Origin of the sequence: Kitasatospora sp. NPDC058063, from assembly GCF_042885395.1 — a bacterium.
Taxonomy (GTDB): domain Bacteria; phylum Actinomycetota; class Actinomycetes; order Streptomycetales; family Streptomycetaceae; genus Kitasatospora; species Kitasatospora lactacystinica.
Genome location: NZ_JBHVSD010000008.1, coordinates 229,441 through 400,410 on the forward strand (window position 1 = coordinate 229,441; position 170,970 = coordinate 400,410).

At 73.1% G+C, this 170,970-nt stretch carries 155 protein-coding genes, 1 tRNA gene and 2 pseudogenes; 67 read left to right on the plus strand and 91 right to left on the minus strand.

Going from position 1 to position 170,970, the window contains the following annotated elements:
• Positions 1–166 precede the first annotated feature (166 nt).
• Complete coding sequence (locus ACFVUY_RS16385; protein WP_387730497.1) at positions 167–1,909, minus strand: hypothetical protein; 1,743 nt, start codon at positions 1,907–1,909, stop codon at positions 167–169.
• A gap of 400 nt (positions 1,910–2,309) precedes the next feature.
• On the opposite strand from ACFVUY_RS16385, the gene ACFVUY_RS16390 reads away from it, so the two are divergent.
• The 4 genes from ACFVUY_RS16390 (at position 2,310) to pth (ending at position 5,128) form a co-directional block, all read left to right on the plus strand.
• A complete protein-coding gene (locus tag ACFVUY_RS16390) occupies positions 2,310–2,777 on the plus strand; it encodes a hypothetical protein (protein ID WP_387694749.1) in 468 nt (155 codons plus the stop codon).
• Between the two features lie 101 nt (positions 2,778–2,878).
• Positions 2,879–3,544, plus strand: a complete 666-nt coding sequence (locus ACFVUY_RS16395) for a DUF3105 domain-containing protein (RefSeq protein WP_359908032.1) — start codon at positions 2,879–2,881, stop codon at positions 3,542–3,544.
• Between the two features lie 125 nt (positions 3,545–3,669).
• On the plus strand, positions 3,670–4,302 hold the full coding sequence (locus ACFVUY_RS16400) for a DUF305 domain-containing protein (RefSeq protein WP_387694796.1): 633 nt from the start codon (positions 3,670–3,672) through the stop codon (positions 4,300–4,302).
• Between the two features lie 214 nt (positions 4,303–4,516).
• Positions 4,517–5,128, plus strand: coding sequence for an aminoacyl-tRNA hydrolase (gene pth / locus ACFVUY_RS16405; RefSeq protein ID WP_387695859.1), 612 nt, complete (start codon positions 4,517–4,519; stop codon positions 5,126–5,128).
• 16 nt (positions 5,129–5,144) lie between these two features.
• Here the strand turns inward: pth and ACFVUY_RS16410 are convergent, their stop codons facing one another.
• Positions 5,145–6,698: an MFS transporter gene (locus ACFVUY_RS16410; protein WP_387730499.1), complete on the minus strand. Its 1,554-nt coding sequence runs from the start codon at positions 6,696–6,698 to the stop codon at positions 5,145–5,147.
• Positions 6,699–6,890: 192 nt separating this feature from the next.
• Here ACFVUY_RS16410 and ACFVUY_RS16415 point away from each other — a divergent pair, with 192 nt between their 5' ends.
• Both ACFVUY_RS16415 and ACFVUY_RS16420 read left to right on the plus strand, forming a co-directional pair.
• A complete protein-coding gene (locus ACFVUY_RS16415; RefSeq protein ID WP_387730501.1) occupies positions 6,891–7,421 on the plus strand; it encodes a MarR family winged helix-turn-helix transcriptional regulator in 531 nt (176 codons plus the stop codon).
• 43 nt (positions 7,422–7,464) lie between these two features.
• Positions 7,465–7,974 carry a GNAT family N-acetyltransferase gene (locus ACFVUY_RS16420; RefSeq protein WP_387730503.1) on the plus strand — a complete coding sequence of 170 codons (510 nt, stop codon included), beginning with the start codon at positions 7,465–7,467 and terminating at the stop codon, positions 7,972–7,974.
• A 136-nt stretch (positions 7,975–8,110) separates the two neighbouring features.
• On the opposite strand, the gene ACFVUY_RS16425 is transcribed toward ACFVUY_RS16420, so the two are convergent.
• Both ACFVUY_RS16425 and ACFVUY_RS16430 read right to left on the minus strand, forming a co-directional pair.
• On the minus strand, positions 8,111–8,620 hold the full coding sequence (locus tag ACFVUY_RS16425) for a methylated-DNA--[protein]-cysteine S-methyltransferase (RefSeq protein WP_387730505.1): 510 nt from the start codon (positions 8,618–8,620) through the stop codon (positions 8,111–8,113).
• Positions 8,617–10,203 (minus strand): DNA-3-methyladenine glycosylase 2 family protein, encoded by a 1,587-nt coding sequence (locus tag ACFVUY_RS16430; protein WP_387730507.1) that lies wholly within the window; start codon positions 10,201–10,203, stop codon positions 8,617–8,619. The genes ACFVUY_RS16425 and ACFVUY_RS16430 overlap by 4 nt, the downstream gene beginning before the upstream one ends.
• 285 nt (positions 10,204–10,488) lie before the next feature.
• On the opposite strand from ACFVUY_RS16430, the gene ACFVUY_RS16435 reads away from it, so the two are divergent.
• A complete protein-coding gene (locus ACFVUY_RS16435; protein WP_387730509.1) occupies positions 10,489–10,947 on the plus strand; it encodes an ASCH domain-containing protein in 459 nt (152 codons plus the stop codon).
• A gap of 63 nt (positions 10,948–11,010) precedes the next feature.
• Here ACFVUY_RS16435 and rsgA read toward each other — a convergent pair whose 3' ends face one another.
• Positions 11,011–12,156: a ribosome small subunit-dependent GTPase A gene (gene rsgA, locus ACFVUY_RS16440; protein ID WP_387730511.1), complete on the minus strand. Its 1,146-nt coding sequence runs from the start codon at positions 12,154–12,156 to the stop codon at positions 11,011–11,013.
• Positions 12,157–12,531: 375 nt separating this feature from the next.
• Positions 12,532–13,698 carry a cytochrome c oxidase assembly protein gene (locus tag ACFVUY_RS16445; RefSeq protein ID WP_387730513.1) on the minus strand — a complete coding sequence of 389 codons (1,167 nt, stop codon included), beginning with the start codon at positions 13,696–13,698 and terminating at the stop codon, positions 12,532–12,534.
• A gap of 288 nt (positions 13,699–13,986) precedes the next feature.
• Between ACFVUY_RS16445 and ACFVUY_RS16450 the strand changes: the two genes are divergently transcribed.
• Entirely contained in the window at positions 13,987–15,531 is a 1,545-nt protein-coding gene (locus ACFVUY_RS16450; RefSeq protein WP_387730516.1) for an FtsW/RodA/SpoVE family cell cycle protein, read from the plus strand.
• A 114-nt stretch (positions 15,532–15,645) separates the two neighbouring features.
• Here the strand turns inward: ACFVUY_RS16450 and ACFVUY_RS16455 are convergent, their stop codons facing one another.
• A complete protein-coding gene (locus tag ACFVUY_RS16455; protein WP_387730518.1) occupies positions 15,646–17,070 on the minus strand; it encodes a YihY/virulence factor BrkB family protein in 1,425 nt (474 codons plus the stop codon).
• Between the two features lie 178 nt (positions 17,071–17,248).
• Here ACFVUY_RS16455 and ACFVUY_RS16460 point away from each other — a divergent pair, with 178 nt between their 5' ends.
• The 11 genes from ACFVUY_RS16460 to ACFVUY_RS16510 all read left to right on the plus strand — a co-directional run bounded on the left by ACFVUY_RS16460 (position 17,249) and on the right by ACFVUY_RS16510 (position 26,972).
• Positions 17,249–17,332, plus strand: a complete 84-nt coding sequence (locus ACFVUY_RS16460) for a putative leader peptide (protein WP_318264789.1) — start codon at positions 17,249–17,251, stop codon at positions 17,330–17,332.
• Between the two features lie 198 nt (positions 17,333–17,530).
• Positions 17,531–19,255 (plus strand): nitrite/sulfite reductase, encoded by a 1,725-nt coding sequence (locus tag ACFVUY_RS16465; RefSeq protein WP_387695846.1) that lies wholly within the window; start codon positions 17,531–17,533, stop codon positions 19,253–19,255.
• Positions 19,252–19,434, plus strand: a complete 183-nt coding sequence (locus tag ACFVUY_RS16470; RefSeq protein ID WP_380547841.1) for a hypothetical protein — start codon at positions 19,252–19,254, stop codon at positions 19,432–19,434. The genes ACFVUY_RS16465 and ACFVUY_RS16470 overlap by 4 nt, the downstream gene beginning before the upstream one ends.
• On the plus strand, positions 19,415–20,116 hold the full coding sequence (locus ACFVUY_RS16475; protein ID WP_387730520.1) for a phosphoadenylyl-sulfate reductase: 702 nt from the start codon (positions 19,415–19,417) through the stop codon (positions 20,114–20,116). The genes ACFVUY_RS16470 and ACFVUY_RS16475 overlap by 20 nt, the downstream gene beginning before the upstream one ends.
• A gap of 47 nt (positions 20,117–20,163) precedes the next feature.
• Complete coding sequence (gene cysC / locus ACFVUY_RS16480) at positions 20,164–20,745, plus strand: adenylyl-sulfate kinase (RefSeq protein ID WP_387695430.1); 582 nt, start codon at positions 20,164–20,166, stop codon at positions 20,743–20,745.
• The gene (gene cysD / locus ACFVUY_RS16485; RefSeq protein WP_387730522.1) at positions 20,742–21,680 is read left to right on the plus strand and encodes a sulfate adenylyltransferase subunit CysD; all 939 of its coding nucleotides are present in this window, start codon (positions 20,742–20,744) and stop codon (positions 21,678–21,680) included. The genes cysC and cysD overlap by 4 nt, the downstream gene beginning before the upstream one ends.
• A gap of 2 nt (positions 21,681–21,682) precedes the next feature.
• Entirely contained in the window at positions 21,683–22,990 is a 1,308-nt protein-coding gene (locus ACFVUY_RS16490) for a sulfate adenylyltransferase subunit 1 (protein WP_387730524.1), read from the plus strand.
• Between the two features lie 244 nt (positions 22,991–23,234).
• Complete coding sequence (locus ACFVUY_RS16495; RefSeq protein WP_387730526.1) at positions 23,235–24,389, plus strand: aliphatic sulfonate ABC transporter substrate-binding protein; 1,155 nt, start codon at positions 23,235–23,237, stop codon at positions 24,387–24,389.
• A gap of 121 nt (positions 24,390–24,510) precedes the next feature.
• On the plus strand, positions 24,511–25,323 hold the full coding sequence (locus ACFVUY_RS16500; protein ID WP_387730529.1) for an ABC transporter ATP-binding protein: 813 nt from the start codon (positions 24,511–24,513) through the stop codon (positions 25,321–25,323).
• Entirely contained in the window at positions 25,310–26,227 is a 918-nt protein-coding gene (locus tag ACFVUY_RS16505) for an ABC transporter permease (RefSeq protein WP_387730532.1), read from the plus strand. Before ACFVUY_RS16500 ends, ACFVUY_RS16505 begins: the two co-directional genes overlap by 14 nt.
• 10 nt (positions 26,228–26,237) lie before the next feature.
• Positions 26,238–26,972: a sirohydrochlorin chelatase gene (locus tag ACFVUY_RS16510; RefSeq protein ID WP_387730535.1), complete on the plus strand. Its 735-nt coding sequence runs from the start codon at positions 26,238–26,240 to the stop codon at positions 26,970–26,972.
• A gap of 3 nt (positions 26,973–26,975) precedes the next feature.
• Here the strand turns inward: ACFVUY_RS16510 and ACFVUY_RS16515 are convergent, their stop codons facing one another.
• Positions 26,976–27,287 carry a hypothetical protein gene (locus ACFVUY_RS16515; RefSeq protein WP_387693326.1) on the minus strand — a complete coding sequence of 104 codons (312 nt, stop codon included), beginning with the start codon at positions 27,285–27,287 and terminating at the stop codon, positions 26,976–26,978.
• 22 nt (positions 27,288–27,309) lie between these two features.
• Between ACFVUY_RS16515 and ACFVUY_RS16520 the strand changes: the two genes are divergently transcribed.
• Positions 27,310–27,453 (plus strand): hypothetical protein, encoded by a 144-nt coding sequence (locus tag ACFVUY_RS16520; RefSeq protein ID WP_387730538.1) that lies wholly within the window; start codon positions 27,310–27,312, stop codon positions 27,451–27,453.
• A gap of 249 nt (positions 27,454–27,702) precedes the next feature.
• On the opposite strand, the gene ACFVUY_RS16525 is transcribed toward ACFVUY_RS16520, so the two are convergent.
• The gene (locus ACFVUY_RS16525) at positions 27,703–28,719 is read right to left on the minus strand and encodes a hypothetical protein (protein WP_387730541.1); all 1,017 of its coding nucleotides are present in this window, start codon (positions 28,717–28,719) and stop codon (positions 27,703–27,705) included.
• Positions 28,720–28,835: 116 nt separating this feature from the next.
• Between ACFVUY_RS16525 and ACFVUY_RS16530 the strand changes: the two genes are divergently transcribed.
• A complete protein-coding gene (locus ACFVUY_RS16530; protein WP_387730544.1) occupies positions 28,836–29,729 on the plus strand; it encodes a helix-turn-helix transcriptional regulator in 894 nt (297 codons plus the stop codon).
• A gap of 72 nt (positions 29,730–29,801) precedes the next feature.
• Here ACFVUY_RS16530 and ACFVUY_RS16535 read toward each other — a convergent pair whose 3' ends face one another.
• The 4 genes from ACFVUY_RS16535 to ACFVUY_RS16550 all read right to left on the minus strand — a co-directional run bounded on the left by ACFVUY_RS16535 (position 29,802) and on the right by ACFVUY_RS16550 (position 35,420).
• Positions 29,802–30,515 carry a ricin-type beta-trefoil lectin domain protein gene (locus tag ACFVUY_RS16535; RefSeq protein ID WP_387693330.1) on the minus strand — a complete coding sequence of 238 codons (714 nt, stop codon included), beginning with the start codon at positions 30,513–30,515 and terminating at the stop codon, positions 29,802–29,804.
• Between the two features lie 365 nt (positions 30,516–30,880).
• A complete protein-coding gene (locus ACFVUY_RS16540; RefSeq protein ID WP_387693332.1) occupies positions 30,881–32,551 on the minus strand; it encodes a DEAD/DEAH box helicase in 1,671 nt (556 codons plus the stop codon).
• Positions 32,552–32,710: 159 nt separating this feature from the next.
• Positions 32,711–32,917 carry a cold-shock protein gene (locus ACFVUY_RS16545; RefSeq protein WP_030060364.1) on the minus strand — a complete coding sequence of 69 codons (207 nt, stop codon included), beginning with the start codon at positions 32,915–32,917 and terminating at the stop codon, positions 32,711–32,713.
• 313 nt (positions 32,918–33,230) lie between these two features.
• Complete coding sequence (locus ACFVUY_RS16550; RefSeq protein ID WP_387693335.1) at positions 33,231–35,420, minus strand: MMPL family transporter; 2,190 nt, start codon at positions 35,418–35,420, stop codon at positions 33,231–33,233.
• Between the two features lie 572 nt (positions 35,421–35,992).
• Here ACFVUY_RS16550 and ACFVUY_RS16555 point away from each other — a divergent pair.
• The 3 genes from ACFVUY_RS16555 (at position 35,993) to ACFVUY_RS16565 (ending at position 40,548) form a co-directional block, all read left to right on the plus strand.
• Complete coding sequence (locus ACFVUY_RS16555) at positions 35,993–38,227, plus strand: MMPL family transporter (RefSeq protein ID WP_387693450.1); 2,235 nt, start codon at positions 35,993–35,995, stop codon at positions 38,225–38,227.
• A gap of 186 nt (positions 38,228–38,413) precedes the next feature.
• Positions 38,414–39,307 carry an aminoglycoside phosphotransferase family protein gene (locus ACFVUY_RS16560; protein ID WP_359909662.1) on the plus strand — a complete coding sequence of 298 codons (894 nt, stop codon included), beginning with the start codon at positions 38,414–38,416 and terminating at the stop codon, positions 39,305–39,307.
• Positions 39,308–39,480: 173 nt separating this feature from the next.
• Entirely contained in the window at positions 39,481–40,548 is a 1,068-nt protein-coding gene (locus tag ACFVUY_RS16565) for a polysaccharide deacetylase family protein (protein WP_387730547.1), read from the plus strand.
• A gap of 128 nt (positions 40,549–40,676) precedes the next feature.
• Here the strand turns inward: ACFVUY_RS16565 and ACFVUY_RS16570 are convergent, their stop codons facing one another.
• From ACFVUY_RS16570 to ACFVUY_RS16595, 6 genes are all read right to left on the minus strand, one after another.
• Positions 40,677–41,144: a GNAT family N-acetyltransferase gene (locus tag ACFVUY_RS16570; protein WP_387693339.1), complete on the minus strand. Its 468-nt coding sequence runs from the start codon at positions 41,142–41,144 to the stop codon at positions 40,677–40,679.
• The gene (locus ACFVUY_RS16575) at positions 41,141–41,842 is read right to left on the minus strand and encodes an exonuclease domain-containing protein (protein WP_387693341.1); all 702 of its coding nucleotides are present in this window, start codon (positions 41,840–41,842) and stop codon (positions 41,141–41,143) included. The genes ACFVUY_RS16570 and ACFVUY_RS16575 overlap by 4 nt, the downstream gene beginning before the upstream one ends.
• 361 nt (positions 41,843–42,203) lie before the next feature.
• Complete coding sequence (locus ACFVUY_RS16580) at positions 42,204–44,144, minus strand: FtsX-like permease family protein (protein ID WP_387730549.1); 1,941 nt, start codon at positions 44,142–44,144, stop codon at positions 42,204–42,206.
• Entirely contained in the window at positions 44,141–44,890 is a 750-nt protein-coding gene (locus ACFVUY_RS16585; protein WP_387730689.1) for an ABC transporter ATP-binding protein, read from the minus strand. The genes ACFVUY_RS16580 and ACFVUY_RS16585 overlap by 4 nt, the downstream gene beginning before the upstream one ends.
• A 64-nt stretch (positions 44,891–44,954) precedes the next feature.
• The gene (locus tag ACFVUY_RS16590; protein ID WP_387730551.1) at positions 44,955–45,140 is read right to left on the minus strand and encodes a hypothetical protein; all 186 of its coding nucleotides are present in this window, start codon (positions 45,138–45,140) and stop codon (positions 44,955–44,957) included.
• A 47-nt stretch (positions 45,141–45,187) separates the two neighbouring features.
• Positions 45,188–46,378, minus strand: a complete 1,191-nt coding sequence (locus ACFVUY_RS16595; protein WP_359909683.1) for an SAV2148 family HEPN domain-containing protein — start codon at positions 46,376–46,378, stop codon at positions 45,188–45,190.
• A 490-nt stretch (positions 46,379–46,868) separates the two neighbouring features.
• On the opposite strand from ACFVUY_RS16595, the gene glgX reads away from it, so the two are divergent.
• The 3 genes from glgX (at position 46,869) to treZ (ending at position 53,443) form a co-directional block, all read left to right on the plus strand.
• Positions 46,869–48,992, plus strand: coding sequence for a glycogen debranching protein GlgX (gene glgX, locus ACFVUY_RS16600; protein WP_387693349.1), 2,124 nt, complete (start codon positions 46,869–46,871; stop codon positions 48,990–48,992).
• 171 nt (positions 48,993–49,163) lie between these two features.
• Positions 49,164–51,671, plus strand: coding sequence for a malto-oligosyltrehalose synthase (gene treY / locus ACFVUY_RS16605; RefSeq protein ID WP_387730553.1), 2,508 nt, complete (start codon positions 49,164–49,166; stop codon positions 51,669–51,671).
• Positions 51,671–53,443 (plus strand): malto-oligosyltrehalose trehalohydrolase, encoded by a 1,773-nt coding sequence (gene treZ / locus ACFVUY_RS16610; protein ID WP_387730555.1) that lies wholly within the window; start codon positions 51,671–51,673, stop codon positions 53,441–53,443. Before treY ends, treZ begins: the two co-directional genes overlap by 1 nt.
• Positions 53,444–53,470: 27 nt before the next feature.
• Here the strand turns inward: treZ and ACFVUY_RS16615 are convergent, their stop codons facing one another.
• Positions 53,471–54,364, minus strand: a complete 894-nt coding sequence (locus ACFVUY_RS16615) for a transketolase family protein (RefSeq protein WP_387730558.1) — start codon at positions 54,362–54,364, stop codon at positions 53,471–53,473.
• A 122-nt stretch (positions 54,365–54,486) separates the two neighbouring features.
• On the minus strand, positions 54,487–55,203 hold the full coding sequence (locus tag ACFVUY_RS16620) for a thiamine pyrophosphate-dependent enzyme (protein WP_387730560.1): 717 nt from the start codon (positions 55,201–55,203) through the stop codon (positions 54,487–54,489).
• 57 nt (positions 55,204–55,260) lie between these two features.
• Here ACFVUY_RS16620 and soxR point away from each other — a divergent pair, with 57 nt between their 5' ends.
• Together soxR and ACFVUY_RS16630 are read left to right on the plus strand one after the other, a co-directional pair.
• Complete coding sequence (gene soxR / locus ACFVUY_RS16625; RefSeq protein ID WP_387693360.1) at positions 55,261–55,809, plus strand: redox-sensitive transcriptional activator SoxR; 549 nt, start codon at positions 55,261–55,263, stop codon at positions 55,807–55,809.
• Positions 55,810–55,852: 43 nt separating this feature from the next.
• Positions 55,853–56,776 (plus strand): phosphotransferase family protein, encoded by a 924-nt coding sequence (locus ACFVUY_RS16630; protein ID WP_387730563.1) that lies wholly within the window; start codon positions 55,853–55,855, stop codon positions 56,774–56,776.
• Positions 56,777–56,783: 7 nt separating this feature from the next.
• Here the strand turns inward: ACFVUY_RS16630 and ACFVUY_RS16635 are convergent, their stop codons facing one another.
• Genes ACFVUY_RS16635 through ACFVUY_RS16645 form a run of 3 tightly spaced genes read right to left on the minus strand, consistent with a single transcriptional unit; the run spans position 56,784 to position 58,492 of the window.
• Positions 56,784–57,305: a GNAT family N-acetyltransferase gene (locus ACFVUY_RS16635; RefSeq protein ID WP_387693364.1), complete on the minus strand. Its 522-nt coding sequence runs from the start codon at positions 57,303–57,305 to the stop codon at positions 56,784–56,786.
• Positions 57,306–57,340: 35 nt separating this feature from the next.
• The gene (locus ACFVUY_RS16640) at positions 57,341–57,994 is read right to left on the minus strand and encodes a formylglycine-generating enzyme family protein (RefSeq protein ID WP_387693366.1); all 654 of its coding nucleotides are present in this window, start codon (positions 57,992–57,994) and stop codon (positions 57,341–57,343) included.
• Between the two features lie 45 nt (positions 57,995–58,039).
• A complete protein-coding gene (locus ACFVUY_RS16645) occupies positions 58,040–58,492 on the minus strand; it encodes a hypothetical protein (protein WP_387730566.1) in 453 nt (150 codons plus the stop codon).
• A 148-nt stretch (positions 58,493–58,640) separates the two neighbouring features.
• Between ACFVUY_RS16645 and ACFVUY_RS16650 the strand changes: the two genes are divergently transcribed.
• Positions 58,641–59,216, plus strand: coding sequence for an XRE family transcriptional regulator (locus tag ACFVUY_RS16650; protein WP_359909615.1), 576 nt, complete (start codon positions 58,641–58,643; stop codon positions 59,214–59,216).
• Between the two features lie 70 nt (positions 59,217–59,286).
• Here ACFVUY_RS16650 and ACFVUY_RS16655 read toward each other — a convergent pair whose 3' ends face one another.
• The 3 genes from ACFVUY_RS16655 to ACFVUY_RS16665 form a co-directional block, all read right to left on the minus strand.
• The gene (locus tag ACFVUY_RS16655) at positions 59,287–60,207 is read right to left on the minus strand and encodes a dihydrodipicolinate synthase family protein (RefSeq protein ID WP_387730568.1); all 921 of its coding nucleotides are present in this window, start codon (positions 60,205–60,207) and stop codon (positions 59,287–59,289) included.
• 1 nt (position 60,208) lies between these two features.
• Complete coding sequence (locus tag ACFVUY_RS16660; RefSeq protein ID WP_387693372.1) at positions 60,209–61,009, minus strand: aldolase; 801 nt, start codon at positions 61,007–61,009, stop codon at positions 60,209–60,211.
• A 254-nt stretch (positions 61,010–61,263) separates the two neighbouring features.
• Positions 61,264–63,354, minus strand: a complete 2,091-nt coding sequence (locus tag ACFVUY_RS16665) for a HelD family protein (RefSeq protein ID WP_387730571.1) — start codon at positions 63,352–63,354, stop codon at positions 61,264–61,266.
• A 314-nt stretch (positions 63,355–63,668) separates the two neighbouring features.
• Here ACFVUY_RS16665 and ACFVUY_RS16670 point away from each other — a divergent pair, with 314 nt between their 5' ends.
• A complete protein-coding gene (locus ACFVUY_RS16670; protein ID WP_387730573.1) occupies positions 63,669–64,382 on the plus strand; it encodes a class I SAM-dependent methyltransferase in 714 nt (237 codons plus the stop codon).
• 42 nt (positions 64,383–64,424) lie between these two features.
• Here the strand turns inward: ACFVUY_RS16670 and ACFVUY_RS16675 are convergent, their stop codons facing one another.
• Positions 64,425–64,916 carry a MarR family transcriptional regulator gene (locus ACFVUY_RS16675; RefSeq protein WP_387730575.1) on the minus strand — a complete coding sequence of 164 codons (492 nt, stop codon included), beginning with the start codon at positions 64,914–64,916 and terminating at the stop codon, positions 64,425–64,427.
• A 99-nt stretch (positions 64,917–65,015) separates the two neighbouring features.
• Between ACFVUY_RS16675 and ACFVUY_RS16680 the strand changes: the two genes are divergently transcribed.
• Entirely contained in the window at positions 65,016–65,399 is a 384-nt protein-coding gene (locus ACFVUY_RS16680; protein ID WP_387693380.1) for a hypothetical protein, read from the plus strand.
• A gap of 468 nt (positions 65,400–65,867) precedes the next feature.
• The gene (locus ACFVUY_RS16685; RefSeq protein WP_387693382.1) at positions 65,868–66,635 is read left to right on the plus strand and encodes a hypothetical protein; all 768 of its coding nucleotides are present in this window, start codon (positions 65,868–65,870) and stop codon (positions 66,633–66,635) included.
• Positions 66,636–66,813: 178 nt separating this feature from the next.
• On the opposite strand, the gene ACFVUY_RS16690 is transcribed toward ACFVUY_RS16685, so the two are convergent.
• Positions 66,814–67,377: a GNAT family N-acetyltransferase gene (locus tag ACFVUY_RS16690; RefSeq protein ID WP_387730577.1), complete on the minus strand. Its 564-nt coding sequence runs from the start codon at positions 67,375–67,377 to the stop codon at positions 66,814–66,816.
• A gap of 64 nt (positions 67,378–67,441) precedes the next feature.
• A complete protein-coding gene (locus tag ACFVUY_RS16695) occupies positions 67,442–68,332 on the minus strand; it encodes a LysR family transcriptional regulator (protein WP_387693452.1) in 891 nt (296 codons plus the stop codon).
• A gap of 79 nt (positions 68,333–68,411) precedes the next feature.
• Between ACFVUY_RS16695 and ACFVUY_RS16700 the strand changes: the two genes are divergently transcribed.
• Complete coding sequence (locus ACFVUY_RS16700) at positions 68,412–69,143, plus strand: hypothetical protein (protein ID WP_387730579.1); 732 nt, start codon at positions 68,412–68,414, stop codon at positions 69,141–69,143.
• 118 nt (positions 69,144–69,261) lie between these two features.
• Here ACFVUY_RS16700 and ACFVUY_RS16705 read toward each other — a convergent pair whose 3' ends face one another.
• Positions 69,262–69,816 carry a GNAT family N-acetyltransferase gene (locus tag ACFVUY_RS16705; RefSeq protein ID WP_387730581.1) on the minus strand — a complete coding sequence of 185 codons (555 nt, stop codon included), beginning with the start codon at positions 69,814–69,816 and terminating at the stop codon, positions 69,262–69,264.
• 102 nt (positions 69,817–69,918) lie between these two features.
• On the opposite strand from ACFVUY_RS16705, the gene ACFVUY_RS16710 reads away from it, so the two are divergent.
• Positions 69,919–71,151 (plus strand): sensor histidine kinase, encoded by a 1,233-nt coding sequence (locus ACFVUY_RS16710; protein WP_387730583.1) that lies wholly within the window; start codon positions 69,919–69,921, stop codon positions 71,149–71,151.
• Between the two features lie 36 nt (positions 71,152–71,187).
• Here ACFVUY_RS16710 and coaE read toward each other — a convergent pair whose 3' ends face one another.
• Together coaE and ACFVUY_RS16720 are read right to left on the minus strand one after the other, a co-directional pair.
• The gene (coaE, locus tag ACFVUY_RS16715) at positions 71,188–71,787 is read right to left on the minus strand and encodes a dephospho-CoA kinase (protein WP_387730585.1); all 600 of its coding nucleotides are present in this window, start codon (positions 71,785–71,787) and stop codon (positions 71,188–71,190) included.
• Between the two features lie 90 nt (positions 71,788–71,877).
• Positions 71,878–72,519, minus strand: coding sequence for an MBL fold metallo-hydrolase (locus ACFVUY_RS16720; protein WP_387730588.1), 642 nt, complete (start codon positions 72,517–72,519; stop codon positions 71,878–71,880).
• A gap of 62 nt (positions 72,520–72,581) precedes the next feature.
• On the opposite strand from ACFVUY_RS16720, the gene ACFVUY_RS16725 reads away from it, so the two are divergent.
• Positions 72,582–73,013 (plus strand): MarR family winged helix-turn-helix transcriptional regulator, encoded by a 432-nt coding sequence (locus ACFVUY_RS16725; RefSeq protein WP_387730590.1) that lies wholly within the window; start codon positions 72,582–72,584, stop codon positions 73,011–73,013.
• Here ACFVUY_RS16725 and ACFVUY_RS16730 read toward each other — a convergent pair.
• Entirely contained in the window at positions 72,996–75,350 is a 2,355-nt protein-coding gene (locus ACFVUY_RS16730; protein ID WP_387730593.1) for an MMPL family transporter, read from the minus strand. The two genes, ACFVUY_RS16725 and ACFVUY_RS16730, sit on opposite strands and share 18 nt — an antisense overlap.
• 209 nt (positions 75,351–75,559) lie before the next feature.
• Positions 75,560–77,050: a 30S ribosomal protein S1 gene (gene rpsA / locus ACFVUY_RS16735; RefSeq protein WP_316520647.1), complete on the minus strand. Its 1,491-nt coding sequence runs from the start codon at positions 77,048–77,050 to the stop codon at positions 75,560–75,562.
• A gap of 413 nt (positions 77,051–77,463) precedes the next feature.
• Here rpsA and ACFVUY_RS16740 point away from each other — a divergent pair, with 413 nt between their 5' ends.
• Both ACFVUY_RS16740 and hrpB read left to right on the plus strand, forming a co-directional pair.
• On the plus strand, positions 77,464–78,342 hold the full coding sequence (locus ACFVUY_RS16740; protein WP_387693401.1) for a class I SAM-dependent methyltransferase: 879 nt from the start codon (positions 77,464–77,466) through the stop codon (positions 78,340–78,342).
• An 8-nt stretch (positions 78,343–78,350) separates the two neighbouring features.
• A complete protein-coding gene (hrpB, locus tag ACFVUY_RS16745) occupies positions 78,351–80,879 on the plus strand; it encodes an ATP-dependent helicase HrpB (RefSeq protein ID WP_387730596.1) in 2,529 nt (842 codons plus the stop codon).
• A 130-nt stretch (positions 80,880–81,009) separates the two neighbouring features.
• Here hrpB and ACFVUY_RS16750 read toward each other — a convergent pair whose 3' ends face one another.
• A complete protein-coding gene (locus tag ACFVUY_RS16750) occupies positions 81,010–81,534 on the minus strand; it encodes a hypothetical protein (protein ID WP_387730598.1) in 525 nt (174 codons plus the stop codon).
• 70 nt (positions 81,535–81,604) lie between these two features.
• Between ACFVUY_RS16750 and ACFVUY_RS16755 the strand changes: the two are divergent.
• Positions 81,605–81,682: pseudogene (locus ACFVUY_RS16755) on the plus strand (integrase); the annotation flags it as partial.
• An 83-nt stretch (positions 81,683–81,765) separates the two neighbouring features.
• On the opposite strand, the gene ACFVUY_RS16760 reads toward ACFVUY_RS16755, so the two are convergent.
• Both ACFVUY_RS16760 and ACFVUY_RS16765 read right to left on the minus strand, forming a co-directional pair.
• A complete protein-coding gene (locus ACFVUY_RS16760) occupies positions 81,766–82,143 on the minus strand; it encodes a nuclear transport factor 2 family protein (protein ID WP_387693407.1) in 378 nt (125 codons plus the stop codon).
• Between the two features lie 54 nt (positions 82,144–82,197).
• The gene (locus tag ACFVUY_RS16765) at positions 82,198–82,641 is read right to left on the minus strand and encodes an NUDIX hydrolase (RefSeq protein ID WP_387730600.1); all 444 of its coding nucleotides are present in this window, start codon (positions 82,639–82,641) and stop codon (positions 82,198–82,200) included.
• 328 nt (positions 82,642–82,969) lie between these two features.
• Here ACFVUY_RS16765 and ACFVUY_RS16770 point away from each other — a divergent pair, with 328 nt between their 5' ends.
• Positions 82,970–84,037: a HEAT repeat domain-containing protein gene (locus tag ACFVUY_RS16770; RefSeq protein WP_387730603.1), complete on the plus strand. Its 1,068-nt coding sequence runs from the start codon at positions 82,970–82,972 to the stop codon at positions 84,035–84,037.
• A gap of 161 nt (positions 84,038–84,198) precedes the next feature.
• The gene (locus ACFVUY_RS16775) at positions 84,199–84,771 is read left to right on the plus strand and encodes a hypothetical protein (protein WP_387730606.1); all 573 of its coding nucleotides are present in this window, start codon (positions 84,199–84,201) and stop codon (positions 84,769–84,771) included.
• Here the strand turns inward: ACFVUY_RS16775 and ACFVUY_RS16780 are convergent.
• The 3 genes from ACFVUY_RS16780 to polA form a co-directional block, all read right to left on the minus strand.
• Positions 84,717–85,382 (minus strand): hypothetical protein, encoded by a 666-nt coding sequence (locus ACFVUY_RS16780; protein WP_387693411.1) that lies wholly within the window; start codon positions 85,380–85,382, stop codon positions 84,717–84,719. The genes ACFVUY_RS16775 and ACFVUY_RS16780 overlap by 55 nt on opposite strands.
• A gap of 115 nt (positions 85,383–85,497) precedes the next feature.
• Complete coding sequence (locus ACFVUY_RS16785; protein ID WP_387730608.1) at positions 85,498–86,283, minus strand: GNAT family N-acetyltransferase; 786 nt, start codon at positions 86,281–86,283, stop codon at positions 85,498–85,500.
• A gap of 535 nt (positions 86,284–86,818) precedes the next feature.
• Positions 86,819–89,506 (minus strand): DNA polymerase I, encoded by a 2,688-nt coding sequence (gene polA, locus ACFVUY_RS16790; RefSeq protein ID WP_387730691.1) that lies wholly within the window; start codon positions 89,504–89,506, stop codon positions 86,819–86,821.
• A 235-nt stretch (positions 89,507–89,741) separates the two neighbouring features.
• On the opposite strand from polA, the gene ACFVUY_RS16795 reads away from it, so the two are divergent.
• The 6 genes from ACFVUY_RS16795 to ACFVUY_RS16820 all read left to right on the plus strand — a co-directional run bounded on the left by ACFVUY_RS16795 (position 89,742) and on the right by ACFVUY_RS16820 (position 96,622).
• The gene (locus tag ACFVUY_RS16795; protein ID WP_387730611.1) at positions 89,742–90,242 is read left to right on the plus strand and encodes a PaaI family thioesterase; all 501 of its coding nucleotides are present in this window, start codon (positions 89,742–89,744) and stop codon (positions 90,240–90,242) included.
• Positions 90,243–90,854: 612 nt separating this feature from the next.
• Positions 90,855–92,081, plus strand: coding sequence for a branched-chain amino acid ABC transporter substrate-binding protein (locus ACFVUY_RS16800; protein ID WP_359914208.1), 1,227 nt, complete (start codon positions 90,855–90,857; stop codon positions 92,079–92,081).
• 131 nt (positions 92,082–92,212) lie between these two features.
• On the plus strand, positions 92,213–93,142 hold the full coding sequence (locus tag ACFVUY_RS16805) for a branched-chain amino acid ABC transporter permease (RefSeq protein WP_359819021.1): 930 nt from the start codon (positions 92,213–92,215) through the stop codon (positions 93,140–93,142).
• A 5-nt stretch (positions 93,143–93,147) separates the two neighbouring features.
• Positions 93,148–95,079 carry a branched-chain amino acid ABC transporter permease gene (locus tag ACFVUY_RS16810; protein ID WP_387730694.1) on the plus strand — a complete coding sequence of 644 codons (1,932 nt, stop codon included), beginning with the start codon at positions 93,148–93,150 and terminating at the stop codon, positions 95,077–95,079.
• 8 nt (positions 95,080–95,087) lie between these two features.
• Entirely contained in the window at positions 95,088–95,909 is an 822-nt protein-coding gene (locus tag ACFVUY_RS16815; protein ID WP_387693455.1) for an ABC transporter ATP-binding protein, read from the plus strand.
• Complete coding sequence (locus ACFVUY_RS16820; RefSeq protein ID WP_359914214.1) at positions 95,906–96,622, plus strand: ABC transporter ATP-binding protein; 717 nt, start codon at positions 95,906–95,908, stop codon at positions 96,620–96,622. The genes ACFVUY_RS16815 and ACFVUY_RS16820 overlap by 4 nt, the downstream gene beginning before the upstream one ends.
• A 59-nt stretch (positions 96,623–96,681) precedes the next feature.
• Here ACFVUY_RS16820 and ACFVUY_RS16825 read toward each other — a convergent pair whose 3' ends face one another.
• Positions 96,682–97,296: a response regulator gene (locus tag ACFVUY_RS16825; protein WP_359914233.1), complete on the minus strand. Its 615-nt coding sequence runs from the start codon at positions 97,294–97,296 to the stop codon at positions 96,682–96,684.
• Between the two features lie 138 nt (positions 97,297–97,434).
• On the opposite strand from ACFVUY_RS16825, the gene ACFVUY_RS16830 reads away from it, so the two are divergent.
• The 3 genes from ACFVUY_RS16830 (at position 97,435) to ACFVUY_RS16840 (ending at position 99,195) form a co-directional block, all read left to right on the plus strand.
• Positions 97,435–97,509 (plus strand) — tRNA-Leu (locus ACFVUY_RS16830).
• A 119-nt stretch (positions 97,510–97,628) separates the two neighbouring features.
• The gene (locus tag ACFVUY_RS16835; protein WP_387693414.1) at positions 97,629–98,414 is read left to right on the plus strand and encodes a helix-turn-helix domain-containing protein; all 786 of its coding nucleotides are present in this window, start codon (positions 97,629–97,631) and stop codon (positions 98,412–98,414) included.
• A 7-nt stretch (positions 98,415–98,421) separates the two neighbouring features.
• Positions 98,422–99,195 carry a transcriptional regulator gene (locus ACFVUY_RS16840; protein WP_387730614.1) on the plus strand — a complete coding sequence of 258 codons (774 nt, stop codon included), beginning with the start codon at positions 98,422–98,424 and terminating at the stop codon, positions 99,193–99,195.
• 40 nt (positions 99,196–99,235) lie between these two features.
• Here the strand turns inward: ACFVUY_RS16840 and pyk are convergent, their stop codons facing one another.
• Positions 99,236–100,666 carry a pyruvate kinase gene (gene pyk, locus ACFVUY_RS16845; RefSeq protein ID WP_380632655.1) on the minus strand — a complete coding sequence of 477 codons (1,431 nt, stop codon included), beginning with the start codon at positions 100,664–100,666 and terminating at the stop codon, positions 99,236–99,238.
• A 333-nt stretch (positions 100,667–100,999) separates the two neighbouring features.
• On the opposite strand from pyk, the gene ACFVUY_RS16850 reads away from it, so the two are divergent.
• From ACFVUY_RS16850 to ACFVUY_RS16870, 5 genes are all read left to right on the plus strand, one after another.
• On the plus strand, positions 101,000–102,094 hold the full coding sequence (locus tag ACFVUY_RS16850) for a hypothetical protein (RefSeq protein ID WP_387730616.1): 1,095 nt from the start codon (positions 101,000–101,002) through the stop codon (positions 102,092–102,094).
• Between the two features lie 8 nt (positions 102,095–102,102).
• On the plus strand, positions 102,103–103,749 hold the full coding sequence (locus tag ACFVUY_RS16855) for an extracellular solute-binding protein (RefSeq protein WP_387693456.1): 1,647 nt from the start codon (positions 102,103–102,105) through the stop codon (positions 103,747–103,749).
• Positions 103,736–104,407 carry a hypothetical protein gene (locus ACFVUY_RS16860; RefSeq protein ID WP_387730618.1) on the plus strand — a complete coding sequence of 224 codons (672 nt, stop codon included), beginning with the start codon at positions 103,736–103,738 and terminating at the stop codon, positions 104,405–104,407. The genes ACFVUY_RS16855 and ACFVUY_RS16860 overlap by 14 nt, the downstream gene beginning before the upstream one ends.
• 263 nt (positions 104,408–104,670) lie before the next feature.
• Positions 104,671–106,506, plus strand: a complete 1,836-nt coding sequence (locus tag ACFVUY_RS16865; RefSeq protein WP_387730621.1) for a bifunctional metallophosphatase/5'-nucleotidase — start codon at positions 104,671–104,673, stop codon at positions 106,504–106,506.
• Positions 106,507–106,579: 73 nt separating this feature from the next.
• Positions 106,580–107,149, plus strand: a complete 570-nt coding sequence (locus tag ACFVUY_RS16870; RefSeq protein ID WP_387730623.1) for a Uma2 family endonuclease — start codon at positions 106,580–106,582, stop codon at positions 107,147–107,149.
• A 60-nt stretch (positions 107,150–107,209) separates the two neighbouring features.
• Here the strand turns inward: ACFVUY_RS16870 and ACFVUY_RS16875 are convergent, their stop codons facing one another.
• From ACFVUY_RS16875 to ACFVUY_RS16980, 22 genes and pseudogenes are all read right to left on the minus strand, one after another.
• A complete protein-coding gene (locus tag ACFVUY_RS16875; RefSeq protein ID WP_387730697.1) occupies positions 107,210–108,667 on the minus strand; it encodes an aldehyde dehydrogenase family protein in 1,458 nt (485 codons plus the stop codon).
• 49 nt (positions 108,668–108,716) lie between these two features.
• Positions 108,717–109,583 carry a helix-turn-helix transcriptional regulator gene (locus ACFVUY_RS16880; protein ID WP_359910170.1) on the minus strand — a complete coding sequence of 289 codons (867 nt, stop codon included), beginning with the start codon at positions 109,581–109,583 and terminating at the stop codon, positions 108,717–108,719.
• A 370-nt stretch (positions 109,584–109,953) separates the two neighbouring features.
• Complete coding sequence (locus ACFVUY_RS16885; protein ID WP_380546870.1) at positions 109,954–111,414, minus strand: glutamate synthase subunit beta; 1,461 nt, start codon at positions 111,412–111,414, stop codon at positions 109,954–109,956.
• Positions 111,407–116,008, minus strand: a complete 4,602-nt coding sequence (gene gltB / locus ACFVUY_RS16890) for a glutamate synthase large subunit (RefSeq protein ID WP_387693458.1) — start codon at positions 116,006–116,008, stop codon at positions 111,407–111,409. Before gltB ends, ACFVUY_RS16885 begins: the two co-directional genes overlap by 8 nt.
• A 417-nt stretch (positions 116,009–116,425) precedes the next feature.
• Complete coding sequence (locus ACFVUY_RS16895) at positions 116,426–117,148, minus strand: VIT1/CCC1 transporter family protein (RefSeq protein WP_387693459.1); 723 nt, start codon at positions 117,146–117,148, stop codon at positions 116,426–116,428.
• A gap of 162 nt (positions 117,149–117,310) precedes the next feature.
• A complete protein-coding gene (gene lgt / locus ACFVUY_RS16900) occupies positions 117,311–118,351 on the minus strand; it encodes a prolipoprotein diacylglyceryl transferase (RefSeq protein ID WP_387730625.1) in 1,041 nt (346 codons plus the stop codon).
• A 119-nt stretch (positions 118,352–118,470) separates the two neighbouring features.
• The gene (locus ACFVUY_RS16905) at positions 118,471–119,334 is read right to left on the minus strand and encodes a DsbA family protein (protein WP_387693422.1); all 864 of its coding nucleotides are present in this window, start codon (positions 119,332–119,334) and stop codon (positions 118,471–118,473) included.
• 106 nt (positions 119,335–119,440) lie between these two features.
• A complete protein-coding gene (locus ACFVUY_RS16910; RefSeq protein ID WP_387693423.1) occupies positions 119,441–119,950 on the minus strand; it encodes a MauE/DoxX family redox-associated membrane protein in 510 nt (169 codons plus the stop codon).
• Between the two features lie 128 nt (positions 119,951–120,078).
• The gene (locus ACFVUY_RS16915; protein WP_387693424.1) at positions 120,079–120,282 is read right to left on the minus strand and encodes a hypothetical protein; all 204 of its coding nucleotides are present in this window, start codon (positions 120,280–120,282) and stop codon (positions 120,079–120,081) included.
• A 229-nt stretch (positions 120,283–120,511) separates the two neighbouring features.
• Positions 120,512–121,336 (minus strand): tryptophan synthase subunit alpha, encoded by an 825-nt coding sequence (trpA, locus tag ACFVUY_RS16920; protein WP_387693425.1) that lies wholly within the window; start codon positions 121,334–121,336, stop codon positions 120,512–120,514.
• A 2-nt stretch (positions 121,337–121,338) separates the two neighbouring features.
• Positions 121,339–122,601 (minus strand): tryptophan synthase subunit beta, encoded by a 1,263-nt coding sequence (gene trpB, locus ACFVUY_RS16925; protein ID WP_380546877.1) that lies wholly within the window; start codon positions 122,599–122,601, stop codon positions 121,339–121,341.
• 68 nt (positions 122,602–122,669) lie between these two features.
• Positions 122,670–122,819 (minus strand): tryptophan biosynthesis modulator TrpM, encoded by a 150-nt coding sequence (gene trpM, locus ACFVUY_RS16930; protein WP_188296911.1) that lies wholly within the window; start codon positions 122,817–122,819, stop codon positions 122,670–122,672.
• Positions 122,820–122,829: 10 nt separating this feature from the next.
• Complete coding sequence (trpC, locus tag ACFVUY_RS16935) at positions 122,830–123,636, minus strand: indole-3-glycerol phosphate synthase TrpC (RefSeq protein ID WP_359910194.1); 807 nt, start codon at positions 123,634–123,636, stop codon at positions 122,830–122,832.
• A 326-nt stretch (positions 123,637–123,962) separates the two neighbouring features.
• Positions 123,963–124,403: a DUF2752 domain-containing protein gene (locus ACFVUY_RS16940; RefSeq protein WP_359910197.1), complete on the minus strand. Its 441-nt coding sequence runs from the start codon at positions 124,401–124,403 to the stop codon at positions 123,963–123,965.
• Positions 124,404–124,505: 102 nt separating this feature from the next.
• A complete protein-coding gene (locus ACFVUY_RS16945; RefSeq protein ID WP_359910200.1) occupies positions 124,506–124,769 on the minus strand; it encodes an HGxxPAAW family protein in 264 nt (87 codons plus the stop codon).
• Between the two features lie 136 nt (positions 124,770–124,905).
• On the minus strand, positions 124,906–125,490 hold the full coding sequence (locus tag ACFVUY_RS16950) for a TIGR02234 family membrane protein (RefSeq protein WP_387693426.1): 585 nt from the start codon (positions 125,488–125,490) through the stop codon (positions 124,906–124,908).
• Positions 125,491–125,608: 118 nt separating this feature from the next.
• A complete protein-coding gene (locus tag ACFVUY_RS16955; protein ID WP_387730627.1) occupies positions 125,609–126,136 on the minus strand; it encodes a Uma2 family endonuclease in 528 nt (175 codons plus the stop codon).
• 20 nt (positions 126,137–126,156) lie between these two features.
• On the minus strand, positions 126,157–127,680 hold the full coding sequence (locus tag ACFVUY_RS16960; RefSeq protein ID WP_387693428.1) for an anthranilate synthase component I: 1,524 nt from the start codon (positions 127,678–127,680) through the stop codon (positions 126,157–126,159).
• 37 nt (positions 127,681–127,717) lie between these two features.
• Entirely contained in the window at positions 127,718–128,089 is a 372-nt protein-coding gene (gene hisI, locus ACFVUY_RS16965; protein ID WP_387730629.1) for a phosphoribosyl-AMP cyclohydrolase, read from the minus strand.
• Between the two features lie 80 nt (positions 128,090–128,169).
• Positions 128,170–128,739, minus strand: a complete 570-nt coding sequence (locus ACFVUY_RS16970) for a hypothetical protein (RefSeq protein WP_359910215.1) — start codon at positions 128,737–128,739, stop codon at positions 128,170–128,172.
• Between the two features lie 179 nt (positions 128,740–128,918).
• The gene (locus ACFVUY_RS16975) at positions 128,919–129,365 is read right to left on the minus strand and encodes an NUDIX domain-containing protein (protein ID WP_359910217.1); all 447 of its coding nucleotides are present in this window, start codon (positions 129,363–129,365) and stop codon (positions 128,919–128,921) included.
• An 81-nt stretch (positions 129,366–129,446) separates the two neighbouring features.
• Positions 129,447–130,046: pseudogene (locus tag ACFVUY_RS16980) on the minus strand (tetratricopeptide repeat protein); the annotation flags it as partial.
• A 41-nt stretch (positions 130,047–130,087) separates the two neighbouring features.
• Here ACFVUY_RS16980 and ACFVUY_RS16985 point away from each other — a divergent pair.
• The gene (locus ACFVUY_RS16985; RefSeq protein WP_387730632.1) at positions 130,088–130,588 is read left to right on the plus strand and encodes a hypothetical protein; all 501 of its coding nucleotides are present in this window, start codon (positions 130,088–130,090) and stop codon (positions 130,586–130,588) included.
• A gap of 306 nt (positions 130,589–130,894) precedes the next feature.
• Here ACFVUY_RS16985 and ACFVUY_RS16990 read toward each other — a convergent pair whose 3' ends face one another.
• Complete coding sequence (locus tag ACFVUY_RS16990; protein WP_387730634.1) at positions 130,895–131,563, minus strand: hypothetical protein; 669 nt, start codon at positions 131,561–131,563, stop codon at positions 130,895–130,897.
• Between the two features lie 110 nt (positions 131,564–131,673).
• On the opposite strand from ACFVUY_RS16990, the gene ACFVUY_RS16995 reads away from it, so the two are divergent.
• The 3 genes from ACFVUY_RS16995 (at position 131,674) to ACFVUY_RS17005 (ending at position 133,912) form a co-directional block, all read left to right on the plus strand.
• Positions 131,674–132,300: a TetR/AcrR family transcriptional regulator gene (locus tag ACFVUY_RS16995; protein ID WP_387730637.1), complete on the plus strand. Its 627-nt coding sequence runs from the start codon at positions 131,674–131,676 to the stop codon at positions 132,298–132,300.
• A 9-nt stretch (positions 132,301–132,309) separates the two neighbouring features.
• Complete coding sequence (locus tag ACFVUY_RS17000) at positions 132,310–132,954, plus strand: TIGR03085 family metal-binding protein (RefSeq protein WP_387730639.1); 645 nt, start codon at positions 132,310–132,312, stop codon at positions 132,952–132,954.
• A gap of 178 nt (positions 132,955–133,132) precedes the next feature.
• Positions 133,133–133,912, plus strand: coding sequence for a VOC family protein (locus ACFVUY_RS17005; protein WP_387693440.1), 780 nt, complete (start codon positions 133,133–133,135; stop codon positions 133,910–133,912).
• Positions 133,913–133,993: 81 nt separating this feature from the next.
• Here ACFVUY_RS17005 and hisF read toward each other — a convergent pair whose 3' ends face one another.
• From hisF to hisD, 8 genes are read right to left on the minus strand one after another with little or no spacing between them, the layout of a single operon-like run.
• Positions 133,994–134,764 (minus strand): imidazole glycerol phosphate synthase subunit HisF, encoded by a 771-nt coding sequence (gene hisF, locus ACFVUY_RS17010; protein ID WP_387693442.1) that lies wholly within the window; start codon positions 134,762–134,764, stop codon positions 133,994–133,996.
• Positions 134,761–135,279, minus strand: coding sequence for a RidA family protein (locus ACFVUY_RS17015; RefSeq protein WP_387730642.1), 519 nt, complete (start codon positions 135,277–135,279; stop codon positions 134,761–134,763). Before ACFVUY_RS17015 ends, hisF begins: the two co-directional genes overlap by 4 nt.
• Positions 135,276–135,998 (minus strand): bifunctional 1-(5-phosphoribosyl)-5-((5-phosphoribosylamino)methylideneamino)imidazole-4-carboxamide isomerase/phosphoribosylanthranilate isomerase PriA, encoded by a 723-nt coding sequence (gene priA / locus ACFVUY_RS17020; protein WP_380548722.1) that lies wholly within the window; start codon positions 135,996–135,998, stop codon positions 135,276–135,278. Before priA ends, ACFVUY_RS17015 begins: the two co-directional genes overlap by 4 nt.
• A gap of 20 nt (positions 135,999–136,018) precedes the next feature.
• On the minus strand, positions 136,019–136,654 hold the full coding sequence (gene hisH / locus ACFVUY_RS17025; RefSeq protein WP_359908295.1) for an imidazole glycerol phosphate synthase subunit HisH: 636 nt from the start codon (positions 136,652–136,654) through the stop codon (positions 136,019–136,021).
• 50 nt (positions 136,655–136,704) lie between these two features.
• A complete protein-coding gene (locus tag ACFVUY_RS17030; protein WP_359908297.1) occupies positions 136,705–136,857 on the minus strand; it encodes a hypothetical protein in 153 nt (50 codons plus the stop codon).
• Positions 136,854–137,447 (minus strand): imidazoleglycerol-phosphate dehydratase HisB, encoded by a 594-nt coding sequence (gene hisB / locus ACFVUY_RS17035; protein WP_049650368.1) that lies wholly within the window; start codon positions 137,445–137,447, stop codon positions 136,854–136,856. The genes ACFVUY_RS17030 and hisB overlap by 4 nt, the downstream gene beginning before the upstream one ends.
• A gap of 5 nt (positions 137,448–137,452) precedes the next feature.
• The gene (locus ACFVUY_RS17040; protein WP_387730644.1) at positions 137,453–138,637 is read right to left on the minus strand and encodes a histidinol-phosphate transaminase; all 1,185 of its coding nucleotides are present in this window, start codon (positions 138,635–138,637) and stop codon (positions 137,453–137,455) included.
• Positions 138,634–139,941 (minus strand): histidinol dehydrogenase, encoded by a 1,308-nt coding sequence (gene hisD, locus ACFVUY_RS17045; RefSeq protein ID WP_387693445.1) that lies wholly within the window; start codon positions 139,939–139,941, stop codon positions 138,634–138,636. The genes ACFVUY_RS17040 and hisD overlap by 4 nt, the downstream gene beginning before the upstream one ends.
• Before the next feature lie 91 nt (positions 139,942–140,032).
• Here hisD and ACFVUY_RS17050 point away from each other — a divergent pair, with 91 nt between their 5' ends.
• The 3 genes from ACFVUY_RS17050 (at position 140,033) to ybaK (ending at position 143,015) form a co-directional block, all read left to right on the plus strand.
• On the plus strand, positions 140,033–141,613 hold the full coding sequence (locus ACFVUY_RS17050; RefSeq protein ID WP_387693446.1) for an oxidoreductase: 1,581 nt from the start codon (positions 140,033–140,035) through the stop codon (positions 141,611–141,613).
• A gap of 156 nt (positions 141,614–141,769) precedes the next feature.
• The gene (locus ACFVUY_RS17055; protein ID WP_387730646.1) at positions 141,770–142,498 is read left to right on the plus strand and encodes an LON peptidase substrate-binding domain-containing protein; all 729 of its coding nucleotides are present in this window, start codon (positions 141,770–141,772) and stop codon (positions 142,496–142,498) included.
• Positions 142,499–142,520: 22 nt separating this feature from the next.
• Positions 142,521–143,015 (plus strand): Cys-tRNA(Pro) deacylase, encoded by a 495-nt coding sequence (gene ybaK / locus ACFVUY_RS17060; protein ID WP_387693447.1) that lies wholly within the window; start codon positions 142,521–142,523, stop codon positions 143,013–143,015.
• A gap of 94 nt (positions 143,016–143,109) precedes the next feature.
• Here ybaK and ACFVUY_RS17065 read toward each other — a convergent pair whose 3' ends face one another.
• The 6 genes from ACFVUY_RS17065 to ACFVUY_RS17090 all read right to left on the minus strand — a co-directional run bounded on the left by ACFVUY_RS17065 (position 143,110) and on the right by ACFVUY_RS17090 (position 149,645).
• Positions 143,110–143,913 (minus strand): hypothetical protein, encoded by an 804-nt coding sequence (locus ACFVUY_RS17065; RefSeq protein WP_387693448.1) that lies wholly within the window; start codon positions 143,911–143,913, stop codon positions 143,110–143,112.
• A gap of 137 nt (positions 143,914–144,050) precedes the next feature.
• Positions 144,051–144,860 carry an ABC transporter permease gene (locus ACFVUY_RS17070; RefSeq protein ID WP_387730649.1) on the minus strand — a complete coding sequence of 270 codons (810 nt, stop codon included), beginning with the start codon at positions 144,858–144,860 and terminating at the stop codon, positions 144,051–144,053.
• On the minus strand, positions 144,857–145,855 hold the full coding sequence (locus ACFVUY_RS17075) for an ABC transporter ATP-binding protein (protein WP_387694843.1): 999 nt from the start codon (positions 145,853–145,855) through the stop codon (positions 144,857–144,859). The genes ACFVUY_RS17070 and ACFVUY_RS17075 overlap by 4 nt, the downstream gene beginning before the upstream one ends.
• 79 nt (positions 145,856–145,934) lie before the next feature.
• The gene (locus ACFVUY_RS17080) at positions 145,935–147,272 is read right to left on the minus strand and encodes an NYN domain-containing protein (RefSeq protein ID WP_387730651.1); all 1,338 of its coding nucleotides are present in this window, start codon (positions 147,270–147,272) and stop codon (positions 145,935–145,937) included.
• Positions 147,273–147,593: 321 nt separating this feature from the next.
• Complete coding sequence (locus tag ACFVUY_RS17085; RefSeq protein ID WP_359908324.1) at positions 147,594–148,643, minus strand: aspartate-semialdehyde dehydrogenase; 1,050 nt, start codon at positions 148,641–148,643, stop codon at positions 147,594–147,596.
• A 114-nt stretch (positions 148,644–148,757) separates the two neighbouring features.
• Positions 148,758–149,645 carry a dihydrodipicolinate synthase family protein gene (locus ACFVUY_RS17090; protein ID WP_387730653.1) on the minus strand — a complete coding sequence of 296 codons (888 nt, stop codon included), beginning with the start codon at positions 149,643–149,645 and terminating at the stop codon, positions 148,758–148,760.
• A 93-nt stretch (positions 149,646–149,738) separates the two neighbouring features.
• Between ACFVUY_RS17090 and ACFVUY_RS17095 the strand changes: the two genes are divergently transcribed.
• Positions 149,739–150,626, plus strand: a complete 888-nt coding sequence (locus ACFVUY_RS17095) for a LysR family transcriptional regulator (RefSeq protein WP_380548688.1) — start codon at positions 149,739–149,741, stop codon at positions 150,624–150,626.
• Between the two features lie 91 nt (positions 150,627–150,717).
• Here ACFVUY_RS17095 and dnaE read toward each other — a convergent pair whose 3' ends face one another.
• Together dnaE and ACFVUY_RS17105 are read right to left on the minus strand one after the other, a co-directional pair.
• On the minus strand, positions 150,718–154,251 hold the full coding sequence (gene dnaE / locus ACFVUY_RS17100; protein ID WP_387730656.1) for a DNA polymerase III subunit alpha: 3,534 nt from the start codon (positions 154,249–154,251) through the stop codon (positions 150,718–150,720).
• A 177-nt stretch (positions 154,252–154,428) separates the two neighbouring features.
• Positions 154,429–155,499: a hypothetical protein gene (locus tag ACFVUY_RS17105; protein WP_387730659.1), complete on the minus strand. Its 1,071-nt coding sequence runs from the start codon at positions 155,497–155,499 to the stop codon at positions 154,429–154,431.
• 136 nt (positions 155,500–155,635) lie between these two features.
• Between ACFVUY_RS17105 and ACFVUY_RS17110 the strand changes: the two genes are divergently transcribed.
• Positions 155,636–156,055, plus strand: a complete 420-nt coding sequence (locus tag ACFVUY_RS17110; protein ID WP_387694837.1) for an I66 family serine proteinase inhibitor — start codon at positions 155,636–155,638, stop codon at positions 156,053–156,055.
• 43 nt (positions 156,056–156,098) lie between these two features.
• On the opposite strand, the gene ACFVUY_RS17115 is transcribed toward ACFVUY_RS17110, so the two are convergent.
• The gene (locus ACFVUY_RS17115; protein WP_387730662.1) at positions 156,099–156,602 is read right to left on the minus strand and encodes a DUF3592 domain-containing protein; all 504 of its coding nucleotides are present in this window, start codon (positions 156,600–156,602) and stop codon (positions 156,099–156,101) included.
• 99 nt (positions 156,603–156,701) lie between these two features.
• Entirely contained in the window at positions 156,702–157,367 is a 666-nt protein-coding gene (locus ACFVUY_RS17120) for an MOSC domain-containing protein (protein ID WP_387730664.1), read from the minus strand.
• Between the two features lie 159 nt (positions 157,368–157,526).
• Here ACFVUY_RS17120 and ACFVUY_RS17125 point away from each other — a divergent pair, with 159 nt between their 5' ends.
• Positions 157,527–158,306, plus strand: a complete 780-nt coding sequence (locus ACFVUY_RS17125) for a VOC family protein (RefSeq protein ID WP_387694834.1) — start codon at positions 157,527–157,529, stop codon at positions 158,304–158,306.
• A gap of 92 nt (positions 158,307–158,398) precedes the next feature.
• Here the strand turns inward: ACFVUY_RS17125 and ACFVUY_RS17130 are convergent, their stop codons facing one another.
• Genes ACFVUY_RS17130 through ACFVUY_RS17140 form a run of 3 tightly spaced genes read right to left on the minus strand, consistent with a single transcriptional unit; the run spans position 158,399 to position 162,808 of the window.
• Positions 158,399–159,028, minus strand: coding sequence for a dienelactone hydrolase family protein (locus tag ACFVUY_RS17130; RefSeq protein ID WP_387730667.1), 630 nt, complete (start codon positions 159,026–159,028; stop codon positions 158,399–158,401).
• 25 nt (positions 159,029–159,053) lie between these two features.
• Entirely contained in the window at positions 159,054–160,040 is a 987-nt protein-coding gene (locus tag ACFVUY_RS17135) for an ABC transporter permease (protein ID WP_387730669.1), read from the minus strand.
• Positions 160,037–162,808: an alpha/beta fold hydrolase gene (locus tag ACFVUY_RS17140; protein ID WP_387730671.1), complete on the minus strand. Its 2,772-nt coding sequence runs from the start codon at positions 162,806–162,808 to the stop codon at positions 160,037–160,039. The genes ACFVUY_RS17135 and ACFVUY_RS17140 overlap by 4 nt, the downstream gene beginning before the upstream one ends.
• 383 nt (positions 162,809–163,191) lie before the next feature.
• On the opposite strand from ACFVUY_RS17140, the gene ACFVUY_RS17145 reads away from it, so the two are divergent.
• Positions 163,192–163,926, plus strand: coding sequence for a mechanosensitive ion channel family protein (locus ACFVUY_RS17145; protein WP_387730673.1), 735 nt, complete (start codon positions 163,192–163,194; stop codon positions 163,924–163,926).
• A 199-nt stretch (positions 163,927–164,125) separates the two neighbouring features.
• On the opposite strand, the gene ACFVUY_RS17150 is transcribed toward ACFVUY_RS17145, so the two are convergent.
• The 4 genes from ACFVUY_RS17150 to ACFVUY_RS17165 form a co-directional block, all read right to left on the minus strand.
• A complete protein-coding gene (locus ACFVUY_RS17150) occupies positions 164,126–164,590 on the minus strand; it encodes a GNAT family N-acetyltransferase (RefSeq protein ID WP_387730676.1) in 465 nt (154 codons plus the stop codon).
• 1 nt (position 164,591) lies between these two features.
• Positions 164,592–165,530 (minus strand): RluA family pseudouridine synthase, encoded by a 939-nt coding sequence (locus ACFVUY_RS17155; RefSeq protein WP_387694829.1) that lies wholly within the window; start codon positions 165,528–165,530, stop codon positions 164,592–164,594.
• 53 nt (positions 165,531–165,583) lie between these two features.
• Positions 165,584–166,234 carry a signal peptidase II gene (gene lspA, locus ACFVUY_RS17160; protein ID WP_387694847.1) on the minus strand — a complete coding sequence of 217 codons (651 nt, stop codon included), beginning with the start codon at positions 166,232–166,234 and terminating at the stop codon, positions 165,584–165,586.
• A 165-nt stretch (positions 166,235–166,399) separates the two neighbouring features.
• Positions 166,400–166,864, minus strand: coding sequence for a TraR/DksA family transcriptional regulator (locus tag ACFVUY_RS17165; RefSeq protein WP_359908365.1), 465 nt, complete (start codon positions 166,862–166,864; stop codon positions 166,400–166,402).
• A gap of 660 nt (positions 166,865–167,524) precedes the next feature.
• On the opposite strand from ACFVUY_RS17165, the gene ileS reads away from it, so the two are divergent.
• Entirely contained in the window at positions 167,525–170,656 is a 3,132-nt protein-coding gene (gene ileS, locus ACFVUY_RS17170) for an isoleucine--tRNA ligase (RefSeq protein WP_359908368.1), read from the plus strand.
• Positions 170,657–170,970: the final 314 nt, after the last annotated feature.

Below are 170,970 nucleotides of genomic sequence, written 5' to 3' on the forward strand. Positions count from 1 at the left end.
TTTGTCCGCCGGGTAAACCGCCGGGCCCCGGGGGGGCCGGGGGCGGGGTGCCGGCCCCCCGCCCTGCGGGGGCGCGTGACGGCGGCCGGCCCTACTTCTCGCGCGCGGGGCGGGGGTGGGGCCGGATTGGGTCTTCGGGCGAGTTGGGGTCGGGGGGTGGTGCGGGTCACTCGGTCCAGATGGCGGCGGCCGTGCGGTCGTCGGCGTAGCCCTTGGCGCGGACCTGGACCTGGCGGAGGAAGTCGACGGTGCCCGGCGGGTGGGGGTGGGCCCAGTGGGTGGAGAGGAAGTGCGCGACGGCCGGCTCGTCGGCGATGGGCCGGGCGAGGCCCGGGGTGCACAGGAGGAGGATGTCGCCCGGCGTCGCGGGGACGAGCCGGAAGCGGAACGGGCGCGGGCCGGGCACCGGGCCCTCGGGGAGCGGCGGCTGACCGTCCGGGTGGTGCAGCAGCCGGGCCGCGTAGGCGTCGATCCAGTGGCCCGAGCGCAGCAGGTAGAGCCCGCCCGGACCGACACCGAAGGCCGCGCGGTAGCCGGCCTCCGGGTCCAGCGACACCATCAGGCAGTGCAGCGACGCCGGGGACGGGGTGTCGTCCCCCTCCGGCTGCGGCGCCAGGGCGCGCAGCGGGGCGGCCGCACCGGTGGCCAGGCGCTGGAGGCCGTAGCGGAGCCGGTCGCGGGCACCGTCGCGCAGGTCCGCGGCAAGGCCGGCCCGGCTGCGCCCGATCGCGGCGGCGAGCTGGTGGCACGCCTCCCCGCTCGCGGCCGCGATCGCGGACGGGGTGACCGTCTCCTCCTCCGCGGCTCCGCCCGTACGGTCGAAGCCGCCGAGGACCGCGAGCAGCAGCCCGTCCTGGCCCTCGCCGAACCGGGTGACCAGCAGGGAGTCGCGGCGCGGCTCACCCCGGTAGCGCGCGGAGTCGCCCCGGACGGAGGCGGCGCGCAGGACGGACGGACCGTACTGGGCGCCGTCCAGCACCGTGTCCGGGACGAGCGCGCGCAGTGCGTTCGGGTCCGCCTCGGGTACGGCCGTCGGCTCGGGTCCGTAGGTCGGCGGGCGCTCGCCGACGTGCGGGACCGCGGCGCCGCCGTCGGCGAGCGGTGCGCGGACGGCCAGGCGGGGGTCGGGGACGGCGGCGGTCTGGGCCACGGGCTCCGGGTCGGGTTCCGAGGCGTGGACGGGTTCGGGCTCGGGGGCGGGAGCGGGAGCGGAGGCGGGGGCGGGCGGCTCGGACTTCTCCGCCTCCACCAGCGGCACCAGTTCCTCGGGGTGCTCGGGCTGCTCGGCAACGGCGGGTACGGGGTTCGGCTGCGCCGGTTCGGGGGCCGGCGGCGGGGTGGGCTTCTCCAGCGAGACCGGGTCCGGGTCCGGGACCTGCTCGGGTTCCGGCTCGGGGTCGAGCTCGGGTGCCGGTTCCGGTTCCGGTTCGGGTTCCGGATCGGGTGCGGGTTCCGGGTCCTGCACGCGCGCCGCCCTCGGTGCGTCGTCGGCGAAGTCGGGGGCCGGGAACCGGTGGGTCTCCGGAGAGGTCCGCTGACGCCCGATCCCCTCTGCTCCGCCGATCACGCCGACCGCGGTGTCGAACCAGTCGTCGATGCTGTCCCGGCCCGCCGAGCGCTCCGAGCCCTCAGAACCCGCCGCGCCGTCGGGCTCCCCGCAAGCCGCTACGGCCGCGTCCGCCTCCGGCTCGAACTCCGGCTCGGGCTCCGGTTCCGGTTCCGGTTCCGGTTCCGCCGAGCGCTGCTGCCCGATGAGCCCGGCCGCCGTGTCGAACCAGTCGTCCACGCTGCCGTCCCCCGGGTCGGCGTGCGGGGTGTCCGGGAGGGTGCCCGTCGGGCCGTCGTAGACGGCGTCCCACCAACCGTCGTCCGGCCGGTGCGGCTGTGCGGGTGCACCCTGCTTGCTCATCTGGCGGCTCCTGGTCGTTCCGTGGTCGCGCCGCCCCCGGCGGGCCGGGCTGACGACATTGTTCTCCACCTCCGACGACCCTGTCCGGGTTTCGGCGACAACCGGTCACCCACCGGAACATCCCGGCCACCGCGCTCACCAGGCGGTTCACCAGGCGGTTCACCGGGCCGTCCGCGGTGGCGTCGCCCGGTCGTCCGCTCCCGTTCCGTCCGTGCTTGCCGGATGTGTCCGGAGCAGGGTGTTTCCTGGCCATCCGGGTGTGCGGGCCCCCGAAAATGAGGGCCGATGGGGGGCATCGCATCACTCGTTCGGCTGATTAAATGTGCGCATGACCGCGTCGGCCCCCAGTTCACCCCGACCGGGGAGGGCCGCATCCGCGGGCCGCCCGGCAGGTGGGCTGTTGGTCCTGCTGCTCGTCACGCTGTTGACGCTGCTGCCCTGCGCGGGCCAGTCGAAGGCGGTGGACGGCTCCGGCCAACCGGCGCCGCACGCGGCCCCGGTCAGCGCCGTCACCGTCGTCAGCGTGGTCAGTGTCCAGGTCGCCACCGGGCACTCCTCCTACACCGGTCACGCCGCGAAGGTCACCGAGTCCGCGAAGTCCTCGGACCACCACCGGACGGCCGAGGAGCAGGGGCACTGGATCCTCTGCACCGCCGACGGCCAGCCGCCGCGCAACAACGGCTGCTCCAGCCATCCGTACTGCTCGCAGGACGCCCAGCTGCCGAACCCGCCGCCGCAGCCGCAACCCGCCGTGTCACCGCTGACCCCGGCCGCGCCCGAGGCGCTGCCCCGGGTGGTGCCCACCGGTCTGCTCGACGGCGCGCACCCGGTGCCCGATCTGCACGAACTCCAGGTCCACCGGTCCTGAGTGGAACCCACCGCCGGCGCAGCCGCCGACGGATCCGTTTCTCCTCTCACACCAGCTGACCGCCGCCACCGACCGGTGCGGCGGGGACAAGGACGACCACCATGGGTTCCGCCTCCAAGCAGTCCAACAAGCCCGGCGGCAAGCAGGACGGCCTCGACCGCCGCGCCCGGATCGCCGAGCTGCGCGCCGCCGAGCAGCGCCGCGACCGCCGCAACAAGATCGTCGCCTCGGTGGCGGCCGGCGTGCTGGTGATCGGTGCGATCGCCACCGGTACCTGGATCGTCATGGACCAGAACCAGAAGAAGAAGGACAAGGAGACCGCCGCCAACGCGGACATCCCGGGCGTGAAGACCTTCGGCGAGCTGAGCCGCACCCACGTCAAGGACAAGGTCACCTACCCGATGACCCCGCCGGTCGGCGGCGACCACAACGCGATCTGGCTGGACTGCATGGGCCACGTCTACGACCAGCCGGTCGAGAACGAGCGCGCCGTCCACTCGCTGGAGCACGGCGCCGTCTGGGTGACGTACAACGGCAAGGCCACGCCGGACGACGTCAAGACCCTCTCCGACCGGGTCAAGAAGACCCCGTACTCGCTGATGAGCCCGTACCCGGACGAGCAGGGCACCATCACCCTGAACGCCTGGAGCACCCAGCTGACCGTGGACAGCGCCAGCGACCCGCGGGTGGAGCAGTTCTTCACCAAGTACGTCCAGGGCAAGCAGACCCAGGAGCCGGGCGCCTCCTGCACCATGGGGCAGATGTGACCGCCGACGCGGGCCGCCCCGGCGAGGCCGTGACGGCGGACAGCCCGGACAGCGCGGGCGCCATGGACGCCGTGGACGCCGCGGCGGACGGCGTCCAGGAAGTGGGGGCCCCGCGCCGCCGCCGCATGTGGTGGCCGGCCGCGCTGGCCGCCACGGTGGCGCTGGCGCTCGGGGTGCCGGCCCTGGTGGCGAGCGGGACCTCGGCGTCCGGCTCGTCCACGCTGTCCGTCCCCGCGAACGACTCCCCCGAGGCCGGTTTCGCCCGCGACATGGCGACCCACCACCAGCAGGCCGTGGACCTGTCGTTCGTCGTCCGGGACCGCACCGCCGACGAGCCGACCCGCACCCTGGCCTTCGACATCATCAACACCCAGGCCAACCAGCGCGGGATGATGATGGGCTGGCTCGACCAGTGGGGGCTGCCCCAGCACTCGACCGCCACGCCGATGGCGTGGATGAAGATGGGCCACGAGTACCAGGCCCACGACGGTTCGCTGATGCCGGGCATGGCCACCAACACCCAGATCGCGAAGCTGCGCACGCTCAGCGGGCGGGACGCCGAGGTGTACTACCTCCAGCTGATGATCGAGCACCACAAGGGCGGCGTCGAGATGGCCCAGGGCTACGTCGACAAGGCCCGGAACGATGCCGAGAAGCGGCTCGCGCAGTCGATGGTGGTCGCCCAGACCTCCGAGCTCCAGCTGATGACCGACATGCTCAAGGAGCGCGGCGCCGAGCCCGGCGTGCCCGCCTCCTGAGTGCTCGTTCCGCGGGCTCGCCCTGCGGCTCGTACGTGTCCCTCGGGTCCGGGTGTCCCCGGGTCCCACAGGTCCCGTACGTCCTGTACGCCCCGCAGGTTCCGCGTGTCCCCGGACGGCCGGGGCGCCGGCGGGGACGGTCCCGTACCGTCCCCGCCGCGCCCCGGCCGTCCGCCGTCTTCCCTCCACCCCCACCCCTCCGGAGAACCCCCGCATGACCCCCGACGCCCCCTGGCTGATCGCCGGCCTGGGCAACCCCGGCCCGTGGTTCCGGCTCACCCGGCACAACGCGGGCTTCCTCGCCGTGGACCGGCTGGCCGAACGGCACGGCGCCCGGTTCCGCCGGCGCGGGATCGCCGCCCTGGTGGCCGAGATCGCCGTCGACGGCCACCGGGTGCTGCTGGCCAAGCCGCTGTGGTGGTCCATCAACCTGTCCGGCCGCCCGGTGGCCGCGCTGCTGCGCCGCCACGGCGTCCCGGTCGAGCGGCTGGTGGTGGTGCAGGACGACCTGGACTTCGCCTTCGGCTCCGCCCGGCTCAAGCGCGGCGGCGGCCCCGGCGGCCACAACGGAGTGCGCTCGGTGGGCGAGGTGCTCGGCACCCGGGACTTCGTCAGGCTGCGGTTCGGCATCGGACGTCCGCCGAAGGGCCAGAGCGTCGGGGACTTCGTGCTGAAGAAGTTCTCGGAGGACGAACTGGCCGCCATGCCAGGAGAGTTGGACCGCTGCGCGGACGCCCTGGAGACGCTGGTGCGGCGCGGCCTGAACCGCGCCCAGGACGCCCTGAACGCACCGGGGCCCCCGCACGCCCGCACCGACGCGCGGTAGCGGGGCCCCACGCCCCTCAGGCCCGGACGGGCCGGGTGAGCAGCGCCGCCACCGCGGCGACGGCGGCGAGGACGAGCAGTACCGTCCGCCCACCGGACTCGGCGCCCGCCAGGTGGACACCGAGGACGGACAGCGCCATGCCGAGCGCCGTGCCGAGACTGCGGGCCATGTTCACCATGCCGCCGCCGACCGCCGAGCACTGCGCCGGGATCGCCCGCATCACCAGCGCATTGTTGGCGGGCAGCAGCAGACCCAGCCCGTAACCGGCGATCAGCAGCGGGGCCGCCGCCGCGTCCGAGGCCGGCAGCAGGGCGAACAGCAGCAGCCCGCCGGCCGCGAGCAGCGCACCCCAGCGGCACCTGGTCACATCCGACCAGCCCCGGGGCAGCAGCCCGCCGCCGACCGTCGCGGCGAACGCGAACCCGGCGGGCAGCAGGGTGATCACCAGGCCCGCGTGGGCCGTCGACACCCCGGCGCCGGTGAGCAGCACCGGGCCCAGCACCAGCGGGCAGAACAGCAGCAGATAGCCGATCAGCCCCACCGCCAGGCCGGAGCGCACGCCCGGGGTGTTGACCAGCCCGGGCGCCAGGATCGGCCGGGCGGCCCGCCGTTCCTGGCGCACCAGCGCCAGGGTCAGCGCGGCGGAGGTGAGCAGCAGGGCGGCCACCGCCCAGCCGGGCAGGGGCAGGCCGGAGGCGGTGGACAGGGCGAGCAGCAGCGAGGTGGTCGCCCCGGTGAGCAGCAGCAGGCCGGGCAGGTCGAAGCGGGCGGCGTCGCCGGTCGCGGTCCGCCGGGTCGCGGTCCGCCGGGCTTCGTTGCGGTGGGCATCGTTGCGGTGGGCGTCGTTGCAGTGGGCATCGTTTCGACGGCCCTCGGCGCGGTGGGCTTCCCCGCCGGGGGAGTTCGCGGAGCGGGGGCCCGGCACGGCGGCGGGGGCGCCCGCCGCCCGGGTGCGGGGCAGCAGGAACCAGCCGGCCAGGATGCCGAACGCCGCGATCGGCACATTGACCCAGAACACCCAGCGCCACGAGGCGTGTTCGACCAGCAGCCCGCCGAGGCTGGGCCCGAGCGCCAGGCCGAGGCCCTGGGCGGAGGCCTGGATGCCGAGCGCGCGCCGCATCGCGTGCTCGGGGACGCCCCGCGCGACCAGGGCGACGCTGTTGGCCTGCATCATCGCGGCGCCCACCGCCTGGACGGCGCGGCAGCCGACCAGGGCCCAGAGGCCGCCGGCGAATCCGGCACCGAGCGAGGAGAGGCCGAAGACCGCGAAGCCGCCGATGTACATCGTCTTGCGCCCGACCAGGTCCGACAGCCAGCCGATCGGGGCCAGCAGGGCGACCAGGACCAGCAGGTAGGCGAGGGCGACCCACTCGACGGCGGCGAAGCCCGCGTCGAAGTCGCGGCCAATGGCGGGGAAGACCAGGGCAATGACACTGGCGTCCAACTGGCCGAGGAAGGCGCCGAGACAGACCGTGCCGACGGCGAGCCAGTGGGCGTGGCGCCAGCCGGCTATGCCGCGCGGCCGGGGCCGCTCGGTGAGCAGCCGCGAGACAAGGGCGGTGGCGTTCATGGGTACGAATATATCGGATACAGATATGTTCTCCCTACGAGCAGCTCGCTCTACGACAGGATGCGTCCCACGGTACGGACGGTGCCGGACGGACGCCCGCGGCGGGGCCTGCGACAGAGCCGCAACACGGCACGGCCCCGGGGCCCCGACCGGCCGCCGAACCGCCCCGTACCAGGCGATACGCTGTCCGCCATGCCGTCGTCACCACACGTTCCCGACCCCGCCACCGCAGGCCCCGACCCGGCGGTCGAGCACGCCCGGCAGCTGACCGACACCGTCACCCGGCTGCGCCGCGCGCTGCGCAGCAGCATCCGCACCGACTACCCGTGGGAGTCCCTGCCGATGGCGCAGGTCGAACTCCTCCAGACACTGGCCGCCGCGCCGCTGCGGGTCGGCGAGCTGGCCGCACGGCAGCGGCTCGCGCCCAACACCGTCAGCGGACTGGTCGGGAAGCTGCTCGACGCCGGCTTCGTGGACCGCCAGGCCGACCCCGGCGACCGACGCACCGCCCGGATCGCCCTCACCCCGGCGGGCCGCCGACAGCTGGACGACTGGCAGCACGCCCACGAGCGCCGCATCGCCGCCGCGCTCGGCGCCCTCGACCCCGCCGACCGCGCGGCGGTCGTCAACGCCCTGCCGGGCCTGGAACAGCTCGCCCGCGCCCTCGCACAGCCGGGCACCGGGCCCGAGCCGGCACCCGCCCAGGAGCCCGCGGCCGGGTGAAAACCACTGGCCGCCGTGTTCGCCCGCCGCTACCGTCCCCGGCATGACCAGCACAGCGGTACGGATCGAGCCCTGGACGGACGACGACCTCGCGCTGCTGCGCCGGGTCAACACGCCGGAGATGAAGAAGCACGTCGGCGGGCCGGAGAGCGCCGAGCAGCTGCTCGTACGGCACCGGCGCTACCTGGACTTCGTCCCGTCCGGGCTCGGCTGCATGTACCGGATCGTGCTGCTGCCCGAGGGCGAGGCCGTCGGGACGGTCGGCTACGGCACCCGGACGTGGGAGGGCCGGACCGTCCACGAGATGGGGTGGAACGTGCTGCCCTGCTTCCAGGGGCGGGGCATCGCGGTCGCCGCGACCCGCGCGGCGGTCGACGCCGCCCGCCGCGAGGCCGCCCACCCTCACCTGCACGCCTTCCCCTCGGTGGACAACCCCGCCTCCAATGCTGTCTGCGCGAAGGCCGGCTTCACACTGCTCGGCGAGACGGACTTCGAGTTCCCGCCCGGACGGCTCATGCGCAGCAACAACTGGCGGGTGGAACTGCGGAGTTGAGCGTTCTGCGGTAGGGGCCCGATGGTGGCGGGCTCGGCGGGGCTGTCGTGCTTGAAGGTCCGGTGCTCGAAGGTCCGGTGCTCGAAGGTCCGGTGCTCGGACGCCGGGTGCTCGGAGGTTCGCGGCGCCCCGGCGGTCAGAACAGGGTGCCGCTCTCCAGGTCCAGCAGCCAGCGCTTGCGGTCCACGCCGGCGGCGAAGCCGGTGAGCGCGCCACCGGCTCCGAGCACCCGGTGGCAGGGGCGGACGATCAGCAGCGGGTTGGCGCCCACCGCGCCGCCGACCGCCCGGACCATGCGCGGCTCCTGCCCGGCCAGCTCGGCGAGTTCGCCGTACGTGACGGTCTCGCCGTACGGGATCTCGTCCAGTGCCGCCCAGATCCTGCGGCGGAACTCGGTGCCCTCGGGCGCGAGCGGGAGGTCGAAGCCGGTGCGCTTGCCGGCGAAGTAGTCGGTCAGCTGGGCCACCGGCTCGGCGAGCGCCTCCGGGTCGAGGACCCAGTCGTCGGCGGGCTCGGCCAGCGCGTACTTCTGGCCGGGCACAGTGACCGTGGCCAGCGCGGCCGGTCCGCCCTCCTCGGGCAGCACGCCGCTGAGCAGCAGCCGGCCGAACGGGCTCTCCATGGTGGTGTAGACGGTGGTGCTCATGCTCGTCCGTTCTCCGTTCCGGTACTGGTGTCACTGGTGTCGCTGGTGTTGCCGGTGCTGATGCCGGTGTTCGTGGGACTGGAACTCGCGGAGCCGGTGCTCACGGGGCCGGCCCACAGCCGGTGGACGGCGTAGGAGCGCCACGGCGCCCAGGCCTCGGCGGCGCGGTCGGCGGACTTCGGGTCCCCGGCGGCGCCGAGACGGAGCAGGCCGTGCTTGACGCCCACGTCGCTCGGGAGGAAGACATCGGGGTCGGCCATCGCCCGCATCCGCAGGTAGCCCACCGTCCAGGGGCCGATGCCGGGCAGGTCCAGCAGGCCGGCCGCGGCCTCCTCCCGGTCGACCCCGCTGTCGAGCCGGACCACGCCCTCGGCCAGCGCGGCACACAGGCCGGTGAGCGCGCGGCGGCGGGCGACCGGCATCGCGAAGTCCTCCGGATCGGCGGTGGCCAGGGCGGCCGCGGTCGGGAAGAGCAGCCGCAGGCCGCCGCTGGGCTCGGGCAGCGCGGTGCCGTACTTCTCGGCGAGCCGTCCCGCCAGCGTGCGGGCGGCGACGACGCTGATCTGCTGGCCGAGGACGGCGCGGACGGCGAGCTCGTGCGGGTCCACGTGGCCGGGCGAGCGCAGGCCGGGGCGCTCGCGGACCAGCGGGCCGAGCAGCGGGTCGGCGCCGAGCTGCTCGTCGACCGCGAGCGGGTCGGCGTCCAGGTCGAAGAGGTTGCGCAGGCGCTGGACGGCGGTCGGCAGGTCGCGCAGGTCGGCGAGCAGCAGGCGGCAGTCGAGCCAGCCGCGGGTGGGCGGCTCGCCCGGCGCCAGGCCGTCGACCTCGGCAATGCCGTGGCCGTACGGGAGCGCGAGGGTACGACGGTACACGCGCACACCGGGCCGCGCGCCGGGGACGACCTCCTCCACGCCGGGGACGGCGCGCAGGGCGAGGAAGTCGATCAGGTGCTCGCTGTCGAGCGCGCCGCGGTAGGCGAGGCGCAGGGTGAGGCCGCCGGCCGGGGTCGCGCTGCGGCGGCCGGCGGCGACCTCGGCGCGCAGCCCGCTGGGAGTGCGGTCGTAGACCTCGCGCACGGTGTCGTTGAACTGGCGGACGGAGGCGAAGCCCGCCGCGAACGCGACGTCGGTGACGGGCAGTTCGGTGGTCTGGAGGAGTAGTCGGGCGGTCTGCGCGCGGCGGGCGCGGGCCAGCGCGATCGGGCCGGCGCCGAGCTCGGCGATCAGCTGGCGCTGCAGCTGGCGGGCGCTGTAGCCGAGGCGGCCGGCCAGGCCGGCGACGCCCTCGCGGTCCACCACGCCGTCACCGATCAGGCGCATCGCGCGGCCGACCAGGTCGGCGCGGTGGTTCCACTCGGGCGAGCCCGGCACGGAGTCGGGGCGGCAGCGGCGGCAGGCGCGGAAGCCGGCCCCCTGGGCCGCTGCGGCACTGGGGTAGAAGACGCAGTTGACGCGCTTGGGGGTCACGGCGGGGCAGCTCGGACGGCAGTAGATGCCGGTGGAGGTGACCGCCGTGAAGAAGACCCCGTCGAAGCGGGAGTCGCGGCTGTCCACGGCTCGGTACCGGATGTCGTCGTCGATCACGTTGTCCAGTTTGCGGCACTGGGCGGGGGGGTGACTGGCGGGAATCGGACATCGCCGTTGATCGCTGCTTCGGGGGCCTCCCCCTCCCCCCTCCCCCCTCCCCACCCACCCACCACCCACCACCCACCACCCACCACCCACCACCCACCACCCACCACACCGTGAGCCCACGGCCCACGGCCCACAACCCGCAGGCCCGCAACCCGCAACCCGCAGGCCCACCGCACCGGCCCGAGGCCCCGAAATTCGCGAGCCCGCCGAGCGCCCCGCCGTTACTCTCGCGGCATGAGCGAGCAGCAGCCCTACACCGGCCCGGACGATCCGCGCGTCGTCGCCCTGCCTCCGGCAGAGTTCGCGTTCCCCGGCCCTCTGCGGGACCAGCTGGTCGCCGCGATCCTCGACGGTGCCAAGACCAGCACCACCGGCCTGATCGCCGACTACGAGCACGAGGGCGAGCCCCTGCCGCTGCCCGGTGAGCGCTCCGCGGTCCTCGATTCGGACGGCCGCAGCGTCGCCGTGATCGAGACCACTGACGTCCGGGTGGTCCCGCTCGCGGAGGTCGACCTCCAGCACGCCCTGGACGAGGGCGAGGGGTGCACCAGCGTGGCCGAGTGGCGTGCGGTGCACGAGCGGTTCTGGCGCAGCCCGGAGATGCTCGACGCCCTCGATGACCCGGGTTTCACCGTGGACGACACCACTCCGGTGGTCCTGCAGCGCTTCCGTGTGGTGGCGGACCTCCGCTGAGCCGGGCGGGCCCGGCGGGGGCCGGCCGGCAGCCGTTGCGCGGCGGCCGGCCGGTGCCCGGGCTCAGCGCTTCACCGGACCTCCCACGGCTCGCATCGACTTGGTGATCGTCTTCCACTTCTTCAGCCGCGCCTTGGCCACCCGGGCGTCCGTGCGCGAGGCGATCCAGTCGTTCTCGCGCTGGAGCTTGAGGTAGCTGTCCATTCGGCGCTGCGGCAGGGTGCCGTCGGCCAGCGCCGCCTGCACCGCGCAGCCGGGCTCGGTGTGGTGGCCGCAGTCCTGGAAGCGGCAGTCCTCGGCCAGCTCGGCTATGTCGGCGAAGGCCAGGTCCACGCCCTCGCCTCCGTAGAGGCCGACCTCGCGCAGCCCGGGGGTGTCGATGAGCACGCCCCCGCCGGACAGCGGGATCAGTTCTCGGGTGGTCGTGGTGTGGCGGCCCTTCTGGTCGACCTCGCGGGCCTCCTGGACGGTCATCACCGCGGACCCGGCCAGCGCGTTGGTGAGCGTGGACTTGCCGACGCCGGACTGGCCGATCACCGCGGTGGTGCCGGGGGTGCAGGCGCGGAGCACGTCCATGCCCTCGCCGGTCTCGGCGCTCACCACGAGCACCGTGACTCCGGGGGCGACCGCCTCGACGTCGGACCGGATGAAGTCGGCGTCGTCGACGAGGTCGGCCTTGGTGAGGACGACCAGCGGGTCGGCGCCGGACTCCCAGGCCAGGGCGAGGAAGCGCTCGATCCGTCCGAGGTCGGGGTCGGTCGCGAGCGAGGAGGCGATCAGCACGGTGTCGACGTTGGCGGCCAGCACCTGGCCGTCGGAGCGCTTGCCGGCCACCTTGCGGATGATCGCGGTGGAGCGCGGCAGCAGCGCGGCGACGGAGGCCATCGGCCGGGCGTACAGGTCGACCGCCGCCCAGTCGCCCGTGCACGGGCAGTTGATCATGTCGGCATCGCCCACCGGCCGGGTGTCGAACCGGACGGTGCGCGGCTCGCCCGTCTCCGGGTCGGCGATGACGGCGTCGCACTGGCCGCGGTCGACCCGGACGATCCGGGCCGGGAGCAGCCCGGCCTCGCCGAACGGGGTGAACAGCTCCGCGAGCTCGGCCGTCCAGCCGTAGCCGGTCAGGGCGGAGGCGTCGGCGGAAGTCGAAGAGGAGGAAGAGGCAGAGGAGGGAGAAGAGAACGACGGAACGGAGGCAGCGTTGAACAACGCAGTGGCCCTTCGGGAGGAGATGATCCCGGCGGGCTACGGCTGGCGCGAAGGGCTCAGCCGGCGGCCGGGAAAAGGAGGTGAACGCGAGTGCTGCCCTGGGCAGCTATCGGGGCGACAACGACCACGGGGTTCACCTCCTGCTCTCTACTCCTCGGGCGGCCCAATGGCCCCCGAACCGGATGTGTCACACGCTAGCGGGACGGGGGATTGTGGCCAACCTATTTTTGACCTGCGGAAACGCGAGGCAGCGGTCGCCAGAGCGGCCCCTGAGGACCAAAATTGGCCCGCCCTGCAAGGCCAGACGGCGCCCCGCACCGCCGTCCACCGCCCCGCGCATCCGCCGCGGTTCGACCACCCCCGCCGGGACCCGCGCTACGCCCCGTACCGGTGCTTGAGGTTCGGGTCGTCCAGCCACCACGGCCGCATCCCGGTCTCCTCCTCCTCCGGCCCTCCCGCCGCCCGCGCCCGCGCGGCGGCCGCCGCGAAGCGGGCATCCAGCTCGGCGTCCACCGCCTCGGTCTCCTCCCGCCCCTGCACCACCATCCGCCGCACCAGCGCGGCCAGGAACGGCAGCCCGACCAGGTCCCCCAGCACCCAGAACGCGTTGCCGCCCCAGGTCTGGTCCTGCGCCGGGCTCGGGCCCCACGGCCGCCCGAGCGCCAGGTAGTAGTGCTCGGCGACCAGGTGCCCGCCGTAGATCAGCACGATCCCGAGCCCCGCGTCGAAGATCACCTCGGCGAAGGTGATGAACAGCCCGACCAGGTGGGGGTACTCGTGCCCGACCGGGTCGAGCTGCAGACGCGGCCAGAAGTAGGCGAGGCCCAGCAGCACCAGTGCCAGGTGCAGCACCACGTTCCCGATCCCGCTGGACACCGACCACTCGTACCAGGGCGTGAAGTAGAGCAGCCACGGCGGCGCCATCAGCAGCGCGGTGGAGACCGCCGGGAACATCAGCACCTTGGACGGGCGGCTGCGCAGCGCCCGCAGGACGCGTTCCCGCCGGGCCGCCGGTGCCGCCTCGACCAGCAGGGAGACCGGTGCGCCGAGCGCGAGCAGCAGCGGCACGACCATCAGCAGCAGCACGACCTGCACGGCCCGGTCGGTGAAGAGGATCCGGTCGTACACACCGAGTCCGGAACAGGTGCACCAGACCCACAGCAGCAGCCCGCCGAGGAACGCGGCGGTACGGGTGGGCTGCCAGCGCCCGCCGCCGGACCCGGCCGCGCGCCGCCCGTCACCGGCCCCCACGGCCGCCCGGTCACCCACCGCATGTTCACCCCCCGCCCGGTCACCCCCCGCGCGTTCACCCCCCGCCCGGTTGACCCTGCGCACCGCCGCCAGGTACCAGACACCGAGCAGCACCGACAGCACGAGCACCAGCGGCTCGGCCGTCCAGGAGGTCGCCAGGTCGGACCACCGCCACGGCGGCGGCCCGCTGTAGGCGAGCACCGAGGCGGGACCACCGGTCGGCCCGCCCACCGGCCCGACCATCGCGCCGCCCACCGACCCGACCGCCGCGCCGCCCACCACTGCGTTCATCCGCCCGCTCACCTCGCTCGTCCCGGCGGTCCCCGGCCGGTCGGGCACCCCGCGCCGGGGCTCCCCGGCGCCCGGCCATGATGTCCCCGCGCGGCGGCCCCGCCGCACCCGGGGCCCGCCTCTATACCCGCACCTGAACAAAGCTTTACCGAGCCCCAACAAAGCTTTGCCCGGGCAAAGTTCTGCCCTGTTCCCGCTCCTTCCGGCAACCGCGGCGAAGACACAAACGTCTGGCAGGATGCGCCGTCGGCGAGACCCGCCACGTGCTCGACAAGGGGATGACAAGAGGTGCGAACCACTGCACGCGGCGACGGCCGCCGACTCGCGGCGCGCCACCGCAACATCGAACTGGGCCTGCTGGCCCTCGCGGTGGCCGTCTGTCTGGCGGGACACGTCGACGCGAACCTGGCGCTCACCGGCAGGATGCCGCCCGGGCTGCTGGTGCACGGCCTGTCGCTGGGCGCGCTGGCCGGGGCGGCCCACCTGGCGGTGCGCCGGTTCGCCCCGTTCGCCGATCCGCTGATCCTGCCGCTGGGCGTCTTCCTGACCGGCTTCGGGCTGGTGCTGCTGGACCGGCTGGACTTCAGCTACAAGGCCGCGCACGCCGCCAAGGGCGACTACCAGAAGCTCCCGGCCGCGCCCTCCCAGCTGATGTGGGTGTTCATCTCGGTGGCGGTGGCGCTCGCGCTGATCGTCCTCGTCAAGCACCACCGCTTCTTCCAGCGCTACGTCTACCTGCTGATGGCGGGTGCGCTGATCCTGCTGGCGGCGCCGGTGTTCTCCCCCGGTGACAGCTTCGGCGCCAAGCGCTGGATCCGGCTGTTCGGGCTCTCCTTCGAGCCGGACGAGTTCGTGAAGGTCGCGATCACGATCTTCTTCGCGGGGTACCTGATGGCTGCCCGGGACGCGCTGGCGCTGGCCGGGCGGAAGGTCTGGGGGCTCACCCTGCCGCGCGGACGGCACGCCGGCCCGGTGCTGGCGATCTGGGTGGTCAGCCTGCTGGTGCTGATCTTCGAACGCGACCTGGGCACCTCGCTGATCTTCTTCGGCATCTTCATCGTGATGCTGTACGTGGCGACCGAGCGCACCAGCTGGGTGGTGCTCGGCCTGCTGATGGCGGTCGGCGGCGCGGCGGTGGTCGGCACCGTGGAACCCCACGTGCACGGCCGCGTCGAGGCCTGGCTGCACCCGCTCGACTACTACAAGCCGGTGCACGACAAGGCGATCTCCGAGCAGCCCGCCGAGGCGCTGTTCAGCCTGGGCACCGGGGGCATGACCGGGACCGGCCTGGGCTCGGGACGGCCCTGGCTGATCGGCTTCGCCGGGCGCAGCGACTTCATCTTCACCACCATCGGCGAGGAACTGGGACTGGCCGGGGCGACCGCGATCCTGCTGGTCTACGTGCTGCTGATCCAGCGCGGTCTGCGCACCGCGATCGGCCTGACCGACCCGTTCGGCAAGCTGCTGGCCACCGGTCTGTCGGCGGCGCTGGCGCTCCAGGTGTTCGTGGTGGTCGGCGGGGTGAGCGGGCTGGTCCCGCTGACCGGCAAGGCCCTGCCGTTCCTGGCCGCCGGCGGTTCGTCGCTGCTGGCGAACTGGCTGATGGTGGCGCTGCTGATCAAGCTGAGCGACTCCTCCGGGCGCACCGCCCTGGACCCGCCCCGGCCCTCCCCCGAGCCGCTCCCGGCCCCGACCCCGGCCCCCACAAACCCGAACCGGACGCACCCGAACCCGTCGGCCCCGTCCCCCGCCGCCCCCGGCACGGCCGACCCCTCCGCCGTGACCGAGTTGCGCCCCGCCCACGGCCACCCACCGCACCGGGCCGCCACCTGACCCGTCGTCCGCCGGCCCCGCCCGTCCCACGCCCGCCCGCCCGCCCACCAGAGCGGCAGGGCCTCCCCCGCACCCGCGGGAGAGGCCCTGTCCGTTCCTGCCGTTTCGTTCCGCCTACCGCTGGTCCCACGGCGGCCGGGGCGGTCGCGGCGGGTACCCCGGCGGCTGCTGCCCGGGCGGCCCCTGCGGCGGCCCCGAACCGGGCCCGGACACAGGACCGGGCCCGGACACAGGCCCCGACACGGCCCCGGAAGCAGGTCCGGACGGCGGCCCCGGCGGAGTTCCCGGCCCGCCCCCCTGCGTCGGCCCGGCCGGCCGGTCGCTGTCCGGCGGTGGCGGTCCGGGCCGGTGGTGCGGCCCGCCGCGGGCGGTGAGCCGGCCGCGCACGTTGTCGGCGGCCAGTACGTCGGCCCACCGCTCCGGGTACTCGGAGGGCACCTCGACGTCCTCGCCCTCGTCCTCGCCCCACTCCTCCTCGACGCCCTCGGCGAGCCCGAGCTCGCGGGCGCGCCGGGCCCGCTCGACGGCCCGCCGGGCGGCGACCTCGCGGACCACGGCGGCGGCCGCCTCTTCGTGGGCGCGCTCGTTCTCGGCGCGCGCGTCGGCGGTCTCCAGGGTGGGCCAGCGGCGGTCTATCGCGGCGTTCATCGCGGCACCGATGAGCACCGCGAGCGCCACCACGAAGATCCACAGCAGCACGGCCACCGGCGCCGCCAGCGAGCCGTACACCGAGGGGCCCTCGACCGAGCTGACCAGGTAGACCCGCAGGCCGACGCTGCAGAAGACCAGCACCACCAGGGCGACCAGGGCGCCGGGGATGTCCTCGCGCCACGGGGTCGAGACCGGGACGGCCAGGTGGTAGAGGGTGGTCAGCGAGACGGTCAGCAGCACGATCGCGACCGGCCAGTAGAGGGCGCCGACCAGCCCGGACACCCCCGGCACCGCGTTCTCCAGCAGCCCCGGACCGACCATCAGCAGCGGCAGCACCAGCGAGCCGATCACCAGGGCGCCGAAGTAGAGGCTGAGCGACATCAGCCGGGTCTTGACGATGCCCCGCTTGCCGTCGAGCCCGTACATGACGGTGATGGTGTCGATGAAGATGTAGAGGGCCCTGGAGCCGGACCACAGGGACAGCAGGAAGCCGATCGAGACGAGGTCGGGCCGGGTGCGGTCGAACACCCCGTCCAGCAGCGGGACCACGACCTCGTTGACGGAGGAGTCCGACAGCACCGTCCCGGAGGCCGAGAGGATGCTCTTCTTGAGCCCGGCGATGGTGCCCGCGCCGACGAACTCGTCGAGGTAGCCGAGGGTGCCGGCCAGCCCGAGCAGCAGCGGCGGGATCGACAGCAGGGTGAAGAAGGCCGCCTCCGCGGCGAGCCCGGTGACCCGGTACTCGACGCAGGTGTTGGTGGTGTCCCTGACCAGCTCCCACGCCGTGCGGCGCCAGGTGGCCTGTTTCGCCGCCCGCCGCGCGCCCTTGCCCCTTCGCCGGGAGGGCCGCTCGGCGTTCGGTCTGCTCGTATCGCCTGCTGCTTGCACAGGGCCCACCGTATCGGGCCGGGGCCGCGCGGTTGATCTCCCCGGGGGTACGGGCGCGTGGCCGGGCGCCCCGGCGGGGAGCGGCGGGAACGCCCGGATGTCTCGCCTGACGAAACCTCAGCGTCCAGTATTCGGATGTTAGTGGACCGCGAGTCCCGCGCCGTGCGAATCTCTTGCCATGTCTAGCGCCGGAACCACCCTGGTAGGTCGACTCCACGTCGACCTCCTTCGCGTGTCCAGCGCCATCTGTCCGGTGACCTGAGCCCGACTCCGCCGCACCACCGCACCCGGCGCCGACCTCCCCCGCCATCCCCGTCCCAGCGGATGCGCAGGCGCCCGCCCGGTCCCGGTCACTGCCCTCAAGGCCTTGAGAAATCCGCAGGTCAGAGCGGCACCGCACGGCCGAGCACGCCCCGCGACCTATTCGGCGCCAGCGCCACCTGCCCCGAAGGACTTCACCATGGCCACCTCCTCCGAGACCGTCGAGCCCACGGCCGACCGCGCCGCCGAGCGCCGTCCCGCAGCGGCCCGCAAGGCGACCCGCCACCGCGGCGAGGGCCAGTGGGGCATGGGCCACTACACCCCTCTGAACGCCAACGAGCAGTTCAAGAAGGACGACGACGGTCTCAATGTGCGGACACGTATTGAGACGATCTACGCGCACCGGGGCTTCGACTCGATCGACCCCGCCGACCTGCGCGGCCGGATGCGCTGGTGGGGGCTCTACACCCAGCGCAAGGAGGGCATCGACGGCGGCAAGACCGCGATCCTGGACCCGCACGAGCTGGACGCCGAGTTCTTCATGCTCCGCGTGCGCATCGACGGCGGCCGGCTGACCGTCCCCCAGCTGCGGGCGATCGCCGAGGTCTCCGAGCAGTACGCCCGCGGCACCGCCGACCTGACCGACCGCCAGAACATCCAGTACCACTGGATCCGGATCGAGGACGTCCCGGCGATCTGGCAGAAGCTGGAGGCCGTCGGCCTGTCCACCACCGAGGCCTGCGGCGACACCCCGCGCGTCATCCTCGGTTCCCCGGTGGCCGGCATCGCCGAGGACGAGATCATCGACGGCACGCCCGCCATCGAGGAGATCCAGCGCCGCTTCATCGGCAACCCGGACTTCTCCAACCTCCCGCGCAAGTTCAAGAGCGCGGTCTCCGGCTCCCCGCTGCTCGACGTCGCGCACGAGATCAACGACGTCTCCTTCGTCGGCGTGGTCCACCCCGAGCACGGCCCCGGCTTCGACCTCTGGGTCGGCGGCGGCCTGTCCACCAACCCCAAGCTGGGCGTGCGGCTGGGCGCGTGGGTCCCGCTGGAGGAGGTCGCCGACGTCTACGGCGGCGTCATCGGCATCTTCCGCGACTACGGCTACCGGCGCCTGCGCAACCGCGCCCGGCTGAAGTTCCTGGTCGCCGACTGGGGCGTGGAGAAGTTCCGCCGGGTACTGGAGGACGAGTACCTCGAGCGCCCGCTGCTCGACGGCCCCGCCCCGGCCGAGCCCGCCGCCCGCTGGCGCGACCACGTCGGCGTCCACCGGCAGCAGGACGGGAAGTTCTACATCGGCTTCGCGCCGCGCGTCGGCCGGGTCGACGGCAAGCTGCTCGGCCGGATCGCCGACCTCGCCGCCGCCCACGGCAGCGACCGGGTGCGCACCACCGCCGAGCAGAAGATGATCGTCCTCGACATCGCCGAGGAGCACGTCGACTCCGTGGTGGCCGGCCTGGAGGCCCTCGACCTGCGAGTCACCCCCTCGCCGTTCCGCCGCGGCACCATGGCCTGCACCGGCATCGAGTACTGCAAGCTCGCCATCGTCGAGACCAAGGAGCGCGGCCGCACCCTCATCGACGAGCTGGAGCAGCGCCTGCCGGACTTCGCCGAGCCGCTGACCATCAACATCAACGGCTGCCCGAACGCCTGCGCCCGCATCCAGGTCGCCGACATCGGACTCAAGGGCCAGCTGGTCACCGACGAGCACGGCGAGCAGGTCGAGGGCTACCAGGTGCACCTCGGCGGCGCGCTCGGCCTGGAGGCCGGCTTCGGCCGCAAGGTCCGCGGCCTCAAGGTCACCAGCGCGGGCCTGCCCGACTACGTCGAGCGCGTGCTGACCCGCTACCAGGCCGACCGCACCGAGGGCGAGCGCTTCGCCCAGTGGGCGGCCCGGGCGACCGAGGACCAGCTGTCGTGAGCGAGCGAGCGGCCCCTTTCTTCTGCCCCTACTGCGGGGACGAGGACCTGCGCCCCTCCGAGGCCGGGCACGGCGCCTGGGAGTGCCACGGATGCCGCCGCGCCTTCCAGTTGAAGTTCCTCGGCCTGCTGTCACCGACCAACCACGGGGGTACGTCACATGAGCAGCACAGCGACTGACTACGCGTCGTTGGCGGAGCGGGCCGGGCGCGAGTTGGAGGAGGCCTCCGCGCAGGAGGTCCTCGCCTGGGCGGCCGAGACCTTCGGCGGGCGGTTCTGTGTGACCTCCTCGATGGAGGACGCGGTGGTGGCCCACCTCGCGTCCTCGGTGTTCCCGGGGGTGGACGTGGTGTTCCTGGACACCGGGTACCACTTCCCGGAGACCATCGGGACGCGGGACGCGGTGGCCGCGACCATGCCGGTCAACGTCATCACGCTCACCCCGCTGAAGACCGTCGCCGAGCAGGACGCCGAGCACGGGCCGCGGTTGCACGACCGCGACCCGGACCTGTGCTGCTCGCTGCGCAAGGTCGAGCCCCTCGACCGGGGCCTGGCCGGCTACGACGCCTGGGCGACCGGGCTGCGCCGCGACGAGTCCCCGACCCGGGCGAACACCCCGGTGGTGTCCTGGGACCCCAAGCGCCGCAAGGTCAAGCTCGCGCCGATCGCCCGCTGGACCCAGCAGGACGTGGACGCCTACGTCGCCGCCCACGGCGTGCTGCTCAACCCGCTGCTGTGGGAGGGCTACACCTCGGTCGGCTGCTCCCCGCTGTCCTGCACCCGCAAGCCCGCCGAGGGCGAGGACGCCCGGGCCGGCCGCTGGTCCGGCTCCGGCAAGACCGAGTGCGGCATCCACCTCTGATCATCCGTCAATTCTCGCGTAAGGAAAGAACCGTGACAGCTGACACCTTGGCCGCCGACGGAGCCGTAGAGGCGGCCCCCTCGGCCGCCCCCTGCGAGCGCGGCGCCACCGTGTGGCTGACCGGGCTGCCGAGCGCGGGCAAGACCACGCTCGCCCTCGCCCTGGCCGAACGGCTGCGCGCCGAGGGCCACAAGGTCGAGGTCCTGGACGGCGACGAGATCCGCGAGTTCCTCTCCAAGGGCCTCGGCTTCACCCGCGAGGACCGCCACACCAACGTCACCCGGATCGGCTACGTCGCCGAGAAGCTCGCCGCCAACGGCGTCAAGGTCCTCGCCCCGGTCATCGCCCCGTTCGCCGACTCCCGCGCCGCCGTGCGCGAACGCCACGCCGCGGCGGGCACCGAGTTCCTGGAGATCCACGTCGCCACCCCGGTCGAACTGTGCGCCGAACGCGACGTCAAGGGCCTCTACGCCCGGCAGGCCGCCGGCGAGATCACCGGCCTGACCGGCGTCGACGACCCCTACGAGGCCCCGGAGCGGCCGGAGCTGCGCCTGCAGACCCGGGGGCGCGAGGTCGCCGAGTCCGCTGCCGAACTGCACGCCTTCCTGACCGAACGGGGCCTGGCATGACCACCGTGACCGACACCTCGGTCCGCACGGACGACAACCCCTTCGCGCTGTCCCACCTGGACGCGCTGGAGGCCGAGTCGGTGCACATCTTCCGCGAGGTCGCGGGGGAGTTCGAGCGCCCGGTGATCCTGTTCTCCGGCGGCAAGGACTCCATCGTCATGCTGCACCTGGCGCTCAAGGCCTTCGCCCCCGCGCCGGTGCCGTTCTCGCTGCTGCACGTCGACACCGGGCACAACTTCCCCGAGGTCATCGACTACCGCGACCGCGTCGCCGCGCGGCACAACCTGCGCCTGCACGTCGCCCACGTCCAGGACTTCATCGACGACGGCCGCCTGCGCGAGCGCCCCGACGGCACCCGCAACCCCCTGCAGACCGTGCCGCTGCTCGACGCGATCGAGACGGGCCGCTTCGACGCCGTGTTCGGCGGCGGCCGCCGCGACGAGGAGAAGGCCCGCGCCAAGGAACGCGTCTTCTCCCTGCGCGACGAGTTCGGCGCCTGGGACCCGCGCCGCCAGCGCCCCGAACTCTGGTCCCTCTACAACGGCCGCCACGCCGTCGGCGAGCACGTGCGCGTCTTCCCGCTGTCCAACTGGACCGAACTCGACGTGTGGCAGTACATCGAACGCGAGGGCATCGAACTCCCCGGGATCTACTACGCGCACGAGCGGGACGTCTTCGCCCGCTCCGGCATGTGGCTGACCGCCGGCGACTGGGGCGGCCCCCGGGAGGACGAGCCCGTGCAGCGGCGCCTGGTGCGCTACCGCACCGTCGGCGACATGTCCTGCACCGGCGCCGTCGACTCCGACGCCACCACCATCGAGGCCGTCATCACCGAGATCGCCGCCAGCCGCCTCACCGAACGCGGCGCCACCCGCGCCGACGACAAGCTCTCCGAAGCCGCGATGGAAGACCGCAAGCGCGAAGGGTACTTCTAGACATGAGCACTGCGACCGCCACTTCGCTGCTGCGTTTCGCCACCGCCGGTTCCGTCGACGACGGCAAGTCCACCCTCGTCGGGCGCCTCCTGCACGACTCCAAGTCCGTCCTCGCCGACCAGCTCGAAGCCGTCGAGCACGCCTCCCGCAGCCGCGGCAAGGACACGCCCGACCTCGCGCTGCTCACCGACGGCCTGCGCGCCGAACGCGAGCAGGGCATCACCATCGACGTCGCCTACCGCTACTTCGCCACCCCCCGGCGCCGCTTCATCCTCGCCGACACCCCCGGCCACGTGCAGTACACCCGCAACATGGTCACCGGCGCCTCCACCGCCGAACTCGCCGTCGTCCTCGTCGACGCCCGCAACGGCGTCGTCGAACAGACCCGCCGCCACGCCGCCGTCGCCGCACTGCTGCGCGTCCCGCACGTGGTCCTGGCCGTCAACAAGATGGACCTCGTCGACTACGCCGAACCCGTCTTCGCACGGATCGCCGCCGAGTTCACCGCCTACGCCGCCTCCCTCGGCATCACCGACGTCCTCGCCGTCCCCATCTCCGCCCTCGCCGGCGACAACGTCGTCGAACCCTCCGCCCACATGGACTGGTACGGCGGCCCCACCCTCCTGGAACACCTGGAGACGGTCCCCGTCGGCAGCGACCCGAGCGCCGAACCGGCCCGCTTCCCCGTCCAGTACGTCATCCGCCCCCAGACCGAGGAACACCCCGACTACCGCGGCTACGCCGGCCAACTCGCCTCCGGCGTCCTGCGCGTCGGCGACACCGTCACCGTCCAACCCTCCGGCCACACCACCACCATCACCGCCATCGACGCCCTCGGCCGCGACACCGACATCGCCTGGGCCCCCCAGTCCGTCACCGTCCGCCTCGCCGACGACCTCGACATCTCCCGCGGCGACCTCATCACCGCCGGCCCCGCCCCCACGCCCACCAAGGACATCGAAGCCACCGTCAGCCACCTCAACGAACGGCCACTGCGCACCGGCGACAAGGTCCTCCTCAAACACACCACCCGCACGGTGCGGGCCCTGGTCAAGGCGATCACCTACCGCATCGACATCGACACTCTCGAACAGCGCTCCGGCGCCGAGGGGTTGAACGTCAACGACATCGGCCACGTGGTCCTGCGCACCGCCGAACCGCTGGCGCTCGACGCCTACACCGACAACCGCCGCACCGGCTCGTTCCTCCTGATCGACCCGGCGGACGGCGCCACCCTCACCGCCGGCATGGCGGGCGAGGCGTTCGACACCGTACGCGCCACGGACACCACAGAGGAGGACTGGGTCTGATGCCCAGCGAGGCGTTCTCGGGCATGGACAAGGAAGGCGGCCGCATCGGCAGCGGCGTCCTCGGCAGTGGCCAGGGCGGCCTGACGCGATGTGCGGGCCGACAGGGCTGAGAACGCCCTGTCACCGGGCTGTTCCTCCCCCACAGCCGCCCGGCTTGCCCCGGCACCCCGCTGCCGCAGCGCCACCTTCCGATCGTCCGTCCCGGACCGCTTCCTGACGGTCCGTCCGCGAACAGGACTCCACCATGGCACCGAACCCGACGCCTTCGCATACCCGCCTTCGCCCGAACGCCGGCCGGATCAGACGCACCGCCGCGACCGCCGTCGCCGGTCTGACCGCCGCCGCCCTGCTGTCCGCCTGCAGCTACGGCTCGAAGGCCGACGACAAGGCCAACACCGCCGCCACCGCGGCCGGTTCGGCCACCGGCGCCAAGCTGTCCACGGACACCGTGAAGATCGGCTACTTCTCCAACCTCACCCACGGCACCCCGCTGGTCGGCCTCCAGGAAGGCATATTCCAGAAGGAGCTCGGCTCCACCCAGATCAAGACCCAGGTCTTCAACGCCGGCCCGGCCGAGATCGAGGCGCTGAACGCCGGCTCCATCGACATCGGCTGGATCGGCCCCTCCCCCGCGATCAACGGCTACACCAAGTCGGACGGCCAGTCCCTGAAGATCATCGGCGGCTCCGCCTCCGGCGGCGTCAAGCTGGTCGTCAACCCCGAGAAGGTCTCCTCGCTGGACGACCTCAAGGGCAAGAAGATCGCCACCCCGCAACTGGGCAACACCCAGGACGTGGCGCTGCTCAACTACCTGGCCGGCAAGGGCTTCAAGGTCGACGCGGCCTCCGGCGCGGGCGACGTCTCCGTGGTGCGCACCGACAACAAGGTCACCCCCGACGCCTACAAGCAGGGCTCCATAGACGGCGCCTGGGTGCCCGAGCCCACCGCCTCCAAGCTGGTCACCCTCGGCGCGAAGGTCCTCCTCAACGAGAAGGACGTCTGGCCGGACAAGAAGTTCGTCATCACCAACATCATCGTCTCGCAGAAGTTCCTCAAGGAGCACCCGGACGTGGTGGAAGCCGTGCTGCGCGGCTCGGTGAACACCAACGCCTTCATCAAGGCCAACCCGGACAAGGCCAAGGCCGACGCCAACGAGGCCATCAAGAAGGAAGCCGGCAACGCGCTGGAGCCGGCGATCCTCGACCCGGCCTGGGCCGACATCGACTTCCTCGACGACCCGCTGGCGAACACCCTCCAGGCCGAGGCCGACCACGCCGTCACCGCCGGGCTCCTCAAGAAGCCCAACCTGAACGGCATCTACGACCTCACCCTGCTGAACAAGGTCCTCGCGGCCAAGGGCCAGCCCGCCGTGGCGGACGCCGGACTCGGCTCCAAGTAACTCCGAGGTCCGGCCCCGCCCGCCCGGTCGATCCCCGATCGATGCCCACCGCCGCGGGCGGGGCCCGGACCCCGGCTCCGACTCTCCCGCCAGCCCGACCACTGACGCAGGAGGTGCCCGGATGACCCCGGCACTGACCACCTCGGCCGACCCCACCGACGCGGCCGCCCCCGCCGCGGCCGACGGCACGCCCGCCGTCCGCATCTCGCACGTGCACAAGTCCTTCGGCCGTGGGAGCGCGAGCACCCACGTCCTGGACGACATCACCCTCGACGTCGCCCCCGGCGAGTTCGTCACGCTGCTCGGCGCCTCGGGCTGCGGCAAGTCCACCCTGCTCAACCTCGTCGCCGGTCTCGACGCACCCACCGCCGGCGACATCCAGGTGCCCGGCGGCCGCCCCGCCCTCATGTTCCAGGAACACGCCCTCTTCCCCTGGCTCACCGCCGGAAAGAACATCGAACTCGCCCTCAAGCTCGCCGGCGTCCCCCGCCCCGAACGCCGCACCGAGGCCGAACGCCTCCTCGAACTCGTCCGCCTCGACGGCGCCCACGGCAAGCGGGTCCACGAACTCTCCGGCGGCATGCGCCAACGCGTCGCCATGGCCCGCGCCCTCGCCCAGGGCAGCCAGGTCCTCCTCATGGACGAACCCTTCGCCGCCCTCGACGCCATCACCCGCGACGTCCTCCACGACGAGATCACCCGCATCTGGGCCGAACGACAACTCACCGTCCTCTTCGTCACCCACAACGTCCGCGAAGCCGTCCGCCTCGCCCAACGCGTCGTCCTCCTCTCCTCCCGCCCCGGCCGCGTCGCCCGCCAATGGCGCATCGACCTGCCCCAGCCGCGCCGCATCGAATCCGCCGGCGTCGCCGACCTGTCCATCGAGATCACCGAAGAACTGCGTGGGGAGATCCGTCGCCATGGCCAGCACTGACACCACCCCTGTCCTGGACAAGAACGACAGCATCCCGCAGAGCGCGAGCGACACCGCCGACGTCGGCGCGGGCCTGGACGCCCTGGACACCGTTACCGCGCAGCGCGGCTCGCTCGGTGAGGCGTTGCGGAGCAAGGCGTTGCCGCCGCTGGTCGGTGTGCTGGTGGTGCTCGCGCTGTGGCAGGGGGCGTACAGCCTGGAGCTCACCTCCGCCTACAAGCTGCCCAGCCCGGCCGACGTGTGGCGTTCCGGCCAGGACCTCTGGTACCAGGGCACACTGTTCTCCATCATCTGGACCAGCGTGTGGCGCGGCCTGTCCGGGTTCCTCCTCGCCGTGGTCATCGGCACCCCGATCGGCCTGGTCGTCGCCCGCATCAGACCGGTGCGCACCGCCATCGGCCCGGTCCTGCAGGGCCTGCAGTCCCTGCCCTCCGTCGCCTGGGTGCCCGCCGCCGTCATCTGGCTCGGCATCAACGACTCCATGATGTACGCCGTCATCCTGCTCGGCGCCGTCCCGTCCATCGCCAACGGCCTGGTGGCCGGCATCGACCAGGTGCCCCCGCTGTTCCTGCGCGCCGGACGCACCCTCGGCGCCACCGGCCTCAACGGCGCCCGCCACGTCCTGGTCCCCGCCGCCCTGCCCGGCTACCTCGCCGGCCTCAAGCAGGGCTGGGCGTTCTCCTGGCGCTCCCTGATGGCCGCCGAACTCGTCGCCTCCTCCCCCGACCTCGGCCGCGGCCTCGGCCGGTTCCTGGAGGACCAGCGCGAATTCTCCGACATGTCCGGCGTCCTCCTCGGCATCATCCTCATCCTCTTCGTCGGCATCGCCATCGAACTCCTCTTCTTCACCCCCGTCGAACGCCGCGTCCTGCGCAACCGCGGCCTCCTCACCACGAGCAAGTGAGGCACCGCTGATGCCCGCCCTCCTCCTGATCGCCCACGGCAGCCGCGACCCGCGCCACGCCGCGACGGTGGCCGCGCTCGTGGAGGAGGTGCGGGCGCAGCGGCCCGGCATCGAGGTCGCCACCGCCTATCTGGACCACTGCGCGCCGCGGATCCCGCAGGTGGTCGGGCGGCTGGCGGACGCGGTGGCGGTGCCGCTGCTGCTCAACCGGGCGTTCCACGCCAAGCACGACATCCCGGCCGCGCTGCGCGCCGCCGGCTCCCGGCTGCCGGTCGCGGACGTGCTCGGCCCCTCGCCCCTGCTGCTCGCCGCCCTGGACCGCCGCCTCGCCGAGGCCGCTCCGGCGCTCGGCTCGCCCGCCGTCCGGGCCCGTACCGGCGTCGTGCTGGCGGCGGCCGGCTCCTCGGACCCGGCCGCCGACGCCGCGACCCGCGCGGTCGCCGCCGAGTGGCGCCGCACCCGGGGCTGGGCCGCCGTCGAGGTCGCGTACGCCTCCGCCGCGGGCCCGCGTGTCCCCGACGCCCTCTCCGCGCTGCGCGCCGCGGGCTTCGAGCACACCGCCGTCGCCCCCTACCTGCTGGCTCCGGGCCTGCTCCCCGACCGCATCGCGGCCGCCGCCGAGGAGGCCGGGGCGGATGTGCTGGCCCCGGTCCTCGGCCCGTCCCCCGAGGTGGCGGCCCTCCTCCTGCAGCGCCACGACGAGGCCCTGCGGGCCGCCGAAGCGGCCCCGGCCCTCACCGCCTGAGCCTCACGAGGCCTTGCGGTGCTGGTACTCGGCGACCGCGGCGGTGATCACGCTGAGCGGCACCGGCTCGTCGACGTCGGCGATGGCGGCCTCGATCCACTCCCGCATGATCGCCGTCGGCTTCAGCCCCCGCTCCCGCGCACGGCGCCGAACCTCGTCCATCACCGGTTTGGGCAGCCGTAGCGAGGTGGTGATCATCACCGACTCGGCCGCGACCGGCTCTCCCGGCTCGGCGCTCATGATCTCGTCCTCGCTCAGCTCGTGCGTCTCGTAGTACTCGGCGATCGCTTCGAGGTCCGCACCGTTGTCAGTCATCCGTCACCTTCAACTCGTCCGTTTGAGGAACAAGCGCCTCTCGGCGGCTGTCATGTCGCGGGCCGTGGCGCAGTACCACGCCGACGGCACCGCCGCGCTCCGCGCCAACACCACCAACAGGTACCACCCGGACCGCGTCACGCCGTGGCACAGGGTCGTCCCCTGACGACCGCCCGAGAACCAGTGAGGGCGGCAGAACACGACGTCCTCGACCTCCTCCGGATCCACTCCGTGCCTGGCGATGTGCTCCTCGGAGCGCTCGGTCCAGTAGATCTCACTATGCACGAGCAGCAGCGTGTTGCAAACGCATTGCACGGCTCAAGCCGCCGTCACTCGGGCGAGTGACGGCGGCCGGGAGCAGCGACGGCGCGCGCCGCACGGGCCGCACGCCGTCGCGGCCCCGCCGGCACCCGGGTCACACCCGGCGCAGGGTGAAGGTGTCCGTCGGGTGCCCGGCGTTGGCCTCGGCGAGGCCGCCGGCGAGCTGGTAGAGGCTGCCGGCCGGGCCGCCGACCACCGCGGTGAGGGTGGGGTCGGCCGAGGGGCGGACGGCGGTGAGGCGGCCGGTGCGCCAGTGGTCCTCGGAGCGCAACTCGACCTCGGCGTCCCGGCCCGCGCCGAAGAAGGCGTTGGTGACGCCCGCGATCGAGCCGTCCGGGCGGCCGAGCAGGCCGTCCAGGTGGAGCAGCGCCTGCCCGCCGGCCACCTCGACGCGCCGCAGCGCGGCCGGGTTCCCCAGCGGGACCTGCCACAGGGTGCCGTCGTCCCACTTGCCGAGGATCAGCCGGCCGTCCCGGTGGACGATGCCGTTGAGGCCGTACGCGCCGGGGGCGGGGGCCAGTCGCGGGTCGCGCAGCAGGACGGTGGCGCTGCCGTCCGGGGCGACCCGGTAGACGACGGGGGCGAAGGAGTCGGTGACGTACGCGGTGCCGTCGGGGCCGATGGCGATGTCGTTGGCCAGGTGGCCGGCGCCGTCGGCGGCGACCGCCGCGAGGTCGGTGTAGAAGAGGCGCCGGCCGGTGTCCAGGTCGTAGGCGCCGATCCCGGCGATCTTGCCCAGGGTGGCGGGGGTGCTGCGCTCGCCGATGCCGTTGTCGAGGTTGGTGACCAGGACGCGGCGGTGGACCGGGTCGATCCGCAGGCCGGCGATCTCGATCAGGGTGCCGGGATCGTCCACCAGGGTGCGCACGCCGGCGTCAGTGCCGACGGCGGAGACGGTGCCGTGCCGCAGCGAGCCGAGCAGGAAGCGGTGGTGGGCGGCGTCCCAGTCGCCCGACTCGGGGACGAGGCCGGGCGCGCGGCCCTGGATCACGGCGGGTGCCGGGCAGGCGGCGGCCGCGGCGGGCAGCGCCCCGGCCGTGCCGAGGAGGGCGGCCGCGGCGGCGACGGCGGCCAGGGCCCGGCGGGCAGTACGGTTCTGACGGTGGCTCATCGGCGTTCCCTCGCATGTGCGGTCCGTTGACGCGGTCCAGCCTCGCCCGATCGGCCGGCCCGCAGCAGTGCGTGGGAATACTGGTAGTCGGACTACCGGGAAGAACGGGGGACGGGGTGGACGTGAGGGACGTGGACGACACCGGGGAGCGCCGCTCGGCGCTGTCGAGCTTTCTGCGCAGTCGCCGCGCGCGGCTGACGCCACAGGAGGTCGGGCTGGCGCCCGGGGTGCGGCGGCGCACCCCTGGGCTGCGCCGCGAGGAGCTGGCGCTGCTCGCCGGGGTGGGGGTGACCTGGTACACGTGGCTGGAGCAGGGGCGGGACATCCACCCGTCGCCGGAGGTGCTGGCGAGCCTCGCCCGTACGCTGCGGCTGGACCGGGCGGAGACGGCGTACCTGTTCCGGCTGGCCGGCGGGCATCCGCTGGACGGCGAGGTGGCCGCGCCCGGGGACGTGCCGGCCCCGCTGCTGCGGCTGATGCGCGCGCAGTGGCCGGCGCCGTCCTTCGTGATGGACGCCAACTGGGACATCCGGGCCTGGAACCCGGGCGCGGACGCGCTGTTCGGACTGACCGGCCGCCCGACGCAGGAGTGCAACCTGGCCTGGGTGGTGTTCGGCGACCCGGTGCACCGGGCCCGGGTGGAGCACTGGGAGGAGCACGCCCGGCGCTTCCTGGCCCAGTTGCGCTCCGCCTATGCCGAGCGCGGCGGCGAGGCGACGGCCGTGGGGCGCCGGCTGGCCCGGATGATCCGGCAGGTCCGCGGCGAGTACCCGGAGGCGGACCGCTGGCTGGACGAGCACCAGGTCGCGGAGCGCTCCGGCAGCGAGAAGGTGATCCGGCACGAGCGGGTGGGCGTGCTGCGGATCGACCAGCACGTGCTGCTGGCCGCCGAGGGCCTGCAGCTGATCGTGATGTCGCCGCGCGACGCCGGTACCGAGGAGCGGCTGCGCACCCTGGCCCCGGCCCCGGCACCAGCGCCGGCCCCGGCAACAGCGGTGGCCCCGGTGTAGTGCGGACAGCGGTCCGCCGCCGCCGCACGGCGCGGGGGCGGCGGACCGGGAGCGGCGGACCGGGGACGGCCGTCAGACCGGGAGGTTCCACTTCTGGTTGGCGGCGCCGTTGCAGTCCCAGATGCCGAGCTGGTTGCCGTTCTCGGTGGCGAAGCCCAGGTCGTCCAGGCAGCGGCCGGACTGCGGGTTGAGCAGCGAGCCGTCGGCCCGGGCCTGCCACTGCTGGGCGCCGGTGCCGTTGCAGTCCCAGATCTGGACCTTGGTGCCGTTGCCGGTGTTGCCGCCCGACACGTCCAGGCACTTGCCGAGCGCGCGGATAGTGCCGTCGACGCCGATCCGCCACTTCTGCGCGACCGAGCCGTTGCAGTCGTAGATCTGGACGGCGGTGCCGTTGCCGAGGTTGGCGCCCCGCACGTCGACGCACTTGTTGACGTAGCCGGTGATCTGGCCGGTCGGGCCGGCCGGCGGCGCGGCACCGAGGACGACGCGCGGGAACATCACGGAGTCGCCGATCATGCAGGAGGCGGACACGGTGCCGTCGCCCATCCCCAGGCCGCCGATGGCGGGGCGGGAGAACTGCACGGTGTGGGTGGAGTTCCAGTAGAGGCAGTTGGCCGTCACGGTCCAGGTCTGCATCGGGTCGAGGCCGCTACAGCTGCCGACGGCGTTCCAGGCGGAGGTGTAGGCGGCGCAGGCGGGGGCGGCCTGGGCGGCGGTGGCCGGTGCCACCACGGCGGCGGCCCCGGCGAGCAGGGCGGTGGTCAGCAGGGCGGAGGTTCGGCGCATGGGAGGTCGTCCTTCCGAATCGGGGAATCACGTCGACTCACCGTCCACGCCCCGTCGGTGACGGTGCGTCGGATGTGTGGGCCGCGTGAAAGACTCGGGGGTGCGCGGTCGGCCGTCAACCGGCAGATCACCGGCAGCTGCCGGGTGCGGTGGGCCTGAGCAGGGACGTCGTCCCGGGCGGCAGTTTCGCCGGGTCCGCACGGCCGGGCCGTCGAGGGGCCGGGCCGCGGAAGCGGGGACGTTCCCGGGCGGGCCGCGGAAGCGGGGACGTTCCCGGACGGGCCGGGCGGATCGCCGGGCCGACCGGACAGCGCACGGCCCGGCTCCCCCCTGGGGAACCGGGCCGTCGTCGGAACGGAAGGACGTCAGTCCGTCTTGCGGCGCTGGCGGCCGGTGCCGTAGTTGGAGCCGGACTTGGAGCCGCTGCCGGGCTTGGCGCGGCCCGAGGAGCGGCCGATGAAGCCGGCCGCCTGCGGGCGGTCGCCCTGGGCGGCGGCGCCCATGCGCTGCTTGGGGCGGGGGCGGCGCGGGTTGCCGTTCATGTCGACGTCGGCGGGCAGCGCGGAGCGCTTGCCGGAGCGGCGGCGCGGGGCACCGGACTTGGCCCCGGCGGGCTTGTCGGCGCCGTCCTTGGCGCCGGACCCGGCCTGGGCCGCGACGACCGGTACGGCCAGCGTCACCGCGACGCCGCTGGGCGTGCGGGCGCCGGTGATCCGGGCCAGGTCGGCGTCGCCCGGGCGGATCTTGGTGACGGTCGGGCGGATGCCGGCGACCGTCATCAGCCGGTTGACCTCGCGGCGCTGCTCGGGCAGCACCAGGGTGACGACCGTCCCGGACTCGCCGGCCCGGGCGGTTCGGCCGCCGCGGTGCAGGTAGTCCTTGTGGTCGACCGGCGGGTCCACGTTGACGACCAGGTCCAGGCCGTCGATGTGGATGCCGCGGGCGGCGACGTTGGTGGCGATCAGCGCGGTGACGTGGCCGTCCCGGAACTGGTCCAGGACCCGGTTGCGCTGCGGCTGGGACTTGCCGCCGTGCAGGGCGGCGGCCTTCACGCCGTTGGCGAGCAGCTGCTTGGCCAGCCGGTCGGCGCCGTGCTTGGTGTGCACGAACATGATCACGCGGCCGTCGCGGGAGGCGATGTGCGCGGTGGCGGAGACCTTGTCGGTCTGCTCCAGCTGGAGGACGTGGTGGTCCATGGTGCTGACCGCGCCGGCCGAGGGGTCGACCGAGTGGGTCACCGGGTCGGCGAGGAAGCGCTTGACCAGCCGGTCGACGTTGCGGTCCAGGGTGGCGGAGAACAGCATCCGCTGCCCGCCCTCGGCGACCTGCTCCAGCAGCTTGCTGACCTGCGGCAGGAAGCCCATGTCGGCCATCTGGTCGGCCTCGTCGAGGACCGTGATCGCGACGTCGGAGAGGTTGACGTCACCGCGCCCGATCAGGTCGTCCAGCCGGCCCGGGGTGGCCACCAGCACCTCGGTGCCGCGGCGCACCGCGTTGGCCTGCCGGTTGATCGACATGCCGCCGACGACGGTGGTGATCCGCAGGTTGACGGCGGTGGCGTACGGGGTGAGCGCCTCGGTGACCTGCTGCGCCAGCTCGCGGGTGGGCACCAGCACGAGCGCCAGCGGGTGCCGGGCGTCGGCACGGCGCCCGGCGGTGCGGGCGAGCAGCGGCAGGCCGAAGGCCAGGGTCTTGCCGGAGCCGGTGCGGCCGCGGCCGAGGACGTCGCGCCCGGCGATCGAGTCGGGCAGCGTGGCGGCCTGGATCGGGAAGGGCTCGGTGACGCCCTCGCGGGTGAGCGCGGAGAGGATCCCCCTGGGCAGTTCCAGCTCGGCGAAGGAGGCCGCCGGGGGCCGGGGCGGGGTGCCCTGGACCACGGTGAACTCGGTGGCCTCGGGCACGGCGGCGGGGCGGCCCTGCTTGGGGGCGCCGGCGCGGTTGCGCGGCTTGCGCGGGCGGTCGCCGCCGGCGGTGCGGCGGGCCTGGTCGGTGGTGCGGGGGCCGCGGTCGCGCGGCGGGCGGGCAGGGGTGGTCACGGGAGCTCCGTCGGTCGGTCGGCAGCCCGGGCTGCGGGCTGGTCGGCCGTCGGAGATTTGCGTGTGCCGCCCCGGCCGTACGGCGGCATGAGCGGGGGCCCGCACCGTGCGGTGCGGGCCCCCGCTTCGCGATGATCGCGAGTCAGCGTGGAGCTGACGTCAGCCGATGATCTGGATGTTCTCGGCCTGCGGGCCCTTCTGGCCCTGGGTGACGTCGAACTCGACCTTCTGGCCCTCGAACAGCTCACGGAAGCCCTGAGCCTGGATGTTCGAGTAGTGGGCGAACACGTCGGCGCCGCCACCATCCTGCTCGATGAAGCCGAAGCCCTTTTCGCTGTTGAACCACTTCACGGTGCCGGTAGCCATAACCGTCTCCTCTAACTGGGGCATCAGGGACCCACACCTCGTGGATCCCCAAGTAGCCGCGATCCCCATCCGGAGACTGAAACACCGGACAAAACAAATGCGCCTGTCGGTTGGAACCAGCAGGCGCACACCACGTTCATGGGAACCAAAACTGCAACTGCATCGACTGTAGCACGGTGGAACCGGGCGTGACCGGGGATTTTCCGCCTCGGAGATCACGTTTGGCGGCTCCGGCAAAGGGGCAGCGGCGCCCCGCCGAAGCGGGACGCCGCCTGTCCTCGCGGACCCGGTCGGACCGGGCCGACCGGTCGGGTCAGCGCCGGCCGGCCGGCTCCGGCACGCCGTGCGCGCCGGGCAGCGGGTCCGGGCCCTCGCCGTGGCCGTGACCGTGGCCGGGGTCGGCGCCGTGGCCGGGCCACCAGGCCTTGTTGCCGATCAGCGCGGTGAGCGCCGGGGTGAAGAACATCGCCATCACGAAGGCGGCCAGGATGATGCCGAAGGCCATCGCGAAGCCGAACTCCAGCATGAAGATGTTGCCCGCGAGCATGAAGGTCGCGAAGGACGCCGCCAGGATGAAGCCGGCCGCCGCGACGGTCGGGCCGCCGTGGCGCAGCGCCTCGCGCGCGGCCTCGCGCGGGTTGCGGCCCTCGCGGGCCTCCTCGCGGAGGCGGGCGATGATCAGGATGTTGTAGTCGGTGCCGATCGCCACCACGAAGAGGTAGATGAGGATCGGCAGCATGAACATCAGGCCGGTCTCGCCGCCGAGGTTCTGGAAGAGCAGCGTGGTGGCGCCGAGGGTGGCGGTGAAGCCCAGGCCGACCGAGGCCATCAGGTACCAGGGGGCGACGACGCTGCGCAGCTGCAGGCCGAGGATGAGCAGGATCAGCAGACCCGCGATCGGGAAGACCAACTTGTAGTCGTGGGTCATCGCGAGGTTGATGTCCTTGTAGATGGCGGTCAGGCCGCCGACCTTCGCCTCGGTCCCGGCCGGTACCTGGCCGTGCGCGGCCTCCCGGAGCCGGGTGAGGGTCGCGATCGCCTCGTTGCTGTCCGGCTTGTCCTTCAGCATGACGGTGAAGTCGGCCGTCACGCCGTCCGCGCTGAGCTGGGGCTTCGGCGCGGCCTGGGCCACTCCGGAGACCTCGCCGAGCTTGGCGGCGTAGGAGTCGAACGCGCCCGGGTCGAGCTTGGCGCCGGTGGTGCTGGTGAGGAAGACGTGGGTCGGGTCGGCCGCACCGGCGGAGAAGCCGTTGATCATCTTGTCCTGGACGACCATCGACTCCTTCTCCTTGGGCATGGAACTGCCCGCGAGGTCGAAGGTGCCGTTGTAGCCCAGGGCGCCGACGGACAGCGCCAGCAGCACGCCGCCGGAGGCGAGCGCGACCACCGCCGGGCGCTTCTGCACCATCCGGCCGAGCGCGGCGAAGCGCGCGTCGTTCGGCTCCCGCATCCACTTCTTGCCCGGCCAGAACACGGCACGGGCCGGGATGACCGCGAGCAGGGCCGGGGCCAGGGTGAGCGAGGCGAGGGCGGTGACCACCACGGCGATGGCCAGTGCGGGGCCGAGGGCCTTGAACATGCCCAGGCTGGAGAGGATCAGCACGGCGAAGGCGACGGTGACCGCGCCGGCGGCCGAGGCGATCGCCTCGCCGACCCGCCCGACCGCGTTGGCCACGGCCTCCTTGCGGTCGTCACCGGCCCGCAGCCGCTCGCGGTAGCGGAACGCCAGGAAGAGGAAGTAGTCGGTGCCGACGCCGAGCACGACGACGATCAGGATCGCCGAGAGTATCGGGGTGCTTTCGAGGCCGAAGGCCTTGGTGGCGTAGTTGATCAGGCCGTTGGAGGTCGGCATGGCGACCACGAGCGAGACCAGGAGCGGCAGCAGGCCGGCCAGGATGCTGCGGAAGATGATCCCGACGATGATCGCGACCAGGACGATCGTCGCCAGTCCGATGAGGGCGTCGGCCGAGCCGGAGGCGTCCTGCTGGTCCAGCGACTGGGCGGCGGCGCCACCGAGCTGGAACTTGACGTCGGTCCCCGCGCTGAGTGCCTTGCCCTCCTCGCGGAGGTGCTTGGCGACGTCGCCGAACACCTTGGGGTCCTGCTGCTTGGTCTTGTCGATGGCTATCGGCGCGAGCGCGTACTTGCCGTCCTTGGACGTGGTCTGCTCGCCGACCGGGATGATCTTCTCGACCGCCTCGATCTTCTTGTCCGTGAGGCCCTGGACGATCTTGGCCATCGCGGCCTTGTCGCCCTCGTTCAGCGCCCCGCCGTCGTTGCGCTCGAAGAGTGCCAGCGCGGACGGCGTGAAGCTGGCCGGGAACGCCTGTTCCTGGAGCGCGGCGGCCTGGATCGACTCGTAGTGCTTGGGGAGGAACGACGCCTCGTCCGTCTGCGCGGTGATCTTCGGCGCCGTCGCGACGATGGCGACCATCGCGACGACCCATGCGGCGATCACCCACCACGCACGGCGAACGACGAATTGTCCTAGTCGGTGGAACATGCTCGTGATGCCTCCTGGGCATGGTTCACCGCAGCCCTTGGGGGACGGGACGCTGGGCGACGGCAGGACCGGCTCGGGGAATGCCCGGCGGGCACTCCCTTGCCGGTCGGCAGGTAAGTGGATCTGGGGCATCATCCTACGAGCACTTGCTTGCCGCCCGGCAAGGAGCCCCCGTGTGCTTCAACCCCCGTAGGCCGCCCCGAAGCGGCCCCGCCCCAGTTTCCCCCGCCCACAGCCCTCTTGACCTCGTGCTCCGGGTGGATCCATCTCCCCCTCAGGGTGGAGGCGCATCCCCTACCCCCCAGGAGGAGGTCTCGGGGTCCGGGGGTAGGGAAAACCCCACCCCGGCCCCGAGGACAACACCAGGAGAGGGCCACCCGCCAGCCGGATTACCCGTCAACCCCCGCTTCCCTACTGTCGATCGGGACGCCGGACAGCAGCCGGCGCACCGCGACCGGCGGCTCCCCCGACCCAGGGCCGCCGCCGCTCCCGTCCGGCGACCACCGCCGCTCTCCCAGGGGGGAAGACCCACCGTGAAGCCCGTGAAGTCCAGACTCGGCCCGGCGGCCGCCATGGGCGCCTGGAGCGCCCGGCACCGCAAGACCGCCGTGTTCGGCTGGCTGCTCTTCGTCGTCCTGGCCGCCGCGCTCGGCACCGCGCACGGCAGCACCAAGGTGACCGAGGCCGAGTCGATCCCCGGACAGGTCTCCCGGGCCGCGCGGATCCTCGACGAGGCCGGGCTGCAGAGCCCGGCGGGCGAGACCGTCCTGGTCCAGAGCACCACCCGCAACGCCGACGACCCGGAGTTCCGCGCCGCCGTCGGCCAGGTGATCGCCGCGGTGAACGGCACCGGCGAGGCCGCCGAGGTCCGCTCGCCGTACGACACCCGGGCGGTCTCCGCGGACGGCCACTCCGCGCTCGTGACGCTGACGCTCAAGGGCGACCGCGAGCAGGCGCCGGACCACGTCCAGCCGGTGCTGGACGCGGTGGCCGGCGTGCAGCGGCAGCACCCCGACCTCACCGTGGTCCAGCTCGGCGACGCCAGCTCCGGCAAGTGGATGCAGGACCAGCTCACGAACGACTTCGCCCGCGCCGAGTGGACGGCCGTGCCGCTCGCCCTCGGCATCCTGCTGATCGCCTTCGGCGCGCTGGTCGCCGCCGTGCTGCCGGTGGTGCTCGCGCTCACCGCCTTCGTCGCCGCCGCCGGGCTGGTCGCCCTCAGCAGCGGATTCCTGCACACCAGCGGCGACGCCTCCTCGGTGATGCTGCTGGTCGGCCTCGCCGTCGGCGTCGACTACTGCCTCTTCTACCTGCGCCGCGAGCGCGAGGAACGGGCCGCCGGGCGCGACGCCGCCACCGCGCTGGCCGTGGCCGCCGCCACCAGCGGCCGGGCCGTACTGGTCTCCGGCGTCACCGTGGTGGTCGCCATGGCCGGCATGTTCCTCACCGGGATCGCCACCTTCAAGGCGATGGCCTTCGCCACGATCGTGGTCGTGATCACCGCCGTGCTCGGCTCGCTCACCGTGCTGCCCGCACTGCTGTCGATGCTCGGCGACCGGGTCGAGAAGGGCCGGGTGCCGTTCCTCGCCAGGCCGCGCCGCCCGGCCGCCGGGGACCGGAGCGGCGGACGGTTCTGGAACGCGGTGCTGACCCCGGTGCTGCGCCACCCGCTGGCCGCCACCGTCCTCGCCGGCGCCTTCCTGCTGGCCGTGGCCGCACCGCTGCTCACCATGCACACCGCCAAGCTGACCTTCCAGCAGCAGCTGCCCGCGGGCAACGCCCTGGTCGCCGCCTCGCAGAAGATCGAGGCCGCCTTCCCCGGCAGCCCCGCCCCCGCCACCGTGGTGATCAGGGCCACCGACATCGACTCCCCCGCGATGACCGCCGCGATCGCCGAGCTCAAGGCCAGGGCGCTGGCCGGCGGACGGATGCACGGCCCGGTGGAGGTCACCGTGCACCCCGACAAGAACGTGGCCACCGTCGACATCCCGCTCAACGGCACCGGCAACGACGCCACCAGCAACGAAGCCCTGCGGAGCCTGCGCGAGGACCTGGTGCCCGCCACCGTGCTCGCGGTGCCCGGCACCGAGGCCCCGGTCACCGGCCAGACCGCCGGCTCGTACGACTTCAACCGGAAGATGACCGGCTCGATGCCGCTGGTCCTCGGCTTCGTGGTGGTCTTCGCCTTCCTGCTGATGCTCACCTCGTTCCGCTCCCCGGTCGTCGCCGTCACCGCCGTGGTGCTCAACCTGCTCTCGGTGGGCGCCGCGTACGGGGTGCTGACGCTGGTGTTCCAGCACGGCATGGGCGCCTCGCTGCTGGGCACCGCCGGGGTCGGCGCGGTGGAGTCCTGGGTGCCGCTGTTCCTCTTCGTGATCCTCTTCGGACTCTCGATGGACTACCACGTCTTCGTGGTCTCCCGGATCAAGGAGGGCCACGACCGCGGCCTGCCGACCCGGGACGCGATCGCCCACGGCATCCGCTCCACGGCCGGGGTGGTCACCAGCGCCGCGGTGATCATGGTGGCGGTGTTCTCGGTCTTCGGCTCGCTGTCCATGCAGGTGATGAAGCAGATGGGCGTGGGCCTGGCGGTCGCGGTGCTGATCGACGCCACGGTGATCCGCGCGGTGCTGCTGCCCTCGGTGATGACCCTGCTCGGCGAGCGCAACTGGTACCTGCCGCGCTGGCTGAACTGGCTGCCGGACCTCTCGCACGGCGAGTCCGTCCCGCCGACCGGCGCCGACCGGGCCCCGCACGGGCCGCCGGCCGCCCCGGCGCAGGGGGCGCGCCACCGGGCCGAGGTCTGAGCCTCCCCCGGCACCCCCGGAGGCCCGGCGTCCCCGACCGCTCCGAGACCCGTCCGGGACCCGTCCAAGCCTCCTCCGACCCGCCCGACGCCGGGCTCCGCAGCGCGCGGGGCCCGGCGTCCTTGCGTCATGATGATCACCGTCCGGGGTTCCCCGGATGAACGTCGGCGGAACGGAAACCCAGTCATGATCCCCTTCGACGAGGGCCGCGCCCGGCTGCTGCTCGCCCGGGCCTGCGAGTCGGCCGGGCTGGCCGCCCCCGACGGGGCCACGCTGCTCGCGCTCGGCGAGAACGCCGTCTTCGACCTCGGCGACCCGGCCGTGGTCGCCAAGGTCGGCCGCGGCCCCGAGCTGTACGACCGGGCCCACCGCGAACTGGCCCTGGCCCACTGGCTGGCCGGCCAGGACGTCCCGGTGGTCCGCCCGTACGACGCGGTGGCGCCCGAGCCGCAGCTGGCCGACGGCCACCCGGTCACCTTCTGGCACCGGCTCGCGCCCGCCGTCCGGCCCGCCCGCCCGGTCGACCTCGCCCCGCTGCTGCACGCCCTGCACCAGCTGCCGCTGCCCCCCTTCACCCTCGGCCGGCGCGACCTGCTGGCCCCGGTCGAGCGCTGGCTGGCCTCCGCCGAGGGCCACGTGGACCCGGTGGACGTCGCCTTCCTGCGCCACCGCCGGGACGCCTTCGCGGCCGCCCTGCCCGACCTCGTCCCGCAGCTGCACCCCGGGGTGATCCACGGCGACGCGCTGCCGCGCAACCTCCACATCGGTCCGGACGGGCCGGTGCTGCTCGACCTGGAGTTCATGGCGAACGACCTGCGCGAGCACGACCTGGTGGTCCTCGCCCTCAGCCAGGACCGCTACGGCGTGCCCGTCGAGGAGTACCGCGCGTTCACCGGGGCGTACGGCTGGGACGTGCGCGAGTGGCCCGGCTTCACGGTGCTGCGCGGCGCCCGGGAGACCGCCAGCGCCTCCTGGGTGGCGCAGCAGGCGGCCAGCAACCCGGCCGCGCTGAAGGAGTTCCGGCGCCGGGTCGACTCGCTGCGGGACGGGGCCACCGAGGTGCGCTGGTACCCCTTCTGACGGCCCTCCCCGTTACCCGCGGAGCGGCGGGGCCGCCAGCGGGGCGAGTGTGAGAAGACTCTTACGGCGGGTCGGTCCGGTCCGCAACCGCGGAACGTACGATCGGCGTCCTGTCGGACAGTCGTCCTGACCCGAGAGATCGGCACCGCACTCGCACCTCAGGAGCCGCCGCCATGCACCGGACCGCCCGCCGCCCCTCCGCCCCGACCCGACCGTCCCGATCCAGGCGCCGGCTGCTCGCGGGCTGCGTCGCGGTGGCCGCCGCCCTGGGGCTGGCCGCGTGCGGGACCGCCAGCGGGGCGCTCCGGCCGCCGAGCGCGGCGGCGCCGTCCGGGACGCAGTCGCCGGCCGCCACCGAACCGGGCGGGACGGCGGCGACCACTGGTGCGCCGGCGCCCGGATCGGACGCCGTGCCACCGGGCACGGGCTCCCCGGCCGCTTCCGCACCGGCCGCCTCCGCACCGGCGGTGCCGGCGAAGCCGAGGCCGACCGCGGCCACGGGCTCCCCCGTCTCCACCGTGCCGACCACGCCCGCCACGCCCCCCACGCCCACCGCTCCGGCCACCCAGGCCCCACCGGTCACCCCGAGCGCCACGCCGTCCTCGCCCACCGCGCCCGCCGCGCCGTCCCCGCACACCGGGGCGGGCACCGTGATCGGCTCCACCGCCTCCGGCGGCCGCACCGTGGCGCTCACCTTCGACGACGGCCCCGGCCCGGCCACCGGCCAGATCCTCGACCTGCTGGCCCAGTACCACGTCAAGGCCACCTTCTGCCAGATCGGCCAGAACGCCGCCGCCAACCCCGCCATGGTCAAGCGCGTCCTGGCCGCCGGGCACCGGCTCTGCGACCACAGCGTCCACCACCCGCAGCCGTTCGCCAAGCTCCCGCACGACAAGGCCGTGGCCGAGATCACCGACGCCCGGAACATGATCGTCCAGGCCGGCGGCCCCGGCACCGAGGTCGGCTGGTTCCGCGCCCCGGGCGGCGGCTTCAACGCCGACAACGAGCACATCACCGCGAGCCTCGGGATGTCCTCCCTCGGCTGGTCCGTCGACCCGCGCGACTGGGCGCGTCCGGGCACGCCGGCCATCGTCTCGGCCGTGCAGAAGCAGCTCAGGCCCGGCGGCGTGATCCTGATGCACGACGGCGGCGGCGACCGCAGCCAGACCGTGGCCGCGCTCAAGCAGCTGCTGCCCTGGCTGGTCGCCCAGGGCTACACCTTCGACTTCCCGGCCGCGTAGGGCCGGGGCCGTCGGGGCCTCGGCTCCGCCCGGAACGCTCCGGGCGTTTCTCCCGCTCTCCCCCGCTCTCCCCGCGTCCCCGGCTCCCGTACCGCGGACGGCTCCCGTACCGCGGACGTCCGGGCGCGTCAGGGCACGCGCAGCCGGTAGACCTGCCGGGAGCCGCCCTCCGGACCCGGGGCGGCGGCCTCGGCCGGGGTGAAACCCAGCCGCTCGTAGAAGACCCGGGCGCCGCTCTCCACCGCGCCCGGGTGGTCCGGGCCGAAGGTCACCACCTCGACGGCGGCCGGGCCCCGGACATGACGGCGCAGCACGTCCTCGACCAGCCCCCGGCCGACACCGGTGCCCCGGGCACGCCCGGCCACCACCAGCCAGTGCAGGTGGTACGGCCCCGGGCCCGCGGCGCCGAACAGCAGGCCGCCGAGCAGCCCCTCGCCGTCCTCGGCGACGGTCGCCCGGCCCCCGTCGATGCCGGCGCGCACCGCACGGTGGAACCCCGGCTCGGCGACCATCGGGCCGAACCAGTGCTCGACCTCGGCGGCGAGGGCGAGGAAGCCGGGCAGGTCGGCGGGGCGCGCGGGCCGCACGGCCGTCACCGGGCGGGCCAGCGCGGGTCGACCACCGCCTGCGGGTCCTTGCCGCGGCGCAGCCAGTCCTGGAGGCCCTCGGCCCACTGCCGGTACCAGTCGATCTGCCGGCGGTGCAGCTCGGCGGGCTCCAGCGCCCCCACCTCGGCCGGGTAGCGCCCGGCCAGCGCGACGGCGACCCGCACGGCGGCGAGCGCGTCGCTGCCCGCCTCGTGGGCGTCCGTCAGCTCCACCCCGTACAGCTCGCAGACCCGCTGCAGGGTGCGCGAGCCCTTGCGGTACTTGTCCACGGCCCGGTCGATCACCAGCGCGTCCAGCACCGGCCCGACCGGCCTGCCCAGGCGCTCGGCGAGCGTCGCCAGCCCGTGCCGGCGCAGCTCGGCGTCGAGCAGCGACAGGTCGAACGGCGCGTTGAACGCCACCACCGGCCGCCCGTCGGCGATCCGCTCGCACAGCGCGGCGGCTATCTCCTCCACCGCCTCCTTCGCCGGCCTGCCCTTGCTCCGCGCCACCTCGTCCCCGATCCCGTGGATCGCCGCCGCCTCGGCGGGTATCGGCACCCCGGGGTCGAGCAGCCAGTGCGCGGCGCCCACCCGGGCGGCCCCGACGGTGTCCACGAGTGCGGCCGTGACGATGCGGTCCACGGCCGGGTCGGTGCCCGTGGTCTCCAGGTCGAAGCCGACCAGTGGCTGCTGCCACCAGCTCATCAGGTGTGTCCTTCCGTCCTGCCTCTCGAAACAGCCCCTATCATCACCCGGCCCACCGACAACCCGGCCCGCGGGGAGCCCGGTCACGGGCCCGCCCGGGCCCGGGGCGCGGGCGAAGGGGCCGCCCCCGAGCGGTGCCCCGGTCCTGCCCGTGCCCCCGCGTCGGCCCGGTGCCGCACCGTTCGCGGCCGGCGCGAAGGGCGCCGGGCCGGGCGTCCGGCGGTGATGTCGAGCCGCCCGGCCCGGCCGCGGTGAACCGGTGGGAGTGCTGGGAGCCCGTCATGCCGACCGCCCCGGTCGCGGGGTGCGACCGGGGCGGACGGGGCGGACGGGGCGGACGGGGCTAGCGGGGCGGGGTGGGCTAGCGGGGCGGGGTGGCGAGGGCGAGGCGGCTGGGGAGGACGCTGGAGGCGACGGCGAGCAGCAGGCACAGGGCCGTGCCGGCGCCGAGCGGTGCCCAGGGCAGCCGCAGGGCGACGGTGGCCCGGCCGGCCAGGATGCGGTGGTTGAGCAGGGCGGTGGTGCCGTACTGGGTGAGCGCGGTGACGGCGAGGGCGAGCAGCGCGGCGGTGGCGACGACCAGGACGGCCTCCAGCGCGACCATCCACGTGACCTGGCGGCGCACCGTCCCGGCCAGCCGCAGCACGCCGAAGTCGCGCCGGCGGTCGGCGGTGCTCATCACCATGGTGTTGACGATCGCGATCAGCGCGTAGAGCAGGGCGGGCCCGAGGATCGTGGTGGTGGCGATCCAGGCGTAGTGGGCGCCGGGGTCGGGCCCGGGGTCGTGGGCGTCGGTGAGGGTGCCGCCGAGCCGGTCGGCCGGTTCGGCGTCGAGGTGGACGGCGGCGGGGCGGGCGCCCGCCAGGTGGCCGGCGACGGCGTCGCCGCTGAGCAGGACCTCGTCCAGGCCGAGCTGGGTGCGGTAGACGAGGGCGAGCCGCAGGCTGGTGACGGTGCCGTCGGCGAGGCGCAGGTTGACCTGGTCGCCGAGTTTCCAGCCGTGGCCGCGGACCTGGTCGGTGGAGGCGGCGAGGGTGGCGCCGCGCAGGTCGGCGGCGCTGCCGGCGACGGCGGGCAGTGTCCAGGCGGTGGCGAGGTCGCCGTCGACGACGGTGGCGGCGGACGGCGCGCTCGCGGGCGAGTCCTCGCCGTGGTCGTCGAAGGCGGGGGCGGCGGCGCCGAGGCCGGTGACCACGGTGGCGGTGGTGGCGGTGGCGTGCAGTCCGGGGCGGGCGGCGGTGAGCCGGTGGGCGGCGTCGGCGGGCAGTGGGGCGCCGCCGGGGCGCAGCACGTACGCGGCGGCGGCGAGGGCCCGGTTCTGGGCGGTCATGGCGTCGGCGAAGGCGGCGGTGGAGCCGACCACGGTGCCGGTGAGCGCGATGGCGAGGAAGGCCGGGGTGGCGGTGGAGACGGTGCGGCGCACGGCGGTGAGGGCGTTCTGCCGGGCGAGCAGCGGGGCGGCGGCGACGGCCCGGGCGAGCGGGGCGCTGAGCAGTCGCAGCAGCGGCGGTACGACGGCCGGTGCGAACAGGGCGAGCGCGGTGATGGCGAGCAGGTCGGCGCCGAGCACCCACTGGGAGGCGAGTTGCGGGTCGTCGGGCTGGTCGCCGGGGGCGGGGGTCATGGTGGGTGCGGCCAGGTAGTAGCCGACGGTGCCGGCCAGGGCGGTGAGGCCGAGCAGCGCGCAGGTCCAGCGCAGCGGGGTCATGGCCGCGCGGTCGGCGGCGGCGTCGCCGAGCGCTTCGACGGCGCGCACCCGGCCGGCCCGCAGGGCGGCGGTGACGGCGCCGAGCAGGGCGACGAGGAGGCCGACGGCGGCGGCGAGCAGCATCGGCCCGGCGGCGGGGTGTGCGGTGAATCCGTCGGGGGCGGCGCCGCGGGCGACCAGCCAGGCGGCGAGCGCGGGTGCGCCGGGCAGCGAGAGCAGGCAGCCGCTGACGGCGGCGGCGAGGGCGACGACGGCGGCCTCGCCGGTGATCAGCCAGACGATCTGCCGGGGCGTGGCGCCGACGGCGCGCAGCATCGCGATCTCCTGGCGGCGCTGGGCGACGGCGAAGGCGAAGGTCCCGGCGACGACGAAGACGGCGACGAAGGCGGCCATCGCGGCGGTGAACTGGAGCACCTTGTGCAGGGAGGGCGCGCCGAGCGGGGAGTCGTCGCCGGCGGTGTCGTGGAGCAGGCTGCCGGTGGTGGCGACGAGCAGGACGCCGAGGGTGAGGGCGACGTAGGAGCCGGCGAAGGCGGACTTGCGCCGCCGCAGGCTCGCGGTGGCGACCGGCAGCAGGGTGGTGATCGAGGTCATGCCGCCGTCTCCAGGGCGGTCATCCGCTCGGCGACGTGCTGGGCGGTGGGGTGGGGCAGGTCGTCGACGATCCGGCCGTCGGCGAGGAAGAGCACGCGGTCGGCGTAGGCGGCGGCGACCGGGTCGTGGGTGACCATGACGGTGCTCTGGCCCTCCTGGTCGACGAGGTCGCGCAGCAGGGCGAGGACGTCGCGGCTGCTGGCGGAGTCGAGGGCGCCGGTCGGTTCGTCGGCGAACAGCATGCGCGGCCGGGTGATCAGCGCGCGGGCGATCGCGACGCGCTGCTGCTGGCCGCCGGAGAGCTGGGAGGGCAGGTGTCCGGCGCGCTCGCCGAGGCCGACCTGGGCGAGTGCCCGGCGCACCTGCGCGGGGTCGGGGCGGCAGCCGGCCAGCCGCAGCGGCAGCCCGACGTTCTGTTCGGCGGTGAGCGAGCCGACCAGGTTGAAGGCCTGGAAGACGAAGCCGATCCGCTGGCGGCGCAGCACGGTGACTTCGGTCTCGCCCAGTGCGCCGAGGTCGGCCCCGTCCAGGGTGACCCGGCCGCTGTCGGGCCGGTCGAGGCCGGCGCAGCACTGCAGCAGGGTGCTCTTTCCGGAGCCGGAGGGGCCCATGACGGCGGTGAAGCCGCCGCGGGCGAACTCGACGTCCACCCCCCTGAGCGCCCGTACGGCCTCCGGGCCGGTTCCGTAGGTGCGGTGTACGTCGTCGAGGCGCAGGACGGCCCCGTTCTCCCCCGTGATCTTCACAGCAGCCACACCTACCACGGTGGCCACGGCCCTGACCAGGTGCTTTGGGGGAATCGTTATGCCGTCAGCCGCCGTGCCCCGACGGGGACTTCGGCGCGGACTCCGGCGCCGCCGACGGGGCGGTGCGGGCCGGGTCCCGGCGGCCGAGGCGTTCCGGGTCGGCGCGCATGACCTGGGCCTTGAGGTCCGTGACGGCTTCGAGGTCCTCGGGTGCGGCGGGGCGCAGGCTCCGGTCGGGGTCGATGGTCACGGCCCGCAGTCCGGCAGCCGCGTCACCGCCCCGACCAGCCGTTTTCGTCAGGACACCGGCCGGGAGTCGGCCCACACGCCCTCGAACTCCTCGCGGTAGACCTCCAGCAGTCCGGCCTCGGTGCCGCCGGGCTGCTGGCCGGCGCCGCCGCGCAGCACCAGGGCCGGGGACTCCATGCCGCGGGCGCGGCGCAGGTAGGGCTGGATGACGCCGAGGTCGCGGCCCTGCCGGCGGCCGCCCGCCTGGCCGGCCGTGCGGGGGCCCTCGACCAGGTAGGCGGTGAAGCGCGGGGTCTCGTCGAAGACCCGGATCTCGAAGCCGCCCTGGTCCCGCAGCCGGGCCCGCACCCGCCGCACGTGCATGATGTTCATTTCGATGGAGCGCGACAACTCGCTGCGGCCGAGGCCGAGTTCGCGTTCGCGGCGGCGCACCGCACTGCTCGCCGGGTTGAGGAAGAGCAGCCGCACCCGGCAGCCTTCGCCGGCCAGGCGCACCAGGCGCTTGCCGGTGTAGTTCTGGCAGAGCATGCCGAGGCCGATGCCGAGGGCGTCGAGGCGCCGGGCGCCGTCCAGCAGGTCCTCGACGGGGAGGTCGCGCTGGAGCCGGACCCGGTCGGCGTGCACGGCGACGACGTCCGCGTACCGGCCGGCCACCAGGGACTCGACCACGTCGGCGGGCACCCCGCCGGCGCCCCCGTCCAGGACGGCCAGCAGCCGGGCGGCGGCCCGCTCGGTCTGGGCCAGCACGGTCTGGGTGAGCACCCGGTTGCGGGAGACCACGTGCCGGGCCACCTCCAGCTCGTCGAGCGCCAGCTCGATCTCGCGCCGGTCGGCCAGGTAGGGCTCGAAGCAGGGCCAGTGCTGCACCATCAGTTCGCGCAGCTGGGGCAGGGTGAGGAAGACCAGCGGGTCGTCGTCGGCCGGGTCGAGGAGGTAGCCCTTGCGGCGGCTGACCTCGCGCACGGCCCCGGCCCGGTGGGCCCACTCCTCGCCGGCCGGCCCGGCGGCGGCGGTGACCCAGTCCTCGCCGTGGGCGGGGGCGTAGATCGGGTGCAGCACCTCGTCGACCAGGGCGCGCAGCCGCTGTTCGACCAGGTTGAGCCAGACGTAGGCGCGGCCGGACAGCCGGACCCGCTGGTAGGCGTCCTCCCATTCGCCGGCCGACCAGGCCAGTGCGGGTATCTCGACCGGGCCGCCCTGGGCGGGCACCAGGGCCCGGCCGGTCAGGGTGGGACGCATGACCACCGTGGGCGCCTCGCTGCGGGTCGCGCCCCGGTCGGGGCCGCCGGGCCCGGAACCGCGGCCGCCGGCGGGGAACACCATGCGCCACCTCATCTGGTTGCTGCGGCCGGCCCCCGCGGGCGCGGGGACCGTCGAAAGCCTGTCGGCCCGCCCCGGGCGGCCGGACGATCAAGGGTACTGCCCGCCGCGAGCCGATCGCAGCCGGATGCGCGGGGCCCCTCCCGCACCACCGGAGCACTCTTCACACGAATGCCCGACGGGCGCTCGTTCGGCCCAACCCGGGCCGGATGTCCCGGCCCCCGGGGAGGGGCTCGGGGAGTATGCCCTGTGCCGCGCGTCACGGCGGCTGTGCCGTGCGTCACGGCGCACGGTCACGCACATGCCCGGCCGCCCGGCCGGGAAGAGAGCGTCCGGGCCCCGGCAGGCGGCCGGTCCCGTTGTCGGAGCACACGTCAGTTTCCGTCGGCAGCAAGGAAGTTGAGAAGTCATGCAGGTCTGGCCCGGTACGCCCTACCCGCTCGGCGCCACCTACGACGGGGCCGGCACCAACTTCGCCGTGTTCTCCGAGAGCGCCGACCGGATCGAGCTGTGCCTGATCGCCGAGGACGGCTCCGAGACGGCCGTCGAGCTGCGCGAGACGGACGCCTTCGTCCGGCACGCCTACCTCCCGGGCGTCCAGCCCGGCCAGCGCTACGGCTTCCGCGTGCACGGCCCGTACAACCCCGGCCTGGGCCAGCGGCACAACAGCGCCAAGCTGCTGCTGGACCCGTACGCCAAAGCGATGAGCGGGCACATCGACTGGGACGAGTCGGTCTACGGCTACCACTTCGGCGCCCCCGAGCGCCGCAACGACCTGGACTCCGCCCCGCACACCATGCACTCGGTGGTGATCAACCCGTACTTCGACTGGGGCACCGACCGGCCGCCGCGCACCGACTACCACCGCACCGTCATCTACGAGGCCCACGTCAAGGGCCTGACCCGGCTGCACCCGGGCATCCCCGAGGAGATCCGCGGAACGTACGCGGGCCTGGCCCACCCGGCGGTGATCGAGCACCTGGCCAAGCTCGGCGTCACCGCGATCGAGCTGATGCCGGTGCACCAGTTCGTCCGCGACCACCGGCTGCGGGACCTCGGCCTCGCCAACTACTGGGGCTACAACACCGTCGGCTTCTTCGCCCCGCACTCCTCCTACTCCTCCAACGGCGACCGCGGCCAGCAGGTGCAGGAGTTCAAGTCCATGGTCAAGGCGCTGCACGCGGCCGGGATCGAGGTGATCCTGGACGTCGTCTACAACCACACCGCCGAGGGCAACCACCTGGGCCCGACGCTGTCGCTGCGCGGCCTGGACAACGTCTCCTACTACCGCCTCGCCCGCGACCAGCGCTTCTACGAGGACACCACCGGCACCGGCAACAGCCTGCTGATGCGCAGCCCCCACGTGCTCCAGCTGATCATGGACTCGCTGCGCTACTGGGTCACCGAGATGCACGTGGACGGCTTCCGCTTCGACCTCGCCGCCACCCTCGCCCGGCAGTTCCACGAGGTGGACCGGCTGTCCTCCTTCTTCGACCTGGTCCAGCAGGACCCGGTGGTCTCCCAGGCCAAGCTGATCGCCGAACCCTGGGACCTCGGCGAGGGCGGCTACCAGGTGGGCAACTTCCCCCCGCTGTGGACGGAGTGGAACGGCATGTACCGGGACACCGTGCGGGACCTGTGGCGCGGCGAGAACGCCACCCTCGCCGAGTTCGGCTCCCGGCTCACCGGCTCCGCCGACCTCTACCAGGACGACGGCCGCCGCCCGATCGCCTCGATCAACTTCGTGACCTGCCACGACGGTTTCACCCTGCGCGACCTGGTCTCGTACAACGAGAAGCACAACGAGGCCAACGGCGAGGACAACCGGGACGGCGAGTCCTTCAACCGCTCCTGGAACTGCGGCGTCGAGGGCCCCGCCGCCGACCCGGCCGTCGAGGAGCTGCGGGAGCGCCAGCAGCGCAACTTCATCGCCACCCTGATGCTCTCCCAGGGCGTGCCGATGCTCTCGCACGGCGACGAGCTCTGCCGCACCCAGCTGGGCAACAACAACGCCTACTGCCAGGACAACGAACTCACCTGGGTGCACTGGCCCGAGGGCGACGGGCCGCAGGCGCGGCTGCTGGAGTTCACCCAGGGGATGATCTGGCTGCGCCGCGACCACCCGGTGTTCCGGCGGCGGCGGTTCTTCCACGGGCGGCCGGTGTCCGCCTCCGGCGGCTTCGACGACCTCACCGACATCGCCTGGTTCACCCCGACCGGGGAGGAGATGACCAAGCGCAACTGGGGCGCCAGCTACGCCAAGTCGCTGACCGTCTTCCTCAACGGCTACGCGATCTCCGAACCGGACCGGCGCGGCGGCCGGATCGTCGACGACTCCTTCCTGCTGATGTTCAACGCCCACTCCGAACCGCTGGAGTTCACCGTGCCCGCCGACCACGGGCAGGAGTGGCGGGTCGTCGTCGACACCGCCCGGCCCCGGCTGCCCGCCCCCGGCACGGGCGCCCGCGTCAAGGCGGGGGACGCCCTCTGGCTCACCGACCGCTCGCTGATGGTGCTGCAGCGGCCCGCCTAGGCACTCCGGTCCGTACCGGCGCGCCCGGCCGGGGGCGTGCCGGCGGTGCCGCGGCGCCCGGCCGGGCCGGTCGCCGAACGCGGCGCGGGCCCTTCGGACGGCCGGGGGCGGTCACCTGTTCGGGCCAGCAGCGGGTCTTGGCGGCGGCCTCCCCCGGGTACCTATGGAGCTATGACCCCCGCCGCCGAGCCCGCGCAGCCCCGCCCGGCCGCCACCGTCCCCTCGTCGTCGTACCGCCTCCAGCTCCAGCCCGGCTTCACCCTCCGCGACGCCACCGGCGCCGTCCCCTACCTGGCCGCCCTCGGCGTCTCCCACCTGCACCTGTCCCCGCTGCTGGAGGCCGTCCCCGGCTCCACCCACGGCTACGACACCGTCGACCACACCCGGATCAGCGAGCAACTCGGCGGCGAGCCGGCGCTGCGCGAACTGGCCGCCGCCGCGCACCGCCACGGCCTGCGGCTGATCGCCGACGTGGTGCCCAACCACATGGCCGTGCCCGCCCCCGAACGGCTCAACCGGCCGCTGTGGCAGGTGCTCCGCGACGGTCCCGACTCGCCGTACGCACGCTGGTTCGACATCGACTGGACCGCCCAGGCCGGCCCCGCCGACGCCCCCGGGCGCGGCCGGGTGCTGCTGCCGCTGCTCGGCGACCGGCTGGGCGCCGTCCTGGGCCAGCTCACGGTGGACGCCGCGGGGGCGCCTCCCGGCCGCCCGGCCGGCGGAGTGCTGCGCTACCACGAGCACGAGCTGCCGTTGCGCCCCGGCACCGAGGAGCTGCCGCTGCCCGAGCTGCTCGGCCGCCAGTGGTACCGGCTCGCCTGGTGGCGCCTGGCCCGCACCGAGCTCAACTACCGGCGCTTCTTCACCGTCAACGAGCTGATCGCCCTGCGGGCCGAGGACCCGGAGGTGTTCGCCGCCACCCACGCCGTCCTGCTCGGGCTGCACGCGGACGGTGTCCTGGACGGCTTCCGGATCGACCACCCGGACGGGCTCGCCGACCCGCGCGGCTACCTGCGGCGGCTGGCAGCGGCCACCGGCGGGACGCCGGGGGCCACCGCCGGGCAGGCTGGGGGCGCGGCCGGGGCGTACGTCGTGGTCGAGAAGATCCTCACCGGCGAGGAGCGGCTGCCCGAGGACTGGCCGGTGGCCGGCACCACCGGCTACGACGCGCTGCGCCGGATCGACGGCGTGCTCACCGACCACGCGGGCGCCTGCCGGCTGGCCGGGGCCTACGAGTCCTTCCGGCACGGCGGCCCGGTCCGGGACCTCTGCGCGGACCCGCACCCCGCCGTCGCCGAGGCCCGGCGCGGGCGGGCCGACATGGCCGGGCCGGACGGCGAACTCGCCGCCGAGGTCGACCGGCTGGTGCGGATCGCGCTGCGGATCGGCGCCGCCGAGCCCGCGCACGCCGACCACTCGCCGGGGCAGCTGCGCGCCGCGCTCGGCCGGCTGCTCACCGGCTACCCGGCGTACCGGCCGTACGCCCGGCCCGGCGAGGCGGTCCCGGCCGCCTCGGCGGAGCAGCTGCGGGCCGCCCTGGAGGGCTCCGCCGACCCGACCGACCGGCTGGTGGCCGCGCTCGCGCTCGGTGAGCTGGGCCGGGGCGCCGACAAGGACGAGTTCTGCACCCGCTTCGCCCAGACCGCCGCCGCGGTGGCCGCCAAGGGCGTCGAGGACACCGCCTTCTACCGCTGGAACGCCCTGCCCGGCCTCAACGAGGTCGGCGGCGAGCCCGCCCGGCCCGGACTGCGCCCCGCGGACTTCCACGACTGGTGCCGCTACCTGGAACGCACCTGGCCGCACAGCATGACGGTGCTCTCCACCCACGACACCAAGCGCAGCGCCGACGCCCGGGCCCGGCTCGCCGTGCTCGCCGAGCGGCCGGACGCCTGGGCCGCCGAGGCCGCCGCCTGGTCCACCGCCGCCGGCCCCGGCTTCGACCCGGACGCCGACTGGCTGCTGTGGCACACCCTGGTCGCCGCCTGGCCGATCGACCCGGACCGGCTGGTCGCCGCCCTGCTCAAGTCCGCCCGCGAGGCCAAGCTCCACACCTCCTGGACCACCCCCGACCCCCGCTACGAGCAGGCCCTGGAGCAGCGCGCCCGCGCGGTCCACGCCAACCCCGGGCTGCTCCCCCGGATCGAGGGCGCCGTCCACGCCCTCGCCCCGTACGCCCGCGCCAACACCCTGGCCGCCGCGCTGCTGCACCTCACCGTGCCGGGCGTGCCGGACCTCTACCAGGGCAGCGAGGAGCCGCTGTACACCCTGGTCGACCCGGACAACCGGGGCGTGGTGGACTTCGGCGCGCTCGCCGTGCGGCTCACCGACGCGGCCGCGCCGCGCCCCGGCGACCTCGCCCGGGAGAAGCTGCACCTCACCACCACCGCGCTGCACCTGCGCCGCGCCCGCCCGCTCGGCCCGTACCGCCCGCTGCACGCCGCGGGCCCCGCCGGCGACCACCTGCTGGCCTTCGCCCGGGGCGGGAACGTGGTCACCGCCGTCACCCGGCTGCCGTACGGGCTGGAGCGGGCCGGCGGCTGGCGCGACACCGTGCTGGAGCTGCCGGCCGGCGGGCCCTGGACGGACGAGCTGACCGGGCGCGGCCTCCCGGCGGGCACGGTGCCGGTGGCGGAGCTGCTGGCGGCCCTGCCGGTGGCCCTGCTGACGAGGAGGGACTGATGCCGCGCTACCAGGTGTGGGCGCCCAACGCCGCCTCCCGCGTGCGGGTCGACGTCAACGGCTTCGCCTACGACCTGGCCCGCTGCCCGGACCGGGACGGCTGGTGGTCCGGCGAGGCCCCGGCGGGCGACTACGCCTTCCGGCTGGACGACGGCCCGCCGCTGCCCGACCCGCGCTCGGCCCGGCAGCCGCACGGCCCGGAGGGTCCCAGCCGCGCGGTGGACCACGCCGCGTTCCGCTGGTCGCGGCCCGGCCGGCGCGGCCGGGCGCTGCCCGGCGCGGTGCTGTACGAGCTGCACGTGGGCACCTTCACCGCCCGCGGCACCTTCGACGCCGCCGCCGAACGCCTGGACCACCTGGTCGAGTTGGGTGTGGACTTCGTCGAGCTGATGCCGGTCTGCCCGTTCCCCGGCCGGCACGGCTGGGGCTACGACGGGGTCTCGCTCTGGGCCGTCCACGAGCCCTACGGCGGGCCCGAGGGGCTCAAGCGCTTCGTGGACGCCGCCCACCGCAAGGGCCTCGGGGTGGTGCTCGACGTGGTGCACAACCACCTCGGCCCGTCCGGCAACCACCTTCCCGCGTACGGCCCGTACTTCACCGACCGGCACCACACCCCGTGGGGCTCGGCGGTCAACCTGGACGCGCCAGGCTCGGACGAGGTGCGCGCCTACCTGATCGGCAGTGCGCTGGCCTGGCTGCGCGACTACCGGATCGACGGACTGCGGCTGGACGCCGTGCACGCCCTCGCGGACGACCGGGCCGTCCACTTCCTGGAGGAACTCTCCGCCGAGGTGGGGAGGTTGGCGGTCGCCACCAACCGGCCGCTGTTCCTGATCGCCGAGTCCGACCTCAACACCCCGGCCACCACCGCCCCGCCCGAGGCGGGCGGACAGGGCATCACCGCGCAGTGGAGCGACGACTTCCACCACGCCCTGCACTGCGCGCTCACCGGCGAATCCCAGGGCTACTACGGGGACTTCGCGCACGCGCCGCTCGCCGCCCTCGCCAAGACGCTCACCCGCGGGTTCTTCCACGACGGCACCTGGTCCTCGTTCCGCGGCCGCCGGCACGGACGCCCGTTCACCCCGCCCGGCAACGGCCACCGGCTGCTCGGCTACCTCCAGACCCACGACCAAGTCGGCAACCGGGCACTGGGGGACCGCGTCTCCACCAGCCTCTCCCCCGGCCGGCTCGCCTGCGGCGCGGCACTGGTGCTCACCTCACCGTTCACCCCGATGCTCTTCATGGGCGAGGAGTGGGGCGCCGCCACCCCCTGGCAGTACTTCACCGACCACACCGACCCGGACCTCGCCGAGGCCGTCCGGCAGGGCCGGCGCCGGGAGTTCACCGGGCACGGCTGGGCCGCCGAGGCCGTCCCCGACCCCCAGGAGCCGGCCACCGTGCTGCGCTCGGTCCTCGACTGGACCGAGCTCCGGCGCGCCCCCCATGCCGAACTGCTCACGTGGTACCGGACGTTGATCCGGCTGCGGCGCGAGCGCCCGGAGCTGTCCGACCCCGACCTCGGCGCGGTGCGCGCGGACTTCGACGAGGCGGCGGGCCGGCTGGTGGTGCACCGGGGGCCGTACCGGATCGCCGTCAACCTCGGGCCGGACGGGGCCGTGCTGCCGCTCGGGGCCACCGGGCGCGAGGTGGTGGCGGCCTTCGGGGCGGCGGAGCTGGAGGGGACGGCGGTGCGGCTGGCGGCGGACGCGGTGGCGGTCGTCGCCGTGCAGCCCGGCCGGACGCTCACCGGCACGACGGGCTCACCGTAGCGGCCGGGCCCACCGTAGCGGCCGGGCTCACCGGAGGAAGGTGCCGATCCGCTCCCGGAGCGCCGGGGCGTCCAGGCCGTAGGCGGCCAGGTGCTCCGCGATCGAGCCGTAGTGCCGGTGCTCCTCGCGCGGCACCCCCAGGCCCAGCACCCGGTGCGGGCGGTCGGCGAGCGCCGCGTGCGCCTCGTTCGCGGAGGTGCCCGCCAGGTACGGCTCGACCAGCACCGCGTCCGCCCGGTCGCCGAGCGCCGCGCGCAGCCCGGCGGCGTCGAAGGGGCGCACCGTCGTCGCGTACAGCACGGCGACGTCCAGGCCCTCGGTGGCCGCGAGCACCGCGTCCAGCATCGGCCCGACGGCGAGCACGGCTCCGCGCGAGCCGGACCGGACGGTGGCGAAGCGGCCCGGCTCGACCGGCACCGCGGCCGCGTTCCGGTGCTCCGAGAGCCGGACGTACACATTGCGGTCGCCGTCCGCGTAGGCGTGGCGCAGCAGTTGCTCGGCCTCGTCCGGGTGGCCGGGGACGTGGACCGTCCAGTCCGGCAGGGTGTCCAGCAGGGCGACGTCGCCCGGGGACATGTGGGTGCGGCCGCCGGCCGGCCAGTCGTACGAGCCCGCCGCGCTCACCAGCACGGCGCCGACGCCCTGGTGGACGAGGTCCAGCTTGACCTGTTCGAAGGGCCGCTCGATCAGGAAGCTGGCGAAGGTGTGGGCGATCGGACGCATCCCGGTGAGCGCCAGGCCGCCCGTCGCGCCGATCAGCAGCTGCTCGCGGATGCCGACGTTGACCACCCGGTCGGGGTGGCGCAGCTGTGCCGGGGCGAAGGCGGCGGCGGTGATGTCGGCGAGCACCACGGCCAGCCGGGGGTCCTCGTCCAGCAGGCGGGTGGTCACGTCCACGAAGCGCTCGCGCATGGTGTCCATCGGTGAAGTTCCTCTCGGGGGCTCGGTCTTGGCCTGATCGGTCGCGGCCTGATCGGTCGTGGCGGGGCAGGTAGCGGCGGGGCGGGTCGTGGTGTCGGCGGGCGGGAGCTGCCGCCGGGTGCTCAGTGCTGCTCCTTGGGCTCGACCCGGGCGACCACCACGTGCGGGCGGCCCGGGTGCTCCGCGGTGTACGCGCGGTGCAGCGCCTCGTGGTCGCGCCCGTCCACCGTGGCGGTCGACCAGCCCTCGGCCGCGAAGCGCTGGGCGATGCCGCCCTGCCAGCCGTGCGTGGCCGAGGAGTTGTCGATCACCACCACGTTCAGCCGCTCCAGCCCGTAGGCCCCGGCGAAGGCCACCGCCTCGGCGTTGGAGCCCTCGTCGAACTCCGCGTCGCCGACCAGCACCCACACCGCCGGGTCGGTCAGGCCCTGCGCCCGCAGCCCGAGCGCGGTGCCGACGGCCAGCGGCAGGCCGTGTCCGAGCGAGCCGGAGGCGATCTCGACGCCCGCGAGCAGGGTGCGGTCCGGGTGGTGGCCGAGCGGCGAGTCGTAGCCGCCGAAGCTCGGCAGCACGGCCGGGTCGAGGAAGCCCTTGGCCGCCAGTACGGCGTAGTACGCCATCGGGCCGTGGCCCTTGGAGAGCAGGAAGCGGTCGCGGTCCTGGGCCTCTGCGGTGTCCGGGGTCACCCGCAGCACCCGGTCGTACAGCACCCAGAGCGCGTCCAGGGTGGAGGTGGCGGCCGGGCCGTGCTTCTCGGCGCCGGTCATCAGCGCCATCAGGGCGGGCAGGTCCTCGAACCGGGTGCCGGTCGCGTTCGTGGCGGTCGCGTTCGTCGTCATGACCACGATGGTGCAACTTAAAGCCGACTTGAGGTCAAGCGACTACAGTGGGCTCCCATGACCGCCCACTCCGACGGCCGCCGGGCCCCCGGCCCGCACCACGGCGACCTGCTCACCATCGGCCAACTCGCCCGCCGCAGCGGCCTCGCCGCCTCCGCGCTGCGCTACTACGAGAGCCTCGACCTGATCCAGGCCACCCGCACCTCCGGCGGCCAGCGCCGCTACACCCGCGGCACGCTGCGCCGGATCGCCTTCATCCGGGCCGCCCAGCGGGTGGGCCTCTCCCTGGACGAGGCGAAGGTCGCCCTCGACCGCCTCCCCGAGCGCCCGGCCCCCAGCGGCACCGAGTGGGACCGGGTCGCCGCGTCCTGGCAGAGCCGGATCGACGAGCAGATCGCCGAACTCCAACGGCTCAAGGCCAAGCTCACCGGCTGCATCGGCTGCGGCTGCCTGTCCCTCTCCCGCTGCGCCCTCTACAACGCCGCCGACCGCGCCGGCGAGGCCGGCCCCGGCGCCCGCTACCTGCTCACCCGCGACCCGGACGGCGGACCCGAACCGGTCCCGCCGGGCGTGGAGACCTGCGGCACCCGCCCGGAGGGGCACTGAAAACCCTTTGCGCCGGGGCCGTTCGCCCGCCTACGGTGCGCCCGTGCTGCCCTTGGTGCTGACGGACGAGGAGTGGGACGCGGTCGTCCCCGACGAGACGGTGATGCGCCCCGGCGCCGAGGCGCTCTGCGCCCGGCTGGGCGTCGGGGGCCTGCCCCTGGAGCGCTTCCCGGAGGGCTCCGTGCCGGTCTACGCGGTCGGCGACGCGCTGGTGCTCAAGCTGTTCCCGGCCGCCTCCGCCCGGGACGGCATCGTCGAGGAGCGCGTGCTCACCCGCCTGGACGGCGCACTGCCGATCCCCACCCCGACCGTCCACGAGGCCGGCGAGTACGTCAACGGCTGGCGCCACGTCCTGATGTCCCGCCTGCCCGGCGAGGGCCTCGCCCCGGCCTGGCCGCGCATCCCGCCGCCCGACCGCGAGCGGATCGCCCGCCGCTGCGGCGAGGCGCTCGCCGCCCTGCACGCCCTCGACCCCGAGCCGCTCGCCGACGTCCTCGGCCCCGGCGACTGGCCGGCCTTCCTGGCCCGCCGGGCCGCGGGCGCGGTGGCCCGCCAGCGCGAACGCGGGCTGGCGCGGGAGTGGCTGGAGCAGATCCCGGACTTCCTCGCCGCCGCCCCGCTCCCCGCCTCCCCCGGGCGCTCCCTGCTGCACACCGAGTTCATGCGCGAGCACCTGCTCACCGACCCGGCCGACGGCTGGCGCCTCACCGGCCTGATCGACTTCGAGCCCGCGATGATCGGCGACCCGGCCTACGACCTGGTCGCCGTCGGACTCTTCACCACCCGGGCCGACCCGCACCTGCTCGGCCACCTGCTGAACGCCTACGGCCGCCGCTTCGAGCCCCGGCTGCTGATGGCGTGCACCCTGCTCCACGTGTACAGCAACCTGCCGTGGTACCTGCGGGAGTTGAAGCCCTCGGCACGGACGCTGGACGCCCTCGCCGAGGAGTGGTTCGGGACCGCCTAGCCACGCCCTACGGACGCGGGTCGGTGCGCAGCAGGCTGTACCGGACGACATCGCGCCACTCGCCGGCCCGGAAGGTCACCGCGCGCTGCACGCCCTCCCGGGTGAAGCCGAGCTTCTCCAGGACACGCTGCTCGGCCAGATTGCCCGCCTCGGTGTCCGCCTCCAGCCGCATCACCGGGGAGTGCGCGAACAGGTGGTCCACCAGCAGCCGTTGGGCCCGGGTGCCGATCCCGCGCCCGCGCACGTGCGGCAGCAACTGCACGCCGATGCTCCAGTACGGGGCGGACGGCCGCACCCCGCTGCGGTTGGCGGCGACGAAGCCGCCGAACCTGCCCCCGACCTCGACCGCGAGCATCCACTGCCCCTCCTCCAGCAGCCCGCTCTCCAGCCACCGGCGGCGGTACCGCTGCGGATCGCGCCAGCCGTACCACTGGAACTCCCCCAGCATCTCCGGGTCGTTCACCAGTCCCTCGACCACGGGGAGGTCGGCCTCGGCCATCGGGCGCAGGGACACTGATTCTTCACTCATGCAGGCGCCAACGCCCGAGCGGACGCGACGGTTCCTCAACCGAGCGGCGGCCGGGGATCGGTGCGCGGCAGGCTGTGGATCGAGCGGGCGAGCCGGAATCCCACGTCGTCGATCCGCAGCGTCGGGTGGCTCCGGCGGCGGACGGAGGCGCGGCAGCTCCAGTGCTCGTCGAACCAGCCGCCGCCGCGCAGGACGCGGTACTCGCCGTACACCTCGGGGTCGTACCGGTCCCAGCACCACTCCCAGACGTTGCCGAGCAGGTCGTACAGCCCGTGGGCGTTCGGGCGCAGCCCGCCCACCTCGTGCGGGCGCTCGCCCGAGTTGCCGCGGTACCAGGCGATGTCGTCCAGCGGGCCGTAGCGCGGGCCGTCCGTGCCGGCGCGGCAGGCGTGTTCCCATTCGGCCTCGGTGGGCAGCCGGTAGCCGTCGGCGGCGCGGTCCCAGGAGACGTCCTCGCCGTCCGCCTCGTAGGCGGGCGCGAGGCCTTCGCGCCGGGACAGCTCGTTGCAGTGGCGGACGGCGTCCAGCCAGGAGACGCTGTGCGCGGGGCGGCGGTCGCCGGTCGCGCCCTCGTACTGCTCGCGGGTCACCGGACAGGCCGCCAGCCGGAACGGGGCGACGTCGACGGCCCAACTGCGCCGGGTGCGACGGTCGGAGAGGGTGACCCGGCCGGACGGTACGGTGATCATCCGCCGATCCTAGTGACCTGAGCGCAGCCGGGGTCCCGCGCCGGGTCAGAGGGCCGGCAGCGACAGCGCGAAGCCCGTGAGCACCGCCCAGCCGACCGGCACGGCCGCGCCGGCCGCCCAGGCGAAGCCCGCCGCCGGGCGGCCCCGCTCCCGGCCACCGGCCCGCTGGAAGCCGGCGGTCAGGCCGGCGATCGCGGCGACGGGCATGGCGAGGCAGGACAGGTAGACGGCCCCGTACCAGATCGGCACCACGGAGATCATCCCGAGGAACGCGAACGGGGCCGACACCAGCGCGACCACGACGCCGGCCGCCGTGCAGGCGACGCGGAGCCGCTTCGGGTCGGAGAAGAACGGCGGCACGGCACAGGCCGCGACGCACACCAGCCCGGGCGCGGAGAGGATCGCCCCCACCGGCCCGTAGCCCGCCACCGCGAGGATCACCGGCAGCAGGAACGCCCCGACCCCCAGCCCGGACAGCCACCGGGCACTGACCGGCACCTCGACCATTCTTCCCCCCGCCTGCGGAACCTTCGGTGCGGGGGAAGCTAGCACGCGCGGGCGGCGCGGGGCACAGCGGGCGGTCGCCGCCGGTCGGGCGGGCCGGACCGATAATGGACCGGACGATTCCGTGGGTGAGAGGTGGCGCATGGCCGGCAGGTTGCGGGTGCTGAGGAAGCAGAACCGGCTCAGCCTGGAGGCACTCGCCGAGCAGGTCGGCGTCACCAAGAGCTACCTCTCCAAGGTCGAGCGCGGCATCAGCGACCCCTCGATCTCGACGGCGCTCAAGCTGGCCCACGCCCTCAAGGTCGACGTCGGCCGGCTCTTCTCGGACGAGGTGGAACCCGAGCTCGTCACCGTCGTCCGGGCCGGTGAGCGCACTCCCGTCGGCACCGGGGCGGGCTCCGGCGTCTCCCGTTACGAGGGCATCGCGACCGGGCTCAGCGGCAAGCGGATGGTGCCGTTCATGATGTACCCGCCGACCGAACCGGCGGACCCGCCGTTCAAGTCGCACACGGGCGAGGAGTTCTTCTTCGTCCACGCGGGCACCGCCGTGCTGGAGTTCCCCGAGCGGAGCGTCGAACTCGGCCCCGGGGACAGCGTGTACTTCAACTCGGCGCTGCCCCACCGCTGCCGGAGCACCGGGCCGGAGCCGGCCGAGATCCTCGTGGTCATCCACGACGATCCGGACGGCCCCTCGGACCGGGTTCCCACGCTGCCCTGACGGGCCCGGCGGGCCCGGGGCCGCCCTGAAGCCGTCCCGGGCCCGGCTTCGGGGCGGCCCCACGCCGCTGTCAGGCCTTCGGCCCGGCGCCGTCCGCCAGGGCGACCCCCGCCGCGGACAGCAGCGCGGACAGCTGCGCCGTCCGCGCCCCGTCCAGCGGCAGCAAGGGGTGCCGGGGCTCGCCGACGTCCAGGCCGCACAGGGCCAGGCCCGCCTTCACCGTGGTCGGCAGACCCCCGCCGAGCAGGAACTGCAGCACCGGCAGCTGCCGGTAGAACACCCGGCGGGCCGTGTCCGGGTCACCGGCGCGCACCGCCCGGTACAGGTCGAGGGTGAGCTCGGGGATGAGGCAGGGTGCCGCCGTGCACCAGCCGGCCGCGCCGGCCGCGAACGCCTCCAGGGCCAGCGGGTTGGAGCCGTTGTAGAACGGCAGGGCGCCGTCGGAGAGCTGGGTGAGCCGGTGCATCCGCTGGATGTCGCCGCTGCTCTCCTTGACCATGGTGATGTTCTCCACCTGGTCGACCAGCCGGTGCATGAGTTCCGGGCGGAGGTCGACCCCGGCGGTGGCGGGGTTGTTGTAGATCATCAGCGGGATGCCGATCGCGTCGGCGATCTCGGTGTAGTGCCGGGTGATCTCGCGTTCGTCCAGCCGCCAGTACGAGAGCGGCAGCACCATCACCACGTCGGCGCCGGCCCGTTCGGCGAAGCGGGCGCGGCGGACGGCGCTGCGGGTGGTGAGGTCGGCGATGCCGACGACGGTGGGCACCCGGCCGGCGACGGCCGCCACCGACGCCTCGGCGGCGGTGTACCACTCCTGGTCGTCGAGGTAGGCGCTCTCGCCGGTGGAGCCGAGCGGGGCGATGGCGTGGCAGCCGGAGCGGACCAGCCGGTCGATCAGCTCGGCGAGCCGGTCGAGGTCCGGGCCGCCGTCGGCCGCGGAGAACGGGGTCACCGGGTAGGCGATGATCCCTTCCAGGGTGGTCGCGGGCATCTCAGGAGTCCTTCCGGGTGACGAGGGCGTCGCCGTGGCCGGCCCGCAGGGCGCGGCGGGCGTAGTAGGCGAAGTTCGCCTGGCCGCGCTTGGGGGTGGAGATCCAGTCGTGCGCCTCCTTGGCGAGCGGTCCGGGGATCTCCTGGATCTTCCCGGCGGCCCCGGCGAGGAGCTGCAGCTCGGCGGCCCGCTCGAAGAGCAGGGCCAGGGTGCACGCCTCCTCGACGGTTCCGGTGGCGACCAGCTGGCCGTGGTGGGCGAGCAGGAGGGCGCGCTTGTCGCCGAGGGCGGCGGAGATGATCTCGCCCTCCTCGTTGCCGACCGGGATGCCGGGCCACTCGTCCAGGAAGGCGCAGTCGTCGTAGAGCGGGCACATGTCCATGTGCGAGACGACCAGCGGGGTTTCCAGCATCGAGAGCGCGGAGACGTGCAGCGGGTGGGTGTGGATGATGCAGTTGACGTCCGGGCGGGCCCGGTAGACCCAGCTGTGGAACCGGTTGGCCGGGTTGGCCATCCCGTCGCCCTCCAGGACGTGGAGGTCCTCGTCGACGAGGAGGAGGTTGTCCTCGGTGATCTCGTCGAAGCCCAGGCCCAGGCGCTGGGTGTAGTAGGTGCCCGGGCGTTCGGCCCGGGCGGTGATCTGGCCGGCCAGCCCGGAGTCGTGGCCGGCGTCGAACAGGATGCGGCAGGTCAGGGCCAGTTTCTGGCGCACCGTCCAGTCGTTGTCGGGGATCGCGGTCCGCATCCGCTGGTGGGCCAGGTCCACCAGGTCGGTCTTGCCCGTCTCGAACGTGTCGGCCATCGCTGTGGTTCTCCTTCGCTCTTCGGTCGGAGCGGTCCGCCGGGGCGCGGGGTGCGGCGCGCACCGGCGGGCCGCGGGCAGCGGCGACCCGCCCGACGGCGCCGCGGAGCCCCGGGAAGACACGTCATTCACTTTAGGACACCTTGTGTCCTCGCGTCGACGGGTCACCCACCACCAGGACCCCGAAACGCGGAACGCGGCCCGTCCCGCACGGGAAGTCGGCCCGGCCGAGTTCCCGTGCGGGAGGCACCCCGCTACGCCCCGGCCTCCCGAAGGGTCACCGTGCACAGCCGCTTGGTGGCGCGGGTCAGGGCGACGTACAGGTCCCGTTCGCCCGCGGGCCGGGCGGCGACGATCCCGTCCGGGTCGACCACGACGGCCCCGTCGAACTCCAGGCCGCGCGCCTCCGACGCCGGGACCAGCCGGGCGTACCGCTCGACCCCGGCGGCCGCCAGTTCCGCCGTCCGGCCGTCCGCGCACACCACGCCGAGCAGCTCGCCCGGATGCGCGGCGGCCTGCGCCCGCAGCTCGCGCAGCAGCTCACCGGCGAGCCGCTCCGGCGCCACCGCGACGGACCGGGGCTCCTCGCCGTGCCGGATCGACCGGACCGGCGGCTGCCCCGGGGCGATCCGGCCGAGCAACTCCCCGGTGGTGGCCAGGATCTCCCGCGTGGTCCGGTAGCTGACGGTCAGTGTCCGCAGGTCGAAGCGGCGGCCGACGTGCGGGGCGAGCGCCTCGTGCCAGTCCCGTGCGGTCGCCGCCGGGCCCGCCTGCGCGAAGTCGCCGACCAGTGTCATCGACCGGCCCGGGCACCGGCGCAGAACCATCCGCCACTGCATCGCCGTCAGCTCCTGCGCCTCGTCGACCACGACGTGCCCGAAGGCCTGCTCGGGCGGCCCGTCGACCAGGCTCGCCGCCTCGTCGAGGAGCGGCACGTCGGCGTCGGCCCACGGCGCGCCGGGCGTGCGCAGCAGCGAAGCCCGCTCGTCGTCGCCGAGGTGCGGCAGGCGCGCGGCCAGTGCGTCGGCGTCGGCCAGCAGGGCGTCGACGACCTCGCCCGGCACGAGCCGCGGCCAGAGCTCCTCGACGGCCCGGTCCACGTACGCGTCGTCCAGGAGCGCGGCCCGGACGGCGTCGGCGTCGAACTCGTCGGCCCCCGTGGCGGGTTCGTCGTCGACGCCGAGCCTGCGCAGGTCCCGGGCCGCCATCCGGTCGAGGTCGATGCCGGTGAGCAGCGCGACCTCGGCGTCGATGCGCTCCAGCGCCTCGACCGTGCCGCGGGCCAGCGCGCCGGTCAGGGAGTCCACCAGCAGCTCCAGGAACAGCCGGCGCGCCCGGTTGTGGGCGAGGCCGCTCGCCTGCGCCGCCGCCCGCGCCCCGGCGACCTCCGCCTCCTCCAGGCGGACCCACTCCCGCCCGACCCGGACGGTGAAGTCCCCACCCGGGGCCTGCCGCGAGCGGACCGACCCGGCCAGCGCGTCGGCCAGTTCGGCGCCGCCCTTGAGGCGCGCCGCCCCGAACCCGTCCACGGCGCCCGGCGCGACGCCGGCCAGCTCCTCGCAGGTCGCCAGGACGACGTCGTTCTCCCCGAGCGAGGGCAGCACCTGGGAGATGTAGTCGAGGAACCGCGCGTTCGGACCCAGCACCAGCACACCGCGCTCGGCCGCCTTCGGGAACGCGTACAGCACGTACGCGGCGCGGTGCAGCGCCACCACCGTCTTTCCGGTGCCCGGGCCGCCCTGCACCACCGTCACCCCGCGGTGCGACGAGCGGACGATCGCGTCCTGCTCGGTCTGGAGCGTGGCGACCGCCGTCCCCATCCGCCCGGTCCGCCGCTCCCGCAGCGCCGCCGCCAACGGGCCGTCCCCGACGACGTCCCCGGCGGCCGGCTCCGAACCGTCCAGCAGTTCGTCGCTCACCCCGACCACCGTGCGGCCGGTCAGGCTCAGATGGCGGCGCCGCCGCAGCCCCAGGGGGTGGACCGGCGTCGCCTCGTAGAAGGCCCGTGCCGCCTCCGCCCGCCAGTCCACCAGCAACGGCAGCTCGTCCTCGTCCCGTTGCAGCCCCAGCCGCCCGATCCGCAGCACCGTCCCGTCCGCCAGGTCGATCCGGCCGAACACCAGCCCGCCCTCGGCGCCCTGCAGCCGGCGCACCTCGCCCGCCAGCCGCCCGGCCGCCACCTCCCGCTCGTACACCTCGCCCGCGCCGTCCGCCGCCGACGCGAGCACCCGCCCCAGCTGGTCCCGCGCCCCGGCGAGCCGCTCGTCGAACAGCTCGCCGATGACGGACACCTGCACCCGCTCCAGCTCCACCTGCTGTGCGGCGTTGTCGTGGATCTGCGACAAGGAAGAGCCCCCTCTCGATTCGACCCGCCACTATGCAGAGGAAATCCGGGGAAGTAAATGTTGACTTGTCCGGTTCGCATGTGGCCCTCGAATCCCGTACGGCACTTTTCCCGGCGGAATTCCGGCACGCCCCCGAGGCGCCTCTCCCCGCCCCGCGAAAACGCCCTTTCCCGGTCCGGGGCGGTGGTGCCGCCACGCGCCCGCCCGGGTCCGGAACACCTCTGCCGGACCGTGCCCCGGCGGCCCAACAGCCCACCGCGCAGCGGCTTTTGCGCCTCGCGCGCCCTCCTGCCGGACGGCCTACGCTCGGCGGCATGAACCGTACGATCCGCACCACCGAAGACGTCCTCGCCCTCCTCGACGGCCTTTTCCCGCCGGCCGAACCGTTCTGGGACCGGTTCTACGCGGACCGGTCCGCCGAGCGCCCGTTCTTCACGCCGAAACCGGACGAGAACCTGGCCTCCTACCTGGACCGCGGCCTGCTCGTCCCCGGCCGGGCGCTCGACCTCGGCTGCGGCGCCGGCCGCAACGCCGTCCACCTGGCCTCGCTCGGCTTCGAGGTGGACGCCGTCGACCTCTCCACCACCGCCGTGGCCTGGGCCGAGGAGCGCGCCCGGGAGGCCGGCGCGGGCACCGGCCTGCGGTTCCACCGGGCGAGCATCTTCGAGGCCCGGCTCCCCCACGCCCACTACGACCTGGTCTACGACTCCGGCTGCCTGCACCACCTCCCGCCGCACCGCCGGGTCAGCTACCTGGCCCTGCTCGACCGGGTACTGGCACCGGGCGGGCACTTCGCCGTCACCGCCTTCGCGGCCGGCGCGACGGGCTCCGAGCGGACCGACGAGGAGCTCTACCGGCTCGGCGCCCTGGAGGGCGGCCTGGCGTACTCGCCGGACGAACTCCGCTCGCTGTTCCGCGAGTTCACTCCACTGGAGATCCGCCCGATGGCCGCCCAGGGCCCCGGTTCGACGCTGTTCGGTGTCCCCTTCCTTCTCACCGCGCTCTTCCGCCGGGCTCCCGGCCGCTGACCGGCCTCCCATCCGGCGCCCCGCCCGGCGCCCCGGCCGCCGTCAGTCCCGCTCCCGTCCCACCGCCGCCTCGTACGCCAGCAGCGTGTCCACCACCAGGCACCGCTGCGCCGGGTCGAGCGGCCCGAGGGCCGTGCGCCAGGCGACGGCCCCCGGGGCGAGCCAGGCCTCGATGGCGGGCAGCCGGGCGGGGGCGATCGCGACGATCCGGCGCCGGCGGTCGGCCTCGTCCTCGCGCCGTTCGAGGATGTCCTGCCGGCTGAGGTCGCCGACCATCAGGCTGACCGTGGTGGGGGCGACCTCCAGTCGGGCGGCGAGGTCGTTCACGCCCATCGGTCCGTCCAGCAGCAGGCAGGCCAGCAGCGACAGGTGACGGGGCGCCAGCGCGAGGCCGCGCAGCGCCTCGGGGACGGGGATCCGCTTGGCCCGCCCGACCAGCCGGGGCATCAGCAGCAGCATCGACCGCACCGCGTCGTCGAGCCCCTCCCCGGTCGACGACGGCGTGTTCGGCGATTCCCCTTCGGCCGTTGACATCGCACACCCCTCCCCAGTTACCTTTGATATCAAAGCTGTTTTATGTGCAAAGCGAACCCGTCAGCCCATGGTACGAACCGAGCCGAACGGAGCTCCACCATGCCGCACCTGAGCCTGCACATCCGCGAGGAGTCCCTCGACCCCGAGGTCGAGCGGGCCCTCATCGCCGGCCTCACCGAGGCCGTCACCTCCGTCTTCGGCGAACAGGTCCGCCCGCTGGTCGCGGTCGAGCTGATCGGGGTCCCCCAGCGCCGCCGGGGCATCGGCGGACTGCCGACCGAGGAGGTCGCACCGGTGGTCCTGCTGAGCCTGCGGGAGGCGGCCTACCACCTGCCGCAGGTGCCCGACGCGCCCGCCCGCCTGGTCGCGGCGGCCACCGCGGCGATCACCGGCGCGCTCGGTGAGGCCGTCGGACGGCAGACCGTGGTCACCCTCGACGGCGTCCCGGCGGGCCGCTCCGGGATCGGCGGCCGGGTCGCCTGACCGGGGCCGCCCCGCGGATCCGTCGCACGGCGCCGCGCACCCGCCCCCACCAGCCCGGATGCGCCGCCCCGGCCAGCGCGCGGAGGCGGTCGCACGCCCCTGGAACCCTCCGCGCCCCGCCCACCGCACCCCTCCGAACCCGGTCACATTCACCCCATCAGCCCCACCAGTCCCAAAGGGAATCCGGGCCTCCGGCCGGAACCCGGCTTTGCGACCGGCGGTCCGGTGGCATAGGTTTCGAGCGCCGTCGACACACCATCGACCCTGACCGGCCATCAGTCACGGGGCGGACAGCGGGGCGAGGGGCCAGGCGGCCGCACGCACAGGGGAGGAGCTGCCATGCCGCGAGCCCGCGACCACGGGTCGACCGGGCGGCGGGGACGGACGGACGGCGCCGCGCACCAGCGGCCCACGGCCGGTGCGCGCCCGACCCCCGCCCACGCCACCGGACATCCGAGGAACCGTCAGTTGCGCACCACCAGAGTCGTCACCGCCACCGCCGCAGCCCTCGTCTGCCTGGGCGCCCTCAGCGCCTGCGGGCCGGACAACGGCAGCCAGGACGCCACCCCCGCCCTCCCCGCCGCCACCACCGGGCCCAGCGTCAACCCCAACAAGCCCAGCGGGTCCGACAAGGGCATCCCGGACAAGGCCTGGATGGACACCAAGAGCATCCCGATGGACGAGAGTTACCACTACACGCCGCTGGCGGCCAACGCCAAGCAGCTCTCCGGCCAGGTCCAGTTCAAGGGCATGGAGCTGTGCCGCGCCGCGGTCGCGAAGGACGACGAGCCGCTGTTCACCGGCACCGCCTCCGCCCGGGCCTCGGTCGGCTTCGGCGGGGACCGCTGGACGGCCGAGCAGACCCTGCTGTTCCACGGTGACCCGACCCGCAGCAGCGGCACCAAGCAGAGCACCAACCTGGCCGAGGGCCGTCTGACGGAGGCGCTCAAGTCCTGCGCCAAGACCGCGCCCGGCGCCACCGTGAAGGTCGACAGCGCCCCGGACGCGCCCTACTTCGCCGCCGTCCTGACCGTCCCGCAGGCCGACGGCAGCACCGTCACCCTGCACGAGTACGTGGTCAGCGACGGCGGTGCGGTCAGCGAACTGGCGGTCTGGGCCACCACCAAGGCCGGCGCCCAGCCCAAGGACGCCTGGAAGGCCCCCGAGGACAAGTACGTCGGCACCGGCATGACCGCGCCGATGTGCGAGGCCCTCCCGGGCTGCGACGGGCACTGACGCCCGACGGGCCCCGACACGCCGCAGACGGCCGGCACCGCCGGCGCCCGCGGCGCCCGCCGGCGCCCCGCAGACGGCCGCCCGGCCCGTCCGGCCCGTCCGGAACAGGCGACCGGACGGACCGGGCGCGCTCCTTCGGGTCCGCTCCCGGGGCCCGGCCCGTGGGCCGGGCGGCCGGTCAGCCCCGCAGGACCGCCATTTCGACCTCCCGGCCGGCCCCACCGCCGGGCACCGGCAGCACCACCCCGGACGGCTCGAAGCCGGCCTTGCGGTACATCGCCTCGGCGCGGGGGTTGTCCTCGTGGACGAACAGCCGCACCCGCTCGATCCGGGGCTCGGAGAGCGACCACGCCCACTCCTGGACGGTCCGGATCAGGTCGAGCGCCAGCCCGGTGCCGCGCGCCCGCGGCCGGACGTAGACGCCGACCAGGTGCACCTGGTCGACCTCGACGACGTCGCCCTCCAGGGCCCCGCCCCCGCCGGACCGCTCGACCACTCCGGTCATGGAGCCGAGCCAGGTCCCGTCCTCGGCCTGCGCGATGAACTGCGCCACGTGCGGGTCCGTCGCCGCCCGGGTCGTGCGGTCCTGCCAGAACTCGTCCGGCTTGGCGGCGGCCTGCTCGTGGGTCTCCAGAAAGGCCACGGCCGCGACCGGGTCCAGCAGCGCGTCCAGGCGGGTGTCCCTGAGCTGCTGCCACTCGTCGGTCCGCACTCGTCTGATGATCGTCGTACTGGTATTCATCGCGTGATGATGTCATCGGCACCGGAGGCCCGCGCAACCGAATTCGGCGCCTCCGACGGGCCGCTCAGGCCCGGGACCGCGCCAGCAGCCGCGCCAGCAGGGCCGCCGGCCCCTCCGGCAGGCTGCCATGGACGAGTTCGGTGCGGTGCACCAGCCGGGGCGCGGCGATCGGCGCGTACCCGACCCCGGGTGCCGCCGCGAGCACCGGTTCGGGCAGCAGGGTGAGCCCGTGCCCGGCCGCCACCAGCGCGAGCAGTCCGTGCACGTCGGTGCCCTGGTAGCGGGTGGCGGGCCGGAAGCCGTCGACGCCCGTGGCCGCGCGCAGCCGGGCCGCCGTCGGGGTGAGGTCGGGGGCGTCCAGCCAGCGGGCGGCGGAGAGGTCGGCGAGCGCGAGGCCGCCGCGGCCGGCCAGCGGGTGGCCGAGGGGCAGCGCGACGGCGACCGGCCGCTCGGCCACCGCGACGGTGCGCAGCGGGCCGACGTCGGGCAGCGGCAGCGGGTCGCTGGGCGCGGCCAGCCCGTCGATCAGGGCGAGGTCGACCTCGCCGGTGGCGACCTGGGCGGGCAGCACGTCCTGGGCGAGGACCCGGACCACCGGCTCCGTCAGCGGATGGGCCCGGCGCACCTCGCCGAGCGCACGCCCCAGGGTCGCCCCGACCGCCAGCGGGGTGGCCCCGAGCACCAGCCGGGCGCTCGGGGCGCCGGCCAGGCGCGCGACGTCGGCGCGCGCCGCCTCCAGCCGGACCAGCAGCGGTGCGGCGTGCTCCAGCAGCCGCCGCCCGGCCGCGGTCGGGCCGACCGGCCGGCGGGACAGCAGTGTCGTGCCGAGGTCCGCCTCCAGCGCGGCGATCTGCTGGGAGACCGCGGACTGGGTGTAGCCGAGCTCCCGCGCCGCCTCCGAGAAGGAGGCCAGGCGGGCGACGGTGACGAAGGTGCGCAGCTGCTGCGGGTCCACGGCGGTCATCAACCGATCTGATCGATACTTAAGGAATCATCGTTGGCGCTGATCTCGGGTGCGGGGCCAGGATAGCCGCATGACCTACCTGACCCCCCGGATCGCCCTGGTCGGCGACCGCTCCCCCGCCGTCCGCTCGCACGCCCGGATCCCGGGCCTGCTGGCCGCCCTCGCCGAGCACGACCACCTCGTCCTGGACGCCTACTGGATCCCGACCGGGGACGCCTCCGCACCCGGCGCCCTGGACGGCTTCGACGCGGTCTGGCTGCTGCCCGGCAGCCCGTACCGCAGCGAGGCGGGCGCGCTGGCCGCCGTCCGGACCGCCCGCGAACGCGGCATCCCCTTCCTGGGCACCTGCGCCGGGTTCCAGCACGCGGTGCTGGAGTACGCCCGGAACGTCTGCGGCCTCGCCGGGGCCGTCCACGGCGAGGAGCACCCGGAGGCGGAGCAGCAGGTGATCGCCCCGCTGGCCTGCTCGCTGGTCGGCCACGAGGGGGCCGTCGCGATCACCCCCGGGAGCCTCGCCGAGCGGGTCCTCGGCGCCACCCGCACCCAGGAGCGCTACCACTGCGCGTACGGCCTCAACGGCGCCTACCTGGACCGGCTGGCCGCGCACGGCCTGCGGTTCAGCGGCGCGGACGCCTCGGGCGAGGTGCGGGTCCTGGAGCTGCCCGGACACCCGTTCTTCCTGGCCTCGCTGTTCCAGCCCGAGCTGTCCGGCGACGGCACCCGGGCACACCCCATGGTCCGCGCCCTGGCCCGCGCCGCCGTGGCGCACGCGGACTCCACGGCGGCGGCGGCGAGCGCCTGACCCGACGCCGCGGCGGTGTCGACCACCCGGCCGGACCCCACGGGGGCGGCGACGAGCGCCCGGCCCGCTGCGGCGGCCGCACCGGCGGCGGTCCCGGCCGGGGCGCCCCGAGCCCGCCTCACATCGGCAGCGACCGCAGCCGCACCGGCCCCTCCGGCCACCCGGCCCCCGGCGCCAGCGGCGCCCACATGGTGCGCAGCGGCATCTCCGCCAGCCGTCCCGCCGGCTGCTCCACCGTCACCCCCTCCGCCACCTCCCGGAATCCGAGCCCCCGGTAGAACGCGGCCAGCGGCGGTCGGCAGAACAGCAGCGCGTACCGGTGGCCGAGCGTGCGCGCGTGGTCGAGGGCGGCCCCGACCACGGCCCGCGCGAGGCCGCTGTGGCGCCGGTCGGGCGCGACGCAGACCCCGCCGACGCCCATGGCGGTCAGGTCGGTGCCGCCCACGGTGAGCGGCAACGGCAGCAGCCCGGTGTGGGCGACCAGTCGGCCGTCGGCGGCCCGGACACCGAAGTGGATCTCCTTGGGCAGGAAGGTCAGCCCGGTGTGGGCGACGCCGTACGGGTCCTCCCCGGGGCCGAGGATCTCCTCCTGCTCGACGCGGCCGTACTGCGCGAGCCGTTCGACCACCGGCGGCCCGGCGGGGTGCGGCCCGGGCGAGAAACGATCATCCATCCCGCCATGCTCTCCTCCTGCCAGAGGCTTTAACCAGTCCCTTCCCAGCCACTCGGTCCGACGGCCGTCCCGGTGCCGCGCCGCTGTGGCAGCATGCCCCTCATGCAGCAGCCCACCGACCAGGCGTCCGCCGACCAGTCGGCCGCCGACCTCGCCGCACCGCTGCCCGGCCCGCCGCTGCGCCTGCCCCGCCCGGTCCGCGCCCTCGCGCCGACCGCCCTGGTGCTGCTGGTCCTCGTCCCGCTCGCCGCCAACGACCCGGACGTCGGCCCGACCGCCTCGCCGGGGACCAACGCGGGCCTGATGGCGCTCGGCGCGCTCGCCCTGGCCCTGCGGCGCCGGCACCCGGCCGCGGTCGCCGCGGTCACCCTGCTGAGCGGCCAACTCCCGCTGGCCGTCGCCCTCTACGGGCTGGCCGCGCGGCGCGGCCGGACCGCGCCGGTGTACGTCCTGGCGGCGCTGGCCGGGCTGCGGCTGCTCGTCCCGTTCGACCTCGGGGACGTCGACGCCCCGTCCGAGTTCGCCAACCTCATCGAGGACCCGCTGGTCTTCTGCGCCGTGCCGCTCGCCCTCGGGCTGACCTCCCACCAGCGCGCCCGCACCGTCGCCGTGCTGGCCGAACGCAACCGGCTGCTCGGCGAGCGCAACCGGCTGCTGGAGGAGGCCCGCCGGCACGCCGAGGAGCGCGCGGTGGCCGCCGAACGCGCCCGGCTCGCGCGGGAGATGCACGACGTGGTGTCCAACCGGGTCTCGCTGATCACCCTGCACGCGGGCGCCGGGCAGGTCGCCCGGGCCGAGGACCCGGCCGCCGTCCGGGAGACCCTCGGCCTGATCCGCGCCCTCGGCCTCCAGGCGCTCACCGAACTGCGCGGCCTGCTGGGCGTGCTGACCACCTCCGCCGAACAGGCGCCCTCGCTGCGCGGGCTGCCCGCTCTGGTCGAGGAGTCCCGGCTGGCCGGACTGGCGGTCGGGCTGACCGTCAGCGGACCGGACGAGGGGCTGCCCGACCCGGTGCCCGCCGTGCAGTACGCGGCCTACCGGATCGTCCAGGAGGCGCTGACCAACGCGCACAAGCACGCCCCGGCCGCCGAGGTGGCCGTCACCGTCGAGGTCACGCCGGACGGGCTGCGCCTGACGGTGGTCAACTCCCCCGCTGCCGACCGGGACGCCGAAGCCGCCGGCGGGCGGGCCGATCACCCGGAACTGCCCTCCGGCGGCCACGGCCTGCGCGGCATGCACACCCGGGCCGGCGACCTCGGCGGCACCCTGCACGCCGGGCCGACGCCCGAGGGCGGCTTCGCCGTCCGGGCCCGGCTGCCGCTCGGCGCCGCCTGAACGGAGCGGCGCTGCCCGAACCGGGCCTGCCCGGTGTCAGACCGTCGCGCGCCGCGCCAGCTCCGCCCAGACCTCGTCCACCCGCGCCTCCAGCTCAGCCAGGCCGCCGCCGTTGTCGATCACCAGGTCCGCGATCGCCAGCCGGTCCTCCCGCGAGGCCTGCGCGGCCATCCGGGCCCGGGCCTCCTCCTCGGCCATCCCGCGCAACCGCACCAGCCGGTCCAGCCGCACCTCGTCGGCCGCGTCCACCACCACGACCAGGTCGTACAGCGGCGCCAGGCCGTTCTCGGCCAGCAGCGGCACGTCGTGCACCACGACCGCGTCCGGCGCGGCCGCCGCCTCCAGCTCGGCGGAGCGGGCCCGCACCAGCGGGTGGACGATCGCGTTCAGCGCCTTCAGCCGCTCCGGGTCGGCGAACACGACCGCCCCGAGCGCCGGACGGTCCAGCGCGCCGTCCTCCCGCAGCACCTGCGGTCCGAACTCGGCGACCACGGCCGCCAGACCGTCCGTTCCGGGGGCGACCACCTCACGGGCGATCACGTCCGAGTCCACGATCACCGCGCCGCGCGCGGCGAACAGCCGGGACACCTCGCTCTTGCCCGCGCCGATGCCACCCGTCAGTCCGATCTTCAGCATGGCGTCAGGCTACCGGCGCGGCACCGGGCCCGTCAGTACGGGCCACCGACGAGGAGCACCGTCGGCGCGGGCCGTCGGCGGGCGACGCCGTCAGCCCAGCTCCAGGCTCTCGCCGTCCCCCAGCACCGTCAGCTCCGCGCCCGTGCCCGGCCCCTGCGGCCCGACCAGCCGGGTCTGCACCGCGAACCCGATCGGGCTGAGCACCGCCTCGTGCACCGGCACCGCCTGGCGCGGCCCGGCCTCCCGGACGTAGTCGATCACCTCGGAGGCCTTGCTCCAGGGCGCCGCGAGCGGCAGCAGCAGGGTGTCCACGGCGTGCGGCGGCACGGTGAACGCGTCACCGGGGTGGAACAGCCGGCCGTCGAAGAGGAAGCCGATGTTCTGCACCCGCGGGATGTCCGGGTGGATCTCCGCGTGCCACTCGCCGTGCACCGAGACGCCGAGCCCGCCGATCTCGAAGGCGTCGCCCTCGCCGACCGTCTCGATCCGCTGCGCCACGCCGTCCAGCTGGGCGGCGACGGCCCGGTTGGTCCACACCCGCAGGGCCGGGTCGGCCTCCAGCGCGGCACGCAGCCGGGACTCCTCGAAGTGGTCCATGTGCTCATGGGTGATCAGGACGGCGTCCGCCCCGGCCAGTGCGGCGGGGTCGCTGAACGATCCCGGATCGACGACGACGGTGGTGCCGCCGTGCTCGACGCGTACGCAGGCGTGTCCGAACTTGGTGATTCGCATGGCAAAAACCATACAGCAATGCTGTACAGCCTTGCTGTATGAATTGCCGATAGACTTCTCCCATGCCCAGCGAAGCCCCGCACCCGGACACCCTGGAACTCGCCGCCGACCTGCGCGCCGCCCTCGGCACCCTGGTCCGCTCCCTGCGCACCGACGACGAGCTGCCGCAGAACCAGGCCGCCGTCCTCGGCCTGCTGGTCCGCGACGAGCTCTCCTGCACCGTCGCCGAACTCGCCGCGCTCCAGCGGGTCCGCCACCAGTCGATGGCCCGCACCGTCGCGCTGATGACCGAGGCCGGGCTGGTCACCCAGCAGCCCCACCCCACCGACGGCCGCAAACTGCTGGTCGCCGCCACCGAGGCCGGCCGCGACGCGCTGCTCGACCAGCGCGCGCGCCGCGAACACCAGATCGCCACCGCCATCGAGTCCCGCCTCGACCCCGCCGAACAGGACCGGCTCCGCTCGGCGGTCGACCTGCTACGCCGGCTGGGCTGAACCCACCAGGCCCTTGGCCGCGCCGTCCCCGGCCGCGCCGCCCCCGGACCCGACAACCTCGGATCCGGCACTCTCCGACCCGACCCCGACGCCCTCGACCCCGGCGCCCTCCGACCCGGCACTCTCCGACCCGGTCCCGGCGCGCGGCACCGGGAGCACCGCCGGCTGGATCTCCGGCAGGTCGACGTGCTCGCTCAGCCCGAACCGCCGGTGCAGCCGCCGCAGCGGGCCGGGCGCCCACCAGTTGAACTCGCCGAACAGGCTCATCGCGGCGGGCACCAGCAGGCAGCGCACCAGGGTGGCGTCCACCGCGACGGCGACGGCCAGCGCGATGCCCATCTGCTTGACCATCAGCATGTCCCCGAGCGCGAACCCCGCGAAGACGATCACCATCAGCAGTGCCGCCGAGGTGATGATCCGACCGCTGCGCTGCACGCCCAGCTCCACCGCCCGGACGCAGTCGTGCCCGCGCAGGGTCAGCTCCCTGATCCGGGCGAGCAGGAACACCTCGTAGTCCATCGACAGCCCGAAGGCGAAGGCGAAGACCAGGACCGGGATGAAGGTCTCCAGCCCGCCGGTCGGGCTGAACCCGAGCAGCCCGCTGAACCAGCCGTCCTGGAACACCAGGGTGAGCGCGCCGAGCGAGGCGCCCAGCGAGAGCAGGTTCATCAGCAGTGCCTTGACCGGCATCACCACCGAGCCGGTCATCAGGAAGAGCAGCACCAGGGTGCCGACCGCGACCAGCCCGAGCGCCCACGGTCCGCGCGAGAGCAGCTCGTCCTGGAAGTCCACCACCGAGGCCGCGCCGCCGGTGACGTAGGTGGTCAGCCCGCCGCGGTCGGCCCGCAGCTCCTCCACCACCTGCTTGGCCTGCCCGCCCTGCGGGTCCCCTTGCACCAGCACGTCGATCGTGGAGACCGCGTCGCCAACCGGCGACACCGCCCGCACCCCGCTCACCCCGGGCAGCTTGGCGACCACGTCGTCCGCGTACGCCTGCGCCACCGACGCCCCGCCCTCGACCACCACGGTGATCGGCGCGGCCGAGGCCTGCGGGAAGCGCTGGTCGATCGTCTCGGCGACCTGCCGCCCGGCCGAGGAGGCGGGCAGCACCGCGGCGCCGGAGCTGCGCATGTCGGCGTGGAGGAACGGCGCGCCGGCCGCCATCAGCAGCGCCACCGAGGCGAGGGTGACCGCCACCGCCCGCTTGCGCACCCGGCGCACGGTCCGGCTGAAGAACCCCTCGTCCGCCACGGGCGCGGAGGGTGTCTTGATCCGCGCGCCGGCGAAGCCGAGCAGTGCGGGGATCAGGGTCAGCGCGGCGGCGACGGCGATCACCACCACGCTCACCCCGGCGGCCGCCACCGCGCCGAGCACCGGGCTGGTGAAGACGAACAGTCCGGAGAGCGCGACGGCGACGGTCAGCCCGGAGAAGGCCACGGTGCGTCCGGCGGTCGCCGCGGTCCGTTCGACGGCGGCGGCGATGTCCGCGCCGTGGCCGCGTTCCTCGCGGAAACGATTCACCATGAGCAGCGCGTAGTCGATCGAGAGCCCGAGCCCCAGCACCGTGGCGATCGGCAGCACACTGGTGTCGATGTCCATGATCCGGCTGAAACCGAACATGGCCAGCAGCGCGCCGCCCACCGAGGCGACCGCCCCGATCACCGGCAGCGAGGCCGCCGCCAGCCCGCCGAAGACCAGCACCATGACGATCAGCGTGAGCGGCAGCGTCACTATCTCGCCGAACCGGGTGTCCTTCTCGGTCTGCTGCTTGACCTCCTGCTGGAGCACCAGGTCCCCGCCGACCGTGACGTGGGCGCCGCCCGCCCCGTTCAGCGCGCCGAGCCGCTCGGTGACGGCGTCGGTCTGGGCGGTGCTCGCGGTGTCGGCCATCCGCACGGTGACCAGGCTCGCCGTCCCGTCGGCGGAGCGCAGCGCGGCCGGCGCCGGGCCGGAGCCGTACGCGTCGAGTGCGGAGGAGACCCCGGGCAGGGCGGCGATCTCGGCGGTGGCCTTCTCGACGGCGGCCTTCACCGCCGGATCGTCCACCGGCCTGCCGTCCACCACGGCGGTCACGGTGCCCTTGGCCGGGTCGGCAGCGGCGACCACCGCGCTGCCCCGGTCGGCCTCGGCGCTGGCGGAGGAGGCCCCGGCCACCGAGCCCTCGAAGACGCGTCCCCCGATCAGGACCCCGACCACCAGGACGACGGCCCACAGGCCGAGCACCCAGCGACGGTGGCGGAAGCAGAACCGGCCGAGGGCCGCGAGCCGGCCGCCGACCACGGCGGTGGGGGCGGAGGCAGAGGCGGGGGCGGGGGCGGCGAAAAAGGGGTTTCGCATGAAGGAGCCTTTCGGGCAGCTCCCCTCAATCTAGGTGCAACCCGAACTCCGGCCTATAGGCGGGCAATGAGCCCCATCTCACACTTTCCTTCACATAAAACACACATAAGTCAAAGCGTGATAAGTCATGGCGAAAAACGAAATGGGCCCCACCCGGAAATCCGGGTGGGGCCCACCGTCTAGCTATCGGCTAGCGGGAAGCGAGAGCCTCAGCTCTGGCCACCGGCCAGCTTCTCGCGCAGAGCGGCCAGGGCCTCGTCGGAGGCCAGGGCGCCCGAGCCCTCGTCGCTGCTGGACGAGTAGGAACCACCGGCGGCAGCGGCGACGGCGTCGCCACCCTCCTCGGCGGCCTGGGCATCGGCCTCGCGGCTCTTGATGACCTGGGCCTGGTGCTGCTCGAAGCGGGTCTGCGCCTCGGCGTACTGGCGCTCCCACTCCTCGCGCTGCTTCTCGAAGCCGGGCAGCCAGTCGTTCGCCTCGGGGTCGAAGCCCTCCGGGTAGATGTAGTTGCCCTGGTCGTCGTACGAGGCGGCCATGCCGTACAGGGTCGGGTCGAACTCGACCTCGGCCGGGTTGGCACCCAGGGCCTCGTTGGCCTGCTTCAGCGACAGGCTGATGCGGCGACGCTCGAGGTCGATGTCGATGACCTTGACGAAGATCTCGTCGCCGACCTGGACGACCTGCTCCGGGATCTCGACGTGGCGCTCGGCCAGCTCGGAGATGTGGACCAGACCCTCGATGCCCTCGTCCACGCGGACGAACGCACCGAACGGAACCAGCTTGGTGACCTTACCCGGGACGACCTGACCGATCTGGTGGGTCCGGGCGAACTGCTGCCACGGGTCCTCCTGGGTCGCCTTCAGCGACAGGGAGACGCGCTCGCGGTCCATGTCAACGTCGAGAACCTCGACGGTGACCTCCTGGCCGACCTCGACAACCTCGGACGGGTGGTCGATGTGCTTCCAGGACAGCTCGGAGACGTGCACCAGGCCGTCGACGCCACCCAGGTCCACGAAGGCACCGAAGTTGACGATCGAGGAGACGACGCCGGAGCGCACCTGGCCCTTCTGGAGGGTGGTGAGGAAGGTCTGGCGGACCTCGCTCTGGGTCTGCTCCAGCCAGGCACGGCGGGACAGGACCACGTTGTTGCGGTTCTTGTCCAGCTCGATGATCTTGGCCTCGAGCTCCTTGCCCACGTAGGGCTGGAGGTCGCGGACGCGACGCATCTCGACCAGCGAGGCGGGGAGGAAGCCCCGGAGGCCGATGTCGAGGATGAGACCACCCTTGACGACCTCGATGACGGTACCGGTGACGATGCCGTCCTCTTCCTTGATCTTCTCGATCGTGCCCCAGGCACGCTCGTACTGAGCGCGCTTCTTGGACAGGATGAGACGACCCTCCTTGTCCTCCTTCTGGAGAACCAGGGCCTCGATGTTGTCACCGACGGCGACGACCTCGTGCGGGTCAACGTCGTGCTTGATCGAGAGCTCGCGGGACGGGATGACGCCCTCGGTCTTGTAACCGATGTCGAGGAGAACCTCGTCACGGTCGACCTTCACGATGACGCCCTCGACGATGTCGCCATCGTTGAAGTACTTGATGGTCTCGTCGATGGCGGCGAGGAAGGCCTCCGCGTCGCCGATGTCGTTGACCGCGACCTGCGGGGTGGTGCTGAGGGAGGAGTCGGTGGGGCTCGTCATTAGGAAAAGGGCTCCGGTACGGACATGAAAGTCGTAGGTAATGCCACGCGGAGGGCCCGTATCGCTCCCACCGAAAGCCGGACAGCCAAGAACACGGCACACCGGGATTCCCGTACAACGAGAACCGGCGTCCGTCTTGCGACCGTGGGGTCTTCGACAGATGCGAGCGCGACCTGCTCCGTCCGAGGCGCGCAGGCCCGCAGCGCAACTTGTAGCATACGGGGACGGCCAGGCACGGTCAATGCCGAAGGACGGCAAGACGGTGGAGCCCGGTACGGATCAGGCCATATCCTCCGAATGCGCGCCTTGCGGCGACACCCGAAGGGGCCACGTCCCCGGATGCCACCGCCAGGATCCGGACCCTGACGGGCCGGTTCGCGGCAGCGGCGCTTCCGCATTCCATACCCTACGCGATGGGCATTGTCACCGTGGCCACCACCCCCCAGTCGGACCTGCACGATCTTGACACCTCCCCCGCGCGGGCCGAGGAGGAGGACGGCGACGACGCGATCCGCCGCGAGGCCGGCACCGGGGAGAGCAGCCGCGCCAGCCGGCACTGGTGGGACCGCAACGCCGACGAGTACCAGGACGAACACGGCGAGTTCCTCGGCGACGACCGCTTCACCTGGTGCCCCGAAGGCCTGGACGAGGCCGACGCCCGCCTGCTCGGCGAGGTGGCCGGCCGGGACGTCCTGGAGATCGGCGCCGGCGCCGCCCAGTGCTCCCGCTGGCTCGCCGCCCGGGGCGCCCGGCCGGTCGCCCTGGACATCTCCTACCGCCAGCTCCAGCACTCCCGCCGGATCGACCTCGGCCGCGGCACCGACCCCGTCGCCGTCGTCCAGGCCGACGCCGCCGTCCTGCCCTTCGCCGACGCCTCCTTCGACCTCGCCTGCTCCGCCTACGGCGCCGTCCCGTTCAGCGCCGACACCACCGCGCTGATGCGCGAGGTCCACCGGGTGCTGCGGCCCGGCGGGCGCTGGGTGTTCTCGGTGACCCACCCGATCCGCTGGGCCTTCCCGGACGAACCCGGCGTCGAAGGCCTCACCGCGGCGTCCTCCTACTTCGACCGCACCCCCTACGTCGAGCAGGACGAACAGGGCCACGCCACCTACGTCGAACACCACCGCACCCTCGGCGACCGGGTCCGCGAACTCGTCACCGCCGGCTTCCGGCTGGTGGACCTGGTCGAGCCCGAGTGGCCGGCCGGACTGGAACAGGAGTGGGGCGGCTGGTCCCCGCTGCGCGGACGGCTGATCCCCGGCACGGCGATCTTCGTCACCGAGCGGGGCTGAGCCCCTCCATGAACCCGGCCTGGCGCGAACTGCCCGTCCGCACCGCCCTGCCCGCCCTGCACCGCGCGTTGGACGAACACGGCACCGCCGTCCTCGCCGCACCGCCCGGCACCGGCAAGACCACCCTGGTGCCGCTCGCCCTGGCCGGACTGCTCGATCCGGACGGTCCGGGCGGGCCGGGCGGGCCGGTGCGCCGGGTGCTGGTCGCCGAACCCCGCCGGCTCGCGGTACGGGCGGCCGCCCGGCGGATGGCCTGGCTGCTCGGCGAACCGGTCGGCGGCCGGATCGGCCACACCGTGCGCGGCGAGCGCACGGCGGGCCCGGACACCGTGGTCGAAGTGGTCACCACCGGCGTGCTGCTGCAACGGCTCCAGCGCGACCAGGAACTGCCCGGCGTGGACGTGGTGGTGCTCGACGAATGCCACGAACGGCACCTGGACGCCGACACCGCGCTCGCCTTCCTGCTCGACGTCCGGGCGGCGCTGCGGCCCGAACTGCGGCTGGTCTGCGCCTCGGCCACCTCCGACACCGAGGCCTGGGCCGAACTGCTCGGCGGCGCGCCCGTGGTGGAGGCGCACGGGACGTCCCACCCGGTCGAGGTGGTCTGGGCGCCGCCGCCGCGCGCCGTCCGGCCCGCCCACGGCACCCGGGTGGACCCTGCCCTGCTCGACCACGTCGCCTCGACCGTCCGGCGGGCCCTGCACGAGCGCGACGGCGACGTGCTCTGCTTCCTGCCCGGCGTCGGCGAGATCGCCCGGGTCGCCGGGCAACTGGGCGGCGTCACCGCCGAGGTGCTGCAACTGCACGGCCGCGCCCCGCAGGCCGTACAGGACGCCGCCCTCACCCCGTCCCCCGCACGGCGGGTCGTCCTCACCACCGCCGTCGCCGAGTCCAGCCTCACCGTGCCGGGCGTCCGGGTCGTGGTGGACGCCGGACTGGCCCGCGAACCCCGCACCGACCACGCCCGCGGACTGGCCGGACTGGTCACCGTCCGGGCATCCCTCGCCGCCGCCCGCCAGCGCGCCGGCCGTGCCGGCCGCGAGGCCCCCGGCACCGTCTACCGCTGCTGGAACGAGGCCGAGGACGCCCTCGCCGCCCGCTTCCCCACCCCCGAGATCGCGCTCGCCGACCTCACCCCCTTCGCCCTCCAGGCCGCCTGCTGGGGCGACCCGGACGCCACCGGCCTCGCCCTGCCCGACGCCCCGCCCGCCGGGGCGATGGCCGCCGCCCGACAGACCCTCCAGGCCCTCGGCGCCGTCTCCCCGGACGGGCGGGCCACGGCCCGCGGCGTCCGCCTCGCCCGCACCGGACTGCACCCCCGGCTCGGCCGCGCCCTGGTCGACGGCGCGGCGGCGGTCGGTGCGCGGCGGGCCGCCGAGGTGGTCGCGCTGCTCTCCGAGGAACCGCCACGCGCGCTCGGCGACGACCTCGGCGCGGTCTGGCGCACCGTTCGCTCCTCCCGGGACCCCTACGCGGGCCGCTGGCGCGACGAGGTCCGCCGCCTCCTGCGCGGCACCGGCTCCGAGCCCGCCACCCAGCTCTCCGACGGCGCCGCCGCCGGCCTCGTCGTCGCCCTCGCCTTCCCCGAACGCATCGCCCGCGCCCGCGTCGACAAGCCCGCCCCCGGCGAGCGCAGCCCGTACCTGATGGCCTCCGGCACGGCCGCCGAACTCGCCCCCGGCACCACACTCGGCGCCGTGCCCTGGCTCGCCGTCGCGGTCGCCGACCGCCCGGCGGGCTCGCACTCGGCCCGGGTGCTGCACGCCGCGGCGCTGGACGAGGACACTGCTCTGGTCGCGGGTGCGGCGCTGCTGACCGCTCGTGAGGAGGTCCACTGGGACACCCGCCGCGGCGAAGTCGTCTCCCGCCGGGTCGAGTCGCTGGGCGCCATCGAGCTCGCGGAGAAGCCCCTCAACCGCCCCGACTCTTCACTCGTCCGGTCAGCCCTCCTCGAAGGCCTCACGCGCGAGGGCATCAGCACCCTGCTGAGCTTCCCGTCCAACCTCCGCGAGCGCCTGGCATTCCTCCACGCCGCGATCGGAGACCCCTGGCCCGACGTCAGCGACGAGGCGCTGCTGGAACGCGCGGAGGAATGGCTGGAGCCCGAACTCTCCCGCGCCCGCCGCCGCTCCGACCTCGCGAGGATCGATACGACGGCCGCCCTGCAACGCCTACTCCCCTGGGCCACCGGCGAAGCCGGCCGCCTCGACGACCTCGCCCCCGAACGCATCACCGTGCCGTCCGGCTCGAAGATACGAGTCGACTACACCACCGAACGCCCGGTGCTGGCAGTCAAGTTGCAGGAACTCTTCGGCTGGACAGCGGCCCCCGCCCTGGCCGGCGGCCGCATACCGCTGACCATCCACCTGCTCTCCCCCGCCGGCCGCCCCGCCGCCGTCACCGGTGATCTGGAGAGCTTCTGGCGCGAGGGCTACCGCGCCGTCCGCGCCGACCTCAGGGGCCGCTACCCCCGCCACCCCTGGCCCGAGGACCCGACCACCGCAGAGCCCACCCGCCGCACCAACACCCGGAAGTAGCAACGGAAGACCCCACTACCCATCGGCCGGCAGTGGGGTCCCGGGCAACTCGCACACTCGGCCCACTGAGTTGAACCCGCGATGCCGGGCCCCGGCCTCCGCCGGATCACAGTCGGAGCCAGGGCACCGCTCAGCAGCAGGAATCCGGGCTGTCGGTCATCAGGCCCATTGCGGCGAGCACCTCGGCATGGCCGAGGAAATGCAAGGCGACCCCCAGGCCACCGCTGTCTCCTTCGCCGGCAGCCATACCAATCGAGGACACGGCCCCACCGCCTCCCGTATGACCCAGCTCAAGCCCGTGCAGGGTGCAGAGCCGCTCGTGCGCCGCAGACAGGTACGCCGCCCAGTCGTCGTAGTCCGCGAGGTCCAGGCCGCTCAGTCGGCCCAGCCAGGCATCGACATGAGCCCGCAGAACAACCTCCGGCTCGCGGAAGTCGTGCACCCATCCACACCCCTGCCCGACGCTCTCGTCGGCTCGCAGAATCGGATGGAAGCCCTTCAGCCATGCATCGGCCGCTCCGACGTGGCTCTCGCACACGGTCACCGTCACCGCCGGGCCCGAACCGGCGACAGCCTCCTCAGCAGACTCGAACCCATCGACAACGACCACGGGGACCTCATCGCAACGATGAATGGCCCGCAAGACCTCATTCACTCGCAACTCCCTGACCGAACCAGTAAGCCGCGCAAGGCTAGAGCACACTCTCGCCACCCCGACGTACTTGGTACTTGCCGCCCAACGCAAGGAACGCGCCCGCATCCGCAGCGAGAAGGGCATCCGCTGGGTCGGGCGCCCCTCGACGCCGCAGCCCGACCGACCGCGAACCGCAGCCCCGGAGTGCCGAAAGGGACACGTTCACGAGAAGGACAGCGACAGAAGGACGACTCAGGAGGCGGACGGCTCGATCTCCCCCGCAAAGACGATGACCTGGTCGATGAGGCTCCGCCGCAGATGGACGACGTCCGTTCCCGCCAGGCGGGGGCCTCCGTCCGGCATGGTGAAGACCCACTGGTACCGGGCCCACTCGCCAGGCATGTCCACCGCCGAGCAGCGCGCCATCGTGCCGGTCCCCGCCGGGTGGCGCCGGATGTCCAGCACGAACCGCTCGACCGCCGCGATTCCTTCGCTGCGGCCCAACGGCCCCCAGAAGACCACGTCCGAGGTCAGGGCCTGGGAGAGCAGGGCCGTCACATAGCTGTCGTCCGAGGCGTTGAACGCGGAGATGAACGTGTCGATCGCGGAGCGTGCCGTCTCTTCCTGCATGTCCCAGTAATACCAGCCGTTGCGCGTGCGCTCGTCCCGCGAACCGCCTTCCGATCACGGTGGACCATCCCGGTCACAGCACTGGCGCACCACGGGGATCGCGCCGGAGCGCCAGTCGGCCAGCCGCTTGCGGATGTTCGCCACCATCGGCAGCCCGTCCGTTTCGGCCGGGGTGAACCACGCCACCTCGTGGGACTCGTCGGACACCCGCAACTCCCCGCCGAGCGGGCGTCCGAGGAGGCAGATGGAGAACTCCTGGCGGACCTCGCCGTCGTCGTAGGCGAAGACATGGCGGGGGTCGGTGTACGTGCCGACGATCCCGGTGATCTCGACCTCGATGCCTGTCTCCTCGCGCGTCTCGCGGACACCGCACCCGGCGAGCGACTCGCCGCGCCGGACGACGAGCACGGGCGCGGCCTGCTCGTCGTCGACGAACTCGCCGAACGCTGGGGCTGCGAATCCCGCGCCTGCGGCGTCGGCAAGTACGTGTGGGCCCACGTCGCCTCTACTCCAACTCGTCTCCGCTGCGCAGGAAGTCGGCCCCGCCGACTTCCTGCGCACCCCCACAGCCCCGCCACGCGGAAGACCCGATCGTCGACGAGCTCGTGAACCGGCCAGCGGGCGAGCGCCGGCACCGGATCCTGGCTGCCCTCAGCAGCACCGGACGCAATGAGGAAGCAATGCTCGATCCCCTTTGCTCTACGGCACGTTGGGGTCTCGGTCGGGCCCGGTTGCGTCCCGGGTCGTCGACGCGTGCGTGGACCGGAGGCGCGGTCGGGCCGACAATTCCCGCGTGCTCTCGCGGTTCGTGCACCAGAATGCCCGCATGGAAACGGACACCGTGGCGGAGCTGGTCACGCGGGCACTGGTGGCGGCGCGCGCCATTGCCGCTTCGGACGACCCGGACGACCACGACGGCTGGGCCGAGTACGTATCGCTGCTGTGGCGGGCGGCCGCCGACGGGGTGGCGGCGCTGCCGCTCGGCCTGGAGCTGATCGCTTCGGCCGATCCGATCGAGCGCCGGGCGGGCTGCGACCTGTTGCGCGACACCAGCTATCACCACGAGGCGGTCCGCGCCGGGACGGCCACCGCGCTGGTCGCCCTCGCACAGCGGGAGACCGAGGCCGGCGTGCTGCGGTCCCTGGCGCGCGCGATCGAGAAGACGTACGACCCGCGTGCCGTGCCCGTCCTCGTCGCTCTCGCCGAACATCCTGACGCCGAGGTCCGCGAGGAGGTGGCCCGCTCGTTCGCGGAGGTTCTCACCGGCCTGTCGGACGGGCCGGACATCCGCGCCCTCGTCGGGCTGAGTCAGGACCCGGACCCGGAGGTCCGCAACTGGGCGACGTTCACCCTCGGCGTCCAGGCCGAGGTGGACACTCCCGCGATCCGGGCCGCGCTCTGGGAGCGGACGGCCGACGAGCACACCGACACCCGCACGGAGGCGATCCGCGGACTGGCCTGTCGGCACGACCCCCGCGCCGTGCCGTTCCTGGCCGAACTGGTCGACAACCCCGAGGGCGCCCACCTCCTCACGTTCAGCGCGGCCCCGATCACGGATGCCCTCGAACCGCTGCCGGCCCTCCCGGAGTACGAGCCCGGCGACGACTGGGTCACCGACGCCGTGAACGCCTGCAACCCGGCTCGGCGGGCCCGCCTGGACGCTTTCGCCTGGGAGCTGGTCTGCACGCTCGACCGGCTCCGTCCCGACCTGGGCGCCGCCGTCTCCATGGAACGCTTCGGCTGGGGCCGTTCCCTCGGCGTCGGCGCCGCCTTCGGGCCTTCGGGCTACGACATCGAGGCGCTGCTCGCCCGCGCGGACGGCGACCCCGAGCGCGCTGCCGAGCTGGTCGCGGCCGACCTGCCCGGTTCCCCTCCCGGCCCTCGGTCCCCGTGAGCGAACGCGATCGGTGACGAGTGATTCCGACGATCCGCACCGGTCGGCGGCCTCGGTGGCGCACGCAGGAAGTCGGCCCCGCCGACTTCCTGCTCCCCAGCACCCCCGCCCCACCAGGGCGGGCCAATGAACGGTTCTGCGCAGCAGTGGAGTTGCCGGAAATGACCCCGGTGGTCCGCCTCGATCCCGGCACCGACCCGCACGGGGGTGCCTCGCCCTACGAGGGGCCTGCCGACCTCGGCGGCGAGGACCGCCGGTTCGCCGCCGCGCAAACCTTCTGGAGGGCGGGTGGCATCCTGGCGTCGCTGCCGGGGCGCGCCACGTCGACCATCTCCGGGACAACCGGGCGGCAGCGTACAGGCCGGGCCCGCCTCGCCACCGCCCGGCGCTACGGATTCCGGGCACCCCGCACGCTGGTCGCCGACGACGAACACGAGGCGCGGGAGTTCACCGCCGAGCACGCCGCCGGTACGGTCGACGAGCCGGTCGGCAAGCCGGTCGCCGAGGCGACCGCCCGCTACCTCTCCGACGTCCGACTGACCTTCGGCACCTTCGACTTCGCCGTCACCGCGGACGGCATGTGGCACTCCCGGAGTGCGACCCGAACGGGCAGTGGTCCTGGCAGCCGGCCGAGATCACCGACGAGATCGCGATCGCGACCAGGGTTGCACGGAGCGGTTCAGCAGCCGCCCGAGTTCGCCGAGCCCGAGCCTCCGGAGATCCACGGCGAGTAGGACGCCGGCGAGGGCTTGGGCCGCACGCTGCGCTTGGTGATCAGTTCGACCTCGACGCCGGCGGGGCCGAGCAGCACGGTCAGGGCCTCCCGCAGGCGCTCCGCGTCGGTGCCGGCGGGCGGCTTCCACACCACCTGCCCGCCGGTGAAGTCCAGCCGCCCGACGAGCGCCTTCTCGACCGGCGCGCGATCGCCCTCGTAGGGCTCCATGATGCTGTGCACCAGCCAGACGGCGGGCAGTTCGGTCAGCGGCCGCCAGTCGTCGGGGCGCCCGCCCCGGACCAGCCGGTAACGCTCCGCCGCCTCGGGCGGGGCGAACTCGATCCGGTGGACGGTGGTCACTTCCATCCGGGCGATCACCGGGACGGCAAGCAGGTACTCGACCCCCACGATCACCCCGACCACCGCGGCGACGGTGCCCCCGGTCGCGCCGAAGAGCCACAGGACGAACGCCACCGTGAACGTCGGCGCGAAGAGCACCAGCGGCGCCTTCAGCGCGCTCCCGACGGCCGTCAGGCAGTACAGCAGCGCACTGCGCCGGGTGCCGCCGCCCTCGCGCAGGACGATGTCGGTCGAGGCGGGGCCGGTGCGCAGGACGTCATCCAGAGCCATGCCAGGAGCGTAGGACTGCCGAACAGGACCGGCCAGAGCCCTGACACGGCCAATGCACGCGATACCCGGCGCACCTGACGTGGCATCAGTTCAAGGGTGTCGGGCCGGGGCAGCCTCACTCCGGCCCGGGCGCCGTCCCGGAGGGTGAGGCCCACCAGGTCGAGGGTGTCGCGGTGACATAGCCCAGCGACTCGTACAGCGGTCTGCCCAGCTTCGAAGCGGTGAGCGTGGCCGGCAGGTCCGCCAGGTGGGCGAGGGCGCCGAGCATGACGGCCCGGCCCACGCCACGCGACCGGAACGCCGACGACGTACCGACCCAGTAGTGGCTGCCGACGCCGTCGGCCACGACGCTGACGCAGGCTCCCGCGGCCGCGCCGTCGAGCGTGGCGACGAACACGTCCACGCCGGACTGTTCGATCAACGCCGTCGGGAACAGCTCGCCGGGACGGTAGGGCTCGAACCCGTCCAGCTCGAAGCCCTCGATCACGACCCGCTCGGCCGCCTGGAGGTCCTCGGACTGCCGTACCCGGATCACGTCCAGCGCCGGTTCTCCGACGGGCCCGGGCTGGCGCAGCATGATCGGCATCTGCCAGTTGCGCATGCCGAGGTGGTTCAGGTCGGTCGAGCTGAACGGATCCTCGACGTTCACGGGGCCCGCGGCCCGGCGCGTCAGCTCGCTCACCTCGGCCAGTTCGCCCGGGTCGAGGTCGGGCTCCTGGATCAGGATCCGCAGTCCTGCACGCGCGTCGCCGTCGACCGCGACGAATCCGCGACGCCGGATCACCTCGTGTCCCCGGCAGAGGCCGGTGAGGGTCCAGTAGGCGGCGGAGTTCCGGGCTTGACGCATCGGCGCCTCGGCCAGGGACACGGGCTGGTCGGTCGACGTGGGTCCTGTTGTCATTGTGCCTACGGTAGTGGGGAATTGACCCATCCTGCCGGACCAATTCCCTGCGGGCCGACTGGGCCACTCTTCGAGCCCGGCCACCCGGCGAGCCCGAGCGTCCCGGGGCCCGCGCTCATCGGGCGGCCCGACCTGCGGTTTTCCCGGTGCACGCCGCCCACCGGCGGGTGAACCAGCGGGGACACCGTGGCGCGGGAGGTCCCGGCCGGCACGATCGCGGCGACGATGCCGAGCGGCACCGCCGGCGGGCCTCCGCCGCGACGGCGAGCAGGATCGCGGGCAGGCGGAGAACGCCGAGCAGCCCCGGAGGGACGAGGGGCCGGGAGGGCCTGATCGAGCGCCGGGTGCCCGCGCTCGCGACGCGAGTCGCCGTCCTCGGGCAGGACGGGGCCGGTGGTGGAGGGGGTGGTCCGCAGGATGCCTTCCGGGGCCGCGGCCCGAAGCTCAGGACCGCCGACCGCTTCCGGTCAGGGCGCCGGGGTGGCGGAACGGGCCCGGACACTCGCGTGCCCGGGCCCGTGCGACAGCGGTGCCGTCAGTGCGCGGCGGCCTCCCAGTTGGGGCCGACGCCGACCGAGACGTCCAGCGGGGCGCGCAGCGGGTAGGCGCCCGCCATCTGCTCGCGGACGACGGCCTCGACCTGCTCGCGCTCGCCCGGGGCCAGCTCCAGCACGATTTCGTCGTGCACCTGGAGCAGCATCCGGGAGGTGAGGCCGGCCGCGCGCAGCGCTTCGTCGACCCGGAGCATGGCGATCTTGACGATGTCGGCGGCCGAGCCCTGGATCGGGGCGTTGAGGGCCATCCGCTCGGCCATCTCGCGACGCTGGCGGTTGTCGCTGTTGAGGTCCGGCAGGTAGCGGCGGCGGCCGAGCAGGGTCTCGGTGTAGCCCGTCGCCCGGGCCTCGTCGACGACCCGGCGCAGGTAGTCCCGCACGCCGCCGAAGCGCTCGAAGTAGGTGTCCATCAGGCCCTGGGCCTCGGCGGGCTTGATGCCGAGCTGCTGCGAGAGCCCGTACGCGGAGAGTCCGTACGCCAGGCCGTAGGACATCGCCTTGATCTTGCGGCGCATCTCGGCGTCCACCGCGGCGCGCGGCACCTCGAAGACCTGGGAGGCGACGGTGTTGTGCAGGTCCTCGCCGGAGGCGAAGGCCTGCAGCAGCGCCTCGTCCTCGGACAGGTGGGCCATGATCCGCAGCTCGATCTGGGAGTAGTCGGCGGTGAGCAGCGACTCGTAGCCCTCGCCGACGACGAAGGCGCGGCGGATCGCCCGGCCCTCCTCGGTGCGGACCGGGATGTTCTGCAGGTTCGGGTCCTGCGAGGAGAGCCGGCCGGTGGCGGCGACCATCTGGTTGAAGGTGGTGTGGATCCGGCCCTTGGGCGAGACGGTCTTGAGCAGGCCCTCGACGGTGGTGCGCAGCTTGGCCTGGTCGCGGTGGCGCAGCAGGATGACCGGCAGTTCGTTGTCGGTCTGGGTGGCCAGCCAGGTGAGCGCGTCGGCGTCGGTGGTGTAGCCGGTCTTGATCTTCTTGGTCTTGGGGAGCGCGAGCTCGCCGAAGAGGATCTCCTGGAGCTGCTTGGGCGAGCCGAGGTTGAACTCGTGCCCGGCGGCGGCGTGCGCCTCCTCCACCACGCGCTGGATCTCGGTGGCGAACTGGGCCTCCAGGCCGGTGAGCCACTCGCGGTCGGCGGCGATGCCGTAGCGCTCCATCCGGGCCAGCAGGGCGGCGATGGGCAGTTCCATGTCGTGCATCAGCTCGGCGGCGCCGACCTCGCCGAGGCGGGTGTCGAAGAGCGCGGCGAGGTCGAGCACGGCGCGGGCCTGGAGCATCAGCGACCGGGCGGCGGCCGTCTCGTCCTCCTCCGGTGCGTCGAAGGAGAGTTGGCCGCTCTCGGTGGCGGGGGCCGGGGTGAGCGAGCGGGCCAGGTACTCCTCGGCGAGCACCTCCAGGGTGAAGGTGCGGCGGCCGGGCTTCTCCAGGTAGGCGGCGAGCGCGGTGTCGGCGACGACGCCCTCGATGGTCCAGCCGCGCTCGGCGAAGGCCCGCATGACCTGCTTGGCGATGTGCAGGGCCTTGGGGGCGCCGGCGTCGGCGAGCCAGGCGGCGAAGGCCCGCTCGTCCTCCTCGGCGAGCAGCGCCGGGTCGAACCAGGCGGCCGTCTCTCCGGCGGCGAGCGCCACTTCGGTGACCTCGCCGGCGCCGAGCGCCCACTGGTAGACGGCGGCGAGCGCGACGGTGGTCTTGCCGTCGGAGGCGTGCTCGGCGAGCCAGGCGGCCAGGGTGCCGGGGTCGGTGAGGAGTTCGCCGTCCACCTCGACGCCGGGGGCGAGTTCGGCTTCGGCGGCGTCCGAGCCGGTGGTCGGGTCGATGCCGAAGACGCGGTCGCGGAAGTTGGCGTTGCGGAACTCCAGCGACTCCATCAGGGAGCCGACGGCGTCCTTGTCGAACGGCTTGCGGTCCAGGTCGGTGACGCCGAGCGGGAGTTCGACGTCGCGGACCAGCTCGGTGAGCACCCGGTTGCGCTTGACCGAGTCGAGGTGGTCGCGCAGCTTCTCGCCGATCTTGCCCTTGACCTCGTCGGCGCGGGCGACGAGTTCGTCGAAGGAGCCGAACTGGTTGACCCACTTGGCGGCGGTCTTCTCGCCGACACCGGGGATGCCGGGGAGGTTGTCGGACGGGTCGCCGCGCAGCGCGGCGAGGTCCGGGTACTGGCGCGGGGTGACGCCGTACTTCTCGGCGACCTTCTCCGGGGTGTAGCGGGTGAGCTCGGAGACGCCCTTGGTCGGGTAGAGCACGGTGACGTGGTCGGTGACCAGCTGGAGCGAGTCGCGGTCGCCGGTGACGATGTCGACGTCGTAGCCGGCCGCCTCGGCGGCGGTGGCCAGGGTGGCGATGATGTCGTCGGCCTCGAAGCCCTCGGCCGTCAGCCGGGGGACGTGCATGGCGTCGAGCAGTTCGCCGATCAGGCCGACCTGGCTGCGGAACTCGTCCGGCGTCTTGGCGCGGTTGGCCTTGTAGTCGGGGAACTCGACGGAGCGGAAGGTCTGCCGGGAGAGGTCGAAGGCGACGGCGAGGTGGGTGGGCTGCTCGTCCCGGACGGTGTTGGCGAGCATCGAGGCGAAGCCGTAGACCGCGTTGGTGGGCTGGCCGGTGGAGGTGTTGAAGTTCTCCACGGGCAGGGCGTAGAAGGCCCGGTAGGCCATCGAGTGCCCGTCGAGCAGCATCAGCCGGGGCCGCGGGCCGGCCCCGCCGCCACCCGTCGCGCCCTTGTCCGTACTCTGCGTAGCCACGTCAACGTCCGTTCCTGCCGATTCCACTACCGGCCACCGATCCTATGGCCCGGCACCGACAAAAAGGACGCCGCGCCGGTTCGACCACAGCTGCTACCTATGAGTAGGACGGTCGTACGATCACAGGCGGCACATCCCCCCAGCAGATCCCAGCGGCAGGAGTTCCCCCATGACCGATGCGGCCCCCGGCACCGCACCCCTCGACGCCTCCGACACCACTCCCGGCACCGCCCCCGTTCTGAACGTCCCGCAGGACGTGCTGGACCACTTCGCCAAGCTCGGCGTGAACCCGGAGACCTTCTCGGGCGGCCACCTCGGCGACAAGCTCGGCATCCGGATCGTCGAGGCCTCCGGCGACCGCGTGGTCGGCACCATGCCGGTGGAGGGCAACCAGCAGCCGTACGGGCTGCTGCACGGCGGCGCGTCGGCGGCGCTGGCCGAGACGCTGGGCTCGATCGGGGCGATGCTGCACGCCGGTCCCGGCCGGTACGCGGTCGGTGTGGACCTCAACGCGACCCACCACCGCTCGGCCACCTCCGGGCTGGTGACCGGGGTGGCGACGGCCGTGTTCAAGGGCCGCACCGCGGCCACCTACGAGATCGCGATCACCGACGACACCGGCCGGCGGATCACCAGCTGCCGACTGACCTGCATGCTGCGCGACCTCTGACGGCGGCTCCGACCGCGCCGTCCCGCCCGACAACGTCCCTACCGGACCGGCGAGTTCACTCCGGACAACATCAAGTCCCTTTTCCGCCCCCTTGTTTGACCTTCCGCCACCCTGGGCAGGCGTTGGTCTGGACAAGGGGGCCTTCGCATGTCCGGGCGCGGTCGGCGCAAACCCGCCCCTGTAACGCTGCGTAACAAGTAGGAAATCCGATCAATTGCCGGTTCCGAGGCTCGCGGGCGCCCCGGGATCATCCCGCCGCGCCCTCCTTGTCCGAAATCCGGACGCTCAAGGTCGAAAGCAGGGCATCGGACACAGGCGTCCGATTATCGGTGCTGCCAGCTGCAACCCCCATTTCTGGGCCTTACATCGCCCTACCAGCGCGTAAACGCCCGGCATCGCGGGATCGATCGAGCCAGAACGACCACATCGTGAGACAAATGCTCCGTGTGCTCATAACAAGAGAATCACAGCCTGCCCTCAGCACTGCCCGAGCCGCCCAACGGCATCTAGAGTCACGGCCAGTCACCGCGCCATTCGATTGGGCCAGGCCCTCCGCGCACTCCGGCTCCCGCCATTCAGGCGCGGGCGCCTCCTGAACCGAAGGGGACCCTCGTGCGTCATCGTTCAGCAGTTGTCGTGAGCATTGCCGTGATCGGCGCCCTCAGCCTCAGCGCCTGCGGCTCCCGCGGAGAGAAGAAGGCCGACGGCGGCACCTCCAACTCCGGCTCCACCACCGTCGTCATCGGCGTCGACGCCCCGCTCACCGGCGACCTCTCCGCCCTCGGCCTCGGCATCCGCAACTCCGTCGACCTCGCGATCAAGAAGGCCAACGAGGCCAACGAGGTCCCCGGCGTCAAGTTCGAGATCAAGGCCCTGGACGACACCGGCAAGCCCGCCCCCGGCCAGCAGAACGCCACCCAGCTGGTCGGCGACTCCAAGGTCCTCGGCGTCGTCGGCCCGCTCAACTCCAGCGTGGCCCAGTCGATGCAGCAGATCTTCGACGACGCCTCCCTGGTCGAGGTCTCCCCCGCCAACACCGGCGTCGCCCTCAGCCAGGGCGAGAAGTGGGCCAGCGGCGAGAAGAAGCGCCCGTTCACGTCCTACTTCCGCACCGCCACCACCGACGCCGTCCAGGGCCCCTTCGCCGCCCAGTTCCTCTACACCGACGCCAAGAAGACCAAGGTCTTCCTGATCGACGACCAGAAGACCTACGGCGCGGGCCTGGCCGGCACCTTCAAGGGCGAGTTCACCAAGCTCGGCGGCCAGCTGGTCGGCGAGGAGCACGTCAACCCCGACGACCGCGACTTCGCCGCCATCGTCACCAAGGTCAGGAGCTCCGGCGCCGAGGCCGTCTACTACGGCGGCGAGTACCCCGCGGCCGGCCCGCTCTCCCTCCAGCTCAAGGAGGCCGGCGTCAACATCCCGCTGATGGGCGGCGACGGCATCCAGAGCGGCGACTTCATCAAGCTCAACCCCAAGAGCCAGGGCGACTACGCCACCGCCGTCGGCCTGCCCGTCGAATCCCTCGACACCGCCAAGAAGTTCATCGCCGACTACAAGACCGCCGGCTACAAGGACGCCTACGAGACCTACGGCGGCTACTCCTACGACAGCGCCTGGGCCATCATCCAGGGCGTCAAGCAGGCCGTGAAGGACAACAACGGCAAGGTCCCCGACCGCAAGGCCGTCCGCGACGCCGTCCAGAAGGTCAGCTTCGACGGCGTGACCGGCAAGGTCTCCTTCGACGAGTTCGGCGACACCACCAACAAGCAGCTCACCGTCTACACCGTCAAGGACGGCAAGTGGGCCGTGGAGAAGTCCGGCACCTTCAAGGGCTGACGCTCAGTCACCACCAGCACCACCAGCGCCACTTCACCACCACCGCGCGCGGGGGCGCCACGAGTGCCCCCGCGCGCACCCACATCCACCACCCACGCGGACACCCCCGAACGCACTACGGAGGCCCAGCGGTGCACGACCTACCGCAGCAGCTGGCCAACGGCCTGATCCTCGGCGCCCTCTACGGACTCGTCGCGATCGGCTACACGATGGTCTACGGCATCGTCCAGCTCATCAACTTCGCCCACGGCGAGATCGTCATGGTCGGCGGCTTCGGCGCCCTGACCGCCTACCTCGCCCTCCCCGGCGGCACCACCCTGTGGCTGGCCCTGCCGCTCATGCTGATCGCCGGCATCCTGGTCTCCACCCTCACCGCCGTCGCCGCCGAGCGCTTCGCCTACCGCCCCCTGCGCAACGCCCCCCGACTGGCCCCGCTGATCACCGCGATCGGGCTGTCCATCTTCCTCCAGCAGCTCGTCTTCTCCTTCTACCCGGACGCCAAGAAGGCCCGGGTCTTCCCCAAGCTCCCCGGCGACCCGTTCAGCCTCGGCTCCGTCACCATCCAGCGCAGCGACCTCTTCCTGATCATCGCCGCCCCGCTGTGCATGCTCGCCCTCGGCTGGTTCGTCACCCGCACCCGCTCCGGACGCGCCATGCAGGCCACCAGCCAGGACCCGGACACCGCCAAGCTGATGGGCATCGACACCGACCGCATCATCGTCATGGCCTTCGCCATCGGCGCCGCGTTCGCCGCCGTCGCCGCCGTCGCCTACGGGCTGCGCAGCGGCCAGGTCGACTTCCGGATGGGCTTCATCCTCGGCCTCAAGGCCTTCACCGCCGCCGTCCTCGGCGGCATCGGCAACATCTACGGCGCCATGCTCGGCGGCCTCGCCCTCGGCCTCGCCGAAGCCCTCGCCACCGGGTACATCCAGCACCTGCCCGGCATGCACCTCTTCGGAGGCGGCGCCTGGAAGGACGTCTGGGCGTTCGTACTCCTCATCCTCGTGCTCCTGATCCGGCCCCAGGGCCTGCTCGGCGAGCGCGTCGCGGACAGGGCGTGACCACCATGACCACCACCCGCACCGAAACGACCCCGGTCATCCCGCTGCCGGCCCGCGCCGCCGCCGCCGTCACCGCACTCGGCGCCCTCGCCACCGCCGCCTCCGCCGCCATGTCCTGGACCTGGACCTCCGACTTCCCCGGCGACCTCACGTACTACGGCTCCCCGGCCGGCCTCCAGTGGCTCGCCCTCGCCGCCGGGCTGCTCACCCTCGTCCTGCTGCTCGCCGCCCAAGGCGTCCCCGGACTGCGCTGGGCCGCCCCCACCCGCAGCAACAACGCCGTCCTGTTCGCCGCCACCGGCGCCCTCGCCGTCGCCGTCTACGCGGTCGTTGCCGTCTCCGCCGAACTCGGCGGCCTCGCCAACCTCGAACCCGGCGGCTGGGTGCTCGCCGCGGGCGGCCTGCTCGCCGTCCTCGGCGCCCTCGCCCTGCCGCTCGACCGCCGCACCGCCGTCCCGCTGCGGATCCTCGACAAGCGCCTCTTCCTGCTCGTCCCGGTCGCCCCCGCCGCCTGGTTCGGCGCCCACGCCGTCCCCACGGACAAGCCGGTCGCCCCGGTCCTGACCGCCCTCGCCGGCGGCCTCGCCATCGCCGCCGGCGCCGTCCTGCTGCTCCAGCTCGGCCACCTCGCCAACAGCGCACTGCGGCTGGGCCGGATCGACCGCCCGCTGGCCGCAGCGCGGGAGCTCCCCTCCTGGGCCGAGGTGCTGCTGATCGTCCTCGCCTTCGGCACCGGACTGTTCGCGATCACCTTCGGCATCGACACCGAGTACGGCGAACTCTTCACCGGCTACCTGCTGTTCGTCGCCTTCGCCGTCCCCGCCCTCGCCAAGTCCGGCCTGCTCGCCCGGCTGCGCGCGCTGACCGTCAAGCACCGCCCGGTCACCACCGGCGCCGCCTTCGCCGCCGCCGCCGGCTTCCCGTTCACCCAGACCAGCGACCAGTACACCTCGGTCGCCACGAACATCCTGATCTTCGCCACCGTCGCCCTCGGCCTCAACATCGTCGTCGGCCTGGCCGGCCTGCTCGACCTCGGGTACGTCGCCTTCCTCGGCGTCGGCGCCTACGCCGCCGCCCTGGTCTCCGGCTCCCCCGCCTCGCCCATCCACGTCCAGTTCCCGTTCTGGGCCGCGATGCTCACCGGCGCCGTCGTCTCGATGATCTTCGGCGTCCTGATCGGCGCCCCCACCCTGCGACTGCGCGGCGACTACCTCGCCATCGTCACCCTCGGGTTCGGCGAGATCTTCCGCATCACCATGCTCAACCTCAACGGCACCACCGGCCCCAAGGTCACCAACGGCTCCAACGGCATCCCGCGCATCCCCGACCTGGAGATCCTCGGCTTCGACCTCGGCAAGCCGCACACCGTCCTCGGCGTCGAACTCGGCCGCTTCTCCAACTACTACCTGCTGATGCTGCTCGTCACCGCCGTGGTCGTGCTGGTCTTCGCCCGGGTCGGCGACTCCCGCATCGGCCGCGCCTGGGTCGCCATCCGCGAGGACGAGACCGCCGCCGAGGCCATGGGCATCAACGGCTTCCGGCTCAAGCTGCTCGCCTTCGCCCTCGGCGCCCTGCTGGCCGGCCTGGCCGGCACCGTCCAGGCCCACGTCAGCTACACCGTCACCCCCGACCAGTACACCTTCGCCGAAGCCCTCCCGCCGAACTCCGCCTTCCTGCTCGCCGCGGTCATCCTCGGCGGCATGGGCACCATCAGCGGCCCGCTGGCCGGCGCCACCCTGCTCTTCCTCATCCCCAAGAAGCTCGAATTCCTCGCCGACTACCAGCTCCTCGCCTTCGGCGCCGCCCTCATCGTCCTGATGCGGGTGCGCCCCGAAGGCCTCATCCCCAACCGGCGCCGGCAGCTGGAGTTCCACGAGGCCGCCCTCCCGGCCCAGGCCACCGGCGAGCCGACCGCACTCACCAAGGCAGGGGCGTGACCGACCCGATGACCACCACCGCCGCACCCCTGCTCGAAGTCACCGGCGTCACCATGCGCTTCGGCGGCCTCACCGCCGTCAACGACGTCTCCCTGACCGTCGGCGAAGGCGAGATCATCGGTCTCATCGGCCCCAACGGCGCCGGCAAGACCACCTTCTTCAACTGCCTCACCGGCCTGTACGTCCCCACCGAGGGCGCCGTCCGCTTCCGCGACACCCTGCTGCCGCCCAAGCCCCACCTGGTCACCCAGGCCGGCATCGCCCGCACCTTCCAGAACATCCGGCTGTTCGCCAACATGACCGTCCTGGAGAACGTCCTGGTCGGCCGGCACACCCGCACCAGGGAAGGCATCTTCTCCGCCATCCTGCGCGGCCCCGGCTACCACCGCGCCGAAGCGCAGAGCCGCGAGAAGGCCATGGAACTCCTGGAGTTCACCGGCCTCGCCGAGAAGGCCGACCACCTCGCCCGCAACCTCCCCTACGGCGAGCAGCGCAAGCTGGAGATCGCCCGCGCCCTCGCCTCCGAACCCGGCCTGCTGCTGCTCGACGAACCCACCGCCGGCATGAACCCCCAGGAGACCCGGGCCGCCGAGGAACTCGTCTTCGCGATCCGCGACAAGGGCGTCTCCATCCTCGTCATCGAGCACGACATGCGCTTCATCTTCAACCTCTGCGACCGCACCGCGGTCCTCGTCCAGGGCCAGAAGATCGTCGAGGGCGACCGCGAGACCGTCCAGAACGACGAACGCGTCATCACCGCCTACCTGGGCGCCCCGCTCGAAGGCACCACCCCGGCTGTTCCGGAGAACGTTACGGAGACCGACCAGTGACCGCACTCCTCGAGGTCGAGGACCTCCGCGTCGCCTACGGCAAGATCGAGGCCGTCAAGGGCATCGGCTTCACCGTCGAACAGGGCGAGGTCACCACCCTCATCGGCACCAACGGCGCGGGCAAGACCACCACCCTGCGCACCCTGTCCGGCCTGCTCAAGCCCACCGCCGGGCGGATCACCTTCGACGGCCAGGACCTCTCGACCGTCCCCGCGCACAAGATCGTCGCCCTCGGCCTCGCCCACTCCCCCGAGGGACGGCACATCTTCCCCCGGATGACCATCGAGGAGAACCTCCTCCTCGGCGCCTTCCTGCGCACCGACGCCGCCGGCATCACCGCCGACGTCGAACGGGCCTACGGCCTGTTCCCGATCCTCGGCGAACGCCGGCGCCAGGCCGCCGGCACGCTCTCCGGCGGCGAACAGCAGATGCTCGCGATGGGACGGGCGCTGATGTCCCGACCCAAGCTGCTGATGCTGGACGAACCCTCGATGGGGCTCTCGCCGCTGATGATGCAGAAGATCATGTCCACCATCGTGGAGCTGAAGTCCTCCGGTACGACCATCCTCCTGGTCGAGCAGAACGCCCAGGCGGCGCTGTCCCTGTCCGACCGGGGGTACGTCATGGAGACCGGCCGCATCGTCCTCTCCGGAACCGGGCCCGACCTCCTGCACGACGAGTCCGTCCGCAAGGCCTACCTCGGCGAGGACTGAGCCCGTACACACGTCGAAGGGCCCGGCAGAAACGTTCTGCCGGGCCCTTCCCGTACCACTTACTCGCCCTTGGCCTCGTCCGCCTTCTTGCGGTCCTGGGCCTCGCCCTCCTCGATGACCGCCTCGGCCACCGCGGCCATCGTCATCCGGCGGTCCATCGAGGTCTTCTGGATCCACCGGAAGGCGGCCGGCTCGTTCAGCCCGAACTTGGTCTGCAGCACACCCTTCGCCCGGTCCACCAGCTTCCGGGTCTCCAGCCGCTGACTGAGGTCCCCGATCTCCTTCTCCAGCGCCCGCATCTCGGCGTACCGGGAGACCGCCATCTCGATCGCCGGCACCAGGTCCGACTTCGAGAACGGCTTGACGATGTACGCCATCGCCCCGGCGTCCCGCGCCCGGTCCACCAGCTCCCGCTGCGAGAACGCCGTCAGCATCAGGACCGGCGCCAGGTGCTTGTCGTGGATCTGCTCGGCCGCGGAGAGCCCGTCCAGCACCGGCATCTTCACATCGAAGATCGCCAGATCCGGCTTCAGCTCCTCCACCAGCCGCACCGCCGTCTCCCCGTCACCGGCCTCACCGACGACGGTGTACCCCTCCTCCTCGAGCATCTCCTTGAGGTCGAGGCGGATCAGCGCCTCGTCCTCGGCGATCACAATCCGGGTGATCTGGGGCATATCGGTCTCAAGCGGCTGCGCCTGCTCGTCGGCGGTGCTCACGGGGCTCCTAGTTCCGGCGGGGTACTGCATGCACGAGGGTACCTAGACACGGTATGTTTGAGTCAGTCGGTCGGGCCCCTGGGCTTCGATTCGTAGGCCCCGATAGCCCAATTGGCAGCAGGCAATGGTCTCAAACACCATACAGTGTGGGTTCGAATCCCACTCGGGGCACTTTTCCTTCAAATCAAAGGAAGCCGCCACTCAGGCAATGGTTGGCGATCTTCACCGGTTCGAGTGGACTTTCGACCATTCGCCCGACCGGTCCGGAACATTCGCACACGCTCGGCACCATGCACGAGTTCTCCGTTCGCGAACAAGCTGTCCATCTCCTGCGGCGTGGAGCCGGCACCGCTGAGACAGCTCGTCGACTCGGCCTTCCCATTGGCACGGTCTCCTGGTGGAAGCACCGCGATCTGGCCAAACGCGGCGGGCTCCCAGGCCGCAGGCGCTCCCCTTGCCTGCACTGCTACGGCGACGATCTCGACCGCCCCGCGTACTCGTACCTGCTCGGGCTCTACCTGGGCGACGGTCACATCAGCCACCCGAAGCAGCACCGGACCGCCAGTCTGTTCATAGCCTGCGACGACAAGTGGCCCGGAATCATGGACGCCGTCGAGGCGGCCATGAGGCAGGTCTTCCCTACCCTCACCCCTTGCCGCGTTCGGCGCCCCGGCTGCCACAACGTCAAGGTGTACTCGAAGCACCTGCCGTGCTACTTCCCGCAGCACGGCCCCGGCAAGAAGCACGAGCGCACCATGGCCCTGGAGCCCTGGCAGCAGGAGATCGTCGACGCCCACCCCTGGGCGTTCCTGCGCGGCCTGATCCACTCCGACGGCTGCCGCATCACCAACTGGACGACCAGGACGGTCGACGGCGTGGTCCGCCGCTACGAATACCCGCGTTACTTCTTCACCAACACCTCGACCGACATCATCGGCCTCTTCACCGCCGCCCTCGACGCCGTCGGCGTCCAATGGAAGGCCTCGCTCCCCCGCCCCACCGGCCAGGTCAACATCTCCGTCGCCCGCAAGGACTCCGTCGCCCTCATGGACGTCCACATCGGGCCCAAGTACTGACAGCGGCATGTACGACACGGCCACGCGGCAACGGGCGCTCGAACTCCACGGATCCGGGCTGACCTTCAGCCAGGTCAGCCGCGCGACCGGAATATCCCGGTCCTCGATCCGCGAGTGGGCATCCGGTGCCGTCCCCAGCCCCCGCATGAGCGCCGAATGCCCGCTCCGAGACGGCCGACTCGATCCCTCGCGCCCGCACGCCGACTACGCCTACCTCCTCGGCCTCTACCTCGGAGACGGCTGCATTAGTGAGGGCCGCCGCAGTGTCTACGCCCTCCGCATCGCCTGCTGCGACACCTGGCCCGGCCTCATCGAGGAGTGCGTGCGGGCCGTCTCCGCCGTCATGCCGCACAACAAGGTCAACCGTGTCCACGCGCCGGGCTGCACGAGCGTCGTCAGCACCAGCAAGCACTGGCCCTGCCTCTTCCCCCAGCACGGCCCCGGCCCGAAGCACCTGCGGCCGATCGTCCTCGCCCCCTGGCAGCAGGCGATCGTGGACGCCCACCCCTGGGCGTTCCTGCGCGGCCTGATCCACTCCGACGGGTGCCGCATCACCAACTGGGCGACCCGTACGGTCGGCGGCGCCACGAAGCGCTACGAGTACCCCCGGTACTTCTTCACCAACACCTCCACCGACATCATCGGCCTCTTCACCGCCACCCTCGGCGCCGTCGGCGTCCGGTGGAAGGCCGCTGCGCGCGCCACCGGCGCGACGAACATCTCCGTCGCCCGCAAGGACTCCGTCGCTCTCATGGACGTCCACATCGGACCCAAGTACTGACAGCGGCGCGGCCCGTGGAAGGGCCGCGCCGCAGGGAGCCTCAGGCGTCCAACGTCCCCACGTGGTGGACGCGGACGAGGTTGGTGGAGCCGGCCAGGCCGGGGGGCGAACCCGCCGTGATGACGACGATGTCGCCCTTCTGGCAGCGGCCTAGCGACAGGAGTGCCGCGTCGACCTGTTCGACCATCTGGTCGGTGGTCGGGGCGAACGGGCCGAGGAAGGTCTCCACGCCCCAGGTGAGGGCGAGTTGGCTGCGTACGGCCGGTTCGTAGGTGAAGGCGAGCACCGGGATGGGCGAGCGGTAGCGGGTGAGCCGGCGGGCGGTGTCGCCGGACTGGGTGAAGGCGATCAGGTACTTGGCGTGCAGGAAGTCGCCGATCTCGGCGGCCGCGCGGGCGACGGCGCCGCCCTGGGTCCGCGGCTTGCTGCCGGTGGTGAGCGGCGGGAGGCCCGCGGCCAGGATGTCGTTCTCGGCGGCCTCGACGATCCGGGCCATGGTCTTGACGGTCTCGACCGGGTACTTGCCGACCGAGGTCTCCCCGGAGAGCATCACCGCGTCCGTCCCGTCCAGGACGGCGTTGGCGACGTCGGAGGCCTCGGCGCGGGTCGGCCGGGAGGTGTTGATCATCGAGTCGAGCATCTGGGTCGCGACGATGACCGGCTTGGCGTTGCGGCGGGCGAGCTTGATGGCGCGCTTCTGGACCAGCGGGACCTGTTCGAGGGGCATCTCCACGCCCAGGTCGCCGCGGGCCACCATGATCCCGTCGAAGGCGTCGACGACGGACTCCAGGTTCTCCACCGCCTGCGGCTTCTCGATCTTGGCGATGACCGGGACCCGGCGGCCCTCCTCCGCCATGATCCGGTGGACGTCCTCGACGTCCCGCCCGCTGCGGACGAAGGAGAGCGCGATGAGGTCGGCCCCGGTGCGCAGCGCCCACCGCAGGTCGGCGACGTCCTTGTCGCTGAGTGCGGGGACGGAGACGGCGACGCCGGGGAGGTTGAGGCCCTTGTGGTCGGAGACCAGGCCGCCTTCGATGACCAGGCAGCGCACGTGCGGCCCGTCGACGGCGACGACCTCCAGGGTGACCCGGCCGTCGTCGACCAGGATGCGCTCGCCGCGGCTGACGTCTCCGGCGAGCCCGGAGTAGGTGGTTCCGCAGCGGTCCTTGTCCCCCACGACGCCGTTGTCGGTGGAGATGGTGAACTCGTCGCCGCGTTCGAGAAGTACGGGTCCGTGGGCGAAGGTGTCGAGCCGGATCTTCGGGCCTTGAAGGTCGACGAGGATGCCGACGCTGCGGCCGGTCTCGTCGGCGGCCTTGCGGACGCGGCGGTAGCGTTCCTCGTGCTCGGTGTGCGAGCCGTGACTGAGGTTCAGTCGGGCGATGTCCATCCCGGCGTCGACCAGGGACTTGATCTGGTCGTACGAGTCGGTGGCGGGCCCGAGGGTACAGACGATTTTTGCTCGGCGCATAGTGCTGAGACTAGGCATTACCGGCGCGTAACCACGACGCGGGTCCGGACTGCGGGATGACCGTTGCGGTAAGGCGAGTTGAACAATCTGACACACCCTCGGACCGCTGTGCGAGCGCCCCGCTCCACGTCGCCGCCGCGCGCCGCCCGTACGCCTCCCGCGCCTCCCGCGCCACCTGCCGATGCGATTCCGTGAAGGGGTGTTCACCCCTGGTTCACCGCCGCTTCCGCCGCCGCTCCCCGCCCGGCGGGACGCTCGTCACCCCCGGGTGGATGCCGGGGCGCTCCGGGTCACCACCCGGACGATGGAGCGGACGAGGGGGAGGCGTTCGGCATGCGACGCGCACTGGGGGTGGTTGCGGCCCTGGCCCTGCTGGGCGGGGTCGCCTTCGCGCTGATCCCCGACGGCCCGAAGAAGGACACCACCGAAACGGTCACCGTCACCGGCCTGATCGGCTCGGAGAAGCGCGCCTTCTTCGAGAACGACGACGTCAAGGCCGAGTTGGCGAAGCAGGGCCTGGTGGTCCGGACGGACTCCACCGGCTCCTGGACGATGAGCGACCAGGCGGGCAAGACGCCGGGGCTGGACTTCGCCTTCCCGGCGAGTTCGGCACCGGCGCGGGAGATCCAGCGCATCTGGAAGCTGCAGGACTCCCCGATGGTCCCGTTCTACTCGCCGCTGGTGATCGTGGCGCACGAGTCGGTGGCCAAGGTCCTGAAGGAGAACAAGCTGGCCGACCTGGACGCCGTCACCGGGGTCTGGACGTTCCGGATGGACGAGTACGTCAACGCACTGAAGGGCAACCGCCGTTGGGAGGACCTGACCGGCGCGGGCGCCCATCCCGAGCTGTCCGGCCAGCTCTTCGTGACCACCACCGACCCGGAGAGCTCGTCCTCGGGCGCGATGTACCTCGCGCTGCTCTCCTACATCGCCAACAACCACCAGGTGGTGTCGGACGACGCCGGCGTCGCCGCCGTCAAGGACGTCCTGTACAAGGCGAACGCGCTGCAGGGCATCCAGAAGAGCAGCAGCGACGAGCCGTTCCGGGACTTCGGCGCGGGGATCGGCAGCCCGCTGATCTTCGCGTACGAGTCGCAGGCCGCCGCCCTGTCGCTGCAGGGCAAGCCCACCGGGGACATGGTGGTGCTGTACCCGGACACCACGGTCTACTCGGACCACACCGTCGTGGCCCACACCGACAACGGCCGCAAGCTCGCCGACGTCCTCCAGAACGACGAGGTGCTCCGCGGCCTGGAGGCCCGGTTCGGGCTCCGGCCGCAGGCCGCACCGGAGGCCTTCGCGAACCTGATGCGGGAGAAGAAGCCGACTTTCGCACCCGATCTGACCGCGGCCAAGGTCAAGCAGGCGACCCTGCCCTCGCTGGACAACCTGCTCAAGCTGACCACCGCGGCAAAGGGGACCAAGTGACCATCCCGATGAAGCGCCGCGGCTGGCTCACGGCCGCGCTGGCCGCCGTGCTGGCCGCGGCCACCGCCTGCACCTCCTCCGGTGGCGGCGACAGCCCCGCCCCGAAGCCCACCGACCCGCCCGCCGAGACCGCCCGCCCGGGCGTGCTGCGCGTCCTGGCGGGCAGTGAACTCCAGGACCTGGCACCGGTCCTGGAGGATGCCCGGAAGGCCACCGGGGTGACCGTGCAGTTCTCCTGGACGGGCACCCTGGACGGCGCCGACGCCGTCTCCTCGGGCCGGGCCGACGGCAAGTACGACGCGGTGTGGTTCCCGTCGAACCAGTACCTGCGGCTCGATCCGGCCGGCAAGTCCAAGGTGGTCTCCGAGACCCCGGTGATGGTGTCGCCGGTGGCGATCGGGGTGCGTTCCTCGGCGCTCGGCGAACTCGGCTGGGGCGACGGTTCCAAGGTCACCTGGGCGCAGGTCGGCGCGGCGGCGGCGGCCGGAAAGCTGCCGTACGGGATGGCCGACCCGTCCCGCTCCAACTCGGGCTTCTCCACCCTCGTCGCGGTGGCCTCGGCCTTCTCCGGCGCGGGCGCGGCGCTGACCGACGCAGACGTGCAGAAGGCGGGTCCGCAGCTGAAGGAGTTCTTCAAGGGCCAGAAGCTGACCTCGGGCTCCTCCGGCTGGCTGGCGCAGGCGTACGCCCGGGCCGAGTCGGGCACGGTGAGCGCGCTGGTGAACTACGAGTCGGTGCTGCTGTCGCTGAACCGGACGCTGCCGCCGCAGCAGCAGCTGACGGTGGTGCGGCCGGCGGACGGCGTGGTGTCGGCGGACTACCCGCTGTCGCTGATGTCCTCCGCCGCGCAGGAGCAGCGGGACTCCTTCCAGCGGCTGGCCGCGTACCTGCTCAAGGAGGACGTGCAGAAACGGATCTCCGAGACGACGCTGCGCCGACCGGTGACGGCGGGCGCGGCCCCGGCCGCCGGGCTGCCCGCGGACCGCCGCCGGGAGCTGCCGTTCCCGGGCACCCGGGCGGTCGCGGACGGCCTGCTGGCCTCGTACCAGAACGAGCTGCGCCGCCCGTCCAGGACGGTGTACGTGCTGGACACCTCGGGCTCGATGGAGGGCTCGCGGATCGCCGCGCTGAAGAGCGCGCTGGGCCGGCTGACCGGGGCGGACGACACCCGCGGGACGCGCCGTTTCCGGGACCGCGAGGAGATCACGCTGCTCTCCTTCGCCTCCGCGGTGAAGTGGACCAAGACCCACGTGGTGCCGGCCACCGGCAGCCGGCCGGGCCCGGAGACGGAGCTGGCGTCGATCGACGCGGACGTGCAGTCGCTGGCCGCCTCGGGCGGGACGGCGGTGTACTCCTCGCTGGAGGAGGCGTACCGGGTGATCGAGCGTCAGCAGGCGGCGGCCGGCGACGACCGGTTCACCTCGATCGTGCTGATGACGGACGGGGAGAGCAACGCCGGTGCGACGGACGGCGACTTCAAGCGCTTCCACGACGCGCTGCCGGCCGGGGAGAAGTCGATCCCGGTGTTCCCGATCAAGTTCGGGGAGGCGGCGGTGGGCCAGCTCCAGGGGATCGCGGACCTGAGCGGCGGCAAGCTGTTCGACGGTACGGGCTCGCTGGACGGGGTGTTCGAGGAGATCCGTGGCTACCAGTGACGGGTTCGGCCCCCGGGTGCTGCGCTACCTGGAGTCGGCCCGGAACCTGGTCGGCTGCGCCGGCGGCGCGGTCGGCCTGGGGCTGCACTTCGCCGGACTGGGCGGGGTCTGGTGGCCGGGGGTCGTGGTCGGGCTGTACGGGGTGGGCGCGCTGCTGACGCCCGCCCCGAGGCCCCGCGAGGGGGCCGGGATCGGACCGGGGCCCGGGGCGGGCGCGGGGATCGGCACCGGAACGGGCACGGGGACGGGAGCGGGGACGGCCCTCGGCGGCGCCGAGGCCTCCGGGGCGCACTCGCCGGAAGGGGCGCACCCGCCGGAGGGGGCGCCCGCGCACGGGCGCGGGGAGCCGGAGCGCGGGGAGCCGAGGCCCCCGGCGCCCGGGCGGCCCCCCGCGCCCGATCCGGAGCTGGTGGCGCTGGCCGCCTACCTGGACAGCGTGCCGCTGCCGCCCTCCGCCGGGGTGGACGGCCTGCTGGCAGCGCTGCGGGCGGCCGGCCCGGGCCCGGTGGCGGAGCGGATCGTCCGGCACCGGCTGCCGGTCGCGGTGGCCGGTTACCTGCGGGCGCGGACCTGGCAGCCGTGGGCGGGGCCGGACGATCCGGACCCGGCGCTCCGGCTGGGCCACGAGGTCGACCGGCTCATGGGCGAATTGTCCTGACACGCCGTCCTGACCCGCCGTCCGCCGGCCGACCCCCGTCCTCCGCCGGCCGGCCCTACCACCCCGGACCTCCCCCGTTCCCGTCACGAACGAGTCGCCAAGATCTCACCTCTTGGACAGGTCCGGGGGCTATCCACCACCCCGGGCCGCACGGCACACTTCTACGCGCGTCCTTCTACGCGCGTCGACGCGTACACGCGCACTTGCCAACGAAAGCCAGTTGACGGTCCATCCGCCGTCGTTCCCACTCGGGAGAGTCGTCCATGCCCCTGAACCGCCGTGACTTCGTCACCCGGTCCGCCGCCACCGCCGCCGGCGCCGCCCTGGCCGGTGGCGCCACCCTGGCCGCCGCCCCCTCCGCCGCGGCCGCCCAGCCGGACACGGCGGCCGCCAAGGGCCAGCAGCGCCAGCCGAACAAGCAGGCCTTCACCGTCATGGGCACCACCGATCTGCACGGCCGGGTGCTCAACTGGGACTACTTCACCGACGCCGAGTACAGCGACAAGGCCCACAACGCGGTCGGCCTCGCCAAGATCTCCACGCTGGCCAACCAGGTGCGCGAGGAGAAGGGCTGGAACCGCTGCCTGCTGATCGACTCGGGCGACACCATCCAGGGCACCCAGCTGTCCTACTACTACGCCCGGATCGAGTCGATCGACACCGAGGCCGACACCGTGCCGGACCACCCGATGGCCGTCGCCATGAACCTCATGGAGTACGACGCCGCGGCGCTCGGCAACCACGAGTTCAACTACGGCATCCCGCTTCTGAAGGCCTACCAGGACCAGCTGGAGTTCCCGCTGCTCGGCGCCAACGCGCTGAACGCGAAGAACGAGAAGCCGGCCTTCAAGCCGTACGTGATCAAGGAGCTGCGGCTGGGCGGCGGCCGCCCGGTGAAGGTCGGCATCCTCGGCCTCACCAACCCGGGCATCGCGATCTGGGACAAGGCCAACGTCAGCGGCAAGATGGTCTTCCCGGGCATCGTCGAGACCGCCGCCGCCTGGGTGCCGAAGATGAAGGCCGCCGGCGCGGACGTCATCGTGGTCTCCTCGCACTCCGGCTGCGACGAGGCGACCACCTGGGGTGACCAGCTGCCCTGGGCCGAGAACGCCTCGGTGGCCCTGGCGGAGACCGTCCCCGACATCGACGCGGTGCTGGTGGGCCACGCCCACAAGGAGATCGCGCAGCGCCTGGTCGTCAACAAGAAGACCGGCCGGACGGTCGTGCTCTCCGAGCCGCTCTGCTACGGCCAGCGGCTGACCTGCTTCGACTTCGAGGTCGAGTTCGCGGCCGGCGCCTGGAAGGTCTCCTCGGTCTCCGCGCGACTGCTGAACTCCAACACCGTGCCGGAGAACCCGGAGATCACCAACGCGATCGCCGGGCAGCACAAGAAGGTCGTCGCGTACGTCAACCAGAACATCGGCACCAGCAAGATCGAGCTGTCGATCGCCGACGCCCGCTTCAAGGCCACCCCGATCATCGACCTGATCGGCAAGGTCCAGGCCGACGCCGTCAAGGCCGCGCTGGCGGGCGGGCAGTACGCCAAGCTCCCGGTGCTGGCCCAGGCCGCCCCGTTCAACCGCACCGCGCTGATCCCGTCCGGCCAGGTCAAGCTGCGCGACGCCGCGGGCCTCTACATCTACGAGAACACCCTGGAGGCCCGCATCCTGACGGGCGCCCAGCTCAAGGACTACCTGGAGTACTCGGTCAAGTACTACAACCAGCTCGCCCCCGGCGCCCCTGTCGACAAGGAGGCCCTGACCGGCGCCGAGGCCACCCCGGACTACAACTACGACTCGGTCTACGGCCTGAGCTACGACATCGACATCGCCCAGCCGAAGGGCTCGCGGATCGTCAACCTGTCCTTCCAGGGCAAGCCGATCGACCCGGCCGCCGAGTTCGTCTTCGCCGTCAACAACTACCGGGCCAACGGCGGCGGCAACTTCCCGCACGTCGCCAAGGCCAAGATGGTCTGGTCGAACTCCGACGAGATCCGCAACACCATGATCGCCTGGGTGAAGGCCAAGGGCACCATCGACCCCGCCGAGTTCTTCACCGACTCCTGGCGCCTCGTCCGCGCCGGCCAGCCGGTCTTCTGACCGACACCCCCGCCGAAAGGCCGTCGCCCCGCCGGCGACGGCCTTTCGGCCTGCCCGGTGGAAGAATGGCGCCATGAGCGAGTCCCAGATCCCAGACCGCCACGCCCGGCTGCTGGCCTACGCGCAGAGTCTGACGCCTCCCAACGGGTGGAAGATCGAGATCTCCGGCGACGAGATCATCATGATGGCCGGCCCCTCGGTGATCCACCAGCGCAACCTGCTGCTCATCCGCAGGCAGTTCGAGGCCCACGAACCCGCCGACCTGATGCCGAGCGAGAACACCGACCTCGCCTCCCCGAACGTCGGCAAGCTGCGCAACCCCGACCTGACCTACATCCCCCTCTCGGCACTGGAGGAGGGCGGCAACCAGATCCCCGCCGAACAGGCGGCCATCGCCGTGGAGATCGTCTCCCCGTCGAACCCGGAGAACGACCTGGTCGGCAAGGTCCGCGACTACCCGCTGATGGCCATCCCGCTGTACCTGGTGATCGATCCCCGCGAGGGCGACCTGACGCTCTACTCCGAGCCCTCAGGCAGCGGCTACCACCAGCGGTGGAACGGCAAGTTCGGTGACCGTGTGCCGCTCCCGGCCCCGTTCGGCTTCGAGCTCGCCACCGACGCCCTGCTCCGCTACCCCGCCTGAGACCACGGGCCTCCCGGCGGCTGCCGCCGGGAGGCCCTCCGTGTCTTCGGGAACCCCCGGTCAGAACGGGAAGACCGCGCGCTCGTGCTGGACGGAGATCCACTTCAGCGTGGTGAAGGCGTCCACCGTGGACTCGCCGTTGAGGCGGCCGACGCCGGAGTTCTTCTCGCCGCCGAAGGGCACGCCCGGCTCGTCGGCGATGGTGCCGCCGTTGACGTGGATCATGCCCGTCTCGATCCGCTGGGCGAGCTTCACGCCGCGCTCGACGTTCGCGGTGTGCACCGCGCCGCTGAGCCCGAACGGCGTGTTGTTGGCGAGCCGCACGGCCTCGTCCTCGCCGTCGAAGGGCACCAGCAGCACGACCGGGCCGAAGAGTTCGTTCCGCAGGATCGGCGCGTCCTCGGCGAGGCCGGTGAGCACGGTCGGCGCCATCAGGCTGCCGACCGTGGTGCCGCGCAGCAGCGCGGTGGCGCCGGCCGCGAGCGCCTGGTCGACCTGGGCGTCGAGGGCGCCGGCCTGGACGGGGTTGATCAGCGGGCCGATGTGGGTGGCCGGGTCCCTCGGGTCGCCGACGGTGAGCGAGGCGACCTTGGCGACGAACTTCTCGGTGAACTCGGCCTCGACGCGGCGGTCCACCAGCACCCGGTTGGCGGCCATGCAGACCTGTCCCTGGTGGACGAAGCGGCTGAACACCGCGGCGTCCACGGCGTGGTCCACGTCGGCGTCGTCGAGCACGATCAGCGCGCTGTTGCCGCCGAGCTCCAGGACCGTCCGCTTGAAGTGCGCGGCGGCGACGGTGGCGACGTGCCGGCCGACGCTGTCGGAGCCGGTGAAGGAGATCACCTTGGGCACCGGGTGCTCCAGGAAGCTGTCGCCGATCTCGGCGATGTCGGTGATCACCACGTTCAGCAGGCCGGGCGGCAGCCCCGCGTCCTCGAAGAGCTTCGCGATCAGTCCGCCGCCGACGACCGGGGTCTCCTGGTGCGGCTTGAGGACGACGCCGTTGCCGAGCGCGAGGGCCGGGGCGACGGCCTTGAGCGCCAGGAACAGCGGGAAGTTGAAGGGGCTGATCACGCCGACGACGCCGACCGGCAGCCGGTAGAGCCGGTTCTCCCGGCCCGGGGCGGGCGAGGCCAGCAGCCGGCCCTCGGAGGCCACCGACAGGTGCAGGCACTCCCGCAGCACGTCCTTGACGAGCGACAGCTCGAAGCCCGCCTTCAGCGCGGTGCCGCCGAGTTCCGCCATGATCGCCGGGACGATCTCCGGCTCGCGCTCCTCCAGCAGCCGCAGCGCGCGCTCGAAGACCAGCCGCCGCTGGTACGGGTTGGCGGCGGCCCATGCCTTCTGGGCGCGCTCGGCGGCGCGGTAGGCCCGGTCGACCTCGGCGCCGGTGGCGACGGTGATGGTGGCGAGCTTGTCGCCGGTGTAGGGGTCGACGTCGACGATGTCCCAGGAGCCGCTGCCGCTGCACCACTCGCCGTCGATGTACTGCAGCGCCAACTCGGAGAAGTACGACATCTGTTCCCTCTCATACACCGACCTGATGGGAAGTCATCGTACTGACGAATTACAACTCCTGGCGCATCGCGTACAGCAGGTTCCGGGTCGGTTCCGGGCTGAGGCTGTCCGCGACCAGGTCGTCCATCGCGTGCCGGTACTCGGCCACCTCGGCGGGCTTGTCGAGGTAGAGCGCGGTGGTGAACTGCTCCAGGTACACCACGTCCGCCAACTCGGCCTCGGCGAAGCCCAGGACGGTGAAGGCGCCGCTCTCCGCGCTCAGCCCGGCGTTGCCCAGCGGCAGCACCTGGAGCCGGACGTTGGGCAGCTCGCCGAGCTCCAGAAGCCGGTCCAGCTGGCCGCGCATCAGCTCCGGCCCGCCCCAGGGCCGGCGCAGCGCGGCCTCGTCCAGGACGGCGACCAGCTGCGGCGCCCGCTCGGCGGTCAGCACCGCCTGCCGCTTGAGCCGTACGTCGACCCGGCGCTCGATCTCCTCCGGTCCGTGGACGTGGCCGCCGGCGGTGACCACGGCCCGGGCGTAGTCGGCGGTCTGGAGCAGCCCGTGGACGAACTGGACCTCGTAGCTGCGGATCTCGGCCGCGGCCTCCTCCAGCCCCAGGTAGTTCTGGAACCAGCCGGGCAGCACGTCCCCGTACTCGTGCCACCAGGAGCTGACGTTGGCGTCGCGCAGCAGTCCGAGGACGGTGGCCCGCTCCTGGTCGGCCTCGACCCCGTACAGGGTCAGCAGGTCGGCCACGTCGCGTTCCTTGAAGCCGACCCGGCCGAGCTCCATCCGGCTGATCTTGGACTCGGAGGCGCGGATCGAGTACCCGGCCTCCTCCCGACTGACGCCTCTGGCCTCGCGGAGCTTGCGTAGCTGGGTGCCGAGCAGCAGACGCCGTACGGTGGCGCCCCCGCCTGCCTGAGTCGTGCCCATCGAAGTCGTCCTCCGCACTCGCCCAGCCCCCCGGCCGTCGGCCGCAGTCTGCCACTTGGCACCGACGAACAACAGCCCACTGTGCGGGATCCCGCCGGACGGATCACGGCTCCGGACGTTTGTCCGGGAGTCGCCGCAGCCCGGGCGGTGTCCGGGTCGTCCCCGGCCCGGAGTTCCGGGCCCCGAGCCGCTGCTCCCGGCGCCGGACGGCCGTCGGGGAACGCGACGGCGCCCGCCCTCCAACTGGTCGGGGAAGAGGGCAGGCGCCAGGAGACCGCGTTGGCCCGGCGACGCTGGCGGGGGCAGCGGGTTGAGCTCCCGGCGATGCGGCGCCGGGCGTTCGGTGGAGGCCGGTCGGACCGTCCGTCCGTCAGACCACCAGGGGGCGGTCCGTGGGCCGGATCGGGGCGGGAAGCGGGGTCTTGCCGCCCAGGTACCTGTCCACCGCGGCGGCGGCCGAACGGCCTTCCGCGATGGCCCAGACGATCAGCGACTGGCCACGGCCGGCGTCTCCGCAGACGTACACGCCATCGACATTGGTGGCGAACCGGCCATCGCGGGCAATGTTACCGCGCGCGTCGAGGTCCGCTCCCAGCTGCTCGACCAGCCCGTTCCGCACGTCCGTCCCGGTGAAGCCCATGGCCAGGGTGACCAGCTGCGCCGGGACGGCCCGCTCGGTGCCGGGCACCGGCTCGAACCGGCCGTCCTTGAACTCCACCTCGACGAGGTGCAGTTCCTGGACGTTGCCGTCCTCGTCGCCGGTGAAGCGGGTGGTGTTGACGGAGTAGATCCGCTCGCCGCCCTCCTCGTGCGCGGAGGTGACCTTGTAGGTCATCGGCATGGTCGGCCACGGCTGGTGCCCGGGCCGCTCCTCGCCGGGCCGCGGCATGATCTCCAGCTGGGTGACGGAGGCCGCCCCCTGCCGGTGCGCGGTGCCGACGCAGTCCGCGCCGGTGTCGCCGCCGCCGATCACGACCACGTGCTTGCCCTTGGCGCTGATCGGGGACTCGACGAAGTCGCCCTCCTGCACCTTGTTGGCCAGCGGCAGGTACTCCATGGCCTGGTGGATGCCCTTGAGCTCGCGTCCGGGCACCGGCAGGTCGCGGGCGGTGGTGGCGCCGGCCGCGACGACCACGGCGTCGAAGCGCTCGCGCAGCTGCTGGCCGGTGATGTCCTCGCCGACGTGCACACCGGTGCGGAACCGGGTGCCCTCCGCCCGCATCTGCTCGATGCGGCGGTTGATGTGGCGCTTCTCCATCTTGAACTCGGGGATGCCGTAGCGCAGCAGTCCGCCGATCCGGTCGGCCCGCTCGTACACCACGACGGTGTGCCCGGCCCGGGTGAGCTGCTGGGCGGCGGCGAGGCCGGCCGGGCCGGAGCCCACCACGGCGACGGTCTTGCCGGAGAGCCGCTCGGGCACCTGCGGGGTGACCCCGCCCCGGTCCCAGGCCTTGTCGATGATGGTGACCTCGACGTTCTTGATGGTCACCGCGTCCTGGTTGATGCCGAGGACGCACGCGGACTCGCACGGAGCCGGGCAGAGCCGGCCGGTGAACTCCGGGAAGTTGTTGGTGGCGTGCAGCCGCTCGATCGCGCCGACGAAGTCGTCCCGGTAGGCCAGGTCGTTCCACTCGGGGATGAGGTTCCCGAGCGGGCAGCCGTTGTGGCAGAACGGGATGCCGCAGTCCATGCAGCGGCCGGCCTGCTCGGTGATGATCGGCAGGAGGCTGCGCTCGACGTAGACCTCGTTCCAGTCCTTGAGTCGGACGTCGACCGGGCGGCGCTCGGCCAGCTGCTTGGGCGTGGTCAGGAAGCCCTTGGGGTCAGCCATTAGCCGCCTCCATCATCTTCGCGGTGGTCTCGGCCTCGGAGAGGCCATCGCGCTCAGCGGCGTCCTTGGCGGCGAGCACTGCCTTGTAGTCGGTCGGCATGATCTTGGAGAAGCGGGAGACCCCGCTGCCCCAGTCCGCCAGGAGTTCGGCGGCGACGGTGGAGCCGGTCTCCTCGTAGTGCTGCTGCACGGTGTCGCGCAGCCAGTCGCGGTCGGCGGCGGTGGGGGCCTCGATGCCCACCATGCCGTCGTTGACGTTGGCGGGGCGCAGGTCCAGGACGTACGCGATGCCGCCGGACATGCCCGCCGCGAGGTTGCGTCCGGTCTCGCCGAGGACGACGACCCGGCCGCCGGTCATGTACTCCAGGCCGTGGTCGCCCACGCCCTCGACCACCAGGGTGGCCCCGGAGTTGCGGACGGCGAAGCGCTCGCCGGCCTTGCCGCGCAGGTGGACGCGGCCCGAGGTGGCGCCGTAGCCGATGGTGTTGCCGGCGATGACGTGGTTCTGGGCGTCGTTGCCGATGGCCGCCGCCTCGCGGGCCGGGCGGACGACGACGACGCCGCCCGAGAGGCCCTTGCCGACGTAGTCGTTGGCGTCGCCCTCCAGGCGCAGGGTCACGCCGCGCGGCAGGAACGCGCCGAAGGACTGTCCGGCGGAGCCGGTGAAGGTGACGTCGATGGTCCCCTCCGGCAGGCCCTCGCCGCGGTACCGCTTGGTCACCTCGTGGCCGAGCATGGTGCCGACGGTGCGGTTGACGTTGCGGATCGGCAGCTGGATGCGGACGGCGTCGCCGCGCTCCAGCGCGTCCTCGGCGAGCGTGATCAGCTGGTTGTCCAGGGCCTTGTCGAGCGCGTGGTCCTGGGTGGTGGTGCTGTGCCGGGCGGCCCCTTCGGGCAGCTCGGGCACGTGGAACAGCGGGGCGAGGTCCAGCCCGGCGGCCTTCCAGTGGTCGATCGCGGCCCGGGTGTCGATGTGCTCGGCGTGGCCGACGGCCTCCTCGATCGAGCGCAGGCCCAGCGAGGCCAGGATCTCCCGGACCTCCTCGGCGATGAACTCGAAGAAGTTGACCACGAATTCGGGCTTGCCGGAGAACCGCTCGCGCAGCACCGGGTTCTGGGTGGCGACGCCGACCGGGCAGGTGTCCAGGTGGCAGACGCGCATCATGATGCAGCCGGAGACCACCAGCGGGGCGGTCGCGAAGCCGAACTCCTCGGCGCCGAGCAGCGCGGCGATCACCACGTCGCGGCCGGTCTTCAGCTGGCCGTCGGTCTGGACGACGATGCGCTCGCGCAGCCCGTTGAGCAGCAGCGTCTGCTGGGTCTCGGCGAGTCCGAGCTCCCAGGGCCCGCCGGCGTGCTTCAGCGAGGTGAGCGGCGAGGCGCCCGTCCCGCCGTCGTGCCCGGACACCAGCACGACGTCCGCGTGGGCCTTGGACACGCCCGCGGCGACCGTCCCGACGCCGACCTCGGAGACCAGCTTCACGTGGATGCGGGCCGCCGGGTTGGCGTTCTTGAGGTCGTGGATCAGCTGCGCCAGGTCCTCGATCGAGTAGATGTCGTGGTGCGGCGGCGGCGAGATCAGGCCGACGCCCGGGGTGGAGTGCCGGGTCCTGGCGACCCAGGGGTACACCTTGTGGCCGGGCAGCTGGCCGCCCTCGCCGGGCTTGGCGCCCTGGGCCATCTTGATCTGGATGTCGTCGGCGTTGACCAGGTACTCGGAGGTGACGCCGAACCGGCCGGAGGCGACCTGCTTGATCGCCGAGCGGCGCTCCGGGTCGTACAGCCGGTCCGGGTCCTCGCCGCCCTCGCCGGTGTTGGACTTGCCGCCGAGGCGGTTCATCGCGATGGCCAGGGTCTCGTGCGCCTCGCGCGAGATCGAGCCGTACGACATGGCGCCGGTGGAGAAGCGCTTGACGATCTCGGAGACCGGCTCGACCTCCTCGACCGGGATCGGCTCCCGGCCGAGGCCGTCCAGCTGGAACAGGCCGCGCAGCGTCATGAGCCGCTCGGACTGCTCGTTCACCCGGTCCGTGTACTGCTTGAAGATGTCGTAGCGGCGGTTGCGGGTGGCGTGCTGGAGCCGGAAGACGGTGTCCGGGTCGAACAGGTGCGGCTCGCCCTCGCGGCGCCACTGGTACTCGCCGCCGATCTCCAGGGCGCGGTGCGCGGCCGGGATGCCGGAGGCCGGGTACGCCTTGGCGTGCCGGGCGGCCGTCTCGCGGGCGATCTCCTCCAGGCCGATGCCGCCGAGCTTGGTGGTGGTGCCGGCGAAGTAGCCGTCGACCAGGTCGTGGGAGAGGCCGATGGCCTCGAAGACCTGGGCGCCGCGGTAGGAGGCCACGGTCGAGATGCCCATCTTGGACATGACCTTGAGCACGCCCTTGCCGAGCGCCTTGATCAGGTTCCGGATGGCCTTCTCGGGCTCGACGCCCGCGATGAACACTCCCTGGGCGACCAGGTCCTCGACCGACTCCATCGCCAGGTACGGGTTGACCGCCCCGGCGCCGTAGCCGATCAGCAGCGCGACGTGGTGCACCTCGCGGACGTCGCCCGCCTCGACCAGCAGCGACACCTGGGTGCGCTGCTTGGTGCGGATCAGGTGGTGGTGGACGGCCGAGGTGAGCAGCAGCGAGGGGATCGGCGCGTGCTCGGCATCGGAGTGCCGGTCGGAGAGCACGATGATCCGGGCACCGTCGGCGATCGCCGCGTCGGCCTCGGCGGCGATCTCGGCGAGCCGGGAGGCCAGGCCCTGGCCGCCGGTGGCGACCTTGTAGAGGCCGGAGAGCGTGACGGCCTTGAGGCCGGGCTGGTCGCCGTCGGCGTTGATGTGGACGAGCTTGGCCAGCTCGTCGTTGTCGATCACCGGGAAGGTGATGCCGACCGAGCGGCAGGCGGCGGCCTCGGCGGCCAGCAGGTTGCCCTCGGGGCCGAGGTTGGACAGCAGCGAGGTGACGAGCTCCTCGCGGATGGCGTCCAGCGGCGGGTTGGTGACCTGCGCGAAGAGCTGCACGAAGTAGTCGAACAGCAGACGGGGCTTCTCGCTCAGTGCGGCGATCGGCGAGTCGGTGCCCATCGAGCCCAGCGCCTCGGCGCCGGTGCGCGCCATCGGCGCGAGGACGACCCGCAGCTCCTCCTCGGTGTAGCCGAAGGTCTGCTGGCGGCGGGTGACGGAGGCGTGGGTGTGGGCGATGTGCTCGCGCTCGGGCAGCTTGGCGAGCTGGATCTGCCCGCCGTCCACCCACTCCTCGTAGGGGTGCTCGGCGGCGAGGGCGGACTTGACCTCCTCGTCCGGGACGATCCGGCCCTCGGCGGTGTCCACCAGGAACATCCGGCCGGGCTGGAGGCGGCCCTTCCTGGTGACCTTCTCCTGGTCGATGTCGAGCACGCCGACCTCGGAGGAGAGGACGACCAGGCCGTCCTCGGTGATCCAGTACCGGGCCGGGCGCAGGCCGTTGCGGTCGAGCACGGCGCCGATCTGGTTGCCGTCGGTGAAGGTGACGCAGGCCGGGCCGTCCCAGGGCTCCATCAGGTTGGAGTGGTACTGGTAGAAGGCGCGGCGGGCGGGGCTCATGGTGGCGTGGTTCTCCCACGCCTCCGGGATCATCATCAGCACCGAGTGCGGCAGCGAGCGGCCGCCGAGGTGGAGCAGCTCCAGGACCTCGTCGAAGGAGGCCGAGTCGGAGTGGTCCGGGGTGCAGATCGGGAAGATCCGCTCCAGGCCCTGCCCGTTGCTGTTGGCGGGGATGAGGTCGGTGGCGAGCTGCGACTCCCGGGCGTGCATCCAGTTGCGGTTGCCCTTGACCGTGTTGATCTCGCCGTTGTGGGCGACGAAGCGGTACGGGTGGGCGAGCGGCCAGCTCGGGAAGGTGTTGGTGGAGAACCGCGAGTGCACCAGGCCGATCGCGGACGCGTAGCTGCGGTCCGACAGGTCGGGGAAGAAGGGCTCCAGCTGGCCGGTGGTCAGCATGCCCTTGTAGACGATGGTGCGCGCGGACAGCGACGGGAAGTACACCCCGGCCTCGCGCTCGGCCCGCTTGCGGACCACGAAGGCGATCCGGTCCAGCTCGATGCCGGCCCGGTCGGCGCCTGCCAGGAAGACCTGCCGGAAGCGCGGCATCGCGCTGCGGGCGGCGGCGCCGAGCAGGTCGGGGGTGACCGGGACGTCGCGCCAGCCGAGGACGGTCAGGCCCTCCTCGGCGGCGATGCCCTCGATCCGGGCGACGGCCGCGGCGTCCTTCTCGTCGTCCTCCGGCAGGAAGGCGATGCCGACGGCGTAGGAGCCGGCCGCCGGGAGCTCGAAGGAGACCTTCCCGCGCAGGAAGGCGTCGGGGATCTGGGTCAGGATGCCCGCGCCGTCGCCGGAGTCGGGGTCGGCGCCGGTGGCGCCGCGGTGCTCCAGGTTGCGCAGGACGTTCAGCGCCTGCTCGACGATGGTGTGGTCGGCGATGCCGGTCAGCGTGGCGACGAAACCGACGCCACAGGCGTCGTGCTCGTTCCGCGGGTCGTACAGGCCCTGAGCAGCAGGTCGCGCATCCGGCACGAGCGCGTACGGCTGGCGGGCGGCGCCGGCCTGGGGCTCGTTGGCGGAGTGCATGGATGCAGACAGCATCGGCTCTCCCGTCGTCGTCTTTCGGCAAGTTGGTGCAAGTAGGGACGACGTTGGCCCTGATGCGATGGTGCGGTGTCGTGCAAGTTACATGATGCCCACGATCCCGAGAAGCGGAATATCCCGTCCACATGGCGGGACGACACGCAGGTCAGGGGGTGTGTGGGAGGACGCGCCACAGTGCACGTCCCGACGATTGTGCCCAACCGTCCACCGCCCGAAACAGGGGCGAAACCGGACCGCTACAGAAGCCGATCATGGACGCCTGCGATTCCATCCCGGGAGCCCGTCCGCGGATGCGAATCCGCGGCTCGGGGGCCCGAATGGTGAGACACTGCCAGGCGTCGCCGGGCGCCCATGTGTGAAACGTCACGCACTGCTCAGCATAGTCATGCACGACTCCGGTCAGCCCACATGGCCGCCGATCAGCCACCCGAGCAGGTAGGTCACCCCGGCCGCCGCACCGCCCAGCACCAGCTGCCGCAGCCCGCTGAACCACCAGCTGCGCGCCGTCACCCGGGCCACCACCGCGCCGCACAGGAACAGCCCGGCCCCGGCCAGCAGCATCGCGGGCAGCAGCGCGGTCGCCCCCAGCAGGTAGGGCAGCAGCGGCAGCAGCGCGCCGAGCGCGAAGCACAGGAACGACGAACCGGCCGCCACCAGCGGCGACGGCAGGTCGGTCGGGTCGACGCCCAGCTCCTCGCGGGCGTGCACCTCCAGGGCCAGCTCCGGGTCGGCGGACAGCTGCCGGGCCACCTCGTGCGCCAGCTCCGGGTCCACCCCGCGCGAGACGTACAGCTGGGCCAGCTCGGCCAGCTCCCCGTGCGGATTGCGGCTCAGCTCCAGCCGCTCGGCCTCGATCTCGGCCTGCACCAGCTCCCGCTGCGAGGCCACCGAGGTGTACTCCCCCGCCGCCATCGAGCAGGCGCCGGCCGCCAGGCCCGCCAGCCCGGTCAGGATCACCGTCCCGTTGGACGCCGCGCCGCCGACCACGCCGGTCATCAGCGCGAAGTTGGACACCAGCCCGTCCACCGCGCCGAACACGGCCGGCCGCAGCCAGCCCCCGTTGACGTCCCGGTGGTGGTCGGCCGCGGGTATCCGGGGCTGGTGTCCGGCGTCGGCCTCCATGGTGATCGTGCTCATCGTCGTTCCCCTCCGTCGTGGTTCGTCAGCCCTGAACGTAGCCCGCCTGACCTGGGCATTTCCAGCAAAGTAAGGCTGTCCGAACACCACTGAGGCCACCCTTCGCAAACCTCGCGAAGGGTGGCCTCGGCCGGGGGAAGCCCCAGGTCAGATGGGGTTCTTGACGTCCTCGCCGACCGTCTCGGCGGCCGCCACGTCGGCCACGGGCCCGGCCGGCTCGCGCAGCGCCGGCTTCCCGTCGGCCTTCTCCGGGGCCTTCCCGTCGGCCTTCCCGTCGGCCTTCTCCTCGGCCTTCTTCCCGCTCTTCCCGCTCGTTCCGCTCTTCTCGCCGGACTCGGCGTCCTCCGCCGCCAGGTGCGCGGCCGGATCGATGCTCGCCGGGTCCTCCCGCCCGGGTCGCGTCCTGCCCACGATCACGAAGTACGCCACCGCGGCGACGAACACCCCGATGGACACCCAGTCGTTCAGCCGCAGGCCGAAGTAGACGTGCGCCTCGTCGATCCGCAGCCACTCGGTCCAGAACCGGCCCACCGTGTACGCGGCCACGTACAGCGCGAACGCCCGGCCGTGGCCCAGCGTGAACCGGCGGTCCGCCCAGATCACCAGCAGCGCGACGCCGACGCACCACAGCGACTCGTACAGGAAGGTCGGGTGGTAGACGCCCTTCACGACCTCGCCGTTGGCCAGCGTCTTGTCGATCTCCAGGCCCCACGGCAGGGTGGTCGACCGGCCGTACAGCTCCTGGTTGAAGTAGTTGCCCCAGCGGCCCAGCGCCTGCGCGAGCGCGATGCCCGGCGCGATGGCGTCGGCGTACGCGGGCAGCGGCACGCCCCGGCGGCGGGCACCGATCCAGGCGCCGACCGCGCCCAGCGCGACGGCGCCCCAGATGCCGAGACCGCCCTCCCAGATCTTGAGGGCGTCCCAGGGGTTCTTCCCCTCGGCGAAGTACAGCCGGCCACCGTCGGTGATCACGTGGTAGAGGCGGCCGCCGACCAGGCCGAACGGCACGGCCCACACGGCGATGTCGCCGACGGTGTGCTTGGCACCGCCCCGGGCGACCCAGCGCTTGCTGCCGAGCCAGACGGCAACGACGACACCGAGGATGATGCAGAAGGCGTAGGCGCGCAGCGGGATCGGTCCCAGGTACAGGACGCCCCGCGACGGGCTGGGAATGTAGGCGATATCCATGGCAGTTCCGACGCTACAGGGTCCGACGGCCCGTTCGGGGCCCCTTGTGGTCACAGAAACCGAACAACGGGCGGCGCCGCCCCCTCCGGACGGGGAGGGAGCGGCGCGGCGGAGCGGGCTCAGCCGGCCGTCGGCGACGGGTTGTTGGCCTCCGAGGCGGTGCTGGTCGGCGCCGGGGTCTGCCCGTGCGAACCCGCCGTACCCAGCTGCTTGCCCTGGTTCGCGGCGTCCACCCAGGCCACCAGGTTGGCCGGGGTGATCTCCTCGCTGCCGTTCTTCGGGTAGATCGGCTGGCCGTTGAGCAGCACCGTCGGGGTGGACTTGAAGCTGGACTTGTCGAAGTCCTGCTGCACCGCGGACACCCACCCGCCGAACTTGTTGTCGTTGACGCAGGACTGGAACTCGGGCGTGTCCAGGCCGTTGACCTGCTTGGCCAGGCTGAGCAGCACGGTCTTGTCGCCGAAGGCGTCGTTGGTCTCGTCCGGCTGGTTGCGGTACAGCACGTCGTGGAAGTCCCGGAAGTGCCCGGCGTCCTGGGCGCAGCCCAGGGCGTTGGCGGCGGTCTTGGAGCCCTTGCCCCCCACGGCCCGGTCGATGAACGACACGATGTGGTAGTTCGTGTAGATCTTCCCGGCGTCCTCCAGCTGGTCGATGGTGGAGGAGAACTCGCGCTCGAAGGTGCCGCAGGCGGGGCAGCGCGGGTCCTCGTAGACCGTGAGGACGGAGGGCGCGTTGCCCGCGCCGACCGGGATGACCAGGTTCTTGTCGCCGATCGTCCCGGCCGGGACGGCGGTCGGCGTCTCCGGCTTGGAGCGCTGGTTCTGCACCACGACGCCGACGATCACCGCGGCGGCGATCACCGCGAGCACGGAACCGCCCACGATCAGCTTCTTCTTGCGCCGGGAGGAGACCTCCTCGGCCTCCCGCTGTTCCAGCATCCGCTCGCGGGCGGTGCGCTTGCCTTCTCGGTTCTTCTCGCTCATTGCCTTGACATCCACGGTCGGGGGCCTTCGTCGGGTGCAGGGGTGTGGGGGTCAGCTCGCCGGTGCGGGGGGCGGGGATCAGCTCGCCGGTGCGGGGGTGCGGGGGTCAGTTCGCCAGCCAGGCGTCCACCGACAGCCGGGTGCGGGGCCGCCACAGCAGCCACCCGGCCAGCAGCAGGAACCCGGTGTCGCGCAGGATCTCCTGGAGGTACTCGGTCCGGGACTCGTCGACGTGCCCGCCGCCACCGAAGCAGCCGCAGTCGATCGAGATGCCGCGTGCCCAGGCGGAGGCGATCCCGGCGATGAAGACCAGCAGCAGCACCGCGGAGACCCCGGCCACCAGCCGGACGCCGAGGCCCACCACCAGCAGCACGGCCAGGGCCAGCTCCAGGAACGGCAGGCCGTAGCCGATCGGCTTGACCAGGCCCTCGGGCAGGATCTCGTAGGCCCGGACGGCCTGGGCGGCCTCCGCCGGGTCGGAGACCTTCGCCAGCCCGGCCCATCCCCAGACCACCGCGAGGCCGAGCCGCACGACCGTGCCGAGCCACTCGCTCCAGGCCGGCACCGGTCTCGCCGCCCGGGGCGTGGGCGCGGAGCCGCCGGGCTGCGCGGTCATCAGGGAACCCCCCTCGGGAAACTCGTTCACTCCCTGAGGAACCGTGAGGAATGAGGGGTGGTTCCTTCGCATTCAGGAATGAAGCCGGACGGGTGACGTTCTGTCCGAATGGACCGAACACCTGCGCGTCAGCGGCACCCCGCCGACCATCCCGCTTCGAACAGATCGGGGTGCCGGGCCGCCTCCGCGCACGCCACCGCCTCCCGCTCCGCGCGCTCGGCCCCGCGCCTGGCCAGCGCGTGCCCCACTTCCACGTGCACCCCGACCGCGGCGGCGAGCGCCAGCACGGCTGCCGCCGCCCGCAGCAGAACGGCCCGCTGGAGACCCCGCACCGGCTCACCCCTTCCGCTCGTCACCGCAACCGTTCGTGCACTCGTCCCTCCACTCAACGTCCGTCAACCCCGGCTGATGCGTGTCCCCACCCCTTGTTCACCCGTTCGGGCCCGCAGTCCGGCCGGAGCGCGGGGAGGAGCCGCGCGCCCGTGCCCACGCCCCGCGAAAAGACGACGGCCCCCCACTTCCCGAGGAGTGGAGGGCCGTCGGCCGGATGTTCCTACCGCGTCAGCTCCTGCGGACGCCCTGGGCCAGCTCTCCGGCGAGGGCCCGCACCGCGTCCAGCGCCGCCGCCTCGTCCTCGCCCGCGTCCAGGATCCGCTTCACGAACGCCGACCCGACGATCACGCCGTCCGCGAACCGGGCGACCTCGGCCGCCTGCACCGCGTCCGACACCCCGAGCCCGACGCAGACCGGCAGGTCCGTCGTCGCCCTGGTCCGGGCGACCAGGTCCTCGGCCATCGACCCGACGGCCGACCGCGTCCCGGTCACGCCCATCACCGCGGCCGCGTACACGAACCCGCTCCCGGCCGCCGTGACCTCCGCCAGCCGCGCGTCCTTGCTGCTGGGGGCGACCACGAACACGGTGTCCAGCCCGTGCTCGTCCGCCGCCTTGCGCCACTCCTCGGACTCCTCCACCGGCAGGTCCGGCAGGATGCACCCGGCGCCGCCGGCGGCCGCCAGGTCCGCCGCGAACCGCGCCACGCCGTAGCGGTCGACCGGGTTCCAGTACGTCATCACGAGCACCGCGGCCTCGGGGTGCGCCGAGGCGACCTCCTGGACGGTCCGCAGCACGTCCTTGATCCGCACGCCGCCCCGCAGCGCGATGTCGTCGGCGGTCTGGATGACCGCGCCGTCCAGCACCGGGTCGGAGTGCGGCAGCCCGACCTCGACCACGTCGCAGCCGCCCTCGATGAGCGCGTTGACCGCCCGGATGCCGCCGTCCACGGTCGGGAACCCGGCCGGCAGGTACCCGATCAGCGCGGCCCGGTCCTCGGCCTTGGCGGCCGCCAGGACACCGCTCAGCTTGCCGGCGCTCAGCTTGGAAGTCATGATCACTTACCCCCCTCGGCGGCGCCGTCGCCCGCGCCGCCGGCCTGCTCGTCGTACAGGCCGAAGTACTCGGCCGCGGTGTGCATGTCCTTGTCCCCGCGCCCCGACAGCGAGACCAGGATGGTCGCCTCCGGCCCGAGCTCGCGCCCCAGCTCCAGCGCCCCGGCGAGCGCGTGGGCGCTCTCGATGGCCGGGATGATCCCCTCGGTGCGGGACAGCAGCCGCAGCGCCTGCATCGCGGCGTCGTCCGTGACCGGCCGGTACTCCGCCCGCCCGGTGTCCTTCAGCCAGGCGTGCTCCGGCCCGACCCCCGGGTAGTCCAGCCCCGCCGAGATCGAGTGCGACTCGACGGTCTGCCCGTCCTCGTCCTGGAGGACGTACGTCCGGGAGCCGTGCAGCACCCCCGGGTCGCCCTTGGTGAGGGTGGCCGCGTGCCGGGGCGTCTCGGCGCCCTCGCCCGCCGCCTCGCAGCCGATCAGGCGCACCCCGGCGTCCGGGATGAACTCGTGGAAGATCCCCATCGCGTTGGAGCCGCCGCCGACGCAGGCCACGACCGCGTCCGGCAGCCGGCCGGTCCGGTCGAGGACCTGCTGCCGCGCCTCGACGCCGATGATCCGGTGGAAGTCCCGGACCATCATCGGGAACGGGTGCGGCCCGGCGACGGTGCCGAACAGGTAGTGGGTGGAGTCGACGTTGGCGACCCAGTCCCGGAACGCCTCGTTGATGGCGTCCTTGAGCGTGCGGCTGCCGGACTTGACGGCCACCACCTCGGCGCCGAGCATCCGCATCCGGGCGACGTTGAGCGCCTGGCGCTCGGTGTCGACCTCGCCCATGTAGATGGTGCAGTCGAAGCCGAACAGGGCGCAGGCCGTCGCGGTGGCCACGCCGTGCTGGCCGGCGCCGGTCTCGGCGATGATCCGGGTCTTGCCCATCCGCCTGGTGAGCAGCGCCTGGCCCAGCACATTGTTGATCTTGTGCGAGCCGGTGTGGTTGAGGTCCTCGCGCTTGAGCAGGACGCGCGCGCCACCCGCCTCGGCGGAGAAGCGGTGCACGTCGGTCAGCGGGCTCGGGCGCCCGGTGTAGTCCTTGAGCAGCGCGTCGAGCTCGGCGGCGAAGGCCGGGTCGGCCTTGGCCTTCTCGTACTCCTCGGCGACCTGCTCGACCGCGGCGACCAGCGCCTCGGGGATGAAGCGGCCGCCGTACGCGCCGAAGTAGCCGCGCGCGTCCGGCACCTGGGCGCCGGGCAGGTAGTCCTTTTCGGACATGGTGGTTTCCCTTGAACGGAGATGGACGACGATGACGTCTTCCCGGCCGGAGGTCGGCCGGACCGGATTCAGCCGGACGTCACGCGCCATCGCCGCCCCGGCACCTGCCCGGGCTCGCACCCGATGACGTACCGCACCCGACGCCCCAGCACCCGGCGTGCGGGTGCGCGGCAGCCGCGCGGGCGGCAACCGGGGGCGAGTCGGGCGGCGATCTTCATGGGATGGGTGTCAGTCCTTGTGCCGGACGGCGGGGTGGGCCCCGGCGGCGACCAGGTCGGCGACCGCGGCACGCGGGTCCTTGCCGGTCACCAGGGTTTCGCCGACGAGTACCGCGTCGGCGCCGAGGTTGGCGTAGTTGATCACGTCCAGCGGGCCGCGCACGCCGGACTCGGCGATCTTGACGATACCGTCCGGGATGGCGTGGGCGACGTTCTCGAAGGTGTTGCGGTCCACTTCGAGCGTCTTGAGGTTGCGGGCGTTGACGCCGATGATCCGCGCACCGGCGTCCACCGCGCGCTTGATCTCCTCCTCGTCGTGCACCTCGACCAGCGGGGTGAGGCCGATCGACTCGGCGCGCTCGATCAGCGACACCAGGGCCGGCTGGTCGAGGGCCGCGACGATCAGCAGCGCGAGGTCGGCGCCGTGCGCACGGGCCTCCCACAGCTGGTAGGCGGTGACGATGAAGTCCTTGCGCAGCAGCGGGGTCTCCACCGCGGCGCGGACGGCGTCCAGGTCGGCCAGCGACCCGCCGAAGCGGCGCTGCTCGGTCAGCACGCTGATCGCGGCCGCACCGCCGGCCGCGTAGTCGACCGCCAGGGCGGCCGGATCGGCGATCGAGGCCAGGGCGCCCTTGGACGGGCTGGAGCGCTTCACCTCGCAGATCACCCGGACCCCGTCGCCCCTGAGGGCGGCGACGCCGTCCTTGGCCTCCGGTGCCCTGGCGGCGAGCTCCTTGAGCTCGTCCAGGGAGACCCGGGCCTGTCGCTCGGCGAGGTCCTCGCGGACCCCTTCGATGATCGAGTCGAGCACACTCACTCAGGAGCCCCCATCTTTTCTGCCAGTTGGTCGGCGCGAGTCGGCGGGCGACGGCCCACCGGCACTTCGATGGTATCGGCACCCGGGGGCGGGGGGCGCATCGGTTCGAACCACGTCTCGCGGACCGGACCCCCGCAACGGCGGTCCCCAGCTGGGGCTTCACCGGCCCCGCACCGGTTTTCGGACGGACTTCGCACCGGTTTAGGACGCGTTTCGGCCGGAGCCGACCGGTGGCCGGGAAACGGGGCCGACGGCCCGCAACGGCGGTTCACGGCCCGGCCCGGCGGCTCACGGCCCGGCCCGGCAGAACGGCTCGACGGGCCCGATCACACCAGCGGCGGTGCCAGCCCGGCGCCGACCGGCGAGTTCCGCACCACGGTGAACACCAGCACCAGCAGCGCGATCAGCACCCAGCGCCGGGCCCCGACGGTGGTCCTGGGCGGCGGTCCGCCGGTCAGCGCGGCCCAGCCCCAGCGCAGCCAGAGCACCGCCAGCACCCCGAACAGCAGGACGGCGACGGCGTTGTCGTGCAAGGCGCCGGTGAGGTCCCCGTGGGTCAGCGCGTGGACGCAGCGCAGCCCCCCGCAACCGGGGCACCACCAGCCGGTGGCGGTCAGGAACGGGCAGTCGGGGTAGTGCCCGGGGGTGTTCGGGTCCACCACGGCGACGTAGGCGGTGGGGACGGCCACCGCCGCCAGCGCGGTCAGCGGCGGGCTCAGCCGGCGCAGCACGGGCGGCGGGGCGGAAGCGGTGGGGGCGGAGGTCACGCCCCGATTCTGCCCGGGTCGGGCCCGGACACGACGAAACGGCGGGCGTGGCGCGCCCGCCGTTCCGATGTACGACAAACGTGTGGTGCGACGAACCCGTCGTCAGGCGGCGACGGCGGCGCGGGCCTCGCGGGCCGCGACCTGCTCCTCGGCCGACTTGTAGACGTTGGTGCTGGCCTGCTGGCCCATGCCCGCGATGGACATGGCCTTGCCGACCACGCCGCCGGCCAGGACGACCGCCAGGCCGACCCAGACGAGCAGCACCGACGGCAGGATCATCGCGACGCCCGCAATGCCGAAGCCGACGAAGGAGATGACGACGCCGGTCCAGGCGGCGGGGGTGTGGCCGTGTGCTGCTGCTGCCATCTGAGTGGTGCTCCTTGGCTCTCGGGGCCCGGCCGGGCCTGCGGGGCCGCCGGCGGGTTGACGGGTTCCATTGTGCCGGGCCACACACCGGTGGCCCAAAGCGGGTGGCGGGTCTATCGCGTCACATGCGCGCAGCTCACACCGCGGTCGGGTCCTCGCCCCGGTCCAGGGCCTTCCACAGGTCCCCCGGCGTGTCGGTCTTGGCCGGGGCCTTGCGGGTCGGCGCCTCGTAGCGGCTGCCCATCGCGGGCCAGCCCCGGCCGTAGCGCAGGGTGAGCAGTCCGGCCAGCGCAAGCAGCAGCCCGCCGACCAGCGCGACCCAGGGCCAGGCGGTGTGCGAGACCTCGGTGGCCGCCGAGCCGGTCAGCGCCAGCTTGCGGGCGGCCTCGGTGTCCAGCGCGGCGGTGTCGCCCGCCCCGGCCACCGAGGCGGCGGCCACGCCCAGCCCGGCCAGCAGCGTCAGCGCGCCGACCGCCAGCCGTCCGACGCCGCGGACCGCGAACACCGCGACGGCCGCGGCGAGGCCCACCAGGGCCAGCCCGCCGGGCAGTTCGGAGATCTTCCCGCCGCTGACGGACACGTCCAGGGTGCCGGCCCGGCCCTCGGCCCAGGTCCGCCCGACCGCGGTCAGCACCAGCACGGCGCTCAGCACGGTCAGCAGCAGCATCACGCCGAGGGTGCGGCGGCCGGGCTTGGCGGGGGCGGGGGTCTGCTCAGTCACCCGTCCACTATCCCCCGGCCGACGCCCTGGTCCGTACCCGGGGTGGGTCACGGGGTGGGGAACGGGAAGGGAACCGGGCGGGGAACGGGGTGGGTCACGGCGTCGCGGACAGGGTGGGTCACGGCGTGGGGAAGTCGTCCGTCCGCAGCACCACCGTCCGGCCGCCGAGCGGCAGGAACAGGTCGTTGCCGAACGGCACCCGCTCCGCCTCCCGGTACACCCCCTCGGGGGACGGCGCGGTGTGCACGGTGCAGACCGCCGCCACCGGATCGACCACCACGTACAGCGGCACGCCGCTGCGCGCGTACGCCCTCGCCGCCTCCGCCAGGCCGGGCCGGGCCACCTCCAGCACCGCCTCGACCCCGGCCGCGGCGAACCGGCCCCGCCCGCCCCGCACCGCGTCCCGGGCGAGCACGGCCAGGTCCGGGGCGAGCACCGTGCCGGGTTCGGGCACGGGTACGGAACCCGACCCCGGATCAGGTGCGGGTGCGGGTGCGGAGTCGGGCGCGGGTGCGCCGCGTGCCCCCGGGAAGTCGACCGCCACCCCGGAGAGCACCCGGCCGTGGCCCGCCGGCTGCTCGCCGAGCTGTCCGGCGGCGCCGAGCACGACCGCCCAGCGCAGCTCGTCGTACGGCACCTCGGGCATCCCGGCCGCCTCCTCGCACCTCAGGACAGTTCCGGCCTCCGCAGCGTATTGGCGGTGGCGACCGCCCGCAGCACGGCGGCCGCCTTGTTCCGGCACTCGGTGTCCTCGCCGTGCGGGTCGGAGTCGGCGACCACGCCCGCGCCGGCCTGCACGTACGCGGTGCCGCCGCGCAGCACGGCGGTGCGGATCGCGATCGCGGTGTCCGAGTCCCCGGCGAAGTCCAGGTAGCCGACGCAGCCGCCGTACAGGCCGCGGCGGGTGGGCTCCAGCTCCTCGATGATCCGCATCGCCCGGGGCTTGGGCGCGCCGGAGAGGGTGCCGGCCGGGAAGCAGGCGGTCAGCACGTCGAAGGCGGTGCGCCCCGGGGCGACCTTGCCGGTCACCGTCGAGACGATGTGCATCACGTGGCTGTAGCGCTCGATGTGCATGAAGTCGACCACCTCGACGCTGCCCGGCTCGCAGACCCGGCCGAGGTCGTTGCGGCCGAGGTCCACCAGCATCAGGTGCTCGGCCCGCTCCTTGGGGTCGGCGAGCAGCTCGGCGGCCAGCTCCGCGTCCTCGTGCGGGGTGGCGCCGCGGTGCCGGGTGCCGGCGATCGGGTGCAGCATCGCCTCGCCGTCGCTGACCTTGACCAGCGCCTCCGGGCTGGAGCCGACCACGTCGAAGCCGCCCTCGGTCCCGCCGTCCGGGCCGGGGAAGCGGAACAGGTACATGTACGGGCTGGGGTTGGTGGTGCGCAGCACCCGGTAGACGTCCAACGCGGAGGCCGGGCAGGGCGCCTCGAAGCGCTGCGAGGGCACCACCTGGAAGGCCTCGCCGGCCCGGATCCGCTCCTTGATCTCCTCCACCGCGGCCCGGTACGGCTCGCCGCCGAACGGCGAGTGCACCTCGCCGGGGCCGGCCGGGGTGAAGGTGGCCAGGCCCGGGTCGACCGGCTTGAACAGCTCGGCCTCCATCGCGTCCAGCCGGGCCACCGCGTCCGCCCAGGCCTCGTCCACGCCGCTGGCCAGGTCGTTGTGGTTGACGGCGTTGGCGATCAGCAGCACCGTGCCGTCGACGTGGTCGAGCACCGCGAGGTCGGTGGCGAGCAGCATGGTCAGCTCGGGCAGGCCCAGGTCGTCCGGGTTGAGGTCGGGCAGCTTCTCCAGCCGGCGGACGATGTCGTAGCCGAGGTAGCCGACCAGGCCGCCGGTGAGCGGCGGCAGGCCGTCGTCCTGGCGGCGCGGGGTGTGCAGGGCCTGCAGGGTGGCGCGCAGCACCTCCAGCGGGTCGCCGGCGGTGGGGATGCCGACCGGCGGGCTGCCGAGCCAGCGCGCCCCGCCGTCCGGGCCGACGGTGAGCGCGGCGGCGCTGCGCACCCCCACGAAGGAGTAGCGCGACCAGCTGCGGCCCTGCTCGGCGGACTCCAGCAGGAAGGTGCCGGGGCGCTCCTCGGCGAGGCTGCGGTAGAGGCCGATCGGGGTGAGGCCGTCCGCGAGGAGCCTGCGGGTGACCGGGATGACCCGGGTGTCGACGGCGAGCTTGCGGAAGGCTTCGAGATCCATGACGGGCGGCACCTTCTGGAGTTGTGGACGGGTGGGGTCAGGACAGCGGGAGCACGTCGGCGTCGAAGCAGGTGCGGTCGCCGGTGTGGCAGGCCGCACCGGTCTGGTCGACCTTCACCAGCAGGGTGTCGCCGTCGCAGTCCAGGGCCACCGACTTGACCGCCTGGGCGTGGCCCGAGGTGTCACCCTTCACCCAGTACTCGCGGCGGCTGCGGCTCCAGTAGGTGCAGCGGCCCGTGGTGAGGGTGCGGTGCAGCGCCTCGTCGTCCATCCAGCCGAGCATCAGCACCTCGCCGGTGTCGTACTGCTGGGCGATGGCCGGGACCAGCCCGTCCTCGGAGCGCTTGAGCCGCGCGGCGATCTCGGGTGCGAGGGCGGTGCTGCCGGGGGCGGCGGGTGTGGTGGACATGAGCACCATTGTGTCAGCCCGCCCCGGCTGCCCCGCGGGGCGGCGCTCCCTGCGCCGGAGCGCCGCCGGCAACGGGGCCGTTACGGGTGCAGCTGCCCGGTGAGCTTGGGGCCGCCCTGCTTGTTGCTCGCGGTCAGGGTGCAGGTGTAGTCGCGCCAGCCCTGCTGGTAGTTGGCGGTCGCCGGGCCGAACTGGCGGCCGTAGTAGGTCTTCCCGTCGCCCTGCCGGGCCTTGGCGGCGGCTTCGGCCTCCTTGCAGCCGTCCCGCATGGCGAGCGCGAGCGGAATGTCGCCGGTGATGCCGTCCGCGAGCTTGAGGTCGGCGATCACCTCGCCGTCGTGGTCGCCGGCGCAGGGGCGTTCCTCGGGCTTTGTGATCACCGGGCTCAGCTGCGGGTGGTCGAAGCAGGCGCCGACCGGGAAGAACGCGTACGGCGGCTGCGGCGTGGGCGTAGGGGTGGGTGTCGGTGTCTGGGTGGCCGTGGGAGTCGGCGTGGGCGGCGGCGGCGCGGCGGCCGGCTTCTTGTCGTCCGGCCACAGCACCGCGGTGGCCACCACCGCGAGCAGGACGACCAGCACGGCGGCGACGGTGAGGACCAGGCCGCGGGACGGGCGGGGCCCGCCTGCGGACGGCGACTGCTCGGAGGTCATGGCCACGAGGATGGCCCACCCGTCCCCTCCCCGGCAGGCAGTTCGCCGAACTCCCCTCATCCGGGCTGCCATCCACACCTGCAGCGATGCCGTGGGACACTCCCTCAGGAGAACAAAAGCTATTCAGATGGACGGGATTCCGGTGTGGGCTCTCGGCATGCCGAGAGCCCACACCGCAGTCAACCCTGCCATGAGTCGAGGGAAATGCTCGGACCATCGCCGAGGTAGCTGATCAGTGCCCCCTTAGTGGTGGAGACAAATTCGTCCGGTACGGCATCGACACCGACCCACGCCACTTCCGAGTGCTTGTCAGGCTCCCCGTTGGCAAGTTCGCCGGACCACCGATGAGCGGCGAAGACGACGGTCAGAAAGCCGTTGGGCGCCTCGACGCCCCGGGCCCCGTGGATGACGTGGGCCAGGCACAAATCCTCAGGGCTGACAACGAGTCCTGTCTCCTCCCTGAGCTCACGCACCGCGGTCTCCGTGATCGGCTCGCCGGGTTCGTTCTTGCCAACCGGCAGATCCCACATGCCCTGCGCAAACTTCGCCTTGGGCCCTCTCCGCAGGAGAACGACCCGCTGGGCTTCGAGATCATGGACGATGACAGCCGCGACCAGCAAGGTCATCGACTCCGTGGCCGGTTCGAGAGTGCTCTGATCAACGGTCGAGTGAGCCACGTCGGTCGGGTCCTTCCTGCGGTGCGGCTGTCATGTCAGTGCCTCGCGTACGCGGCGTTCCAAGTCAACGGCTCCTGGGACACCACGCCTACGGTAGACCGCCAAGCGTGGGCGAATCGAAGAGATCGCCTTTCTCGTCCGATCCGAAGTCATACCTTCCATCAGATCGAGCGCCCGCCCCCAGATCGCCACCGCCTCGTCCGCCCGCGCCTGCGCCTCCACGCTGTCGCCGAGATCGGCATAGGTGAGGGCATGGACTCTCCTGTACTTCTCGGCGTCCCAACGGATCAATGCGGCACGGTGCTGCCGCTCCGTTCCCACGTGATCTCCAAGATCAGTGAGAGTACGCGCCGTATGGCTGGCGACGGTGCCGGCTGCCGGTCCACTGACGAGCGAGAAGCTCGGCTGCTGATCGCCGCCACGGGTAAGCGAGTTCTCCGCTGCGAGGAGCGCCTTGGCTGCCGCAGGCTTATCACGGATTGCAGCAAAAACGCGTGCATGGGTGATGTGGAGCAACGCTTCGGTCCTACTGTCCACCCGTCCGATGCTTCGGGTGAGCGCGTTCTCGATCAGCGCGACACAGTGGTTGGACAGCTTGAGGCTGAGCGCTTGGTGGGCCAGGGGCCGTAGGGCAGTCCGTACCTCTGATCGCCGGCAGGCCGGTCAGACTCATGGCACAGCAACTCCAGACGACGCTGTGGCCTGGAAGCGAACTCTTCGACACTTGGAAGACAGCACTGCCCGCGGCACACCCGACCCCACTCACCGATGCCTGCATCGATGCTCACCAGGCCCTTCAATGCCTCTCCGGATTGGCTTACCTTGCAAGCGTTCGGGACATCGACCCTCGGCATCAGGAAGTCGCAGACCAGGCGGCGGCGCGGTTCCACCAGGCGTGCCGCGCCATCGCGGAACTCCGGCTGGGAAATTCGGTCGCCGAGACGGTCGTCGGCTTCCTTGAGGGCCTGGCTCTCCGGGTGGAAGGTGAAGCCACCGAGGCCGAAGCCCTCCGAAACTCAGGCATTCCGACCCTTGCCGCCGCCATCGCTCATGGCGCAACCGGCCACCCAAACGATGACTATCGGCAACTGGATGGTCTGACAACGATCGCCCTTCAGTGGGATCTCGACCCCGCTCGGGCAGCACGACTCCTCGCCGGAGTCGATGTCTGAACCACAAAGACCGGGGCCCATGACCGATGCTGCCCGCCGCCCCCGGGCAGCGAGGCGAGCAGCATCAAAGCCCGGAACGACAGACGGTGGCCTCCCCCTGCGAGAAGGCAGCCGTCAGAAGTCAGCACGCGGATTCACCACTCACGGCGCACGAGAGAACTGGTCGAGCACACGTAAACCACGCCACCTCTCATGAAGTCTGATCCCGCCTGCCCACCGTCCGTCCACCAGCGCGGACGACGGCCCCGACCGAACCGGTCGGGGCCGTCGTTGCCGGCGTGCCGCGAGCGGCCGTCGGGCTGCGGGTCAGGCCGTCCGGCCGGGGGCCGGGCGGGGCAGGCGGCGGCGGACGGCCCAGACGGCCGCCGCGAGGGCGAAGCCGTAGACGGACACCAGCCCGTGGCCGTTCTCCTGGGCGAGCCACATCGCGAGGCCCAGCGCGGGGACGCCGGCGGCGAGGGCGATCTCCTTGGGGAGGCGGGTGCGGGTGAGGAGGGCGAGGGCGAGGGTGGCGCCGAGGAAGTAGGTGGCGCCGGAGCTGCCGGCGAAGTTGCGCGGGTCGGTGCTGGGGCCGCCGCCGAGGCCGAGCAGGGTGTCGATGCGGCCGGGCAGCAGGATGCCGGCGAGGAAGAAGCCGAGGGTGAGCGGAGCGCCCCAGTACCACTGGGCGAGCGCGGCGACGGCGGCGAGGGTGACGAGGTTCCACAGGCCGCCGAACAGGCCGCCGTTCTGCATGAACACCGAGGTGAGCTCGCGCCACCAGCCGGACTTGGCGGGGTCCGCGTCCAGCGCGTCCATCGCGCCGGACCAGAGGAGTTGGAGCAGCACTCCCGCGACGGCGACCGCGGTCAGGGCGATCGCGGCCCACGGGAGCGGCCGTCCGCGCAGGGTGTCGCGGCCCACCACGCCGAGCCCGCAGTTGACCATCATGACCATCAGTGCGGCCGTGGTCACGTTGAAGACGATCGCCCCCATGTCCGGCCCCTCCCCCTGGATCCGGCATTTTCCAACACCGTTCGAAAACTTGACGGGGCAAAGCTAGCACAGCTTTCGAACGGTGTTGGAAAACGCTGTACGGTGAGGGCATGAAGCTCACCAAGGACCGCATCGTCGACGCGGGCATGGCCGTCTTCGCCGAGGTCGGCTACCAGAACCTGTCCATGCGCCAGGTCGCCGACCGGCTCGACGCCCACGCGGGCAGCCTCTACTACCACGTACGCGGCAAGGACGAACTCCTCGCCCTGATGGCCGACCGGGTCTGTCTCCGGGCCTACGACGCCGGCACGCGAGCCCTCAGTGCCCTCCCACCCACCGCCACCTGGCAGGACCACACACAGGCCCAGGCCACCGCCCTGCGCCTGAGCATCAAGCAGCACCCCGGCGGCGCCCAACTCCTCGCCGAGAGCCCCGGCATGCTCAGCACCGGCGCCCTCTCCCTGATGGAACGCCTCCTGCGCACCCTCCTCGACGCCGGCCTGCCCGCCGACCACTGCCACATCGCCGCCGACACCCTGCTCAGTCACGTCACCGGCTTCGTCCTCCAGGAACAGAACCAGCCCGCGACACCCCCACCCGTCACCGCCGAGCTCTACACCGAACTGCGCGAACGGTTCCCCCTCCTCATGGACCCGTCCACACCCCGCCACAGCCAGGACGAGAAGTTCGCGCGAAGCGTCCGCCTGCTCTGCGCCGGCATCGCGACGCTCCCCTAGGCTGACGGCATGTCGAACCACGCCCTCGCCGAACGCCACCGGCTCGCCCAACTCCTCACCGCCGCCGGGCCGGACGCGCCCACGCTCTGCGCCGGGTGGACGACCCGGGACCTCGCCGCCCACCTGGTGGTCCGGGAGCGCCGGCCCGACGCGGCGGCCGGCATCCGGGTCGGGGCGCTGGCCGGGTGGACGCGGCGGGTGCAGGACGGGTACGCCGAGCGGCCGTACGAAGAACTGGTGCGCCTGTTCCGGGCCGGGCCTCCGGTCTACTCCCCGTTCGCCCTGCCCGGCGCGGACGAGGCGGCGAACACCGTGGAGTACTTCGTCCACGCCGAGGACGTCGTACGGGCGGCCGAGGACTGGACCGCTCAGCCCGTGCCGCCCGGGCGCGCCGAGGCCCTCTGGCGCCGCCTCCCGCTCATCGCCCGCCTGGAGGCGGGCCGCCGCTCCCCCGTCCGCCTGGCACTCACCCACCCGGACGGCCGTTCCCTCACCGTCGGCCCGGCCGGAGCCGCCACCGTCCGCGTCACCGGCGAACCCGGCGAGCTGGTGCTCTTCACCTACGGCCGCGGGGCCCTGACCGCCCTCTCCGTCGACGGTGCCTCCGACGCCGTCGAGGCCCTGCGCCACGTCCTTCCCCTGCCCCCGAGGTAGACCGCGGGACCACACCTCCGCCGGGCCACCGGGGACCGCGGCGCCGGACGCCGCTCGCCCGGCGGCTTCCCCGGCGGCTTCCCCGGCTGCGGATGTCAGTGCCCGGGTGCAGACTCGCAGGTGGCCGGGGTCCGCCCCGGGCCGCCCGGCCGTCCCGTCCGTCGAAGGGCACACCGCCATGCTCACCACCGACTTCCCCATCGGCTCGCCCTGCTGGATCGACCTGGGCAGCCCGGACATCCCCGCCACGGCCGCGTTCTACAGCACGGTCTTCGGCTGGACCTTCCTGGAGATCCCCGACACCGGTGGCTACGGCTTCGTCCAGCTGAACGGGAAGACCGTCGGCGCGATCGGCTCGCTCAACGAGGGTGACCCGTCCACCTGGACGACGTACTTCCGCAGCTCCGACGCGGACGCCACCGCCAATGGCGTCCGGCAGGCCGGCGGCAAGGTCCTGGTCGAGCCGATGGACGTGATGCAGGAGGGCCGACTGGCACAGTTCTCGGACCCGCAGGGAGCCCGGTTCGCCGTCTGGCAGTCCGGCAACACCAAGGGCCTGGACGCCGTGTCGGAGGAGGGCGCCCTGGTCTGGGCCGAACTGCACACCTCCGACCCGGACGGCGCCTTCGCCTTCTACCGGCAGCTGTTCGGCTGGCGGGTGGAGAACTTCGAGCCGTCGCCGGGCATGACCTACCGGGTGCTCTCCACCGCCGAGGGCGACCAGCGGGACACCAGCTTCGGCGGCATCGCCCCGACGATGTCCCCGGAGCAGCCCTCCGCCTGGACGCCGTACTTCGCCGCCGAGGACGTGGACGCGGTGATCGCCAGGGCGACGGCGGCCGGCGGCTCGGTGCTGATGCCGGCCGCGGACGTGGAGAACGTCGGCCGGCTGGCCTGGCTGGCGGACCCGAACGGCGCTCCCTTCGCGCTGATCAAGGGCGAGCCCCAGGAGTCCTGAGGGTGCGGCGAGGGCCCGCGGTTCCGGGAACCGCGGGCCCTCGTCACGCACGGAACACGCGCGGAACGCACGCGCCGAACGTCAGCGCACCGGGTACCCGGCCTCGCGCAGCGCGCCCTTGACGTCGCCGATCCGCAGGTCCCCGAAGTGGAACACGCTGGCGGCCAGCACCGCGTCCGCGCCCGCCTCGACGGCCGGCGCGAAGTCGGCGAGCCTGCCCGCTCCGCCGGAGGCGATCACCGGCACCGAGACGGCCTTGCGCACGGCCCGGATCATCTCCAGGTCGTAGCCGTCCTTGGTGCCGTCCGCGTCCATCGAGTTGAGCAGGATCTCGCCCGCGCCCAACTCGGCGGCGCGGCCCGCCCATTCGACGGCGTCCAGGCCGGTGCCCTGCCGCCCGCCGTGCGTGGTGACCTCGTAGCCCGACGCGGTCTCCGTCCCGGGCGGGCAGCGCCGGGCGTCCACCGAGAGCACCAGGACCTGCCGGCCGAAGCGCTTGGCGATCTCGCGGATCAGCTCGGGCCGGGCGATGGCCGCGGTGTTGACGCCGACCTTGTCGGCGCCGGCCCGCAGCAGCTTGTCGACGTCCTCGACGGCACGGATGCCGCCGCCCACCGTCAGCGGGATGAAGACCTGCTCGGCGGTGCGGCGGACCACGTCGTAGGTGGTCTCCCGGTCGCCGGAGGAGGCGGTGATGTCGAGGAAGGTGAGCTCGTCGGCGCCTTCGGCGTCGTAGAGCTTGGCCATCTCGACCGGGTCGCCGGCGTCGCGCAGGTTCTGGAAGTTGACGCCCTTGACCACCCGCCCGGCGTCGACGTCCAGGCAGGGGATGACACGTACTGCGAGGGTCACGGCTGTTCGCCTTCCAGGGCTTCCAGGGTTTCCAGTGCTTCCAGGGTCTTCGCCAGCCCGGACCGGTAGGCGTCGAGCTCGATCTCGACCATCATCCGGGAGTCGATGAGTCCCTCGACCACCACCATGGTGGCCGCCGGGCGTGCGGCGTCGAAGAGTTCACGGTGGGCGCGGCCCACCTCCTCGGCGTCGCGGACGTGGGTGATGTACATCCGGGTGCGGACCACGTCGTCGATGGTCAGACCGTACGCGGCCAGGGCCTTGAGCCCGACGCCGAACGCGGCGAGGGTCTGCCGGTACGGGTCGCCCTCGTGCTCGATCCGGCCGTCCACCCAGGCGGTGGAGCCGGCCACGTGCACGTGGTCCCCCGCGGCGACCGCCCGGGAGTAGCCGAACTCGTCCTCCCAGGGGGAGAATCCGCCGACCCGGCCGCGCACGACCGCACCGCGCCCGACCGCGCCGTGCCCGACCGCGCCGTGTTCGACCTCGCCGCGTACGATCCGACCATCCGTCATCCTGAAACCGCCTCCAGGGCCTCTTCGAGGGTGAACTTCTGCTCGTAGAGTGCCTTGCCCACGATGGCTCCCTCGACACCCTCACCGACGAGCGAGGCGATGGCGCGCAGGTCGTCGAGCGAGGAGACGCCGCCGGAGGCGACCACGGGCTTGGCGGTCGCGGCGCAGACGTCGCGCAGCAGCTGGAGGTTGGGGCCGGTCAGGGTGCCGTCCCGGTTGACGTCGGTGACGACGTAGCGGGCGCAGCCCTCCTGGTCGAGGCGCTCCAGCACCTCGAAGAGCTGGCCGCCGTCGCGGGTCCAGCCGCGGCCGCGCAGGGTGGTGCCGACGACGTCCAGGCCGACGGCGATCTTGTCGCCGTGCTCGGCGATGGCCTTGGCGACCCACTCCGGGGCTTCCAGGGCGGCGGTGCCGAGGTTGACCCGGGTGCAGCCGGTGGCGAGCGCGCGGGCGAGCGACTCGTCGTCGCGGATGCCGCCGGACAGCTCGACCTTGATGTCCAGCCGGCCGGTGACGTCGCGCAGCAGCTCGTAGTTGGAGCCGGTGCCGAAGGCGGCGTCCAGGTCGACCAGGTGCAGCCACTCGGCGCCGGCGTTCTGCCAGGCGAGGGCGGCGGCGAGCGGCTCGCCGAAGGAGGTCTCGGTGCCGGAGGCGCCCTTGACCAGGCGGACGGCCTGTCCGTCCCGGACGTCGACGGCGGGCAGCAGTTCGAGGCTCATCAGATCCAACTCTCAGACAGTCAGAGGGTGTTGACCCAGTTGGTCAGCAGGGCGGCGCCGGCGTCGCCGGACTTCTCGGGGTGGAACTGGGTGGCCCAGAGCGGGCCGTTCTCGACGGCCGCGACGAACGGCTGCCCGTGGGTGGCCCAAGTGACCAGCGGCGGGTTGATCCGCGCGCTGTGGGCCTCCAGTTCCCAGTGCCGCACCCCGTAGGAGTGCACGAAGTAGAAGCGGGTCTGCGGGTCGAGGCCGGCGAACATCCGGCTCTCCGCGGGCGCGTCCACGGTGTTCCAGCCCATGTGCGGGACGACGGGGGCGTCCAGCGGCTCCACGGTGCCCGGCCACTCGTCGCAGCCGGCCGTCTCCACGCCGTGCTCGACCCCCTTCTCGAAGAGGATCTGCATGCCGACGCAGATGCCCATGACCGGTCGGCCGCCGGCGAGCCGGCGGCCCACGATCCAGTCCCCGCGGACGGACTTGAGTCCGCGCATGCAGGCCTCGAAGGCGCCCACGCCGGGGACGAGCAGGCCGTCCGCGGCCATCGCGGTGTCGTAGTCGGAGCTGACGGTGACGTCCGCTCCGGTCCGCTCCAGGGCGCGCTGCGCCGAGCGGAGGTTGCCGGAGCCGTAGTCGAGGACGACGACGTTCTTGCCCATGTTCAGGTGTCCAGTCTCTGTGCGGCGGGCGGCGGGTCCCGGCGGCGGGTCTACAGGCGCAGGAGGCCGGAGGCCAGGCACATCACGGAGCCGAAGGCGAGCACCAGGATGACGCTCTTCGAGTGCTTCTGCTTCCAGAAGGAGATGACTCCGCCGGCCAGGAAGAGGCCGACGAAGATGAGGATCATCGCGGTATTGCTCACAGCGCACCCTTGGTCGACGGGAGGATTCCGGCCGCGCGCGGGTCGCGCTCGGCGGCGTAGCGCAGCGCCCGGGCCAGCGCCTTGAACTGGCACTCCACGATGTGGTGCGCGTTGCGCCCGTACGGCACGTGGACGTGCAGCGCGATCTGCGCCTGGGCCACGAAGGACTCCAGGATGTGCCGGGTCATCGTGGTGTCGTACGAGCCGATCATCGGCGCGATGCCCTCGGGCTCGGTGTGCACCAGGTACGGCCGGCCGGAGAGGTCCACGGTGACCTGGGCGAGCGACTCGTCCAGCGGCACCGTGCAGTTGCCGAAGCGGTAGATGCCCACCTTGTCGCCGAGCGCCTGCTTGAAGGCGGCGCCGAGCGCGAGGGCGGTGTCCTCGATGGTGTGGTGGGTGTCGATGTGCAGGTCGCCGTCGGTCTTGACGGTGAGGTCGAACAGGCCGTGCCTGCCGAGCTGGTCGAGCATGTGGTCGTAGAAGCCGACGCCCGTGGAGATGTCGGTCCTCCCGGTGCCGTCGAGGTCTATCTCGACCAGGACCGAGGTCTCCTTGGTGGTGCGCTCGACGCGTCCGATGCGGGACATGGGGGTTACAGCTCCTGACTGGCAGCGCGCGCGGAGCGTGCTCGATCAAGGGTGGGGGTGGGCTTGGGCCCCTCCTGTCCGGCGGCGGGCAAGGAGGGAGGGAGGGCGGTGCGGACGGCGTCCAGGAAGGCGTCGTTCTCGGCGGGCGTGCCAGCGGTGACGCGCAGCCACCCGGGGACGCTGTTGTCGCGGACCAGGACGCCCTGGTCGAGGATGGCCTGCCACACCGCGTGGGTGTCGGCGAAGCGGCCGAACTGGACGAAGTTGGCGTCCGAGTCGGTGACCTCCAGGCCCATTCCCCGCAGCGCGTCGACCAGCCGGTCGCGCTCCTCCTTGAGCCGCCCGACGTACCCCAGCAGGGTGTCGGTGTGCTCCAGGCAGGCCAGCGCGGTGGCCTGGGTGACGGCCGACAGGTGGTACGGCAGGCGCACCAGCTGCACCGCGTCCACCACGGCCGGGTCGGCGGCCAGGTAGCCCAGGCGCAGCCCGGCCGCGCCGAAGGCCTTGGACATGGTGCGGCTGACCACCAGGTTGGGGCGGCCCTCGATCAGCGGCAGCAGCGAGGCGCGGTGCGAGAACTCGACGTACGCCTCGTCCACCACCACCAGGCTGGGCCGGGCGGCCTGCGCGGCCTCGTACAGCCGCAGCACGGTGTCGGCGTCCACGGCGGTGCCGGTCGGGTTGTTGGGCGAGCAGACGAAGACCACGTTCGGCCGGTGCTCCGCGATGGCGGCGACGGCGGCGTCCACGTCGATGGTGAAGTCCTCGTTGCGCGGCCCGGAGATCCAGGCCGTGCCGGTGCCCCGGGAGATCAGCGCGTGCATCGAGTACGAGGGCTCGAAGCCGAGCGCGCTGCGGCCGGGGCCGCCGAAGGTCTGCAGCAGCTGCTGGAGCACCTCGTTGGAGCCGTTGGCCGCCCACACCTGCTCACGCCGGACGGGGAAGCCGGTGGTCTTGCCGAGGTACGCGGCGAGGCCCTCGCGCAGCTCGACCGCGTCCCGGTCGGGGTAGCGGTTCAGCCCGCGGGCGGCCTCGGCGACGCGCTCGGCGATCCGGGCGACCAGTTCCTCGGGCAGCGGGTAGGGGTTCTCGTTGGTGTTCAGCTGGACGGGCACGTCCAGCTGCGGCGCGCCGTACGGGGACTGGCCGCGCAGCTCGTCCCGGACCGGCAGATCATCGATGGCAGTCACGAGCCCGGCACCGTCCAATCGAAACGAGCCTTGATCGCGTCCCCGTGCCCCGGCAGGTCCTCGGCGTTCGCCAGGGTGACCACGTGCGCGGCGACGTCCGCCAGCGCCTCCCGGTCGTACTCGACGACCTGGACGCCGCGCAGGAAGGTCTGCACCGACAGCCCGGAGGAGTGGCAGGCGCAGCCGCCGGTCGGCAGCACGTGGTTGGAGCCGGCCGCGTAGTCGCCCAGCGAGACCGGGGTCCAGCGGCCGATGAAGATCGCACCGGCGTTGACCACCCGGGCCGCCACGGCGTGGGCGTCGCGGGTCTGGATCTCCAGGTGCTCGGCCGCGTACGCGTTGACCACGGCGAGGCCCTGCTCCAGGTCGTCGACCAGGATGATGCCGGACTGCCTGCCGCCCAGCGCCTCGGCCACCCGCTCGCCGTGCTTGGTCCTCGCGACCTGCACGGCCAGCTCGGCCTCGACCGCGTCGGCCAGTGCCGGGGAGTCGGTGACCAGCACCGAGCCGGAGGTCGGGCCGTGCTCGGCCTGGCTGATCAGGTCGGCGGCGACGTCGGACGCCAGCGCGCTGTCGTCGGCGAGGACGGCGATCTCGGTCGGGCCGGCCTCGGAGTCGATGCCGATCCGGCCGGCGAAGTAGCGCTTGGCGGCGGCCACGTAGATGTTGCCCGGGCCGGTGACCATGTTCACCGGCGCGCACTCCTCGGTGCCGAGGGCGAACATCGCGACCGCCTGGGCGCCGCCGACGGCGTACACCTCCTCCACGCCGAGCAGCGCGCAGGCCGCCAGGATGGTCGGGTGGACGCGGCCGCCGAACTCCTTCTGCGGCGGCGAGGTGACGGCGATGCCCCGGACGCCCGCCGCCTGGGCCGGCACCACGTTCATCACCACGGAGGACGGGTAGACCGCCAGCCCGCCCGGCACGTACAGGCCGACCCGCTCGACCGGCACCCAGCGCTGGGTGACCGTGCCGCCCGGCACCACCTGGGTGGTGTGCCCGGTGCGGCGCTGGTCCGCGTGCACGGCTCGGGCCCGGCGGATCGACTCCTCCAGCGCGGCCCGGACCTTCGGGTCCAGCGTCTCCAGTGCCGCGGTCAGCTGCTCGGCCGGGACCCGGGTCGACTCCAGCCGGACGCCGTCGAAGCGCTCGGTGATCTCGATCAGCGCCGCGACCCCGCGATGGCGTACGTCCTCGGCGATCGGCCGCACCTTCTCCAGGGCGGCCGCGACGTCGAACTCGGCACGGGGCAGCAGGTCACGCGGGTCGTCCAGCGAGCCGCGGAGGTCGATTCGAGAGATCACGCCACCCAGTGTAAGGAGTGGCCGGAACCGCTGGTCCCGCATTTCAGTCCGTGATACGAAGGGCGAGACGACCGGGGGGACGGGGGAAACCATGGCGGAGCGTGCTCCGGAGGGCTGGAACGGGGTCGAGCGGAGGCTCTGGGAGGCCTACCGCGAGGGCGAGATCCTGGACCTTCGTACGGGCGAGGCGGAGGCCGACGACCCCTTCGGCGACGCCGTCTGGGGCCCCGAGCGCACCGTCCGCGCCGAGGTGCTCGCTCATCTGCTGCTGGCCGGCCCGGAGCCCGCCGCCGGGCGGGTCGCCTCGCTGCGGCTCAGCGGCGTGCTGGTCACCGGGGCGCTCAAGCTGGCCGGCGCCGACATCGACCGCTACGTCGAGGTCCACGGCTGCCGCTTCGACCAGAAGATCCTGATGTCCGAGGCCGTGGCCTCGACGCTGCGCTTCGTGGGCTGCCTCATCCCCCGGCTGGAGGCCTCCCGGCTCTCCACCACCGGCGACCTCCACCTGGCCCGCTGCCGCGTCCCCGAGGGCATCCGGCTCACCGACTCCAAGATCGGCACCGACCTGCTGCTCAACCAGACGGTGGTCGGCGGCGACCGCTTCGCCCGTGCCGTCTCCGCCGACGGGATCACCGTCAACCAGGACTTCGAGGCCGAACGCCTGGAGACCACGGGCGAGTTGAGCATACGGACGGCCCGGATAGGCGGCCGGCTCTCGCTGCGCGGCGCCCAGTTGCGCGCCGTCCCGGAAAAGAACCGCATCTGCTTCAACGCCGTCCGGGTCAGTGTCGGCCACACCCTGTACCTGACCGGCTCCGCCGACCGCGGCTGGTCCGGCTCGCGCGGCTACTACGGCTCCGGCTACGGCGAGTACCCGCCGCCGGACGGCCCGGTCACCCCGTTCCGCGCCTGGGGCCAGGTCCGCCTCTCCGACTCGCGCTTCGACAGCGCCTGCCTGATCTCCGGCGAGTTCCACCTGGCGGACACGGACGAACTCGCGCTGAGCCGCATCCAGACCCCCGAGCTGCGCTTCACCTGCAAGTTCCGCCCCACCGGCACCGTCTCGCTCTCCCGCGCCCGGATCGGCAACCTGGTCGACGCCCCGGAGGCGTGGCCGCTCGGCAAGCACCTGCGCCTCACCGGCTTCGTGTACGAGAACCTGCGTCCGGCCCGCCCCTTCACCGTCCAGCAGCGGATCGCCTGGCTGGAGGGCTCCTCGGTGGACTTCCAGCCGGAGTCCTACGAGCAGCTCGCCACCGCCCTGCGCCGCGACGGCGCCGACGACGACGCCCGCGAGGTGCTGTACGCCAAGCAGCGCCGGCGCCGGCGCACCCTGCCGCTGCCCGCCCGGGTCTGGGGCGCGGTCCAGGACGTCACCGTCGGCTACGGCTACCGGCCCGGCCGGGCGGGACTGTGGCTGCTGCTCGCCTGGATCCTCGGCAGCCTCTGGTTCGCCACCCACCCGCTGGAGCCGCTCAAGGCCGACGAGCGCCCGCACTGGAACCCGGTGCTGTACACCCTCAACCAGCTGCTGCCGATCGTGGACCTCAACCAGGGCGGCTGGAACCCCGCGGGCCTCACCCAGTGGATCTCCGCCGGACTGGTCGTGATCGGCTGGCTGCTCGCCTCCACGGTCGTCACCGGCGCCACCAGGATGCTCCAGCGCGGCTGAGCCGGCCGACGGCCGGCCCGTCGGCCCATCGACCCGTCGGCAGTCGGCGGTCGGCGGTCGGCGGGCGCCGATCGGCCCGTCGGCGGCCGCCTCGTCGACGGCCGACCCCGCCGACCGTGCGACAAGGCCCCCGCCCGGGGAACTACGCTGTCCGCCGTGACAGAACGGCTGCCGCTCTTCCCGCTGAACACCGTGCTCTACCCGGGCCTGGTGCTGCCCCTGAACGTCTTCGAGGAGCGCTACCGCCGTCTCGTCGCCGACCTGCTCGAACAGTCCGAGGACACCCCCCGGCGGTTCGGCGTGCTCGCGATCAGGGACGGCCGGGAGGTCGCCCCGGTCAGACCCGAGGGGGGCCCGGCCGGCCCGCTGGACGGCCTCGGCACCGTCACCGGGGACCCCTTGGAGGCGATGTTCCACATCGGCTGCGTCGCCGACATCGCCTCGGTCGAGCACCAGCCGGACGGCCGCTACGAGCTGCTGGTCACCGGCACCACCCGGTTCCGGCTGCGCTCGGCGGACGTCTCCGGCCCGTACCTGACCGGTGAGATCGAGCCGATCGACGAGCGCCCCGGCGAGGGCTCCGGCGCGCTGGCCTCCGAGGTCGAGCGGGCGTTCCGGGTCTACCAGAAGCGCCTGGCCGGCGCCCGCGAGGCCAGCACCGTCGGCCACCAGGAGCTCCCGGACGACCCGCAGGTGCTCTCCTACCTGGTCGCCGCCGCCTCGGTGTTCGAGACCCCGGTCAAGCAGCAGCTGCTCGCCTGCCCGGACAACGCCCAGCGGCTGCGCGCCGAACTCGACCTGCTGCGCCGCGAGAGCGCCGTCCTCAGCTGGCTGCCCTCGCTGCCCGCCGCCGACCTCACCCGCCAGCGCTTCAGCCCCAACTGACCGAGGACCCCGAGGACCCGACATGGCCAAGAAGCCCAGGAAGGGCGGCCAGGGCACGCCCGCCACCGTCGCCCTGGAAGCCGCCGCCGTCCCGTTCACCGTGCACGCCTACGACCACGACCCGGCCGCCGCGTCCTACGGCGGCGAGGCCGCCGAGGTCCTCGGCATCGCCCCCGAGCGGGTCTTCAAGACCCTCGTCGCCGACGTGGACGGCACCCTCACCGTCGGCGTGGTCCCGGTCGCCGGCCAACTCGACCTCAAGGCCCTGGCGGCGGCCGTCGGCGGCAAGCGCGCCGCCATGGCCGACCCGGCCGCCGCCGAGCGCAGCAGCGGCTACGTCCTCGGCGGCATCTCCCCGCTGGGCCAGCGCCGCCCGCTGCGGACCGTCGTCGACGCCAGCGCGCTCGGCCACCCCACGGTCTACGTCTCGGCGGGCCGCCGCGGCCTCGAAGTCGAACTGGCCCCGGGCGACCTCATCGGCCTCACCAGGGCCAGCACCGCCCCCATCGCCCGCTGAGCGCTGCCGAGCACCCTCCGGGCCCAGCCGAGTGCCCCCGGATCCCCTTCCCCGCGAAAGCGGGGCGCGGGGGCGCGAGGGGACGACGCGTACGTCAGTGCCCCGTACCGCTCCCCGTTCCCGGTCCCGGCTGCGACCCCGGTCCCGGGTACGGCCCGGCCCACGGCCCCGTCGGCGCCCCCGCCGGAGGCACCCCCAGCGGCGACTGCGCCACCGGCGCCCAGTACGGCGGCGGGTCCTCCTCGCGCTTGCCGAACGCCGCCGAAAGCAGGAGCAGCACCACCATCGCCGTCATCGGCCAGACCAGCAGCGCCCCCAGCGCCCCCAGGTCGATGCCCGCGTCGAAGTGCCCGCCGTTGCCGACCCGCCGGGCCTCACCGATCAGGTCGTTGCCCGGCCCGAGCCAGCGCCCGATCCGCCAGGCCCCGATCGACCCGAGCAGCCCGCCGACGGTCAGCCCCAGCGCGACCGCGATGCCGCCGCCGCGCCTGCGGGTGACCAGGAAGGCGCCGAGCGCGGTCAGGATCCCCGCCCCCAGGCAGATGAGCACGAACACCGCGTCGGCGCCGGCCCGCTGCTCCCCCTCGGGGTCGGCGTAGAGGATGCGGTCCCCGTCCACCACCAGCGGCACCTTCGGCGCCAGCCAGGCCCACAGCCCGGCCACCACGAGACCGGCCACCAGGCAGGCGACCACGACCCCCGCCCCGATCCGGACCTCCGGCAGCAGCCGCTGCCCCAGCGGGGTCGTCCCGTGCCCGAGGGCGGTGGCCCCGTACGGCGGCGCGAACGGGTCGGACGCTGCGTCCGGCACCGCCTGCGCATCGCGCGCGTCGTGCACGCCGTGCGGGCCGTGCACGTCGGCGGGGGCGGGATCCGGAGGTGTGTTCGGTACGGTCACGGACCCCATCGTTTCACGACGGCCACTCGAACGACCCACCACCGTACCGACCGCCGTACCGACCGCCGTACCGGCCCGCACCGGCCCGTGCCGCCCCGGACCGGGCAGCACCTCGGGACGGCCCGCCGCGCGACGCCCTACCGCGAGACCGCCCGCCGGTACGCCCAGGTGGCGACGGCCAGCGACACCACGCCCACCCCCGCGCAGACCGCCAGGTCCACGAGCACCAGCGCCCAGTCCGGATCCGGCGCGAACGTCCGCGCGAAGGCGTCCACCCCGTACGTGGACGGCAGCAGGTCCCGCAGCCACTGCACCGGCTGCGGCAGGTGGTTCACCGGCAGCACGCCCAGCAGCAGGGCCGCCGACATCCCGAGCTGCCCGAGCATCGTCGCGATCTCCTGGCGCGGCGCCAGCAGCCCGCAGACCGCTCCCAGCCCGGACAGCGCGGCCCCGGCCAGCGGCACGACCGCCAGCAGCACCCACAGCTGCCCGAGCGGCAGCCCGAACATCACCGCCCCGAACACCGCCGTGGCGAGCGTCCCGGGCAGGGTGAAGGAGGCGTACGCGGCGGCCGCCCCCAGCACCACCGAGGCGGCCGGCACCGGCAGCGTCGCGTAGTGGTCGAGCCCGCCGGTGGCCCGCAGCTTCCCGAAGTACTGGGCGAGCAGGTTCAGCGCGACGAAGGCCACCACCAGCACGCTCGAACCGGCGACCACCGACCGCGCCTCCGAGGACTGGCCGGCGTCCACCACGCCCCGCATCATCACCAGGATGCCCACGGACTGGAAGGTGGCCACGAACAGCAGCGGGATGCGCGCCACCCGTGCCCGGGCGAGCTGCGCCCGGTACACGGCCGCGAGCGCCGGCAGCAGCCTGGCCGCGGGGGCGAGCGGAGCGGGGGCGGCCGTGGACCGGTCGGTCCGCGGGGGCACCGAGAGCAGCGTCACTTGGCCAGTCCTCCGTGGCGGCCGCCCAGCTTGAGGTACGCGTCCTCAAGGCTCGGGGTGGCGAGGGTGAAGTCGTCGAGGGCGGCGAAGGCCGGGCCGGTGGTGACGGCGGCGACCAGTTCGCGGGCCTGCTCGGGGGTGGTGCGGACGGTCCAGCGGCGGCCGGTGCACTCGGCCCGCTCGCGCAGCGCGGCGACGGCGGGCACGCCGACCGGCGCCTCGTCCCGCCAGACCAGGTCGAGCCGGACGTCACCGTCCACCAGCGCCTTGAGCCCGCCGGGCGTGTCGCAGGCGATCACCCGGCCGTCGTCCACCACGGCGACCCGGTCGAGCACCGTCTCCGCCTCGATCACGTTGTGGGTGACCAGCAGCACCGTCGTGCCGTGCTCGGCGCGCCGCCGGTCCACGGCGCTCCACACGGCCCGCCGGGCGACGGGGTCCATGCCGGTGGTGGGCTCGTCCAGGACGAGCAGCGGCCGGTCCCCCACCAGGGTGGCCGCGAAGCAGGCGAGCCGCCGCTGCCCGCCGGACAGCTTGGCGAGCGGCCGGGTGGCGAGCGGCTCCAGCCCGAGCTCCGTCAGCACGTCCGCGGCCGTACCGCGGGCCTGGGCCCGGGTGAGTCCGCGCAGCCGTCCGGTGGTCTCGGCGGCGAGCGCCACCGTCAGCTCGTCCAGCGCGGTGGATTCCTGCCCGAGGTAGCCGAGCAGCCGGGCGGCCCGCTCGGGGTGCCGCACGATGTCGTGGCCGAAGAGTTCGACGGATCCCGAGTCGGGGCGCAGCAGCCCGGTGAGCTGGCGCACCAGCGTCGACTTCCCGGCTCCGTTGGGCCCGAGCAGCCCGAAGATCTCGCCCCTGCGGACGGTGAGGGTGATCCCGTCGTTGGCCCGGATCTCGGTGGCGGCCGCGCCGCGCCCGCTGCGGTAGGTCCTGACCAGGTCGCGCACGACGGCGCACGGCTGGGGTTCCTCGGGTGCTCGCCCGGCCGTCTCGTTCACGACCGACGACTCTACGCGCTCGTACGGGCGAACCGGACAACGGGGCCCTGCCGACCCCCGGGCCGCCGGCCAGTTCGGCTCAGTCGTCGACGACCATCGACCCGCCCGGCACCCGGGCCGCCAGTTCCTTCCAGAACCCGGCCCTGATGGCGTAGCGGTCGTGCTCGTCGATCTGGTCGTCCTTGTGCGCCAGCAGCCCGAAGCGGGCGGCGTAGCGCAGCAGCTCGCCGTCCACCCGGTGCGGGATGCGCGGGTAGTCGGGCCAGAGCATGGTGAGTCTCTCGGTGTCGCCGACGCGGTCGCTCCAGCGGCGGGCGAAGACCTGCCCGACTTCGTGGGCGTCGCCGCCGATGGAGGTGATGTCCTCCTCGCGGTCGGCCCAGCGCTGCTCGGCGGTGGTGAGCTGGGCGAGGGTGGGCAGGCTGTCGCCGGCGGTGACGGCGGGCTCCGGGGCGGGCCGGTCCACCCAGCCGCGGTCGGAGGACCAGCGCAGCACCGGCCCGGCCTGCGCGACGGCCCCGTGCCCGTTGACCCCGTGCCCGTTCGCGGCGTGCCCGTTCGTGCCGTGGCCGGTGGCCCCGGGGCCGCCGGTTCCGTTCGCCGACGGGGTGATCGCGGTGACGGAGGAGGTCCGGCCGGCGAGGTCCTTCGGCGTCGGGACGACCTTGAGCGCGGCCGCGGCCGGCTGCGGCCGGCCGTCGGCGTCGGGGTCCGCTCCCGCCGAGGCCGCGGCAGGGGCCGAGGCGGCCGAGGCGGCGGCCACCGGACGGACCACCGGCGGCACCACGGTGGGCGGGGCGGCCGGCGGGGCGGCGAGGATCTTGGCGATCTCCTGCCGGGCCCCCGGGGCCGGGAACATACTGGAGTGCTCCCGCAGCGAGAAGGACCCCTCGATCCACTCCCGGTCCAGCACCCGCCGCTCGTCCGCCTCGCCGACCAGGTCCTCGGACTGGTTGAAGTCGCCGTCGGCGGCCTGCAGGGCCCACAGGTGGACGGCCACCCCGTGTTCCTTGGCGGTCATCATGCCGGGCAGCAGGTCCCCGTCACCGGTGATCAGCACGACGTCGGCGCAGGCCCGGTTGCGGGCGAGTTCGGAGAGTTCGGCGTGCATCGCGGCGTCCACGCCCTTCTGCACCCAGCGTCCCTCGGCCCGGGTGAGCGCGCCGAGCCGTACGGTGACCCGGGGCAGTACCCGCAGCCGCCGGTGCTCGGGCATCGGGCGCCGGTCGGGCGCGGCGTCGAACCAGTAGATCCGCAGCAGCGGCAGCCCGGTCTCGGCCTCGGCGCGCTCGCGCAGTGCGGTGATCAGGGCGGTGTGGTTCACCGTGACCTTGGACCGGGACGGATCCCCGGCGAGCAGGCTGGCGGCGGCGCCCAGCAGATATCCGGCGTCCACCAGGACGACACAGCGGTCCATCGCGCACCTCTTTTCGCTCGCCCTCGGAATCAGTCGGGTGGGTCGATTCGGGAATGGGCGGTCCTCCCGCCGTCCGGGCGTGCCGAGGTGAGGGGCCCCCGTCGTCGCCCGATCGTTGGGTCACCTTTTACCCCCGGTTCGCCCGCCGAACCTCGCCGGTTGTCCCGGTGCCGCAACAGCCGCCCCGGCGCGGAGCGAACAAAAGCGAAGGCGGGCCCCGTACAACGACGAGGCCCGCCCGAGGTCACGCGGCGGCGTTCCGACCGGTGGACGCCGGTGGTCCGGTCCGGGGGTCCGGCCCCCGCGCACGACCGGAGGTGCTCAGCCCCTGAGCTCGGCGGCGACCAGCTCGGCCAGCTGGACGGCGTTCAGTGCGGCGCCCTTGCGCAGGTTGTCGTTCGAGACGAACAGCGAGAGTCCGTTGTCCACCGTCTCGTCCACCCGGATGCGGCCGACGTAGCTCGGGTCCCGGCCGGCGGCCTGGAGCGGGGTGGGGATGTCGGACAGCTCGACGCCGGGGGCGCCGCTGAGCAGCTCGACGGCGCGCTCGGGGCTGATCGGGCGCTCGAAGCGGGCGTTGATCTGCAGCGAGTGGCCGGAGAACACCGGGACGCGCACGCAGGTGCCGGCGACCTTCAGCTCCGGGATGCCGAGGATCTTGCGGCTCTCGTGGCGGAGCTTCTGCTCCTCGTCGGTCTCGTTGGAGCCGTCGTCCACGACGGAGCCGGCCAGCGGCACCACGTTGAAGGCGATCGGCCGCTGGTAGACCTTGGGCTCCGGGAACTCGACGGCACCGCCGTCGTGGGCGAGCGCGGCGGCGCCCAGCTCGACGACCTTGGCGGCCTGGTCCTGGAGCTCGGCGACGCCGGCCACACCGCTGCCGGAGACGGCCTGGTAGGTGGAGACGACGAGCGCGGCCAGGCCGGCCTCCTCGTGCAGCGGGCGCAGCACGGGCATGGCGGCCATGGTGGTGCAGTTCGGGTTGGCGATGATGCCCTTGGGGCGGTCCGCGACGGCCTCCGGGTTGACCTCGGAGACGACCAGCGGGACCTCGGGGTCGCGGCGCCAGGCGGAGGAGTTGTCGATCACGACGGCACCGGCCGCGGCGACCTTGGGGGCCAGGGCCTTGGAGGTGGAGCCGCCGGCCGAGAAGATCACGATGTCCAGGCCGGTGTAGTCGGCCGTGGCCGCGTCCTCGACGGTGACCTCGGTGCCCTGCCAGGGCAGCGTGCGTCCGGCCGAGCGGGCCGAGGCGAACAGCCGCAGCTGCTCCACGGGGCCCAGGCCGCCTTCACGACCAGCGCGCTCCGCCAGGATCTCGCGGACCACGCCGCCGACCTGGCCGGTGGCACCGACAATGCCGATCTTCATCTCCGACTACTCCTCTGAATGGTGCTGTTCACAGCCGCACTCTGCCCATCATGCCTTGTCACGCGGGTGGGGCGGCCTGGTGTTCCACGGTGTGAGAGGCCGCCCGGACGGGGGCTACTGGTCCAGACCACTGGCGAGGGCCAGTGCGGCGTCGACCTCCGCCCGCCCGGCCGGCAGCAGCGGCAGCCGCACGTCCGGGGTCGGGATGCGGCCCTGGGCGTGCAGCACGCCCTTGGTCACCGACGGGTTCGGCGCCGTGAAGGCGGACAGCGCCAGCCCGGTCAGCCGGTGCCCGAGCGCCCGTGCCCGCGCCACGTCCCCGGCCTGCCAGGCCTCGGCCAGCTCGACGAACCGGGCGGTCGCCAGGTGGGCGGAGGCGAGGATGCCGCCGGCCGCGCCCAGCGCCAGCATCGGCGAGAGGAACGCGTCCTCGCCGGTGAGGAAGGCGAATCCGGCGGGGGCGTCGGCGAGCAGCTCGGCGGCCGCCTGGTCCAACCCCCCGGTCGCGTACTTGACGCCCACCACGCCCTCGATCGCGGCGAGTTCGCGCAGCGCGGCGGTGGAGAGCTGCTGCCCGGTGCGGTACGGGATGTGGTAGACGATCAGCGGCAGCGGGCTGCTCGCGGCCAGTGCCCGGAAGTGCGCGACCGTCCCGGCCTCGCCGGCCCGGACGAAGGACGGCGTGGTGACCAGCGCCGCCGCCCGCGGCACCCGCGCGCCGAGCGCGGCCAGCGCCTCGCCGACGGCCCGGGTGTCGCCGCCGGAGGCTCCGACGGTCAGCTGCGCCCCGCGCGTGGCGCAGGCGGCCGCGGCGACGTCCACCACCGCGTCCCGCTCCTCGGCGGTCAGTGCGGCCGGCTCGCCGGTGGTGCCGAGCGCGACCAGCCCGGCCGCCCCGGCGTCCAGGACCTCGTGCGCCAGCTTCCCCAGTGCGTCGAGGGCGACGGAGCCGTCGGCGGCAAAGGGGGTGATCAGGGGGACGTGGATGCCCTTGAGTTCCATGTCCACGATCCTGCGGCCCGTCGATCGCCCAGGTCCAGTTCATATTTCCGACGCTTCTCGTAAGCTGAGCCGATGCTCGACTAGGCTGGCCCGATGCTGGACGTCCGACGCCTGCGCCTGCTGCGCGAACTCGCCCACCTCGGCACCATCGCGGCCGTCGCCGAGGCGCTCTCCTTCAGCCCTTCGGCGGTGTCCCAGCAGCTGTCCGTCCTGGAGAAGGAGGCGGGCGTCCCGCTGCTGGAGCGCACCGGACGGCGGGTCACCCTCACCCCGGCCGGGCTGGGCCTCGTCCGGCACGCCGAGGCGGTGCTCGCCCTGCTGGAGCAGGCCGACGCCGAACTCGCCCACGCCAAGCGGGGGTTGGCGGGCCCGCTGCGGATCGGCACCTACCCGTCGGCGGCCCGGGCGATCATCCCGGCGGTGCTCGCCGAACTGGCCGGCTGGCACCCGGGGCTGGAACCGATGGTCACCGAGGTGGACCCGGCGGCCGTCGGGGCGGCCCTGCGGGCGGGCGAGCTGGACGTGGCACTGGTGCACGAGTACGACCTCGTCCCGGCCGACCCGGAGCCGGGCCTCGCGGTGACCCGCCCGGTCTTCACCGAGCCCATGTACCTGGCCGCCCGCACCCCGGGCACCGTCGCCGAGCAGCGCGGCGCCCCGTGGATCATGTCCCCGCCCGACACGCTCTGCCACACCATGGCCGTCCGGGCCTGCGAGGCGGCGGGCTTCGCACCGCGCATCCGGCACCAGATCGACGACTTCACCACCGTGCTGGCCCTGGTCGCGGCCGGCCAGGGCGTCGCCCTGGTCCCCCACCTGGGCACGGCCGGCCTCCCGCCCGGGGTCGTCCTCACCCGCCTGCCGATGTACCGCCGCACCCGCGCCGCCTTCCGCGCCGGCGCCGGCTCCCACCCGGCCATCTCCGCCTTCGTCTCCGCCCTGCACACGGCCGTCCCGCCGGGTCTGGGCGGCGGCACCTGAGCCGGCGCCCCCGGCAGGGGCTCCTCCCCGGACGCGAAAGGCCCGGGGCGCCCACCGCGACGGGTGCCCCGGGCCTTTCGCCTCCGCGCTCCTAGCCCGCCAGGCAGCTCGGCCCGAGCAGCTGCTTCAGGTCCCCGAACAGCGCCGGGTCCGACTTCACCCGGTGCCGGTCCAGGCGCAGCACCGTGGTCTTGTTGCGGCCCTCCAGCCGCACCCGCACCTCGGTGGTGCCGCGGTGGCTGCCCAGCACCTCGCCGAGCCGGGCCACCAGCGGCGGGGTGACCTTCCCGCTCGGGATGTTGATGACGATCGGCGCCTCGGCGTGCGCGTTCGACAGGTCGGGGGCGGACAGCTCCATCCCCATCAGCCGCGGCACGTCCTCCCGCTTGTCCAGCTTGCCGCGCACGAAGACGACGGCGTCCTCGACGAGTTGCGAGGACACCAGCTGGTAGCTGGCCGGGAAGAACATGCAGTCGATCGAGCCCGCGAGGTCCTCGACGGTCGCGATGGCCCAGGCGTTGCCCTGCTTGGTCATCTTCCGCTGGAGGCCCGAGATGATGCCGCCGATGGTGACGATCGTTCCGTCCGGCCGCTCCGCGAGGTCCGCGACCGCGCAGTCCGCCTTGTCGGCGAGCACGTGCTCGATGCCGTGCAGCGGGTGCGAGGAGACGTACAGGCCGAGCATCTCCCGCTCCTGGGCGAGCAGGAAGGACTTCTCCCACTCCTCCTCGGAGAAGACGACGTCCAGGCCGAAGCTCGGCTCGTCCGCGGTGGCGTCGCCGCCGAAGAGGTCGAACTGCCCCTCGGCCTCCTTGCGCTTCACGCCGACGACGTTGTCGATCATCGGCTCGAACTGCGCGCTCAGGCCCTTGCGGGTGTGGCCGAGCGAGTCGAAGGCACCGGCCTTGATCAGCGATTCGACGGTCCGCTTGTTGCAGACCACCGACTCCACCTTGTCCAGGAAGTCGGGGAAGGACGCGAACTTCCCCTTCGCCTTCCGGGTCCGGATCATCGAATCGACCACCGGCCCGCCGACGTTGCGGATGGCGGTCAGGCCGAAGCGGACCAGGGTGTCACCGTGCGGGGTGAAGTCCGAGTCCGACTCGTTGACGTCCGGCGGCAGCACCTGGATGCCCATCTTGCGGCACTCGTTGAGGTAGACCGCGGACTTGTCCTTGTCGTCCTTGACGGAGGTGAGCAGGCCGGACATGTACTCGGCCGGGTAGTTGGCCTTGAGGTAGGCCGTCCAGTACGAGACCAGCCCGTAGCCGGCGGTGTGCGCCTTGTTGAACGCGTAGCCGGAGAAGGGGACGAGGACGTCCCACACGGCCTGGATGGCCGCGTCGGAGTAGCCACGCTCGCGGCAGCCCTTCTGGAAGGGGACGAACTCCGCCTCCAGGATCTCCTTCTTCTTCTTGCCCATGGCCCGGCGCAGCAGGTCCGCCTGTCCGAGCGAGTAGCCGGCCAGGATCTGCGCGGCCTTCTGCACCTGCTCCTGGTAGACGATCAGGCCGTACGTCGGCCGGAGCACCTCCTCCAGGGGCTTCTCCAGCTCCGGGTGGATCGGGGTGATCTCCTGCTGGCCGTTCTTGCGCAGCGCGTAGTTGGTGTGGGAGTTGACGCCCATCGGGCCCGGACGGTACAGCGCCAGAACGGCGGAGATGTCCTCGAAGTTGTCGGGCTTCATCAGGCGCAGCAGCGAGCGCATCGGCCCGCCGTCGAGCTGGAAGACGCCGAGCGTGTCGCCGCGGGCGAGGAGTTCGTAGGTCGGCTTGTCGTCGAGCGGCAGCTTGAGCAGCTCGATCTTCTCGCCCTTGTTCCGCTCGATCGCCTTGACGGCGTCGTCCATGATCGTCAGGTTGCGCAGGCCGAGGAAGTCCATCTTGAGAAGGCCGAGGCCCTCACAGGTCGGATAGTCGAACTGCGTGATGGTGACGCCGTCGGTGTGCCGGGTCCAGACCGGGATGTGGTCGGTCAGCGGCTCGGCGGACATGATGACGCCGGCGGCGTGCACACCGGGCTGGCGGATCAGGCCCTCGATGCCGCGCGCGGTGTCGATGACCTTCCGGACGTCCGGGTCGGTCTCGTACAGCCCGCGGATCTCGCCGGCCTCGCTGTAGCGCGGGTGCGAGGAGTCGGTGATGCCGGAGAGCGGGATGCCCTTGCCCATGACGTCCGGCGGCATCGCCTTGGTGATCCGGTCACCCATCGCGTACGGGTAGCCGAGGACGCGCGAGGAGTCCTTGATGGCGGCCTTCGCCTTGATGGTGCCGTACGTGACGATCATGGCGACCTTGTCGGATCCCCACTTCTCCGTCACGTAGCGGATCACGTCACCGCGCCGGCGCTCGTCGAAGTCGATGTCGACATCGGGCATGGAGATGCGCTCGGGGTTGAGGAAGCGCTCGAAGATCAGGCCGTGCGGGATGGGGTCGAGGTCGGTGATGCCCATCGCGTACGCGACCAGCGAGCCGGCCGCCGAACCACGGCCGGGGCCCACCGCGATGCCCTGGCTCTTGGCCCACATGATGAAGTCGGCGACGACGAGGAAGTACGCCGGGAACCCCATCTGGATGATGGTGTCCATCTCGTACTCGGCGAGCTTCTTGTGCTCCTCGTCGTACCCGCCCGGGAAGCGCCAGTCCATCCCCTCCCAGACCTTGGACTTGAAGAAGTCCGCCTCGGACTCGAAGCCCTCCGGGATGGGGAAGCGGGGCATCAGGTTCTTGAACTTGAACATGCCCTCGGTGTCGACCCGGGAGGCGACGAGGAGCTGGCTGTTGCGGCAGCCCTCCTGCCAGGCGTCCGAGGAGTCGAGGGCGTACATCTCGGCGGCCGACTTGATGTAGTAGCCGGTGCCGTCGAAGCGGAAGCGGTCCGGGTCGGAGAGGTTCTTGCCGGTCTGGACGCAGAGGAGCAGGTCGTGCGCCCCGGCGTCGGCCTCGGTGGTGTAGTGCGAGTCGTTGGTGACGACCGGGGGGATGTTGAGCTTCCTGCTGATCTCCAGCAGCCCGTCACGGACCCGCTTCTCGATGTCGAGGCCGTGGTCCATCAGCTCCAGGAAGTAGTTCTCCTTGCCGAAGATGTCCTGGTAGTCGGCGGCGGACTTCAGCGCCTCGTCGACCTGGCCGAGGCGCAGCCGGGTCTGCACCTCGCCGGAGGGGCAGCCGGTGGTGGCCATCAGACCGCCGGACAGCTCCGCGATCAGCTCCTTGTCCATCCGGGGCCACTTCACCAGCCAGCCCTCGGCGTAGGAGCGCGAGGTCAGCTTGAAGAGGTTGTGCAGGCCCTCCTTGTTGCGGGCCCAGATGGTCTTGTGGGTGTACGCGCCGGACGCGGAGACGTCGTCCCGCTTCTGGTGCGGCTGGCCCCACAGGATGCGCTTGGTGTTGGAGCGGGACTCCGGGGCGACGTACGCCTCGATGCCGATGACGGGGGTGATGCCCGCGTCGGTCGCCTGCCGGTGGAACTCGGCGGCGCCGTACATGTTGCCGTGGTCGGTCATCGCCACATGGGTCTGCCCGAGGCGCCCGACCTCCTTGAACATCTGCTTCAGCCGGGCGGCACCGTCCAGCATCGAGTACTCGGTGTGGACGTGCAGATGCGCGAACGGCTGATCGCTCAAGGCGGGGCCTCCGGAGGCTCTGGTGCTGGTCTGGTGGGCCGGCGAACGCGCAGGTCACAGGGGATGCCCTGGAAATGGATGTGGCCCGGAGCACCTCTCGGGGCCCGGACCACCACTCACGCGTTCACGCGTCCACTCTAGCCCCCCGCCAACGACTTGCCGCTCGTCCGGGAAGGCCTACCGGGCGAGCCCGGCGAGTCGCGTCGCGGCCGCCCCACGGACCTCCGGCTCCTCCATCGGATCGTCCCGCAGACGGGCGATCCTCCGCATCGCGTCGGGCCGGTCCGGGGCCCGCTCGACGCCCAGCAGACGGGCTCGCGCCTCGCAGTCCCACAGCGACTCGGTGTACGCCTCGGCCATGCCGGCGGCCCCCATCGCCGACAACGCCTCCAGGTAGTCGGCGCGCTCGTACGAGTGCGGGGTGCAGAGCCAGAAGCGGCGCAGCAGCGAGACGGCGCCGGCGGCCTTCGGGCCGAAGCGGGCCAGCCCGCGCGCGAGCTCGTCCGGTCCGCACCAGGACCGGTCCACCCACTGCCGCTCCAGCTCGGCCACGAGGGCCGGGATGTCGCTCTCGTCGCCATGGGCGGCCACCACGCCGAAGCCGATCCCGGCGAGCCACGCGTGCTCCGAAGCCGCCCACTCCCGCGCCGCCGGGACGGCGTGCCCGGCCAGCCGCCCGACGGCCCTGCCCAGCAGCGGCAGCGGTCGGGTGCCGTCGGCGGCGCCGAGGCCGGGCACCAGCGGGATCAGCGCGGGCTCGGGCGCGCGGAGCGAGAGGGCCACGAGAGCGGAGGCCTTGGCGCCCTCGGGCGCCGCCGGATCGCGCAGCAGGGCCAGCAGGCTCGCACTGTCCCGCTCCGGGTACGGATCCGGCCGCCGCACCGGGCGGCGCGCGGGCGGCTCGTCCTTCTCCGGAACGAGGTCCGGCAGCGCCGCCCGGGCGTCCGCCGAGCCGGCGAGCACCAGCAGTTCCAGCACGCCGGTGGCCCGGTCGCGGATGTCCTCGTCCCGGGCCGTCGCCATCTCGACCACGGGCCCGAGCGGGAGTTCCAGGTCCCGGATCAGCCGGGCCAGGTAGAGGTGTCGGTCGTCCGCCTGCGAGTCCCAGCGCCAGTCCCAGCGGATGCAGCCGTGGACGAGTTCGGCGACCGACATCCGGTCCTCGGCGGCTATCCGCGCGCCCTGGCCCCGGCCGCGCTGGAGGAGGCCGAGGAGGGTGGTCGGCGGCGCGTAGTGGTCGCTGTGCATGGGGTCCATCGTGCCGCAGCCCCCGGCGAGGGGCGTAGCTCGTTCAGGTGACGGCACGCCGAGGCCCCTGCCCCGGCTTCCTCCGAGCACGTACAACAGTCCTGCATCTCGCCCGAACCGCGAAGGAATGACAGCCATGGCCCAGTTGGAGTCCGGCCTCTACACCATCCAGCACGGCGACGCCAGGATCGGCCGCGCCCGTCACGAAGCCCTGGACCTCTCCCCCAAAGCCGTCTTCGCCAACACCGACGACCAGGACGCCGTCTGGGTCGTCGAGGCCTACCCCGACAACCGCTACCGGCTCTACGCCAAGGGCGCCCCGACGGCCGTGGAGGACCTTGCGCCCGCCGGCCCGCTGGTCTCCCTCCTCCTCGACCAGGGCGACGCCCCGGAGTGGGAGCTGATCCCCGTCGACGGCGTCCCGGACACCTACCGGATCAAGTCCCCCCAGGGCTCCTCGTGGACCGTCCTCGAACCCGGCCGGCAGAGCAGGATCGAGGTCATCCCCGTCCTCGAAGGCTCCACCGCCTTCACCTTCGAGAAGCTCGACGTCTGATCCCCCGAGCCGCGCCCCCTCGCCCGCCCCGGGCGAGGGGGCGTCACGTCGCCCCGGGCCGGCTGCGTGCCCGGGTGAACCGGCGGTACGCGAGACGGACCGCGAGGCCCAGCAGGACCATGACGACCGACGCGACCAGTGCGACCACATCGAGCACGTTCCGGCCCAGCGAGTTCCAGAAGCCGATGCTCGAAGCGAGCGCGGCGGTGTCGGTGTGCCGGGGGTCGTACACCACCGTCACGGTGTCACGGGCCTTGACGCTGCCGGTGACGTAGGCGAGTCGGGTCTCGACGGACGCCCCCTCGGACGTCGTGAACCGCACCCGGCACTCGGAGTTGCCCGCCGGGTTGTCCTGCGGCCCGCTCACCTCCACGCACTCGGTGACGACCGCCGGGACGTGGACGCCGCGACTGCGCAGAGCCGATGTCACCCCCATGTCGTGCGGTATCAGGTAGACCAGGCTGAGGACGAACAGCAGGACCCCCAGGCCGATCATCGCGAGCGAACCGTTCCGCACGGTCCGGCCATGGTCCGGCGCGTTCTCCATCGATCCCCCCGGTGTCAGCCCAGCTGCCCATGTGCGCCCACGCCAGCCGCCCCCGCCGACACCGGCGTCGCCCCGCGGACGCGAGTCGGAGGACATGCCCTAGGCCCGGACCCGGCGGCGCACCAGCTCCTTGATCTCCTCCGGGAACGCCTCCACCGCCAACAGGCCCGGCAGCAGCTCCGGTTCGGTCGTCACCGCGCGGAACGACCGGGCCACCGTGACGTCGTGGTCCGGACGGTGCACCACCTCCACGGCGTCCCCGGCGCGCAGCTCGCCCGGTGCGACCACCCGCAGGTAGGCGCCCGGCAGGGCCGCCTCGGTGAAGCGCCGGATCCAGCCCTCCCTCGCCAGCCAGCCCTGGAAGGTGCCGCAGGGGATGCGCGCGCAGGACACCTCCAGGACGACGTCCGGGCCGATCCGCCAGCGTTCCCCGATCAGCGCGTCGTTCACGTCCAGGCCCGTGGTGGTCAGGTTCTCGCCGAAGGAGCCGTTGGCCAGTTCCCGGCCCAGCTCCGTCTGCCAGCCGTCCAGGTCCTCCCGGGCGTAGGCGTACACCGCCTGGTCGTCGCCGCCGTGGTGCTTCACGTCGTACACCCGGTCCCCGGCCAGGGCGACCGCGCCCGTGCCCCGGGGGCCCGGTGCGGCCACCGCGACCGGGCCGTCCACCGGGCGCTTGTCGATGCCGGTGAGCCCGAGGTCCTTCTTCCACGGGTTCGGCCGGGGCCTGCCGACGTTGACGGAGAGCAGTCGCGCCTGTACGTCCATACGTCGACCGTACGCCGAACGGGCGCACCTGTACGGCCATCGGGGATCTCTTCGCCCTGGCCCCGCCCGGGCCGGCGGCCGCGGCGGTGTGTCGAGTGGCGAACCACGGTGCACGAGGAGATGGTGACCGGCAGGGACCCCTCACCAGAAAGGGCGATCATGCCCGAAGTCACCACCCCGTACGCGACCGGCACCCCGTGTTGGGTCGACCTGATGGCCAAGGACCAGCAGGCCGCACTGGACTTCTACCGCGACCTCCTGGGCTGGCAGGGTCAGCCCGGCCCGGCCGAGTTCGGCGGCTACGCCGTCTGCACGCTCGACGGCAAGGCCGCGGCCGGCATCGGCCCGGCATCGGCCCCCGAGGGGATGCCGGAGCCGCCGACCGTCTGGACCAGCTACCTGGCCAGCACCGACGCCCAGGCCACCCAGGACGCGATCGTCGCCGCCGGCGGCACCCTGATCGTCCCGGTCATGGACGTCGGCGACCTGGGCCGGATGCTGATCGCCGCCGACCCGCAGGGCGCGGTGTTCGGCGTCTGGCAGCCGGGCGAGTTCTTCGGCGCCCAGGTCGTCAACGAGCCCGGCGCGCTGACCTGGAACGAGCTGCACACCAACGACATCCCGGCCGCCACCGCCTTCTACGGCGAGGCGTTCGGCATCGAGATCGAGCCGATGCCGGGCGTGGACTCGTACTGGGTGCTGCAGGTCGGCGGCAAGGCGGTGGGCGGCGCCACCCTGCTCGCCAACGACCCGCCCGGCACCCCGCCCCACTGGCTGACCTACTTCGCGGTCGACGACGTCGACTCCACCGTGGACGCCCTGGTCAAGCGCAACGGCACCGTCCTGGCCCCGCCCTTCGACATGGTGGCCGGCCGGATGACCGTCGTCGCCGACCCGCAGGGCGCCCCCTTCGCGATGATCAAGCCCAAGCCGGCCTGACCCCGCCCGCCTCCGCCCCGCCCGCCCGGAACCCCGTCCGGGCGGGCGGGTCCGTGCTCCGACCCTCCGGCCCTCCGACCCTCCGTCAGCCGTCAGCCGTCCAGCTCCGCGAGGAAGTCCAGCGACGCCGCCCAGGCCCGCTCGGCCGCCTCCTCGTCGTAGTCCGGCAGCTCCGGGTCGGTGAACAGGTGCCCGGCGCCCCGGTAGCGGTGCACCTCCACCTCGGCCCCGGCCCGCCGCATCCGCAGGTACCAGGCGTTCAGCCAGTCCTCCGGCTCGAACGGGTCCGGCTCCGCGATGTGCAGCTGCACCGGGATCTCGGTGGCCGCGTCCTCCCGCAGGTCCGAGGTGCCGTGCAGGAGCAGCAGCCCGCGGGCCTTCTCGTCGGCCAGTGCCAGGTTCTGCGCCACCGCGCCGCCGAGCGAGAAGCCGGCGTACACCAGCCCGCCCTCGGAGACCGGCGCGGCCGCGGTCACCGCACGTCGCAGCAGCTCGTCACGGCCGCCGAGCTCCTCCTGGAACTCCTGCGCCTCCTCGACGGACTCGAAGGTCCGCCCGTCGAACAGGTCCGGCGTGTGCACGGTGTGCCCGGCGGCGCGCAGCCGCTCGGCGGCGGCGCTCACGGCGGGGCGCAGCCCGTAGGCGGAGTGGAAGAGGACGATCTGGGCCACGGTTTCGGGTCCTTCACCAGCGAGGTCAGCTACCCACCCATGATCCCGCATGCCCGGCCGGTGCCCCACCGCACGCCTACGACACCACGTCCTTGCGCGCGAACCCCCGGAACGCCAGCGCCAGCAGCACCGCCGCGTACGAGAGCGACAGCGAGACGCCCTGCACCATGCCGCCCCATTCCAGCTGCGGCTGCAGGGCGTCCGCCCAGGAGTACTGCCAGTGCGCCGGCAGCCACTCCCGCAGGTCGCCCAGCGCGGTGACAGCGTCCAGCACCCCGGTGATGATCGAGGCGAACACCGCGCCGCCGACGGCGCCCAGGGGCGCGTCCGTCGCGGTGGAGAGCCAGAAGGCGAGCGCCGCGATCACGGTCTCGCTCAGGAGGACGAAGGCCACCGCGATGGCGATCCGGGGCAGCGCCTGCCCGGCCGGCAGGCTGACCCCGGCGGGCAGTTCGAGGTCCCCCCAGCCGTACGCGGCGGTGCCGACGACCAGCCCGATCGCGGGCAGCATCACCACCGCCACCGCCGAGAACGCCAGGCCGACGGCGAACTTGCGGGCCAGCAGCCGGGCCCGGGGCACCGGCGCGGCCAGCAGGTAGCGCAGCGAGGACCAGCTGGCCTCGGAGGCGACGGTGTCCCCGCAGAACAGCGCGACGGGGATGACCAGCATGAAGCCGGTGCCGACGAACAGCATGGTGACCGCGAAGTTGGGGCCCGAGGCGGTGGCCAGCTCGATGAAACTGGTCCGGCCCGGACGGCCCGGGGTGCCGCCGATCTGGAACGCGGCCAGGAGGACGAACGGCATGGCGGCCAGTACCCCGCCGATCACCATCGTGCGGCGCCGGCGCAGCTGCCGCATCGCCTCCACCCGCAGCGGCAGCGTCCGGCTCGCCCGGTACCCCTCGGCGTGGTCCCTCGACTCGGCACGGCCCTTCGACTCGGCGTGGTCCCTCGACTCGGCACGGCCCTTCGACTCGGAACGGCCCTCGGCGCGGTCCTCGGCACGGTCCATCGACTCGGCACGGTCCTTCGACTCGGTGTGGTCCTTCGGGGCGACGCTCACGCTCCACCTCCGATCAACGACAGGAACGCGTCCTCCAGGCGGCGCTGCGGCCCGGCGCTCTCCACCGGTACCTCCAGCCGCACCAGTTCGGCCAGCAGCGCGCTGGCCGCCAGTCCGTCCAGGCGCACCAGCAGGCCGCCGTCGGCGGCCTCCACCGAGCCGACCCCGGTGAGCGCGGCGACCTTCTCGACCACCGGCACCGGGTCGTACGGGCCGGCGATGCCGATCATCAGCAGCTCGCCGGCGCCCACGATGTCCCCGACCGGGCCGGCCGTGACCAGCCGCCCGCGGTCCATCACCACCAGGTCCGTACAGCTCTGCTCGACCTCGGACAGCAGGTGGCTCGACACGATCACGGTCCGCCCGTCGGCCGCGTACCGGATCATCACCTCGCGCATCTCACGGATCTGCGGCGGGTCCAGCCCGTTGGTCGGCTCGTCCAGGATCAGCAGGTCCGGCATCCCGAGCATCGCCTGCGCGATCGCCAGCCGCTGCCGCATGCCCTGCGAGTACGTCCGCACCGCGCGGTCCAGGGCCTCGCCGAGCCCGGCGATGGCCAGCGCCTCGTCGAAGCGGGCGTCGGCCTCCGGCCGTCCGGTCGCCTGCCAGTACAGCCGCAGGTTGGCCCGCCCGGTGAGGTGCGGCAGGAAGCCCGCGCCCTCCACGAACGCCCCGACCCGCGAGAGCACGGGCGCGCCGGGCCGCACCAGGTGGCCGAAGATCCGGATCTCCCCGGCGTCCGGCCGGATGAGTCCCATCAGCATCCGCAGCGTGGTGGTCTTGCCGGCGCCGTTCGGCCCGAGCAGGCCGAGCACCTGTCCCTGCTCCACCCGGAAGCCCAGCTCCCGTACGGCGTAGCGGTCCTGGGCGCCCTTGTAGCGCTTGCTCAGCCCGCTGATCCGCAGCGGCACTGCGGCGAGCTCCGGGTCGAAGGCGGGCCCGGCGGCCCGGCGGCGGCGCAGCCGCGGCGCCAGCACCAGGGCCGCGGCCACCAGGACGGCGATCACCGGCAGCAGCCAGGTGCGCGAGGGCAGCGGAGCCGCCTCGGTGACCAGCTCGGCGACGGTCGGCGCGGTGAGCGCTCCGGCCGGTGCCACCCGGTAGGTGGCCGGCTCGACCGGCGAGGCGTAGGCGAGGTCGGTGGCGGCCAGCACCAGTCGCACCCGGTGCCCGGTGGGGAAGGTGTGGTCCACGGTCGGCAGCGCGACCGTGACGGTCTGCCCGGCGTCCGCGCCGGTGACCCGCAGCGGGGCGGCGAGCTGCTGCGGCAGCACCGCCTTGCCGTCCGGCCCGACGTCGTACAGCTTCGCGAACAGGACCGCGTCCGGCCGGTCCGCCGTCACCCGTACCGGCACGGTCGGCTGCCCGGTCAGGTGCAGCGGCGAGTCCAGCGGCGCCGAGTCGAAGGCGGCGTTCTGCCCGGGGAAGTCCAGTGAGAGCCCGGCGCCCAGCGAGGCCGCCTGGCTGAGTGCGCCGATGCCCGGCAGGGTCGAGATCCCGGGCGGCGCACCGCCGGGAGGGTTGGCGAGGGTCTGCTCGCCGCCCGTCAGCTCGACGGTGCGCGAGCCGGTTCCGCCCAGCCCCGGGTACCGGTCGGCGGTGGCTCCGCGCAGCACGGCCTGGAAGCCGGTCGAGTCGACCCCGCCGGTGCGGGTGACCCGGAAGGCGGCGCCGGTGTCGTTGCCGTCCCCCTTGAGGTAGTGATCGAACCAGGCCGTCACCCGGTCGTCGACCCGCGCGCTGGTGTCCGTCCCGCCGTCGTGGCCGCCGGCGAACCAGTCCACCGCGACCGGCGCGCCGTTGGCGGCCACCGCCTTGGCGATGCGGTCGCCCTGGTCCAGCGGGAACAGCGAGTCCTGCTGCCCCTGCACCACCAGCGTGGGCGCCTTGAGCTGCGCCGCCACCGAGGACGGGCTGGAGCGCTCCAGCAGCGCGACGGCCTCCGGATCGGCGTGCCCGGCGGTGGCGACCCGGTCGTACATCTGGCAGAGCGAGTCGAGGAACCGCCCGCAGCCGACCGGCCCGTCCGCCGTCGGCTTCGGCCCGCCGCCCTCCCGCGGCGCCCCGCCGGAGGGCCCGAGGTCCCCGGCCGAGCCGGTGGTGAAGAAGATCCCGGCCCACAGCTTCTTGAACACGCCGTCCGCCGCGCCCGAGCCCTGGACGCCCTGCGGGAACAGCGCGTCGGCCAGGTTCCACCAGGTGATCTGGGTGGCGACGGCGTCGATCCGGTGGTCGTAGGCGGAGGCCAGCAGCGAGACCGCGCCGCCGTACGAGGCGCCGGTGATGCCGACCTTCGGGTCGCCGGCGGCGTCCAGCTGCACCTCGGGCCGCTGGGCCAGCCAGTCCACCAGGTGCTTGACGTCCTCGACCTCGCGGTCCGGCGCGTTCAACCCGATCCTGCCGCCCGAGTGGCCGAAGCCGCGCGCCGACCAGGTCAGTACCGCGTACCCCTGCCGGGCCAGCTGCTCGGCGCGCTCGCGCTCGCCCTCCTTGGAACCGCCGAAGCCGTGCGCCAGGAGCACCGCCGGGCGCGGACCGCCGCCGGTGGTGAAGAAGGAGGTGTCCAGCTGGACCTGCTGGGTGCTGCCGGGTGTCTCCGGCATGCTGAGGAAACGGTCCTCCTGGTGGACCGCCCGCTCACCGCCGGACGCCACCGTCGCGGTGCCGGCCGCGGCCACCGCCACCAGGGCCACCGCCCCGGCCAGCAGCCTGCGTCCGACCGTTGTTCCCCGGGCGCGCCAGCGACGCCATGCCCCACCGAACTCCATGGGCGCTGATCGTATCCGCCGTCCGGGTAGGTGTCCGATAAAGCCGCCACACCATTTCGCCCGGTTCGCCCCACTGTGCCCGAGTATCGTACGGCGCATGCCCTGGCCGCTGATCTCGCTGCTCGCCACCGTCGCCGCCACCCTGGCGATCGGCTGGATCGTCGACCAGGCCCTCCAGCGGATCGCCGCCCGCAACCCCTCGGCACCGGTCTGGCCGCTGCTGCGCCGCTGCCGGATCCCGCTCCAGCTCTCCGTCGTGTCGGCCCTGCTGCTCGCGGCCAGACCCGCTCCAGCGGATCTTCCACCTGAAGGGCGACGCCGGCGCCCAGCACCTGCTCCTGCTGCTCCTGCTCGCCTCGCTGGGCTGGCTCACCGTCCGCGTGGTGGCCGCCCTCCTGGAGGCGCTGCTCAGCCGGTACGAGGCCCGCGTCGACGACCCGGCCCGGGTCCAGCGGGTGCGCACCCAGATCGGCATGCTCCGCCGGGTGGCCGGCGCGCTGATCGTCGTGGTCACGGTGGCCGTGATGCTGCTGACCTTCTCCGCCATGCGCACCGTCGGCGCCAGCCTGCTCGCCTCGGCGGGCGTCATCGGCATCGTGGCCGGCATCGCCGCCCAGAGCACCCTGGGCAACTTCTTCGCCGGCCTCCAGATCGCCTTCAGCGACACCGTCCGGATCGGCGACACCGTGGTGGTGGACGGCCAGCAGGGCACCGTCGAGGAGATCACCCTCACCTACCTGGTGGTCCGGCTCTGGGACTACCGCCGACTGGTCGTCCCGGTCTCGTACTTCGTCAACAAGCCCTTCGAGAACTGGACCCGCCGCGACCCCGGCCTGCTCGCCGCCGTGCTGCTCCACCTGGACCACACCACCCCGATGGAGGAGCTGCGCGCCGTCCTGCGCGCCCGCCTGGACCGGCACCCGCTGTGGGACGGCGACGAGTGGGCCCTGCACGTCACCGACACCACGCCCAGCACCATCGTCGTCCGCGCCACCATGACGGCCCGCACCCCGGACGACGCCGCCCGGCTCCGCTTCGACATCCGCGAACAGCTCATCGCCCACCTGCGCGACGAGCACCCCCACGCCCTCCCCCGCCTGCGCACCACCGAAGGCTGAGCCGCGCCCGCGACCGCGCCGGAAGCAGCCACCCCCACCACCCCGCCCCGCGCCGCCCCGCCCCGCCCCGCCCCGCCCCGCCCCGAAAGCAAGAGTTCCCCGCACCCCGACCGGGGCACGGGGAACCGCGCGAAGCGAAGGGCGACCGGCGGGAACCCGCCCCCGGAGGTGCGGCGCCGTCCGCCCGGAACGCCTACGGCTACAGCATCCGCGTCATCGTCCGGTGCGGGATGCCCGCGGAGTCGTACACGGGCCCCTCGGCCACGTACCCCAGCCGCTCGTAGAACCCGAGCGCCCGCACCTGCGCGTGCAGCTCGACCTCCACGGCGCCGCGCTCGACTCCCGCGGCCTCGACCGCCCGTACGAGCACCGCCCCGAGGCCCGTCCCCCGGGCCGCCGCGACGACCGCGAGCCGCCCGAGCAGCACGCGTCCCTCGACACCGCCGGTGAGCTCGCGCGCCTGCTCCCCGAAGATCAGCCGCGCCGTCCCCAGCGCGGCCCCGTCGGCCCCGAGGGCCAGCAGGTGCACCGAGGTCGCGTCGTACTCGTCGTACTCCAGCTCCTCCGGCACGTTCTGCTCGACGACGAAGACCTCGCGCCGGACGGCCCGCACGAGCTCCAGGTCCGCCTCCCCCTCGGCGATCCGGACGGTGGCAGCCGCCACCTCAGCTCTCCGCCGCGATGATGTCCAGCGACTTCCTGAGGTCCTCCGGGTACTCGCTGGAGAACTCGACCCACTGCCCGTCCGCCGGGTGCTCGAAGCCGAGCGACACCGCGTGCAGCCACTGCCGGGTCAGGCCCAGCCGCTTGGCCAGCGTCGGGTCGGCGCCGTACGTCAGGTCGCCCACGCAGGGGTGCCGCAGCGCGGACATGTGGACGCGGATCTGGTGGGTGCGCCCGGTCTCCAGCTTGATCGCCAGCAGCGACGCGGCCCGGTACGCCTCGATCAGGTCGTAGTGGGTGACGGACGGCTTGCCGTCCCGGGTGACGGCCCACTTCCAGTCCGAGCTGGGGTGCCGGCCGATCGGCGCGTCCACCGTCCCGCTCATCGGATCCGGGTGGCCCTGCACCAGGGTGTGGTAGCGCTTCTCGGTGATCCGGTCGTGGAACTGCCGCTTGAGGTCGGTGTAGGCGCGCTCGGACTTGGCGACCACCATCAGCCCGGAGGTGCCGACGTCCAGCCGGTGCACGATGCCCTGGCGCTCGGCGGCGCCCGAGGTGGAGATCCGGTACCCGGCCGCGGCCAGCCCGCCGATCACGGTGGGGCCGGTCCAGCCCGGGCTGGGGTGCGCGGCGACGCCGACCGGCTTGTCGACCAGCACGATGTCCTCGTCGTCGTGGACGATCCGCATGCCCTCGACCGCCTCGGCGACGATCCGCACGGGCGCGGCCGGGGCCGGGATCTCGACCTCCAGCCAGGAGCCGGCGGTCACCCGGTCCGACTTGCCGGCCGCGGCGCCGTCGAGCATCACCTTGCCGTCGGCGGCCAGCTCGGCGGCCTTGGTCCGGGAGAAGCCGAACATCCGGGCCAGGGCGGCGTCGAGGCGCTCGCCCTCCAGGCCGTCGGGAACGGGGAGGCTGCGGATCTGCGCTGCGGTACTCACCCGTACGAGTATGCCGGAACCGCGGCCCTGCCCCCGCCCGCCGGTGGCCGGGGCTACTTCTCGGCCTGCTCCGTCTTCTCCGCCTTGTCGGCCTGCTGGTGGAGCGTCCCGTCCGGGTTGCTGCCCCGGAAGGAGAGCAGCACCACCAGGATTCCGCCGCAGACGATCGCCGAGTCCGCGAGGTTGAAGACCGCGAAGTGCTGGACGGAGATGAAGTCCACCACATGCCCGCGGAAGACGCCGGGCGCGCGGAACAGCCGGTCGGTGAGGTTGCCGAGCGCCCCGCCGAGCAGCAGCCCGAGCGCGATCGCCCAGGGCAGGCTGTACAGGCGGCGCGCGATCCGCCAGATCACCACGATGACGGCGGAGGCGATCATCGTGAAGACGACGGTCAGCGCCTGCCCCATCCCGAAGGCCGCGCCCGAGTTACGGATCACCTGGAAGGTGACCACGTCCCCGATCACCTTGATCGCCGCGTGGTTCTCCAGCCGGGCGACCACCAGCAGCTTGCTGCCCAGGTCGATCAGGAAGGCGAGCACCGCCACGACCAGCAGCACCCCGACCCGGCGCCGGCCCTTGGGCTTCTCGCTCCCCGCGTCGTCCACGGACGCCCCGGTCGGCTCCGCCACGGGCACCTCCACGGCATCGGCGGGGGACGGGACGGCGTCGTCCCGGGTCTGGGGGGAACCTTGCGTGCTGATGATCCGCTCCGCTGCCGATGGAGCTCCCCCGGTCCGCAGGAGGGGGAGGGTGGTGGGCCGGTGACAGCCTGCCCGCGTTCACGAACGCGTCAGGCGACGTTACTCGGGCGACGTTACGGGGTCGAGCGTACGGCAAGCCCGACCCCCCGCGTCGCTCCGGTCGCAGGGTCAGCGGCGTTCCTGCTTGGCCTTGCACTGCACGCAGAGCGTCGCCCTGGGGAAGGCCTGCATCCGGGCCTTGCCGATGGCCTGCCCGCAGGACTCGCAGGTGCCGAAGCCGACGCCCTCCAGCCGATCCAGCGCGCGCTCGGTCTGGGCCAGGCTGTCCCGCGCGTTGTTGGCCAGCGCCAGCTCGCTCTCCCGCGAGATGTTCTTCGTACCGGCGTCCACCTGGTCGTCGCCGGCTCCGTCGTTGGAGTCGCGCATCAGGCCGGAGATGGCCGCCTCGGCGGCGCCGATCTCGGTCCGGAGCCGGTCCAGGTCGCTGATCAGCTCGTCGTGCAGCTCGTGGACCTCCTCGGCGGTCCACGGGTCCTCGCCCGGCCGGACCGGCAGCGTGGCCGGGTCCACCGACTCGGCGCCGCGCGGCGCGGTGACGGTGTCGGTGCTGCTCTTCGGTGCGGTAGTGGTCACAGGCCCCTCCCCTGGGTCGACCGCCACGGCCTTGCGTGCCCGCTTGGTGGCGGTGCCCGCGCCGGTTCCCTTCTCAGCCATGGCTTTCGACCCCATCTACGAACGAATCGAGCCGCCGGTTCCCGGCGGCTTCCAGTGCCGGAACGATAATCCCGATCAAAACCGGTCACAACATGACATACCGACGCCTCATAACGTTCCCACCCAGGCAGCCGTCCCAACCGTCACGCCCCGTGCGCTCAGAGATTTGTGCCCAGATCGACTCCGGCTAACCTCCCTCGGCGAACGCCCCCGGAACGCTCCCGAAGCGCCCCCGGAGTGCTCCGGACCGCCCACCGGGAAACGGTTTGGACAAACCGGCGCGCCCGGCCGATACACTGGCCGTGCAAGGCGCAGATGGGACGAGTACCGACGTACGCAGCCACCAGCGACCCGGGGACGGTGCGAGCCCGGGGGTGTGCACGACGGGAAGATCACCCCGGAGCCGCCGGAAGAACGGCCGCCGCGATGCCGCGGTGGCCCACTAGACCCGGCAGCAAGCCCAAACAAGAGGGCCGCGAACGCACCACCGCGGCCAAGGAGGGTGGTACCGCGGGACGGCCGGGCCGTCTCGTCCCTCCGGAGGATCCAGTCCCGCATCCACCGGAGGTAGACGCCGCGATGGCCAGCTCCTACAACCCCGTCCCCGCGCAGGTGGATCTGCCTGCCCTGGAGCACCAGATCCTGTCCTTCTGGCAGGACAACAAGATCTTCCAGCGCAGCCTGGAGCAGTCCGAGGGCCGCCCCGAGTGGGTGTTCTACGAGGGCCCGCCCACCGCCAACGGCATGCCCGGCGCCCACCACATCGAGGCCCGCGTCTTCAAGGACGTCTTCCCGCGCTTCCGGACCATGAAGGGCTACCACGTCGCCCGCAAGGCCGGCTGGGACTGCCACGGCCTGCCGGTCGAGCTCGCCGTCGAGAAGGAGCTGGGCTTCTCCGGCAAGCAGGACATCGAGGCGTACGGCATCGCCGAGTTCAACGCCAAGTGCCGCGACTCGGTGACCCGCCACACCGACGCCTTCGCCGAGCTGACCACCCGCATGGGCTACTGGGTCGACCTCGACGAGGCCTACCGGACGATGGACCCGTCGTACGTCCAGTCCGTCTGGTGGTCGCTCCAGCAGATCTTCGACAAGGGCCTGCTGGTCCAGGACCACCGGGTCGCCCCCTGGTGCCCGCGCTGCGGCACCGGCCTGTCGGACCACGAGCTGGCCCAGGGCTACGAGACCGTGGTCGACCCCTCGGTCTTCGTCCGCTTCCCGCTCACCAGCGGCCCGCTGGCCGGCCGGGCCGCCCTGCTGGTGTGGACCACCACCCCGTGGACCCTGGTCTCCAACACCGCCGCCGCCGTCCACCCGGAGGTCACCTACGTGGTGGCCACCGACGGCGAGGAGCAGCTGGTCGTCGCCGAGCCGCTGGTCGCCAAGGCGCTCGGCGAGGGCTGGGAGACCACCGGCGAGTCCTTCACCGGCGCCGAGATGGAGCGCTGGGCCTACCGCCGCCCCTTCGACCTGGTCGAGATCGAGAACGCCCACTACGTCCTCAACGCCGACTACGTCACCACCGAGGACGGCACCGGCATCGTCCACCAGTCCCCCGCCTTCGGCGCGGACGACCTCGCGACCTGCCGCAAGTACGGCCTGCCGGTGGTCAACCCGGTGCTCGGCGACGGCACCTTCGCCCCCGAGGTCCCGCTGGTCGGCGGCCAGTTCTTCAAGAAGGCCGACGAGGCCCTGGTCGCGGACCTCAAGGAGCGCGGCCTGCTCTTCCGTCACCTGCCGTACGAGCACAGCTACCCGCACTGCTGGCGCTGCCACACCGCGCTGCTCTACTACGCGCAGCCGTCCTGGTACATCCGGACCACCGCCGTCAAGGACGCGATGATCCGCGAGAACGAGGCCACCAACTGGTTCCCGGACACGGTCAAGCACGGCCGCTTCGGCGACTGGCTGAACAACAACATCGACTGGGCGCTCAGCCGCAACCGCTACTGGGGCACCCCGCTGCCGATCTGGCGCTGCGAGGAGGGCCACCTCACCTGCGTCGGCTCGCTGGCCGAGCTGTCCGAGCTCACCGGCACCGACCAGAGCGGCCTCGACCCGCACCGCCCGTACATCGACGCGGTGACCTTCGCCTGCCGCGACTGCGGCGGCACCGCCACCCGCGTGCCCGAGGTCATCGACGCCTGGTACGACTCGGGCTCGATGCCCTTCGCCCAGTACGGCTACCCGTACCAGAACAAGGAGCTGTTCGAGAAGCGCTACCCGGCGCAGTTCATCTCCGAGGCGATCGACCAGACCCGCGGCTGGTTCTACACGCTGATGGCGGTCGGCACCCTGGTGTTCGACAGGAACAGCTACGAGAACGTCGTCTGCCTGGGCCACATCCTGGCCGAGGACGGCCGCAAGATGTCCAAGCACCTGGGCAACATCCTCCAGCCGATCCCGCTGATGGACCAGCACGGCGCCGACGCCGTCCGCTGGTTCATGGCGGCCGGCGGCTCGCCCTGGTCGGCCCGCCGGGTCGGCCACGGCACCATCCAGGAGGTGGTCCGCAAGACCCTCCTCACCTACTGGAACACCGTCGCCTTCCAGGCCCTGTACGCCCGCACCTCGAACTGGGCGCCCTCGGCGAACGACCCGGCCCCGGCCGACCGCCCGCAGCTGGACCGCTGGGTGCTCTCCGAGCTGAACACCCTGGTCCGCGAGGTCGACGCGGCCTACGAGGCGTACGACACCCAGCGCGCCGGCAAGCTGCTGTCGGGCTTCGTCGACGACCTGTCCAACTGGTACGTCCGCCGCGGCCGCCGCCGCTTCTGGCAGGGCGACGCCGCCGCGCTCGCCACGCTGCACGAGGCGCTGGAGACGGTCACCCGCCTGATGGCCCCGCTCACCCCGTTCATCACCGAGCGGGTCTGGCAGGACCTGGTCGTCCCGGTCGCCCCCGAGGCCCCGGCCTCGGTGCACCTGGCCACCTGGCCGGAGGCCGACGAGTCGCTGATCGACACCGAGCTCTCCCGGCACATGGCACTGGTCCGCCGCCTGGTCGAGCTGGGCCGGGCCACCCGCGCCGAGTCCGGCGTGAAGACCCGTCAGCCGCTCTCGCGCGCGCTGGTCGCCGCCCAGGGCTGGGAGGAGCTGCCGGCCGACCTGCGCGCGCAGATCGCCGAGGAGCTCAACGTCTCCACCCTGGAGTCGCTGGCGGAGGTCGGCGGTTCGCTGGTCGACACCAGCGCCAAGGCCAACTTCCGCGCGCTGGGCAAGCGTTTCGGCAAGGGTGTCCAGGACGTCGCCAAGGCGGTCGCCGCCACCGACGCCGCCCGCCTGGCCGCCGAACTGCGCGCCTCGGGCACCACCTCCGTCGAACTGAACGGTGAACCGATCACCCTCTCCCCCGACGAGGTGATCATCACCGAGACCCCGCGCGAGGGCTGGGCCGTCGCCAACGAGTCCGGCGCCACCGTCGCCCTCGACCTGGCCATCACCCCGGAGCTCAAGCGGCTCGGCATCGCCCGCGACGCCATCCGCCAGATCCAGGAGGCCCGCAAGAACTCCGGCCTGGACGTCGCCGACCGCATCGTCCTGCGCTGGCGCGCCACCTCGGAGGAGACCGCCGAAGCCATCGCCGAACACGGCCCCCTCGTCGCCGAGGAGGTCCTCGCCACCGACTTCGCCGCCGGTGCGGCCGACTGGGACTCCGAGACCTTCGCGGACGACTCCCTCGGCCTCGCCTTCCAGCTCCGCAAGGCCTGACCCGCACCACCCCCGAACCGCCGCCCGGCTCCCCGCCGGGCGGCGGTTCCGCATTTCCAACGCCCACCCACCCACCCGCCTCCCTCCCTCCCTCCCTCCCTCCCTCCCTCCCTCCCTCCCCACCGAGAGGATCACCCCCACCCACCACAAACAAGAGCGCCCCCTCCCCAGCGAGGCCCCCGCGAGAGGGACGCGCTGCGGAAGGGGGCGGCGCAGGGGGTGGGTGCGAAGAGGGGCGTGACGGGTGATTTTCAGACTGCCAACGGTCTCAACGCCCCACCCACAGGGTCGGCTGTCGGCAATTCGTCCAGCCC

Excerpts from the sequence above, each read along its gene's own strand:
- ACFVUY_RS16680 (WP_387693380.1), top strand. The coding sequence starts at position 65,016 with ATGCCGCACCTGAGCCTGCACATCCGCGAGGAGTCCCTCGACCCCGAG.
- ACFVUY_RS16495 (WP_387730526.1), top strand. The coding sequence starts at position 23,235 with ATGGCACCGAACCCGACGCCTTCGCATACCCGCCTTCGCCCGAACGCC.
- ybaK (WP_387693447.1), top strand. The coding sequence starts at position 142,521 with ATGGCCAAGAAGCCCAGGAAGGGCGGCCAGGGCACGCCCGCCACCGTC.
- ACFVUY_RS16740 (WP_387693401.1), top strand. The coding sequence starts at position 77,464 with ATGGGCATTGTCACCGTGGCCACCACCCCCCAGTCGGACCTGCACGAT.
- ACFVUY_RS16415 (WP_387730501.1), top strand. The coding sequence starts at position 6,891 with ATGCCGTCGTCACCACACGTTCCCGACCCCGCCACCGCAGGCCCCGAC.
- ACFVUY_RS16835 (WP_387693414.1), top strand. The coding sequence starts at position 97,629 with ATGCACGAGTTCTCCGTTCGCGAACAAGCTGTCCATCTCCTGCGGCGT.
- ACFVUY_RS16690 (WP_387730577.1), bottom strand. The coding sequence starts at position 67,377 with ATGAATACCAGTACGACGATCATCAGACGAGTGCGGACCGACGAGTGG.
- ACFVUY_RS16825 (WP_359914233.1), bottom strand. The coding sequence starts at position 97,296 with ATGCCCCAGATCACCCGGATTGTGATCGCCGAGGACGAGGCGCTGATC.
- ACFVUY_RS16990 (WP_387730634.1), bottom strand. The coding sequence starts at position 131,563 with ATGGGGGCGATCGTCTTCAACGTGACCACGGCCGCACTGATGGTCATG.
- ACFVUY_RS16855 (WP_387693456.1), top strand. The coding sequence starts at position 102,103 with ATGAAGCGCCGCGGCTGGCTCACGGCCGCGCTGGCCGCCGTGCTGGCC.
- ACFVUY_RS16910 (WP_387693423.1), bottom strand. The coding sequence starts at position 119,950 with ATGACCGCGCAGCCCGGCGGCTCCGCGCCCACGCCCCGGGCGGCGAGA.
- gltB (WP_387693458.1), bottom strand. The coding sequence starts at position 116,008 with ATGCACTCCGCCAACGAGCCCCAGGCCGGCGCCGCCCGCCAGCCGTAC.
- ACFVUY_RS17125 (WP_387694834.1), top strand. The coding sequence starts at position 157,527 with ATGCCCGAAGTCACCACCCCGTACGCGACCGGCACCCCGTGTTGGGTC.
- ACFVUY_RS16650 (WP_359909615.1), top strand. The coding sequence starts at position 58,641 with ATGGCCGGCAGGTTGCGGGTGCTGAGGAAGCAGAACCGGCTCAGCCTG.
- ACFVUY_RS16565 (WP_387730547.1), top strand. The coding sequence starts at position 39,481 with ATGCACCGGACCGCCCGCCGCCCCTCCGCCCCGACCCGACCGTCCCGA.
- ACFVUY_RS16515 (WP_387693326.1), bottom strand. The coding sequence starts at position 27,287 with ATGACTGACAACGGTGCGGACCTCGAAGCGATCGCCGAGTACTACGAG.
- ACFVUY_RS16510 (WP_387730535.1), top strand. The coding sequence starts at position 26,238 with ATGCCCGCCCTCCTCCTGATCGCCCACGGCAGCCGCGACCCGCGCCAC.
- ACFVUY_RS16975 (WP_359910217.1), bottom strand. The coding sequence starts at position 129,365 with ATGACCTTGCTGGTCGCGGCTGTCATCGTCCATGATCTCGAAGCCCAG.
- ACFVUY_RS16435 (WP_387730509.1), top strand. The coding sequence starts at position 10,489 with ATGAGCGAGCAGCAGCCCTACACCGGCCCGGACGATCCGCGCGTCGTC.
- ACFVUY_RS16770 (WP_387730603.1), top strand. The coding sequence starts at position 82,970 with ATGGAAACGGACACCGTGGCGGAGCTGGTCACGCGGGCACTGGTGGCG.
- ACFVUY_RS16410 (WP_387730499.1), bottom strand. The coding sequence starts at position 6,698 with ATGAACGCCACCGCCCTTGTCTCGCGGCTGCTCACCGAGCGGCCCCGG.
- ACFVUY_RS16595 (WP_359909683.1), bottom strand. The coding sequence starts at position 46,378 with ATGCGTCCCACCCTGACCGGCCGGGCCCTGGTGCCCGCCCAGGGCGGC.
- ACFVUY_RS16615 (WP_387730558.1), bottom strand. The coding sequence starts at position 54,364 with ATGGACACCATGCGCGAGCGCTTCGTGGACGTGACCACCCGCCTGCTG.
- ACFVUY_RS16875 (WP_387730697.1), bottom strand. The coding sequence starts at position 108,667 with ATGTCGTACTTCTCCGAGTTGGCGCTGCAGTACATCGACGGCGAGTGG.
- ACFVUY_RS16730 (WP_387730593.1), bottom strand. The coding sequence starts at position 75,350 with ATGCGAAACCCCTTTTTCGCCGCCCCCGCCCCCGCCTCTGCCTCCGCC.
- ACFVUY_RS16720 (WP_387730588.1), bottom strand. The coding sequence starts at position 72,519 with ATGCGAATCACCAAGTTCGGACACGCCTGCGTACGCGTCGAGCACGGC.
- ACFVUY_RS17090 (WP_387730653.1), bottom strand. The coding sequence starts at position 149,645 with ATGGAACTCAAGGGCATCCACGTCCCCCTGATCACCCCCTTTGCCGCC.
- ACFVUY_RS17140 (WP_387730671.1), bottom strand. The coding sequence starts at position 162,808 with ATGGAGTTCGGTGGGGCATGGCGTCGCTGGCGCGCCCGGGGAACAACG.
- trpA (WP_387693425.1), bottom strand. The coding sequence starts at position 121,336 with ATGACTTCCAAGCTGAGCGCCGGCAAGCTGAGCGGTGTCCTGGCGGCC.
- ACFVUY_RS16490 (WP_387730524.1), top strand. The coding sequence starts at position 21,683 with ATGAGCACTGCGACCGCCACTTCGCTGCTGCGTTTCGCCACCGCCGGT.
- cysD (WP_387730522.1), top strand. The coding sequence starts at position 20,742 with ATGACCACCGTGACCGACACCTCGGTCCGCACGGACGACAACCCCTTC.
- ACFVUY_RS16955 (WP_387730627.1), bottom strand. The coding sequence starts at position 126,136 with ATGCCCGAGGTGCCGTACGACGAGCTGCGCTGGGCGGTCGTGCTCGGC.
- ACFVUY_RS16575 (WP_387693341.1), bottom strand. The coding sequence starts at position 41,842 with ATGAGCTGGTGGCAGCAGCCACTGGTCGGCTTCGACCTGGAGACCACG.
- ACFVUY_RS17120 (WP_387730664.1), bottom strand. The coding sequence starts at position 157,367 with ATGGACGTACAGGCGCGACTGCTCTCCGTCAACGTCGGCAGGCCCCGG.
- ACFVUY_RS17000 (WP_387730639.1), top strand. The coding sequence starts at position 132,310 with ATGTCGAACCACGCCCTCGCCGAACGCCACCGGCTCGCCCAACTCCTC.
- ACFVUY_RS16960 (WP_387693428.1), bottom strand. The coding sequence starts at position 127,680 with ATGGATCTCGAAGCCTTCCGCAAGCTCGCCGTCGACACCCGGGTCATC.
- ACFVUY_RS17110 (WP_387694837.1), top strand. The coding sequence starts at position 155,636 with ATGGCCCAGTTGGAGTCCGGCCTCTACACCATCCAGCACGGCGACGCC.
- glgX (WP_387693349.1), top strand. The coding sequence starts at position 46,869 with ATGCAGGTCTGGCCCGGTACGCCCTACCCGCTCGGCGCCACCTACGAC.
- ACFVUY_RS17115 (WP_387730662.1), bottom strand. The coding sequence starts at position 156,602 with ATGGAGAACGCGCCGGACCATGGCCGGACCGTGCGGAACGGTTCGCTC.
- pth (WP_387695859.1), top strand. The coding sequence starts at position 4,517 with ATGACCCCCGACGCCCCCTGGCTGATCGCCGGCCTGGGCAACCCCGGC.
- ACFVUY_RS16700 (WP_387730579.1), top strand. The coding sequence starts at position 68,412 with ATGACCTACCTGACCCCCCGGATCGCCCTGGTCGGCGACCGCTCCCCC.
- trpM (WP_188296911.1), bottom strand. The coding sequence starts at position 122,819 with ATGAAGATCGCCGCCCGACTCGCCCCCGGTTGCCGCCCGCGCGGCTGC.
- treY (WP_387730553.1), top strand. The coding sequence starts at position 49,164 with ATGACCCCCGCCGCCGAGCCCGCGCAGCCCCGCCCGGCCGCCACCGTC.
- ACFVUY_RS16810 (WP_387730694.1), top strand. The coding sequence starts at position 93,148 with ATGACCACCACCCGCACCGAAACGACCCCGGTCATCCCGCTGCCGGCC.
- ACFVUY_RS16560 (WP_359909662.1), top strand. The coding sequence starts at position 38,414 with ATGATCCCCTTCGACGAGGGCCGCGCCCGGCTGCTGCTCGCCCGGGCC.
- ACFVUY_RS16850 (WP_387730616.1), top strand. The coding sequence starts at position 101,000 with ATGCGACGCGCACTGGGGGTGGTTGCGGCCCTGGCCCTGCTGGGCGGG.
- ACFVUY_RS16775 (WP_387730606.1), top strand. The coding sequence starts at position 84,199 with ATGACCCCGGTGGTCCGCCTCGATCCCGGCACCGACCCGCACGGGGGT.
- ACFVUY_RS17015 (WP_387730642.1), bottom strand. The coding sequence starts at position 135,279 with ATGACGGATGGTCGGATCGTACGCGGCGAGGTCGAACACGGCGCGGTC.
- ACFVUY_RS16865 (WP_387730621.1), top strand. The coding sequence starts at position 104,671 with ATGCCCCTGAACCGCCGTGACTTCGTCACCCGGTCCGCCGCCACCGCC.
- priA (WP_380548722.1), bottom strand. The coding sequence starts at position 135,998 with ATGAGCCTCGAACTGCTGCCCGCCGTCGACGTCCGGGACGGACAGGCC.
- rpsA (WP_316520647.1), bottom strand. The coding sequence starts at position 77,050 with ATGACGAGCCCCACCGACTCCTCCCTCAGCACCACCCCGCAGGTCGCG.
- ACFVUY_RS16640 (WP_387693366.1), bottom strand. The coding sequence starts at position 57,994 with ATGATCACCGTACCGTCCGGCCGGGTCACCCTCTCCGACCGTCGCACC.
- ileS (WP_359908368.1), top strand. The coding sequence starts at position 167,525 with ATGGCCAGCTCCTACAACCCCGTCCCCGCGCAGGTGGATCTGCCTGCC.
- ACFVUY_RS16460 (WP_318264789.1), top strand. The coding sequence starts at position 17,249 with ATGTCTAGCGCCGGAACCACCCTGGTAGGTCGACTCCACGTCGACCTC.
- ACFVUY_RS16660 (WP_387693372.1), bottom strand. The coding sequence starts at position 61,009 with ATGGCCGACACGTTCGAGACGGGCAAGACCGACCTGGTGGACCTGGCC.
- ACFVUY_RS16400 (WP_387694796.1), top strand. The coding sequence starts at position 3,670 with ATGTGGTGGCCGGCCGCGCTGGCCGCCACGGTGGCGCTGGCGCTCGGG.
- treZ (WP_387730555.1), top strand. The coding sequence starts at position 51,671 with ATGCCGCGCTACCAGGTGTGGGCGCCCAACGCCGCCTCCCGCGTGCGG.
- ACFVUY_RS16500 (WP_387730529.1), top strand. The coding sequence starts at position 24,511 with ATGACCCCGGCACTGACCACCTCGGCCGACCCCACCGACGCGGCCGCC.
- ACFVUY_RS16815 (WP_387693455.1), top strand. The coding sequence starts at position 95,088 with ATGACCACCACCGCCGCACCCCTGCTCGAAGTCACCGGCGTCACCATG.
- ACFVUY_RS16550 (WP_387693335.1), bottom strand. The coding sequence starts at position 35,420 with ATGTTCCACCGACTAGGACAATTCGTCGTTCGCCGTGCGTGGTGGGTG.
- polA (WP_387730691.1), bottom strand. The coding sequence starts at position 89,506 with ATGCTGCTCGACGGGCACTCGATGGCCTACCGGGCCTTCTACGCCCTG.
- ACFVUY_RS16465 (WP_387695846.1), top strand. The coding sequence starts at position 17,531 with ATGGCCACCTCCTCCGAGACCGTCGAGCCCACGGCCGACCGCGCCGCC.
- ACFVUY_RS16445 (WP_387730513.1), bottom strand. The coding sequence starts at position 13,698 with ATGAACGCAGTGGTGGGCGGCGCGGCGGTCGGGTCGGTGGGCGGCGCG.
- ACFVUY_RS16970 (WP_359910215.1), bottom strand. The coding sequence starts at position 128,739 with ATGACCTCCGAGCAGTCGCCGTCCGCAGGCGGGCCCCGCCCGTCCCGC.
- ACFVUY_RS17050 (WP_387693446.1), top strand. The coding sequence starts at position 140,033 with ATGGCGGAGCGTGCTCCGGAGGGCTGGAACGGGGTCGAGCGGAGGCTC.
- lgt (WP_387730625.1), bottom strand. The coding sequence starts at position 118,351 with ATGGATATCGCCTACATTCCCAGCCCGTCGCGGGGCGTCCTGTACCTG.
- ACFVUY_RS16995 (WP_387730637.1), top strand. The coding sequence starts at position 131,674 with ATGAAGCTCACCAAGGACCGCATCGTCGACGCGGGCATGGCCGTCTTC.
- ACFVUY_RS16985 (WP_387730632.1), top strand. The coding sequence starts at position 130,088 with ATGGCACAGCAACTCCAGACGACGCTGTGGCCTGGAAGCGAACTCTTC.
- ACFVUY_RS16395 (WP_359908032.1), top strand. The coding sequence starts at position 2,879 with ATGGGTTCCGCCTCCAAGCAGTCCAACAAGCCCGGCGGCAAGCAGGAC.
- trpB (WP_380546877.1), bottom strand. The coding sequence starts at position 122,601 with ATGTCCGAAAAGGACTACCTGCCCGGCGCCCAGGTGCCGGACGCGCGC.
- ACFVUY_RS16420 (WP_387730503.1), top strand. The coding sequence starts at position 7,465 with ATGACCAGCACAGCGGTACGGATCGAGCCCTGGACGGACGACGACCTC.
- ACFVUY_RS16885 (WP_380546870.1), bottom strand. The coding sequence starts at position 111,414 with ATGGCTGACCCCAAGGGCTTCCTGACCACGCCCAAGCAGCTGGCCGAG.
- ACFVUY_RS16895 (WP_387693459.1), bottom strand. The coding sequence starts at position 117,148 with ATGGAGGCCGACGCCGGACACCAGCCCCGGATACCCGCGGCCGACCAC.
- ACFVUY_RS16670 (WP_387730573.1), top strand. The coding sequence starts at position 63,669 with ATGAACCGTACGATCCGCACCACCGAAGACGTCCTCGCCCTCCTCGAC.
- ACFVUY_RS16385 (WP_387730497.1), bottom strand. The coding sequence starts at position 1,909 with ATGAGCAAGCAGGGTGCACCCGCACAGCCGCACCGGCCGGACGACGGT.
- ACFVUY_RS17105 (WP_387730659.1), bottom strand. The coding sequence starts at position 155,499 with ATGCACAGCGACCACTACGCGCCGCCGACCACCCTCCTCGGCCTCCTC.
- ACFVUY_RS16555 (WP_387693450.1), top strand. The coding sequence starts at position 35,993 with ATGGGCGCCTGGAGCGCCCGGCACCGCAAGACCGCCGTGTTCGGCTGG.
- hisH (WP_359908295.1), bottom strand. The coding sequence starts at position 136,654 with ATGGGCAAGAACGTCGTCGTCCTCGACTACGGCTCCGGCAACCTCCGC.
- ACFVUY_RS16870 (WP_387730623.1), top strand. The coding sequence starts at position 106,580 with ATGAGCGAGTCCCAGATCCCAGACCGCCACGCCCGGCTGCTGGCCTAC.
- ACFVUY_RS17005 (WP_387693440.1), top strand. The coding sequence starts at position 133,133 with ATGCTCACCACCGACTTCCCCATCGGCTCGCCCTGCTGGATCGACCTG.
- pyk (WP_380632655.1), bottom strand. The coding sequence starts at position 100,666 with ATGCGCCGAGCAAAAATCGTCTGTACCCTCGGGCCCGCCACCGACTCG.
- ACFVUY_RS16905 (WP_387693422.1), bottom strand. The coding sequence starts at position 119,334 with ATGAGCGAGAAGAACCGAGAAGGCAAGCGCACCGCCCGCGAGCGGATG.
- ACFVUY_RS16425 (WP_387730505.1), bottom strand. The coding sequence starts at position 8,620 with ATGAGCACCACCGTCTACACCACCATGGAGAGCCCGTTCGGCCGGCTG.
- hisB (WP_049650368.1), bottom strand. The coding sequence starts at position 137,447 with ATGTCCCGCATCGGACGCGTCGAGCGCACCACCAAGGAGACCTCGGTC.
- ACFVUY_RS16580 (WP_387730549.1), bottom strand. The coding sequence starts at position 44,144 with ATGACCTCGATCACCACCCTGCTGCCGGTCGCCACCGCGAGCCTGCGG.
- ACFVUY_RS16675 (WP_387730575.1), bottom strand. The coding sequence starts at position 64,916 with ATGTCAACGGCCGAAGGGGAATCGCCGAACACGCCGTCGTCGACCGGG.
- ACFVUY_RS16760 (WP_387693407.1), bottom strand. The coding sequence starts at position 82,143 with ATGCAGGAAGAGACGGCACGCTCCGCGATCGACACGTTCATCTCCGCG.
- ACFVUY_RS16545 (WP_030060364.1), bottom strand. The coding sequence starts at position 32,917 with ATGGCTACCGGCACCGTGAAGTGGTTCAACAGCGAAAAGGGCTTCGGC.
- ACFVUY_RS17130 (WP_387730667.1), bottom strand. The coding sequence starts at position 159,028 with ATGCGGGATCATGGGTGGGTAGCTGACCTCGCTGGTGAAGGACCCGAA.
- ACFVUY_RS16475 (WP_387730520.1), top strand. The coding sequence starts at position 19,415 with ATGAGCAGCACAGCGACTGACTACGCGTCGTTGGCGGAGCGGGCCGGG.
- ACFVUY_RS16705 (WP_387730581.1), bottom strand. The coding sequence starts at position 69,816 with ATGGATGATCGTTTCTCGCCCGGGCCGCACCCCGCCGGGCCGCCGGTG.
- ACFVUY_RS16710 (WP_387730583.1), top strand. The coding sequence starts at position 69,919 with ATGCAGCAGCCCACCGACCAGGCGTCCGCCGACCAGTCGGCCGCCGAC.
- ACFVUY_RS17085 (WP_359908324.1), bottom strand. The coding sequence starts at position 148,643 with ATGAAGATCGGCATTGTCGGTGCCACCGGCCAGGTCGGCGGCGTGGTC.
- soxR (WP_387693360.1), top strand. The coding sequence starts at position 55,261 with ATGACCGCCCACTCCGACGGCCGCCGGGCCCCCGGCCCGCACCACGGC.
- ACFVUY_RS16795 (WP_387730611.1), top strand. The coding sequence starts at position 89,742 with ATGACCGATGCGGCCCCCGGCACCGCACCCCTCGACGCCTCCGACACC.
- ACFVUY_RS16945 (WP_359910200.1), bottom strand. The coding sequence starts at position 124,769 with ATGGCAGCAGCAGCACACGGCCACACCCCCGCCGCCTGGACCGGCGTC.
- ACFVUY_RS16635 (WP_387693364.1), bottom strand. The coding sequence starts at position 57,305 with ATGAGTGAAGAATCAGTGTCCCTGCGCCCGATGGCCGAGGCCGACCTC.
- ACFVUY_RS16725 (WP_387730590.1), top strand. The coding sequence starts at position 72,582 with ATGCCCAGCGAAGCCCCGCACCCGGACACCCTGGAACTCGCCGCCGAC.
- ACFVUY_RS16535 (WP_387693330.1), bottom strand. The coding sequence starts at position 30,515 with ATGCGCCGAACCTCCGCCCTGCTGACCACCGCCCTGCTCGCCGGGGCC.
- ACFVUY_RS16880 (WP_359910170.1), bottom strand. The coding sequence starts at position 109,583 with ATGGGCACGACTCAGGCAGGCGGGGGCGCCACCGTACGGCGTCTGCTG.
- ACFVUY_RS16780 (WP_387693411.1), bottom strand. The coding sequence starts at position 85,382 with ATGGCTCTGGATGACGTCCTGCGCACCGGCCCCGCCTCGACCGACATC.
- ACFVUY_RS16525 (WP_387730541.1), bottom strand. The coding sequence starts at position 28,719 with ATGAGCCACCGTCAGAACCGTACTGCCCGCCGGGCCCTGGCCGCCGTC.
- hisI (WP_387730629.1), bottom strand. The coding sequence starts at position 128,089 with ATGTCCACCACACCCGCCGCCCCCGGCAGCACCGCCCTCGCACCCGAG.
- ACFVUY_RS16505 (WP_387730532.1), top strand. The coding sequence starts at position 25,310 with ATGGCCAGCACTGACACCACCCCTGTCCTGGACAAGAACGACAGCATC.
- ACFVUY_RS16655 (WP_387730568.1), bottom strand. The coding sequence starts at position 60,207 with ATGCCCGCGACCACCCTGGAAGGGATCATCGCCTACCCGGTGACCCCG.
- ACFVUY_RS16840 (WP_387730614.1), top strand. The coding sequence starts at position 98,422 with ATGTACGACACGGCCACGCGGCAACGGGCGCTCGAACTCCACGGATCC.
- ACFVUY_RS17095 (WP_380548688.1), top strand. The coding sequence starts at position 149,739 with ATGCTGGACGTCCGACGCCTGCGCCTGCTGCGCGAACTCGCCCACCTC.
- ACFVUY_RS16620 (WP_387730560.1), bottom strand. The coding sequence starts at position 55,203 with ATGACGACGAACGCGACCGCCACGAACGCGACCGGCACCCGGTTCGAG.
- hrpB (WP_387730596.1), top strand. The coding sequence starts at position 78,351 with ATGAACCCGGCCTGGCGCGAACTGCCCGTCCGCACCGCCCTGCCCGCC.
- ACFVUY_RS17080 (WP_387730651.1), bottom strand. The coding sequence starts at position 147,272 with ATGGACCGCTGTGTCGTCCTGGTGGACGCCGGATATCTGCTGGGCGCC.
- coaE (WP_387730585.1), bottom strand. The coding sequence starts at position 71,787 with ATGCTGAAGATCGGACTGACGGGTGGCATCGGCGCGGGCAAGAGCGAG.
- ACFVUY_RS16785 (WP_387730608.1), bottom strand. The coding sequence starts at position 86,283 with ATGACAACAGGACCCACGTCGACCGACCAGCCCGTGTCCCTGGCCGAG.